At 41.1% G+C, this 230,686-nt stretch carries 216 protein-coding genes, 2 tRNA genes, 3 pseudogenes and 2 riboswitches (2 of these 223 running past the window's edge); of the genes and pseudogenes, 193 read left to right on the top strand and 28 right to left on the bottom strand.

What is annotated here, in order from left to right:
- From dprA to KFE17_05175, 17 genes are all read left to right on the top strand, one after another.
- Positions 1-522, top strand: partial view of a DNA-processing protein DprA gene (dprA, locus tag KFE17_05255; protein QUO33155.1) — the final stretch only. Its footprint begins 567 nt before the window's first position; the window shows 522 of its 1,089 coding nt (coding positions 568-1,089); the start codon falls outside the window, past its left edge; the stop codon is at positions 520-522.
- Between the two features lie 24 nt (positions 523-546).
- Positions 547-2,619, top strand: coding sequence for a type I DNA topoisomerase (gene topA / locus KFE17_05250; protein QUO33154.1), 2,073 nt, complete (start codon positions 547-549; stop codon positions 2,617-2,619).
- Between the two features lie 85 nt (positions 2,620-2,704).
- Positions 2,705-3,490, top strand: coding sequence for a GTP-sensing pleiotropic transcriptional regulator CodY (gene codY, locus KFE17_05245; protein ID QUO33153.1), 786 nt, complete (start codon positions 2,705-2,707; stop codon positions 3,488-3,490).
- Positions 3,491-3,574: 84 nt separating this feature from the next.
- The gene (locus KFE17_05240) at positions 3,575-3,892 is read left to right on the top strand and encodes a hypothetical protein (GenBank protein QUO33152.1); all 318 of its coding nucleotides are present in this window, start codon (positions 3,575-3,577) and stop codon (positions 3,890-3,892) included.
- Positions 3,893-4,000: 108 nt separating this feature from the next.
- A complete protein-coding gene (gene groES, locus KFE17_05235; GenBank protein ID QUO33151.1) occupies positions 4,001-4,285 on the top strand; it encodes a co-chaperone GroES in 285 nt (94 codons plus the stop codon).
- A gap of 83 nt (positions 4,286-4,368) precedes the next feature.
- Positions 4,369-5,991: a chaperonin GroEL gene (groL, locus tag KFE17_05230; protein ID QUO33150.1), complete on the top strand. Its 1,623-nt coding sequence runs from the start codon at positions 4,369-4,371 to the stop codon at positions 5,989-5,991.
- A 1-nt stretch (position 5,992) separates the two neighbouring features.
- Positions 5,993-6,715, top strand: coding sequence for a gamma-glutamyl-gamma-aminobutyrate hydrolase family protein (locus tag KFE17_05225; GenBank protein ID QUO33149.1), 723 nt, complete (start codon positions 5,993-5,995; stop codon positions 6,713-6,715).
- A gap of 42 nt (positions 6,716-6,757) precedes the next feature.
- Positions 6,758-7,246, top strand: coding sequence for a hypothetical protein (locus KFE17_05220; GenBank protein QUO33148.1), 489 nt, complete (start codon positions 6,758-6,760; stop codon positions 7,244-7,246).
- A gap of 89 nt (positions 7,247-7,335) precedes the next feature.
- Positions 7,336-8,787: an IMP dehydrogenase gene (gene guaB / locus KFE17_05215; GenBank protein ID QUO33147.1), complete on the top strand. Its 1,452-nt coding sequence runs from the start codon at positions 7,336-7,338 to the stop codon at positions 8,785-8,787.
- 207 nt (positions 8,788-8,994) lie between these two features.
- Positions 8,995-9,747 (top strand): N-acetylmuramoyl-L-alanine amidase, encoded by a 753-nt coding sequence (locus tag KFE17_05210; GenBank protein ID QUO33146.1) that lies wholly within the window; start codon positions 8,995-8,997, stop codon positions 9,745-9,747.
- Between the two features lie 115 nt (positions 9,748-9,862).
- Complete coding sequence (locus tag KFE17_05205; protein ID QUO33145.1) at positions 9,863-10,381, top strand: shikimate kinase; 519 nt, start codon at positions 9,863-9,865, stop codon at positions 10,379-10,381.
- Positions 10,371-10,877, top strand: coding sequence for a YqeG family HAD IIIA-type phosphatase (locus KFE17_05200; GenBank protein ID QUO33144.1), 507 nt, complete (start codon positions 10,371-10,373; stop codon positions 10,875-10,877). Before KFE17_05205 ends, KFE17_05200 begins: the two co-directional genes overlap by 11 nt.
- 41 nt (positions 10,878-10,918) lie before the next feature.
- Positions 10,919-11,686 carry a type I 3-dehydroquinate dehydratase gene (locus KFE17_05195; protein ID QUO33143.1) on the top strand — a complete coding sequence of 256 codons (768 nt, stop codon included), beginning with the start codon at positions 10,919-10,921 and terminating at the stop codon, positions 11,684-11,686.
- A 169-nt stretch (positions 11,687-11,855) separates the two neighbouring features.
- A complete protein-coding gene (gene efp, locus KFE17_05190) occupies positions 11,856-12,413 on the top strand; it encodes an elongation factor P (GenBank protein ID QUO33142.1) in 558 nt (185 codons plus the stop codon).
- A 128-nt stretch (positions 12,414-12,541) separates the two neighbouring features.
- Entirely contained in the window at positions 12,542-13,774 is a 1,233-nt protein-coding gene (locus KFE17_05185; GenBank protein ID QUO33141.1) for an MFS transporter, read from the top strand.
- 93 nt (positions 13,775-13,867) lie between these two features.
- Positions 13,868-13,954, top strand: a tRNA-Ser gene (locus KFE17_05180).
- A gap of 157 nt (positions 13,955-14,111) precedes the next feature.
- A complete protein-coding gene (locus tag KFE17_05175) occupies positions 14,112-15,071 on the top strand; it encodes a hypothetical protein (GenBank protein QUO33140.1) in 960 nt (319 codons plus the stop codon).
- 116 nt (positions 15,072-15,187) lie between these two features.
- On the opposite strand, the gene KFE17_05170 is transcribed toward KFE17_05175, so the two are convergent.
- Positions 15,188-16,537 carry an MATE family efflux transporter gene (locus tag KFE17_05170; protein ID QUO33139.1) on the bottom strand — a complete coding sequence of 450 codons (1,350 nt, stop codon included), beginning with the start codon at positions 16,535-16,537 and terminating at the stop codon, positions 15,188-15,190.
- Positions 16,538-16,748: 211 nt separating this feature from the next.
- Here KFE17_05170 and KFE17_05165 point away from each other — a divergent pair, with 211 nt between their 5' ends.
- From KFE17_05165 to KFE17_05135, 7 genes are all read left to right on the top strand, one after another.
- Positions 16,749-17,222, top strand: coding sequence for a MarR family transcriptional regulator (locus tag KFE17_05165; GenBank protein ID QUO33138.1), 474 nt, complete (start codon positions 16,749-16,751; stop codon positions 17,220-17,222).
- A complete protein-coding gene (locus KFE17_05160; GenBank protein QUO33137.1) occupies positions 17,223-18,974 on the top strand; it encodes an ABC transporter ATP-binding protein in 1,752 nt (583 codons plus the stop codon).
- 2 nt (positions 18,975-18,976) lie between these two features.
- Entirely contained in the window at positions 18,977-20,875 is a 1,899-nt protein-coding gene (locus KFE17_05155) for an ABC transporter ATP-binding protein (protein QUO33136.1), read from the top strand.
- A gap of 85 nt (positions 20,876-20,960) precedes the next feature.
- Positions 20,961-21,812 carry a DMT family transporter gene (locus KFE17_05150; protein QUO33135.1) on the top strand — a complete coding sequence of 284 codons (852 nt, stop codon included), beginning with the start codon at positions 20,961-20,963 and terminating at the stop codon, positions 21,810-21,812.
- Positions 21,813-21,833: 21 nt separating this feature from the next.
- Positions 21,834-22,187 (top strand): arsenate reductase family protein, encoded by a 354-nt coding sequence (locus KFE17_05145; protein QUO33134.1) that lies wholly within the window; start codon positions 21,834-21,836, stop codon positions 22,185-22,187.
- A gap of 92 nt (positions 22,188-22,279) precedes the next feature.
- The gene (gene ftsH / locus KFE17_05140) at positions 22,280-24,151 is read left to right on the top strand and encodes an ATP-dependent zinc metalloprotease FtsH (protein ID QUO33133.1); all 1,872 of its coding nucleotides are present in this window, start codon (positions 22,280-22,282) and stop codon (positions 24,149-24,151) included.
- A 40-nt stretch (positions 24,152-24,191) separates the two neighbouring features.
- A complete protein-coding gene (locus KFE17_05135) occupies positions 24,192-25,526 on the top strand; it encodes a C1 family peptidase (GenBank protein QUO33132.1) in 1,335 nt (444 codons plus the stop codon).
- A gap of 81 nt (positions 25,527-25,607) precedes the next feature.
- On the opposite strand, the gene KFE17_05130 is transcribed toward KFE17_05135, so the two are convergent.
- Positions 25,608-27,338: an ABC-ATPase domain-containing protein gene (locus KFE17_05130; GenBank protein QUO33131.1), complete on the bottom strand. Its 1,731-nt coding sequence runs from the start codon at positions 27,336-27,338 to the stop codon at positions 25,608-25,610.
- 170 nt (positions 27,339-27,508) lie between these two features.
- Between KFE17_05130 and KFE17_05125 the strand changes: the two genes are divergently transcribed.
- The 5 genes from KFE17_05125 (at position 27,509) to KFE17_05105 (ending at position 32,654) form a co-directional block, all read left to right on the top strand.
- Positions 27,509-29,323 (top strand): ABC-F family ATP-binding cassette domain-containing protein, encoded by a 1,815-nt coding sequence (locus tag KFE17_05125; GenBank protein ID QUO33130.1) that lies wholly within the window; start codon positions 27,509-27,511, stop codon positions 29,321-29,323.
- 101 nt (positions 29,324-29,424) lie between these two features.
- Positions 29,425-29,925, top strand: a complete 501-nt coding sequence (gene ilvN, locus KFE17_05120) for an acetolactate synthase small subunit (protein ID QUO33129.1) — start codon at positions 29,425-29,427, stop codon at positions 29,923-29,925.
- A 52-nt stretch (positions 29,926-29,977) separates the two neighbouring features.
- Positions 29,978-30,994 (top strand): ketol-acid reductoisomerase, encoded by a 1,017-nt coding sequence (gene ilvC / locus KFE17_05115; protein QUO33128.1) that lies wholly within the window; start codon positions 29,978-29,980, stop codon positions 30,992-30,994.
- Between the two features lie 174 nt (positions 30,995-31,168).
- The gene (locus KFE17_05110; protein ID QUO33127.1) at positions 31,169-32,185 is read left to right on the top strand and encodes a M42 family metallopeptidase; all 1,017 of its coding nucleotides are present in this window, start codon (positions 31,169-31,171) and stop codon (positions 32,183-32,185) included.
- A 46-nt stretch (positions 32,186-32,231) separates the two neighbouring features.
- Complete coding sequence (locus tag KFE17_05105) at positions 32,232-32,654, top strand: hemerythrin family protein (protein ID QUO33126.1); 423 nt, start codon at positions 32,232-32,234, stop codon at positions 32,652-32,654.
- A gap of 79 nt (positions 32,655-32,733) precedes the next feature.
- Here KFE17_05105 and KFE17_05100 read toward each other — a convergent pair whose 3' ends face one another.
- On the bottom strand, positions 32,734-33,234 hold the full coding sequence (locus KFE17_05100; GenBank protein QUO33125.1) for a DNA-deoxyinosine glycosylase: 501 nt from the start codon (positions 33,232-33,234) through the stop codon (positions 32,734-32,736).
- A gap of 70 nt (positions 33,235-33,304) precedes the next feature.
- Complete coding sequence (gene rpsT, locus KFE17_05095) at positions 33,305-33,568, bottom strand: 30S ribosomal protein S20 (GenBank protein ID QUO33124.1); 264 nt, start codon at positions 33,566-33,568, stop codon at positions 33,305-33,307.
- A gap of 194 nt (positions 33,569-33,762) precedes the next feature.
- On the opposite strand from rpsT, the gene gpr reads away from it, so the two are divergent.
- The 61 genes and pseudogenes from gpr to KFE17_04790 all read left to right on the top strand — a co-directional run bounded on the left by gpr (position 33,763) and on the right by KFE17_04790 (position 88,876).
- A complete protein-coding gene (gene gpr / locus KFE17_05090; GenBank protein ID QUO33123.1) occupies positions 33,763-34,749 on the top strand; it encodes a GPR endopeptidase in 987 nt (328 codons plus the stop codon).
- A gap of 110 nt (positions 34,750-34,859) precedes the next feature.
- Positions 34,860-35,879 carry an aldo/keto reductase gene (locus KFE17_05085; protein ID QUO33625.1) on the top strand — a complete coding sequence of 340 codons (1,020 nt, stop codon included), beginning with the start codon at positions 34,860-34,862 and terminating at the stop codon, positions 35,877-35,879.
- Between the two features lie 287 nt (positions 35,880-36,166).
- Positions 36,167-37,153 (top strand): stage II sporulation protein P, encoded by a 987-nt coding sequence (locus tag KFE17_05080; protein ID QUO33624.1) that lies wholly within the window; start codon positions 36,167-36,169, stop codon positions 37,151-37,153.
- A gap of 193 nt (positions 37,154-37,346) precedes the next feature.
- Positions 37,347-39,269 (top strand): DNA gyrase subunit B, encoded by a 1,923-nt coding sequence (locus KFE17_05075; protein QUO33122.1) that lies wholly within the window; start codon positions 37,347-37,349, stop codon positions 39,267-39,269.
- Positions 39,270-39,309: 40 nt separating this feature from the next.
- A complete protein-coding gene (locus KFE17_05070) occupies positions 39,310-41,550 on the top strand; it encodes a DNA topoisomerase 4 subunit A (protein ID QUO33121.1) in 2,241 nt (746 codons plus the stop codon).
- 154 nt (positions 41,551-41,704) lie between these two features.
- The gene (locus tag KFE17_05065; GenBank protein ID QUO33120.1) at positions 41,705-42,208 is read left to right on the top strand and encodes a LytTR family transcriptional regulator; all 504 of its coding nucleotides are present in this window, start codon (positions 41,705-41,707) and stop codon (positions 42,206-42,208) included.
- 27 nt (positions 42,209-42,235) lie between these two features.
- Positions 42,236-43,747: a propionate CoA-transferase gene (locus KFE17_05060; GenBank protein QUO33119.1), complete on the top strand. Its 1,512-nt coding sequence runs from the start codon at positions 42,236-42,238 to the stop codon at positions 43,745-43,747.
- 182 nt (positions 43,748-43,929) lie between these two features.
- Entirely contained in the window at positions 43,930-44,397 is a 468-nt protein-coding gene (gene rimP, locus KFE17_05055; GenBank protein QUO33118.1) for a ribosome maturation factor RimP, read from the top strand.
- A gap of 42 nt (positions 44,398-44,439) precedes the next feature.
- Positions 44,440-45,561: a transcription termination/antitermination protein NusA gene (nusA, locus tag KFE17_05050; GenBank protein ID QUO33117.1), complete on the top strand. Its 1,122-nt coding sequence runs from the start codon at positions 44,440-44,442 to the stop codon at positions 45,559-45,561.
- A 10-nt stretch (positions 45,562-45,571) separates the two neighbouring features.
- On the top strand, positions 45,572-45,826 hold the full coding sequence (locus tag KFE17_05045) for a YlxR family protein (GenBank protein ID QUO33623.1): 255 nt from the start codon (positions 45,572-45,574) through the stop codon (positions 45,824-45,826).
- Complete coding sequence (locus KFE17_05040) at positions 45,813-46,136, top strand: ribosomal L7Ae/L30e/S12e/Gadd45 family protein (GenBank protein ID QUO33116.1); 324 nt, start codon at positions 45,813-45,815, stop codon at positions 46,134-46,136. The genes KFE17_05045 and KFE17_05040 overlap by 14 nt, the downstream gene beginning before the upstream one ends.
- A gap of 13 nt (positions 46,137-46,149) precedes the next feature.
- Complete coding sequence (gene infB, locus KFE17_05035) at positions 46,150-48,744, top strand: translation initiation factor IF-2 (GenBank protein QUO33115.1); 2,595 nt, start codon at positions 46,150-46,152, stop codon at positions 48,742-48,744.
- 18 nt (positions 48,745-48,762) lie between these two features.
- Positions 48,763-49,164: a 30S ribosome-binding factor RbfA gene (gene rbfA, locus KFE17_05030; protein ID QUO33114.1), complete on the top strand. Its 402-nt coding sequence runs from the start codon at positions 48,763-48,765 to the stop codon at positions 49,162-49,164.
- On the top strand, positions 49,157-50,158 hold the full coding sequence (locus tag KFE17_05025; protein ID QUO33113.1) for a bifunctional oligoribonuclease/PAP phosphatase NrnA: 1,002 nt from the start codon (positions 49,157-49,159) through the stop codon (positions 50,156-50,158). The genes rbfA and KFE17_05025 overlap by 8 nt, the downstream gene beginning before the upstream one ends.
- Positions 50,158-51,069 carry a tRNA pseudouridine(55) synthase TruB gene (gene truB, locus KFE17_05020; GenBank protein ID QUO33112.1) on the top strand — a complete coding sequence of 304 codons (912 nt, stop codon included), beginning with the start codon at positions 50,158-50,160 and terminating at the stop codon, positions 51,067-51,069. Before KFE17_05025 ends, truB begins: the two co-directional genes overlap by 1 nt.
- A gap of 14 nt (positions 51,070-51,083) precedes the next feature.
- Positions 51,084-52,031: a bifunctional riboflavin kinase/FAD synthetase gene (locus KFE17_05015; GenBank protein ID QUO33111.1), complete on the top strand. Its 948-nt coding sequence runs from the start codon at positions 51,084-51,086 to the stop codon at positions 52,029-52,031.
- Positions 52,032-52,178: 147 nt separating this feature from the next.
- Positions 52,179-52,445, top strand: coding sequence for a 30S ribosomal protein S15 (gene rpsO / locus KFE17_05010; protein ID QUO33110.1), 267 nt, complete (start codon positions 52,179-52,181; stop codon positions 52,443-52,445).
- 250 nt (positions 52,446-52,695) lie between these two features.
- The gene (locus KFE17_05005) at positions 52,696-54,783 is read left to right on the top strand and encodes a polyribonucleotide nucleotidyltransferase (protein ID QUO33109.1); all 2,088 of its coding nucleotides are present in this window, start codon (positions 52,696-52,698) and stop codon (positions 54,781-54,783) included.
- A gap of 98 nt (positions 54,784-54,881) precedes the next feature.
- Positions 54,882-55,841: a stage III sporulation protein AA gene (gene spoIIIAA / locus KFE17_05000; GenBank protein QUO33108.1), complete on the top strand. Its 960-nt coding sequence runs from the start codon at positions 54,882-54,884 to the stop codon at positions 55,839-55,841.
- Positions 55,832-56,353: a stage III sporulation protein AB gene (locus tag KFE17_04995; GenBank protein QUO33107.1), complete on the top strand. Its 522-nt coding sequence runs from the start codon at positions 55,832-55,834 to the stop codon at positions 56,351-56,353. The genes spoIIIAA and KFE17_04995 overlap by 10 nt, the downstream gene beginning before the upstream one ends.
- Positions 56,354-56,374: 21 nt before the next feature.
- Entirely contained in the window at positions 56,375-56,569 is a 195-nt protein-coding gene (gene spoIIIAC, locus KFE17_04990) for a stage III sporulation protein AC (GenBank protein QUO33106.1), read from the top strand.
- Positions 56,570-56,581: 12 nt separating this feature from the next.
- Entirely contained in the window at positions 56,582-56,968 is a 387-nt protein-coding gene (locus KFE17_04985) for a stage III sporulation protein AD (protein ID QUO33105.1), read from the top strand.
- 10 nt (positions 56,969-56,978) lie between these two features.
- On the top strand, positions 56,979-58,178 hold the full coding sequence (locus KFE17_04980) for a stage III sporulation protein AE (protein QUO33104.1): 1,200 nt from the start codon (positions 56,979-56,981) through the stop codon (positions 58,176-58,178).
- 1 nt (position 58,179) lies between these two features.
- The gene (locus tag KFE17_04975) at positions 58,180-58,482 is read left to right on the top strand and encodes a stage III sporulation protein AF (protein QUO33103.1); all 303 of its coding nucleotides are present in this window, start codon (positions 58,180-58,182) and stop codon (positions 58,480-58,482) included.
- Positions 58,479-58,958, top strand: a complete 480-nt coding sequence (locus KFE17_04970) for a stage III sporulation protein AG (protein QUO33102.1) — start codon at positions 58,479-58,481, stop codon at positions 58,956-58,958. The genes KFE17_04975 and KFE17_04970 overlap by 4 nt, the downstream gene beginning before the upstream one ends.
- Positions 58,959-58,970: 12 nt before the next feature.
- Positions 58,971-59,624: a SpoIIIAH-like family protein gene (locus tag KFE17_04965; protein ID QUO33101.1), complete on the top strand. Its 654-nt coding sequence runs from the start codon at positions 58,971-58,973 to the stop codon at positions 59,622-59,624.
- 159 nt (positions 59,625-59,783) lie between these two features.
- Positions 59,784-61,376: a peptide chain release factor 3 gene (locus KFE17_04960; protein ID QUO33100.1), complete on the top strand. Its 1,593-nt coding sequence runs from the start codon at positions 59,784-59,786 to the stop codon at positions 61,374-61,376.
- A 122-nt stretch (positions 61,377-61,498) separates the two neighbouring features.
- Entirely contained in the window at positions 61,499-61,882 is a 384-nt protein-coding gene (locus tag KFE17_04955) for an Asp23/Gls24 family envelope stress response protein (protein ID QUO33099.1), read from the top strand.
- Between the two features lie 96 nt (positions 61,883-61,978).
- Complete coding sequence (gene nusB / locus KFE17_04950; protein ID QUO33098.1) at positions 61,979-62,383, top strand: transcription antitermination factor NusB; 405 nt, start codon at positions 61,979-61,981, stop codon at positions 62,381-62,383.
- A 17-nt stretch (positions 62,384-62,400) separates the two neighbouring features.
- The gene (xseA, locus tag KFE17_04945; protein ID QUO33097.1) at positions 62,401-63,612 is read left to right on the top strand and encodes an exodeoxyribonuclease VII large subunit; all 1,212 of its coding nucleotides are present in this window, start codon (positions 62,401-62,403) and stop codon (positions 63,610-63,612) included.
- Positions 63,602-63,832, top strand: coding sequence for an exodeoxyribonuclease VII small subunit (gene xseB, locus KFE17_04940; protein QUO33096.1), 231 nt, complete (start codon positions 63,602-63,604; stop codon positions 63,830-63,832). Before xseA ends, xseB begins: the two co-directional genes overlap by 11 nt.
- Positions 63,822-64,712 (top strand): polyprenyl synthetase family protein, encoded by an 891-nt coding sequence (locus KFE17_04935; GenBank protein QUO33095.1) that lies wholly within the window; start codon positions 63,822-63,824, stop codon positions 64,710-64,712. The genes xseB and KFE17_04935 overlap by 11 nt, the downstream gene beginning before the upstream one ends.
- Positions 64,713-64,724: 12 nt before the next feature.
- Positions 64,725-66,602, top strand: coding sequence for a 1-deoxy-D-xylulose-5-phosphate synthase (dxs, locus tag KFE17_04930; GenBank protein ID QUO33094.1), 1,878 nt, complete (start codon positions 64,725-64,727; stop codon positions 66,600-66,602).
- Positions 66,599-67,408: a TlyA family RNA methyltransferase gene (locus KFE17_04925; GenBank protein ID QUO33093.1), complete on the top strand. Its 810-nt coding sequence runs from the start codon at positions 66,599-66,601 to the stop codon at positions 67,406-67,408. The genes dxs and KFE17_04925 overlap by 4 nt, the downstream gene beginning before the upstream one ends.
- A gap of 14 nt (positions 67,409-67,422) precedes the next feature.
- On the top strand, positions 67,423-68,256 hold the full coding sequence (locus KFE17_04920) for an NAD(+)/NADH kinase (GenBank protein QUO33092.1): 834 nt from the start codon (positions 67,423-67,425) through the stop codon (positions 68,254-68,256).
- Positions 68,257-68,260: 4 nt separating this feature from the next.
- A complete protein-coding gene (argR, locus tag KFE17_04915) occupies positions 68,261-68,716 on the top strand; it encodes an arginine repressor (protein QUO33091.1) in 456 nt (151 codons plus the stop codon).
- A 13-nt stretch (positions 68,717-68,729) separates the two neighbouring features.
- The gene (recN, locus tag KFE17_04910) at positions 68,730-70,403 is read left to right on the top strand and encodes a DNA repair protein RecN (protein ID QUO33090.1); all 1,674 of its coding nucleotides are present in this window, start codon (positions 68,730-68,732) and stop codon (positions 70,401-70,403) included.
- 141 nt (positions 70,404-70,544) lie between these two features.
- Entirely contained in the window at positions 70,545-71,603 is a 1,059-nt protein-coding gene (gene spoIVB / locus KFE17_04905) for a SpoIVB peptidase (protein ID QUO33089.1), read from the top strand.
- Between the two features lie 370 nt (positions 71,604-71,973).
- A complete protein-coding gene (locus KFE17_04900; protein ID QUO33088.1) occupies positions 71,974-72,243 on the top strand; it encodes a hypothetical protein in 270 nt (89 codons plus the stop codon).
- On the top strand, positions 72,236-72,457 hold the full coding sequence (locus KFE17_04895; protein QUO33087.1) for a hypothetical protein: 222 nt from the start codon (positions 72,236-72,238) through the stop codon (positions 72,455-72,457). The genes KFE17_04900 and KFE17_04895 overlap by 8 nt, the downstream gene beginning before the upstream one ends.
- Before the next feature lie 3 nt (positions 72,458-72,460).
- Positions 72,461-72,739 carry a DUF4160 domain-containing protein gene (locus KFE17_04890; GenBank protein ID QUO33086.1) on the top strand — a complete coding sequence of 93 codons (279 nt, stop codon included), beginning with the start codon at positions 72,461-72,463 and terminating at the stop codon, positions 72,737-72,739.
- 188 nt (positions 72,740-72,927) lie between these two features.
- The gene (locus tag KFE17_04885) at positions 72,928-73,587 is read left to right on the top strand and encodes a nucleotidyltransferase domain-containing protein (GenBank protein QUO33085.1); all 660 of its coding nucleotides are present in this window, start codon (positions 72,928-72,930) and stop codon (positions 73,585-73,587) included.
- A gap of 105 nt (positions 73,588-73,692) precedes the next feature.
- Positions 73,693-74,220, top strand: a complete 528-nt coding sequence (locus KFE17_04880; protein QUO33622.1) for a Fic family protein — start codon at positions 73,693-73,695, stop codon at positions 74,218-74,220.
- Between the two features lie 67 nt (positions 74,221-74,287).
- Complete coding sequence (locus KFE17_04875; protein ID QUO33084.1) at positions 74,288-75,385, top strand: hypothetical protein; 1,098 nt, start codon at positions 74,288-74,290, stop codon at positions 75,383-75,385.
- Positions 75,386-75,414: 29 nt separating this feature from the next.
- Entirely contained in the window at positions 75,415-75,888 is a 474-nt protein-coding gene (locus KFE17_04870; protein QUO33083.1) for a hypothetical protein, read from the top strand.
- Positions 75,889-75,992: 104 nt separating this feature from the next.
- Positions 75,993-76,454 carry a GNAT family N-acetyltransferase gene (locus tag KFE17_04865; GenBank protein QUO33082.1) on the top strand — a complete coding sequence of 154 codons (462 nt, stop codon included), beginning with the start codon at positions 75,993-75,995 and terminating at the stop codon, positions 76,452-76,454.
- 95 nt (positions 76,455-76,549) lie between these two features.
- Positions 76,550-77,002, top strand: coding sequence for a GNAT family N-acetyltransferase (locus KFE17_04860; GenBank protein ID QUO33081.1), 453 nt, complete (start codon positions 76,550-76,552; stop codon positions 77,000-77,002).
- 99 nt (positions 77,003-77,101) lie between these two features.
- Entirely contained in the window at positions 77,102-77,440 is a 339-nt protein-coding gene (locus tag KFE17_04855) for a nucleotide pyrophosphohydrolase (protein ID QUO33080.1), read from the top strand.
- An 85-nt stretch (positions 77,441-77,525) separates the two neighbouring features.
- Positions 77,526-78,305: a class I SAM-dependent methyltransferase gene (locus KFE17_04850; GenBank protein ID QUO33079.1), complete on the top strand. Its 780-nt coding sequence runs from the start codon at positions 77,526-77,528 to the stop codon at positions 78,303-78,305.
- Between the two features lie 113 nt (positions 78,306-78,418).
- A complete protein-coding gene (locus tag KFE17_04845) occupies positions 78,419-78,937 on the top strand; it encodes a GNAT family N-acetyltransferase (protein QUO33078.1) in 519 nt (172 codons plus the stop codon).
- A 62-nt stretch (positions 78,938-78,999) separates the two neighbouring features.
- A complete protein-coding gene (locus tag KFE17_04840; protein QUO33077.1) occupies positions 79,000-79,911 on the top strand; it encodes a hypothetical protein in 912 nt (303 codons plus the stop codon).
- Between the two features lie 89 nt (positions 79,912-80,000).
- Entirely contained in the window at positions 80,001-80,501 is a 501-nt protein-coding gene (locus KFE17_04835) for a GNAT family N-acetyltransferase (GenBank protein ID QUO33076.1), read from the top strand.
- 27 nt (positions 80,502-80,528) lie between these two features.
- Positions 80,529-81,317: a methyltransferase domain-containing protein gene (locus tag KFE17_04830; GenBank protein ID QUO33075.1), complete on the top strand. Its 789-nt coding sequence runs from the start codon at positions 80,529-80,531 to the stop codon at positions 81,315-81,317.
- Positions 81,318-81,330: 13 nt separating this feature from the next.
- Positions 81,331-81,939, top strand: coding sequence for a hypothetical protein (locus KFE17_04825; protein QUO33074.1), 609 nt, complete (start codon positions 81,331-81,333; stop codon positions 81,937-81,939).
- Between the two features lie 8 nt (positions 81,940-81,947).
- Positions 81,948-82,649: a response regulator transcription factor gene (locus tag KFE17_04820; protein QUO33073.1), complete on the top strand. Its 702-nt coding sequence runs from the start codon at positions 81,948-81,950 to the stop codon at positions 82,647-82,649.
- A gap of 11 nt (positions 82,650-82,660) precedes the next feature.
- Complete coding sequence (locus tag KFE17_04815; protein ID QUO33072.1) at positions 82,661-83,323, top strand: GHKL domain-containing protein; 663 nt, start codon at positions 82,661-82,663, stop codon at positions 83,321-83,323.
- Between the two features lie 132 nt (positions 83,324-83,455).
- On the top strand, positions 83,456-85,294 hold the full coding sequence (locus KFE17_04810; GenBank protein QUO33071.1) for an ABC transporter ATP-binding protein: 1,839 nt from the start codon (positions 83,456-83,458) through the stop codon (positions 85,292-85,294).
- Positions 85,284-87,128 carry an ABC transporter ATP-binding protein gene (locus KFE17_04805; GenBank protein QUO33070.1) on the top strand — a complete coding sequence of 615 codons (1,845 nt, stop codon included), beginning with the start codon at positions 85,284-85,286 and terminating at the stop codon, positions 87,126-87,128. The genes KFE17_04810 and KFE17_04805 overlap by 11 nt, the downstream gene beginning before the upstream one ends.
- Positions 87,129-87,176: 48 nt before the next feature.
- A pseudogene (locus KFE17_04800) lies at positions 87,177-87,902 on the top strand (class I SAM-dependent methyltransferase).
- The gene (locus KFE17_04795; GenBank protein ID QUO33621.1) at positions 87,876-88,367 is read left to right on the top strand and encodes a GNAT family N-acetyltransferase; all 492 of its coding nucleotides are present in this window, start codon (positions 87,876-87,878) and stop codon (positions 88,365-88,367) included. Before KFE17_04800 ends, KFE17_04795 begins: the two are co-directional and overlap by 27 nt.
- 50 nt (positions 88,368-88,417) lie before the next feature.
- A complete protein-coding gene (locus tag KFE17_04790; GenBank protein ID QUO33069.1) occupies positions 88,418-88,876 on the top strand; it encodes a GNAT family N-acetyltransferase in 459 nt (152 codons plus the stop codon).
- Positions 88,877-88,991: 115 nt separating this feature from the next.
- On the opposite strand, the gene KFE17_04785 is transcribed toward KFE17_04790, so the two are convergent.
- Positions 88,992-90,416, bottom strand: a complete 1,425-nt coding sequence (locus tag KFE17_04785) for an MATE family efflux transporter (protein ID QUO33068.1) — start codon at positions 90,414-90,416, stop codon at positions 88,992-88,994.
- Positions 90,417-90,785: 369 nt separating this feature from the next.
- Between KFE17_04785 and spo0A the strand changes: the two genes are divergently transcribed.
- The 6 genes from spo0A to KFE17_04755 all read left to right on the top strand — a co-directional run bounded on the left by spo0A (position 90,786) and on the right by KFE17_04755 (position 98,852).
- Positions 90,786-91,571: a sporulation transcription factor Spo0A gene (gene spo0A / locus KFE17_04780; protein QUO33067.1), complete on the top strand. Its 786-nt coding sequence runs from the start codon at positions 90,786-90,788 to the stop codon at positions 91,569-91,571.
- A gap of 106 nt (positions 91,572-91,677) precedes the next feature.
- Positions 91,678-93,114, top strand: coding sequence for a glycogen synthase GlgA (gene glgA, locus KFE17_04775; GenBank protein ID QUO33066.1), 1,437 nt, complete (start codon positions 91,678-91,680; stop codon positions 93,112-93,114).
- A 170-nt stretch (positions 93,115-93,284) separates the two neighbouring features.
- Positions 93,285-94,157: a methylenetetrahydrofolate reductase [NAD(P)H] gene (gene metF / locus KFE17_04770; protein ID QUO33065.1), complete on the top strand. Its 873-nt coding sequence runs from the start codon at positions 93,285-93,287 to the stop codon at positions 94,155-94,157.
- Positions 94,150-94,806, top strand: coding sequence for a Vitamin B12 dependent methionine synthase activation subunit (locus tag KFE17_04765; protein QUO33064.1), 657 nt, complete (start codon positions 94,150-94,152; stop codon positions 94,804-94,806). Before metF ends, KFE17_04765 begins: the two co-directional genes overlap by 8 nt.
- An 11-nt stretch (positions 94,807-94,817) precedes the next feature.
- Entirely contained in the window at positions 94,818-97,205 is a 2,388-nt protein-coding gene (locus tag KFE17_04760) for a homocysteine S-methyltransferase family protein (protein QUO33063.1), read from the top strand.
- A gap of 138 nt (positions 97,206-97,343) precedes the next feature.
- The gene (locus KFE17_04755) at positions 97,344-98,852 is read left to right on the top strand and encodes a 4Fe-4S dicluster domain-containing protein (GenBank protein QUO33062.1); all 1,509 of its coding nucleotides are present in this window, start codon (positions 97,344-97,346) and stop codon (positions 98,850-98,852) included.
- Positions 98,853-98,918: 66 nt separating this feature from the next.
- Here the strand turns inward: KFE17_04755 and KFE17_04750 are convergent, their stop codons facing one another.
- Positions 98,919-99,233 carry a helix-turn-helix transcriptional regulator gene (locus KFE17_04750; GenBank protein QUO33061.1) on the bottom strand — a complete coding sequence of 105 codons (315 nt, stop codon included), beginning with the start codon at positions 99,231-99,233 and terminating at the stop codon, positions 98,919-98,921.
- 301 nt (positions 99,234-99,534) lie between these two features.
- On the opposite strand from KFE17_04750, the gene KFE17_04745 reads away from it, so the two are divergent.
- The 7 genes from KFE17_04745 (at position 99,535) to alaS (ending at position 108,985) form a co-directional block, all read left to right on the top strand.
- Positions 99,535-100,347 (top strand): ABC transporter ATP-binding protein, encoded by an 813-nt coding sequence (locus tag KFE17_04745; protein QUO33060.1) that lies wholly within the window; start codon positions 99,535-99,537, stop codon positions 100,345-100,347.
- The gene (locus tag KFE17_04740) at positions 100,340-101,110 is read left to right on the top strand and encodes an ABC transporter permease (protein ID QUO33059.1); all 771 of its coding nucleotides are present in this window, start codon (positions 100,340-100,342) and stop codon (positions 101,108-101,110) included. The genes KFE17_04745 and KFE17_04740 overlap by 8 nt, the downstream gene beginning before the upstream one ends.
- 30 nt (positions 101,111-101,140) lie before the next feature.
- Positions 101,141-102,199, top strand: a complete 1,059-nt coding sequence (locus KFE17_04735) for an ABC transporter substrate-binding protein (protein QUO33058.1) — start codon at positions 101,141-101,143, stop codon at positions 102,197-102,199.
- Between the two features lie 114 nt (positions 102,200-102,313).
- Positions 102,314-102,952 (top strand): corrinoid protein, encoded by a 639-nt coding sequence (locus KFE17_04730; GenBank protein QUO33057.1) that lies wholly within the window; start codon positions 102,314-102,316, stop codon positions 102,950-102,952.
- Between the two features lie 7 nt (positions 102,953-102,959).
- Positions 102,960-103,997 carry a hypothetical protein gene (locus KFE17_04725; protein ID QUO33056.1) on the top strand — a complete coding sequence of 346 codons (1,038 nt, stop codon included), beginning with the start codon at positions 102,960-102,962 and terminating at the stop codon, positions 103,995-103,997.
- Between the two features lie 158 nt (positions 103,998-104,155).
- The gene (locus tag KFE17_04720; GenBank protein ID QUO33055.1) at positions 104,156-105,757 is read left to right on the top strand and encodes an AAA family ATPase; all 1,602 of its coding nucleotides are present in this window, start codon (positions 104,156-104,158) and stop codon (positions 105,755-105,757) included.
- A gap of 178 nt (positions 105,758-105,935) precedes the next feature.
- Positions 105,936-106,011, top strand: a riboswitch (glycine riboswitch).
- A gap of 334 nt (positions 106,012-106,345) precedes the next feature.
- Positions 106,346-108,985 (top strand): alanine--tRNA ligase, encoded by a 2,640-nt coding sequence (alaS, locus tag KFE17_04715; protein QUO33054.1) that lies wholly within the window; start codon positions 106,346-106,348, stop codon positions 108,983-108,985.
- Between the two features lie 115 nt (positions 108,986-109,100).
- On the opposite strand, the gene gmk is transcribed toward alaS, so the two are convergent.
- Positions 109,101-109,787, bottom strand: coding sequence for a guanylate kinase (gene gmk, locus KFE17_04710; GenBank protein ID QUO33053.1), 687 nt, complete (start codon positions 109,785-109,787; stop codon positions 109,101-109,103).
- A 266-nt stretch (positions 109,788-110,053) separates the two neighbouring features.
- Between gmk and rpsU the strand changes: the two genes are divergently transcribed.
- From rpsU to KFE17_04690, 4 genes are all read left to right on the top strand, one after another.
- On the top strand, positions 110,054-110,230 hold the full coding sequence (gene rpsU / locus KFE17_04705; protein QUO33052.1) for a 30S ribosomal protein S21: 177 nt from the start codon (positions 110,054-110,056) through the stop codon (positions 110,228-110,230).
- A gap of 79 nt (positions 110,231-110,309) precedes the next feature.
- On the top strand, positions 110,310-110,888 hold the full coding sequence (locus KFE17_04700) for a putative ABC transporter permease (GenBank protein QUO33051.1): 579 nt from the start codon (positions 110,310-110,312) through the stop codon (positions 110,886-110,888).
- Position 110,889: 1 nt separating this feature from the next.
- Positions 110,890-111,735, top strand: coding sequence for a hypothetical protein (locus KFE17_04695; GenBank protein ID QUO33050.1), 846 nt, complete (start codon positions 110,890-110,892; stop codon positions 111,733-111,735).
- Complete coding sequence (locus KFE17_04690) at positions 111,713-112,411, top strand: J domain-containing protein (protein ID QUO33620.1); 699 nt, start codon at positions 111,713-111,715, stop codon at positions 112,409-112,411. Before KFE17_04695 ends, KFE17_04690 begins: the two co-directional genes overlap by 23 nt.
- A 163-nt stretch (positions 112,412-112,574) precedes the next feature.
- Here the strand turns inward: KFE17_04690 and KFE17_04685 are convergent, their stop codons facing one another.
- From KFE17_04685 to KFE17_04675, 3 genes are all read right to left on the bottom strand, one after another.
- Positions 112,575-113,717 carry a helix-turn-helix transcriptional regulator gene (locus tag KFE17_04685; protein ID QUO33049.1) on the bottom strand — a complete coding sequence of 381 codons (1,143 nt, stop codon included), beginning with the start codon at positions 113,715-113,717 and terminating at the stop codon, positions 112,575-112,577.
- A gap of 106 nt (positions 113,718-113,823) precedes the next feature.
- Positions 113,824-114,654, bottom strand: coding sequence for an ABC transporter permease (locus KFE17_04680; GenBank protein QUO33048.1), 831 nt, complete (start codon positions 114,652-114,654; stop codon positions 113,824-113,826).
- A complete protein-coding gene (locus tag KFE17_04675) occupies positions 114,617-115,414 on the bottom strand; it encodes an ABC transporter ATP-binding protein (protein QUO33047.1) in 798 nt (265 codons plus the stop codon). The genes KFE17_04680 and KFE17_04675 overlap by 38 nt, the downstream gene beginning before the upstream one ends.
- Before the next feature lie 125 nt (positions 115,415-115,539).
- Between KFE17_04675 and KFE17_04670 the strand changes: the two genes are divergently transcribed.
- From KFE17_04670 to KFE17_04605, 14 genes are all read left to right on the top strand, one after another.
- Positions 115,540-116,175: an epoxyqueuosine reductase QueH gene (locus KFE17_04670; GenBank protein QUO33046.1), complete on the top strand. Its 636-nt coding sequence runs from the start codon at positions 115,540-115,542 to the stop codon at positions 116,173-116,175.
- A gap of 5 nt (positions 116,176-116,180) precedes the next feature.
- Positions 116,181-117,560, top strand: coding sequence for an argininosuccinate lyase (argH, locus tag KFE17_04665; protein ID QUO33045.1), 1,380 nt, complete (start codon positions 116,181-116,183; stop codon positions 117,558-117,560).
- Between the two features lie 65 nt (positions 117,561-117,625).
- Positions 117,626-118,711, top strand: a complete 1,086-nt coding sequence (gene asd / locus KFE17_04660; protein ID QUO33044.1) for an aspartate-semialdehyde dehydrogenase — start codon at positions 117,626-117,628, stop codon at positions 118,709-118,711.
- 51 nt (positions 118,712-118,762) lie between these two features.
- The gene (ppk1, locus tag KFE17_04655; GenBank protein ID QUO33043.1) at positions 118,763-120,871 is read left to right on the top strand and encodes a polyphosphate kinase 1; all 2,109 of its coding nucleotides are present in this window, start codon (positions 118,763-118,765) and stop codon (positions 120,869-120,871) included.
- Between the two features lie 2 nt (positions 120,872-120,873).
- Positions 120,874-121,827: a glutaminase A gene (glsA, locus tag KFE17_04650; GenBank protein QUO33042.1), complete on the top strand. Its 954-nt coding sequence runs from the start codon at positions 120,874-120,876 to the stop codon at positions 121,825-121,827.
- A gap of 53 nt (positions 121,828-121,880) precedes the next feature.
- A complete protein-coding gene (locus tag KFE17_04645) occupies positions 121,881-123,890 on the top strand; it encodes a type IA DNA topoisomerase (protein ID QUO33041.1) in 2,010 nt (669 codons plus the stop codon).
- A 10-nt stretch (positions 123,891-123,900) separates the two neighbouring features.
- On the top strand, positions 123,901-124,578 hold the full coding sequence (locus KFE17_04640; protein QUO33040.1) for a UDP-N-acetylglucosamine pyrophosphorylase: 678 nt from the start codon (positions 123,901-123,903) through the stop codon (positions 124,576-124,578).
- A gap of 155 nt (positions 124,579-124,733) precedes the next feature.
- Positions 124,734-125,432 carry an ABC transporter ATP-binding protein gene (locus KFE17_04635; GenBank protein ID QUO33039.1) on the top strand — a complete coding sequence of 233 codons (699 nt, stop codon included), beginning with the start codon at positions 124,734-124,736 and terminating at the stop codon, positions 125,430-125,432.
- A complete protein-coding gene (locus KFE17_04630; protein QUO33038.1) occupies positions 125,429-126,994 on the top strand; it encodes a putative ABC exporter domain-containing protein in 1,566 nt (521 codons plus the stop codon). The genes KFE17_04635 and KFE17_04630 overlap by 4 nt, the downstream gene beginning before the upstream one ends.
- Positions 126,995-127,215: 221 nt before the next feature.
- Entirely contained in the window at positions 127,216-128,274 is a 1,059-nt protein-coding gene (gene recA, locus KFE17_04625; protein ID QUO33037.1) for a recombinase RecA, read from the top strand.
- Position 128,275: 1 nt separating this feature from the next.
- On the top strand, positions 128,276-128,896 hold the full coding sequence (locus KFE17_04620) for a regulatory protein RecX (protein ID QUO33036.1): 621 nt from the start codon (positions 128,276-128,278) through the stop codon (positions 128,894-128,896).
- Between the two features lie 84 nt (positions 128,897-128,980).
- Complete coding sequence (gene rny, locus KFE17_04615; GenBank protein QUO33035.1) at positions 128,981-130,528, top strand: ribonuclease Y; 1,548 nt, start codon at positions 128,981-128,983, stop codon at positions 130,526-130,528.
- Between the two features lie 149 nt (positions 130,529-130,677).
- Positions 130,678-131,217, top strand: coding sequence for an NUDIX hydrolase (locus KFE17_04610; GenBank protein QUO33034.1), 540 nt, complete (start codon positions 130,678-130,680; stop codon positions 131,215-131,217).
- A gap of 59 nt (positions 131,218-131,276) precedes the next feature.
- Complete coding sequence (locus tag KFE17_04605) at positions 131,277-131,819, top strand: stage II sporulation protein M (protein QUO33033.1); 543 nt, start codon at positions 131,277-131,279, stop codon at positions 131,817-131,819.
- Between the two features lie 85 nt (positions 131,820-131,904).
- On the opposite strand, the gene KFE17_04600 is transcribed toward KFE17_04605, so the two are convergent.
- Complete coding sequence (locus tag KFE17_04600; GenBank protein QUO33032.1) at positions 131,905-133,218, bottom strand: polysaccharide biosynthesis protein; 1,314 nt, start codon at positions 133,216-133,218, stop codon at positions 131,905-131,907.
- Positions 133,219-133,344: 126 nt separating this feature from the next.
- Between KFE17_04600 and KFE17_04595 the strand changes: the two genes are divergently transcribed.
- From KFE17_04595 to tpiA, 7 genes and pseudogenes are all read left to right on the top strand, one after another.
- Positions 133,345-133,806 carry an Rrf2 family transcriptional regulator gene (locus tag KFE17_04595; protein ID QUO33031.1) on the top strand — a complete coding sequence of 154 codons (462 nt, stop codon included), beginning with the start codon at positions 133,345-133,347 and terminating at the stop codon, positions 133,804-133,806.
- 15 nt (positions 133,807-133,821) lie between these two features.
- Positions 133,822-135,009 carry a cysteine desulfurase NifS gene (gene nifS / locus KFE17_04590; protein QUO33030.1) on the top strand — a complete coding sequence of 396 codons (1,188 nt, stop codon included), beginning with the start codon at positions 133,822-133,824 and terminating at the stop codon, positions 135,007-135,009.
- A gap of 1 nt (position 135,010) precedes the next feature.
- On the top strand, positions 135,011-135,451 hold the full coding sequence (nifU, locus tag KFE17_04585; GenBank protein QUO33029.1) for a Fe-S cluster assembly scaffold protein NifU: 441 nt from the start codon (positions 135,011-135,013) through the stop codon (positions 135,449-135,451).
- An 11-nt stretch (positions 135,452-135,462) separates the two neighbouring features.
- Entirely contained in the window at positions 135,463-136,548 is a 1,086-nt protein-coding gene (mnmA, locus tag KFE17_04580; GenBank protein ID QUO33028.1) for a tRNA 2-thiouridine(34) synthase MnmA, read from the top strand.
- The gene (locus tag KFE17_04575; GenBank protein ID QUO33027.1) at positions 136,549-137,376 is read left to right on the top strand and encodes a histidinol-phosphatase HisJ family protein; all 828 of its coding nucleotides are present in this window, start codon (positions 136,549-136,551) and stop codon (positions 137,374-137,376) included.
- A 192-nt stretch (positions 137,377-137,568) separates the two neighbouring features.
- Positions 137,569-138,594, top strand: a complete 1,026-nt coding sequence (gap, locus tag KFE17_04570) for a type I glyceraldehyde-3-phosphate dehydrogenase (protein QUO33026.1) — start codon at positions 137,569-137,571, stop codon at positions 138,592-138,594.
- Positions 138,595-138,701: 107 nt separating this feature from the next.
- Positions 138,702-140,675: pseudogene (gene tpiA, locus KFE17_04565) on the top strand (triose-phosphate isomerase).
- Positions 140,676-140,836: 161 nt separating this feature from the next.
- Here tpiA and KFE17_04560 read toward each other — a convergent pair.
- Positions 140,837-142,093 (bottom strand): peptidoglycan-binding protein, encoded by a 1,257-nt coding sequence (locus tag KFE17_04560; protein ID QUO33025.1) that lies wholly within the window; start codon positions 142,091-142,093, stop codon positions 140,837-140,839.
- A 118-nt stretch (positions 142,094-142,211) separates the two neighbouring features.
- Between KFE17_04560 and KFE17_04555 the strand changes: the two genes are divergently transcribed.
- The gene (locus tag KFE17_04555; GenBank protein ID QUO33024.1) at positions 142,212-143,414 is read left to right on the top strand and encodes a hypothetical protein; all 1,203 of its coding nucleotides are present in this window, start codon (positions 142,212-142,214) and stop codon (positions 143,412-143,414) included.
- A 68-nt stretch (positions 143,415-143,482) separates the two neighbouring features.
- Here KFE17_04555 and KFE17_04550 read toward each other — a convergent pair whose 3' ends face one another.
- The 5 genes from KFE17_04550 to KFE17_04530 all read right to left on the bottom strand — a co-directional run bounded on the left by KFE17_04550 (position 143,483) and on the right by KFE17_04530 (position 148,721).
- Positions 143,483-144,067: an ANTAR domain-containing protein gene (locus KFE17_04550; protein ID QUO33023.1), complete on the bottom strand. Its 585-nt coding sequence runs from the start codon at positions 144,065-144,067 to the stop codon at positions 143,483-143,485.
- A gap of 32 nt (positions 144,068-144,099) precedes the next feature.
- Positions 144,100-145,308 carry a glutamine synthetase gene (locus KFE17_04545; GenBank protein QUO33022.1) on the bottom strand — a complete coding sequence of 403 codons (1,209 nt, stop codon included), beginning with the start codon at positions 145,306-145,308 and terminating at the stop codon, positions 144,100-144,102.
- Between the two features lie 21 nt (positions 145,309-145,329).
- A complete protein-coding gene (locus KFE17_04540; protein QUO33021.1) occupies positions 145,330-146,052 on the bottom strand; it encodes a glutamate synthase in 723 nt (240 codons plus the stop codon).
- Between the two features lie 69 nt (positions 146,053-146,121).
- Positions 146,122-147,627 (bottom strand): alpha-hydroxy-acid oxidizing protein, encoded by a 1,506-nt coding sequence (locus tag KFE17_04535; GenBank protein QUO33020.1) that lies wholly within the window; start codon positions 147,625-147,627, stop codon positions 146,122-146,124.
- Positions 147,624-148,721 carry a hypothetical protein gene (locus KFE17_04530; GenBank protein QUO33019.1) on the bottom strand — a complete coding sequence of 366 codons (1,098 nt, stop codon included), beginning with the start codon at positions 148,719-148,721 and terminating at the stop codon, positions 147,624-147,626. Before KFE17_04530 ends, KFE17_04535 begins: the two co-directional genes overlap by 4 nt.
- 299 nt (positions 148,722-149,020) lie before the next feature.
- Here KFE17_04530 and KFE17_04525 point away from each other — a divergent pair, with 299 nt between their 5' ends.
- The 28 genes from KFE17_04525 to KFE17_04390 all read left to right on the top strand — a co-directional run bounded on the left by KFE17_04525 (position 149,021) and on the right by KFE17_04390 (position 184,129).
- A complete protein-coding gene (locus KFE17_04525) occupies positions 149,021-151,117 on the top strand; it encodes a glutamine synthetase III (protein QUO33018.1) in 2,097 nt (698 codons plus the stop codon).
- Between the two features lie 66 nt (positions 151,118-151,183).
- Complete coding sequence (locus KFE17_04520) at positions 151,184-152,827, top strand: CTP synthase (GenBank protein ID QUO33017.1); 1,644 nt, start codon at positions 151,184-151,186, stop codon at positions 152,825-152,827.
- Entirely contained in the window at positions 152,814-153,923 is a 1,110-nt protein-coding gene (gene carA / locus KFE17_04515; protein QUO33619.1) for a glutamine-hydrolyzing carbamoyl-phosphate synthase small subunit, read from the top strand. Before KFE17_04520 ends, carA begins: the two co-directional genes overlap by 14 nt.
- Positions 153,898-157,080: a carbamoyl-phosphate synthase large subunit gene (carB, locus tag KFE17_04510; GenBank protein QUO33016.1), complete on the top strand. Its 3,183-nt coding sequence runs from the start codon at positions 153,898-153,900 to the stop codon at positions 157,078-157,080. Before carA ends, carB begins: the two co-directional genes overlap by 26 nt.
- 33 nt (positions 157,081-157,113) lie before the next feature.
- Positions 157,114-158,304 carry an LL-diaminopimelate aminotransferase gene (locus tag KFE17_04505; GenBank protein ID QUO33015.1) on the top strand — a complete coding sequence of 397 codons (1,191 nt, stop codon included), beginning with the start codon at positions 157,114-157,116 and terminating at the stop codon, positions 158,302-158,304.
- 97 nt (positions 158,305-158,401) lie between these two features.
- Complete coding sequence (locus KFE17_04500) at positions 158,402-161,689, top strand: hypothetical protein (protein ID QUO33014.1); 3,288 nt, start codon at positions 158,402-158,404, stop codon at positions 161,687-161,689.
- A 25-nt stretch (positions 161,690-161,714) separates the two neighbouring features.
- Positions 161,715-162,998 carry a hypothetical protein gene (locus tag KFE17_04495; GenBank protein ID QUO33013.1) on the top strand — a complete coding sequence of 428 codons (1,284 nt, stop codon included), beginning with the start codon at positions 161,715-161,717 and terminating at the stop codon, positions 162,996-162,998.
- Complete coding sequence (locus KFE17_04490) at positions 162,970-163,734, top strand: hypothetical protein (GenBank protein QUO33012.1); 765 nt, start codon at positions 162,970-162,972, stop codon at positions 163,732-163,734. The genes KFE17_04495 and KFE17_04490 overlap by 29 nt, the downstream gene beginning before the upstream one ends.
- A gap of 212 nt (positions 163,735-163,946) precedes the next feature.
- Complete coding sequence (locus tag KFE17_04485; GenBank protein ID QUO33011.1) at positions 163,947-164,654, top strand: phosphoribosylaminoimidazolesuccinocarboxamide synthase; 708 nt, start codon at positions 163,947-163,949, stop codon at positions 164,652-164,654.
- A gap of 10 nt (positions 164,655-164,664) precedes the next feature.
- The gene (purF, locus tag KFE17_04480) at positions 164,665-166,089 is read left to right on the top strand and encodes an amidophosphoribosyltransferase (protein QUO33010.1); all 1,425 of its coding nucleotides are present in this window, start codon (positions 164,665-164,667) and stop codon (positions 166,087-166,089) included.
- Positions 166,090-167,523: an adenylosuccinate lyase gene (locus KFE17_04475; GenBank protein QUO33009.1), complete on the top strand. Its 1,434-nt coding sequence runs from the start codon at positions 166,090-166,092 to the stop codon at positions 167,521-167,523. It abuts the gene before it with no gap.
- A 379-nt stretch (positions 167,524-167,902) separates the two neighbouring features.
- Positions 167,903-169,279 carry a sodium:alanine symporter family protein gene (locus KFE17_04470; protein QUO33008.1) on the top strand — a complete coding sequence of 459 codons (1,377 nt, stop codon included), beginning with the start codon at positions 167,903-167,905 and terminating at the stop codon, positions 169,277-169,279.
- A 123-nt stretch (positions 169,280-169,402) separates the two neighbouring features.
- Positions 169,403-169,495: riboswitch (glycine riboswitch) on the top strand.
- Between the two features lie 106 nt (positions 169,496-169,601).
- Positions 169,602-169,985, top strand: a complete 384-nt coding sequence (locus KFE17_04465) for a GrdX family protein (GenBank protein QUO33007.1) — start codon at positions 169,602-169,604, stop codon at positions 169,983-169,985.
- A gap of 66 nt (positions 169,986-170,051) precedes the next feature.
- The gene (locus KFE17_04460) at positions 170,052-171,335 is read left to right on the top strand and encodes a glycine/sarcosine/betaine reductase component B subunit (protein QUO33006.1); all 1,284 of its coding nucleotides are present in this window, start codon (positions 170,052-170,054) and stop codon (positions 171,333-171,335) included.
- Between the two features lie 18 nt (positions 171,336-171,353).
- Positions 171,354-172,661: a glycine reductase complex selenoprotein B gene (gene grdB, locus KFE17_04455; protein QUO33005.1), complete on the top strand. Its 1,308-nt coding sequence runs from the start codon at positions 171,354-171,356 to the stop codon at positions 172,659-172,661.
- 37 nt (positions 172,662-172,698) lie between these two features.
- Positions 172,699-173,676, top strand: a complete 978-nt coding sequence (trxB, locus tag KFE17_04450) for a thioredoxin-disulfide reductase (protein ID QUO33004.1) — start codon at positions 172,699-172,701, stop codon at positions 173,674-173,676.
- A gap of 72 nt (positions 173,677-173,748) precedes the next feature.
- Positions 173,749-174,069 (top strand): thioredoxin, encoded by a 321-nt coding sequence (locus KFE17_04445; GenBank protein QUO33003.1) that lies wholly within the window; start codon positions 173,749-173,751, stop codon positions 174,067-174,069.
- A 101-nt stretch (positions 174,070-174,170) separates the two neighbouring features.
- On the top strand, positions 174,171-174,644 hold the full coding sequence (locus KFE17_04440; protein ID QUO33002.1) for a glycine/sarcosine/betaine reductase complex selenoprotein A: 474 nt from the start codon (positions 174,171-174,173) through the stop codon (positions 174,642-174,644).
- A 108-nt stretch (positions 174,645-174,752) separates the two neighbouring features.
- Positions 174,753-176,291, top strand: coding sequence for a glycine reductase (locus KFE17_04435; protein QUO33001.1), 1,539 nt, complete (start codon positions 174,753-174,755; stop codon positions 176,289-176,291).
- Positions 176,292-176,303: 12 nt separating this feature from the next.
- On the top strand, positions 176,304-177,458 hold the full coding sequence (locus KFE17_04430) for a glycine reductase (protein ID QUO33000.1): 1,155 nt from the start codon (positions 176,304-176,306) through the stop codon (positions 177,456-177,458).
- 148 nt (positions 177,459-177,606) lie between these two features.
- Positions 177,607-178,368 carry a threonine/serine exporter family protein gene (locus tag KFE17_04425; protein QUO32999.1) on the top strand — a complete coding sequence of 254 codons (762 nt, stop codon included), beginning with the start codon at positions 177,607-177,609 and terminating at the stop codon, positions 178,366-178,368.
- A 14-nt stretch (positions 178,369-178,382) separates the two neighbouring features.
- Positions 178,383-178,862, top strand: a complete 480-nt coding sequence (locus KFE17_04420) for a threonine/serine exporter family protein (protein ID QUO32998.1) — start codon at positions 178,383-178,385, stop codon at positions 178,860-178,862.
- Between the two features lie 2 nt (positions 178,863-178,864).
- Entirely contained in the window at positions 178,865-179,680 is an 816-nt protein-coding gene (locus KFE17_04415; GenBank protein QUO32997.1) for a threonine/serine exporter family protein, read from the top strand.
- A gap of 8 nt (positions 179,681-179,688) precedes the next feature.
- Positions 179,689-180,129 carry a threonine/serine exporter family protein gene (locus tag KFE17_04410; GenBank protein QUO33618.1) on the top strand — a complete coding sequence of 147 codons (441 nt, stop codon included), beginning with the start codon at positions 179,689-179,691 and terminating at the stop codon, positions 180,127-180,129.
- An 11-nt stretch (positions 180,130-180,140) separates the two neighbouring features.
- Positions 180,141-180,950, top strand: a complete 810-nt coding sequence (locus KFE17_04405) for a threonine/serine exporter family protein (protein QUO32996.1) — start codon at positions 180,141-180,143, stop codon at positions 180,948-180,950.
- A 1-nt stretch (position 180,951) separates the two neighbouring features.
- Positions 180,952-181,395 carry a threonine/serine exporter family protein gene (locus KFE17_04400; protein QUO32995.1) on the top strand — a complete coding sequence of 148 codons (444 nt, stop codon included), beginning with the start codon at positions 180,952-180,954 and terminating at the stop codon, positions 181,393-181,395.
- A 98-nt stretch (positions 181,396-181,493) separates the two neighbouring features.
- Positions 181,494-182,216 carry an NAD-dependent deacetylase gene (locus KFE17_04395; GenBank protein ID QUO33617.1) on the top strand — a complete coding sequence of 241 codons (723 nt, stop codon included), beginning with the start codon at positions 181,494-181,496 and terminating at the stop codon, positions 182,214-182,216.
- 68 nt (positions 182,217-182,284) lie between these two features.
- Positions 182,285-184,129 (top strand): ATP-dependent helicase, encoded by a 1,845-nt coding sequence (locus KFE17_04390; protein QUO32994.1) that lies wholly within the window; start codon positions 182,285-182,287, stop codon positions 184,127-184,129.
- Here the strand turns inward: KFE17_04390 and KFE17_04385 are convergent.
- On the bottom strand, positions 184,112-184,453 hold the full coding sequence (locus tag KFE17_04385) for a DUF1292 domain-containing protein (protein QUO32993.1): 342 nt from the start codon (positions 184,451-184,453) through the stop codon (positions 184,112-184,114). The genes KFE17_04390 and KFE17_04385 overlap by 18 nt on opposite strands.
- A 146-nt stretch (positions 184,454-184,599) precedes the next feature.
- Here KFE17_04385 and KFE17_04380 point away from each other — a divergent pair, with 146 nt between their 5' ends.
- The 4 genes from KFE17_04380 to KFE17_04365 are packed head-to-tail and all read left to right on the top strand — an operon-like array spanning position 184,600 to position 188,578.
- Complete coding sequence (locus KFE17_04380) at positions 184,600-185,580, top strand: substrate-binding domain-containing protein (protein ID QUO32992.1); 981 nt, start codon at positions 184,600-184,602, stop codon at positions 185,578-185,580.
- Between the two features lie 38 nt (positions 185,581-185,618).
- A complete protein-coding gene (locus tag KFE17_04375; GenBank protein ID QUO32991.1) occupies positions 185,619-187,349 on the top strand; it encodes a glycogen debranching protein in 1,731 nt (576 codons plus the stop codon).
- A complete protein-coding gene (locus KFE17_04370) occupies positions 187,324-188,010 on the top strand; it encodes a hypothetical protein (protein ID QUO32990.1) in 687 nt (228 codons plus the stop codon). Before KFE17_04375 ends, KFE17_04370 begins: the two co-directional genes overlap by 26 nt.
- Before the next feature lie 22 nt (positions 188,011-188,032).
- A complete protein-coding gene (locus KFE17_04365; GenBank protein ID QUO32989.1) occupies positions 188,033-188,578 on the top strand; it encodes a catalase in 546 nt (181 codons plus the stop codon).
- A gap of 68 nt (positions 188,579-188,646) precedes the next feature.
- On the opposite strand, the gene KFE17_04360 is transcribed toward KFE17_04365, so the two are convergent.
- The gene (locus KFE17_04360; protein ID QUO32988.1) at positions 188,647-189,132 is read right to left on the bottom strand and encodes an S-ribosylhomocysteine lyase; all 486 of its coding nucleotides are present in this window, start codon (positions 189,130-189,132) and stop codon (positions 188,647-188,649) included.
- 89 nt (positions 189,133-189,221) lie between these two features.
- Here KFE17_04360 and KFE17_04355 point away from each other — a divergent pair, with 89 nt between their 5' ends.
- The 4 genes from KFE17_04355 to KFE17_04340 all read left to right on the top strand — a co-directional run bounded on the left by KFE17_04355 (position 189,222) and on the right by KFE17_04340 (position 194,329).
- Positions 189,222-189,845 carry a histidine phosphatase family protein gene (locus tag KFE17_04355; GenBank protein QUO32987.1) on the top strand — a complete coding sequence of 208 codons (624 nt, stop codon included), beginning with the start codon at positions 189,222-189,224 and terminating at the stop codon, positions 189,843-189,845.
- Between the two features lie 66 nt (positions 189,846-189,911).
- Positions 189,912-190,916, top strand: a complete 1,005-nt coding sequence (trpS, locus tag KFE17_04350) for a tryptophan--tRNA ligase (protein QUO32986.1) — start codon at positions 189,912-189,914, stop codon at positions 190,914-190,916.
- Positions 190,917-190,996: 80 nt separating this feature from the next.
- A complete protein-coding gene (locus tag KFE17_04345) occupies positions 190,997-192,391 on the top strand; it encodes an MATE family efflux transporter (GenBank protein ID QUO32985.1) in 1,395 nt (464 codons plus the stop codon).
- Between the two features lie 183 nt (positions 192,392-192,574).
- On the top strand, positions 192,575-194,329 hold the full coding sequence (locus tag KFE17_04340) for an IS1182 family transposase (protein ID QUO33616.1): 1,755 nt from the start codon (positions 192,575-192,577) through the stop codon (positions 194,327-194,329).
- A 222-nt stretch (positions 194,330-194,551) separates the two neighbouring features.
- Here the strand turns inward: KFE17_04340 and KFE17_04335 are convergent, their stop codons facing one another.
- Both KFE17_04335 and KFE17_04330 read right to left on the bottom strand, forming a co-directional pair.
- On the bottom strand, positions 194,552-196,183 hold the full coding sequence (locus KFE17_04335; protein QUO32984.1) for an ATP-binding cassette domain-containing protein: 1,632 nt from the start codon (positions 196,181-196,183) through the stop codon (positions 194,552-194,554).
- Between the two features lie 215 nt (positions 196,184-196,398).
- Positions 196,399-198,111, bottom strand: a complete 1,713-nt coding sequence (locus KFE17_04330; GenBank protein QUO32983.1) for an IS1634 family transposase — start codon at positions 198,109-198,111, stop codon at positions 196,399-196,401.
- 337 nt (positions 198,112-198,448) lie between these two features.
- Between KFE17_04330 and KFE17_04325 the strand changes: the two genes are divergently transcribed.
- Positions 198,449-199,324 (top strand): patatin family protein, encoded by an 876-nt coding sequence (locus KFE17_04325; protein QUO32982.1) that lies wholly within the window; start codon positions 198,449-198,451, stop codon positions 199,322-199,324.
- Between the two features lie 116 nt (positions 199,325-199,440).
- On the opposite strand, the gene KFE17_04320 is transcribed toward KFE17_04325, so the two are convergent.
- The 3 genes from KFE17_04320 to KFE17_04310 all read right to left on the bottom strand — a co-directional run bounded on the left by KFE17_04320 (position 199,441) and on the right by KFE17_04310 (position 200,773).
- Positions 199,441-199,725 (bottom strand): hypothetical protein, encoded by a 285-nt coding sequence (locus KFE17_04320; GenBank protein QUO32981.1) that lies wholly within the window; start codon positions 199,723-199,725, stop codon positions 199,441-199,443.
- Positions 199,685-200,230, bottom strand: coding sequence for a hypothetical protein (locus KFE17_04315; protein ID QUO32980.1), 546 nt, complete (start codon positions 200,228-200,230; stop codon positions 199,685-199,687). The genes KFE17_04320 and KFE17_04315 overlap by 41 nt, the downstream gene beginning before the upstream one ends.
- Positions 200,231-200,509: 279 nt before the next feature.
- On the bottom strand, positions 200,510-200,773 hold the full coding sequence (locus KFE17_04310; protein ID QUO32979.1) for a chorion class high-cysteine HCB protein 13: 264 nt from the start codon (positions 200,771-200,773) through the stop codon (positions 200,510-200,512).
- A 175-nt stretch (positions 200,774-200,948) separates the two neighbouring features.
- Here KFE17_04310 and KFE17_04305 point away from each other — a divergent pair, with 175 nt between their 5' ends.
- The 20 genes from KFE17_04305 to KFE17_04210 all read left to right on the top strand — a co-directional run bounded on the left by KFE17_04305 (position 200,949) and on the right by KFE17_04210 (position 216,414).
- Positions 200,949-201,860 (top strand): S8 family peptidase, encoded by a 912-nt coding sequence (locus KFE17_04305; protein QUO32978.1) that lies wholly within the window; start codon positions 200,949-200,951, stop codon positions 201,858-201,860.
- 96 nt (positions 201,861-201,956) lie between these two features.
- The gene (locus tag KFE17_04300) at positions 201,957-202,301 is read left to right on the top strand and encodes a YlxM family DNA-binding protein (GenBank protein ID QUO32977.1); all 345 of its coding nucleotides are present in this window, start codon (positions 201,957-201,959) and stop codon (positions 202,299-202,301) included.
- Between the two features lies 1 nt (position 202,302).
- A complete protein-coding gene (gene ffh, locus KFE17_04295; GenBank protein QUO32976.1) occupies positions 202,303-203,652 on the top strand; it encodes a signal recognition particle protein in 1,350 nt (449 codons plus the stop codon).
- Between the two features lie 60 nt (positions 203,653-203,712).
- Positions 203,713-203,958 carry a 30S ribosomal protein S16 gene (gene rpsP, locus KFE17_04290; protein ID QUO32975.1) on the top strand — a complete coding sequence of 82 codons (246 nt, stop codon included), beginning with the start codon at positions 203,713-203,715 and terminating at the stop codon, positions 203,956-203,958.
- Between the two features lie 27 nt (positions 203,959-203,985).
- Positions 203,986-204,216, top strand: a complete 231-nt coding sequence (locus KFE17_04285; GenBank protein ID QUO32974.1) for a KH domain-containing protein — start codon at positions 203,986-203,988, stop codon at positions 204,214-204,216.
- A gap of 73 nt (positions 204,217-204,289) precedes the next feature.
- Positions 204,290-204,799, top strand: coding sequence for a ribosome maturation factor RimM (gene rimM / locus KFE17_04280; protein QUO32973.1), 510 nt, complete (start codon positions 204,290-204,292; stop codon positions 204,797-204,799).
- A 34-nt stretch (positions 204,800-204,833) separates the two neighbouring features.
- On the top strand, positions 204,834-205,631 hold the full coding sequence (gene trmD, locus KFE17_04275; protein ID QUO32972.1) for a tRNA (guanosine(37)-N1)-methyltransferase TrmD: 798 nt from the start codon (positions 204,834-204,836) through the stop codon (positions 205,629-205,631).
- Positions 205,632-205,770: 139 nt separating this feature from the next.
- The gene (rplS, locus tag KFE17_04270) at positions 205,771-206,118 is read left to right on the top strand and encodes a 50S ribosomal protein L19 (GenBank protein ID QUO32971.1); all 348 of its coding nucleotides are present in this window, start codon (positions 205,771-205,773) and stop codon (positions 206,116-206,118) included.
- 54 nt (positions 206,119-206,172) lie between these two features.
- Complete coding sequence (lepB, locus tag KFE17_04265; GenBank protein ID QUO32970.1) at positions 206,173-206,775, top strand: signal peptidase I; 603 nt, start codon at positions 206,173-206,175, stop codon at positions 206,773-206,775.
- 26 nt (positions 206,776-206,801) lie between these two features.
- Positions 206,802-207,653: a ribosome biogenesis GTPase YlqF gene (gene ylqF, locus KFE17_04260; GenBank protein QUO32969.1), complete on the top strand. Its 852-nt coding sequence runs from the start codon at positions 206,802-206,804 to the stop codon at positions 207,651-207,653.
- Positions 207,654-207,715: 62 nt separating this feature from the next.
- Entirely contained in the window at positions 207,716-208,288 is a 573-nt protein-coding gene (gene lepB, locus KFE17_04255) for a signal peptidase I (protein ID QUO33615.1), read from the top strand.
- Positions 208,281-209,054, top strand: coding sequence for a ribonuclease HII (locus KFE17_04250; protein ID QUO32968.1), 774 nt, complete (start codon positions 208,281-208,283; stop codon positions 209,052-209,054). Before lepB (KFE17_04255) ends, KFE17_04250 begins: the two co-directional genes overlap by 8 nt.
- A 55-nt stretch (positions 209,055-209,109) precedes the next feature.
- Complete coding sequence (locus KFE17_04245; GenBank protein ID QUO32967.1) at positions 209,110-209,475, top strand: YraN family protein; 366 nt, start codon at positions 209,110-209,112, stop codon at positions 209,473-209,475.
- Between the two features lie 20 nt (positions 209,476-209,495).
- A complete protein-coding gene (pgeF, locus tag KFE17_04240) occupies positions 209,496-210,380 on the top strand; it encodes a peptidoglycan editing factor PgeF (GenBank protein ID QUO32966.1) in 885 nt (294 codons plus the stop codon).
- On the top strand, positions 210,355-211,296 hold the full coding sequence (locus KFE17_04235) for a mechanosensitive ion channel (protein ID QUO32965.1): 942 nt from the start codon (positions 210,355-210,357) through the stop codon (positions 211,294-211,296). Before pgeF ends, KFE17_04235 begins: the two co-directional genes overlap by 26 nt.
- A 25-nt stretch (positions 211,297-211,321) precedes the next feature.
- Positions 211,322-212,530 (top strand): aminotransferase class I/II-fold pyridoxal phosphate-dependent enzyme, encoded by a 1,209-nt coding sequence (locus tag KFE17_04230; protein QUO32964.1) that lies wholly within the window; start codon positions 211,322-211,324, stop codon positions 212,528-212,530.
- A gap of 172 nt (positions 212,531-212,702) precedes the next feature.
- Positions 212,703-212,775, top strand: a tRNA-Thr gene (locus tag KFE17_04225).
- Between the two features lie 212 nt (positions 212,776-212,987).
- Positions 212,988-214,187: a coenzyme F420-0:L-glutamate ligase gene (locus KFE17_04220; GenBank protein ID QUO32963.1), complete on the top strand. Its 1,200-nt coding sequence runs from the start codon at positions 212,988-212,990 to the stop codon at positions 214,185-214,187.
- Positions 214,188-214,431: 244 nt separating this feature from the next.
- Positions 214,432-215,127 (top strand): hypothetical protein, encoded by a 696-nt coding sequence (locus tag KFE17_04215; GenBank protein QUO32962.1) that lies wholly within the window; start codon positions 214,432-214,434, stop codon positions 215,125-215,127.
- A 33-nt stretch (positions 215,128-215,160) separates the two neighbouring features.
- Positions 215,161-216,414 (top strand): aminopeptidase P N-terminal domain-containing protein, encoded by a 1,254-nt coding sequence (locus KFE17_04210; protein ID QUO32961.1) that lies wholly within the window; start codon positions 215,161-215,163, stop codon positions 216,412-216,414.
- Between the two features lie 222 nt (positions 216,415-216,636).
- Here KFE17_04210 and KFE17_04205 read toward each other — a convergent pair.
- A pseudogene (locus KFE17_04205) lies at positions 216,637-218,391 on the bottom strand (IS1182 family transposase).
- Positions 218,392-218,592: 201 nt separating this feature from the next.
- Positions 218,593-218,916 (bottom strand): helix-turn-helix transcriptional regulator, encoded by a 324-nt coding sequence (locus tag KFE17_04200; GenBank protein ID QUO32960.1) that lies wholly within the window; start codon positions 218,914-218,916, stop codon positions 218,593-218,595.
- Between the two features lie 257 nt (positions 218,917-219,173).
- On the opposite strand from KFE17_04200, the gene KFE17_04195 reads away from it, so the two are divergent.
- Complete coding sequence (locus tag KFE17_04195; GenBank protein ID QUO32959.1) at positions 219,174-220,418, top strand: D-alanyl-D-alanine carboxypeptidase; 1,245 nt, start codon at positions 219,174-219,176, stop codon at positions 220,416-220,418.
- A 56-nt stretch (positions 220,419-220,474) separates the two neighbouring features.
- On the top strand, positions 220,475-221,353 hold the full coding sequence (locus KFE17_04190) for a metallophosphoesterase (GenBank protein ID QUO32958.1): 879 nt from the start codon (positions 220,475-220,477) through the stop codon (positions 221,351-221,353).
- A 165-nt stretch (positions 221,354-221,518) separates the two neighbouring features.
- Here KFE17_04190 and KFE17_04185 read toward each other — a convergent pair whose 3' ends face one another.
- Entirely contained in the window at positions 221,519-223,246 is a 1,728-nt protein-coding gene (locus KFE17_04185) for an IS1634 family transposase (GenBank protein ID QUO32957.1), read from the bottom strand.
- Positions 223,247-223,541: 295 nt separating this feature from the next.
- On the opposite strand from KFE17_04185, the gene KFE17_04180 reads away from it, so the two are divergent.
- From KFE17_04180 to KFE17_04165, 4 genes are all read left to right on the top strand, one after another.
- Entirely contained in the window at positions 223,542-224,288 is a 747-nt protein-coding gene (locus tag KFE17_04180; GenBank protein QUO32956.1) for a segregation/condensation protein A, read from the top strand.
- Positions 224,289-224,302: 14 nt separating this feature from the next.
- Positions 224,303-224,872: an SMC-Scp complex subunit ScpB gene (gene scpB, locus KFE17_04175; protein ID QUO32955.1), complete on the top strand. Its 570-nt coding sequence runs from the start codon at positions 224,303-224,305 to the stop codon at positions 224,870-224,872.
- 94 nt (positions 224,873-224,966) lie between these two features.
- A complete protein-coding gene (locus KFE17_04170; protein QUO32954.1) occupies positions 224,967-226,187 on the top strand; it encodes a D-alanyl-D-alanine carboxypeptidase in 1,221 nt (406 codons plus the stop codon).
- A 143-nt stretch (positions 226,188-226,330) separates the two neighbouring features.
- Positions 226,331-228,319 carry a 2-isopropylmalate synthase gene (locus KFE17_04165; GenBank protein ID QUO32953.1) on the top strand — a complete coding sequence of 663 codons (1,989 nt, stop codon included), beginning with the start codon at positions 226,331-226,333 and terminating at the stop codon, positions 228,317-228,319.
- Positions 228,320-228,391: 72 nt separating this feature from the next.
- On the opposite strand, the gene KFE17_04160 is transcribed toward KFE17_04165, so the two are convergent.
- Positions 228,392-230,179, bottom strand: coding sequence for an aminopeptidase P family protein (locus tag KFE17_04160; protein QUO32952.1), 1,788 nt, complete (start codon positions 230,177-230,179; stop codon positions 228,392-228,394).
- A 261-nt stretch (positions 230,180-230,440) separates the two neighbouring features.
- Here KFE17_04160 and KFE17_04155 point away from each other — a divergent pair, with 261 nt between their 5' ends.
- Positions 230,441-230,686 carry the 5' portion of a carboxyl transferase gene (locus tag KFE17_04155; GenBank protein ID QUO32951.1) on the top strand. 1,191 nt of this gene lie beyond the right edge of the window, so 246 of the gene's 1,437 nt are visible here — the first part of the coding sequence; it begins with the start codon at positions 230,441-230,443; its stop codon lies off the right edge, out of view.

Genomic DNA, 230,686 nt, shown 5'->3' with positions numbered 1-230,686 from the left:
ATTCTTGATACAGGGGGAGCGATTATTTCAGAATACCCTCCGGGTACACCGCCACTTCCACAGAATTTTCCTGCACGCAACAGGATTATCAGTGGTTTGTCGGATGTAGTTCTTGTAATGGAAGCTCGTCAAAAGAGCGGATCACTGATCACTGCAGATATGGCGCTTGAACAGGGGAAAGATGTGTATGCCCTTCCGGGACCGATTAGCAGCAGCCTGAGCAGAGGGTGTCATCAGCTCATACAGCAAGGGGCCGGAATATTATTATCTCCGGAAGAATTGCTGGAAGAACTGGAATTTGGAAGTCGTAATTTATATGGAAAAATAAAAGAAACCAAAATAAAGCTTGAAAGTCATCTTGATTTGGTGTATAGTTGTCTCGGCTTCTGCCAGAAAGGACTGCAGCAGATTGTAGAGGAAACAGAGCTTCCGGTTCAGACAGTAATCGGAGCATTGACAGATCTGACACTGCAGGGATATGCAGAAGAAATTTCAAAAAATTATTATGTAAAATGTATATAGAAACCGTAAGGAGGTTTATATGATATGGCACGGTATCTAGTGATCGTAGAGTCACCGGCGAAAGTGAAAACAATCAAAAAATTTTTGGGAAGCAATTATGTTGTTACAGCGTCCAACGGACATGTGAGGGATCTCCCAAAGAGCCAGCTTGGAATCGATGTAGAACATGATTTTGAACCTAAATATATTACTATTCGCGGAAAAGGAGATATTCTTGCAAATCTGCGTAAAGAGGTAAAAAAAGCAGATAAAGTATTTCTTGCAACTGACCCTGACCGGGAGGGAGAAGCAATTGCATGGCATTTGTCAAAAGCGCTGAAGCTGGATGATAAGAAAATGTTTCGAATCAGTTTTAACGAGATTACGAAAAGTGCCGTGAAAGCGTCTATTAAGGAAGCGCGGGAAATTGATATGGATCTTGTAGATGCACAGCAGGCAAGACGTGCTCTGGACCGCATCGTTGGATATCGGATCAGCCCGCTATTATGGGCAAAAGTAAAAAGGGGATTAAGTGCAGGACGTGTTCAGTCCGTTGCTCTTCGCATCATTGCAGATCGTGAAGAAGAAATAGATGCATTTATTCCGGAAGAATATTGGACACTGGATGCAGAACTCGCAGTAAAAGGAGAAAGAAAGCATCTTCAGGCTAAGTTTTATGGCAAAGAAAAAGAGAAGATTACCATTCGTTCAAAAGAAGAGCTGGATCGCATCGTAAAAGAAGTGGAAGGAGAAACCTTCCGGGTGGCAGATGTGAAGAAAGGAGAACGGAGCCAGAAACCTCCGGTACCGTTTACAACAAGTACACTTCAGCAGGAAGCGTCGAAAGTATTGAATTTTGCAACGCAGAAAACAATGAGGATCGCGCAGCAGCTGTATGAAGGAATTGATTTGAAAGGGAATGGAACCGTTGGTCTGATCACATATCTGCGTACAGATTCTACCCGTGTATCGGAAGAAGCAGATGAAAATACAAGAAAATATGTATCTGAAGTTTATGGAGAAGCATTTGTAACAGAAGGACAGAAGAAAAAAGAAGACGGGAAGAAAATCCAGGATGCACATGAGGCAATCCGTCCGACTGATGTGACGAGAACGCCGGCATCGGTAAAGGAATCGCTTTCAAGAGACCAGTTCCGTTTGTACCAGCTGATCTGGAAACGATTCGTAGCAAGCCGTATGGCTCCGGCAAAATTTGAGACAACATCGGTTAAAATTGCTGCGGGAGAATACCGTTTCCAAGTATCTGCATCCAGAGTAGCGTTTGAAGGTTTCCGGGAAGTTTATGTGGAATCCGGAGAAGAAAAGGCAGAGAACAATGTATTACTGAAATCGCTGGATGTTTCTTCGGAACTGACAAAGAAACAGTTGGATGCAAAACAGCATTTTACACAGCCGCCGGCACATTATACAGAAGCTGCGCTTGTAAAAGCTCTGGAAGAATTGGGAATTGGCCGGCCTAGTACATACGCGCCGACGATTTCTACGATTATTGCAAGACGTTATGTAGCAAAAGAAAATAAAAATCTGTATTTAACAGAGCTTGGCGATGTAGTCAATCATATTATGAAGCAATCCTTCCCGAGCATTGTAGATGTGAATTTTACTGCTTATATGGAAGGGCTTCTTGACATGGTGGCAGAAGGGAAAGTAGAGTGGAAGAGTGTGATCAGTAATTTCTATCCGGATCTGGATGCAGCTGTCCAACAGGCGGAAAAGGAGTTGGAGAGTGTTAAGATTGAAGATGAAGTAACAGATGTTATTTGTGAAGAATGCGGAAGAAATATGGTTATCAAATATGGTCCTCACGGGAAATTCCTGGCATGTCCGGGATTTCCGGAATGCCGCAATACGAAACCTTATCTTGAGAAGATCGGAGTCGCATGTCCGCTCTGTGGAAAAGAAGTCGTTGTCCGGAAAACAAAAAAAGGACGGCGTTATTACGGTTGTGAAGACAATCCGGAGTGTGAATTTATGTCATGGCAGAAGCCGTATTCTGAAAAATGTCCGAAGTGTGGAAGCTATATGACAGAAAAGGGAAGTAAAGTTGTGTGCAGTAATTCAAATTGTGGATTTGTTGGAATAAAAGAAAATAAATAGCAAATTGCATTGAAATTGCATAAATTGTGTGCTAACATAAATTTTGTGAGACGAATATGTTTATGGATTGAAGATGGAGGCAGTTATGAGTGTACAACTATTAGATAAAACTAGAAAGATTAATAAATTACTTCACAACAATAATTCCAGCAAGGTAGTGTTTAATGATATCTGTAAAGTACTGACAGAGATTTTACGGTCAAATGTACTTGTTATCAGTAAAAAGGGTAAGGTACTCGGTGTCAGCTTTTGCGAGAATGTAGGTGTGATCGAGGAACTTTTGGAAGAAGAAGTAGGAACACATATTGATGAGATGCTGAATGAGCGTCTTCTGAATGTGTTGTCTACGAAAGAGAATGTGAATCTGGAAACACTGGGATTTTCTGCTGAGAGTACAAAAGGATATCAGGGAATCATTACGCCGATTGATATTGCAGGAGAACGCCTCGGTACGCTTTTTATGTATAAATGTAATGAGCTGTATGAGATCGATGATATTATTCTGAGTGAGTACGGAACAACCGTTGTCGGACTTGAGATGCTTCGTTCTGTGAATGAAGAAAGTGCAGAAGAGGCGCGCAAAGAGCAGATTGTACAGTCTGCTATCAGTACGCTGTCATTCTCAGAATTGGAAGCGATCATTCATATTTTTGATGAACTTGGTGGTTCTGAGGGAATTCTTGTAGCGAGCAAAATTGCAGACAGAGTCGGTATTACACGCTCCGTTATTGTGAATGCGCTTCGCAAGTTCGAAAGTGCGGGTGTGATTGAGTCTCGTTCTTCTGGAATGAAAGGAACCTATATTCGAGTTGTGAATGATTATATTTTCCAGGAACTAGAACAGATTAAGCGTGAAAAGAAGTTGAAATAAAGAAAGAGAAGGGTGTTCCGGGTAATATGAAAAGGACACCCTTTTCTTGTTTGAGGATATTTATGGAACAGAGGAGGTGCAAAGATGTTCAAGAAAGGACCGGCGCAACTTATAATGGCGCGAAGTTTTGGAGAAAATGCTGCAATTGATGAAACGGTATACGAATGTGAACTGCTTCGGTATGAGAAGAGAAGTGAGTGCATATATCTGTTATTGAAGGAGGATATGCTGACGGAAATTTCCCAAGATGCTCTTTACCGCTGCCGGCTGGAGGAAAATGATACGCTTTGTGAAGTGATCGGATGTATCCGGGAGAGGTACTGCAGTGAGGAAGGAAATATTCTGGAATTTAAAATCGAAAATGGTGTCTATCTGGTAAATGGAGAGCAAAATATAAAATAAACATAAACTAGGTTGACAAAGTGAAAACAGAGTGCTATTTTATTACTAGAATAATTTAGCACTCGTTTTAAATGAGTGCTAATAGAATAGATTAAGGAGGAATTCAACATGAAATTAGTACCTTTAGGTGACAGAGTTGTATTAAAACAGTTAGAGGCAGAAGAGACAACAAAATCCGGGATTGTACTTCCTGGCCAGACAAAAGAGAAGCCACAGCAGGCTGAAGTTGTTGCAGTAGGACCGGGCGGCGTTGTTGACGGTAAGGAAGTTGAAATGGCAGTGAAGGTAGGAGATCAGGTAATCTATTCCAAATATGCAGGAACAGAAGTAGAGCTTGAGAAAGAAGAGTACATTATCGTAAGACAGAGCGATATTCTTGCAGTAGTTCAATAAGGAGCAGAATCGCAGATTATTGCAGCAATTTGTATAGAAATAAAAAACAGAATGTAAATGCAGAATAAAAGGAGGCCTTTACCGTGGCAAAGGAAATTAAATTTGGAGCAGACGCAAGAGCAGCATTAGAAGCAGGTGTAAATCAGCTTGCAAATACAGTAAGAGTAACATTGGGACCAAAAGGAAGAAATGTTGTTTTAGACAAATCTTTCGGCGCTCCGCTGATTACAAATGATGGTGTAACAATTGCAAAAGAAATCGAGCTTGAAGATGCATTTGAAAATATGGGTGCACAGCTGATTCGTGAAGTTGCATCTAAAACAAACGATGTAGCAGGAGATGGTACAACAACAGCAACAGTACTTGCACAGGCAATGGTTCATGAAGGAATGAAGAACCTGGCAGCAGGAGCTAACCCGATCATTTTAAGAAAGGGAATGAAAAAAGCGACAGAGACAGCTGTAGAAGCGATTGCAAAGATGAGCAGCAAAGTAAACGGCAAAGATCAGATTGCAAGAGTAGCAGCAATTTCTGCTTCTGACGATGAAGTTGGCCAGATGGTTGCAGACGCAATGGAAAAAGTTTCTAACGATGGCGTCATTACAATTGAAGAATCTAAAACAATGAAGACAGAGCTGGATCTTGTAGAAGGTATGCAGTTCGACAGAGGATATATTTCTGCATACATGGCAACGGATATGGAGAAAATGGAAGCAACACTGGAAGATCCATATATCCTGATCACAGATAAGAAGATTTCCAATATTCAGGATATCCTTCCGTTGTTAGAACAGGTTGTACAGTCAGGAGCAAAACTTCTGATTATTGCAGAAGATGTAGAAGGTGAAGCGCTTACAACATTAATTGTAAATAAACTGCGCGGAACATTTAATGTAGTGGCAGTAAAGGCTCCGGGATATGGCGACAGAAGAAAAGCAATGCTTGAAGATATCGCAATTCTGACAGGTGGTCAGGTAATCTCTGATGAACTTGGACTTGATCTGAAAGAGACAACACTTGATCAGCTTGGACGTGCAAAATCTGTTAAAGTGCAGAAAGAAAATACAGTGATCGTAGACGGATGCGGAGAGAAAGAAGCAATCAACGCACGGATCGCACAGATGAAAGCACAGATTGAAGAGACAACATCTGAATTTGATAAAGAAAAATTACAGGAAAGACTTGCAAAGATGGCAGGTGGAGTAGCTGTAATCCGCGTAGGAGCTGCAACAGAAACAGAAATGAAAGAAGCAAAACTTCGTATGGAAGATGCGCTTGCAGCAACAAGAGCAGCAGTAGAAGAAGGAATTATCGCAGGCGGCGGTTCCGCTTATATCCATGCATCAAAAGAAGTTTCAAAACTGGCAGAGACATTATCAGGAGATGAAAGAACAGGTGCAAATGTTGTTCTGAAAGCTCTGGAGGCTCCATTATTCCATATTGCAGCAAATGCCGGATTAGAAGGCGCTGTAATTATTAACAGAGTAAGAGAAAGCGAACCGGGAACAGGTTTTGATGCATATAAAGAAGAATATGTAGATATGGTAAAAGCAGGTATTCTGGATCCGGCTAAAGTAACAAGAAGTGCACTTCAGAATGCAACAAGTGTAGCATCTACATTATTAACAACAGAATCTGTTGTAGCAAATATTAAAGAAGAGACACCGGCAATGCCAGCAGGCGCTCCGGGAATGGGTATGATGTAATATGAGAAAGCCAGTGATCTTAATATCGTCGGCTTCCAATGAAAATGAGATGAAATTGAAAGGCGCAGTTCGTGAACTGCGTCTTTCAAGAGCATATGGAGATGCTGTTTCAGCAGCAGGCGGTGTACCGGTGCTGTCAGCAGAACAAAATGCAGAAGAGTTGGCAGAGGTGTGTGACGGACTGTTGTTATCTGGCGGAGATGATATTGAGCCGGAACTGTTCGGAGAAGCGAAGCTGAATGCCAGTGTAAAACTGGACCCGGCAAGAACAGACAATGAATATGCGCTTATAGAAGCATTTCGCAGAAGAGAGAAGCCGATTTTTGGAATCTGTCGGGGATTTCAATTGTTAAATGTGTATTATGGAGGCAGCCTGTATCAGGATATGACGGTGCAGAAAGGCTGGTTTCATATGGTGCCGCATCTTCTCCATGATATTACGTGTGACAGAAATAGTATTCTCGGTGAGCTTTATGGGGAACAGGTTCAAGTAAATAGTACGCATCATCAAGGAATCTGCAAACTTGGAGAAGGACTGCGTCCAACAGCATGGTCAGAGAATGGTCAGCTGATTGAGGCGTGGGAACATGAACAAGAGCCGGTCTTTGGCGTTCAATTTCATCCTGAACGAATGACCGGAAAGTACAAATGGGAAGAGAAGCATGATTTTTCTGGTTTATTTGCGTACTATATTGATTTTGTAAAGAAATCTATGATATACTAATATCAAACCGCATGGCGGTAAATAACAGCGGAGGAAGTTTCAATGAGTGACTTTTATACAGAACAGCTGATACGACGGAAAACACCGATCACAAGCATACTTCTAGTATCTGTCTGTGGAGCGTTTACGATTATATCAGTTCTTTCTATGTTAATTTTGCCATTTGGTCTGTTGATTACGGCAGCGCTGGGAGCGCTCACATATTTCGTGCATCGCAGCGTGAATCTTGAATTTGAATACTTATATGTGAACGGAGAGCTGGACATTGATAAGATCATGGCTAAGACGAAGCGAAAAAAAGTATTTTCCTGTAATATGAGAGATCTCGAAGTGATCGCACCACAGGGAGCACCGGAATTAAGACCATTTGCAAATCTGAAAGCAAAAGATTTCAGTTCTAATTGTCCGGATCATAAGAAATATGAGATGATTCTTGTAAGCGAAGGTGAAAAGCATAGAATTATCTTTGAACCGAATAAGACCATTCTTGATGGAATCAGAATGATTGCACCTAGAAAAGTTATTATGTAGCTGGAAAGGGTATTGACATTAATTATTAATTTTGTTAATATCCTTTTTAAATATTTATCACAAAAGAGAGACGAAGGAGGATTTAAATCATGGGAAAAATAATCGGAGAGGGTATTACATTTGATGATGTTCTTCTGGTACCGGCATATTCAGAGGTAATTCCGAACCAGGTTGATGTTACCACTAATTTAACAAAGAAAATCTGTTTGAACATTCCAATGATGAGCGCTGGAATGGATACTGTTACAGAACACCGTATGGCAATTGCAATGGCTCGTCAGGGTGGTATTGGAATTATCCATAAGAATATGAGCATTGAGGCGCAGGCAGATGAAGTAGATAAAGTAAAAAGATCAGAGAATGGCGTTATTACAGATCCGTTCTCACTGTCACCGGAACATACACTTGCAGATGCGAATGAATTGATGGCAAAATATCGTATTTCAGGTGTGCCGATTACCGAAGGTAAGAAATTAGTTGGAATTATTACAAACCGTGATTTAAAATTCGAAGAAGATTTTACAAAGAAAATCAAAGAATCCATGACTTCTGAAGGACTGATTACAGCGCTGGAAGGAACAACTTTGGATGAAGCAAAGAGAATTCTTGCGAAGGCAAGAAAAGAGAAACTTCCGATTGTAGATAAAGATTTTAATCTGAAAGGCTTAATTACTATTAAAGATATTGAAAAACAGATTAAATATCCACTGTCTGCGAAAGATGATCAGGGACGTCTGCTTTGTGGAGCAGCAGTTGGTATTACAGCAAATTGTTTAGAGCGTGTAGAAGCATTGGTAAAGGCACATGTAGATGTGATTGTACTGGACTCTGCACACGGACATTCTGCGAATGTAATCCGTTCTGTGAAGATGATTAAGGAAGCTTATCCGGATCTCCAGGTCATCGCAGGAAATGTAGCAACAGGTGAGGCAACAAGAGCACTGATCGAAGCCGGTGTAGATGCAGTAAAAGTCGGCATCGGACCTGGATCTATTTGTACCACTCGTGTTGTTGCAGGTATCGGTGTTCCGCAGGTGTCTGCAATTATGGATTGCTACGCAGCAGCAAAAGAATACGGTATTCCGATTATTGCTGATGGTGGTATTAAGTATTCAGGAGATATGACAAAAGCAATCGCAGCAGGTGCCAATGTCTGCATGATGGGAAGTATTTTTGCCGGATGTGATGAGAGTCCTGGAACATTTGAATTATATCAGGGAAGAAAATATAAAGTATATCGTGGTATGGGATCAATCGCTGCAATGGAGAACGGAAGTAAAGATCGTTATTTCCAGGCAGACGCGAAGAAGCTTGTTCCGGAAGGTGTAGAAGGTCGTGTGGCTTATAAAGGAACAGTAGAAGATACTGTATTCCAGTTAATGGGCGGTCTGCGTTCCGGTATGGGATATTGCGGTACACCTACGATTGAAGAATTAAAAGAGCGTGGACAGTTTGTGAAGATTTCAGCGGCATCTCTGAAAGAAAGTCATCCGCATGATATCCAGATCACAAAAGAAGCTCCAAACTATAGCAGCAATTAATAGAACAGGGAAAACAGGATTCTTCGGAATCCTGTTTTTTATTACAGAGGAAATTCCTCCGGGATCCTATGTGATAAAAAATAAGCTTCGTGTGAAAATTAGCGATTCTTTTGAAATTATTAAGAATTTTATTATGAGTTATAAAGAAGTATCGGATGAAAATATGCTAGAATAACAACAGAACAAAACAAAGGGTGAAAAAATGTTATGAACAGCAGACAATATAAACGAAAGCAAAGAAGAAATAGATTTGGCAAAAGGAACAGAAGCGAAAGATCATTATATGAGAGGCGAATCCGTTGTTATATTCATGCAGGGATCATAATTCTGGCAGTATTGTTTGTGTTTTTCCTCGGAAGAAAGTTGCTGGGACTGTTTGGATGCTCTTGGAAAGTTCTGGATCTGAACAGAGAAGGATATCATATTTCGGAGAAAGAGCTGACGGGAGAAGAACCGGAGATAGATGTACAGCTTCTTGATATTAACGAATATTCCAGACCAGGGACGCCAAGTGATGCGATTACCGGGATTGTGATTCATTACACGGCAAATCCAGGTTCTACAGCGCAGCAGAATCGGAATTATTTTAATGGATTAAAAGATTCGAAAGAAACACAGGCCAGTAGTCATTTTATTGTGGGGTTGAAAGGAGAAATTGTGCAGTGTGTTCCTTCCTGGGAAATTGCCTATGCTTCTAATGAAAGAAACCATGATACGGTATCGATAGAATGTTGTCATCCGGATGATAGCGGAAAGTTTACCGAAGAAACATATGCATCCGTTGTACGGCTGACAGCGTGGCTCTGTACAAAATTTGGGTTAACAGAACAGGATGTGATTCGTCATTACGATGTAACAGGGAAAAATTGTCCGAAATATTTTGTGGAACATGAAAAGGTGTGGGAAGCATTTCGGGAAGATGTGAAGACGGCAATCAGCAATACGACAGAACAGCAGTAAATTAAGAAGAAAAAGAGAGTTGAGCAAAGATAAAAGTTTTGTTATAATAGGCAGAAACAAAGAACTCTGGAAAAGTTCCGGAATTTTGCGAAGAGAAAAGATCGGGTGATTGAAAATGAACAATATAATTCTAACCGGTTTCATGGGAACCGGAAAAACAACAGTATCTAAGTGTTTGGAACGAGTGTTTGGACTGGAAGTTCTGGATACAGATACGGAGATTGAGCGCAGAGAAGGGAGAACAATCCCGGAGATTTTTGAGGCAGAAGGAGAAGAATATTTCCGGGAACGGGAGACAGAATTGTTACGGGAACTCAGGGCAAAAGAAAATATTGTAATTTCCTGCGGGGGTGGAACCGTGCTTCGCACCTGTAATGTGGAACTATTGAAAGAAAGCGGAACTGTATTTCTTCTAAGTGCGACACCGGAGACAATCTTTGAACGGGTAAAGAATAGTCATCACAGACCTTTGCTGGAACAAAATAAGTCAGTAGAAGGGATTCGGGTGCTTCTGGAGCAGCGCAATAGCCGATATCAAGCAGCTGCGGACGTGATTGTTTCAATTGAGGGGAAGACAACGGAGCAGATTTGCAGAGAAATACTTAAAAGAAGGGACTACAGAAATGTTAAATAGATTTTTTCCGGAAAATTATATGGTATCAACTTATGCGGTGCCATTTGAAAAATTATATGAAGAAGGGTATCGGGGAGTCATCTTTGATATTGACAATACACTTGTGCCGCACGGTGCACCGGCTGATGAGAGAGCGAAGAAATTATTTGTCCGCCTGAGAGAAATTGGCTTTCAGACATGTCTGATTTCAAATAATAAAGAACCGCGGGTAAAGATGTTTAATGAAGAGATTCAGACGCAGTATATTTATAACGCGCATAAGCCTTCGACAAAAAATTATATAAAAGCAATGGAAATGATGAGTACCAATCTTGATAATACTATTTTTATTGGGGATCAGCTTTTTACGGATGTCTGGGGAGCAAAGAGAGCCGGAATGCATAATATTCTTGTAAAACCAATGAATCCGAAGGAAGAGATTCAGATTGTCCTAAAGCGTTACCTGGAAAAGATTGTTCTTCATTTTTATTTGAAGGAACGTAAGAAAGGACAATAAGAAATATCCAGCAGAAAAAGAGCGAGAAAGCAGAGAAGAATATGAAAGAAATTACAGTAAGAAATGTGACGTTCGGAACCGGGATTCCTAAAATCTGTGTCCCGATTGTCGGAAAAACAGAAGAAGAGATTCTGTGCCAGGCAAAGCAGCTTGGCGATCTTCCGGCAGATCTGGCAGAATGGAGAGCGGACTGGTATAAAGAGTGGGAAGATATTGATAAAATGAAGCAGATTGCAGAGAAACTCCGCAAAATTCTTGGAGAAATGCCTGTTCTTTTTACCTTTCGTACGGGATATGAAGGTGGCGCCAGCGAGATTGATGAGGAAATGTATGGCACGTTAAGTCTTGCAATGGCTGGCTGTGAAGCAATTGACTTGTTGGATGTGGAGGCATTTCGAAACGAAAAGATTGTCGAACAGATTGTAGAAGCTGCACATGTAAATGGAAAAAAAGTTATTATGTCCAATCATGACTTTTCAGCAACACCTTCTGAAGCAGAGCTGGTAAGAAGACTTACCTGCATGCAGAGGATGGGAGCGGATATGGCGAAGATTGCAGTTATGCCTCAATCGATGCAGGATGTTATTACGCTTATGGGAGCATCGCTGCGGTGCAATGAAGAACTGTCCTGCCCGATTATTACAATGTCTATGGGAGCAATGGGAAGTATCAGCAGAATTTGCGGAGAGTTTTCAGGATCGGCAATTACATTTGCATCGGCAAAGATCGCATCAGCGCCGGGGCAGATAGAGGCAACAAAAATGAAATATATGCTTGAAACGCTCCACAAAAGCATGAAATCTGAGTAAGTTCTAACAGAAAAAAGGCATATAAGGATATTTTTCTTGGAAAAAAGAGTACAAACTGAAAAATATAGTTGAAATCTTGCAGAACTTATTATAAAATTAATAGAAGTGAATGGAACAAAATTTGTAAATGGCCTGATAGATGTTCGGGCTGATATTAAGGAGGATTACAATGATTTCAGCAGGAGATTTCAGAAATGGTGTTACCATCGAAATGGAAGGAAATATATACCAGATTATTGAATTCCAGCACGTGAAACCAGGTAAAGGTGCAGCGTTCGTTAGAACAAAATTAAAAAATATTATCAGTGGAGGAATTGTTGAGAAGACATTCAGACCAACAGAGAAGTTCCCGAAAGCTCATATCGAAAGAAAAGATATGCAGTATCTGTATTCAGACGGTGAATTATATCACTTCATGGATGTAGAGAACTACGATCAGATCGCTCTGAACTCAGATGTAATCGGTGATACACTGAAGTTTGTTAAAGAGAATGAGATGGTTAAGATCTGTTCTCATAAAGGAAATGTATTTGCAGTAGAGCCGCCGCTGTTCGTTGAACTGGAAGTAACAGAAACAGAGCCGGGTGTAAAAGGTGATACAGCAACAGGCGCTACAAAACCAGCAATCGTTGAGACAGGCGCTCAGGTTATGGTTCCGTTATTTGTAGAGATCGGAGATAAATTAAAGATCGATACTCGTACAGAAGAATACTTATCAAGAGTATAATAATCGTTTTAAAAATTTGGAATGATTGTGTAAAAGACGACCAGCAGGCAAAATACCTGCTGGTTTTTTGGTTCTTGATGAGTCTGGCGCGTGTTCTTATGGGGAGAACAAAGGAAGGAAGGTGGAGAATGGAAAAAAGTCAAAAAAGATTATGGAATCGTAATTTCTTTTTACTGTGCCAGGGACAGTTCGTATCTGCTCTTGGTGATGCATTTTATGGGATTGCATTGAATTTTTTTGTGTTGGAATTGACAGGATCAACAGCGGTAATGGGAATTAATATGGCTCTGATTACGCTTCCAAGAGTAATTTTGGGACCGATGCTTGGAGTAGTTGTGGATCGAACGGATAGAAAGAAATTGATTGTTCTCGGTGATTTAGTCAGAGGTGTGAGCATTCTTTTGGTAACGATTGCCCTGAAAGCGGGAGTTCTGCAAATTTGGATGTTAATGTTGGTGGCAATTCTGGATGGGATTTGTGCAGCGTTTTTTAATCCGGCAGTTGAATCTTCTATCCCGGATATTGTTTCGGATGAAAATCTTATGAGAGCAAATTCGGTATATCAAATGGCAACAACAGGAGCAGATATTTTCGGGCAGTCTTTAGGAGGAGCAGTCTATTCACTTTTGGGAGCAGCGTTTATGTTCTTTATAAATGGTATTTCCTATCTTATTTCGGCAGGTACAGAGTTATTGATTCAGATTCCGCATATTGACAAGAAAGCACGAAAAGGCACTCTCCTTCAGGATTTTAAAGACGGTATTTATTTTGTGATGAAGTATGAAGGAATGATTCGGGTAATTGCCATGTCTTTCAGTGTTAATTTTTTATTTGGAATTATCAGAGTGCTGATCATTCCCTGGTTTGCAGAAAGTCCACAGTTGGGGATAACAAAATACGGTATTTTGAGTGCGGTTCAAAGCGTAGGCGTGCTGACGGGAATGTTTGTGCTGTCTATGATAACACTGAAGGCATATCAAAAATATGCCTGCTATCAGACTGCTTTATTTTCATTTATCGGAATGATAGGGGTTGCAGTGTTGTGTGAGCGGTTTTGGATGATTCTCCTGCTGTTTTTCGGAGCATTTGTATTTCAGATTGTATTTAATATGATTATGAATGCAACGGTAATGCAGAGAACTCCTGCGGATAAAAGAGGAAAGGTATCAGCTATGAAGACAACACTTGGAATGGCAATCTCACCATTAGGAAATTTTGTTGGAGGCCTGCTGGGAGAAATTTGGAAGCCGCAGATTATTATTTTGATAAGTGTTTTGCTGTCTGTTGGGATAGTGAGATTTCTTGTGGTACATCCGACTGTGAGAGAATTTTTAAATTATGATGCACAGCAACAGGAATAATCGGTTACCTTTCACAAGACGAAATATATTTTGTGAATATATTTAAATTAACACTTTTATTTTACCGGAAGCTTTGTTATACTATAGAAGTACGCTGCAGTGCCAGAGAGGCTTATTGGCTCGGTCTCGAAATCCGTTGGTTCCATTAAGGACACGGGGGTTCAAATCCCTCCTGCAGCGTTTTCTTATTTTATCAGCGCATTTCTAAAGATTATCTTAATTCATATAAATTCACACAAATTTCCAATAATCGCTCTTTTACTTCTGAGATAATTTATGCTATAATATCTTAAAATGCAGATAATTTTGAAATACAAGAGAAAAGAGGTAACCATTTATGAAATGTCCTAAATGCGGAAAAGATCTTTTGATCCGTGATGAAAAAGTTTCAGTCGATGAGAACGGCGAGGCAATATATAATCAATTTGCAATTTGTACAGACTGTAAGAAAAAGTGGAACTTAGATAAACAGCGTGCAAAACAGGCGGAGAAAGCAGCAGCCAGAGCTTCTGTGAAGCAAAAAGACGATCAGGAGAAGGCTCAGCCAAAGGCATCGGAAGAGAAGAATATGCAAGGAAATGCTGAAGGAGAAGCAGTAAGAACGGCGAGACCGGCAGCGAAGAATTCTGCTGAGAAGACACCGGCAGCGCCGAGGAAAGAACCAAAGAGAGCAGAAGAGAAAGAAACTCTTGCCGAGAATGCTCCTGTTAAGAAAAGAGAAGAGAGCATTGCCTCAGAAAAAGAAGGAGCGAAACAGCGCACAGCTGCTCCGGTTAAGAAAGCGCCTGCGAAGAGAAGCGAAGAAGATCGTAGAGGAGCAGCTAAGAAAGCACCTGCGAAGAGACCGGCACCGGTAAAAGCAGTTGCAGAAGAGGAAGAAGAACGTCCGGTAAGAAAGACAAAACCGGCACCGGCAAAGAAACCACAGCCAAAGAGAACGACAGAAGAGCTTCCAAGAGAACGTGCTCCAAAACAGAAGACATCACAGCAGACATATTCCAATATTCCGCCGAAGGAAGTGCGTCAGAAACGGGAAGAAGAAATGAAACGCGGTTATGATGAACTGCTTTCAGTAGAAGATGAGGATGAAAGCCGCGGATCAAAGGCTCCGGTCATCATTCTTGTAATTTTAATCCTGATTGCGCTTGGTGCAGCAGGAACAATTTTCTACTGTAAGATGACAGATCGTCCGATTCCGTTTATTTCTCAGAATGTGCAGACAGAGTATGCCATAAGTGCTTCCGCAGAAGAGACAGAAGTACTTCCGGAAGAAGCAGAAGAAGCTCTGTTCGTCTAACAGATTTTTAAATTAGAAAGAAGAATATTTCATCTGAAACTTTTATAAAGATGAAAAAGGGTATCGCTTAATGATTTTGCGATACCCTTTTTGTCATTATAATGAATAATACTTTTTTACATCATTGCGGTGGACAGCTTTTTATGTACATGACGATAACAAAGAATATGAACACCTCCAGTTAGAATCCAGGAAATCGGATAAGAAATATACAGGATAAATAAAGTGTGCTGCCACTGGAAAATTGTAAAAATCCATAACACGCGGAAAGCGCAGGCTCCGGTCAGCGATACGATCATCGGCATCACAGAATAGCCAAGTCCGCGAATGCTTCCGACCATGACATCCATAATACCGCAAAGAAAATAGGTACAACTGATGATTGCCATTCGAGACAGCCCGAATTCGATTACCTGTGGATCAGAAGAATAAATGCCAAGCAGCTGGCGGCCAAATAAGTAAGCTCCATTTCCAAGAAGGAGTCCAATTACAGATACAATTGCAAGACAGCGGAGCAAAATCTGATTGATTCGCTTGTAGTTTCCGGCGCCCATATTCTGGCTTGTAAAACTTAGTGCAGTCTGATAAATGGCATTCATAGATGTGTAGACAAATCCTTCAATATTGGATGCAGCTGTATTCCCTGCCATTGCAATGGAGCCGAAGGAATTTACAGAAGATTGAATCAGTACGTTGGAGATAGAAAATACGACGCCCTGCATCCCGGCAGGAAGTCCGATCTTTAACATCTGAATCAGCTTATCGCTGTGTATTTTTAGACTTTTTAAATTCAAATGACACATTCCTTCGACATGAGTCAGGCAATTTAGTATAAGAAGTGCCGATATCACTTGTGAAATAACAGTTGCAGCGGCAACTCCGGCAACGCCCATGTGGAAGACGATTACAAAGATTAAGTTAAATATTACATTAATCACACCGGCTGCCATAAGGAAATAAAGCGGACGCTGTGTATCGCCTATGGCACGAAGAATGGCTGCGCCGAAATTATAAATCATAAAGGCAGGCATTCCAATAAAATAAATACGCATATAAAGTACGGAATGTGCAATGACATTATCCGGAGTTCCCATCATTTCAAGGAGTGGGCGTGCCAGAATAACGCCAACAAAGATCATGAGAATTCCTCCGAGAATGGCTGTCATAATAGAAGTATGAACAGTATCGCTGACTTCGGCTTCTTTTTTTGCGCCATAGAATCGAGCTACCAATACATTGGTTCCGATCGAAAGTCCGATGAATAAATTTACAAGAAGGTTGATCAGAGCGCTGGTAGAACCAACTGCTGCAAGCGCATGGCTTCCGGTAAAGCGGCCGACAACAACAATATCTGCTGCATTAAAGAGAAGCTGAAGGATTCCGGATAGAATCAGAGGCCCCGAGAAAATGAGGATTTTCCCGAGGAGCGGACCATTGCACATGTCCATTTCATAATTTTTTTTCATGCTGTAACACCTCGATTTCTTTAAAACTATATACCTAACTTAGTATTATAAGCATCTCCTTTGGAAAGTTCAAGGAAGAAAAGGAGATCAGATGTACTTTCTGGTGTGCATAAAAAACTTGACAATAGTTTCTGATAATGTGTATAATAAAGTTCGCAAGCGAATTGTTCGCTATAGAACTATGATGATTTTGCAATAAAGGAGAAACAAAATGGCGAAGCCGATTGGACATGAGATTCATGAATTAGACAACATTCTTGGACGCAATATGATGGCTCATCAGTCACGGATGGGAAGAGACGAAGTGACAGTGATGCATGGATGGATTATAGGATTTTTGTATCGACACCGGGAGGAAGATATTTTTCAAAAAGATATTGAGAATCGCTATTCGATGGCGCGTTCCACAACAGCAACCATTCTGAAGCTGATGGAAAAAAAGGGATATATCAGACGTATTGGCGTGAAAGAAGATGCGAGGCTGAAAAAAATTGTTCTAACAGAAAAAGGTGTTGAGATGAACCGAGAGACAGAGAAGATAATCAACTATCTGGAGGAAAGACTTCTGAGAGGGATTTCCGAAGAAGAGTTAGAAATTTTTCTTTGTGTACTCCGCAGAATGAAAGCAAATGCACAGGAAGATGAGAAAAACTACAAGACAGAAGAGCGAAAGGAGAAAGGCTAGATGGTTAAGACACTATTGGGACAGGTCAAAGAATTTAAACGAGAATCTGTTCTGACACCGATTTATATGATTCTGGAAGTGATTCTTGAGACAATGATACCGCTTTTGATGGCGTCAATTATTGATGAGGGGGTAGAAAAAGGAAATATTCGCCATATTATGATCGTAGGTGGTGTGATGGTTGTTGTAGCAGCGGCAGGGCTTCTGGCAGGACTGATGGGAGGTATTTACGGAGCAAAAGCTTCTACCGGATTTGCAAGAAATTTGAGAGAAGCCATGTTTGAAAATATTCAGACGTTTTCGTTTGCCAATATCGACAAATACAGTACGGCAGGTTTGATTACACGATTGACAACGGATGTAAGCAATATACAGAATGCATATCAGATGATTCTGCGTATGTGTATGCGGGCGCCTGCCAGCATGATCTGCGCTATGGTTATGGCGTTTATGATTAATGCAAGACTGGCATCAATCTACCTTGTGGCAGTCATTTTGCTTGGTATTTTTTTGATGGTCATTATAAGCCGTGCGACAAAATATTTTAACAGTGTATTTGAAAAATACGACGATCTCAATGCCAGTGTGCAGGAAAACATTACAGGAATCCGCGTAGTAAAGGCTTATGTGCGGGAAGAATTTGAGAAGGACAAGTTTACAAAAGCCAGTGCCAACCTGTATCGAATGTTTGTGAAAGCAGAAAACATTGTTGTTATGAATTCTCCGGTAATGCAGTTTACCGTGTACGGGTGCATTCTCGGAATCAGCTGGCTTGGAGCAAAAATGATTGTTTCTAATAATCTGACGACAGGTGAGCTAATGAGTCTTCTGACATATTGTACGAATATTTTGATGAGTCTGATGATGCTTTCGATGATTTTTGTTATGGTGACAATGAGTATGGCGAGCGCGCGTCGGATTACAGAGGTTTTGAATGAAAAAACAGATCTTTGTAATGGAAAGAATCCGAAAAAAGAAGTGAAAGATGGAAGCGTTGTGTTCGAGCATGTAGATTTCAGTTATAAAAAAGACAGTGAGGAACCGGTACTGAGAGATATCAATCTGACTGTACGATCAGGAGAGACGATTGGAATTATTGGCGGAACAGGAAGCGCTAAATCCAGCCTTGTGAATCTGATTAGCCGTCTTTATGACACAACAGCAGGAAATGTATATGTGGGCGGTGTAAATATAAAGGAATATGATCTGGAAACATTGAGGAATCAGGTAGCGGTTGTTCTTCAGAAAAATGTGTTGTTTGGAGGAACAATTCTTGATAATCTTCGCTGGGGAGATCCGGATGCCTCTGAAGAAGAATGTAAACGAGTATGTCGTCTTGCATGTGCAGATGAATTTATTGAGCGTATGCCGCAGAAATACGAAACACATATTGAGCAGGGAGGAGCAAATGTGTCCGGCGGACAAAAGCAGCGTCTTTGTATTGCCAGAGCGCTCCTGAAAAAGCCGAAAATATTGATTTTAGATGATTCTACAAGTGCAGTGGATACTGCTACAGATGCAAAGATTCGAAAAGCATTTGCAGAGGAAATCCCGGATACGACGAAGTTCATCATTGCACAGCGTATTTCCAGTGTGCAGGGAGCAGATCGAATTATTGTTATGGAAAATGGAATGGTAAATGGATTTGGAACTCATGAACAGCTCATGGAGACAAATGCAATTTACCGGGATGTATATGAATCTCAAAATCGCGGAGGCGGAGATTTTGATGAAGGAAGAGGAGGGGAATAATTATGCCAAAACCAATGCGGGGAGCAAAACCAAAAGTAAAAGATCCTGGGAAATTATTTGCCCGACTGATGAAATATATTTTGAAAAATTATAAAGTTCATCTAGTGATTGTTGTAGTTGGCATTTTTGTCAGTGTACTGGCAAATGTACGAGGAACGATGTTTATGAAAACATTGATCGACGGTTATATTGTACCGTTGCTGGGAAGTGAAAATCCGAATTTTGTTCCGCTCTTAACAGCGATCGGACAAGTAGCGGTCATTTACCTGGTTGGAGTTATTTCTACTTATTTATATAATCGTTTGATGATCTATGTTACACAGGGAACATTGCGTAATCTCAGGGATGATATGTTTGTACATATGGAAAATCTTCCGATTAAATATTTTGATACCCATTTACATGGAGATATCATGTCTGTGTATACAAATGATATTGATACTCTTCGACAAATGATTAGTCAGAGCATGCCTCAGCTCTTATCAAGTATGATAACCATTGTTAGTGTGATGCTCAGTATGATTATGTTGAATATTCCATTGACAATTGTTTCGCTCATAATGATTGCCGTTATGATGACGGCAACAAAAAAAGCAGCAAGTTTAAGCGGAACCTACTTCATTGCACAGCAGAAACATCTCGGAGCATTGAATGGTTTTATTGAAGAAATGATGGAAGGGCAGAAGGTTGTAAAAGTATTTTGCCATGAAAAAGCCAGTATGGAAGATTTCAGTCATTTGAACAATCAGCTGTTTGAAAGTGCGGATAAAGCAAATAAGTTTGCCAATATACTTGGACCGATTAATGCACAGCTCGGAAATATCAGTTATGTGGTATGCGCTATTGTAGGTGGAATTCTTGCCATTTATGGAGTTGGAGGTTTTACGCTTGGCGGTCTGGCAAGCTTCCTTACCTTTAATAAAAGTATTAATATGCCAATTAATCAGGTAAGTCAGCAGATGAATGCAGTTGTTATGGCGCTTGCAGGTGCAGAACGCATTTTCCGATTATTAGACGAAGAAAAAGAAACGGATGAAGGCTATGTAACGCTTGTGAATGCGGAACACCAGGCTGACGGAAGTGTTGTTCCGACAGAAAAGAAACATACAGGGTGCTGGGCGTGGAAGCATTATCACAAGGCAACCGGTACAACGGATTATGTAGAAGTAAAAGGAGATGTCGTATTTAATGATGTAGACTTCGGATATCATGATGAAAAGATTGTCCTTCACAATATTAAGCTTTATGCGACTCCGGGACAGAAGATTGCATTTGTAGGATCTACCGGTGCAGGAAAAACGACAATTACGAATCTAATTAACCGCTTCTATGATATTCAGGATGGAAAGATTCGTTATGATGGTATTAATATTAATAAAATTAAGAAAGATGATCTGCGCCGTTCGCTTGGGATTGTACTTCAGGATACCAATTTGTTTACGGCAACGGTTATGGAAAATATCCGGTACGGAAAATTAGATGCAACGGATGAGGAAGTAATAGCGGCTGCGAAACTGGCTAATGCAGATGGATTTATCCGCCGGCTTCCGGACGGCTATCAGACAATGCTCTATGGAAATGGCAGCAATTTAAGCCAGGGACAGAGACAGCTTCTATCAATTGCCAGAGCAGCTGTGGCAGATCCGCCGGTGCTGATTCTGGATGAGGCGACAAGTTCAATCGACACACGGACAGAAAAACTTGTGCAGGATGGAATGGACAGGCTTATGCATGGAAGAACAACATTCGTAATTGCCCACAGACTTTCTACCGTAAGAAACAGCGACTGCATTATGGTACTGGAGCAGGGACGGATTATTGAAAGAGGTTCCCATGAAGAACTGATTGCTCAGAAAGGAAAATATTATCAGCTTTACACCGGGCGATCTGCAAGCGAATAATTTTATACCACAGTACAAAAAAGAGTAGTATTTCAGAGCAGCATATGCTAAAATAAAGTGAAAAATGAACTGTTAGGAGAAGAGGATGAAAAAATTAGTAATTATTTTAGGGGTACTGGGAGTGTCTTTTTCGGCTGTTTTTGTGAGGATTACCGATGCGCCGTCTCTTGTGCTGACATTTTACAGATCGCTTTTTGCTGCAATATTTTTAGCACCGGCGCTTTTTGTAAAATTTCGTCCGGAATTGAAAAAATTAACAAAAAAAGATGTGCTGCTCTGTGTAATCAGCGGTTGTTTTTTGGGACTGCATTTTTCGGCTTATTTTGAGTCACTGCGATTTACCAGTATTGCATCCAGTGTCGTACTGGTAGACACAGAAGTCTTTTTTGTTGCGTTTGCTATGCTGTTTTTCTTCCGGGAAAAGATATCCAGGCAGGGATGGATCGGAATTTTTCTGGCATTTGCAGGAAGCGTTGTAGTGGCAATGGCAGATGCAGGAATTGGAAGTGATATTCTGAAAGGCGATCTGATCGCGCTGTCCGGAGCTGCATTTATGGCGGTATATACCATCATTGGAAAAATTTGCCGGAAGCATATGACAACGACCGTTTATACATTTCTTGTATATGCATCTTCAGCGGTAACGGTATTTGTGCTTTTGCTGCTGCAGAAAACACCGGTTACCGGATATGGTCCGTCTATGTTTGTGTCAAGTATCGGTATGGCAATTTGCTGCAGTCTTCTGGGACACAGCATTTTCAGCTGGGGGCTGAAATATGAAAAAGCATCGTTTATTTCTACGGTAAAACTTCTGGAACCGGTGTTTGCATCGGTACTCGGAATCTTTTTATTTTCAGAAATTCCGGGGTTATATACAGTTCTTGGAGGTATCGTAATTATTCTTGGAATTTTCATTTATTCAAAACATAGTGAGTAGCAGAAAACAGGAGGAAGAAAAATGTTATTTGTAGAATATCCAAAATGTACTACTTGTCAGAAAGCAAAAAAATGGCTGACAGAGCAAGGAACTGCATTTGAATGCAGACATATTGTAGAAAATCACCCTACGGTGGAAGAATTAAAACAGTGGCACCAGATGAGCGGTCTTCCGCTGAAAAGATTTTTTAACACAAGCGGGATGAAATATAAGGAACTTGGACTAAAGGACAAGCTGCCGCAGATGACAGAGGAAGAGCAGTATGAACTTCTTGCAACCGATGGTATGCTTGTGAAACGTCCGCTGCTTGTGGGAGATGATTTTGCTGTCCCGGGATTTCGGGAAAAAGAGTGGGAAGAAAAGCTGAATTCATAAGAATTTTATACTTTATTCAGAGCCAGTACATTGACTTTCGGGGAAGAAAAGCGTATATTTTCCATATGTAAAAAGAAAAGGAGGATGAATATATGCAGGAAGTAAAAACACCTAAAAGATCCCCGTGGCTGTACTGGCTCATTGGATTTTTTGTTTTATTAATATTAAACCAGTTTGTATTCACAAGAATGTTGAACCAGAAAGTGGAATCCGTTGATTACGGTACTTTTCTGAATATGCTTTCGGATAAGAAAGTAGAAAAAGTACAGATTGAAGGAGAATCGATCTACTTTACGGATAAGAGTGATAAAGCGTATGAGGCAACGACTTTTAATGATCCGAAACTTGTAGACCGCCTCGAAGATGCAGGATGTTCTTTCGGCCGGGTTATGGAAGAAGAGATGTCGCCGCTCATGAGTATGTTGTTATCCGGACTGATTTCTTTTGTAATTATTTTTGGGCTTGGAAGTCTTCTGACAAGACGTATGATGAAGAAGATGGGCGGAGAAGGCGGCGCCGGTATGGGAATGCCGTCTATGCAGTTTGGTAAGAGTAACGCAAAAGTATATGTGCAGTCTCAGACGGGGATTAAGTTTAATGATGTTGCCGGAGAAGACGAGGCGAAAGAGATTTTACAGGAGATTGTAGATTTCCTTCACAATCCTGGGAAATATCAGGAAATCGGTGCAAAGATGCCGAAGGGTGCGCTTCTGGTAGGTCCTCCCGGAACCGGTAAAACGCTGCTGGCTAAGGCAGTTGCAGGGGAAGCGAATGTACCGTTCTTCTCAATTTCCGGTTCTGAATTTGTAGAGATGTTTGTCGGAATGGGTGCTGCAAAAGTTCGTGATCTGTTTAAGCAGGCGAATGAGAAAGCACCGTGTATCGTATTTATTGATGAGATTGATACGATTGGTAAGAAACGTGATAACGGCGGCATGGGCGGAAATGACGAGCGGGAGCAGACGTTGAACCAGCTGCTGACAGAGATGGATGGATTCGACGGAAGCAAAGGAGTTGTCATTCTTGCTGCAACAAACCGTCCGGACTCGCTGGATCCGGCGCTTCTTCGTCCTGGACGCTTCGACAGACGTGTGCCGGTAGAATTACCGGATTTGAAAGGGCGAGAGGAAATTCTGAAAGTGCATGCGAAGAAGATTCGTCTTAGTGACAGTGTTGACTTTAATGCCATTGCGCGGGCTGCTTCCGGGGCGTCCGGAGCAGAGCTTGCAAATATGATCAATGAGGCGGCGCTGCATGCAGTGCGTGCCGGAAGAAAGTTTGTAACTCAGGCAGATTTAGAAGAAAGTATCGAAGTTGTTATTGCAGGTTATCAGAAGAAGAATAAGGTACTGTCAGATAAAGAAAAACTGATCGTTGCTTACCATGAGATCGGTCATGCGCTTGTGGCTGCACTTCAGACACAGTCTGCTCCGGTTACAAAGATTACAATCATTCCGCGTACATCGGGCGCTCTTGGATATACCATGCAGGTAGATGAAGGGGAACATAACCTGATGTCAAAAGAAGAGATTGAGAATAAGATCTCCACTTTTACCGGAGGACGCTGTGCAGAAGATCTTGTGTTCCATTCTATTACAACAGGAGCATCTAACGATATTGAGCAGGCAACACGTCTTGCAAGAGCAATGATTACAAGATTTGGTATGAGTGAAGATATCGGAATGGTTGCACTTGAGACAGTTTCCAATCAATATCTTGGCGGAGATACCTCGCTGGCATGTTCTCAGGAAATGGCAGCCGATATTGATAAAAGAGTGATTGCGCTTGTAAGACAGCAGTATCAGAAAGCGGAGAAACTTCTGTCAGATCACATGTCTAAGCTGCATGAACTGGCTAAGTATCTCTATGAGCGTGAGACAATTACGGGAGAAGAATTTATGGAAATTCTGAACCAGAAGGAAGAATATCCAAATTTGGTTGATTCTAAAGCGGAAGAGGTGTAAGCTGTAAATAGCAGAATTTATACCAAAAGGAGCGATTGAAATGGAAGTAATGATTACGAATGAGAAACTGCAGCAATTTGAAACCCGTTTTGATGCAGATCGGGCGAATAGAATCGCGATGAACGCAGTGACTGCCAACGGTGTTTTGAAAACAGCGCAGAATTATCAGGCAGAGCGTGGGAATGCCCATGAATTTTCTGTCCGTCTGGATCAGGGAGAAATTACGAATCAGCAAAAAAGCGGAAGATGTTGGATGTTTGCAGCATTGAATGTTCTTCGCTATCATGTGATTCATGAGATGAATCTGGAAGAATTTCAGTTGTCACAGAGCTATACCTTGTTCTATGATAAACTGGAAAAAGCAAATTACTTTCTGGAGTCAATTTTGGAGACATTGGATGAAGAGACAGACAGCCGTCTGATTGCACATTTACTGAGCGCACCGTTAAACGATGGTGGTCAGTGGGATATGATCTGCAATCTGATCGAGAAATATGGTCTTGTCCCGCAGTCAGCTATGCCGGAGACAGTCTCATCTTCTGCAACAGGTGAGATGGTGCAGCTTCTGACGGAGAAGCTTCGTGAATATGCATGTATTTTAAGAAGAGAGCATCGGGAAGGAAAGCCGGAAGAAGAATTGCGGAAAGAGAAAGAAGAGATGATGGAAGAAGTCTATGATATTCTTTGCATCTGTCTCGGAAAGCCGCCAAAGACATTTGATTTCGAAATTCGGGATAAGGACAAGAATTTCCATAGAGATACGAATCTGACGCCGAAAGCATTTTATGAGAAATACATCCATTTGGATTTAAGTGAGTATATCAGTTTGATTAATGCCCCGACAAGCGACAAGCCGTTCCACAGAAGTTATAGTGTGAAGTTTCTCGGCAATGTGAAAGAAGGGCGTGAAGTCCGCTATGTGAACGTGGAATCAGAAGTGCTGAAGAAAGCTGCGATTGCTCAAATGCAGGATGGATCACCGGTTTGGTTTGGATGTGATGTCGGCAAAGAACTGAGCCGCGAAGATGGACGAATGGATCTTGCGAATTATGGAAAAGAAGAGCTATTCCATACAAAATTTACAATGACAAAGGGCGAGCGAGTGGAATACGGACAGAGTTTAATGACTCACGCCATGGTATTTATGGGAGTGAATCTGGATGAAGAGGGACGTCCGAATCGTTGGCGGGTCGAAAACAGCTGGGGAAAAGATTCAGGAAAAGACGGATACTATATGATGACAGACGAATGGTTTGATGAGTATATGTACCAGATCGTAGTGAACAAAAAATATCTTCCGGAAGAAATTATCCGCGAGTATGAAAGCGAACCGATTCTGCTGGAACCATGGGATCCAATGGGTTCTCTTGCTTAGAAGATTCAGAGGATAAGTTTTAAATCAAATATAGAAGGCTCCAGGGCACATATCAGCTGTGCTCGGGAGCCTTTTTTCTGTCTACAGTTTGCGATAGCGGTTAAAGCAGGAGAAGATTTCCTGACGGCGTGGGATGCATAATCCGCAAGGGACAAAGCGGCTGCCGCAAATATTTTGAAATTGATTTTTCGCTAATTCGTCTTCCAGGAAATCAACAATCTCTGTCAGAGTATAAGCACCGTTAAAATAATGGGTTTGTGCATAGCGGAGCAGATGGGCAAGGGTATTTGTCTGTTCACAATCGACCAGTTGAGAAAGATAACGCAGTTCTATCGTATCTTTTCCGAGAAGAAAACAGTCTTTGCCATAGAGCTTGATTTTCTGAAGGTGGTTCTCCCTTGACGTGTGCTTCTTTTGCGCAGGATGTTCTGCCTTATGTTCAGGAATCCGGCGGAACATTCCGATATGATATCCGGGCGCTTTGATTGCGGGTGCAGGATAAGAGCGGCTGGCAGCAAGAGCCTGCGCTGTAATATCGTAAGGGAGGTAGTGATCCAGTTGAATAATCGTATCTGCAATGTAAAAATAAGCACCGGAACTTCCTGCCACAAGAATGGTGGAAATGTGATCCTGCTCAAAAAGATCTCTGGCACGTTCCAAAAATGGAGTAATTGGTTCTTGTTCACGGTGGATTACTTTTTGCATTAATTCATCCCGCATCATAAAATTTGTTGCAGAAGTATCTTCGTCAATGAGAAAGAGATGACTTCCGGATTCTATTCCTTCCATGACTGCGGCAGCCTGGGAAGTACTTCCGCTGGCATCTTCTGTGTAGAAAGCAGTTGTATCTTTCTTGTTTGGAAGGTCTTTGATAAATAGCGAAATGTCCACGTTGCGTACGGAGCGGCCGTCTTCGGATCGAAGTTTCAGAGCCGAAGAATCAGTAACTACATATTCTCGCCCATCACCGGAAATGTGATTGTATACACCTGTTTCCAGTGCATTTAAAAGTGTTGACTTTCCGTGATATCCGCCTCCGACAATTAATGTAATCCCTTCCCGGATGCCCATACCGGTTAGGATTCCATGATGTGGAAGGGTGCAGGAAACACGCAGTGTATCCGGGGAAGAGAAGGGAACCGCATGTTTCATTGGTTTTTGTGAAATGCCGCTTTCTCTCGGGAGAATTGCACCGTCTGCTACAAAGGCAGACAGATGATGTTCTGTAAGGAATTGGCGGAGTGCATGTTGATCGTCTGCAAGGTGGATATCTTTTTGGAGCTGTGCGTATTTTTCCGGACGATAAAGCAGTGCTGCACGCACACAGGAAGGAATAAAATTCAGAAGCATTTTTTCCAGCTCCTGTCCCTGAATGGTTCTTCCATTCGCAGGAAAACCGGCTTCCAGACGAAGAATGATTTCATGACTGGTAATCTGACAGGCGCTTCGCGGTAAGATTTCCTGTCCCGGTATACTTGTAGCGAGAAGACCGCTTTTTCCGGAACCTTTTGCCCGAAAAGAGTATTTAGACAGCTCAGCAGCGCAAGCTCTAAGGAGTGCATCTTCCAGTGCAGTCTTCCGCCACGGGGTGTCGAAAAACTCAGCAGGAAATCCGGCAAACCGATGAGGTACGCGGATGCTGATGTGGGATGGCGAGGCAAAAGGATCGCCCTGGACATGATCGATGGTAAGTGTGAATTTTTCAAATGTATAGCTTCCGGTCAAAGATTTGCAGGCCGGATAACTTTTGCAGTAAATAGATGCGATGAGATCTTTCAGGTCTGCCGCAGTGCTGTTTGTTGTATGATACATAGGAACCTCCTGATTTATTATTCATTTCAACGAATTTAAAATTATGAAATAACTGCTATGGAACAGTATAAAAAATTTCGGACAGAATGTCCAATGGATAATATAATTCTTGTCAAGATTATGAGAATCCTTTATCATAAATGATGTAAGTAAAAAAGAGGAGCAGAAGTATGAACATTTTAAATATAGAACATATCAGCAAAATATTTGGTGAGAAAGTGATTTTTCAGGATGCATCTTTTGGAATTCAGGAGGGAGATAAAGTCGGAATCATTGGGATTAATGGAACCGGAAAATCTACTCTTTTGAAAATGATCGCCGGGGAGGAAGAACCGGACAGTGGGCAGATTATCAGGCAGAATGGCATTCGGATTGCTTATCTTCCACAGAATCCGGCATTTCCGGCTGGAGCTACGGTTGCTTCCTATGCGCTTGAAGGAAACAGCGATACAGACTGGATTGTGCAGAGCAATCTGACAAAGCTTGGAATTACAGAGTATGAGAAGAAGATTGAGCAGCTTTCGGGTGGGCAGAAAAGGAGAACGGCCCTTGCAAAGACGCTTGCAGGAGAATTTGATGTACTGATCCTGGATGAGCCGACGAATCACTTGGATGAAGAAATGATTTCCTGGCTGGAAGACTATTTGAGAAGTTACAGAGGCGTTATTTTGATGGTAACGCATGACCGTTATTTCCTTGACCGGGTATCTAATCGGATTTTAGAAATCAGTCATGGGGCAATGTACAGTTATCAGGCGAACTATACAAAATTTCTGGAATTAAAGGCAGCTCGCGAAGAGATGGAGCTGGCTTCGGAACGGAAGCGTCAAAGTGTGCTTCGGATGGAGCTGGAATGGGCGAAGCGGGGATGCAGAGCCAGAAGTACAAAACAGCGCGCCAGACTTGAGCGCCTGGAAGCATTGAAAAATGGAAGCGCGCCGCTGGCAGATCAGGCGGTAGAGATGGATGCGTCAGAAGTGCGCATGGGAAAGAAAACAATAGAACTTCACCATGTGAGTAAAGGATATGGAGCAGAAAAGATGATCGATGATTTTGAGTATATTGTGCTTAAGAATCAACGGCTTGGAATCATCGGTCCGAATGGCTGCGGAAAATCAACGCTTTTGAAAATGATCGCCGGACTTGTGAAACCAGACAGCGGACAGATTGAGGTTGGGGAAACAATTAAGATTGGATATCTGGCACAGGAGGAGCCGGATATGGATACCAATGAAAGAGTGATTGATTATATTAAAGACATCGCAGAATATGTGCAGACAAAAGAAGGGCGTATCAGCGCTTCTCAGATGTTAGAGCGATTTTTATTTACACCGGAAATGCAGTATACGCCGGTGTCAAAGCTTTCCGGTGGGGAAAAGCGCAGACTTTACCTTCTCTCTGTTTTGATCAGCGGTGCAAATGTATATGTTCTGGATGAACCGTCAAATAATGTGGATATTCCAACGCTTACTATTTTGGAAGATTATTTGAACAGCTTTTCGGGGATTGTGATTACCGTTTCCCATGACAGATACTTCCTTGATAATGTAGTAGATCGTATTTTTGAATTTGAGGGCAATGGAAAGCTTCGTCAATATGAGGGCGGTTACACCGATTATCTGGAAGCAAAGATGAGAAGGGAAGCAGAAGGGAAAGCATCTGAACGAAAACCGGAAGAGGAAAAAGCGGCAGGAAAAAATACAGGAAAAGGAAGTAAAAGCTGGAAGCAGAATCAGCCGGTGAAGTTAAAGTTCTCTTATAAAGAATCTAAAGAGTATGAAACGATCGATGAAGAAATCGCAGAACTGGAAGAGAAAATCGAACAGTTTGATAAAGAAATGTCGGAGAATGCTACAAATTCCGCAAAACTTTCAGAACTAATGCAAAAGAAGGAAGAAACGGAACAAATGCTGGAAGAAAAAATGGAGAGATGGGTGTATTTGAATGATCTGGCAGAGCGGATCGAGCAGCAGAAAAACAGCTAAATCCAATGGCGAAGTAGAGACAAAAATATTGACAAATCGGAAAATAATTGCTATGATATAAAAACAGAACGCACTCTGTTTTTGGAAATGGAGGGACTCACATGAAAAGAAAGGTGTATTCATTATTAGTTGAAAATAATTATGGTGTTTTAAGCAGAATTGCAGGATTGTTCAGCCGGCGCGGCTATAATATTGACAGTATTACATCCGGAGTCACAACGGATGTGAGATTTACGAGAATTACTGTTGTAGCAAGCGGAGATGAGCAGATTTTATCGCAGATCGAAAAGCAGCTTCGGAAGCTGGAAGATGTCAGGGATATTAAAGAACTAAAAGATGACAGTTCTGTGTGCAGAGAATTAGTCATGGTTAAGATTAATGTAGATGCAGCCCGCAGAGCAGAAGTCATTACGATTGCGGATATTTTCCGGGCAAAGATTGTAGATGTAGAACCGGAGTCAATGATTATTGAGTTGACCGGAACACAATCGAAGATCGAAGCCTTGATTAAAATGCTGAATGAATACGGAATTCTGGAATTAGCTCGAACAGGAATTACAGGGCTTTCGAGAGGTTCTGATGATGTGAAGTGGTTTGATTAGAGCTGCCAAGTACAGCCCTTTCATAAATTTTTTAGTTTAGGAGGAAATATCTATGGCAAAAATTTATTATCAGCAGGATTGTAATTTATCATTATTAGAGGGCAAGACGATTGCCATTATCGGTTACGGAAGTCAGGGCCATGCCCATGCTCTGAATTTAAAGGAATCCGGATGCAATGTTATTATCGGACTTTATGAGGGAAGTAATTCCTGGGCGAAAGCAGTAGAACAGGGCTTTGATGTTTATACGGCGGCAGAAGCTGCAAAGAAGGCAGATATCATTATGATCCTGATTAATGATGAAAAACAGGCAGATCTGTATAAGGCAGATATTGAACCGAATCTGGAAGCGGGAAATATGCTGATGTTTGCTCATGGATTTAACATTCATTTTGGATGTATTACCCCTCCGGCAGACGTGGATGTGACAATGATCGCTCCAAAAGGCCCTGGTCATACGGTAAGAAGTGAATATCAGGCAGGAAAAGGTGTACCATGTCTTGTTGCAGTAGAGCAGGATGCTACGGGCAAAGCATTAGATCTTGCACTTGCATATGCGCTTGGAATCGGCGGGGCAAGAGCAGGCGTGCTTGAAACTACATTCCGCACAGAGACAGAAACAGACTTGTTCGGTGAGCAGGCAGTTCTTTGCGGCGGAGTTTGTGCGCTGATGCAGGCAGGATTTGAGACTCTTTGTGAAGCGGGATATGATCCGAGAAATGCATATTTTGAATGTATCCATGAGATGAAACTAATTGTAGATCTTATCTATCAGTCCGGATTTGCAGGAATGAGATATTCTATTTCCAATACAGCAGAATATGGCGATTATGTTACCGGTTCCAAGATTATTACAGAGGATACAAAGAAGGCAATGAAACAGATCCTTTCCGATATCCAGGATGGTACATTTGCGAAAGAATTCTTGCTTGATATGTCACCGGCCGGCCGCCAGGTACATTTTAAGGCAATGAGAAAGAAAGCAGCAGAACATCCGTCAGAAGTAGTAGGAGCGGAAGTGAGAAAGCTGTACAGCTGGAGTGACGAGGATAAGCTGATCAATAATTAATGAAAAAAGAAAGCTGCTCTGCAGGATGCACCGAGCTTTCAAAAGCCATAAATTAGCTTTTGGAGAGCGGTTCACGGCAGGGCGGCTTTTTCATTGTGCTTTAATTGGGATTGACAAATAGGGGATTTTGAGAGAAACTGTATTTAATGATGAAGTGATAACAGGAGGGTATTTATGCTAAGCGAAATTACAAAAATCTGGGGCATCAGCGGACAGGAAAAACAAGTATCTGACTATATTATTGAGCAGGTCAGAGACTATGCGGACAGTATTGTAAGAGATGCCATCGGCAATCTGATCGTTGTAAAAAGAGGTTACGGAGAGAATAAGAAGAAAATCATGTCCTCTGCTCATATGGATGAAATTGGACTTTGTGTTGTAAAGATTCTGGACAACGGTTTCTTGAAAGTACGCGCGATCGGTGGGGTATCTCCTCATACATCTTATATGAACCGGGTGGTGTTTAAGAACGGTACTTATGGAACAGTAGGATGTACAGATAAGATTCAGAATGTACAGCCGGGTGAGATTGAAAAAATGTATATCGATATCGGGGCAGCAGATAAAGAAGAGGCAGAAAAATATGTTCAGGTTGGCGACTGTGCTGTTTTCTGCGGAGATTATGTTCCGTTGGCAGGACGCAATGTCATGTCTAAAATTTTTGATGATCGTGTTGCATGTTACATTCAGATAGAAGCATTGAAGCAGATGAAGACACCTTACCATGATGTTTATTTTGTTTTTACAGTACAGGAGGAAATCGGACTTGTAGGAGCCATTACATCAGCGGAACGGGTGAATCCGGATCTGGGAATTGCCATTGATGTAACGCCGGCGTTTGATGTGCCAGGCAGCGATCATGGAAATTCCGCTCTTGGAAAAGGCGCTGCGATCAAAATAAATGATTCCAGTGTCCTTTGCAATCCTGAGATGACAGAAGCATTAATTGCCTGTGCAAAAGAGCATGGCATTGCTTATCAGTTGGATTCACTTTATGCAGGAGGTACTGATGCGGGCGGAATCAGCCGCTCTAATGCGGGAGTAAAAGCAGTAGGGATTTCTATTCCGAATCGGTATTGCCATGCACCGAACAGCATTGTAAATCTTGATGATGTAGAAGCGTGTATTGCGTTATTAAAGGCATATACGGAAAGTGAATTAGAGATTGTGGCAGAAGAAGTAATTAAATAAAATATTTCGGAAGATACAGAAGTTGGAAACGCGAAAGGAGAACAATATGTACGCAGAATTTGATGATACACTGGTTACTGGGAATGAAATGATAGATGGACAGCACAAAGAACTGATTGAAAAGATTAATCAGCTTCTCGGCGCCTGTGAGAATGGGGACGGAAAAGTTAAGGCAATACAGACATTGGCATATCTTGCAGAATATACGGAATTTCATTTTGGAGAAGAGGAAAAGCTTCAGGAAGAAATTGCATACCCAGGCATCAAAGAACATAAAAAAGAGCATGAAAAATTACGGGAAACAGTGAAAGAACTTCACGAAATGTTAGAAGAGAGTGAAGGACCAACAGAAGCATTTGTTCAGCAGGTAGAGAAAAATGTAGTAAAATGGCTTTATAGTCATATCAAAGGATTTGACCGCTCTGTGGCAGAGTACAAAAATATGAGATTGAGCGGAGAAATGCTGTAAAAACTAAGAGAGCCAAAGTGTAAGATAGAGTAACATATAGCTGTCCGGGAAAAACGGACAGCTATTGTTGTTTTTGGAATTAAGAAGGATTCTTTAGATAAGGAAGAATCACACTCCATTCTTCGGTAAGACGTTCAAGGGAAAAAGCTGCATTAGCAGGGCTTGTGGAGGGCAGTTTTACAGCATCCACAGCATATTGCGGTTTCATATACTTCTGATACAGTTTCCAGGAAGTCGTACCGTTGCAGAAGATCTGGCGGATACAGGCATGGGAGAGGATGACGGACAGATCGTTGGGAAGTGCATTTTTAATGCTGCTGTCACTGGAGCCGTGGATTTCGCAGGAAGCAATGACATCCCAGACGGCAATGTGGTGACGAAGCAAAAACTGTTGTTTCTCGGGAATGGAAACAGGCAGGTCTTCCCGGAACAGGCTGGAAAGTACTTTCCAGAATCGATTTTGTGGATGACCGTAAAAGAAACCACATTCTCTTGACTTGACAGATGGAAAACTTCCAAGAATCAGAATCGAAGAAGAAGGAGAGAATAGTGGCGGAATTTCGTGTATAACATGTTCCATAATTATAAACCTCATTAAAAAAGACAACCACATGACGGTATGGTTGTCTCATATCTTTCTCTATAAATAATTAAGCAAGGCTGTTAACAGCTTTTGTTAAGCGGGAAACTTTTCTTGCACATGTATTCTTGTGGTAGATTCCTTTGCTTCCAGCTTTGTTGATTTCAGCAATAGCAACTGGTAATGCTTCTTTTGCAGCAGCAACATCTTTTGCTTCTACAGCAGCTTCAACTTTCTTTACATAAGTTTTCACTCTGGATTTGATTGCTTTATTTCTTGCTGTTCTTGTCTCAGTAACTAAGATTCTTTTTTTTGCAGATTTAATGTTAGCCAATTTGTACACCTCCAAATAAATATGAATTCTCAAATGTGGTTACAGCAAAGCCAGACACGGAACGCCTTGCCGAAACATACTCATTCATTGTAGGACAAGAAATGATAAATGTCAATACATATTTTCGAAAAAAGAGTGGAAAACTAGAAATAAAATGTCAGATTGCTTTGAATCTGCAGGAAGAGGAGGTTTCTATGCTGGAAAGATACAACATTCGGACGGACCTGGCATTGGAAGAGCGGGAACGGTTTGAAGAAGATCATGTGGAAATCGCAGGTGTGGAAGTAAAAGAAGAATATAATGAACAATTGGAGATGAAGGTAACTACAGTGAAAGTTACAACGGAAAATGGGGCGAAGACAATGGGAAAGCCGGTCGGAACATACATTACTGTCGAAGCGCCTAATATGGCTGTGCCGGATGAAGATTATCACAGAGAAATTTCAAAAAAACTTGCAGAATATCTTGAAAAAATGATTCGGAAATATATTAAGCAGGGAAATGTTTCAAGAGAAAAAGAGTTCAGCGTTCTTGTGGCAGGCCTTGGAAATCGGCAGGTGACGCCGGATTCGCTTGGACCAAGAGTAGCAGAGCAGCTTCGGATTACAAGACATATTGTAAAGGAATACGGAAGATATGCCATGGGAAAAGAAAAAGTCTGTCTTGTGAGCGCGGTTGTTCCGGGAGTCATGGGGATGACAGGGATGGAGACAGTGGAGATTCTAAAGGGGATTGTGGAAGAAACAAAGCCGGATATTGTGATTGCGGTAGATGCGCTGGCAGCCCGCAGCAGTAAAAGGCTGAATCGAACGATTCAGATTGCAGATACGGGGATACATCCCGGCTCAGGTGTGGGAAATGCGAGATGTGCGTTAACAGAAGAAACACTTGGTATTCCGGTAATTGCAATTGGGGTGCCTACAGTGGTAGATGCGGTGACGATTGTGAATGACACAATGGAAAATCTGCTGAAGGCCCTGGAAACTTCAGAAATGCTAAAAGGCGTGGGGCTTGTGCTTCAGGGGTATAATGCAGCAGAAAAATATGAGCTGATACGGGAATTGATCTCACCGCATCTGAATGGACTTTATATGACACCAAAGGATATTGATGATACCGTGGGACGCATTAGTTTTACTATTTCAGAAGCGTTGAACATGTTACTGTCTTCGGCATGCTGAATGCATTTAAAATATAGTAGAGAAAGAAGACAAATGCATAAAAAAATGGTATGATAAGCAGTAAGTACAATATGCTTAAAGAACGAAAGAGAAAAGGAATGGTAAGTATAATGAGAACAGTTACATTGGGAAGTACAGGAATTACAGTGAATAAAAATGGATTTGGTGCATTGCCGATCCAGAGAATTACAGACGAAGAAGCCGTGAAGCTGCTTCGTAAAGCATATGATCACGGAATAGATTTTTTTGATACTGCGAGGGGTTATACAGATAGCGAAGTCAAACTGGGGCAGGCATTTGAAGGGATGCGGGATAAGATTTATATTGCTTCCAAAACAATGGCTGTGGATGTGGAAGGGTTCTGGAAACAGCTTGAAGAGACACTCTCAAATCTGAAAACAGATTATCTTGATATTTATCAATTTCATAATCCGGATTTCTGTCCGAAGCCGGGAGATGGAAGCGGACTTTATGAAGCAATGCTGGAAGCAAAAGCCATGGGGAAAATCCGGCACATCGGTATTACAAACCATCGTCTTGCAGTAGCAGAAGAAGCAATCGAGAGTGGACTTTACGAGACATTACAGTTTCCGTTCAGCTATCTTGCGTCTGAGAAGGAGTTTGCGCTTGTGGAAAAATGCAGAGAGGCAAATATGGGATTTATTGCAATGAAAGGTCTGGCAGGAGGGCTGATCAATCATTCGGCTGCAGCCTATGCATTTATGATGCAATATGATCATGTACTTCCAATCTGGGGAATTCAGCGAGAGCAGGAGCTGGACGAATTTTTAAGCTATCAGGATGAGGAGCCGGTATTGGAAACGGTACAGCATATCATGGAAGCTGACAAAAAAGAACTTCAGGGAGATTTCTGCCGGGGATGCGGATATTGTATGCCGTGTCCGATGGGGATTGAGATTAATAACTGTGCGAGAATGTCACTGATGATTCGAAGAGCACCGTCGGCTGCTCAGTTGACAGAGGAGATGCAGGCGAAGATGAAATTGATTGAATCTTGTATCCACTGTGGACAGTGTGCGAAGCGTTGTCCATACGGACTGGATACGCCGGCTCTTCTTGCAAAGAATTATGAAGACTATAAAGAAATTCTGGCTGGAAAGGAATACTAGCAGATATATTTTGAATGTCGGACGCATATCTTATTGTGATACCGGATTAATTTTCCGGTAAATATCACTGGAAAAGCAAGTGGAGTGGATGAGATGTGCATAGACGTATCAGTATAAGTAAAGCCGGAATCGTAATTGTCAGTACGCTGCTGATCGGATGGGCGGTCAATGCCATAGGAATTACGATTCCGGAGGAATGGCAAAAGCAGGTAAGGAAAAGTATTGGTTCAGGTGCTCAGGATCTGTTCTTGCCCGGCCTCACTTATTTGGGAAAACAAAAGTGGAGTATGAAAGAATTTGTGCAGCAGAGCACGGCACAAATGATGCCTCTGGGGAGTTTTGTGGGAGGCGCAGCAGTTTATGAGACTGAGGTAGAGGATGAAGAGACTTATCAAAAGATTCTGGAACAACAGGCGAAAGACGAAAATGAAGTAGATGAGCAGGGGAAACTTGTGGAGCATGAAAATACAATTTTGCCTGATGTGCCGGAAACCGGAGGTTCATCCCTTGACACTTCGATAGAGGCGCTGAGAAATTTTGATTATCTTCTGGGGAATTTTTATACAGTGGACCGCACAACAATGATTGGACCGGAACAATTGAATGCGGATGATCTGCTCGGACGCAATATGAAACTGACCGGAACGGGAGAAGGTCCTAAAGTGTTGATTTTTCACACACATTCTCAGGAAACATTCGTAGATTCTATTCCGGGTGATCCGGGTACGAGTATTGTGGGAGTCGGACAATATCTGACAGAACTTCTCAATGCGAAAGGGATTTCGGCAATACACCATGATGGGATATATGATCTGATCAATGGAAAACTAGACCGAAGCAGCGCTTATGAATTTGCAGAAGAAGGGGTGCGGAGCATATTAGCGCAATATCCTACGATTGAAGTTGTGATTGATCTTCACAGAGACGGAGTGCGCGAAACAACACATCTTGTAACAGATATTAATGGGAAACAGACTGCTCAGATTATGTTTTTTAATGGTTTGAGCCGGACGAGAGAAAAGGGAGATATTACTTATCTGCCGAATCCGTATATACAGGATAATCTGGCATTCTCTTTGCAGATGCAGTTAGCGGGGGAGCAGATGTACCCTGGATTTACAAGGAAGATTTATTTGAAGTCTTATCGATATAGTCTCCACATGATGCCGAAATCTCTCTTAATAGAAGCAGGAGCACAGACAAATACCGTAGAAGAAATGAGAAATGCAATGGAGGTACTGGCATCTATGCTTCATAAAGTACTGGCGCCTTAGAAAAAATGAAATAAGAAAACGAGTCAGCCGCTGACAGAGATACCTGTCAGCGGTATTTATGTGCGCAGAGATCTACAGAAAGAAATAATTTGAAAAGAGTTTCTGAATATGTTAAAATATTTTGTTATATGAGGTTGTGCCAAATGCATAACCGGGAGAGATTGCAGATGAGTTTTGGGAAAGGGTAGAGAGCATGGCAAAAAAAAATACATATGACGCAGATAGTATTTCGATTCTGGAAGGCTTGGAAGCCGTTCGGAAACGACCGGGGATGTATATAGGAAGTGTATCAACGAAAGGTCTGAATCATCTGATTTATGAAATTGTGGATAATGCAGTAGATGAGCATCTGGCAGGTTACTGTGATACGATTCATGTAACACTTCACAAAGACGGTTCCGCAACAGTGGAGGATAATGGCCGTGGTGTTCCGGTAGGAATGCATCAGAAAGGTGTATCCGCAGCTCGTATTGTATATACCACACTGCATGCGGGAGGAAAATTCGATGATTCAGCTTATAAGACAAGCGGTGGGCTGCACGGTGTTGGTTCGTCGGTTGTCAATGCCCTGTCTGCCCATATGGATGTGGAAATCAGCCGGGAGGGATATATTTACCATGATGAATATGAGCGCGGAGTTCCGGTAGTGGAGCTGCAGGAGGGGTTGCTTCCGGTTATCGGTAAGAGCAAAAAGACAGGTACAAAGGTTAATTTTCTTCCTGATCCGGAGATTTTTGAAAAGACGAGATTCCGGGAAGAAGAAGTGAAAAGCCGCCTCCATGAGACAGCCTATCTGAATCCAACGCTGACAATTGTATTTGATGATGAACGTCAGGAAACACCGGAGCATGTTGTATATCATGAACCGGAAGGCATTATTGGTTTCATTCAGGACTTAAATAGAAAGAAAGAGACGGTACATCCTCCGGTATATTTTAAAGGAGAAACTGAAGGGATTGAAGTGGAAGTGGCATTCCAGTATGTGAATGAGTTCCATGAGAACGTGCTGGGCTTCTGCAATAATATTTATAATGCAGAGGGAGGAACACATCTGACAGGATTTAAGACGACTTTCACAAGTGTAATGAATCAATATGCAAGAGAAATTGGCGTGCTGAAGGAAAAAGATGCCAATTTTACAGGAACAGATGTGCGTAATGGAATGACAGCCATTGTATCGATCAAACATCCTGATCCGAGGTTTGAGGGACAGACAAAAACAAAACTGGATAATCCGGATGCGGCCAGAGCAGCAGGAAAAATCACAGGAGATGAAATCGTACTTTATTTTGACCGGAATTTAGAAGTATTAAAAAAAGTGCTTGCTTGTGCAGAAAAAGCGGCAAAGATCCGCAAGACAGAAGAGAAGGCGAAGACGAATCTATTAACAAAGCAGAAATATTCTTTTGACAGTAATGGAAAGCTTGCCAATTGTGAGAGCAGAGATGCGAAAAATTGTGAGATTTTTATTGTGGAGGGAGATTCTGCCGGCGGTTCCGCAAAAACAGCGAGAAATAGAATGTATCAGGCAATCCTGCCAATCCGCGGTAAGATTTTAAACGTGGAAAAGGCGAGTATAGATAAGATTCTTGCCAATGCAGAAATCAAAACGATGATTAATGCATTTGGATGTGGATTTTCAGAAGGGTACGGAAATGATTTTGATATCAGTAAACTTCGTTACGATAAAATCATTATTATGGCCGATGCGGATGTGGACGGAGCGCATATTTCAACATTGCTGCTTACGTTATTTTATCGGTTTATGCCGGAATTGATCTATGAAGGACATGTATATATTGCTATGCCGCCCCTTTATAAGGCGATGCCAAAGAAGGGAGAAGAGGAGTATCTCTACGATGACAAAGCATTGGAGCGGTATCGCAGAACACACGAAGGGCCATTTACACTGCAGCGCTACAAAGGGCTTGGAGAGATGGATGCAGAGCAGCTCTGGGAGACAACGCTGAATCCGGAAACCCGTATGCTGAAACTTGTAGAAATTGAAGATGCAAGAATGGCTTCCAGCGTAACAGAGATGCTGATGGGAAGCGAGGTGCCGCCGCGGAAAGCGTTTATTTATGAAAATGCCCGCGAAGCAGAATTAGATGTTTAACTGGATAGAGTGATAAATATAGAAGGAGAAGCGAATAAAGATGCAGGAATCTCAAATTATAAGAACGGAATATTCGGATGTGATGCGGAAGTCTTATATAGATTATGCTATGAGTGTCATTGTATCAAGAGCCCTTCCGGATGTGAGGGATGGCTTGAAACCGGTGCAGAGACGGACGCTCTATGATATGCATGAACTCGGAATCCGGTATGATAAACCTTACCGAAAATGTGCGCGTATTGTCGGCGATACGATGGGTAAATATCATCCTCATGGGGACAGTTCAATTTATGAAGCCCTTGTTGTGATGGCGCAGGAATTTAAAAAGGGACAGATCCTTGTAGACGGACATGGTAATTTTGGTTCTATCGAGGGCGATGGCGCTGCGGCTATGCGTTATACGGAAGCAAGGCTTACAAAATTTACGCAGGAGGCATATCTGGCAGATCTGGATAAAAATATCGTGGATTTTGTTCCGAACTTTGACGAAACAGAAAAAGAACCGGAAGTGCTTCCGGCGAGAGTTCCGAACCTTCTTGTCAACGGAGCAGAGGGAATTGCCGTAGGTATGGCGACAAGTATTCCGACGCATAATATGGGCGAGGTAATTGATGCAGTCAAAGCTTATATGAAAAACAGCGATATTACAACAAAACAGCTGATGAAATATGTCAAAGGACCGGATTTTCCAACAGGAGGCATTGTCGTAAATAAAGATGATCTGCTGAATATCTATGAGACAGGAACAGGGAAGATTAAGATCCGCGGTAAAGTGGATGTGGAAGAATTAAAAGGCGGAAAAAAACGGCTTGTGATTTCAGAAATCCCATATACGATGATCGGAAGCGGAATCGGAAAATTTTTGAATGATGTCTGTGCGCTTGTAGAGGCGAAGAAGACCAATGATATTATTGATATTTCTAACCAGTCTTCCAAAGAAGGAATCCGTATTGTACTGGATCTTCGGAAAGATGCGGATGTAGAGAATCTTAAAAACATGCTCTATAAGAAAACGAGACTGGAAGATACTTTTGGTGTTAATATGCTTGCTGTATGCGATGGACGTCCGGAGACAATGGGACTGAAATCAATTATTGAACATCATGTAGATTTTCAATTTGAACTTGCTACGCGCAAATATAAAACGCTGCTCGCAAAGGAACTGGATAAAAAAGAAATTCAGGAAGGCTTAATAAAAGCGTGCGATGTGATTGATTTGATCATCGAAATCCTCCGGGGCAGCAGCTCTATTAAAGATGCGAAAGAATGTCTTGTGAACGGTGTTACAGAACCAATCAGGTTCCGGAGTAACGTGTCAAAAAAAATGGCTGCTATGCTGAGATTTACAGAGAGACAGGCGACAGCGATCTTAGAAATGCGTCTTTATAAGCTCATTGGCCTTGAAATTGAGGCGCTTCAGAAAGAGCATGAGGAAACACTGCGAAATATTGGGCGCTATGAAGAGATTTTAAATCATTATGATTCTATGGCAGAAGTGATTATAGAAGATCTGGAGTATTTGAAAAAAACATATGGAAGAAAGCGCCGTACCGTTGTAGAGAATGCAGAGGAAGCGGTTTTTGAGGAAAACAAAATTGAGGAGCAGGAAGTAGTGTTCCTGATGGATCGTTTTGGATACGGAAAGACAGTGGAAACATCCGTATATGAGCGAAATAAAGAAGCGGCAGATTCTGAAAACCGGTATGTGATTCATTGTATGAATACAGGAAAACTATGTCTGTTTACGCATGACGGAAAAATGCATCAGATTAAGGTGCCGGATATTCCGCATGGAAGATTCCGGGATAAAGGACAGCCAATCGATAATATCAGTAATTATCAGAGCAGCGAAGAGCGCATCGTATTTTTATGTGAGGAAGAACAGTTCCATTCAGGAAAACTGTTGTTTGTAACGAAAAAAGGGATGATGAAGCAGGTGGATGGAAAGGAATTCCTGGTTGCAAAGCGAACAATTCAGGCGACAAAATTAGGGGAGGATGATGAACTGATCAGCGTACAGGCGGTGAGTGAAACGCAAAATATCGTGCTTCGTACAGAAGGAGATATGTTTTTGAAGTTTCCGGTGTCGGAAGTGCCTGAGAAGAAAAAGGGCGCCGTCGGAGTCAGGGGAATCCGACTTCAGAAACAGGATACACTGGCAGATGTATATCTGTTTGAAGATGGTGTGGAAACAAAAATACCATTTAAAGAGCGGGAAGTTCTTCTGAACCGTTTAAAGATGGCGAAGCGTGACGGAACCGGAACGAAAATGCGAAGTTGAAAAAAGAATAAGAATAAAGTTGTATTATCATAAAAACAAATAATACTGTGCTATTTGTACAAAAAATCGATAGAAAAAATCGAAGTTAGTTTGCGAATACTGACAAAGTATTCTATAATATATAAGATATACTTTCAATGAGGGGGAAGATGAAATGTGCAATATAACTTTCAACGAAAGAAATAAACAGTATCTTGAACAACTGGCGGAAGGAATGGCAGAGTATCTGACAAAAGAAGAGAATGTAGTTTTTCAGAGAGAAATTCTTGAAAATGCGTTACAGTATACAGTTCGGAAATTATACGGAAAGCAGGGACTGGACAATGCGGTAACTGTACATCGCAACAAGAACAGTTATGTAATTCCCAAGTGGCAGATTGTATATATTGAAAGAGACAAGCGTGACACCTACATTTATTTGGGAGGCGCTGCTGAACCATTAAAAGTATCAGATAAATTAGATGACGTGGATCGGTGGATCTGTGGAGAGACTTTTGTGCGATGTCATAATAGCTTTATTGTGAATCTGAATTATATATCACAGTATTCTAAAACCAATTTTCTGATGAAGAACGGAGCAGAAATTCCCATTAGCAGAAGCCATCAGAAGGAAGTAAAAGAGAAGTTTCTAATGTGGGAAAGTCAGCGCCGTTTTTGAGAATACATTAGAGGGGGGGAGAAACGTATGTATGAAATTATGAGTGCTGACGAGGCAATACGTCTGATTCGGGACGGAGACTGTATTTGTGTGAATTCCTTTGTGGGGATTGAAAGCCCGGTGGAACTCCATGAAGCTCTTTACAGGCGTTATCAGCGAATGCAGTCGCCAAGACATTTGACAGTCGTTTCCAGCGCGGGATTTGGCGTCTGGGATGAGGAGCGCAATGCGGAAGGATACATTCGAGAGGGAGCGGTAGACCGATTGATCTGCGGACATTTTGGTGCAATGCTGAGTACAAAAAAACTTGTACTGGAAGATAGATTTGAAGCATATAATCTTCCGCTTGGATGTATTTCACACGCGATCCGCGCCCAGGCAGGAGGGCTGCCGGGAGCGCTTTCGAAAGTAGGACTTGATATTTTTGTAGATCCGAGAAGAGAGGGACCGGGGATCAACAGGCTCTCAATCGATACCTCTCTTGTGAAATATGTGGAAGTGGATGGAGAAGAGTTTCTGTATTATAAGCTTCCGAAGATTACGGTGGCGCTGATCAAAGGTACAACAGCGGACAGGAAGGGAAATATTTCTTTTGACAATATGTTTATGTCAGGAGATGCGCTGTCAATCTGTCAGGCGGTAAAAGCAAATCACGGGAAGGTGATCGTACAGGTAGATCAGCTTGTAGATACGCCATCTCGTCCGAGAAATGCAATTATTCCGGGGTGTTTAGTGGACGCGATTGTGGTAACAGAACCGGAAGAGCGCAATGAGGCTTATACTGCATTGACAGGAAGTTTTGAGATTCCATATGAAGAATGGGATGCATGGAATGAGAAAATTGATACGGCATCAGAAAAGCCGCTGAAAAACAGCGCTGCAGGAAATATTATTGGCAGAAGAGCTGCAAAAGAGCTTAGAGTAGATGATATTGTCAATATCGGTATTGGAATTCCGGAGATGGTGTCCAGACATGCGAAGAAAAATGGTATGCTGGATATGGTAACTCTTACGGTGGAATCCGGAGGGATTGGCGGATTTCCTGTTTCGGGAGAGGCGTTTGGAGCTATGATCGGAGCAGCCTCTGTTTATGATATGGCGAATCAGTTTGATCTATATAATAATGGCGGGCTGGATATCTGCTTCATGGGAGCATTGGAAGTAGATAAAGAGGGAAATGTGAATGCACATCGAAGTGACGGAGCGTTTGCCGGAATTGGCGGCTTTGCCAATATTACAGCAAAAACACCTACGGTAGTGTTCTGTATGACATTTAATACGAAGGGATTAGAAGTTACACAGAAAAAAAGAGTTGTAAGTATCCAGCGCGAGGGAAGTGTGCCGAAGTTTGTGGAGCGAGTGAAAAGTGTCAGCTTCTCGGCGAAGCGGGCAATTGCAAATGGGCAGAAGGTATTATATGTGACAGAGCGCTGTGTCTTTCGATTGACACCGAAGGGACTAAAGCTGATTGAAGCATATCCGGGCGTAGATGTGCAGAAAGAGATTATTGAGCGGATTCCGTTTGAAATAGAAGTGTAAGAACCGAAGACAGGATTAAGCGAAAGCTTAGCCGTCTTAGCAGGTTCTTGCAGTGGAATTTCCGGAATATACTTGCTTTTTGCGCATGAGTGTGCTAGACTATTAATAGTTACATAAGAATTTGGCAGAAGAGTGGACGTGAGTTCACTCTTCTTTTGTGAAATGGGAAAGGAGATTTGAAATTGGCGAAAAGAGAAATCTACGAACAGAAAACAGAAGAACTGTTGCTGCCGATTATTGAGAAGAACCAGTTTGAGTTGGTGGATGTGGAATATGTGAAAGAAGGAAGCAACTGGTATCTGCGGGCGTATATTGATAAACCGGGAGGTATCACGGTGGATGACTGTGAGGTAGTAAGCCGGGCGCTGTCAGAACTCCTGGATCAGAATGATTTTATCGAAGACAGCTATATTTTGGAAGTAAGTTCACCGGGGCTTGGAAGACCGTTAAAGAAGGAGAAGGATTTCCAGAGAAGCCTTGGAGAGGAAGTAGAGATTAGGACTTACCGGGCCATTAACCGCCAGAAAGAATTCATTGGAGTTTTGAAAGGATACGATAAAGAAAGTGTAACGATCGAATATGAAGATGAGACAGAACAGACCTTTTTAAAAAGTGATATTGCGCTGATCCGTTTAGCATTTGATTTTTAGGATATAAGTTATAAAGAACAGGGAAACAAGGAGGAATCATTAATGAATACAGAGTTATTAGAAGCGCTTACTATTCTTGAACAGGAAAAAGATATCAGCAAAGAGACATTACTGGATGCCATTGAAAATTCACTGATCAATGCATGCAAAAACCATTTCGGACGCACAGATAATATTAAAGTCATCATGAATCGGGAGACATGTGAATATTCTTTATTTGCTGAGAAAACAGTTGTGGAGGAAGTGGAAGACGATCTGCTTGAAATCAGTCTTGCCAATGCAAAAATGATCGATTCTAAGTTTGAACTTGGAGACATTGTACAGATTCCGATTGAATCAAAATCATTCGGACGTATTGCAACGCAGAATGCGAAGAATCTGATCCTTCAGAAGATTCGGGAAGAAGAAAGAAAAGTTGTCTATGATCAGTATTTTGAGAAGGAAAAGGATATTGTAACAGGTATCGTTCAGCGCTATGTAGGCAAGAATATCAGTATTGATCTCGGAAAAGCAGATGCAATGCTGACAGAGAATGAGCAGGTAAAAGGGGAAGTGTTCAAGCCAACAGAACGCATTAAGCTATATGTAGTGGAAGTGAAGAATACGACAAAAGGACCGAAGATTCTTGTGTCAAGAACACATCCGGAACTTGTGAAACGTCTTTTTGAAGCAGAAGTAGCTGAAGTGAAAGACGGCATTGTGGAGATTAAGAGCATTGCCCGTGAGGCAGGTTCTCGTACAAAGATTGCCGTATGGTCTAATGACCCGAATGTAGATCCGGTAGGGGCATGCGTTGGAATGAACGGTTCCAGAGTCGGTGCAGTTGTATCAGAACTTCGCGGTGAAAAAATTGATATCATTAATTGGAGCGATAACCCGGCAATCTTAATTGAAAACGCATTAAGCCCGGCAAAAGTAATTTCTGTTATGGCAGATCCGGATGAAAAAACAGCAAGCGTGATCGTTCCGGATTATCAGCTGTCACTTGCAATTGGTAAAGAGGGACAGAATGCCCGCCTTGCAGCAAGACTGACAGGATATAAGATCGATATTAAGAGCGAGAGCCAGGCAATCGAATCCGGAGAACTTCCAGAAAACTACATGGATATGGGAATGGAAGAATATCAGGAAGAAATGACAGGTGATGAATTTGACGAGCAGTAAGAAGATACCTATGCGAAAATGTGTCGGCTGCCAGGAGATGAAAGCAAAGAAAGAAATGATCCGTATCGTAAGGACAGAGGAACAGGACTTCTTGCTGGATGCAACCGGAAGAAAGAACGGACGGGGAGCCTATATCTGCCCGTCGTCGGAATGTCTTGAAAAAGCAATCAAAAACAGGGGATTGGAACGGTCATTTAAACAGGCGATTCCAAAGGAAGTATATGACGAATTGTGTAAGGAGATGAGTGTGCTTGAGTCAAGATAGAGTGTTATCATTTTTGAGCCTTGCTGCAAAAGCCGGTAAACTTGCAAGCGGCGAATTTTCTACAGAAAAGGCAGTAAAAGAGGGAAGAGCTCATCTGGTATTTGTAGCAGGAGATGCTTCAGAGAATACGAAAAAAAAGTTTCGGAATATGTGCGAATTTTATGAAGTACCGATTTGTTTTTATGCAGATAAAGATACATTGGGGCATGCAATGGGCAAAGAATTCCGCGCATCGCTGGCCGTTGTCGATGAGAGCTTTGCAAAAGGCATAATAGAGAAGCTGAACAGGATGAATGAAACAATTGCATAGAGGAGGCAGACGTATGACAAAACTACGTGTACATGAATTAGCGAAAGAGCTTGATAAAACAAATAAAGAAGTAATGGATGTTCTGAAAGAAAAACAGGTGGATGTAAAGAGCCATATGAGTACACTTTCAGAAGAAGAAATCGATCTAGTGAAGAAATCTATCGGAGGAGCAAAAGAAGATAACTCAGATGCTCCAAAGAAGAAGAATATTGTTCAGGTGTTCCGTCCGCAAAATACACAGAGCGGCGGAGGTCGTCAGGGAGGACGCCAGCGCCAGAATCAGAACAATAACAATGGCAATACCGGAAGAAGAAATGATGGAGAACAGAAATTCCAGAAGAAAGGCCGTCCGGATAATGCACAGGGACGTGACGACAGCCGCCGCGACAACCGTCAGGGAGATAACCGTGCGGGACGTCCGACCGGTCAGGGAAGACGCGACGACAGCCGCCGTGACAATCGCCAGGGAGATAACCGCGGCGAGAGAAGAGACAATTTCCGGGGAAATGAAAACCGTGGCGAGAAACGCGATGGATTCCGCGGAGATAACAGAAGAGATAATGACCGCAGAGATAATTTCCGAGGAAATGAAGGACGTGGCGGAGACGGCAGAAGAGACGGAGGACGCCGTGACAGTAACCGCCGTGACAGCATGCCGGCAATTCCGGCACCGGCAGTGGCAGAACAGAAACCACAGCGTCAGAAAGCAAAAGATAATTATAAATCCAAAAAAGAGAAAGATTACCGCAATAATAATGAGGAGCAGGAAGAACGGATGTCCAAGCTAAGCAAACCGGGCAAGAAGCAGAGTGCTCCACAGAAACCGCAGCCAAAAGAAGAGAAACAGGAAGAACAGGTAAAAGTAATTACTATTCCGGAAACAATTACGATTCAAGAACTGGCAGAGAAAATGAAACTGCAGCCGTCAGCAATCGTGAAGAAGCTGTTTATGCAGGGCAAGATTGTGACAGTAAATCAGGAAGTAGATTTTGATACTGCCGAAGAGATTGCAATGGAATTTGATTGTCTTGTAGAGAAGGAAGAAGTCGTAGACGTGATCGAGGAACTTCTGAAGGAAGAAGAAGAGGACGAAAAGAAAATGAAAAAACGTCCGCCGGTTGTCTGCGTTATGGGACACGTTGACCATGGTAAGACATCTCTTCTGGATGCCCTTCGTGATACAAATGTGACAGACCGTGAGGCTGGCGGTATTACTCAGCATATCGGTGCATCTGTTGTAACAGTAAACGATGAGAAAATTACATTCCTGGATACACCTGGACACGAAGCATTTACAGCAATGCGTATGCGTGGTGCATCTTCTACAGATATTGCAATTCTTGTTGTAGCAGCAGATGATGGTGTCATGCCGCAGACAGTAGAGGCGATCAACCATGCAAAAGCAGCAGGAATTGAGATTGTAGTTGCGATTAATAAGATTGATAAGCCAAGCGCAAATATCGATCGTGTAAAACAGGAACTGACAGAATATGAATTGATTCCGGAAGATTGGGGCGGAAGTACAATCTTTGTACCGGTTTCTGCACATACTGGCGAAGGAATTCCGGAATTAATGGAAATGCTCCTTCTGACAGCAGAAATGCTGGAATTAAAAGCAAATCCAAACCGCCGTGCAAGAGGTCTTGTGATTGAAGGCGAGCTTGACAAAGGAAAAGGACCGGTTGCCACAGTGCTTGTACAAAAGGGTACGCTGCGTATCGGAGACTGTATCGCAGCAGGATCTGCACACGGTAAAGTAAGAGCAATGATGGATGATAAGGGACGCCGCGTGAAAGAGGCAGGACCTTCTGTTCCGGTTGAAATCCTTGGACTTGATGATGTGCCAAATGCCGGAGAGGTATTTGTAGGATGTAAAAATGAAAAAGAAGCAAGAAGCTTTGCTGAAACATTTATTGCACAGAATAAAGCAAAACTGCTTGATGAGACGAAAGCCAAAATGTCTCTGGATGATCTGTTTAATCAGATTCAGGCAGGAAATGTCAAAGAGCTTGGTGTTGTTATCAAGGCAGACGTACAGGGATCTGTAGAGGCAATTAAACAGAGTCTGATTAAATTATCAAATGAAGAAGTCGTAATTAAAGTGATCCATGGCGGAGTAGGTGCGATCAATGAATCTGACGTAATTCTGGCATCTGCGTCAAATGCAATTGTAATCGGATTTAACGTACGTCCGGATGCGGCTGCAAAAGATACTGCAGAGCGCGAAGGTGTAGATCTTCGTCTGTACCGTGTCATTTACAATATTATTGATGATGTGGAAGCTGCCATGAAAGGTATGCTTGATCCGATATTTGAAGAGAAGGTGCTTGGACATGCGGAAGTACGCCAGACATTCAAAGCATCCGGTGTTGGAACGATTGCAGGCTCTTATGTGCTTGACGGTATTTTTGAGCGTGACTGCAGTGCGAGAGTGATCCGTGACGGTATTGTAATTTTCGACGGTAAGCTTGCATCTTTGAAACGTTTCAAAGATGATGTAAAAGAAGTAAAAGCAGGTTTTGAATGTGGATTTGTATTTGAAAAATATAATGATATCAAAGAAGGAGACCAGGTAGAATCTTACAAAATGGTTGAAATTCCGCGATAGTGAAAAGGGGAAATCTGAATGAGAAAAAACAGCGTTAAGAATACAAGGGTAAATGCGGAAGTACATCGCGAGCTTTGCAGTATTTTAAGAGATGGGATCAAAGATCCGAGAGTAGCCCCAATGACATCGGTTGTAGCAGTAGAAGTAGCACCGGATCTGAAAACGTGTAAAGCCTATATCAGTGTATTTGGAGATGAAAAAGCCCAGGAAGATACGCTGAAGGGACTTCAGAGTGCGGAAGGGTTTATCCGCCGTGAGCTGGCGCATACGTTGAATATGCGAAACACACCGGAGATTAAGTTTGTATTGGATCAGTCTATAGAATATGGCGTAACTATGTCGAAGAAAATTGATGATGTAACAAAGCATCTGAAACGGGACGAAGTATCAGAGAGTGGTTCAGAAAACGGAGATGAGTAACATGTTAAAAGAAATGCTGTGCAATGTAAAAACAGTTGCAATCAGCGGTCATATCCGTCCGGACGGGGACTGTATCGGTTCCTGTCTGGGGCTTTGCCGCTATCTGAAAGATGAATATCCGCAGATTCAGACGGATGTTTATCTTGAGGAATTCAGACCGGTCTTCCAGTTTCTGAATGGTGCAAACGAAGTTCATCACGATGTAAAGGAAGCTCCGGTATACGATCTTTTTATCGCGCTTGACTGTGGAGACAAAGACCGGCTCGGATTCTCGGCAAAATTATTTGATGAGGCACGACATACGTTATGTGTGGATCATCACATCAGCAATCAGGCATTTGCTGAGAAGAACTATATTGTTCCGGATGCCAGTTCGACAAGTGAACTTGTGTATCGGCTGACGGAAGGTGCAGGAATCTCTAAGGAAGCAGCAGAAGCGTTGTATATGGGCATTGTACATGATACGGGCGTGTTCCAGTATTCCTGTACAGCTCCTGAGACAATGGAGGCAGCGGCGGCGCTAATGAGAACAGGAATTGACGCGCCGCGGATTATTGAAGAAACCTTTTTTCAGAAAACATATGAACAGAACCGGATACTTGGGAAAATGTTATTTGACAGCAGATTATATATGGAGGAACGCTGTATTGCCGTATCATTATCTATCGAAGAAATGGAGAAATTCCATGTAACGCCGAAAGATGTGGATGGTGTTGTCAGTCAGCTGCGTAATACAAAGGGCGTAGAACTGGCAGTCTTTTTGTATGAAGTTGCGCCGGGCGAATACAAAGCAAGTCTTAGATCTTCTGATAAGATTGATGTAAGCCTGCTTGCAGGAAAGTTTGGCGGAGGCGGACATAAGAAGGCGTCTGGGTTTAATATGAAAGAGTCGCCGGAAGAGATCATCCGTCTTGTGACAGAGGAAGCACAGATACAGCTTGCGGATTCGGATGAAGAAACGCTGCCGGAATCTGGCACAGCGGAGGAAGCCTAATGTATCACGGAGTCATTAATATTTATAAAGAAAAAGGATTTACATCTCATGATGTCGTTGCAAAATTGCGGGGGATCCTTAAACAGAAAAAAATCGGACACACAGGCACGCTTGATCCGGATGCGGAAGGCGTGCTTCCGGTTTGTCTTGGGAAAGCGACAAAATTATGTGATCTTTTGACAGAAAAAGATAAAGTATATGAAACGGTACTGCTGTTAGGAAAAAAGACAGATACGCAGGATATTACCGGAACAGTTTTAGAAGAAAAAGATGCATCAGGATTGACAGAAGAGAGGGTGCAGGAAGCGATTTTCTCCTTCGTTGGCGTGTACGATCAGATTCCGCCAATGTATTCTGCACTGAAAGTGGGCGGAAAAAAACTTTATGAGCTGGCACGGGAAGGAATTACTGTGGAGCGCAAAGCAAGGCAGGTAACAATCCACAAGATTGTAATCCAGAAGATTGAGTTGCCGAGAGTGTATATGGAAGTCAGTTGTTCAAAGGGAACGTATATCCGGACGCTCTGTCATGATATCGGTGAAAAGCTTGGAACCGGCGGCTGTATGGAAAAACTGCTTCGCACAAAGGTAGAGAGATTTCAGCTGAAAGACAGTATTCATCTGGAAGAAGTCAGAGAATTGGTGCTTTCAGGAGAACTGGATCAAGTACTGATTCCGATTGATGAAATGTTTTCTCAGTACAGGAAACTGACTGTTTCAGAACGGTATGAAAAACTTCTGTATAATGGAAATGCGCTGCCGGAAAAAACGGCTGGACAGATCAGCGCTTCAGGAGAAATCTATCGGATCTATGATCGACAGGGAACATTTATCGGTCTTTATCAGCATGATGAAAAAGGGCAGCAGCTAAAACTGCTCAAAATGTTCTGGGACAGAAATGAGAATGGATAAAAGAGGAAAAACAGATGCAGTGTATAGTAGATTTGGAAGACTATCAGGAAACGTGCGGCACTGCAATCACATTGGGAAAATTTGATGGACTGCATCGGGGACATCAGATTCTGCTTCGAAAAGTAAGAGCATATGCTGAAGCAGAGGCACTAAAGAGTGTGGCATTTGTTTTTGATATGTCGGTATTTTATCAGAAAATGAAAAAAGAATATCAAGTGCTGATGACGAAGGAAGAACGCAGGGAACAGCTGGAAGGACGAATTGATTGTCTGGTGGAGTGTCCGTTTACAGATGAGATTCGTACGATGGATGCAGAAGTATTTATTCGAGACATTCTTGTGGGGAAATTCCATGCAAAACGGATCGTAGTTGGAACGGATTATTTTTTCGGCTATCAAAAACAGGGAAACTACAGACTTCTGGAACAGTGTCAGGATAAATATGGCTATCAGGTCGAGGTAGTGGAAAAACTCTGGTATATTGACCGGGAAATCAGCAGTACCTACCTAAGAGAAGAAGTGTCAGCAGGGAGAATGAATGCTGTAGCAAAGATGCTCGGACATCCTTACCGGATACTCGGAACAGTGGAACACGGAAGGAAATTAGGAAGAAAACTCGGTATCCCAACGATGAATGTACCAATCAGCGAAGAGAAACTGCTTCCGCCGAATGGAGTATATGCAGCACAGGCTCATATGAACGGTATCTGGTACAGCGGAATTGCCAACATTGGAAGGAAGCCTACTGTAGAGCAAAATGGAGCTGTGCTGGCAGAAATCCATTTATTTGATTTCTCCGGAGATGCCTATGGCAGCAGAATTGAAATTGATCTGTATGATTTCCGCAGATCAGAGAAGAAATTCGATTCTATTGAAGCATTGAAAAGCTGTATGCAGAAGGATATTGCATATGGAAAGCGTTATTTTTGTACTGCAGGGAAGCAGGCGGAAGACAGTGAGTGATGTGAAAGTAAGAAAAATAAGGCTTGACAAATAGATGTGCGGCATGTTAAGATGTGCAGGTATGAGTAAGCCGGTGTTCAGTAGACGGATCACTCCGACCGCTGCTTAATGCCAGGTGTGAATTAGATAAAAGGAGGACTTGTGACAATGATCGCAAAAGAAAAGAAACAGGCTATTATCAAAGAATATGGAAGATGTGAAGGTGATACAGGTTCACCGGAAGTTCAGGTTGCTATTCTTACAGCAAGAATCAACGAACTGACAGATCACTTCAAAGCTAACCCGAAGGATCATCATTCAAGAAGAGGTCTTTTAAAGATGGTTGGACAGAGAAGAGGTCTTCTTGCATACTTAAAAGAAGTAGATATCGAAAGATATCGTTCTCTGATCGAACGTCTTGGATTAAGAAAGTAATCATAGAGATGATAAGGAAAGCGCTGGCGGATGCCGGCGCTTTTTCTAATAGAATTCCGGCATAAAGAGGATTCGGTTTTACCAAGAAATTCATATTGTAAATTGCATGTTTTTATTAAGTGTGATATACTAAATAAGATTGTGAACAGACAGAACACCCGAGACCACTGAAAAGCACATTTAGAAAATGTATTTTTCAGTAGTTTCGGTTATGACTGTCCACAAGAAAGAGAATTTAAGGAGAGAATATATGTTTAAAAAATTTGAAATGGAATTAGCTGGCAGAACACTGCGCGTAGATATCGGACGTGTAGCTGCTCAGGCAAATGGCGCAGCTTTTATGCACTATGGCGATACAGTGGTATTGTCTACAGCAACAGCATCAGATAAACCAAGAGAAGGAATTGATTTCTTCCCGTTAAGTGTAGAATATGAAGAAAAATTATATGCAGTTGGTAAAATTCCGGGAGGATTCAATAAAAGAGAAGGAAAAGCGAGCGAGCATGCGATTCTGACTTCCCGCGTGATTGACCGTCCGATGCGCCCGCTGTTCCCGAAGGATTACCGCAATGATGTTACATTAAACAATATGGTAATGTCTGTAGATCCGCAGTGCAATCCGGAAGTTGTTGCAATGCTTGGTTCTTCAATCGCAACTTGTATATCAGATATTCCGTTTGATGGTCCGTGTGCGGCAACACAGGTCGGTATGATTGACGGAGAACTGATTATTAACCCGACATTGGCACAAAAAGACGTATCAGATCTTCAGCTGACAGTTGCATCTACAAAAGAAAAAGTAATCATGATTGAAGCCGGAGCCAATGAGATTCCGGAAGCAAAGATGATTGAAGCAATTTTTAAAGCACATGAAGTAAATCAGGAAATCATTGCTTTTATTGAGACTATCGTTGCAGAAGTAGGAAAAGAAAAACATGCTTATGAAAGCTGTGCAATTCCGGAAGAGCTGTTTGCAGCAATCCGTGAGATCGTATCTCCGGAGGAAATGGAAGCAGCAGTATTTACAGATGAGAAACAGATTCGTGAAGAAAATATCCGTGTCATCACAGAGAAACTTGAAGAAGCATTTGCAGAAAATGAAGAATGGCTGCCTCTGATTGGAGAAGCGCTTTATCAATATCAGAAGAAGACTGTGCGCAAGATGATTTTGAAAGATCACAAACGTCCGGATGGAAGAGCAATTGAACAGATCCGTCCACTGGCAGCAGAAGTTGATATCATTCCGCGCGTACACGGTTCGGCTATGTTTACAAGAGGACAGACTCAGATCTGCAATATTTGTACATTGGCTCCGCTTTCTGAAGCGCAGAGACTGGATGGTCTGGATGAAACAGAGACATCTAAGAGATATATGCATCATTACAACTTCCCGTCATATTCTGTTGGGGAGACAAAACCATCCAGAGGACCGGGACGCCGTGAGATCGGACATGGAGCGCTTGCAGAGCGTGCGCTTGTGCCGGTACTTCCGACAGAGGAGGAGTTCCCATATGCAATCCGTACTGTTTCTGAGACATTTGAATCAAACGGTTCTACTTCTCAGGCCAGTGTGTGTGCATCCAGCCTTTCGCTGATGGCAGCGGGTGTTCCGATTAAGAAACCGGTTGCAGGTATTTCCTGTGGTCTTGTGACAGGAGATTCTGACGATGACTATATCATTCTGACAGATATCCAGGGACTGGAAGACTTCTTTGGAGATATGGACTTTAAAGTAGCAGGTACAAAAGACGGTATTACAGCAATTCAGATGGATATTAAGATCCACGGTCTGACAAGACAGATCATTGAAGAAGCAATTGCACGTACAAGAACAGCGAGATTCCATATTCTTGATGAAGTAATGAATCCGGTAATCGCTGAGGCACGCCCGGAAGTCGGAGAGTTTGCACCAAAGATCCGTCAGATGAAGATTGATCCGGCAAAGATTGGCGATGTCGTAGGACAGAGAGGAAAGACGATCAATGCAATCATCGAGCAGACTGGTGTTAAGATTGACATCACAGATGATGGCGTCGTTTCTGTCTGTGGTGTAGATGCAGAAGCAATGGATAGAGCGATGCGCATGATCGCTATTATTGTGACAGATTTTGAAGCAGGTCAGGTGTTCGAAGGAACCGTTGTCAGCATCAAAGAATTCGGTGCATTTGTTGAATTTGCACCGGGTAAAGAAGGAATGGTACACATTTCTAAGATTTCAAAAGAGAGAATCAATCATGTAGAAGATGTTCTGACACTGGGAGATCATGTGAAAGTGGTATGTCTTGGCAAAGACAAGCTTGGAAGAATCAGCTTCAGTATGAAAGATGTTGCAGAATAATATTATATTGTAAAGGAAGGACAGAAGAAATTTCTGTCCTTTTTTTGTTCTAATCTATACAGCATGTCTCATATACATGGTGTAAAGAGGTGACAAATATGAAAATAGAAAACAGGCAAAAAGAAAAACAGATTTTGAAAATTCTTCCGGCTGTAATCGGGCGTCTGATTCGGGAATCGAAGATTCCTTTTGAAGAATTAGAGGAAATAAGATTAAGGACAGGCAATCCGCTGATCTGTGTTGCGGGGAGTGGGGAACAGATGCTTCCTGACAGGAGAGATCCGCATATCGTAACGGGACAGGAACTTGCAGAAGCGCTGGAGTATGTGAGCCGCTATTCTTTTTATGCTTTTGAGCAGGAAATGCGTCAGGGATTTCTGACAATTGAGGGCGGACACCGGGTTGGTCTGACGGGAAAGGTTGTAATGGAGCAGGGAAGGATTAAGACGATGACTTATATTTCTTCCATGAATATCCGGATTGCCCATGAAGTAAAAGGGTGTGCGGAGCCGTTGATTCCGTACCTTGTGAAAGAGAAACGCATCAGTCATACGTTAATCATTGCGCCACCAAGATGTGGAAAGACAACTATTTTAAGAGATTTGATCAGAATTGTATCGAATGGTTCAGAGAAAGTAAAAGGATCGGCGGTAGGGGTTGTGGATGAGCGCTCAGAAATCGGAGGCTGTTATATGGGGATCGCTCAAAATGAATTGGGAATCCGGACAGATATTCTTGACTGCTGCCCGAAAGAAGAAGGGATGTTGATGCTGATCCGTTCAATGGGACCGGAGGTATTGGCAGTAGATGAGATTGGTTCCCAAAATGAAGTCAGCGCTTTGGAGTATGCGATGCACTGTGGCTGTCGCCTGATTGCCAGCGTACATGGGGAGTCATTGGAGGAAGTAAGAAAACGTCCATTTCTGTCGGAGCTGATTAAGCAAAAGCGATTTGACCGATATGTCATTCTGGAACACCAGGAGCATGCGGGACGTATCAGAGAAATTCTTGATGAAAATGGTGCAACAGTCATAGATGGAGAATTGTTATGTACATAAAAATGCTGGGGAGTCTGATGGTGCTTGGAGCATCTGCCTGGACTGGATTCTGGCTGGGAGATCGATACTATCAGAGAGTTGCTATGCTCCGTCAGTGGAGGAAAACGCTTTGTTTTATTGAAGGAGAGGTAAGATACTGTCAGGCTCCTCTTGCAGAAGTATTTGCCCGTGTCGGAAAACGCAGTGGAAAAAATTGTGGTCCATGGATGCTTTGGCTTTCAGAAGAACTGGAACAATACGAGGGGAAATCGTTTTGCCGAATTTGGGAGGACGGTGTCAGAAAATATCTGGAACATACTGCCTTGAAAACTTCAGATCTTGATCAGATCATGGAATTGGGAAATCAGTTGGGATTTCTTGATACAAAAATGCAGGAAGGATTGCTCTGTCAGGCAATTAGGCAGCTGGATTATGATATCGGGGAATTAGAACGTACGCTCTCACAGAAGCAGAGAGTCAGCAGACTGCTTGGAATCAGCGCGGGTATTTTCTGTGTTGTGATGTTTCTGTAGGAAGATAGAAAGGAGACATCGATGAATATTAACCTGATTTTCAAAATTGCAGCAGTCGGAATTCTTGTATCTGTGTTGACGCAGGTACTTAGGCACAGTGGAAGAGAGGAGCAGGCATTTCTTACAAGTTTTGCCGGACTGTTGCTTGTATTGTTCTGGATTCTTCCTTATGTACAGGAACTGTTTGAGACAATCCGAAAGCTGTTTTCGCTGTAAAAGGGGAAATGTATGAATATCATACAGATAGGAATTTTAAGTGTGGCTGGTGTCCTGCTTGCGCTGCAGATGAAAACCGGGCGGGAAGAATACGGAATTTATATTACACTTGCTGTAGGGCTTTGTATTTTTGCGGGAATTGCAGACAATTTAAGTCTGATTCTGGAGATTACCGGGCTGATGAAGGAGATTCTGGGAGAAAATGGCATTTATGTGGAAGTTCTAATAAAGATGCTCGGCATTACCTATGTCGCAGAATTTTCAGCAGGAATCTGCAGAGATGCAGGGTATCAGACCGTGGCAGCTCAGATAGAGATTTTTGCAAAAATAACGATTCTGGCGCTCAGTATGCCGATACTTCTGGCACTTTTGAAAACAATCCGGACATTTCTGGTATGACGGAGGAAATATGCGGACAAGAAAATGGATATGGCTGGTAATCAGTCTGACAGTCGCGGTACTGCTGCCGCAAAATGTAATGACTGTTCGCGCAGCACAGACAGAAGAGATTGCAGGATCGGAGGAGGAGACGTCCGTGCCTGTAGACGCTGTTCTGGAGAAATTGCTGCAGCAGTTTGAATTTACGGAATTAGAAGAACTGCTGAGAAAAATATTTCCGGAACAGCAGATGACTTTCCGGCAGCTTTTAGGGACGATTTTAGAAGGTGATCTTACACAGGCGGGAAAACTGCTCGGAATTTGGTTCAAGGACAGATTGTTTTATGAAATCCGCACAGGAAGAAATACGCTCAAACAACTTCTGCTGTTGGCGATTCTGGCAGCAATTCTGACAAATTTTTCCGGACTTGTGAGGAACCGGCATATTTCTGATATTGGGTTCTATCTTATATACTTGATGGTTATTACGCTGAGTGTCGGCTCATTTGCTGCAGTTCTTGAATCGGCAAAGGAGCATCTGCATTTGCTGACAGAGTTTTTAAAAGTACTGGCTCCGGTGTATGTTTTTGCGGTGGGACTGACATGCGGACTTACAACGTCAGCTATGTTTTATCACATGCTTCTTGTATTAATCTATTTGATTGAACTTGTAGCTGTCCAACTTCTGCTTCCGGTTATCCATGTACAGGTGTTAGTAGGAGTACTAAATAATCTAAGCGAAGAAGATTATCTGTCAAAGTTTGGAGAGCTTTTGGAGCTTGGAATTAAATGGACGATGAAGCTTATGTTATCAGGGGTGATTGGTTTGAATCTTGTTCAGGGGCTTCTGGGACCGGCACTGGATGCAGTGGGGCGCAGAACTATTTTCAAAGGGATTGAAATGCTTCCGGGAGTTGGAGATATCGTGGGAGGAATCGGGCAGATTGCGGCAGGAGCAGCAGCGCTTATTAAAAATGGAATTGGCGTAGGAGCGGCAATTATTTGTGTTATGATCTGCCTTGTACCTGTGATACAGACAGCGGTGCTTGTAATACTGTACAAGGGGGCGGCTGCGGTCATCCAGCCAATTTCTGACCGCAGAATTACAGACTGTCTGAGCGGAATCGGAGATGGTTTTCAGATGCTGCTGAAACTGCTTCTGATGTCAGGCATTTTATTTTTGATTACAATTGCGATTGTTGCGGCAACTACAGGAGCGGGAGGCATATAAAATGAAATATTTGTATCAATGGGTGGAAAATCTGGCATATTGTCTGATACTGATGACGGCAGTACAGCATATCCTTCCGGGTGAGTCTTATCGAAATTATATTCGTTTTTTCTCCGGGCTTATTATGGTGCTGATGCTTATCACACCGATTCTTGATCTGTTTGGAATGAAAGGAGAAGTCTGGCAAATGTATCGCCGGGAGGAAGCGCTTCAAATGCGGAAAATGGAGCAGCTGATGGAAAGATATGAAAGTGGTTTTGGGCAGAGTTCTTTGGAAGAAGCGAAGGAGGAAGAGAGAAGATGACATTTATCAAACAGATGAAAGAACGGCCGAGGCAGTTGCTTATGATATTTTTAGTTGGACTGCTGCTGCTTGTGATCTCTCTTCCGGTGGAAGAAAAAAAGGAGGAAATAGATTCGGAACAATGCTTGTCAGAAATAAAAGAAGATGCATATGCAAAGCAGCTCGAAAATAAATTAGAACAAGTACTAACGGAGATGGAAGGGGTGGGGCAGGTCAGAGTCATGCTGACCTTTCAGGAATCTTCAGAAAAAATTGTGGAGAAAGACGAGAACAATACTGTTTATGAGCGTCCGCAGACAGGTGGTGAGATGCCTTATATTGTGCAGGAAGTATTTGCAAGACCTTCAGGGATTCTTGTGATTGCGGAAGGAGGAAAAAATGCGGTTACAGTGCAGAATATAAGAGAAGCAGTACAGGCATTATTTGGAGTTGAGGCACATAAGATAAAAATAATGAAAATGAGAAAATCAAGCTAGGAGGATTTCAAATTGAAAAAATTAGCAAGGAAGAACCAAATTATTGTTACTGGTCTGGCATTGATGATTGCTGCTGCGGGATATTTGAATTATTCTGGGAAATTGTTCCCGGAAAAAACAGATACGGAAGTGAGCAGTGATCTTGCAAACAAGGAATTACTGGATCTCTCGGATGAAGATGCAGCTTTGGAAACGGCTGAGATTGTAAGTCAGGATGGGGAGCCGGAGGGAACACCGGGAGAAGCTGTTTTGACAAGCGGTATCGTGGCGGAAGCAAAGATTGCAAGAGAACAGGTGCGCGCCCAGAATAAAGAGACGCTGTCTGCAATTATTGATAATGCCAATATCAGTGAAGCGGAAAAACAAGAAGCGATCGGGCAGCTTGTAAAAATGACTGGAATCGCAGAGAAAGAAGTGGCAGCAGAAACATTGCTGGCATCAAAAGGATTTCAAGATGCGGTCGTCAGTCTGACTGAGAATTCAGCAGATGTGGTAGTTGCCCAGACAGAGCTGACGGAGGCAAACCGGGCGCAGATTCTCGATATTGTAAGCCGCAAAGCAGAAATTGCACCGGAGCATATTGTTATTAATCCTGTGCGGGAAACAAAAAACGCAGAAGGAGAGGAGAAGGCGGAAGAAACATTAGAAGAGGGGACGGCGGAATAGAAAATATTTGAAAAAAAGAAGATTTCAGATGTATTCTTGGGAAAATCCATTGCAGACAGTGGTTTATATATGTTACACTAATAAAATGTGCCGGAATATGAATAAAATTACATAGGAACGGCAGAAACTGATAAAGAGAATGGGTTTTAGGAGTATATCATGTCAAATATTACAAATGAAATAAAAAAGAGAAGAACGTTTGCAATCATTTCCCATCCGGATGCAGGAAAGACTACCCTGACAGAAAAATTTCTGTTATATGGAGGAGCGATCAATCAGGCGGGAAGTGTAAAGGGAAAAGCAACAGCAAAGCATGCAGTTTCTGACTGGATGGAAATTGAGAAAGAAAGAGGTATTTCCGTTACGTCATCTGTTCTTCAGTTTGAGTACGGCGGATATTGTATTAATATTTTGGATACGCCTGGGCATCAGGATTTCTCAGAGGATACGTATCGTACATTGATGGCAGCTGATTCTGCGGTAATGGTGATTGATGCCAGCAAAGGTGTGGAGGCTCAGACGAGAAAACTATTCAAAGTCTGCGTGATGCGCCACATTCCGATTTTTACTTTTATTAATAAAATGGACCGGGAGGCCCGCGATACATTTGAGCTTTTGGATGATATTGAAAAAGAGCTTGGGATCGCTACCTGCCCGGTCAATTGGCCGATCGGTTCCGGAAAAGAATTTAAAGGTGTTTTTGACCGTGAGCATAAGGAAATTGAACTGTTCTTTGATACAAGGAAAGGAACCTCTATGGGTGAGGTAAAGAAAGTATCACTGGATGATCTGTCTCTGGAGGAGCTTCTTGTACCGGGACAGAGGGAGACACTGGAAGAAGAGATTGAACTGTTAGACGGTGCAAGTGCGGAGTTTGATCAGGAACTTGTAGATAAAGGGCAGCTGTCTCCGGTGTTCTTTGGTTCTGCGTTAACAAACTTCGGTGTGGAAACATTTTTACAGCATTTCCTGCGCATGACATCATCCCCGCTTCCGCGTATGTCTGACCAGGGAGCAATTGATCCGATGACAGAGCCTGATTTTTCCGCTTTTGTTTTTAAAATTCAGGCAAATATGAATAAAGCGCATCGTGACAGAATTGCATTTATGCGTATTTGCTCCGGAGAGTTTGACGCCGGTATGGATGTATGGCATATCCAGGGAAATAAAAAAGTGCGTCTTTCACAGCCGCAGCAGATGATGGCAAGTGAACGAAAGATGATTGATAAAGCCTATGGCGGAGACATCATTGGAATTTTTGATCCGGGTATTTTCTCCATTGGCGATACGGTAACATTGTCTCCAAAGAAATTTGCCTATGAAGGAATTCCGACATTTGCGCCGGAACATTTCGCAAGAGTACGCCAGGTGGATACAATGAAACGAAAACAGTTTGTAAAAGGAATTAATCAGATTGCGCAGGAAGGTGCGATTCAGATTTTCCAGGAATATAACACCGGAATGGAAGAGATTATTGTCGGTGTAGTCGGTGTCCTTCAGTTTGATGTTTTAAAATACAGGCTGGAGAATGAATATAATGTGGAGATCCGACTTGATACGCTACCGTATGAATATATCCGCTGGATTGAAAATGAAGAGATTGATATGGACAAGATCAAAGGAACTTCTGATATGAAGAAGATCAAAGACTTAAAAGACCGTCCGCTGCTGTTGTTTGTAAATAGCTGGAGTATCCGGATGGTAGAAGAAAGAAATGAAGGTTTGATTCTTTCTGAATTCGGACGCTCATAGTATTTTCTCTTTGCAAACGATATAAAATTTGTTATAATAACAAAAGAAATGTGAAAGCGTAGATGAGAAGAAAAAGAGACCTTTTCGGACACGCTCTGGACTAGACAGGAGGTTTCTGGAATATGGGAAAGACAGAAGAACGTAATATTTATACGATACAGGCAGATGAGAATATTGGAGAAGTAAAGATTGCAGATGAAGTTGTTGCGATCATTGCGGGACTGGCGGCAATGGATGTAGAAGGAGTCTCCTCTATGGCAGGCAATGCAACGAGAGAACTGATCAGTAAGCTTGGGATGCGGACATTATCAAAAGGTGTCAGAGTGGACGTGCTTGACGGTGTTGTGACGGTGGCATTGGCACTGAATCTGAAGTATGGCTACAGCATTATGGAAGTATGTAAGAAAGTACAGGACAAAGTAAAGACTGCAATCGAAAATATGACAGGACTTTCCGTAGCGGATGTGAATATCCGGATTGTCAGTGTAGACATGGAAGAGGCATAGCATATGCCTCTTATTTGTTCTTGAAACGGAAAAGGTTTCAGAAAGAGAATATAAGCCGCTAAAAGAGGCGGCTGACAGAAGAGGAAAGGAAGACTTATGGGAAGATCAGAGTTACGGGAACACATTTTCAGAATACTGTTTCAGATAGAATTTCACGATGTGAAGGAGCTGGAGGAACAGATAGAACTGTATTTCGAGCAGTTAGAGCAGATAAAAGACAAAGACAAGACATATATTAAAGAGAAGTACGAAAAGATTTTCGGGATGCAGGATGAGATTGATGGTAAGATCAATGAAGCTGCGTCCGGATGGAAGACTTCAAGAATGAACAGAGCGGACCTTGCGATCCTCCGACTTGCAGTATACGAGATGCTTTATGATGAAGATATCCCGGTGGGAGTTGCGATTAATGAGGCAGTAGAGCTGGCAAAGAAATACAGCAGTGAAGAAGGCCCGGCATTTATTAATGGAATTTTAGGAAAATTATCAAAGACAGAATAATCTGGAGACAGAATGCAATGCAGCATGTATATACGGTAAAACAAGTCAATGCTTATATTAAAAATATGTTTACACAGGACTTTATGCTGAACCGGATTGCAGTGAAAGGAGAAGTGTCCAATTGTAAATATCATTCATCCGGACACATATATTTTTCATTAAAAGATGCGTCAGGAGTCATTGCCTGCGTAATGTTTGCGGGCAACAGAGGCGGTCTGGCGTTTCGGATGACAGAAGGGCAGCAGGTCATCGTAATGGGAAGTGTAAGCACTTATGAGCGGGACGGAAGATACCAGCTCTATGCAAGAGAGATCAGGCTGGACGGAGAAGGTGTTTTATACGAGCGGTTTCAGGCGCTTCGGCAGGAACTTGACGAAATGGGGATGTTTGCTGCGGAATATAAACAGCCGATTCCCAAATATGTTCGCAAGGTAGGGATTGTAACGGCGCCGACCGGCGCAGCGGTAAGAGATATTATGAATATTGCATCCAGGCGCAACCCCTATGTGCAGCTGATCTTATACCCGGCGCTTGTCCAGGGAGAGGGAGCTGCAAAGAGTATTGTCCGGGGAATCCAGGCGTTGGATGCTTATGGTGTCGATGTGATTATTGCAGGAAGAGGCGGAGGGTCCATTGAGGATCTTTGGGCTTTTAATGAAGAATGTGTGGCGAGGGCAATTTTTGATTGCCATACACCTGTTATTTCGGCAGTAGGACATGAAACAGATATAACAATTGCGGATTTTGTTGCAGACTTGAGAGCACCTACGCCTTCTGCCGCAGCAGAACTGGCTGTGTATGAATATGGTCAGACAAAGACTGACATGGAAGAAATCCGCTTTACAATGCGAAAGTATCTGATGGAACAAATTCAGAAAGCGAGACATGAGAGTGAGCGGTATCTTCTGAAACTTCGTCTGAGTCATCCGGGGAACCAGCTGCGAACGAAAAAACAGCAGCTGACAGAGACAGAGGATCGGATCAGATATTTGATGGAGCATAAGATTACGGAGGAACGCAATCGTATTTTGCTCTGCACGGAGCAGATGAAACGTCTGTCTCCGCTAGAGCGGCTCAGTGGAGGATATGCTTTTGTCAGTAAGTCAGATGGGAAACCTGTCAGAAAAATCAGCGATGTGCAGGAAAAAGACCGGATGCAGATTTACCTTAAGGATGGCATGATTGAGGCAGAAGTGATATCCGTGAAGGAGGAAGGCTATGACAGATAGAGAAACAGCAAAGGAACAGGAGACAAGAACACTTGAGGAAAGCTTTCAGGCGCTGGAACAGGTAATGTCCGAGATGTCAAAAGAGGATGTTTCACTGGAAGAGTCTTTTGCACTGTATCATCAAGGGGTAAAGCTTCTGCAGGAATGCAATCAGAAGATTGATGCGGTTGAGAAGAAGATGCTTCTGTTAGATGAAGAAGGTGAAATACATGAATTTTAAAGAAATCTGTTCAGAAAAAGTAAAGGAAATCGAAGGAATATTAACAAAATATCTTCCGGAAACAACAGGCTTGCAGAGCAGGATCATGGAAGCTATGGAGTATAGCCTGATGGCTGGGGGAAAAAGGCTGCGTCCGATGCTGATGCTTGAGACTTACCGCATATTTGGCGGAGAGGGAGAAACAATCCAGCCGTTCATGGCAGCACAGGAAATGATTCACACATATTCGCTTGTACACGATGATCTTCCGGCGATGGATAATGATGAGTATCGCCGCGGGAGAAAAACAACTCATATTGTGTACGGAGAAGATATGGGAATTCTTGCAGGAGATGCACTTTTAAATTACGCATTTGAGACAGCTGTCAAAGCGTTTGAAATTGCACCGCAGCAAAGTGGAGCAATTGGCCGTGCACTTAAGATTCTTTCCGAAAAAGCCGGTATTTACGGAATGATCGGAGGACAGGTCGTAGATGTGCAGTCGAGCGGGAAAGTGATTTCAAGAGAGGTGCTTGATTTTATCTATGAATTGAAAACAGGCGCACTGATCGAAAGCTCTATGATGATTGGGGCAGTTCTTGCAGGAGCTTCAGATGAAGAAGTCAGCAAGGTGGAGAAAATTGCGAAGAGAGTCGGTATGGCATTTCAGATACAAGATGATGTGCTGGACGTGACAAGTACTGCAGAGATACTGGGCAAGCCGATTTTAAGCGATGAAAAAAATGAAAAGACAACTTATGTGACCATTCTGGGATTAGAAGGAGCTCAAAAAGAAGTGAAGCGGCTGTCAGATGAGGCGTTGGCGCTTCTGTTTGAACTTCCGGGAGAAAAGGATTATCTGGAGACTCTGATCCGGGAATTGATCCACAGAGAAAAATAGTGAGGTGCTTTTATGGTACTGGAACGTATTCAGAAAGCGAATGATATTAAACGAATCGCTCCAGAAGATCTGGATCTTCTGGCAGATGAAATAAGAGAATTTTTGATTGAGAAGATCAGCCGGACAGGTGGTCATCTTGCTTCGAATCTTGGGGTTGTGGAGCTGACGATGGCGCTTCATCTGGCTTTTCGACTTCCAAACGATAAAATGATATGGGATGTGGGACATCAGTCTTATACACATAAGATTCTGACGGGGCGCAAAGCAGGATTTGACGAATTGCGTACTTATGGAGGAATGAGCGGCTTTCCAAAACGAAAAGAAAGCTCTTGCGATGCATTTGATACGGGGCACAGCTCAACTTCAATTTCTGCGGGAATCGGTTATGTGAAGGCGCGGGAACTGTTGGGACAGAAGCATTCGGTAATTTCGATTATCGGAGATGGTTCCCTGACTGGTGGAATGGCATATGAGGCATTGAATAATGCCTCGCAGTTAAAGAGCAATTTTATCATTGTACTCAATGATAACCGTATGTCCATTTCTGAAAATGTGGGAGGAATGTCACGGTATCTGAACAGTCTTAGAACAGCCGGCGCTTATACGGAATTGAAACGCCAGATTGAACAGGCGCTTCATAAATTTCCGGGAGCAGGGGATCGGGTGATGAACCAGCTGAGAAAGACGAAGAGCAGCATCAAACAGTTGTTTGTGCCGGGAATGTTTTTTGAGGATATGGGAATTACCTATCTCGGACCGGTGGATGGACATAATGTAAAAGAACTTTACAGAGTATTCTATGAGGCAAAGAAAATCAATCATGCCGTACTTGTACATGTTATTACGAAGAAAGGAATGGGATATCTTCCGGCAGAAGAGCATCCGGAAAAATTCCACGGGACAGGTCCGTTTGAAATTGTAACAGGAAAAACATTGGGTGATAAAAAGGAAGAAAGCTATACAGATATTTTTTCCAGAACAATCTGTGAACTGGGACGGGAAAAGAAAGATCTGGCAGTGATTACAGCTGCTATGGCAGATGGAACAGGTCTGTCGGCATTTCAGAAGGCGTTTCCGGATCGGTTTTTTGATGTGGGAATTGCAGAACAGCACGCAGTAACATTTGCAGCAGGACTTGCGGCGGGAGGAATTCATCCCGTGTTTGCAGTATATTCTTCTTTTTTGCAGCGCGGATATGACCAGATGATCCATGACGTATGTCTGCAGAATCTTCCGGTAACTTTCGCGATAGACCGTGCAGGTCTTGTCGGAAGTGATGGAGAGACGCATCAGGGAGTATTTGATCTGTCTTATCTCTCCCACATTCCGAATATGACTGTGATGGCGCCGAAAAACGGATCAGAACTTACAGAAATGATCCGATATGCAGTCAATTATCCGGGACCAATGGCGGTGCGTTATCCACGCGGCACGGCATATGGAGGATATGCGGAATATCATGAGCCGATTGCATATGGCAAAAGTGAAATGATTACAGAAGAAAAAGGAATTGCGGTGATTGCAGTTGGACATATGTTTGAAGTGGCAGCAGAAGTGCGAAAGCAGTTAAAAGGACTTCGCTATGACTGTACTCTTGTAAATGCCAGATTTGTGAAGCCGATGGATACGGAGATGCTGAGAAAGTTGGTAAAAACCCATCACCTTATTGCTGTCATTGAAGAAAATGTTCGGATCGGTGGTTTTGGTGAACAAGTACAAAGCTTTTTTAAAGAGGAAAATCTGGAAACAGAAGTACACGGATTTGCTATTCCGGATGAATATGTGGAGCATGGAAATGTTTCGGTATTAAGAAAAGAAGTTGGTTTATGTGCGGATACGATTGTAGAGCAGATTGTTGAAGCAGACAGAAAGCAGAGAGAAAGATCATGAAAGAAAGATTAGATGTATTACTTGTAAAAAAAGGTCTGGCAGAATCCAGAGAGAAAGCAAAAGCAGTCATCATGTCCGGGAATGTATTCGTGGATGGTCAGCGGGAAGATAAAGCCGGAACAACATTTCCGGAGACAGTGACAATTGAAGTAAAGGGGCATGCACTTCCATATGTCAGCCGGGGCGGTCTGAAACTGGAAAAAGCAATGAAACAGTTTGATGTAACGATGCAGGATAAAGTCTGCACAGATGTTGGAGCATCTACAGGTGGTTTTACAGATTGTATGCTGCAGAACGGAGCAAAAAAAGTGTTTGCTATTGATGTAGGACGAGGACAGCTTGCATGGAAGCTTAGACAGGATGAGCGTGTCGTGTGTATGGAAAAGACGAATATCCGTTATGTGACACCGGAAGACCTGGGAGAAGCAATTGACTTTTCATCGATTGATGTCTCTTTTATTTCGTTGACAAAGGTATTAGAACCGATTCGGAATTATCTGAAAGAAAACGGAGAGATTGTAGCTTTGATCAAGCCTCAGTTTGAAGCGGGACGGGAAAAGGTTGGCAAGAAAGGTGTTGTGCGGGAGAAGAGTACACATCACGAAGTCATCCGCATGATTGTTTCCTACGCAGAGTCGATCGGGCTTTCGGTGCTTGATATTGAGTATTCTCCGATCAAAGGACCAGAGGGAAATATTGAATATTTGATTCATTTGAAGAAGGATGGAAAGGGAAGCATTGCGGAAAATGTTTTAGAAAAGACGGAAGACATTGTGGAGCAGGCATTTGAAGCATTGGCCAAATAATACAGGAAAACAACATGGATAAATATATCATTATCGCAAATGAAAAAAAGGACCGTGATTTCGTGATCACGGAGCAGACGAAACAGTGTATTGAACAGTTTGGCGTTGTAGAACATATTTATTACACGACAGAATCCGGTAAAGTCAGCATTGGAGAGATTGATCCGGAAGTGCGCTGTGTATTTACAATCGGTGGAGATGGCACATTGATTCAGGCGGCGAGAAGTCTGATCGGAACAAATGTACCGATTCTTGGCATTAATCGCGGAACCTTAGGGTATCTTACGGAAGTAGATGTAAAGAATCTGGAAGAGGCAATTGCCCAGGTATCGCGAAACGAGTTTACAACAGAAGAACGAATGATGATTTGCGGGAAACTGCCCGACCGGCAGGAAGATGTGGCGTTGAATGACATTGTTGTTACGCGGCATGGATCTGTTAAGATTATTCATTACAGAGTTTATGTGAACGGAGAATTTTTAAATTCCTTTCAGGCAGACGGAATGATCGTATCAACACCTACCGGTTCTACCGCATATAATCTGTCTGCGGGAGGACCGATCGTGGAACCGACAGCAGCGCTCTTTGTCATTACGCCAATCTGTTCTCATGCTCTGAATACGAGAAGTATTGTGTTGTCAGCCAGTGACCGGATCGAGATAGAGATTGGGGAAGGACGAGGCTACGGAGAAGAACTGGCGGAAGTTGCTTTCGATGGAGCGGACATTGCATACTTGAGAACCGGAGAGCGAATTGTGATTCGTCAGGCAGATGTGACAGCAAAATTAATGAAGTTAAGCAAAGAGAGCTTTTTGGAAACATTACGAGAGAAAATGAAAGGAAATTAGCGGGATGAAGGTAGATCGACATGTGAAAATCGCAGAGCTGATCGGGAAATATGATATCGAGACGCAGGAAGAACTGGCGGACCGGTTGAATGCGGAAGGATTTCAGGTAACGCAGGCAACGGTTTCCAGAGATATCAGAGATATGAAGCTGATGAAAGTTCCTACACAGGAGGGACGGCAGAAATATTCTATGATGCATGTGACAACGATGGAATTGACTGAGAAGTATATGCGTGTGCTGAAAGACGGATATCTTTCCATGGACATTGCTCAAAATCTGATTGTAGTCAAGACGGTATCCGGTATGGCTATGGCAGTGGCGGCAGCGATTGACGAGATGAAATGGAAAGAGGTTGTCGGCTGTATTGCAGGTGATAATACGATTATGATTGTCACAAGAGATATGGACAATGCACTGGAACTGATGGAAAAGATTCGAAGAGTCGTAGAGAAGAATTAGAACAGGAGTTGGAATGTTACAAAATCTGCATGTAAAAAATCTTGCACTGATTGATGAGGCGGAAGTCGATTTTGAGCGGGGACTGAATATTCTGACCGGAGAGACCGGTGCAGGAAAATCAATTATATTAGGTTCTGTAAATCTGGCCCTTGGGGGCAGATATTCTGCAGATATTTTGCGGAAGGGAGCGTCCTATGGGCTGGTTGAACTTGTTTTTACGATTACATCAGAAGCTCAGGAACGAGCGCTTCAGAAGTTAGATGTCTATCCGGAAGATGGTGCAGTAATTCTGAGCCGCAAACTGATGGAAGGGCGCAGCACAAGCCGCATCAATGGGGAAACGGTTCCGGCAGCGAAATTAAAAGAAATTGCATCTGTGTTGATTGATATTCACGGACAGCATGAACATCAGTCTCTTCTTTATAAAAAAAATCATTTACAAATTCTGGATGAATTTGCAAAAGAGGAATTGGGCAGCATAAAGAAACAATATGAAACTTGCTATCAACTGTTTAAAGGGAAACAAAAAGAACTGGAAAAAGCTTCTGTAGATGAAGAAACACGCCGTAAAGAGGCAGATTTTCTTGCTTATGAGATGAATGAGATTGAAGCAGCGCATATTAAAGAAGGCGAAGATGAGCTTTTGGAAGAACAGTATCAGAAAATGTGCCGCAGTCAAAAAGTAATGGAGCATCTTCAGGAAGCATATCAATGCTGTTTTGGACAAGATGGAAGCGCCGGGGAACTTTTGTCAAGAAGTGCAAAAACGTTGCAGTCACTTGTAGGATTTGAAAAAAGGGCGGATGATCTGTATGATCAGATTGCAGAAATTGACAGCCTTTTGAGCGATCTGGGAAGAGAAATTGCTGAATACATGTCGTCATGGGAGTTTTCGGAAGAAGAATTTGCGGAAACAGAAGAACGACTAAATGTACTGAACCATATAAAAAATCGCTACGGAAAGACATTGGAAGACGTCAATCGCGCACTGGAAGAAAAAAAAGCCCGTCTGGACATTTTAAGCGATTACGATCTTTATCTGGAACGATTGAAAAAAGAGCTAAGAGATGCAGAAGAAACATTGCAGCAGGCAGCAGAACGATTAACAACGCTTCGAAAAAAAGCAGCAAAAGAATTGACTGCGAAGATTTCATCTCATCTGTTAGATTTAAATTTCCTTGAAGTAAAATTTGAAATGGTTTTCCAGAAGTTTTCAGAGTTTACCCCAAGTGGTATTGATGATGTAGAATTTATGATTTCCATGAATCCGGGACTTCCGGTTCGCCCGCTGGCAGAAATCGCTTCCGGTGGAGAATTGTCCAGAATTATGCTTGCCATTAAGACGGTTATGGCAGATAAGGATGAGGTTGAAACATTGATTTTTGATGAAATTGATGTGGGAATCAGTGGAAGAACAGCGCAGAAGGTGTCTGAGAAGATGTCATATATCGGGAAAAAGCACCAGGTAATCTGTATTACACATCTGGCACAGATAGCGGCGATGGCAGACGCGCATTTTCTGATTGAAAAAACAGTAGAAGATCAGACAACGACAACCGATATTCAATTACTGAATGAAGAGCAGTCGGTGGAAGAACTTGCCAGAATTCTTGGAGGAGCAGAAATTACGGCGGCAGTACTTGAAAATGCCCGTGAAATGAAAGAATTGGCAAATCGTACAAAATAATACAGGAGTGGAATGCGAGAAATCTCCACATACTAAGACAGGTATCAGAAGATGCCTGTTTTTCTTTTTGCCTCATAAAAAGTTGAAGGAGCAAAAGAAAATATTCTGTAATTGACAAGTGCAGAAAGGGTGTGGGAAAAGATGCGAAGGAGCAGAAAGATATTTTTAGGGTTGCTTATCGCTGCAGGATTGTGTTTTGGAAGCGTATATTTGTCAGAAGCGGAAGAAAACCGTATACGACAGGAAGTAAGCGCCCAGGCAATCTCTCAGAATACGATTATCCCGGGAGGGATGCCGGTGGGACTTTATATGGAGACAGAAGGAGTACTTGTACTTGGAACTGATAAAGTTGCTTCTGCAGACGGAGAAGAAAAGGAGCCGGCTGCCAATATCGTAAAATCAGGAGATTATATTACCGGTGTGGATGACAGAGAAATCAAAAATAAGCGGGAACTGCTTGACTGTGTAAAAGATATGACCGGAGAAGAAGTAATATTGCATCTAACAAGAAATGGAGAAAAAATTGATGTAAAAATGAAGCCGGTATGTTCAGCACCGAAAGAATATAAACTGGGAATCTGGGTACGAGATAATACACAGGGATTGGGAACCATTACATTTCTTACCGGAGATGGGAAATTTGGGGCGCTTGGTCATGGAATTCACGATTCCGATACCAATGGACTATTTCATATATCAAAAGGAACACTGTATGGTACATCTATCCGTAAAATAAAAAAGGGCGAACATGGCGAACCGGGATGGATAGAAGGGGTAATTGTTTATAATAAATATAACCGTCTCGGGACCATTGAAAAAAATACTGAAGAGGGGATTTATGGAACGCTGAGTAATGCAGATGAACTGTTTAAAAATCTGACACCGATGCCGGCAGCGGCAAAAGAAGAAGTTAGAACAGGACCGGCTGTAATCCGGTGTATGGTTGAGGATGAGATTCAGGAATACGAAATAGCTGTCACAGAAGTGAATTTGAATTCCAGAGAAGTGAATAAAGGGTTTATGATACAGATAACAGATGAAAAATTACTCTCTGTTACAGGAGGTATCATTCAGGGAATGAGCGGCAGCCCGATTTTGCAGAATGGAAAAATTGTTGGTGCGGTAACGCACGTTTTGGTTAATGATCCGACACGAGGGTATGGGATTTTTATTGAAAATATGCTGGAAGCGGCGGAATGATAGAGGCAGATTTTGCAGAAGGAGAAATTGTTGGTACGGTAACGCATATTTAGGACAATGAGTAGAACAAGCAGGAGCAGGAAATGCAATGAGTGTTTCATAGTATTTCCTGCTTCTTAGACTTTTTGCTGTCTGTAAAAATAAAAGTGTCTGTGTTATAATAAAATTAAATAACATTGAGTTTGGAGAATAATTGATGCTTATAAGTAAAATGGAATATATGTTGGATGAGTGATTTAGAAGTAGAAAGAATGTGTTAATGTTACCAGAGAAAAAATATGAGGTCAGCGAGAGAAATTTGTAAGATATGTATGGAAGAAATAGAAATAGTAATAGTGGTACAAAATTTATTGGAAAGGAGATAGAGAACGTGATAAACGAAGCAGTATTAAGCAATGATAAAGAATTTACTTCTTTTATATTTAATGGATATAATATACGTTTTAAAACATCTCCGAGATTGGAGCGATATACGAAAGTGGTTGAGTGGGATCATGGATATATCGTTGTTATGGCGAAATATGAAGGATGCGATGAAGAAGAAGAATATATTGATTTAATTCCCATTCTTGATAATTTATATATTAATGCAGAAGAATTTTTGAAGCCGATTCAGAAAGTGAGGATTGAATATGTGTAATATTAAAGAAGTAGCAGATGCAGCGGAAATGATTATAAATGGATATGCATTTACAAAAGATGGTGAAAATGTAAGAGTGCTTAATTTGAATAATCCACATAAAGCAGCGTATTTAAGTAGAAGTGGAGACATATTGGAAACAAGCATGGATGATATAGAGTTGGAAATTGTATTGGAATATTATCATAAAAATCGTAAATACATGGAGGAATAATATATGCCTAAATATTATGAATATAAAGTATGTGGGTATTATTTGTATTATACCTCGCATTGTGTAATTGAAGCTATGCATGTACATGCAAGCGATAGAAAGCTTACAGAAGCAGGATCTGCAAAGTTTTTTGTGAAAAAAGATGGTGAAACAACAATAGAGAATGAAGGTCAACTGACTGATAGAGAAATCAGAATGATTCGTGAATTTATAAAAGATAACTACAAGGAAATGTATATGAAATGGGCACAAAAAAGTGACAACGGATTTTATGGAGAATAAAATATCATTGCTGATTCTGGATTTGTGGAACAGAAGAGGAACTTTTACGCATAACCGGAGCAGCATAAAAAGCTAAAAATTAATTGCAGTCATGTTTTGGTCAATGATCCGACGAGAGGGTATGGGATTTCAAAAGTGTGTATGCTATAATGTGATTATAAAATTTTGAATTTAACGAGGTAATCAAGATGTTAGATATTACTGTTTGGATGAAAAATTTCCTACAGACATTAGATGAGACTTTCGGAAGCCGTGTATGGTTTGTCGGTTTACAGGGCAGTTATGGACGTGGAGAAGCGATGGAGACAAGCGATATTGATATTGTTGTAATTCTGGATGAATTGTCTGCTATGGATATTCGAACTTATAATGCAATGTTAGATACCCTTCCAAATAGGGAAATGCTTTGTGGTTTCCTTTCAGGGAAAGACGATATTATGAATTGGGAACCGTCTGACTTGTTTCAGTTCTATTATGACACCACACCGATGAAAGGGAGTCTTGATGAATTACTGGCAGTTATTGATGATAGTAGTGTGAACAGAGCAATCAAAATCGGTGCCTGCAACATATTTCACGGCTGTGTTCATAATATGTTGTATGAAAAGAGTGAAGATATCTTGCGAGGATTGTATAAATCTGCTTCTTTCATTGTACAGGCAATTGCTTTTAAGCAGACAGGAAACTATATCAGACACCAAAAGGAATTGCTTCAAGTTGTATCTGCCGATGAACGGGTGATTGTTTCCAACTTTTTAAATTTGAAAAAAGGCGGAATGGTTGAGTTCGATTTGATGTCCGAAACATTGTTGATTTGGTCGAAGAAATGGATTGCTGAAAATGATTAATCACATATTAGATGAAGGTGCAGCAGATATTGCGCGAAAAAGGGATAGAACTGGAGAAAGAGTATGAACAAAAATGAAGTTGTAATATCGGAAAAAGAAGATAACATGAGGCGGACGGAAAATGAGCTGGACAGCAGACAGGTTCGTTCTGTAATAGAAAAATACAGCAGGGCATTAGAGTTGTTGGATTGTTATGATCACCAGAATATGACAAGACCTAACGGAAATCGCGCAACATATGTACTTTCCTATGAGGAATGTATAGATATCATTCAAAGTATGCGATTTGGAGACGAATCGGATTTGTTTGGAAAAGAAAAAGATGATTCTTTTAAAGGGAGTATCGGAAATATTTATCAGTCATTTGCAGGAACAGAGCTTTATGAATCTTTGGAAGAAAAAGCGGCAAACCTGTTATACTTTGTAACGAAGAACCACAGCTTTCTTGATGGAAATAAAAGAATCGCTGCAACAATGTTTCTTTATTTTCTTGATAAAAATGAGGCGCTATTTGTGGATGGAGAGAAGAAAATAGCAGATGCTACTTTAGTTGCATTGACTATTATGATTGCAGAATCAAGACCGGAAGAAAAGGAAATGATGATCAGCGTTATTATGAATTGCATGTTATAATTAACAAGTATTGAATCCAAGCGAGTTTTATAACACAATTAGGATGATCGAAAGATGAGGATGATTTATGGAAAACACATTCAAGAAATTTTTACAAGAAGAAGAGGATTATTGTGCTGCTGATATGAAGCCGTCTGCAGAATCGAAATTTCCTGAATGGAAAGTTTATTATGAAGGAAATTTCTGGGGACACCATGGAAGAGATCATGCCGGAAAAGAAATTCCGGTGAATCAGCATTTTGACTGGGCAGGATATCACTGGTTTATTCCGGTGACATATTCCTGCGGAAAAGGTCTTGTCATAGATTTTTGTATGCGTGTGGATGCCAGGAGAATACAGAATTTTATGGAAAAGTGGAAGCTAAGCTGTAAAAGTGATTTCTATGATGGTTTTACCAATGAACAGCAAATGCAGATGGAAATAGAGAATCCATTATGTTTTCATTTTCACCCGATGTTAAAGTTAAATAATAAAGAAATGACGGTTTCGCGTGGTTGTTCTATATGTTTTAATCCGTATTTAGCAGACAAAAATGGTTATGATTTAGAAACAAAAAGGGTAGTAGAGCATTATCATTTGGATAAATCATATGGTTGGGTTATTTTCAGAAATGCTTTTCCATGGGCAAGTAAACGCCGTTCAGAAATTAAGTCCCTTTCACTTATAATGGAGCAGCAGCCAGACAGAGTTCCCGGAGAACATTTTGTAGTACAGGCTCCCGGTGATAAAGTTACTTTTATCCACCCCATCAGTGGTAAGGCATTTGAATTGACGGTACAAAGTATAGAACAACAAATATTGCCAGAGAGTAGTTTGTTACCTAAACGGTGGAGGTATCCTACTTATTTTATTGCTATGAATTATACGGTCAGTCCTGAGTGGGGAAAAGAAATTATGATTCATGATTGCGCTGAAAGTGATCAACCGATAGAGAATCCTGAGTGGAACGATAAATCCAATCTGGGATCAACTCAAGGAGTTTGTTGTGTAAGTATCATTGGAGGTAACAGCGGACCAACAGCAATGATACTAGAAAATGATGCAGAGGAAAAGATTCATAGCGTTTGTTCTTCTTTGCATTTCGAATCGGTGAAGGATAACGTAGAATGGTATATTTCATATATTGTGAAGCAGTTTTCAGATGCAGTATTCACACTCATATGAAATTAAATATAGAAAAAGGAGAGATACTCATGAAAGTGCGGATTCAGACATTGTGGAAAGTTCCGGTTTTTTGCATGGTTGCTAGTTGGATTAGTTTTTCTATTACCGCCTATCTTGGAGGTTTCTTTTTTGGTGTAAAGACGGTAGATGCTGATGGCGTTACGATAGTTTCTACGGATCCTGTACGCTCAGCAATTTTCCACACAGTGATATTTCTAATTATAGTGTTAATTGGAGGTTTATGGGCCTTTCGCTCTATGACCAAAAAAGAGATTGCGGTCTCTGCCGGAATTATGTCTTCTATCTACCTTCTAATCATATTGGCACAGAGTTTGTTTCCAAACTTCCCGCTTGAGTTAAGTGTTACTCTTGCATACATTCAAAATTGGAAAGGAATGATTTCGCAATTTTTGATGAAACTGACGGACAATATTATGATTTCAGAGATTCTTTCGTCTTTTGGTCCGCTATTATTTATTCCTTTTGGAAGAAAAGAAATATAAAACTAAAATTTAAGGATGCGGAAGAAATTTTATCAAAAAACGGTCTTTTATACAATGGATTTAAAAGCTGCATATGATAAAGCTTATTGACAAGGAGAGTGCAAATGCTTCAGTATCATCGAACGACAGAAAAAGAAAAATACATGATAAGCGAATGGAAATATGAGGAACCATATTCCATTTATAACAATATCCCTTACATGGAACAGATGAAAAATCATCGAGGGTTTGCTAATCGACAGAACAATTATTATTCGTATTATGACGGAGAAAAGCTGGTTGGTTATATTAATTTAAAAGAAACTGAATCAAATATTTTTCTGGGAGTTGGGGTGCATCCACAGTACTGTGGTAAAGGCTATGGACAGCAAATTGTTAAAATGGCCTGTGAGCTTTCGCATAAACAGTACCCGGCGAAAAAGGTAGCTATAGAAGTTAGAAGTTGGAATATAAGAGCAATCAAATGTTATGAAAAAGCCGGCTTTACTATTTCTGGCCCGCCGATAGTGCGAACTACTCCGATTGGGAAGGGAGAATTTTATTATATGGTGGAGACTTTAAAGTAAATAAACGCGAAATTTATAGAAAAGAAAAAATATGTTTTATTTTGCAGAAAAAAACAGTCAGCAAATAGTTGTATGAAATAGGAGAGGATCAAAATATGAGAGAGTATACATATATTACTTTAAGAGAAAGACCGCAACTAAAGGAACGGGCAGCTTTATGGTTTCATAATAAATGGAACGTGCCAAAGGAAGCTTATTTGGAAGGTATGGAAGCGTATCTTAATAAAGAAACAGAGTATGGTTGGTATTTGTGCATGGATGGAGAGCGGATTGTAGGTGGTATGGGAGTCATTGAGAATGATTTTCACAATAGAAAAGATCTTAGCCCGAATATATGTGCAGTATATACTGAAAAAGATTGCCGGTGTCAAGGAATCGCAGGTCATTTACTTAATATGGTTGTCGAGGATATGAAATCGAAAGGAATTACACCCATTTATTTGATTACGGATCATACAGATTTTTATGAAAGATATGGATGGGAGTTTTTCTGTATGGTGCAGGGGGATGGAGAAACCGATTTGACAAGAATGTATATTCATCGGTAAGTTGTTTTGAATTATAGAGTGTTTTATGGAGAAAGATAACTAAATATGGAGCTCCGGCAGATTGTATTTGGGGCGGAGGTCGTGTTGGAGGTGCAGAGAATGAAAATAACTATAGAGGAACTGGAAGCTTATTTACTGAATCATTACAGCAATGACGGCATTGATCAAAGTCTCTTTATGAAGCTTGTGGAAGAGATTGGAGAAGTAGCCGAGGTTCTAAACAAAAAAGCCGGTAGAAAAGCTTCCGGTGACGAAGATCTACAGGCACAATTGGGCAATGAATTGGCGGATGTAATTCATTATGCCATAGCCATTGCCGCACTGAATGGTCTGGATATGAATAAGATTATCTTGGAAAAAGATAAAGTTGCTTCTGTAAAATATCATCATAAGATTAATCTGGAGCAGTTTATCCTGGACAAGAGAGTACAGAGATGACACCAGAACCATTTGCAGTATTGGGGTTTGTTATCTCTTTTGAGGATAGTTAGTTGTACAGACATTGATAAATGGGGATGGAAGTATGAATAAAATAAATAATATTTCAGTTATAAAACAGCAGTATGCAACTGCAAAAAATTTAAATACAAGAATGTCTATTCATGATAAATATTCAACAAATAAGCAGGGATTTGGAAATTGGATTATTTCAAATTATAGGATTAATAAAGGCATGAAAATTTTGGAATTAGGTTGTGGAACAGGAGATATATGGAAGAACAGAGAGACTCTAATTAGCAAGTGTTCAACGTTGATATTATCTGATTTTTCTGAAGGAATGATAACAGCAGCAAAAGAGAATGTAGGCAATTATGATAATATTGAGTATAAAGTTTTGGATATTCAAGAAATACCTTATGAAGATGAAACATTTGATGCTGTTATAGCTAATATGATGTTATATCATGTACCTGATATATATACAGGGTTAGCTGAGGTACGACGGGTGTTAAAAAGAGATGGTTCTTTTTATTGTGCAACATATGGAGAACATGGAATTATCGAGTATCTTTCTGAGATCCTTGCTCCATATGGCGTTGAAGATAATTTAAATAAAAATTTTACACTCCAAAATGGAGCTGGAATTTTAAGTAAGTCATTTTCGAAAATTAAAAAGTTAGAATATATTGATTCATTAGCAGTGAGCAATGTAGATGATATGGTGGATTATATTTATTCGCTTTCCAGTATGACATTATTAAATAATGTATCAAAACATATAATAAAAGAAATTCTAATGCAAAATTTAATAGATGGAGTTTTAAATGTGCCAAAGGAATATGGAATGTTTATAGCATCATAGAGAGGGTTCAGATATAGGAACATCGTTCAATGATATGAGTTATATCAGGATTTTTCATTAATGTGCTTAGGAAATACAGTAATAATTTAAAATTTATGGAGAGAAAAATTGCCATGTTATTGAAAACAGAAAGACTTGTTATAAGACATATAACAGAGAATGATTGGAAAAGCATTCAGAAAATTTGGGAGGATTTTAATACTTCTGAATTTGCCAAGTATGATAGACCTCATAATACAGATGATGAAGCGGTTCGGGAAAGGATACTCCAATGGGCAAAAGCTAATCGAGGGTTGGAACATATGTTTTTTGCTGTTTGCCTGAACAATATAGTTATTGGGTATATTGCTTTTAACATGAGAAAAAATGGATATGAAATCGGATATTGTTTTCATTCGGATTTCCACGGAAAAGGATATGCCAGAGAAAGTCATTTGAAACTTTTTGAATATTTGCGCGGGTGTGGAATAACGAGATTTACTGCAGGTACAGCAATAAACAATGTACCGTCAGTATTATTATTGAAATCTTTAGGATTCCAGCAAATCGGAACAGAAAAGGTATCCTTTTATAAAGATTCTGCAGGAAATGATATTGTGTTTGACGGTGGAATTTTTGCACTGACTTTTTAAGATATCATGCAGCAAACAACAGATAATATAAAACTACTGATAAATGAGGTGACAAGGTAGATATGAATGAATTAAGAAAGAACATAGCATATTACCATCTTCCCGGTTTATTTGAATTCTATGAATTCTATTGTATTTTTTTGCCATTGTTTCGTGAACACAGAGAATATTTTTATGATTGGTGTGAGATAGGTTCCATATATGGCGCTCCGGCAGAGTGTATTTGGGGCGGAGGCCGTGTTGGAGGTGGAGATTGCGATCCGGACAAGGTTCTGGGGCTGATGCAGGAATACGGGATTTCTGCCCGGCTGACATTCAGCAATTCTCTGCTCCGGGAAGAGCACCTTTCAGATAAGAAATGTAATCTGCTCTGCGCTTTGCTTGAAGAAAGTGGAGAAAAACGAAATGGTGTCATTGTTCATTCAGATCTGCTGTTAGACTATCTGAAAATAAATTACCCGAAACTCTATTTTGTTTCATCTACTACGAAGGTTTTGACAGAGTTCCGGCAATTTGTAGATGAAGTGAACCGAGATGAGTTTCTTTATATTGTACCGGACTTTCGGCTAAATAAAATTTGGGAACAGTTGCGTGTGTTGTCTGCGAAACAGAAGGACAAAGTAGAGTTTCTGTGTAATGAGTGTTGTTGGTTTGGCTGCAAGGACAGGAAGCAGTGCTATGAAGCTGTTAGCCGGAGAAATCTTGGAGAAGATGATTGCGGACACCGCTGTGCTGCCCCTGATGCAGGGGAAGGTTACCGGTTTTCAAAAGCAATGGAAAATCCCGGGTTTATCAGTGTGAATGATATTCAAAACAGTTACTTACCGATGGGATTTTCCAATTTTAAGATTGAAGGCCGTGGTCTGGGAAGTGCGTTGCTTCTGGAATTTTTGCTCTACTATATGACAAAGCCAGAATACCAGCTACATGTCAGAGAAAAAATCTATCTGGATAATATGCTGGATTTGTTTTAAATATTATTTACACAGGCCTAGTATGGAATTTTTTTAGGATAGAAGAAAAGTATTTTTGTATAAATTTACAGAGAGATGGAGAAAATCAAATGGATATTTCACAGTTTTCTAAATGTTATACAGTGCGGCGTATGAAGGAGGCAGATATTGCGGATATCTTCACACTGTGCTGCAAAAATCATTTGTTTTATCAGTACTGTCCGCCGTTTGTTACGGAAGAAAGTATTGCGGATGACATGAAAGCGCTTCCTCCGAACAAGGAGCTGTCTGATAAGTATTATCTGGGGTACTATGATGCAGAAAAATTGATTGCTGTAATGGATTTGATTAGGGCATATCCAAATGAAAATACGGCTTTTATAGGTTTCTTTATGACAGACGTATCTGTTCAGAATACCGGAATCGGAAGCGCAATTATTGATGAATTATGTTCTTATTTAACGGAAATCGGGTTTGAGCATGTTCGGCTTGGCTGGGTGAAAGGCAATCCACAGGCAGAGCATTTCTGGCGCAAGAATGGATTTACCGCAACAGGGGTTACATACGATACGGATCACTATACTGTGGTGGTGGCAGAGCGGGAATTATGATTTGAACTTTTCGGGAGGTAATGCAGTATGAATCAAATGGACTGTTTAACAAATTATTATGAAGGATATGATGAGGAAGGCCGTCTCGTATCAAAGCATGGAATGGTAGAGTATATCACGACGATGAAATATATTGAGAAATATCTTGAACTGGGGATGCGTATCCTGGAGATTGGGGCAGCAACCGGGCGTTATAGTCATGCTTTGGCGCAAAAAGGTTATCAGGTGGATGCGGTCGAATTAGTAGAACATAATATTGAGATTTTTAAGAAGAATACAATCGAAGAGGAACCGGTCACGATCACACAGGGCAACGCGATGGATTTGTCTGCTTTTGCAAGTGATACGTACGATATTACGCTTCTGCTTGGTCCGATGTACCACTTGTTTACAACAGAAGATCAGTTAAAAGCATTATCAGAAGCAATCAGGGTAACAAAGAAAGGCGGGATTATTTTTGCTGCATACTGTATGGGGGATGCGAGCATTTTATCCTATGGATTTATCCGTGGGGAGATTTACAATATTATCGAGAAATGTAACATTAATACGGAAACATTTGCTGCGTTTTCAAAGCCATGGGATATATTTGAGCTGTATCGAAAAGAAGATATTGATAAGCTCCGCTCAAAATTCCATGTGACATCGCTGCATTTTATCGCAGCAGACGGATACGCAAATCATATGAGAGAAACCGTAGATCAGATGGATGACCGGATGTATGAACTTTATTTAAAATATCATCTTGCAACTTGCGAGAGGCAGGATATGATTGGGTATTCACACCATACACTGGACATCTTCAGAAAAGAATAAAGGAGAAACCTAAATGGAAATTGAAAGGATAAATGGATACCGGGACGAACGCTTTTCTCAAAAGGTGCTCTGGCAGCATGGATGCTTTTTGGCAGACGGGATGCCTTATGAGGTGGAAATCGTCTCAGATTTTGAAGCCGTCATAAAAGGCAGCAATCCGGGAATGTATTTGCCGGTGATAGAAGAATTTCGTTTTTATACACCGCAGATTACATATTTTTATGATACGGAACACAGACTTGTAAAACAATACGCACGGAAAGAAATATTTACAGTTCCGTTGGATGTGATTCAGCCGTCACAGTTTTATGTGGATGAAGAAAAAGTCAGAGCAATCAGCCATTTCGTTCAAACATCAGAAGAAATCATTGTTCCAGTTGCGCCTTTTGAGGAAGGATATGTTTCTCTGGATGGACATACTCGCTTATATTACGCGGCGATGAACGGTTGGACAGAAGTGCGGGCGACAGAAGATAGTGTAGATGACTATATTTGGGAGTTTGTTAAAGAGGCCAGGAAACGGCATGTACATACACCGCGGGATCTTGCGCCGATATCACACAGCGAATATGAAAGAAAATGGAATCAGTTTTGCGATGATTTCTTTGCAGGGAGAAAGTAGGTGAGTGCATGGATTATCGTGCGGCAATTATAGATGACAGAAATGCAGACGCAGAATATGTGGAGAACATCTTGAAAGACTGGATGAAAACAAGACAGTTAGATGTTTGGATAGAAAAATTTTGTTCAGCAGAAAGTTTTTTGTTTCAGTACGAAGATCATAAAGATTGGGATATTCTTCTCTTAGATATTGAAATGAAAGAAATGGATGGCGTTGCTCTGGCGAAGCATATCCGGGAGGAGAATAAGCGGGTACAAATTATTTTTATTACCGGATTTCCTGATTTTATGTCGGAAGGATATGAGGTGTCAGCTCTTCATTATCTAATGAAGCCGGTGGTGAAGGATAAGCTGTTCACTGTTCTTGATCGTGCAGTCGAACAGTTTGGAAGGCAAGAAAAGCAGTTGGTAATTACATTTGATCGGCAGACAGTACTTGTACCAGTACATAAGATTACTTATCTGGAAGCTCAGAAGCAGTATGTAGTCATCCATACAGAAGACCGTTCATATCGGATGAGGGTGTCGTTGGGAGAGATTGGGGAAGAGCTGGATGAATATTTTTTGAAATGTCAGCGTTCATTTCTTGTGAATCTGCGCTATGTTCAACAGATTAATCATAATGCAGTTATATTAAAGGATGGTACAGAAGTGCCGATCAGCCGCGGGATGGCACAGAAGATCGGGAAAGAAATTATTCGGCTGTTTTAGAGGAAAAGAAAATGTTATTTCAAAAATGGATAGACAAAAGAATTGAAGAATACCAAAGCGATCTGCTCCAAAAATATTGTGATGAAGTAGAAAGTATGTATATGAAAATGCGTGGCTGGCGCCATGACTATCATAATCATATTCAGGCATTGCAGGCAAGCATGGCGCTTGGAAAATATGATGAAGTGAATGAATATCTACATCAACTGAACCAAGATCTGACTACAGTAGATACTTCTGTAAAAACAGGAAGAGTTATGGTAGATGCGATTCTTAATGGAAAGATGAATATTGCTGCCCAAAATGATATTCCTGTGAATGCAAAGGCAGTTTTGCCAGAAGGTGTGACAGTTTCAGATATTGATTTGTGTGTGATTATCGGGAATCTTCTTGATAATGCCATAGAAGAAAATAAGAAGCTTCCTCCGGATGATAGATTTATTCGCGTTTACATCGGAAAAAAGAACACGCAGCTTTATCTTGCAATTACAAATGCTGCGGGTGAGAAACAGGTACATCGCGGTAAGCTGTTTGAGTCAATGAAGGGAGAGCAACATGGATTTGGACTTGCGCGTGTAGAAAATGCAGTTACAAAATATGGAGGTATGTTTTCTGCTGACAGTGAGGATGGTGGATTTACGGCAGAGATCCTGATTCCATTAATGAATGAATAAAGGTTTAGAGTGAGGCAGATGTCTGCCTCATTTGCATTTGGTTCACAGTAACAGACATTTGGTTCATGAAAAAGCTGGAAAGACAGTTCTGTGTTATATAATTTTATCAGATGAAATGAGGAGGCTTAGAATATGAAAAAATTACAAAAAGAACAAAAACGCAAACCGAAATATGGTCTTTTCAGTTGTGTCAGTTATATGTATCGCTATTTGTGGCGGAATGAACGTCGTCTTGTATTTCATGGAGTGTTTATTGTTCCGGTGTCCCTTTTGGCAGCAGCAGTGACGCTGTACACACCATCGCTTATTCTGAAAGTGTTGGAGGAGGCAACTACATTTAATTATGTGGCTCTTGTTATTGCAGGACTTTTGCTGGTTGGATTTTTGACAGAATTCATAAATACATTATTAGATATGTGGAAAGAACCGAATGAAATGTATGTAACATTTCAACTGATGTATTTGCAGTTTGAGAATCGGCGTAATCGAGACTGGTATCATCAGTATTCTGAAGAAGTACAGAAATTAAATGAAAGAGGTTCAAAAGCGATTGAAAATAATCATACGGCAGGAGTGCATTTTCCTATGGATTTTGCAGAAATTATTGCAACGGTTTTCAAGTTTTTGTTGTTTGGCGGTGTCGTTTCTGTACTGCATCCGGTGATTGTTGTTCTTCTGATATGTGGCTGCATGATTTCTTATGGTATGGGCATATGGGAACGGAAAGCAAATTATAATCAGAGAGATTACCTGTATGTGGCTGATAAGCGGCGGAGATACTTAAATGAAAAACTATCTGGTAATTTTAAATTTGGAAAAGATATCCGGCTTTATCAGATGCAGATGTTTCTGCATGAGCTGAATCGAAAAAGCCTGTTGGAATGTCAGAAGCAAGTGAACATAAAAGAGCATCGGAGTTTTATGACAGCGTTTGTCAGTTTTCTCGTTGTGCTTGTGCGTGATGGACTTGCGTATGGATTTTTGATTTTTAAGGCTGCTGCGGGAGAAGTAGATGCGGCTTTATTTGTTTTATATTTTTCTGCGATCACAGCGCTTTCAGAATATATGACGGAAATTCTGAATAGTTGGAGTAAGATTTCTGAGGGAACACTTCAGATTTCAGATTTTCGTGAAAGTATGGAGATTACAAACCGGTTAAATTCAGGAACTGGGATACCTGTGCCTAAAAATCCTTTTTCAATTGAATTTAAAGATGTGAGTTACCGGTATCCAATGGGAGAAAAACAGATTTTGGATCATGTATCTTTTCGGATCAATGCCGGAGAAAAGATTGCACTTGTTGGTTTAAATGGAGCTGGAAAAACAACACTGACGATGTTGATGTGTGGTTTGCTGATTCCGGATGAAGGGGAAGTGCTAATTGACGGACACTCTGTTTTTGAATATAACCGGGATGAACTTTATGAAGCATTTGGTTTGATTCCGCAGAATTATAATTTATTGCCAGTGTCGATTGGGCGTAATATAGCCTGTGCGATGACAGAAGAAGAAATTGACAGAAAGAAGCTTTGGCACTGTATTGAAACAGCAGGACTGGCTGACAAAATAAAAAACTTGCCAAACAAAGAATATACACCGCTTTACCGGGAAGTGTTTGAGGAAGCGATTGATCTTTCAGGCGGAGAGAAGCAGAAGCTGTTACTTGCAAGGCTTCTTTATAAAAATCCGCCATGTATGATACTTGATGAGCCGACTGCTGCGCTGGATCCTATTGCGGAAAGCAGAATGTATGAGAAATACAGTGAAATTACAGCGGATGCAACTTCTGTTTTCATTTCACACCGTCTGGCGTCTACTCGTTTTTGTGACAGGATTTTTCTTTTGGATGGAGCAGATTTTGCAGAAGAAGGGACGCATGAAGAGCTGATGGCATCAGGAAAGACATACAGAAAGCTGTTTGATGTCCAGAGTAAGTATTATAAAGATGGAGGTGCTGATAATGGAGAATAAAAAGCGTGCCTTTAGAAAAGATGTGAAATTAGTGATGAAAGGAATACGAATCTGGCAGAACATCATGCCTTCCTATATTCCGTATTTGATCGCGAGTGCAGTGACCGTATGTGTACAGCCTTATTTTCAATTATATATGTCTGCAAGGATTGTAAATGAGCTGATTGCAGAAAGCAGTCTCAGGAAGATGCTGATGCTGGCGGGAATAACAGTAATTGGAACTTTTCTTTTGTCTGTGTTGAGCCGTTTCTTTTCTGGGAAATTAAAAACGCTTCAGGAATTGTCATTCAGCCACCTGCAAGGATATCTGTTTGATGCGGAAAATCATTTTTCATATGAACATCTTGAAAATCCAGATGTAATCCGGAAGAGAAATAAAATAGATATGTTTGCAAGAACAACGGAAGCGGGGCTTCTGAAAGTGCTTTATATGCCGGAAGATTGTCTGAGAAGAATTCTTGATCTTATTGCATCTACTTTGCTTACGGTATCGCTTTTTCAGACCGTATCAGGTTCTTTTAGCGGTTTTTTGAAAGCAGTTAATTCGCCATGGATTGTTTTCATTTTTGCTGCCGTTATTGGTGTCAATGCAGCGGTGACTATATGGATTTCTTCCAGGACACTTGCGAAAAGTCATAAGGAATTTGAAGTATTAGCGATGCAGAATAATCTGATTCATGCATATAAGAATGTATGGGGACCGGATATGCAGATATTCAAATTGAATCGGATATATCTTTCTGATTATCGAAAATATATGTTGCACCCAAAATGGGTTGAGAATTTAGCGGCAGCTATGGCAGTAGAAATTCGGGTTAAGCAATTACTTAACCTACTGGTAAAAGTAATCGTGTTTTTATTTACTGCCGCGAAAGCATGGATGGGAGCAATTGGAATCGGCAATTTTATTTTATATCAGGGAACTGTTCAAAAATTTGTAGAGTCTCTTTCTGCGTTGGCGTCGGATATAGGAGAGCTTCGGAGTAACAACGAGTATCTGGAAGAAGTGTTTCAGTATCTGGAAATGCCTAATCATATGTATCACGGTACGCTGGCGGTTGAAAAACGGGATGACATTGATTATGAGATTGAATTTAGAGACGTATCATTCAAATATCCGCGCAGTGAGGAGTGGGTATTGCGCCATGTGAATTTGAAGTTTAAAATCGGAGAGAAAATGGCAATTGTTGGGGAAAATGGAAGTGGTAAGACAACATTTATTAAATTACTGTGCCGTCTTTATGATCCGACCGAAGGAAAAATTCTGTTGAACGGAATTGATATTACACGATACCGATATGAGGAGTATATGAAGTTGTTCTCGGTGGCATTCCAGGATTATACATTATTTTCTTTTTCTATTGCAGAAAATGTAGCGGCATCCAGACAGATAGATGAAAATCGCGTGCTGGAATGTCTGGAACGTGTAGGGTTAGGTGAGAAAATTTCACAGCTTCCAGAGGGAATTGACACGAATATTGGAAGGGAGTATGATAATAACGGAGTTGATTTTTCGGGTGGCGAACAGCAGAAAATAGCACTTGCAAGAGCGCTTTATAAGGATGCGCCTTTTATGATCCTGGATGAGCCGACTGCGGCGCTGGATCCGATTGCAGAAGCAGAAATTTATGCAAGGTTTAACGATATTGCAAGTGATAAAACGTCGGTATTTATTAGCCACCGTCTGTCCTCGTGCAAGTTTTGTGATGAAATTGCAGTATTTCACAGAGGACATCTTGTACAGAGCGGCAGTCATGAACAACTGCTTTCTGATGAGAATGGGAAATATCATGAGCTTTGGTGTGCACAGGCGCAGTATTATGTAGAAGAGTAAGATAGATAAATACGTTTGAAAAAACAGACAAAGAGGACGAATCCTATGATGAACCATATTTACGATAATGAACAATTTTTTGAGGCATACAGTCAAATGGAGCGAAGCAAAGGCGGTTTGCAAGCGGCAGGAGAATGGCACCAGCTTCAGCCGATGATTCCTGATCTAACAGGAAAAAAGGTGTTGGATCTTGGGTGTGGATACGGATGGCACTGCAAATATGCTGCCGATATGGGAGCGGTTTTTGTGCTTGGGATCGACAGTAGTGAAAAGATGATCCAAAAGGCAGTCGAAAAACATTCGGAGGAAACAATTACATATCAGGTTTGCAATATAGAAGACTATGACTATCCGGACAGCATGTATGACCTCGTCATTTCTAACCTTGTTCTGCATTATATTGCAGATCTGGAAGCGATTTACAAGAAGGTGTATAACACACTGAAGCCTGGCGGATGTTTTCTCTTTAACATCGAACACCCTGTTTTTACAGCAGGGGTGCATCAGGACTGGATCTATGATGAATCCGGGAAGCCGCTATATTGGCCGGTAGACCATTATTTCACGCCGGGGGAAAGGCAGACTTATTTCCTCGGACAGAACGTGAAAAAGCAGCACCACACGATGACGCAGATCGTTAATCTGCTTCTGAAAACAGGATTCCGCCTAGAGGCGTTGGAAGAAGCGATGCCGCCGGAACATATGATGGAGCTTCCGGGAATGTCGGATGAGATGCGCCGCCCGATGATGCTTCTGGTGAAAGCAGTCAAAGAGGAAGAAAAGAAAGTCCGCAAGGTGGATGATAAATTATTTCTGATACCGTATTACCCGAACGAGGAGACGGCGCTTGCGTGGTATCAGGATCTGGAACTTTGCAGACAGGTAGATAATATTGATCATGTGTATTCGCTTGAACGGTTACGAGCGATGTACAATTATCTGGATACACACGGAGACTGTTATTACATTCAGTATGAGGGAGTCCTTGTGGGGGATGTGACACTTCAGGAGAATGCAGAACTGTCGATTGTTGTCTGTAAGGAATATCAGAACAGACATATCGGTCGCAAATGTATTGAAAATATGGTCGCCCTGGCAAAGGAAAAGGGAATAGATAAAGTAAAGGCAAATATTTATTCATTCAATACGCAAAGTCAGAAGATGTTCCAGTCTCTAGGATTTCAGAAGACGGGTGAAGAAACGTATGAACGAATCATAGGAAAGAGCGGCTGTAAATAGTTTTTTAAATATGATAAGATTATTCCAAATGAAAAAGGAGAGTAGACAATATGCAGGTATTGCAGATGGAAGATAAAAACAGGAAAAAAGAAATTACGAGAGCAATTCTGGAAGCGCTTCCGGAGTGGTTTGGAATCGAGCGGGCGAGAGAGGAATATATTAAGTCGAGCGCGGAAAATTTATTCTGGGCAGCATTTGACGGAGAAAAGCCGGTTGGATTTTTGTATCTGAAAGAGACTGGGAAGGATACTGTCGAGCTGTATGTGATGGGCGTTTTGAAAGATTATCACCGAAAGGGAGTTGGAAGCGCTCTTTTTAAACAGGCCAGAGAGGTAGCAAAAGAACACGGCTATTCATTTATTCAGGTAAAGACTGTGCAGATGGGAAGATATGAAGAATATGACGCTACAAATAGATTTTATCTGTCGCTTGGATTCCGGGAATTTGAAGTATTTCCGACGCTGTGGGATGAGTGGAATCCGTGTCAGGTGTATGTAATGGGATTATAAAAGTACCAGCATGACAGCTGTCCGTGCATGATGACATCAGGTCAAAATGTATGGCAGGTATTATGCTGGTATTTTTTTAATGCTTTCAGTTTCTTATTGTGTGATTTCTCTTGTATTATGAAATCGCCTTATGCTGTTTCGCGTGGAGTTCCTGGCGGAATGCCTCAACGGTACGCCGGCCTTCCTCGGTCACAGGTTTGATCCATTTTCCGGTTCGCGTGTACCACAGTTCAAAAATGAGCCGGATGATCTCATCTGTGTAAACGAAGGAGAAGACCACGAGAAATGGGAGGTGCAGTACCATTCCGGCGATCCATGTTGCTGGAACACTGATGAGGAAAAGACAACTGATTTCAAGTACTGTACCAAAGACAGACTCTCCTCCGGCGCGGAAGCAGGAATTCATAATATAATTACATGTCCGGATTGTTCCGGCGGCAAGGTAGATTAAGAGCATATATTTTCCGTAGAACATAGCTTCTGCGCCAAGTCCGAATAGTCCGAGCAGAGGTCTGTTTAAGAGAAGGCATGTCAGTACAATGATAAAAGTAATTGCCGGGCAAAGGATGGAGAACCCTTTGACATACTGGTAGCCTTTCATATGATGCCCGGAGCCGACTTCTTTGCCGACGACAACGGTACTTGCATCGGCAAGTCCGCCAAAGAAAGCAAAGACGAATCCTTCCAGAACACGGAATGCAGCCATTGCGGCAATGGCAGAGGAAGATTGATGTCCGATAACAATGTTGATCAACATCTGTCCGATTCCGTAAAAGAGCTCATTTAAAATAATTGGAAAACATTTTTTCAGATACATTCCGGCAAATCCATCTTTCCAGTGGAACATTTGTGACAGTTTCAACTGAATCGTGCTGTGGTCTTTCAAAAGAAAAACAAGCAGAATGATGAGATTGACCATGCCGGAAACGAGTGTTCCAACAGCAGCTCCGGCCGGCCCCATTTTCGGCATTCCAAAGCGTCCATAGATTAAGATAAAGTTCAGCACAAAGTTGACAACCAGAGCAACCGCTGAGCTGACTAAAGGTATTTTCACACGTTCTGTAGAGCGCATGAGAAAGCTGACGAGTACCGCAAGTACCTGAAGCGGATAAGCAAATCCAACAATTCTGATATAAGGTACTGCCAGTTTTATAATGTCTGTCTTATCAGTATAGATTCCGAGAAGGAAATTTGGACAGGTAATTGCGACGCAGCCAAACAGAAGTGATACTGCGAGCATATACAATAAAGACATGCCGAACGTCCGATTAATTCCTTCCTCATTTTGAGCGCCCCAGTATTGGGAGAAGAATAGAAGCGCGCCTCCCGCAAAACCAAAGTAGCAGGAGAAGAATAGAGAAGAAATCTGGGAACAGATTCCGACAGCGGCAACGGCAAGTTCTCCCTGACTTCCGATCATAATTGTGTCTACCATACTAGCGGTTGTTGAAAGGAAATTCTGAAAAGCAATCGGAAGTGCAATTGCGACAACAAGACGGATAAAAACTTTCCAGTCAATCTGATGCTTAACTTTTATCATAACAAACCTCCTGTGATAAAATGATTCCGCAAAACAGGACCTTTAGAGACTGCTGTGTAAGCGCTCAAAGGTCCTGTTTTTGTGATGATTTCTATACTAACATTTTCCGAAAAGGAAATCAAGAGGTGCATAAATAAAAGGCGAATTCTGGAAAAAAATAAAAAGATCGACAAAAAATTCATACAGAAAATCTACGATTTTTAGAAAATTTTCGTCAAAAGAAGCAAGAACACTACAAGAAACTTGTAGAAAAACAAATATTTTCAAGAAGAATGTCGAAATTATAAGATGACTTTTCCTTGCGAACAAAAAATCAGACAGCTATAATAACAGAGCACGGTGCTTGAAAAGGAAAAGGAGGTACAAAAAATGGGGCAGTTAAATGTAGCTGTTGCGGATGATAATGAAAGAATATTGGAACTTTTAGGGGAAATTGTCAGCAGCGATAAGGAGTTGAAGCTCGTCGGAAAAGCAAACAATGGGGAGGATATGCTGCAGATTATTAAACAGAATGAGCCGGATGTTGTCCTGCTTGATCTAATTATGCCGAAAGTTGATGGATTAAGTGTGATGGATCTTGTCAATGCAGATAAAACAATGAAAAAACGGCCGGAATTTATTATTGTAACAGCAGTAGGACAGGAACGTATCACAGAAGATGCATTTCAGCGGGGAGCAAGTTACTATATTATGAAACCGTTTAATAATGAAATGTTGTTAAATCGGATCAAGAGTGTGCGTGTTAGTCCGAAGCGGGAAGGGAGTTCAAAATCAGCTGTGGCATGTCAGGGAAAAGAGCAGGAGAATCTGGAAAGTCATGTAACAAATATGATTCATGAAATTGGGATTCCGGCGCATATTAAAGGCTATCATTATTTAAGAGATGCAATCATGATGGCGGTGGAAGATATGGATGTATTAAGTGCGATTACGAAAATCCTATACCCGACAGTTGCAAAAAAACATCAGACGACATCGAGCAGAGTTGAGCGTGCGATCCGACATGCGATCGAAGTGGCCTGGAGCAGAGGAAAATTAGATACACTGGATGAATTATTTGGATACACTGTCAGCAATGGAAAAGGAAAGCCAACGAATTCTGAATTTATTGCATTGATCGCAGATACAATTCAATTGGAATATAAGCACAGATAGAAACGGAAACAGAATTGAGAGAATGAGAAAAAGCTAAGATAAATCTTTTCATTGGCAGTAAAATACGATATAATAGAAATACCGTAGGAATGATGGAGGAATGCATATGAAAAGGATATTATTTGTAGCTTCAGAGTGTGTACCATTTATTAAGACCGGAGGACTTGCAGATGTTGTAGGTTCTTTGCCGAAATGCTTTGATAAAGAGAAGTATGATGTGCGTGTCATGCTGCCGAAATATATGTGTATGAAAGAAGAATGGAAATCAAAGCTCGAATATGTTACACATTTTTATATGGACTTTAACTGGGAGAACCGCTATGTCGGCATCTTAACGATGCAGTATGAAGGGGTTACTTATTACTTTATTGATAATGAATTTTATTTTTCAGGCTTTAAGCCGTATGGTGATATTAGGTTTGATGTCGAAAAATTTGCATATTTTTCAAAAGCGGTATTGAGCGCATTGCCGGTGATTGATTTTAGACCGGATATTATTCACTGCCATGACTGGCAGACGGGACTTGTGCCGGTGTATCTGGATAATTTCCGTTACAGCGCAGAATACTACCGGGGAATTAAAACAATTATTACGATACACAATCTGAAGTTCCAGGGAACATGGGATACAAAGACAATTCAAAATATTACAGGACTTCCAGCATACTATTTTGTACCGGATAAGTTGGAAGCTTATAAAGATGCCAACTACTTAAAGGGTGGTATTGTTTATGCAGATCGGGTAACTACTGTGAGTCATTCTTATGCAGAAGAGATTAAGATGCCGTTTTATGGAGAACGTCTTGACGGATTAATGAATGCAAGATCTAATTGTCTCTCTGGAATTGTGAACGGAATCGATTATGATTTATATAATCCAGAGACAGACGAATTGATTGAAGCGCATTATTCTGCAGAGAATTTCCGTAAAGAAAAAGTAAAGAATAAGACAGCGCTTCAGAAAGAACTCGGATTGACGGAAGATCCGAAAGTGATGATGATCGGAATCGTTTCCCGTCTGACAGATCAGAAAGGATTTGATTTGATTCAGCGGGTTATGGATGAGATCTGTCAGGACAGTATTCAGATTGTTGTACTTGGAACCGGAGAAGAACAGTATGAAAATATGTTCCGGCATTTCGCGTGGAAATATAATGGCAAGGTTTCTGCTAATATTTTTTACTCAGAACAATTGTCACATAAGATTTATGCGGCATGTGACGCATTTTTGATGCCGTCATTATTTGAACCGTGTGGATTAAGCCAGCTCATGAGTCTGCGCTATGGAACACTTCCGATTGTTCGGGAGACAGGTGGACTTCGAGATACGGTAGAACCATACAATGAGTATGAAAAGACGGGAACAGGATTTAGCTTCAGTAATTATAATGCGCATGAGATGATGGCGACAGTGCGTTATGCGGAACAGATTTATTATGATAAAAAACGTGACTGGAATAAACTTGTAGAACGTGCGATGCAGAAAGATTTCTCTTGGAAGAATTCAGCAAGACAGTACGAGGAACTCTACGAGTCAATGTAGTACGTTTATGATACAGAGAAAGAGACAACAGCAGGGATGACCTGCTGTTGTTGTATTACTTTGACATTTAGCATAAGAAAGACATCCGGGAAGGATGTTTTTTGATTTCACAGGACAGAAGATAAAAACGTTTTTGAAACGTGTTTAATTTATAGGAGAAGAGACAGCATATGAAAATCAGCGAGAAATTAAAAGACGGAAAAACACATATTTCAATCGAGGTATTTCCTCCGAAAACAGATGCGAAATATCCAACTGTAATCCAGGCGGTAGATGAGATGGCAAGATTGAATCCATCTTACATGAGCGTGACGTATGGAGCGGGCGGAGGAACAAGTGAGAATACGGTTCGCATTGCATCACATATTAAACATGATCTTGGAATGGAGAGTTTGGCTCATTTGACGTGTGTATCATCAACGAAAGCGATGGTAAAAAAAGTTATTCGGGGACTAAAAGATGCAGGAATTGAAAATGTGCTTGCGTTAAGAGGAGATATTCCGGAGGATTCTTCTGTAGAGATTGCAAGAGATTATCGTTATGCAAGTGAACTGATCAGAGAGATTCGGGAGTCAGGCGACTTTTGTATCGGTGCGGCCTGCTATCCGGAAGGGCATGTCGAAAGTCAGGATCGCAGAGATGATATACGAAGATTGAAAGAAAAGGTAGAATGTGGAGTGGATTTTCTTACAACACAGATGTTTTTTGATAATTCGCTGTATTATAGTTTTCTCTATCGCATTCGCGAACAGGGAATTACCATTCCTGTTATTCCGGGAATTATGCCGGTAACAAATGCGGCACAGATGGAGCGGATATGCAAAATGTCCGGCAGCTTCCTTCCGGAGCGGTTTTTGTCTATGCTGGATCGCTTTGGAAGTTATCCGGCAGCGATGAAGCAGGCAGGGATTGCCTATGCGACAGAGCAGATTGTTAGTCTGATTGCAAATGGAATACAGAATATTCATATTTATTCTATGAATAAGCCTGAAGTGGCAGAAGCAATCATGAATAATCTTTCGGAGATGATTGAGCATGAGTAGCAGAAGAACGGTGTATCAGGAAGCAATCCGTTATCTTGGTTATGGGAATACAAAACCAGATGAAGAAACCATTTATCTGATTCATGAATGTCTAAAAGAGCTTCAAACAATTGCGGAAAGAAAACGAGCAGTTTTTCGGTTTTTTCCGGTATTCGTTCGACAGCAGGAGATACAACTCGGTGCGCTGAAGATTATCAGCAGAGATTTGGCTGTGAATTTAAAGGGCTGTAGAGAAGCAGCTGTTTTTGCAGCTACATTAGGAGCCGAGGTGGATCGCAGGATTCATAGATATGAGTATACCAATATGGCCAGGGCAGTTGTTCTGCAGGCTTGTGCGGCGGCAGTTCTGGAGGAGTACTGTGATCAGATACAGGAAGAAATCGGGAAAAAGGCAGGAAGCAGATATTTAAGACCGCGGTTTAGTCCCGGATACGGAGATTTTAGTATTTTCATCCAGAAAAATCTGTTAGAAGTTTTGGATGCGCCGAAGCAGATTGGCCTTATGACGACAGAAGCTTCCATGCTAACACCGATAAAGTCGGTAACAGCTGTTATAGGAATTGCAGACACTTGTGCAAGTGCAGTAGAAAGAGGATGCAGTATGTGTGGAAAACAGGACTGCAGCTACCGCATAGATGACAGAAGATAAGGAGAAGAGACATGCTGAAAGACAGAATAGGAAAAGAACTGCTTTTTTTTGATGGCGGAATGGGAACCCTTCTTCAGGAAAAAGGGCTAAAGCTGGGAGAACTTCCGGAATTATGGAATATTGAACGACCGGAAGCCATTTGCCAAATCCATAGAGATTATCTGGAAGCCGGAAGTGACCTCATTCTTGCAAATACATTTGGTGCGAATCGGTGTAAATTTCACAGTCAAAACGTTTCTTTAGAAGAAGTGATTCAAACAGCACTGGAAAATGCAAGACGGGCAGTCAGACAAGTCGGCGGAAAGAAACGCTATATAGGAATGGATCTGGGACCGACGGGAAGATTGCTAAAACCGCTCGGAGATCTGGAATTTGAAGAAGCTTGCCAGGTGTTTGGCGAGGCTGCGAAACTCGGTGAGAAAGCCGGAGCAGATTTCATCCATATAGAAACTATGAGTGATACTTATGAAGTAAAAGCAGCAGTATTGGGAGCAAAAGAGCATACGCAGCTTCCGATATTTGTGACAGTTGTATTTGATGAAAGAGGGAAAATGCTGACCGGAGGAACGGTGGAGGCAGTCACAGCTCTTTTGGAGGGACTTCGCGTAGATGCAATTGGAATGAACTGCGGGCTTGGACCGGAACAGATGATTGGCTTAGTAAAAGAATTCAGGAAGTATTGCTCACTTCCATTGATCGTTAAGCCAAATGCAGGACTTCCGAAGCAAAAAAGCGGACGGGTTTATTATGATGTAGAACCAGATGTTTTTGCAGAGCGGATGGAAGAAATCATAGATCTTGGAGCTTCGGCTGTTGGCGGATGCTGCGGAACAACGCCGGAACATATTCAAAGGATGATTGCTTTGTGTGAAAAAAAGGCAATCCGCCTTCCGGAAGAAAAGACAATTACCGTCGTGTCATCTTACAGTCAGGCAGTAGAATTTTCGGATGTGCCGCTAATTATTGGCGAGCGTATTAATCCGACAGGAAAGAAACGTCTGAAAGAGGCGCTGCGCTCCCATGATCTCGAATATATTTTGCGGGAAGGGATTGTCCAAGAGGAAAAGGGCGCACATATTCTGGATGTGAATACAGGGCTTCCGGATATTAATGAAAAAGAAGTAATGACAGAAGTCATTACGGAACTCCAGTCCGTGACAAGTATTCCGCTCCAGATTGATACTGTGGATATTCCAACAATGGAACGGGCAATGCGATTTTATAATGGTAAGCCAATGATCAATTCTGTAAATGGGAAAAAAGAATCAATGGATGCCGTTTTTCCGCTGATACAGAAATATGGAGGAGTCGTTGTAGCATTAACCTTAGATGAAAATGGAATTCCGGATACAGCAGAAGGGAGAGCGGATATTGCCGGAAAAATTATCTGTGAAGCCGGGAAATACGGAATTTTGCCAAAAGACATTGTAGTGGATGTACTCGCTATGACCGTCAGCTCAGATCCGGAGAGTGCCAAAACAACACTAAAGGCACTCCGGCTTGTGCGAGAACGTTTTGGTGTGAGAACAATTCTTGGCGTATCTAATATTTCATTTGGATTGCCAAATCGTCCACAGCTCAATGCAGTATTTTATACAATGGCGCTGCAGCAGGGATTAAGCGCCGGAATCATTAATCCTTCTTCTGATGCTATGATGCAGTCTTATGATTCGTATCGGGCGCTGATGAACCAGGATGAAAATTTTGAAACTTATATTTGCCGGTATGGACAGCAGGAATCAGATGTGATTCGGCATTCAGCAGAAAATGTATCTGTGAATTTAAAAAATGCAATCGAAAAGGGGTTGAAACAGGAAGCCGCTCAGGCAACAAAAGCATTGCTTTCCAGAGGCGAAGATGCGCTTTCTGTAATTCATACCTATTTAATTCCTGCGTTGGATGAAGTCGGAAAAGGTTTTGAATCCGGAACTGTTTTTCTGCCGCAATTATTAATGAGCGCAGAAACGGCAAAGATAGCATTTGAAATTTTGAAAGAGGCAATGCAGAAAAACGGCTCTTCACAAGAGGAGAGGGAGAAGATTATTCTTGCGACAGTAAAAGGAGATATTCATGATATTGGAAAAAATATTGTAAAAGTGTTGCTGGAAAATTACGGATTTGAGGTGCTGGATCTCGGAAAAGATGTTTCGCCGGATCGGATTGTAGAAACAGCGCTGAAAGAAAACATTCGCCTTGTAGGACTTAGCGCGCTTATGACAACAACTGTTGCCAGTATGGAAGAGACGATACGGCTTCTCCGTAAAAGCAAACCGGATTGTCGGGTTATGGTAGGAGGAGCGGTTTTGAATCAGGAGTATGCCAATCTGATCGGAGCAGATTTTTATGGAAAAGATGCAATGCAGTCTGTCTATTATGCAAAGGAACTTTTTAAAAAATAATTGTTTTGTATTTTTTGAAGTACTTTGAGTTTTTTAGTTGCTCCAAGAAGAGAATTCGTGTATGATGATTGTAGAAAAAATAACAATCTTAGACTCGGTAATGACAACCGATGCTGTGAGTGATGAGGAGGACAATTCATGAGAGGATTAGACACACCGGTACGCGAAATGCGCCGGAAGGTTTTTGAAGAAATTGCGCGTGTGGCTTACCATTCAACACCGGAGAGCCTAAACGCAGATATCGAGGCTATCCCATACCGCCTGGTAAATGAAGATACGGAAAATTACAGAGAGAGAGTCTATCGAATCCGTTCTATGGTAAGTGAGCAAGTGCGTCTGGCAATGGGGATGTCCCTGCGTCCGGAAGATAAGCCGGTTCATCTCACAGCGGGGATTGAGGAGAGTAATATTTCAGATAAATACTATGAGCCGCCGTTGATGCAGGTCATTCCTTCTGCTTGTTCTGCCTGTGAAGAGAATAAATACGAAGTAAGTAATCAGTGTAAAGGCTGCTTTGCCCATCCTTGTAAAGAAGTATGCCCGAAAGGAGCAATTTCAATGGTCAATGGAAAATCCTACATTGACCAGTCAAAATGTATTAAATGTGGAAAATGCAAAGCGCATTGTCCATATGATGCTATCGCAAAAAAAGAACGCCCATGTCAAAGAGCATGCGGAGTGAATGCAATCAGTTCAGATGTGTTTGGACGTGCCCATATTGATACAGATAAATGTGTTTCCTGTGGGATGTGTATGGTAAGTTGTCCGTTTGGAGCGATTTCTGATAAATCTCAGATTTTTCAGCTGATTCGCTGTCTGAAAGAGGGCGGTGAAGTTGTTGCGGAGATCGCACCGGCATTTGTTGGACAGTTTGGACCTTATATTAATCCGAGAAATATTAAAGCAGCATTGCAGGAGCTGGGATTTTCTCAAGTGTATGAAGTAGCTTTAGGAGCGGATATTGGTGCGATTTCAGAAGCACATCACTATGTGAATGAAGTTGTAACAGGAAATCTGCCATTTCTTTTGACATCTTGCTGCCCATCGTGGTCAATGTTGACAAAGAAATATTTCCCGGATCTTGTAGACCGGGTATCACAGGAGTTGACGCCGATGGTAGCTACGGCGCGGACGATTAAGCAGGAACATCCAAATGCAAAAGTTGTATTTATCGGTCCGTGTGCGGCAAAGAAATTAGAAGCAATGCGAACTACGGTGCGGAGCGATGTGGATTTTGTCATTACATTTGAAGAGCTGCAGGCAATGTTTGATGCGAAAGATATTGATCTCTCACAGTTTGAAGCAGAGTCTTCTTTCCATGACGCTACAGGAGCAGGGCGCGGATATGCAGCAGCAGGAGGTGTTGCGGCTGCAATCGAAAAATGTATTAATGAATACTATCCGGACGTAGAAGTGCATATTGAACATGCAGAAGGACTTGCAGAGTGCAAAAAGGTACTTGCACTTGCAAAAGCAGGTAAAATGAACGGCTGTTTGATTGAAGGAATGGCTTGTCCGGGAGGATGTATTGGCGGCGCTGGAACTAATATTGAAATTCCAAAAGCGAAAAAAGCATTGAAAGATTTTGTTTCCAGATCTTCCAAACAGCTTCCTGCAAAAGAATTAGAAGAAATTGAATTAAAATAATCATAAACAAATAGAAACACATCCGAGCTGGTTTCCAAAAGGAATTTTAGCTGCGGATGTGTTTTTTTACTTAGCTAGAAGATCATCTATCAGATTCAGAATATGTTCCTGCTGTTTTCCGGTCAAACCGGTAAATTTATCGGCAAGTTCTTTTGAAAGGAAAGGATTTTCTACCGTTTCATCAAAAAAATCCTTTGGATGAACATTTAGAAAATCACAGATATAGAAAAAAGAAGTCATAGAAGGAAGTGCTTTCTGATTCTCTATTTTATTAATGTAACTTTCGCTTTGACCGAGTGAAAGGCTCATATCCCGGGCAGATATGCCTTGTTCTGTTCTTAGCTGTGATAACCTTTTGTAAAATAAGGCTAAATGATCCATTTGAATGCTCCTTTCAAGATTTATTTGGAAAAATATTCCATATTTTTTTGTTTCATTAGAATTATAATCCTTGAAAAGAAGAAAATAGAGAATTTTACACTTGAAATTTATAAAAATAGAGTGTGTAATCCTATATATTTAAAAGTGCATAGAAAATATCTATATATTTATTCAAAAAAACGATTTGACGGATATGAAAAAGACAGATATTATCAATTTTGAACAAAGAACTTATTATTACCAAATTAGGGTTTTAAAACAAATAGAAAAATGTAGTGTCTGAAAGGAATTAAAAGAAGAAATGAGTAAAAGTAAGTTGTCTTTAAGAGGAGTTCAACATTGTTATACTTCAGCAGAGGGCGAAGTGACAAAAGCAATTGAGAACATTGACTTAGAAGTAGAGAAGGGAGAATTTTTAGCAATTGTCGGTGCAAGTGGATGTGGAAAAAGTACATTACTTAATATTATGTGTGGAATGTTTCCACCCACGAGAGGAGAAGTATTGATTGATGGAGAATCTGTTGAAAAAGGAAACCATAAAATAGGATATATTTCACAAACAGATACTTTATTGCCGTGGAGAAAGATAGAATCTAATGTTGCGCTTGGATTAGAAATTGAAGGTATGAAAAAAACAGAACGTATCCAGAAAGCAAGAGAGTTGATGAAAGCAAGTGGACTTCAGGGATTTGAGAAAAAATATCCATTTGAACTGTCAGGAGGTATGCGAAAGCGAGTAGTTATTATTCGTGCATTAGCACAAAACCCAGATATTATTTATATGGATGAACCTTTTGGACCGCTAGATGTGTTTACGAGAGAAAAATTACAGGCTGAAATATTAAAAATGTGGGCGGAAAGAAAAAACACAATTATTTATATTACTCATGATATTGCCGAAGCGATCACATTAGCAGATCGAATTGTACTTTTGAGTAATCGTCCATCGAAAATAAAAGCAGAGTATCGCGTAGAAATGCCAAGACCGAGAAATATTGAGGAATGTAAATATAATCCGAAGTTCTTGCAATTAGAAAGGCAGATTTGGGAAGATATAAAAGATGAGTTATCATTTGATGAAATTGGTGGAAGTGAGGAAACTATCAATGGATAAAACGAAATTAAAATCGAGGATTATTTTAATTATTTCTTTAGTTATGCTTGTAATTGTCTGGCAAATTCTGTCGGATAAAGGTCTTATTAATCAATTGTTTTTTAGTTCACCCAAAGCAGTTTGGAAGGACTTGAAAGAAATGTTTATGACGGGATATATTTTTCCGCATTTGAAAGTTACACTTTATGCGGCTTTTTGTGGATTATTTTACGGAATCTTATTTGGAACAGTGACTGCATTTGTGATTGGAAATAATAAAATATTAGTAAATATTTTAGAACCGATTTTTGTCGGGATTCATGGGTTGCCATTGCTGGCATTAGGACCACTATTTGTGGTCTGGTTTGGAATCGGTATTAAGTCAAAAATATTTATGGCAATGATCAATGTATTTTTCTTAGTATTTTTTAATGTGTATGCAGGTTTTAAGGATGTTGATATACAGTTAATTAATACATTAAAACTTATGAGAGCATCTCGGTTTCAGATTTTAACAAAAGTTGTTATGCCATCGTGTATTCCGTGGCTTTTAGCTAGTTTAAAAGCAGGAGTAGGTGCGGCAATGCTCGGAGCAATTGTAGGAGAATATCTGGGAGCTTCAGCCGGATTGGGCTGGGTAATTCAAACTGCAGGAGGTTATTACAATATAACACGAGTGATTTCATGTGTATTACTGCTTATGACAATTATGTTTATTTTGGATGCAATTGTAAAGAGGATTGATAAGTTGGCATTAAAGTGGAGGCCAACTGTCGATAGATAAACAAAACACAAGAAAGTGGAGGAAACAGTAATGAAGAGAAAAGTTTTAGCAGTGATGCTTGCGGCAGCTATGTCTGTTGGTCTGCTCGCAGGATGCGGCGGAGAAGAGAAAAAAGTAGAAGAGCCGAAAGCAGAAACACAGACACAAGATCAGGAGAAAGAGAAAAAAGAATTAACAAAAATCTCTGTTTGTGAACCGACAAGAGGAATTTTGTGGGCACCGGTATATGTAGCAAAAGCTTTGGGATATTTTGAAGAAGAAGGTTTAGATGTAGAAATTACAACAGTACAGAGTGATATGCCAACAGCCCCGGTATTGGCGGATGAAGCTCAGTTTGGCTTATATGGGCCGGAAATGATTTGCAAATTTGTTGCAGAAGGACAAGATACAGAACTTATTTATACATGTACAGATACATATCCATATTCTTTCTTTTTGGGAAAAGATGTTACTTCTGTAAAAGATTTAAAAGGGAAAAATGTCAATGGGGCAGATAGTGGTTCGTCTCCGAGAGCTTTTGTAAGAAGTATTATTAGTAATGAAGGAATGAATCCAGATAGTGATGTTACTTATGTAAATATGAAGAATAGTGCTGTTATTGCAGCATTAGAAAATGGAGAAATTTCTGCTACTTATGCTTCTCCGGAATTGCGGGCTCAGCTTATTGAGGCAGGCTATGATGTTTCTGTAGATATCTATGATAAAGAAGTTCATAAAGAACTTTTAGATTCTGAAAGTTATGAAATGTATATCGTATTTGGAAAGAAAAGTTATATTGAAAAAAATCCGGAAATTACACAATCATTTGTGAATGCATGTTATAAAGGGGCACAGTATCTAGAAGAGAGCAACACAGAAGAAATTGTGACCACACTAAAAGAATTGTTTGCAGAAAACGGAATGTTGGAAAATGCTGTGAAAGAGTGCAAAGAAAACGGTATCTGGTCTGTAGATGGAATTTTTTCTGATAGTGGAGTCGATGCTATCAATAGAATGGCAATGGATTCAAAGCTGATTACGGAACCGGTGGCAAAAGAAGATTTAGTTGATGAATCGTTTGCGTTAAAAGCTGCTGAGAATGTAAAATAGTTATAAAATCCATAGAGGAAGAACGGTAAGAGATCGCTCCATGTTAATACGGAGTGATCTCTTTTGTAGTTGTTATCAAGATAAATAGTTTATTTTAGCAAAGAGGGGTATGCCATGGATGAAATGAAAAAAATTGCGAACGGTATCATTGAAGGTGAAGAAGATGTGGTAGTAGAGACTGTAACACAGCTATTAAAAGAGGGGATTTCACCACTTGATATTTTGGATCAGGCGTTGATACCGGGAATTGAAAAAGTAGGAGAACTTTATCAGGAAGGAGAATACTTTATTCCAGAGTTATTATTTGGCTTAGAGACAATGAATCAGGGGATGAATGTAATTTTGCCTTATATTAAAACTGAAGACACACAAAAATATGGTACAGTTGTGATTGGAACTGTTCAGGGAGATACACATGATATTGGAAAAAATATTGTTGCATCACTGTTAGACGCATCGGGATTTAAAGTAATTGACCTTGGGCATGATGTTGCACCGGAAGCATTTGTAGAAGCGGTCAGAAAAGAACATGCGGATATTGTTGCAATGTCAGCTCTTTTGACCTCTACAATGAGTTTTATGGGAAAAACGATTGAATTGCTTCGGACGGAGAATTTGCGCAAGTCTGTTAAAGTAATCATTGGCGGTGCAGTTATTACAGAAGAATTCAAAGAAAAGATAGGAGCAGATGCTTTTGCAAAAACGGCAATGGAAACTGTAAAAATTGCAAAGGAATATAGTGAAGAAAGGTAGATGGAATATGGCAGAGCAAACGATGAGAGAATTGGTTAAAAAAACATTATCTTTAGAGAAGACAGGACATATTCCTGTGATTTTGACGGCAGCAGCATTTGCAGCAGCACAGAGTCAGTGTACTGCAGAGGAATATGCAAATAATCCGAAAGTTTATGTAAAAGCTAATATAGAAACGCGTAGAAAATTTGGATATGACGCTAATATCACACAGGTATTTCAAGGAGTGGTAGAAGAAATGGGGAAAGGCCTGATTGATAGAAGTGGTAAGGTTTCTGTTAATGGAGAACGTACTGTGTTGACAGAAAAAGATATCGATAAATTGCATCCATACAATATTAATGAATGTGAATCTTTGCAGAAGATTATTCAGCAGGTAAAACTTTTCAGACAGTCGGATCCGGATTACCCGATTATGGTCATTGCCGATAACCCATCTATGTCAGCGGCCGCATTGATGGATGGAGCTAACTTCTATTTATCGCTCATTAAAAATAAAAACTTCATCCACAGAGTAACAGAACTGCTTATAGATCCGATTGCAGAAAGCATTGAGCGGATTGTTGCGGCAGGATGTGATATTATCTGGCTTCCAATGCCAACACTAGGGGGAACATGCATGTCAAAAAAACATTATGTTGAAATGTGTCTTCCATATAATAAACGTTTTATCCAACGTCTCAAAAAAACCGGAGCATCCATTATTTTACATACTTGTGGAAATTGGAATGATAGATTTGATGTTGCGACAGAAGAAGGTGCAGATGGACTGCATGTTTCAGAGGCAGATCTTGGATATTTAAAGAAAGAATATGGAAGCAAAGTTGCGCTTATGGGACAAGTTCCGGCAGCATTTACAATGTTGATGAAGACTGCAGAAGAAGTTTATCAGGAAGGACTGGAACAATGTCTGACAGCAGCAGAAAACGGTGGCTTTATTTTAAGTGCTGATTGTGGTCTTCCGGGAAATGTTCCGCCAGAAAATATACATGCACTAATTCGGGCGGCGCGAGATGCGGAGAAGATTTTGGGAGGTAATTGCTAGGCAGATAATAAAACGACATCAAGGAAAAGGCGTTTCGGAATAGGGTATTACCTGACAGGAAACGCCTTGTTTTTATCAGGAAGCAGAGTAAGGATTTTGTTTCCGGAAAAAGTATGTTAGAATGAAAATAGTGAATTGCAGGAAAAGAGGAAAAAATCATGGAGCAAAGGAAGCATATAGATATTTACCGAGGAGAAGAATTCCTATATACAGCATATCCAAAGAAAAGAGACTGCTATGTAAAGTTAAAAGAATATGTGGAACAAGAACCAGCTCCTATGGGAAAAATCTGTGCGCTTTATGGGATTCGGAGAACTGGAAAAACAGTTATGATGCGGCAATGTATTGCTGAAATGCCGGAAAAACAAAAGAAACAAAGTGTATATTTACTTTGTAAGACAGGTTGTGATATGTATCAGCTGCAATTTACATTAAACGAATTAATTCGTCAGGAAGGTATGAAAAATATATTCATTGATGAGATCACAGAGTTGGAAGATTTTCAAGTGTATGGCAATGCATTATCTGATGGGTATCCAATTCTTGGAGCAAGAATTATTGTGGCCGGAGCAGATTCTTTAGAAATTGGGTTGGCAGAAATGAATATTTTATATGATCGGGTAGAAGAAATTCATACCTCCCATGTGTCTTATGCAGAATTCTCAAGGCTGCTTGGCGGAAAAAGTCTTGATGAGTATATAGAGTTTGGAGGGACATTGACCGACAGTTCATATAAAACAAAACAATCGAGAGATCAATATTTGAATTCTGCAATTGTCAATAATATACTACATTCACTGGAAAAAAATGAAGAAGTAAGGAAACATAGGACAGTTTTGACGGAGCTGTATGATCAGGATGAATTAGTATTTGTTATCAATAAGATGATTAACAAATTCAGTTATCAGATTACAGTGAGGGCAATTCAAAAATATTTTAAAAGTGCGCCGCTGTATTCTACATTGAATAATACGAGAAATTCGGATGTCATTGATGGACTGGCAGTGGAAGATGTAAACTGGGTGATAGGAAAAGCTTTGCATGTAAAAGACCGTGAAGAAATGACAACAGTGTTTCGGGAAAATGATTTGGAAGAGTTGAAATTTTATTTAAAAGAATTGGATCTTTTTTGGGAAATTCCGTGTTATCGTTCCTGGAGACATGGAGGGAAAGAGAATCCGTTGGAAATCATTCTGCAGCCGGGGATGGTATACGCACAGGCAGCTGCGCTGACAGAAATTTTGTCCAAAGATGAATATTGGAATGTGTCTTGTCAGATTGAAAACCAGAATGAATTTAAAAAGAGGGCAGATCATTTTGTAAAAGGAATCCTGTTGGAAAATATTTTGTTATCAGAAACATATCTATGGTTACAGGAAGTAGACGCAAAAGAATATTATGTGTCTCAATTGAGTGTATTATTGCCGGAAATTAAGAAAACTGCTGAGGCAGATATGCTGATTTTGGATCAGAAACATCAAGAAGTTCATTTATTTGAAATCAAACATTCTGATAGAATTGTAGAAGAACAGACAAGACATTTGAGAAATGAACTATTTTTAAATTATATCCGGGAAAACTTTGGAGAAGTTAAAAGCAGATCCGTCATTTATCTTGGAGGGGATCAAAAAGTGGAAAATCCTTCAGGAGAGATTTCATATTGGAATGCAGAGAAATTTCTGGAACGAGTTCACAAGATGCATGTGGAAAAGAAAGTTGATTTTGCGGAATTGCTTTTTGCCAGAACAGAAAGAAAATAAAAATTGCGAGAAACCGTATGGGAAATTTGCAAATGAAATTATTAAAATTTCCCATATAGTTTTCAGAAAAAGCTGTTTAATAAGTAGTGACAGATGAAAAAAATGTAAATAAGTTAAAAAAAGAGTTGATTTTTTGGAAAAAATGTGTTAGATTGATTATAGCTTAAATATGGATCGGTTGAAAGATATGGAAGAGACTATATATTAGCGCCGAAGGTGAAAAAACTCTCAGGCAAAAGGACCATATCCGGACGATACTCTGGAAAGGCAGCAGAAGCAGATTGGCAGCTGTTTCGGCTGGACCGAAGAGGGGAAATCTTTCAGGTAAAAGGACAGAGCACAACGATTGAGGCGACAAGAGCCGATATGTCTGTGTGCTATTTTTTTATTTCCAATTATGTTGTGTTACAACACCCCTCCTTTGAGAATGCACACAGACGCACAATCGGTATAAGAATCGTTGAAGCTGACAGGAAGAATCTTTCCTGTCTTTTTTTCTGCGTTGACAAATGGAAAGCGCATCTTTATAATTTATACATAGTGTGAGCTAACATCTAAAGAGTAAATAGAGCAATTAGGAGGAAAACCATGAAAAACTATGGCGTAAATGAATTAAGAAAAATGTTCCTTGAATTTTTTGAGAGCAAGGAACATCTTGCATTAAAGAGTTTTTCACTGGTGCCGCATAATGATAAAAGTCTTCTTTTGATTAATTCAGGTATGGCACCAATGAAACCGTATTTTACAGGGCAGGAAATTCCGCCGAAGAGACGTGTGACAACATGTCAGAAGTGCATTCGTACAGGTGATATTGAAAATGTAGGAAAGACAGCTCGTCACGGTACATTTTTTGAGATGCTTGGAAACTTTTCTTTTGGTGATTATTTTAAAAAAGAAGCGATTCGCTGGTCATGGGAGTTTTTGACAGAAGTAGTAGGACTTGATCCGAACCGCCTGTATCCGTCTATCTATGAGAATGACGAGGAAGCTTTCCATATCTGGCATGATGAGATGGGAATTCCGGAAGAACGAATTTTTCGTTTTGGGAAAGAAGATAATTTCTGGGAACATGGTTCCGGTCCGTGTGGTCCATGTTCAGAAATCTATTATGACCGCGGTGAGAAATATGGCTGTGGAAGTCCGGATTGTACAGTAGGATGCGAATGTGATCGTTACATGGAAATCTGGAACAACGTTTTTACGCAGTTCGAGAGCGATGGAAAAGGAAATTATAGTGAACTGGAACAGAAAAACATTGATACAGGAATGGGATTAGAGCGTCTTGCTTCAATTGTTCAGGATGTAGATTCTATTTTTGATGTCGATACATTAAAGGCGTTGAGAGATCATATCTGCCGCCTTGCTGAGAAAGAATATGGACAGAATGATCAGTATGATGTTTCTATTCGCGTTGTAACAGACCATATACGTTCCGTTACTTTTATGATTTCTGACGGAATTATGCCTTCCAATGAAGGAAGAGGCTATGTGCTTCGCCGTCTTTTGAGACGTGCATGTCGTCATGGAAGACTACTTGGAATCGAAGGACAGTTTCTTCCGGGACTGGCAGAGACTGTGATTGCAGGATCTAAAGATGGATATCCGGAATTAGAAGAGAAGCGAGAATTTATTTTAAACGTAATTGCGAAAGAAGAAGAACAGTTTAATAAGACGATTGACCAGGGACTTGGAATTCTTCAGGAGATTGAGAAGGAAATGCAGCAAAAGGGTGCAAAAGAACTGTCCGGAGACGATGCTTTTAAGCTTTACGATACGTATGGATTCCCGCTTGATCTGACAAAAGAAATTATGGAAGAAAAGGGATATACCGTTGATGAAGAAGGCTTCCAGAAATGTATGCAGGTTCAGCGTGAAACAGCTCGTGCAGCCAGAGGGGTAACAAACTACATGGGTGCCGATGCAACTGTGTATGAACAGATTGATCCAAGTATCACTTCCAAATTTGTAGGATATGACCAATTTGCATATGAATCTAAAATTACAGTCATGACAACGGATACAGAAGTTACAGATGCTCTTTCTGACGGGGAACATGGAACTATTTTCGTGGAAGAGACACCGTTTTATGCGACAAGCGGTGGTCAGGAAGCAGACACAGGTGTGATTACATGTGCAGACGGTGAATTTGTTGTAGAAGATACAAAGAAACTGCTTGGTGGTAAGATCGGACATATCGGTTATATGAAGAACGGTATGATGAAGACTGGAGATCAGGTAACACTTACGATCGACACAGAGAAAAGAGGTCTGTCAGCAAGAAACCACAGTGCAACACATTTGCTTCAGAAAGCGCTGCGTACAGTACTTGGAACACATGTGGAGCAGGCGGGATCTTTGAATAATGACCATAGACTGCGTTTTGACTTTACACATTTTTCTGCGATGACAAAAGAAGAACTGGAAAGAACAGAAGCGATTGTAAATGAAGCAATTGCTGCGGCATATCCGGTAGAATGTGTGAACATGCCTATTGAGGAAGCGAGAAAGACAGGGGCTCAGGCATTGTTTGGCGAGAAATATGGAGATGTAGTCCGTGTAGTCAGCATGGGAGACTTCTCAAGGGAATTTTGTGGCGGAACCCATGTGAAGAATACGAATGAGATTGGAGCGTTTAAGATCCTTTCCGAGACAGGAGTGGCAGCGGGAGTCCGCAGAATCGAGGCGTTGACAAGCAAAGGACTTCTGGCATATTATGCAGATCTGGAAGCGAAGATGCATGAAGCTGCGAAGCTCCTGAAAGCATCTCCGGAGACATTGGGAGAAAAGATTTCACATCTTCAGGCAGAGAATAAAGAATTGAGAAGTGAAGTAGAGAGCCTGAAGAGTAAGTTAGCGAAAGATGCAATGGGCGATGTTATGAATCAGGTAAAAGAAATTGCAGGAACGAAGCTCCTTGCTGTGAAATTAGAAGGCGTTGATATGAATGGTCTTCGTGATCTTGGTGATCAGCTAAAAGAAAAATTAGGTGAAGGTGTTGTTGTGATTGCATCAGATGCGGGTGAAAAAGTGAATCTGATGGTAACTGCCACAGAAGCTGCAGTAAAAGCAGGTGCACATGCTGGAAATCTTATTAAAGCGATTGCCGGTCTTGTGGGCGGCGGAGGCGGCGGACGCCCGAATATGGCTCAGGCAGGAGGAAAGAATCCGGCTGGAATAGATGCTGCTCTTGCAAAAGCAGAAGAGGTACTGGCAGAACAGCTTGCATAGAATCAGACATAAAATATTATAAGGAAATAAGTAAGATCCCGAAGCTTCTTAAGAGGAGAGAAGCTTCGGGATCTTTATGCAATATACAAAATGATATTGAATTATCAAAGAATATTTATAAGGAAAGAACTTCTTTCACAAGTTCAGACTGACTTGCAACTTCGCTTTCGATATAACTTTCCAAAAAGGCTTTCATACTGTTTTTACTGTAGCGGTTACCATGAATGATCTGTCCTAACCGACGAACAGTTTTTTCAACAGTGTCATTTACAAGAATATAGTCATACTGAGCCGCACAAAGAATCTCTTCTTGGGCAATCAGGAGACGTTCTTCTAATTCCTCTTGTGTCTCAGTGTTGCGGTTGCGAATACGTTCTTCCAATTCGTCCCATGTAGGTGGAACAATGAAAATCAATGTTGCATCCGGGCAGAGGGAACGAATCTTCATGGCTCCGGAAACATCTACATTGAGGATGACATTATGTCCGGCAGCGCGTGCTTCCTCGACAGCTTTGCGAGGAGTACCATATCCGTTGCGATTATAATATCCGTATTCCAACATCTGACGTGAACGGATCATACGATCGAATTCCAAGTGAGAAAGGAAGTAATAGTCTTTGCCATCTACTTCGTTCTCGTGAGGAGCTCTTGTTGTTACCGCAGTACATCTTGTTGCATTTGGATGTTCTTTTAAGTACTGATTAATAATTGTTCTCTTTCCAACACCGCTTGGACCGGAAATTACGATCAACTGTCCTTCTTCTGCGATTTTATCAAAATAATTTTTTTCTGTGCTCATCATTATCAGCCGCCTTTCGTACTAGAGTTGTTGTATTCATAATATTATTATATACGCTGCGAAATTGAAACACAATAAAAGATATTTTATTAACATGAAAGATTATTTGTTAACAAGTAGATAAAAAGTTTTTTGCTTTTTCTGGAAGTTTCTCAAAAGAAACAGTTGACGAACAGAAAAAATATGGTATAATTCTATTAGTGCAAAAAAATACCCGAACAGTCGTATGCTGCACAATATAGGGCTGGAGGGAGGTTAGGTGTGAGACTATGTCAAATGTAATCGTAAAAGAGAATGAGACGTTAGATAGCGCTTTAAGAAGATTTAAGAGAAATTGCGCAAAAGCTGGTATCCAGCAGGAGATTCGTAAAAGAGAACATTACGAGAAACCAAGCGTAAGACGTAAGAAAAAATCTGAAGCTGCAAGAAAACGTAAATATAACTAATTTTAATATGTGCAAATTAAGTGGAGTGTTGACAAAACACTCCATTTTTACTATCATACAATACATTGGAGAAGAGAAAATGTGGTGGGATAAGGTAATTTTTGGAATGGATTCTTACCAGGTTGTCTGGTGGTTCTTAACATACAGCATACTTGGTTGGGCGGTAGAATCTCTGTACATGTCTTTTTGTAATAGGAAATTAACAAACAGAGGATTTGCCAAAGGGCCATTTTGTCCGATCTATGGTGTCGGGGCGTTAACAGTCTATTTTTTACTTCGAAGATATGAAAGCAATACATTGTTGCTATTTATTTATGGCTCTGTTTTGGCTACTACACTGGAATTTCTGACTGCATTGCTGATGCTGCGGATTTTTGGGGATTTCTGGTGGGACTATAAAGAAAAACCGTTCAATTACAAAGGGATTCTCTGCGTGGAGAGCTCGATTGCCTGGGGATTCTATACAGTATTTTTATTTGGATTTTTGCAAAAAATGGTCGTTTCTTTTGTGAAGGGGATTCCACTCTCTTTTGGAAAAGTTGCCGGAAGTATTTTGATACTTTTGTTTCTTGGAGATTTTCTGCATAGTTTCTATGAAGAAAAGAAAGATGTGCTTCCCGAATGGAAAAAGATGCTGACAGAAAGATTCAGGGGATAACATGTTTGGTTATATTATTGTTAATAAGCCGGAAATGAAAATAAAAGATTTTGAGATGTATTATGCCTATTATTGTGGACTGTGCCAGTCATTAAAAGAACGTTATGGGATGATAGGACAAACGACACTCTCTTACGATATGACATTTCTTCATATCCTATTGACGGCACTTTATGAGCCGGAAGTAGAGAAGAAGATGGTGCGTTGTATTGCACATCCGTTTGCGAAACACCCGGCAAGAATAAGCGAATATACGGCATATGCAGCAGATATGAATATCATTCTTACTTATTATAAATGTAAGGATGATTGGAATGATGACAAAAATATGAGAAAACTGCTCTATGGAAAGATGCTGAATCAAAAGGGGAAAAATCTGCGGATATCATATGAGGAAAAACTCCGGAAGATTGAGAGTTGCCTAAAAGAAATATCTGCTGAAGAGGCAAAAGGTACATTAGAAGCAGAGCAGATGGCAGGAAAATTTGGTGAAGTAATGGCTGAGATTTTCGCATATCGCAAAGATGAGTGGGAGAAAAGCCTTAGAAAAATCGGATTTTATTTAGGAAAGTTTATCTATTTGCTTGATGCGTATGAGGATATTGAGAAAGATTTAGAAAATGGAAGTTATAACCCATTTCGGGAAGAATGGAAACGTGAAGACTTCAGAGAACACACGAAGATGATGTTGACTATGATGATGGCAGAGTGTTCGGCAGAATTTGAACGGCTGCCCATTCTGGAGCATTTGGATATTTTGAGAAATATTCTTTACTCTGGCGTGTGGTTTCGCTATGAGGCAGTAAATAAAAAGAGATATCAGGATAAGGTGGAAGAAAATGTTTGATCCATACAGCATATTAGGAGTTTCGAGAGATGCTACGGATGAAGAAATAAAAAAAGCATATAGAGGATTGAGCCGGAAATATCATCCGGATGCCAATATTAATAATCCAAATAAAGATGAAGCAGAGCGCAAATTCAAAGAAGTTCAACAGGCATATGAGCAGATCATGAAGGAACGGACGCAAGGTGCCGGAGGCGCAGGAGATTATTCCTATGGAGGAGGCTTCGGAGGATTTGGAAGCTATGGAGGCTTTGGCGGCGGCTATCAGCAGAAAGAAGAGTCTCAGGAATCAGCGTATTTACGCGCAGCTGCAAATTATATTAACAGTGGGCATTATAAAGAAGCTTTGAATGTGCTTGGACAGTTGAAGGACAGAGATGCCAGATGGTATTATTACAGTGCCATTGCCAATTCAGGGGCGGGCAATAATGTACTTGCGCTGGAACATGCCAGACAGGCATCGCAGATGGACCCGGGGAATTGGGAGTATCAATCACTCGTACAGCGTTTGGAATCAGGAAGCAGTTGGTATCGCGGTATGCAGAACCCTTATGGTTCTACCGTTATGGGTGGTGGAGATTGCTGTATGAAGCTCTGTCTTGCCAATATTATTTGTAATTGTTGCTGTGGCGGTGGAATGTGCTGCGGCGTGCCGGGCGGCGGTTATTATATTTAAGGTGTAAATAGTGATTTTTCAAAGAAGTATTAAAAAGGAAGGAGCTGTCAGGAAAGAGATAGCTCCAAGCAAGGGCAGATGTGACTCATATCAAGTCACATCTGCCCTTGAATTTTGCTAATCGAAACGGTACTAATCAGCAGATACTGATTCTTCAGATGCGTTAAAAAAGAATAGAAGATTTTAGCGTATTTTTTATGCCGTAAGTATCGGTAAACTCTATTTCGTAAAAAACATTTTCTGTACGATTTGGAATACGCAATTCTAATTCGATTGGAGTATTCAGGTAACTGCGATCGGTATAGACATATTCAGAACCGCCATCCTCGTCGGACGGCATCTGGTCTATTTGCCGAAAAGCCTGTACGGTATCAGAAAGATCAATCGGAAGTTCTGCTAGCGTTTTCTCGCCCTGACGAATTCGAACAATGCCGGTAACCGGATAATTTATAAGAACAGGCAGTGACGAAGTTGTGTCAAAAGCCGCGCCGATACTTATAGTAAATTCTCCTTTTAACGTAAGCGTATTATTTTTGAAACTAATTTCAGGAGTAGAAATGATTTCATGCTGCGGAAGTATTTCTTCTCCAAAATTCTGGTCTTGATATAGTTTTTGTGTTTGAAAAGAGCCGTTATTGGAGATTTTTAAAAACCAGGTCTGTTCTTGATTGAGTTCATCAGGGGAAAGGGCACATTCTGAACGATATACCCCATCAATCAGTTCAGCAGGAAAGGTTCTGGATTCTGATCCGATTGTCAATATAAATTCACCAGTATCCTGTTCCTTGTAAGTTTTTGGAACAGCGCTCATTTGAAAAAGAAATTGATTCGAATCTGAAACTGCATGCTGAAATATAAAGGTATAATCTGATGATAATGTCTGTTCTTCCGGGATAGAGTCTGCATTGTCCGGAGGCAGATAATGATAGTTTACATTGATGGAAGAAATCTTTTTATTCAAATAATACCCGTAAAAACAAAGTCCGATCACAAGAAGTGTGAGGAAAATAACAGTTCCTTTCCAGATAAGCAGAGAATCTTTTTCCCTGAATCGATTGTTTGACGATTCTTTTTCATTAGGTACGGAAGCCGTCGGAGCAGCGCTGGTTTTTGGCGCGCTTAAAAGCTCGGAAAGAGGGATATGATAAATGGAAGCCAGTTCGTGAAGTCGTTCTGTAGATGGAACGGCAGTTCCATTTTCCCATTTGGAAATTGTTTGCCGGGATACCTTCATTAAGTCGGCCAACTGTTCCTGGGAGAGATGATGTTCTTTTCGGAGCTGTTGTAATTTTTCATATAGACGCATATAATCACTCCTTTCTGATGTACTTTTATTGTATCGGAAAAGAAAGAAAAATGCTATCTATTATTGAGTGCAACATGTAATGAATTGGGCGCATAATGAATTTTCATTAGAATTTTTTTTGACACCATTTTTCAACGAGATTAATGAATGCATAGAGAGTCATTGCCAAAACACAAAGCAGTACAATGGACATTAGAAGCCAATCCATTTTGAAGACCTGACTGGAATAGATGATCAGATATCCGAGCCCTTCTCTGGCACCGATGAATTCTCCAATGATAACTCCAACAAGACAAAGTCCGATATTCACTTTCATATTGCTTATGATAGCAGGGACGGAGCTTGGCAGCACGACTTTTTGGAGCGCGTGAAGGTGCGTGCCGTGTAGTGTGTAAATTAGTTTCAGATCTTCCGGATCTACTTCTTTAAAGCTGGTGTAGAGATTTAAAATACTTCCAAATATTGCAACGGACATCCCGGCCACAATGATGGTTTTCTTGTTAGCCCCAAGCCAGACGATCAGAAGGGGCGCAAGCGCTGATTTTGGAAGGCTGTTTAGAATGACAAGGTATGGGTCCAGGATTTCGGAAAGGGAATCAGAAAACCAAAGAAGTATAGCAAAACATATGCTGCAGATTAGAACGAGGATGAAACTGATCAGTGTCTCATACACGGTAACCCAAATGTGAAGGAAAATAGTTCCGTCTGCGGAGAGATCCGCAAAGCATTTAACAATGCCGGACGGACTGCTGAAAATAAAGGAATCAATCTGTCCGGTTCTGGCAGAAATTTCCCAGAGAGTAAGAAAAAAGATAAAAAGAAAGCAGCGAAAGAAAATGACGGTATGCCTGTGGCGTTGAATTGCTTTTAAGTACTGTGCCTGCGCCGGAGAAACAGACTCAGTCTGTAAGAGATGCGGTTTGGACTGCTTTGCCATGATGATTCAACTCCTTCCAGATCAGATTGAAATATTGTTTGAATTCAGGTGTATTTCTGCGTTCTAAAGGGGTGTCTTCTTTTAGGTGAAATGTCAGCGGCAGTGTCTGGGCAATTGTAGCAGGACGATCAGAGAGAATAATTACCCGGTCCCCGAGACTGATGGCTTCGGAAAGATCATGGGTAACAAGAATTGCTGTTTTTTGTTCTTTTCGGATAATCTGTCCGATGTCATCCCCTACTGCAAGTCTTGTCTGGTAATCTAGTGCAGAAAATGGTTCATCAAGAAGGAGGAGTTCGGGTTCCAATACGAGTGTTCGGACAAGAGCGGCTCTCTGACGCATTCCTCCGGAGAGTTCAGAAGGGCGGGAAGACTTAAAATGCCCAAGACCGTAGAGTTCCAGCAGCTCATTTGCGCGCTGGATTGTGTGGATATTCATCATATGCTGGATTTCTAATCCGAGAATTACATTGTGATAAATCGTTCGCCATTCAAATAAATGATCTTTCTGAAGCATATAACCTATATTTGCAGCGCTTTCTTTTAGTGGCTTTCCGTTAATACGGATGGTTCCGGATTCAGGAGTAAGAAGTCCGCTGATGAGTGAGAGCAGAGTGGATTTGCCACAGCCAGATGGACCGACAATTGCGATGAATTCTCCTTTCTTTAGTGAAAAGGAAATCTGTGAAAGCGCCAGAGTTTCTCCTTCTTTTGTGTGATAAGAGTAACTGACTTGGTTTAATTCCAGTACATGTTCCATTGTAAACCTCAGCTTTCTGTGTTTGTTTATATGATTAAACTATGTAAAGATTACGAAAGTGTTCTTGCGGGATTAAAAGAGGCGTTGTATAATTGAAACAATACAGTGCATGAGGAGATAGATTTGTGAATTACCAGAAAGAAACAGAGAAAATCATTGAACATATTCAAAGAGAAGGAAGAGTTCCCAAGCTGCTGCTTCATAGTTGTTGTGCTCCGTGCAGCAGCTATGTATTAGAATATTTATCTCAGTATTTTGAAATTACAGTGTTTTATTATAATCCGAATATTTATCCGGAGCAGGAATACAGGAAACGAGTCATAGAACAGGAGGCGCTGATCCGTTCTATAAATTGCAGATATCCGATAACATTTCTTGAAGGAAATTATGAGAAAGATAAGTTTTATGAGATGGCAAAAGGACTGGAAGAAGAGCCGGAAGGCGGAGAACGCTGCAGAAGATGTTACCGGCTTAGGCTTCGTGCTGCTGCCCTAGCTGCAAAAGAAGGCGGGTATGATTATGTGACAACAACCCTCAGTATCAGTCCGATGAAAAAAGCAGGTTGGCTGAATGAGATTGGACAGGAAGAAGCAGAACAGCAGGGAGTTTCCTATTTGCTGTCAGACTTTAAGAAAAAGAACGGATATCAGAGATCGATACAATTATCAAAGCAGTATGGGCTTTATCGACAGGACTATTGCGGGTGTGTCTTTTCCCGCGAAGAACGCAGAAAACAACAGGAAGAAAGAAAAAAGGAGTGATTAGAATGGCACAATTATGGGGAGGACGCTTTACGAAAGAGACAGATGAGTTGGTGTATCGTTTTAATGCATCAATTTCTTTTGACAAGCGTCTTTATGCACAGGATATAAAAGGAAGTATGGCGCATGTGATGATGCTTGCCAAACAGGGAATTCTGACCGAAGAAGAGAAAATACAGATTATCGGAGGGCTGGAAGGAATTTTAAAAGATGTGGAGACAGGAGTGCTGGAAATCAGCGAGGCTTATGAGGATATTCACAGCTTTGTGGAAGCAACTTTGATCGAGCGGATTGGAGAAGCCGGTAAGAAATTACATACAGGACGCAGCAGAAATGATCAGGTTGCACTTGATATGAAGCTTTATGTGAGAGATGAGATTGTGGCAGAAGATCACCTTCTGAAAGAGCTGCTGGGCGTACTTCTTGGTATTATGGAAGAACACACAGAGACTTTTATGCCTGGTTTTACACATCTTCAGAAAGCGCAGCCAATTACGCTGGCACATCACATGAGTGCATATTTTGAGATGTTTAAACGAGACAGACAGAGACTTGCAGATATTTATGCGAGGATGAATTTCTGTCCTCTTGGTTCCGGAGCACTGGCAGGAACGACATACCCGTTGGATCGGGATTATACTGCAGAACTGCTGGGATTTGCAGGACCGACACTGAACAGTATGGATTCGGTATCCGACAGAGATTATCTGATAGAACTGATGTCTGCCTGTGCTACGATTATGATGCATTTGAGCAGATTCTCAGAAGAAATTATTATTTGGAATTCAAACGAGTATCAGTTTGTGGAAATTGATGATGCATACAGCACAGGAAGCAGTATTATGCCGCAGAAGAAGAATCCGGATATTGCAGAGCTTGTCAGAGGAAAAACCGGGCGCGTGTACGGTGCACTGATCTCTATCTTGACAACGATGAAAGGAATTCCGCTTGCTTACAATAAAGATATGCAGGAAGATAAAGAACTTGTATTTGATGCGATAGATACGGTAAAAGGCTGTACAGCGTTATTTACCGGAATGCTTCAGACGATGAAATTCTGCAGACAAACGATGGAAAAAAGCGCCGCAAATGGTTTTACCAATGCTACAGATGCGGCAGATTACCTTGTGAATCATGGGGTCGCTTTCCGGGATGCCCATGGAATCGTAGGTCAGCTTGTGCTTTATTGCATTGAGAAAGGAATTTCTCTGGATGAGATGAGCATGGAAGAATATAAGGCTATTTCTCCGGTATTTGAGGAAGATATTTATGATGCGATCTCTATTCGTACTTGTGTAGAGAAACGAAATACAATTGGCGCTCCGGGGAAAAAGGCAATGGAAGAGGTAATTGAACGCGACCGCAAATATTTGCAGGAAACATAGAAACAGGTTGTGAACTGCCGGAAAATAAGAATAAGAAATGAATTAAACAGAGAGGAATGACAGATATGGAACAGAAACTAAAAGTAGGAATTCTCGGTGCAACAGGAATGGTAGGCCAGCGGTTTATTGCGCTGCTGGAAGATCATCCATGGTTTGAAGTGACAGCAGTTGCTGCAAGTGAGCGTTCAGCAGGAAAGACTTATGAGGAAGCGGTAGGCGGACGTTGGAAAATGACTACACCGATGCCGGAGGCAGTAAAGCATCTTGTGATTAAAAATGTAAATGAAGTAGAGCAGGTTGCTTCAGGCGTTGATTTTGTATTCAGTGCAGTGGATATGTCAAAAGAAGAAATTCGTGCAATTGAAGATGCTTACGCAAAGACAGAAACACCGGTTGTATCCAATAACAGTGCACATCGCTGGACACCGGATGTGCCAATGGTGATTCCGGAGATCAATCCGGAGCATTTTGAAGTTATTGAAGCACAGAAGAAACGTCTCGGAACAACAAGAGGCTTTGTGGCTGTAAAACCGAACTGTTCTATTCAGAGTTACGCGCCGGTACTATCTGCCTGGAAAGAATTTGAACCGACAGAAGTTGTTGCAACAACTTATCAGGCGATTTCCGGAGCGGGAAAAACTTTTAAAGAGTGGCCGGAAATGATTGAGAATATTATTCCGTATATTGGCGGCGAGGAAGAAAAAAGTGAACAGGAACCGCTCAGAATCTGGGGAGAAGTTAAAGACGGACAGATTGTAAAAGCAGCGAAGCCGGTGATTACAACGCAGTGTATTCGCGTACCTGTTTTAAATGGCCACACAGCGGCTGTATTTGTAAAATTTGCGAAAAAACCAACAAAAGAACAGCTGATAGAGAAACTTGTACAGTTTAAAGGACTTCCTCAGGAACTGGAGCTTCCAAGTGCACCAAAACAGTTTATTCAGTATCTGGAGGAAGATAACCGTCCACAGGTTACATTAGATGTAGATTTTGAAAATGGTATGGGAATTTCCGTAGGAAGACTGCGGGAAGATACCGTGTATGATTTTAAATTTGTTGGATTATCCCATAATACAGTAAGAGGAGCGGCAGGAGGAGCAGTGCTTTGCGCTGAAACATTGACTGCCAAAGGATATATTCAGGCAAAATAGTTCACAGAGATTCAGAAGCTGAGAATTGGAATCAGGATGAGGTGACAAAGCATGGAGAAAAAAATATTGGATTATACACAGAACAGAGAATTATCATGGCTTCGCTTTAATCAAAGAGTGCTTCAGGAGGCGCAGGATTTATCTGTGCCGCTTCTGGAGCGAATGAAATTTGTGGCGATTTTTACGAGCAATCTGGATGAGTTTTTTATGATCCGGGTAGGAAGCCTGCATGATATGGAAGCGCTGGGAGATGAAAGTATAGACAGACGTTCCGGAATGACGGCAGCAGAGCAGCTTGATGAAATCTATAAAGCAGTAGCGCCTCTTTATAAAGAGAGAGATAAGACTTATGCAGAAATCAAAAAACAGCTGAGTCCTTACGGAGTATGCGGACTTTCGTTTAAAGAACTGGAACAGCAGGAAAAGAAGTATGTAAAGAAATATTTTAAAGAACAGATCCTTCCTGTACTGTCTCCTCAGATTGTAGATGCGAATCACCCGTTCCCGCATCTGCTGAATAATACAATTTATGTGACAGCTAATCTGAAACAAGGAAATAAATCGATGCTCGGAATCATTCCGCTGCCGGATTTTATTTCGGACATCGTATATCTTCCGGGACATGATATCCGGTATATCCGAATGGAAAAGATTCTTATTGAGTATATGGAACTGATTTTTGATCAGTATGAGATTTCTGATAAGAATTATATCTGTGTAACCAGGAATGCGGATATCTCTCCGGATGATGAGGCATTTGCGGATGATGCAGATTTTCGGAAGCGAATGAAAGAGACGCTTCATAAACGGCGCAGAATGGCGGTTGTGCGTCTTGAGACAGCGGAACCGCTGACAAAAGAAAATGAAAAATATTTTTGTGAAAAGTTTCAGATTGAACCAAAACAGATTTTCCGCACAAAGACACCAATGAAGTTGGGCTATATGTTTGCCGTTGCAGAAAAAGTACCGGAATCGATGAAACGTTCATTGATCTATCCGCCATTTCATCCACAGGAAGCCAGAATGGTTACGGATGGAAGCATTATGAAGCAAGTAAAGAAAAAAGATATTATGTTGTCTTATCCATATGAAAGCATGGAGCCGTTTTTAAAATTGATCAAAGAAGCATCTGTAGATCCTAATGTGATGACGATTAAGATTACGATTTATCGGCTGGCAAAGAAGACGAGGTTAGTGGAATACTTATGTGCTGCTGCAGAAAATGGCAAAGAAGTAACAGTATTGATTGAGCTGCGCGCCCGTTTTGATGAGCAGAACAATATTGACTGGTCGGAGCGGCTGGAAGAAGCAGGATGCCGTGTGATTTATGGGTTTGAGGGATATAAAGTACATTCTAAGATCTGTCTGATCACATATCGGAATCGAAATGAGATTCAGTATATCACTCAGATTGGCACAGGCAATTATAATGAGAAGACCGCTGCAATGTATACAGACCTTTGTCTTATGACGGCAAATAAGAAGATCGGAGAAGATGCGGCGATGTTTTTCCAGAATATGTCTATTGGTAATCTGGATGGCGAATATGATCAGCTGATTGTTTCTCCGAGCAGCTTGAAAAAGAATATTTTGAGCCTGATGGATGAAGAGATTGCCAAAGGGAAAAATGGACGTATTGTAATGAAAATGAATTCTGTAACGGATATGGATTTCATTCAGAAAGTCTCAGAAGCCTCTAAAGCAGGTGTCAAGGTAGATCTGATCGTGCGTGGAATCTGTTGTATTCTTCCAAAGGTGCCGGGAGAAACAGATAATGTTTCTGTAATGAGCATTGTAGGACGGTTTCTGGAACATCCGCGTATTTTCTGCTTTGGGAATGGCGCTGACAAGAAAATCTATATTGGTTCGGCGGATATGATGACAAGAAATACCGAAAAACGTGTAGAAGTAGCCTGTCCGATCCTTGATCCGGAATTAAAAACATGGGTTACGCATATGCTGAAAACAATGCTGAACGATACCGTCAAAGGAAGAAATATGACGGCAGATGGTACTTATGTAAAACGGGGCAGGGAAGAAGATGGAGTAAATTCTCAGGAAGTATTTATGCATGAAGCGATTCGTGAAAGCAGAAATAAATCCGTTGTGGTAGAACATAAAACTATTTTTGATAAGATTAGAGCATGGATGCGTAAGTAGAAATGCTTTTAGCAGGAGGAACAGGTGTGGTAACGCAGGAATTATTAAAAGATGCGCTGAAGTACGGAAAATGTTTTGTAAGAAATGGTAATACAGCGAACTATATTCCGGAGCTTCAGCGGGTAAATAAATATCAGCTTGGAATTTGTGCAGTAGGGTTTGATGGAGATCTTCCGGAAGTTGTGGAAGTGGGAGATTCCCGGGTTCCGTTTACGATTCAGAGTATTTCTAAGATCATTTCCCTGATCCTTGCTGTGCGGGACAGAGGACCGGATTATTTGTTTCACGACAAAGTGGGAGTCGAGCCGACCGGTGATCCTTTTAATTCGATTGTAAAGTTGGAGACAAAATCCCGACCGTTTAATCCGTTTATCAATGCGGGGGCCATTGCGGTGGCCAGCTGCATTAACGGAACATCGGCGGATGAAAAGTTTGACCGTTTTTTAGAATTGACGCGAAAACTCTGTAATAACAAAGAAATCAGTCTGAATGAGAGTGTCTATCAGTCTGAGAAAGAAACCGGAGACCGTAATCGGGCGTTGGCATATTATTTGAAAGCATCGGGGGTTCTGGAAGGAGATGTGAAGGAATGCCTTGATCTTTATTTCAGGATGTGTTCCGTAAGTGTAACAGCGCTTGATATTGCAAATCTAAGTGCGGTGCTTGCAAATCAGGGGAAATGTCCGTTTTCGAAGGAGATGCTGATTGAGCCTCACAGTGCAAAAGCGATTCGGGCGCTTATGCTTACTTGCGGAATGTATGATGGTTCTGGGGAATTTGCTATGTCAGTAGGATTCCCGGCAAAGAGCGGTGTCGGAGGAGGAATCGCGGTTCCGCTTGTGGGAAGAATGGGAATCGGGGTATTTGGACCGTCTCTGGATGAGAAAGGAAATAGCATCGGCGGAATTAAAATGCTGGAATTTTTATCTGAAAAGCTGGATTATCAATTATTTTAACAGGTGATTTTATCAGAAGAAAGACAGCATCAGAAAGGACAAGCATAGAATTTATGGGAAAATCACTATATATTGCGGAGAAACCAAGTGTTGCACAGGAATTTGCGAAAGCATTAAAACTTCAGGCAGCCCGCAAAGATGGTTATCTGGAATCAGGGGATGCAATTGTGACATGGTGTGTTGGGCATCTTGTGACAATGAGCTATCCGGAGGTTTATGATGAGAAGCTGAAGCGTTGGAGTTTGGAAACGCTTCCGTTTATTCCGGAAGAATTCCGGTATGAAGTTATTCCGGCAGTTGCAAAACAGTTTCGAACGGTGAAATCACTTTTGACGAGAGATGACGTGGACTGCATTTATGTTTGTACAGACTCCGGACGAGAAGGAGAGTATATTTACCGGCTCGTAGAACAGATGGCTGGAGTACATGGAAAGAAGCGGCTTCGTGTCTGGATTGATTCACAGACAGAAGATGAAATCTTAAGAGGCATTCGGGAGGCGAAAGATTTGTCGGCGTATGATAATCTTTCCGCCTCTGCTTATTTGAGAGCAAAAGAAGACTATCTGATGGGAATCAATTTTTCAAGACTTCTGACATTAAAATATGGAAACAGTATCGCAAACTTTACCGGGGCGAAATATACGGTGCTTTCTGTTGGGCGCGTTATGACCTGTGTGCTCGGTATGGTCGTTCGCCGGGAACGGGAGATTCGTAATTTTGTAAAAACTCCTTTTTATCGGGTACTGAATACGGTTTCACTGGATGGACGTACTTTTGAAGGCGAATGGCGAGCTGTGAAGGGCTCCAGATATTTTCAGTCTTTTGATCTTTATAAGGAAAATGGATTTAAAGAAAAACAAAAGGCAGAAGAATTTATTTCTTGGCTGAAGGAAGAAACACCGCTTAGCTGTAAGGTTGTGTCTGTAGAGAAAAAACAGGAAAAGAAAAATCCTCCGCTGCTCTATAATCTGGCTGAACTTCAAAATGAATGTGCGAAGCGTTTTAAAATCAGTCCGGATGAGACACTGAAAATCGTGCAGGAACTGTATGAGAAAAAGCTCGTGACATATCCGAGAACAGATGCCAGAGTGCTTTCGACAGCGGTTGCAAAAGAGATTTCCAAAAATCTCAACGGATTGTCTAAATATGAGATGGCAAAACCATATTTGCAGGATATTTTGCAATTTGGAAGTCACAAAGGACTTGCAAAGACACGATATGTGAATGATAAACAGATTACAGACCACTATGCGATTATTCCAACCGGTCAGGGACTTAGTGCGCTGAACAGCGTTTCTCATACGGCGAAGCAGGTCTATGATGTTATTGTGAAACGCTTTCTTGGGATTTTTTATCCTCCGGCAATCTATCGCAAAATCGCAATTGTGACGGAGATGAGAGGGGAAATGTTTTTTTCATCTTTCAAAATCCTGGAGCAGGAAGGCTATCTGAAAGTAGCAGGCAAACCGCTGCATAAAAAAGAAGATAAAGGGGAAGAAGAGGAAACAGAACTTGACAGCAGCTTTTTTGAACAGATCAAAATGTTGAAAAAAGGTAGTATACTTCCGGTGCAGTCGTTGCACATAAAAGAGGGAGAGACATCGCCGCCGAAGCGCTATAATTCCGGTTCAATGATTTTGGCAATGGAAAATGCAGGGCAGTTGATCGAAGATGAGGAACTGCGGGCACAGATCAAAGGAAGCGGGATCGGTACAAGTGCTACAAGGGCAGAAATTCTGAAAAAACTGATACATATTAAGTATTTGGCTTTAAATAAGAAAACACAGGTCATTACACCGACATTGCTTGGAGAAATGGTCTTTGATGTAGTGGCAAATTCGATTAAATCACTATTAAATCCGGAACTGACTGCCAGTTGGGAAAAGGGGCTTACTTATGTGGCAGAAGGAGAAATTACTCCGGAAGAATATATGACAAAGCTTAGAAATTTTATTATCAGCAGAACGAATGGTGTGCTTGGCCTGAACAATCAGTATCAGCTGAGACGATACTATGAACAGGCAGCAGTATTTTATAAAACAGGTATTCATAAAAAGAAGTAGGAGAATGTGTATGAAAGAATTAACAGTATCAGAACTGTATTCACTGGATGAAACGCTTGCAAAAGATATTTTTGAGGATGTTACATATCCGTGGGAAATCCTTCCGAAGATTGGTGAGTTTATTCAGAAGCTTGGAGATACTTTAAGTGAAGAAGAGTATGAAAAGCGTGGAGAAAATATATGGATTGCAAAAAGCGCTAAAGTTGCGCCAACGGCCTGCATTCATGGTCCTGCAATTATTGGAAAGGATGCGGAAGTACGCCACTGTGCATTTATTAGAGGGAATGCAATTGTTGGAGAAGGCGCTGTTGTGGGAAATTCTACAGAATTAAAAAATGTTATTTTGTTTAATAAAGTGCAGGTTCCTCATTATAACTATGTCGGAGACTCGGTGCTGGGATATAAAGCGCATATGGGCGCTGGATCGATTACTTCCAATGTGAAATCAGATAAGACACTTGTGACGGTCAAGACACCGGATGGTCCGATTGAGACCGGACTTAAAAAATTCGGAGCGATGCTCGGTGACAATGTAGAAGTTGGCTGCGGCAGTGTACTGAATCCGGGAACGGTGGTCGGAGCTCATACAAATATTTATCCGCTTTCCATGGTGAGGGAATTTGTGCCGGCCAACAGTATTTATAAAAAGCGCGGCGAAGTGGCAGAAAAGTACGAATCTGAAAATTAGAAGAAAACAACAGGATGCTCAAAAAATGAGCGTCCTTTTTGTTTGGAATGAGGATAAGAGCAAAGAAGCAGCAATTCCGCCTATGGATATTATATATTGACACAGAGAAATATCTGTATTAATATAATAATACAAAAGTTTTGAGGAGGGATAAAATGCTAGAAGTACAGGGATTATCAAAACGCTATGGAAAATATCTGGCAGTAGATCATGTTAGTTTCTCGATTCCGGATGGCTGTGTAGGAATTCTTCTTGGACCGAATGGAGCGGGAAAATCCACAATTATAAAAAGTATTGCAGGCCTGCTCAGGTATGACGGAGGAATTGGAATTCAAAAGATATCGTCAAAATCACTGGAGGCGAAAAAAGTCTTTGCCTATGTGCCGGAAATTCCGGCTTTGTTTGATGCACTGACGGTACGTGAACATATAGAATATATTCGTAAGGCATATAAAAGCAGCATTACAGATGAAGAAATTGAAGGACTGCTTGCAAGATTTGAAATGAGTGACAAGCAGGATAAAATGGGAAATGAATTGTCTAAAGGAATGATGCAAAAGGTCAGTATCTGCTGCGCACTTGCAGTCAAGCCGCAGGTAATTTTATTCGATGAGCCTATGGTTGGACTGGATCCGAAAGCAATTAAGGAACTGAAAGAAGTTATTTTGGAATTAAAAGAAAATGGGGCAACGGTGCTCATCAGCACACATATGCTTGAAATGGTAGACGGCTTGTGGGATGTAATGTTTGTGATGGAGAAAGGAAAATTGATCGGAGCTTATAAGAAAGATGAGGTTGGCGGTAAAGATCTGGACGATCTGTTCTTCGAAATGACAGGCGGTGAGGAAGAATGAAAGCACTTTGGTATTTGAGAAAAACAATTTGGAAGAATCAAATAAAGAAGGCGCTGAAGCGGCCGACAACGTATCTGTTTCTTGTTCTCGGAATATTTTATATCGGAATCATTGTTGCGGGAATCGGGACAGTTGCAGCAACCTTTCAATTTGATTCGGCATATGGACTTGTGATTTTGATGACGATTTGGAGTTTTTATATGATTCCTGCAAATTTCGTCAGCTATGCCGGCCGCAAGGGAATTATTTTCCGCCCCTGCCAGGCGCATTTTGTTTTTACTGCGCCGATTTCTCCAAAGAGAATTCTTCTTGATACAGCGGCATTAAATCTGGGATTGAGTATTGTGGGCGGTATTGTCATGAGCGTGATCGGTGTGTGGGTATTCCATCTCCCAATCTGGCGTGCGGCACTGATGTTTTTGCTCTGCTTTGTGTTGGAAATGGTTCTTGAATGCAGCCTGATCATCATTGTCTATGGAAGTGACCGTTTTGCTGATGGAAAGTTTAAACGATGGGGAATTTTCATCAAAGGGATTCTTATTGTTTCAGCGATATTTTTCCTGTGGTATTTCAAAGAAAACGGAATCAGCTTAAAAAGTGCTGCGGAACTGATCGAACATCCGGTTTTTCGATTGCTTCCGGTAGTGGGATGGGATATCAGCGCTTTTCGGCTTGTGATTCTTGGTCCGGATCGTTTGAATGTAATCGGAACAGTATTATATCTGGGGTTGATTATACTTCTGACACTTATGGCGATCCGGATGAAAAACACAGGCGCTTATTATGAAGATGCGGCTAAATTTGCGGATGATTATCAAGAACTCCGTAACCGGAGCAAGCGGGGAGAGACTGGTTATAGTCTTGGGAAAAAGAAAAAATTCCGTACAGTAAAAGGCAATTTTGGAGGCGGCGCCAAAGCAATCTTCTATCGCCAGCTTTTGGAATATAAGAAAGAGCGGTTTTTTATTTTTGATTCGATGACGTTAATTTGTGTTGTTCTTGCCGGCGTTCTGGCGAAGATGATGGAACCGCCGAAAGAAGGAATGCAGGGGCTGGTTATGATGGGATTGATCGCCTACATGAGTTTTTGTGCTTCCGGTTATGCGGGTAAATGGGACAAGGAGTTAGAAAATCCTTATTTATATCTGATTCCGGACACGGCAGTCAGAAAAATGTGGAATGCGACAAAGATGGAACATATAAAGGCATTTTTTGATGGACTGCTCATGGCGGGTATGATTGGATATTTCTGGCATGTACCATTCTGGCAGATAGCAGCAAGTATCGTAATATATGTACTTTTACAGGCAAATAAAATGTATTTAAAAGTATTTGCAAAAATGCTGCTTGGAAATACGATGGGAAATACAGGGCGTACAATTCTGCGGCTTCTCATTCAGTCAGCAGTGCTTGGAGTTGGTGTGCTTATATCCGTGGCAGCAGCGATCTTCCTGAATCCGGAAGTTGTATTTGCAGTTATGCTTGTCTACAGTCTGGCAGCAACTGTGATCGTAGCGCTGTTCGCATCTATGAAATTTGAAGTACTGGAGCAGAATGAATAACATTTAGGTGTAAAAAACAAAGGATTATCTGAACACACAATCTTCAGATAATCTTTTTGTATTATTCTATCTTTATATGGAAGGATATGCTATACTGAAGAAGCATCGTTTACAATTCCAAGGGGCAGGAATTCGATAAAAGACTATTGACAATTGAAAGAATGTATACTAATATATTCATAGAAACGAACATAAGTTCGTATTTAAAAGGAGTATGTAGAATGGCAAATAATATTGAAGATAGAAAGAAAGCACTAGATGCAGCGATTTCAAAATTGGAGAAAGATTTTGGGAAGGGAACAGTAATGAAGCTTGGAGATGCCAGTGCCAATGTGGCGGTGGAGACTGTTCCGACAGGCTCTTTGAGTCTTGATATTGCGCTTGGTCTGGGAGGCGTTCCAAAGGGACGTGTTATTGAGATTTACGGACCGGAGTCAAGTGGTAAGACAACAGTAGCGCTGCATATGATCTCCGAAGTACAAAAACGCGGTGGAATTGCCGGATTCATTGATGCAGAGCATGCGCTTGATCCGGCATATGCTAAGAATATTGGCGTAGATATTGATGAACTTTATATTTCACAGCCAGACAGTGGAGATCAGGCATTAGAGATTGCAGAGACGATGGTTCGTTCCGGTGCAATGGACATTATTGTAATCGACTCTGTGGCAGCGCTTGTACCGCGACAGGAGATTGAAGGAGATATGGGAGACAGCCATGTAGGATTGCAGGCACGTCTGATGTCTCAGGCGCTCAGAAAGCTGACTCCGGTTATTAGCAAGTCGAACTGTGTGGTAATCTTTATCAATCAGCTGAGAGAGAAAGTTGGCGTGATGTTCGGCAATCCGGAGACAACGACAGGAGGACGCGCCTTAAAGTTTTATGCTTCTATCCGTATGGATGTCAGAAGAATCGAAACATTAAAACAAAGCGGTGAGATGGTAGGAAACCGTACAAGAATTAAGGTAGTTAAGAATAAGATTGCACCGCCATTTAAGGAAGCGGAATTTGATATTATGTTTGGAAAAGGTATTTCCAAAGAAGGAGATATTCTGGATCTGGCAACAAGCATTGATCTTGTGAACAAGAGTGGCGCATGGTATGCTTATAACGGAAATAAGATTGGCCAAGGACGTGAGAATGCAAAGCAATATTTATCAGAACATCCGGATATTATGACAGAACTGGAGACGAAAGTAAGAGAGCATTACGGTCTCGCACCGGCAGAGGAATCTGCTGTACAGGTGCCGAAGCCGGAAGTGGAGGCAGAAGAAGAGTAGTATGAAGGTAACGCGGGTAGAAGCCGTGACGAAGACAAAGTATAAAGTGTTTTTAGATGAACAGTTCGCCTTTGAATTATACAAAGGCGAACTGTCTCGCTATCAGATTGCTGAGGGTGCACAGATCAGTGAAACAATTTATGAGATGATTCGTCAGGAAGTTATTTTAAAACGTATAAAACTGCGGGCGCTTCATCTTTTAAATGTATCGGATCGAACAGAGGCAGATCTGCGAAATAAACTTCGACAGAGTCATTATCCGGAAGATTTGATAGAAGAAGCTGTTGCATATGTGAAACGCTTTGGATATATCAATGATGAAAGGTATGTGCAGATGTATGTACTGAACCGGAAGGAGAAGAAGAGCCGAAGAGAAATCTATGCTGCCCTTCTGCAGAAAGGGATTCCGGGAGAACAAATTGATGAGGCGTTTGAGTCCTGTTATGACCAGGAAGATGCGCTGGAAGCAATTTGCACACTCCTTTCTAAAAAGGGGTATCGGCCTGATATGGATGAGAATCAGAAGCAAAAGCTTTATGGCTATCTGGCGCGAAAAGGATTTGGTTATGAAGAAATTCGTCGTGCAATGGAGATTTCTTGTGGGGATGAAGGAAGTTTCTGATTGAATGCTTGACATATTTAACAAAACAGTATAAAATTTAACTGTTGTATTTGTACAATGAAAACTAAATAAGGAGGTGCTCCTGTGCTAGGTTATATAATTGTTGCTGTAGTTGTATCAGTAGTAACAGCAGGGCTTACTCACATGATCACGGTCAATAATCTGCGGAAAGATGCAGACAGTAAGATCGGGAATGCGGATAGTAAGGCGCGCGAGATTATAGATGATGCATTAAAAACGGCTGAAACGAAGAAAAAAGAAGCACTTTTGGAAGTGAAAGAAGAGTCCATTCGTACAAAGAATGAACTTGAGAAAGAATCGAAGGAACGCAGAGCAGAACTGCAGCGTTACGAGAAGAGAGTCCTTTCCAAAGAAGAAGCTCTTGATAAGCGTTCAGAAGCAATTGAGCAGAGAGAAGCCAGCTTTGTAACTCGTGAAGAGCAGATTAAGCAGCGAGAAGTCAAAGCAGAAGAACTGACAAAACAAAGAGTACGGGAACTGGAACGAATCTCAGGTCTGACCTCCGAACAGGCAAAAGAATATCTGTTAAAAACTGTTGAAGATGATGTGAAACATGATACCGCTAAGATGGTAAAAGAACTGGAAAACCAGGCAAAGGAAGAGGCTGCAAAGAAAGCAAAAGAATATGTCGTAACTGCGATTCAGAAGTGTGCGGCTGATCATGTGGCAGAGACGACAATCTCTGTTGTACAGCTTCCAAGTGATGAGATGAAAGGGCGTATTATTGGACGAGAAGGTCGCAATATCCGTACTTTAGAGACGATGACAGGAGTGGAATTGATTATCGATGATACTCCGGAAGCAGTTGTTTTATCCGGCTTTGATCCAATTCGAAGAGAAGTAGCGCGTATTGCTCTCGAAAAATTAATTGTGGATGGACGTATCCATCCGGCAAGAATTGAAGAGATGGTTGAGAAAGCACAGAAAGAAGTAGAAAGTATGATCCGTGAGGAAGGAGAGGCAGCAGCTCTTGAAGTTGGTGTTCATGGAATCCATCCGGAGCTGATCCGTCTGCTTGGCCGCATGAAGTTCCGTACAAGTTATGGACAGAATGCGCTGAAACATTCTATCGAAGTGGCGCAACTTTCAGGACTTCTTGCAGGTGAGATTGGACTTGATGTCCGCGTTGCCAAACGTGCAGGACTTTTACATGATATTGGTAAATCCATTGATCATGATGTTGAAGGTTCTCATATCCAGATTGGAGTGGATCTTTGCCGTAAGTACAAAGAATCTGCAACAGTCATTAATGCAGTAGAATCTCATCATGGTGATGTAGAACCAGAATCTCTGATTGCATGTATCGTACAGGCAGCTGATACGATTTCTGCAGCGAGACCAGGTGCAAGAAGAGAGACATTAGAGACATACACAAACAGATTAAAACAGTTAGAAGATATCACCAACCAGTTTAAGGGAGTTGATAAGTCTTTTGCCATTCAGGCAGGAAGAGAGATTCGTGTCATGGTAGTTCCAGAACAGATCAGTGATGATGATATGGTGTTACTGGCACGGGATATTGCAAAACAGATTGAGTTCGAATTGGAATATCCGGGACAGATTAAAGTCAATGTAATTCGTGAATCCAGAGCAACGGACTATGCGAAGTAATTGACCGAAAAAATAAGTCAAATATTATTTTGAAGTAAGATAAGGGTGGGATAACAAATATCCTGCCCTTTTTATTCTGTGGGAAACAAAAATGCCATTGGAGAACAGAAACAAATTTGTTATACTGAAAACAGATTGGAGGGAGAAGAATGGATTCTGTGAAACGAATTAAAAGAGATTTAGCGTATCGAGGAGCTGTGCTGGATGTTTACGATGATACGATGCTGACACCGGACGGCAAAACAGTTCACTATGATTTTATCCATCACAATGGTGCTGCCGCGGTGGTGCCGGTAAGAGAGGATGGGAAGATTTTGATGGTACGTCAATTTCGAAATGCGATCGATCGGGAGACAATTGAGATTCCGGCGGGGAAACTTGATAGCATTGACGAGCCGGGAATTGTCTGTGCGAGCCGTGAGCTGGAAGAGGAGACAGGGTATCGCTCGGAAAATCTGGAAAAACTGATTACCATTCGTACGACAGTGGCGCTTTGTAATGAAAAAATTGAGATTTTTACAGCGAGAAATCTGATTCCATCAAAACAACATCTGGATGCGGATGAGTACATTGATGTGGAAGCCTATACGATAGAAGAACTGAAAGAAAAGATTTTGAATCAGGAAATTGAAGACAGTAAAACGATTGCGGCTATTCTTGCATACGATGCAAAATATCATGCAGAATAAACTTGAATAAAACAATAACCTCGGCATATATATAGTATCAACAGATGGGAGGGAGTCCTATGAAGATACGAAAGTCAAAGAAGCAGCTTTTGCTCTATTATATGGCGGGGTTTTTTGTCGGAATTCTATATGCCAATATTGTCGGAGGAAACACCCCGGATTCTTCCGGAATTTTTCAGGAATATTTTCTTAGACAGTATATGCAGACAGAAATTAATGTGAAGGAATATTTCTTTTATCTTTTACAGCTCCGTCTCTTTCCACTGTCGTTGCTGGCAATAGCAGGATGCAGCAGATTCAAAAGCAGTGCTGCTGCGGTTTTTCTGCTCTGGACAGGCTTTAGCGGAGGGATTGTGGCGGTGGCGGCAGTTTTGAATCTTGGGATGAAAGGAATGCTTATCTGCATAGCTGGAATGTTTCCGCATATGATTGCTTATGGATTTGGATACGCCATATTACTTTGGTATTTGTATGGCTATCCGCAGATCCGGTGGAATATATGGAAGAGTACGACGGTGGGAGGGATATTTCTGATAGGGATTTTTATGGAAGCTTATGTAAATCCAGATATCATGAAGTTATTTATTCGACTTCTTGGTTAAAAAAGGGAGACAGAGGAAATGCTGATATTACAGCAGCTTCTGTCTCCTTTTTATGTGATGTGCCTGGAACATATTGTATTTTGGATTACGATATCCGTTTTAAAAGAAAAAAAGAAGAAAGGGTAATAAGTATTTGGCTTAAAAGCAATCCCCATAAATATCCCAGGATGCCGCAAAAGGGAATAATCAGATAGACGCTGATGATTCTGACAGTGAGTCCGACCATGTTGATGAGCAGTGTGGATGATGTTTTTCCCAATCCGTTTAAAATACTCAAAAGAGCAGTGTTTAAGTAAAGAAATGGGCAGATCCAGGCAAGCGTTACGATGAAAGTTCCTGCAAGAGAGCTGTGGAATAGGACTTGCCCGATCACATTTCCTGCAAGAAGGAAACCGGTACAGCATATGATTCCGATAAAGATACAGAAGAAGACTACTTTAGAAACAAGTCTATGCAGAGCTGTTTGGTTCTTAGAAGCCTGTAACTCAGCTACAGTTGGCATCAACATAGAAGACATGGAATTAGTTACAGCTGAAGGGAAAAGAATACATGGGAGTGCCATACCGGTTAGAACGCCATAGACAGAGAGTGCTTCGGCAGTGGTTAATCCATATACCTTTAGACTGTGCGGAATAGAGACGGCTTCGATGCTTTGTAAAAGATTTAATAAGATGCGGCTTGTGCTCAGTGGTATGGCAAGCTGCATAAGGCTTTTAAAGGGCTGAAACATTCCGCGGACTGCAGGGCGCAGTTCTGCCTGTTGACGCTGTTCGGTAAGAAAATAAAAGACGGCATAAAAGGAAGAAATCATTTCTCCTGCGGTAAGACCAAGAACTGCAAATACAATGTTTGGAGTGAAATGCTGTCTAAGGGTAAAATGGCACAGGAGAAAAACGGTGCTGACGCGGGCGAGTTGTTCAAGAAGTTGAGAAAAAGCAGGTACGTTTGTCCGGCGTTGTCCGAGATAATATCCACAGAGGCTGCTGTGAACAGCTCCAAAAGGAAAAGCATATGCCATTGCGTATAAAAGAGGAGCGCAGCGCTGATCACCGAGAAAATGCAGGGCGATTACCGGGGAAGTTTGTTGCAGAAAAATCATGCACAGGATAGAAAGTGTGCACGAGATAATAAGACCGGTCATAAGACAGCGAACTGCCTGAAGAGACTTTCCGACAGCTGTATAGCGCGCTGTAAGACGAGAAATGGCAGTTTGGATACCGGCACAGGTAAGAGAAAAGAAAAGAGCATACACGGGGAAGATGAGCTGATAAAGTCCGACAGCTTCTTCGCCGAAGGTATGACTTAGAAAGATACGGTAATAAAAACCAATGAGCCGTGTGAGAATTCCGGCAAGGGTAAGGATAAGCGTTCCTCTGATAATAGATTGTGTTTTGGACATAAAAACTCCTAATAGTGCTGTTTATAAAGCTTATTCCAGAAAATCTCTTGACAGAACAAAATAGTAATGTTATTCTAGCAATGGAAATCCTAGTAAAAAAGTAGGAATTAAAAAGAAGGTGATCAGTTGAAACTATCTACAAAAGGACGATATGGATTAAGAGCGATGATCGATCTGGCTCAGTACAGTGAAGAAGAACCGGTATCTATCAGCAGTATTGCGGCAAGGCAGGAAATTTCAGAGCGTTATCTGGAACAGCTGATGTCGCTCCTTAGAAAAGCAGGTCTGATCAAAAGTATCCGTGGGGCCGGAGGCGGTTATGTTTTGAACAAAGCAGCGGCGGATATTTCTGTGGGGGATATTTTAAGAGCTCTGGAAGGAAGTCTTGAAGCGGTAGAATGCGGAGGACTGCATCCGGAAGTAGGATGTGATACAGCTGACCGCTGTGTGACAAAATATGTCTGGCAGAAAATTAATGAAAGTATTACTCAGACAGTAAATGAAATAAAGCTGGATCAGCTTGTACGAGAAAGCAAGGAACTGTGTTCCTGCTGTGGACAGCGAATACCGGCAGAAAGAATAAAATAAAAGGGGGATATGAAAATGGAGAAATTATTATATCTTGATAATGCGGCAACAACAAAGACAGCTCCTGAAGTTGTCCAGGCAATGCTGCCATATTTTACAGAATTATATGGGAATCCATCAAGTGTATACAGCTTTGCGGCAAAAAATAAAACAGCAGTGATGAAACAGAAAGAAATAATTGCAGAAGCAATCGGAGCTAAGGAAAACGAAATCTATTTTACGGCAGGCGGAACAGAGGCAGATAACTGGGCGCTGAAAGCAACGGCAGAGGCCTATGAGAGCAAGGGACGCCATATCATTACATCAAAGATGGAACATCATGCAGTGCTGCATACGTGTGAATATCTGGAGAAAAAAGGATTTGAAGTTACCTATCTTGACGTGGATGAATTTGGTATGGTACGTCTGGATGAATTAGAAAAAGCTATTAGACCGGATACGATTTTGATTTCGATTATGTATGCTAACAATGAAATCGGAACCGTGCAGCCGATTAAAGAAATTGGCAAGATTGCGAAAGATCATGGCATTCTTTTCCATACAGATGCAGTTCAGGCATTTGGACATATGCCAATTGATGTGAATGAATGTCACATTGATATGCTCAGTGCAAGTGCACATAAATTAAACGGACCGAAAGGAATCGGGTGTCTGTATATCCGCACAGGTGTAAAGATTCGTTCATTTATTCACGGAGGCGCTCAGGAGCGCAGAAGACGTGCGGGAACAGAAAATGTTCCGGGGATTATTGGATTTGGCGCAGCAGTAGAGCGTGCAATGAAGACACTGGAAGAACGGACAGAAAAAGAAAGAATGCTGAGAGATTATCTGATTGAGAAGATTGAAAAAGAAATTCCGTATTGTCGGTTGAATGGACATCGGACGGAGCGTCTCTCAAATAATGTAAACTTCAGTTTCCAATTTATTGAAGGAGAATCACTTTTGATCATGCTGGATATGAAAGGGATTTGTGCTTCCAGCGGTTCTGCGTGCACGTCTGGCTCACTCGATCCGTCCCATGTACTTTTGGCGATCGGACTGCCGCATGAAATTGCGCATGGTTCTTTGAGGATTTCACTGAATGAAGAGTTCGAGACAGAAGATATGGATTATGTAGTAGAGACGTTAAGCGAAATCGTTGCAAATTTAAGAAAAATGTCACCATTGTACGAAGATTTTATGAAGAAAGCAGAGGGTAAATAATATGTATACAGAAAAAGTAATGGATCATTTCCAACATCCGAGAAATGTAGGAGAAATTGAAAATGCCAGCGGTGTAGGCACAGTTGGCAATGCAAAATGCGGAGATATTATGAGAATTTATCTCGATATCGATGAAAACCAAGTAATTCAGGATGTGAAATTTAAAACATTTGGCTGCGGTGCGGCTGTTGCGACGAGCAGTATGGCGACTGAGCTTGTAAAAGGAAAGACGATCTATGAAGCGATGCAGGTAACAAATAGAGCGGTTATGGAGGCGCTTGATGGACTTCCGCCGGTAAAAGTACATTGCTCTTTACTGGCAGAAGAGGCGATCCATGCAGCGCTTTGGGATTATGCAGAAAAGAACGGACTTCAGATCGAAGGATTAGAAAAACCAAAATCTGATATTCACGAAGACGAAGAAGAGGAAGAAGTATACTAGGAGTGAGATAGATGGAAAAGAAAAAGGTTGTAGTGGGTATGTCAGGCGGCGTTGATTCCTCTGTAGCAGCTTATCTTCTGAAAGAAGCCGGATATGACGTAATCGGTGTGACAATGCAGATCTGGCAGGAGGAGCCGGAGGAAGTACAGGAAGAAAATGGTGGCTGCTGCGGACTGTCTGCGGTGGATGACGCAAGACGGGTGGCAGATCAGCTTGAAATTCCTTATTATGTGATGAACTTTAAAAAAGAATTTCAAAAATATGTAATCGATTATTTTGTGGATGAATACCGCCATGGACGTACGCCAAATCCGTGCATTGCCTGCAACCGTTTTGTAAAATGGGAATCACTTCTGAAGCGCAGCCTGGATATTGGCGCAGATTATATTGCAACAGGGCACTATGCAAGAGTCGAGCAATTGCCAAATGGACGATATTCCCTCAGATGTTCTGCTACACAGCAGAAAGATCAGACATATGCACTTTACAATCTAACACAGGAGCAGCTGTCGCGCACATTAATGCCGGTAGGAGAATATACAAAGGAAGAAATTCGGGAGATTGCAGAAAAAATACAGTTAAATGTTGCGTCAAAACCGGACAGTCAGGATATCTGTTTTGTTCCGGATGGAGATTATGCGGCGTTTATTGAGAAGGAGCAGGGAACGCTTCCGCCGGAAGGAAATTTTGTGACAACAGACGGGAAAATACTTGGAAGACATAAAGGAATCATTCATTATACGGTGGGACAGAGAAAAGGACTTGGACTGGCGCTTGGCTATCCGGCGTTTGTTCTTGAAATCCGTCCGGAAACAAATGAAGTTGTGATTGGCAGCAATGAAGAGTCTATGACGTATGATGTGCGGGCAAACAGGCTGAATTTTATGAGCATGGAAAAATTAGAAGGGGAAATGCGGGTTTTTGCAAAAATCAGATACAATCATAAGGGCGCCTGGTGTACAATAAGAATGACAGGGGAAGATGAAGTCCTCTGCACATTTGAAGAAAGGCAAAGAGCAGTCACGCCGGGGCAGGCAGTTGTATTTTATGATGGAGAATATGTACTCGGCGGAGGAACGATCATAGGTGATAAGTAGATGAAAACAGATTTTCATATGCATACAAATTTTTCCAGTGATGCAGATCCGGCAATCACACCAAAACTGCAGATTGAAGCAGCTATAAGGAAAGGGCTGAAAATGATCTGTCTTACCGATCATTATGACGAAGATTATCCAGCCAAAGAAAACGGTCTGGATGAAGCAGCACATTCATTTCGATTTGATCTGGAAAGATATTTCCACACACTTTCCGAGTTAAGAGAAAGCTATCGCGAGGAGATTGATGTACGAATCGGAGTGGAGATCGGCTTACAGCCTCATCTTGGAGCATTTTATCATGAGATGACAGGAAAATATCCCTTTGATTTTGTAATTGGTTCAGCTCATGTGTTTGGTGGGATTGATCCATATTTTGAGAGAGAGAATTCCATGAAATCAGACAAAGAGCGTTATCGGGAAGCTTTTGAAGAAATGCTGGTCGATGTTCAAAATATTGATGATTTCGATGTGCTTGGACATATTGATTATGTCGTGCGCTATGGAAAAGAACAGGCAAAACATTATCATTATAGTATGTACAAGGATATTCTTGATGAGATTTTGAAAACAGTAATCATGAAAGGAAAGGGAATCGAGCTTAATACTGCCGGGTTTAAGTATGGGCTTGGATTTGCCCATCCGAAGCCGGAAATTTTAAAACGTTACCGTGAGCTTGGCGGAGAGATCATTACTGTTGGTTCTGATGGGCATCGTCCGGAGCATCTCGCTTACGATTTTAACAAAGTGAAAGAGATTTTAAATACAGCAGGCTTTCGGTATTACACAGTATTTCGCGAGCGGAAGCCGGAATTTTTGTCAATTTGACAAAAATACAGGAAGAATATGCAGTTAAGGTGGAAGTTTTGGAAAAACTAAGAAGTAAGGCTTGATTTTTTGCACATTATTTTGTACAATATTTTTAGGTTGATGATTCTTTAACAATGTTATTAAAATCACAACAGACAGGCAAACAACTGTTAAATCAAAAATTCTATATGACTTTAGGAGGAATTAAACATGGCAGTAAAAGTAGCTATTAATGGATTTGGACGTATTGGACGTCTTGCATTCAGACAGATGTTCGGAGCAGAAGGATTTGAAATCGTTGCAATCAACGACTTAACATCTCCTAAGATGCTTGCTCACTTATTAAAATATGACTCAACACAGGGAAGATATGCTCTTTGCGATAAAGTAGAAGCTGGAGAAGATTCTATCACAGTTGATGGAAAAGAAATCAAAATTTATGCGAAAGCAGATGCTGCTGAACTTCCATGGGGAGAAATCGGCGTAGATGTTGTTTTAGAGTGTACAGGATTCTACACATCTAAAGCAAAAGCAGAAGCTCATATCAAAGCAGGAGCTAAGAAAGTTATTATTTCTGCACCGGCTGGAAACGATCTTCCTACAATTGTTTACAATGTAAACCATGAATCATTAACAAAAGAAGATGACATCATTTCTGCAGCTTCTTGTACAACAAACTGCCTTGCACCAATGGCAAAAGCATTAAATGATCTTGCACCGATCAAATCTGGTATCATGTGCACAATCCATGCTTACACAGGAGATCAGATGACACTTGACGGACCACAGAGAAAAGGCGATTTAAGAAGATCTCGTGCAGCAGCAGTAAATATCGTTCCGAACAGCACAGGTGCTGCAAAAGCAATCGGTCTTGTTATTCCGGAATTAAATGGAAAATTAATCGGTTCTGCTCAGCGTGTACCAACACCTACAGGTTCTACAACAATCTTAACAGCAGTTGTTGAAGGAAATGTAACAAAAGAAGAGATCAACGCAGCTATGAAAGCAGCAGCAAATGAATCTTACGGATATAACGAAGATGAAATCGTATCAAGCGATATCGTTGGAATGACATATGGTTCTTTATTTGATGCTACTCAGACAATGGTTTGCCCATTAGACAACGGAACAACAGAAGTTCAGGTTGTTTCTTGGTATGACAACGAAAACTCTTACACAAGCCAGATGGTAAGAACAATCAAATACTTCGGTAAAATCATTTCTGGAGAAATCTAAGAATCTCAGTTCATAAGGATTTCTAAAGTGTCGTTGTGAAGCAACGCATGAGGGTCCGGTCTTTTAAGGACCGGGCCCTTTTATCAATGAAAAGGAGGCATTTTCAGATGCTTAATAAAAAATCAGTAGATGATATTAATGTAAAAGGTAAAAAAGTTCTCGTAAGATGTGACTTTAATGTGCCGTTAAAAGAAGGAAAAATCACAGATGAGAACCGTTTGGTTGCTGCACTTCCTACTATTAAGAAGTTAATCGCAGACGGAGGCAGAGTAATTCTCTGTTCTCACCTCGGCAAACCGAAAGGAGAACCGAAACCGGAATTATCTCTTGCACCAGTTGCGGTAAGACTTTCTGAATTATTAGGACAGGAAGTAAAATTCGCTGCAGATCCTGAAGTGGTGGGACCAAACGCAAAAGCAGCGGTAGAAGCTATGAAAGACGGCGAAGTTGTATTATTAGAAAATACACGTTATCGTGCAGAAGAGACAAAGAACGGAGAAGCATTCAGCAAGGAACTCGCATCTCTGTGCGAAGTATTTGTAAATGATGCATTCGGTACAGCTCACAGAGCACATTGCTCCAACGTAGGTGTAACAGAGTACGTTGATACCGCAGTAGTAGGATACTTAATGCAGAAAGAGATCGACTTCCTCGGAAATGCAGTTGAGAATCCGGTTCGTCCGTTTGTTGCAATTCTCGGCGGAGCGAAAGTTGCAGATAAATTAAATGTTATTTCTAACCTTCTTGAAAAATGTGATACATTAATTATCGGCGGTGGTATGGCTTACACATTCTTAAAAGCACAGGGAAAAGAAATCGGTAAATCACTTGTTGATGATTCCAAGATTGATTATTGCAAAGAAATGATGGAAAAAGCAGAGAAGTTAGGAAAGAAATTACTTCTTCCGGTGGATACAACAATTGCAGCAGACTTCCCAAATCCAATCGATGCAGAGATTGAAGTATCTGTTGTATCTGTAGATGAAATCCCGGCTGATATGGAAGGTATGGACATCGGTGCGAAGACTGCCGAGTTATATGCAGATGCAGTAAAATCAGCAAAAACAGTTGTTTGGAATGGACCGATGGGTGTATTTGAAAACCCGACACTTGCGAAAGGAACGATTGCAGTTGCAAAAGCATTGGCAGAAACAGATGCTACTACGATTATCGGCGGCGGAGATTCTGCAGCAGCAGTTAACCAGCTTGGATTTGGTGATAAGATGACACATATCTCTACAGGCGGCGGCGCATCTTTGGAATTCCTGGAAGGAAAAGAATTACCAGGTGTTGCAGCGGCAAATGATAAATAAATAAGGAGAGCAAAGATCATGGCAAGAAGAAAAATTATTGCTGGTAACTGGAAGATGAATATGACTCCAAGCGAAGCAGTTGAATTAGTAAATACATTAAAACCTCTTGTAGCAACAGAAGAAGCAGATGTTGTTTTCTGTGTACCTGCAATTGACATTATTCCGGCAATGGAAGCTGCAAAGGGAAGCAACATTGCAATCGGAGCAGAAAATATGTATTTTGAAGAAAAAGGTGCATTCACAGGAGAAATTTCTCCGGCAATGCTGACAGATGTAGGTGTGAAATATGTTATCATCGGACATTCTGAGAGACGCGAATACTTTGCAGAGACAGATGAAACTGTAAATAAGAAAGTGAAAAAAGCTTTCGAACATGGTATTACACCGATTGTTTGTTGTGGAGAGACATTAACACAGAGAGAACAGGGTGTTACAATTGATTTCATCCGTCAGCAGATTAAAATTGCATTTTTAGATGTGACAGCAGATCAGGCAAAAACAGCAGTGATCGCTTACGAGCCAATCTGGGCAATTGGAACAGGAAAAGTTGCTACAACAGAACAGGCGCAGGAAGTATGTGCGGCAATCCGTGCATGTATTGCAGAGATTTATGATGAAGCAACAGCAGAAGCAATCCGTATTCAGTATGGCGGAAGTGTTTCAGCAGCAAGTGCACCGGAATTGTTTGCACAGCCGGATATTGACGGTGGACTTGTAGGAGGAGCAGCGCTCAAGCCGGATTTTGGAAAAATTGTAAATTGGAAATAATTAAAAAAGACAGCGTGTTTTTATTGCATAAAGCAATATGGAACATCTGCTTAACACCGCGAAATGCCTTCAGACGGAGGCGTTTCGCGGTGTTTTTAAATCTGCAGTTTTGAACAAAAAATAAAAAAGTTCTTTGTCAAGGATTGGGGTAAAATAAAAACCTATTGGAGTTCAGCAATTCTTGATACGCCAACATAGATTTCAGAAATTTTATACCATGTGCGATAGTCAACGGTTCCTGTTTTAGGAAGTCCGAACACACCCTGGAAGATTCGTACACTTTCTGAAGTGCGCGGTCCGAAAATACCGTCAGCATCAATCTTAGGAATGGCTGGGTATGCACCTGCAATGACATTTAACTGCTGCTGCATCTGGCGCACTTTTTCTCCGGAACTTCCGATTTGAAGAACATATCCAGGCCAGGAAGAAGGAATTCCGGAGATTTCCTGGGCAGAATTGATGTACATATCTTCGCCGTAGAAGGAGCGGAGAATGTCAATAGCAGAATAACCCTGATCTCCCAGTTCTTTAGATCCCCACTGTGTCATCCAATTTGGACATTGTACTTGTCTGCCGTCACAATATTGTGTAAGAATTGGCTGTTTTACGTTTGGTCGGGAAAGATAGTCGGCAAAAAGCTCATCTACAACGAGGGAAATGGAGTCATAAATATTGCGATTGTGAATCCATTTGTGGTCGAAAGCGGTAGAGGAAGTAATTGTAAAATCGTATCCTTGATTTCGGTACCATTCTGTGTAAACACGATTCAATGTAAAGGACATGATAGCTAATACGTTTGCCCGTATGGTATTTGTCGGCCAGGTGGCGTAGATTTCACTGGATGCTACATTTTTGATATAGTCTTTATATTTAACATAGTAGTTTTTGGCAGTGTTGTCCCGTGGAGAACCGTCATGTACAACGATGAATTCAGGAATTACAACCCGGCTTAACACGATTTCGCCGGATTCGTTGACCGGCTTAATTTCAGCTTCAGGAATTTTGGGTGGATATTCCGCATAGAGCGTATGAGCAGGAATATTGAAGATCTCCGGAGTGGCATTCTCTGGCGTAAGTGGGCGCATAGACACCTGTTGAAGCGCAGTTACATCGGCTAATAGTTCTGCGCCGGAAATATTAACAGGTTCATAGCCGGGAGCAGTGATATCGAAAGTGTATTCGGAATATGGCTGTTCAAAAATGGAGGGATCAAGACTATATTCTACCGGAGGAGTGGGAAGATCAATGATTTCTGTTTGTCCGGAAGAATTCGTGGTAAGTGTTTCAAGTGGTGTTTCCGGAATTCCTGTATAGGAAATAGTTATGGTTGCATCTGTAATTGGAATCGTATCGATTTCGGATGTGACTTGAAGTTGCAGCTTTCCAAAAGAGGAAGCTTCGGCAGCGTGTAAATACATAAAATACCTCATAAGCTACTTTTTCAATATAGTATATGTGGGAAAAAAAGGTATATGAATATTTGGTTGTAAGTCATTTGCCGATATCATATAATAGAGAATGTAAAAGGAGGATGAGATGCTAAAACAAAGGAAACGGCGCAGGATTATAAAGAAAATAATGTTGATAGTGATTCTGCTGATGATTAGTTTGCTGGCTGGGGTTTTGGCAATTCAAATCTTATGGAAGAAAACAATTCCAATCAACAGCGAGATGACACTTCCGTTTCTGGAGAGAGTCATCGGCAATGAAGAAGCAGAAAATTATTTCTATTACTCCTTACTGAAAGAGAATGAGCAAAAGGCATATAGAGAGATTTTAGCGGGATTAGAAGCCGGAAGAGATGAGATATATGTGCATTTGTCAAATCCTGATCAGGGAAATCGTGTATATCAATATGTTTATATGGATCATCCGGAATTTTTCTGGTGTGATGGCAGTTCGAGAACGACATCATATACGGTGCCGGAAACCTATTCAGTTATTATGCCCGGATATACTTGTTCGGGGGAGGAGAGAGCGCGGAGAAAAGTGGAGATTGACACAGAATCAGAGATTTGGTTGGCGCAAATTGCCCCGGAACTTTCGGAATATGAAAAAATCAAACAGGTTTATGAGAAGATTATTAATTCGGTAGAGTACCGTGTAGATGCACCGGAGAACCAGAATATTTACAGTGTTTTTGTAGGACATGAATCCGTTTGTGCAGGATACGCAAGGGCGACACAATATTTGCTGAACCGGCTTGGTATCTTCTGTACTTATGTAACCGGTGAAGTTTATACCGGAGAAGCGCATGCATGGAATCTTGTGAAATGTGACGGAGAATATTATTATGTAGATACAACGTGGGGAGATCCGGTATTTCTTCAGGAGGAAAATGCTTTGGAGACAATAGGAAATGAAATTACATACGATTATCTCTGCTGCTCTGACGACGAACTTTTGAAAACACATACACTTGAAAGTGATATTCCATATCCGGCCTGTACAGCAGATACTTATGATTATTATAAGCGGAATGGGATGTATTATGAAACGGCAGATGCAGAGCTGTTGGAACGGATACTCCAAAGCTCCATAGAAGAAAAAGAAGATAAAGTAGTAATGAAATTTCGAGACGATGCAGTGTATGAGGAGGCGAGACAGATTTTGTTTGGAGGCCTTCTGGAGGCACAGGCGCAGTATCTGGGAAGATGGTATGGTCTAAACCAGATTCATTATTATTATCGAGAAGACGTAAGAGCAAATAAGTTGACGATCTACTGGCAGTATGAATAAAAACACGAACTATCTTCAGCAAAGATGTGAAGAGAAAGATATCTATAGTTCATGTAGGGTAAAAGAGGTTATGAATAAGTACGGATAATTTCTTCGGCTACAGTACGTTTAGAAATACATTGATCCATCGATTTCTTTTCAATATAATAATGCGCATCTGGTTCACTCATATTCAGCTCACTGATGAGAATCCATTTAGCCTTATTAACGATTCGAATTTCTGCCATTTTATCCTCAATAGATAGTGATTTTTTTTCAAAAATGCGAAAGCGTTCCCGAGCACTTTCCATCCAACCGAGTGCCTGAAGTAAGGTAGCTTTTGAAGTAGGTTTAGGAAGTGTAAATACACCATTCTCGGTGACTTTATCATGGATTTCTGCGTGGATATCATGACGGATAAGAAGAAGAACAACAATCTGGCTGCGTTCACAAGTGTCCATTGCGAATCGAATTCCGGCATCGTCTGTAAGAGGAGAATTGATGATTACAAAATCAAAGCTGTGTTCGGTTAAAATCTGCTTTGCAGAATTGATGCTTGTGGCGGTATATGAAAGTTGATATCGCGTTGGAGGCAGCAAAGCTTCAAAAGAGGAGGAGAAAGTATCTCTGGAAGAAATAAGAAGTATTTTGTAAATCCGTTCTTTTAAGCTCATATTACATTTCTCCTTCCTCTTATTATGTCAGATTAATGGCAGTACAGCTCAATGAGAGCTTTTGGTAGGCAACTTTTTACAAAACTGCTTTGTGATGCCAGAACGCGTGCAGACTGCAGATTATCCGGTAATTTTTTGAAATGAGATAAAGTGTTTGCATCCGCTTTAAAAAGATTCAGATCTGCAGCCGGAGGTAAAGACAGATGTTCAGAAATTCCGTGAAGGCTGGCATAGATCAGTAATGTAAATGCCAGATAAGTGTTGGCAGTTGGATCTGGTGAGCGAAGTTCTGCACGCCGATATTCCCCAACGGCAGCCGGAACACGGACTAACTGTGAACGATTTTCACTTGACCAGGAAATATACTTTGGAGCTTTGTTTTGTCCGAAACGCTGATAAGATGATTCGGACGGGTTTAAAAACAATGTTATATCCGCAACTTTATCAAGTATTCCAGCAATCATTTCGCCCATATAATCAGTGTGGTTGAAGGATTTCACAGAGATATTAATGTGAAATCCATTTCCGGCCTGGTCTGGCAGTGGCTTTGGGCTGAAATCGGCGGCAAGTCCATTGCGCATAGCAATGGTTTTAACAACGGTCTGAAATGTTGCAGCATTATCAGCAGCGGTTAACGGATCGGAATATCGGAAATCAATCTCATTTTGTCCTGGACCATCTTCATGATGGGAACTTTCGGGGCGTATGCCCATCTGCTCTAGCGTCAGACAAATTTCACGACGGATGTTTTCTCCACGGTCTTCAGGAGCAATGTCCATGTAACCAGCCTGATCATATGGTTTTTTTGTTGGATTTCCATGTTCATCAAGGCAGAACAGATAAAACTCCTGTTCGGTTCCAAAAAAGAAAGAAAGTCCGGCGGCTTTGGCAGTCTGGACAGCTTTTTTTAAAATAGAGCGGCAATCATATTCAAAGGGCTGACCATCCGGGTATGTAATAGTACAAAACATCCGCACAACTCGTCCTTGCTCAGGCCTCCATGGAAGAGGCATCAAAGTATCTGCTTCTGGGTGAAGTAGAAGATCTGAATGAGTTTCATCGCCAAAGCCCTCAATTGCAGAAGCATCGATAGCAATTCCAAAAGTAAATGCTCTTGGAAGTTCATCCGGCATGATGGATATATTTTTCTGTTTTCCAAATACGTCACAAAAGGCAAGGCGAATGAATTTCACATCTTCCTCCTTGATGTATTGTATTATTTCTTGTATGGAATATTTCATAATCCAACCTACTTTCTTGTTCTAATTTGCCACATACATTTGTTGATACGGATTGTTTGTGTTTGGAGTAATTACAGTAAATGTAGAATTTAATATTGCTTTTAAATCATATTGAAATTCGGTACAGTATTCTGATAAATAGGGGAAAATTTCCTGCATATCTTTGTCAGATGCTTCGCGGACAGTAACCTGTGATGGAAATGACAGTGAATTATAGCTGCCGCGCAGAAAAAGTTTGCCGCCATGCATTCCGGTACAAGGGAAATTACCGACCAGTGGGTGATTAAGATTATGAAGGCCAAGAACAACAATGATCCCACCTGCCTGATATTCTCCAAGAAAGCTTCCTGCATATCCTCCGATGATCATGACGGGTATTTTTTCTTGGTAGGCTTTCATGTGAATTCCTGCACGATAACCGGCATTTCCATTAATATAGATACGCCCGCCTCTCATAGCATATCCGACAGCATCACCTACATTGCCATGAATCAGAATTGTTCCACCGTTCATCGTGTCGCCGACAGCATCCTGGGCATTTGCACGAACAATGATTTTTCCAGTGTTTAAATAAGCACCGAGTGCATTACCAGCAATGCCATTAATTGTAATTGTTTTACCGGACATTCCAGCAGCGATAAAGCGCTGTCCACAACAGTTGTTGATTACATAGGTTTCTTCCAGCTGCCGTAGTGCAGCATTTATATCCTTGTAGGTTAAATGAGCAGCATGAATTATTTTCATAGTATATCACACCTCCTGTAAACATGTCAGAGTTTTTTGAAAATTTAGAGTTTTTTCTTTCGAATATCATTAATTACCAGCATGGGCAATACCAAGAATCTCTAATTCTTCTGAACTAAGTCCGATTCCGCGAAGCATGAGACGATTGCCGCGGAGCGCTTCAATAGAATTTATTCCCATTGCCCCCATGAGTTCCTTGATTTCATACTTCCAGGCAGTTAAAAGCTGGACGAGGCGATGAGCTCCAACCTGAGGATCTAGTCTGGAGACCAATTCTGGAAGTTGCGTTGCAATCCCCCAATTGCATTTTCCGCTTTGACAATTTCGGCACAGGTGACAGCCAAGTGCTAACAGAGCAGCTGTAGCAATATAGCAGGCATCGGCGCCAAGGGCAATGGCTTTGACGATATCAGCAGAGTTGCGAATGCTTCCACCTGCAATAATTGATACATTGTTTCGGATGCCTTCTTCACGAAGGCGGGTATCGACTGAAGCAAGCGCAAGTTCGATAGGAATGCCGACATGATCACGGATACGGGTAGGGGCTGCACCAGTACCACCACGAAAGCCATCTATTGCGATGATATCTGCACCACTTCGCGCAATTCCGCTGGCAATTGCAGCAATATTATGAACAGCGGCAACCTTTACTATGATTGGTTTTTTATATGAAGTGGCTTCTTTTAAAGAAAATACAAGTTGTCGCAAATCCTCGATAGAATAGATATCATGGTGTGGTGCAGGAGAAATTGCATCAGAACCTTCAGGAATCATTCTTGTGCGTGAGATATCACCGACAATTTTAGAGCCCGGAAGATGGCCGCCGATACCAGGTTTAGCTCCTTGACCCATTTTTATTTCAATAGCTGCGGCTGCATTTAGATAGCGCTCATGAACACCAAAACGACCTGAAGCAACTTGAACAATAGTATTTTCTCCATAACGATAGAAATCTTCGTGAAGCCCTCCTTCTCCAGTGTTGTAAAAGATACCAAGTGCAGAGGCAGCTTCGGCGAGAGCTTTGTGGGCATTATAACTGATGGAGCCATAACTCATACCGGAAAAAAGAACTGGTATTGATAATTCCAATTGCGGCGACAGATTGTAGGAAAACTGTCCATCTGGAGTGCGGGCAACTGTTTGCGGTTTTTTTCCGAGATAGATTTTGGTTTCCATGGGTTCTCTCAGAGGGTCGATGGATGGATTAGTCACTTGAGAGGCATTAAGTAGAATATGATCCCAGTATACCGGAAGCGAAGAGGGATTTCCCATAGAAGAAAGTAGAACACCGCCGCTGTTTGCCTGCTTGTAGATTTCTTTTATAATATTTCCAGTCCAGTTGAGATTATCGCGCAATGTATTTCTGTTTGGAATGATTTTTAACGCTTTAGTAGGACATAAGGAAACGCATCGTTGACAGTTAACACATTTTGAATCGTTACACTGTATAGAGTGATGCTGGGAATCATAAATATGTACTTCATTTGCGCATTGTTGTTCGCAGATACGGCAGCAAATGCACTTCCGGTCATCCCGGAGTATTTCAAATTCTGGCGAAAGGTATTCAATACTCATATGGCTTCACCATCCTTTACTTTTATAATGACGGGTTCGCCGCCAGCCGGCGCCCATATGTGTTTCGCATCGGGATCCATTGCACGGATAGCACATTCCTCGCTGGAAATGTAGACAAGGTCTTTGGAGTCTCCTATAACCATTGAACGGAGCTTGAGACGATCATTTAATGCCATTAATCCGCCATGAAATCCAAAGACAATAGAAAATGGTCCGGTAATCAGCAAACTTGAAAAGATTGTTCGCAGATATGTATAGGTTTTTTGAAGGGTAAGATCGTCTGTGGATGAGATTGTACTCCAAAAGGGTGCGGCAATGACACTGGCAGTTTCCTGAAGAGAAAGCCCTTGTACACGAAGCAGATAATCCATAATGTAAGTAATAACTTCGGTGTCCGTCTGCAGAGTGCATTGGTATCCAAACATTTCAATAAACCGTCTATTTGCATCATAAGAAGAAATTTCTCCATTATGAACAACGGATTGATCAAGAAGAGTAAACGGATGGGCACCACCCCACCACCCGGGAGTGTTTGTCGGATATCGTCCATGAGCAGTCCAAGAGTATCCCGCATACGTCTCTAATTTGTAAAATGCACCGACATCCTCCGGAAATCCGACTGCTTTAAATGTTCCCATATTTTTTCCACTTGAAAAAACATAGGCACCGGAAAACTCAGTATTGATTTTCATGACAGTCCGGACAACAAATTCCTTTTCATCAATCTGCATGCCCGTGACCACGGAAGAAAGTGGCGTAACAAAATATCGCCAGATAATTGGTTCATTCGTAATGGAAGGGAGCTTTCTTGTTGGGATAATTTCAGATTGAACAATCTCAAAGCGCTCTTTCAAGAATGTTTCACAGTTTTTTCGCGTATCCCGTGTATCGAAAAAAAGATGTAGTGCGTAGTAATCTTTATAATCTGGATAAATTCCGTATCCGGCAAAGCCACCGCCAAGACCGTTGGAGCGGTCATGCATTGGCTTCATAGAATTCATGATCATTTCGCCAGATAACATTCGTCCTTCTCTGGATATGACGGCAGAAATGGCGCAGCCGGATGGAATTCGGATCTGACCTTCTTTTTTCATAAAACAATTCCCCCTTTTTAGTGCTTTTGGGTAAGTTGAAAATAAAAAAGCAAAGATGCTCACAGAAATGGCAGAAATACTCTGCCTTTTCTATGAACGCCTTTGCTCATATGTATATATACAACGAAAGTGTTAGTTTGTCAACAGATTTTTTACGGAGAAAAAACGTAATCAGAAAAAAGGGATTGACAAATAAAATAAATGGGTGTAATATCCGTTTCGTGAAGGCAAAGGCGTCTTTGAGAATTATGATCTCAGAGACGTCTTTTTTTGTTGTTTTTTAGAGAAAGGATGATTTTATGAAACAGATTTCAGAATATTTTGGCAGCCTTGTGTTTGATGACAGAGTAATGAAAGCAAGTTTACCGGCGAATGTATATCAGTCTTTGCGTAAAACAATAGATGAAGGAGCAAAACTTGAAAGTGGCGTTGCAAATGCGGTGGCAGAAGCAATGAAAGAATGGGCTGTTACACATGGCGCAACTCATTATACTCATTGGTTTCAGCCGTTAACCGGAATTACGGCTGAAAAACATGACAGCTTTATTTCTCCATCACCTGATGGAGGAGTAATCATGGAATTTTCAGGAAAAGAATTGATAAAAGGGGAGCCGGATGCATCATCCTTTCCATCAGGAGGACTGAGAGCGACTTTTGAGGCAAGGGGGTATACTGCCTGGGATCCGACATCGTATGCGTTTATCAAAGAAAAGATACTTTGTATTCCAACAGCGTTCTGTTCTTATGGGGGAGAAGCGCTTGATAAAAAAACACCTCTGCTGCGTTCAATGAAAGCACTTAATAAACAGGCGCTTAGAATTTTGCGATTATTTGGGGATGATGAAGTGAGATGCGTACATACATCTGTTGGAACGGAACAGGAATACTTTCTAATTACAAAAGAAATGTACGAACAGAGGAAGGATCTGCGCTTTACAGGAAGAACTTTGTTTGGAGCAAAACCGCCAAAAGGTCAGGAAATGGATGACCATTATTTTGGAGCTATTAAGCCACGGGTGGAAGCGTATATGGAAGATCTTAATAAAGAATTATGGAAACTTGGAATTTTTGCTAAAACAGAACATAACGAAGTAGCTCCGGCACAGCATGAACTTGCACCAATTTATACAACAACCAACATTGCTACAGATCATAACCAGCTTACGATGGAGATGATGCAGAAAGTTGCAGAAAAACACGGACTTGTTTGTTTGCTTCATGAAAAACCGTTTGCAGGGGTTAATGGCAGCGGTAAGCACAATAACTGGTCACTGACTACAGATTCTGGTGTCAATCTGCTTTCGCCTGGAGAAACACCGCATGAGAATGCACAGTTTCTGTTGTTTTTATGTGCAGTTATTAAGGCGGTAGATGATTATCAGGATCTTCTTAGAATATCTGTTGCGACGGCTGGGAATGATCATCGTCTCGGAGCCAATGAAGCGCCGCCGGCTGTTGTATCAATGTTCCTTGGGGATGAGTTAAACGCGATATTGGAGGCTATCGAACATGACCGCCCTTATGAAGGTGCGGAGAAAATGCAGATGAAACTCGGCGCTGATGTTCTTCCGAAATTCCGGAGAGATACAACGGATCGAAATCGTACATCTCCATTTGCATTTACCGGAAATAAGTTTGAATTTCGAATGCTTGGTTCATCAAATAGTATTGCATGTGCAAATATTATGCTAAATAGTGCAGTGGCAGAAAGCTTGAAAATCTATGCAGACAGGCTTGAACAGGCAAAGGATTTTGAACAGACGCTGCATGCTATGATACAAAAAACAATCCGCGATCATAAATATATTATTTTCAATGGAAATGGTTATGATGATACATGGATTTGGGAAGCAACAGAAAAACGCGGATTAAAAAATTACCGTACAACACCAGACTGTATGCCACATTTGCTTGATGAGAAAAATGTGAAGATGCTGACATCGCATAAGGTGTTTTCCGAAGCAGAATTAAAATCCAGATGCGAGATTATGCTCGAAAATTATTGCAAAACAATTATTATTGAAGCAAACACAATGGTAGATATGGCGCGGACAGAGATTATCCCGGCAGTAGAGTCCTACACACTGGAACTTGCAAAAACAGCAGCATTAAAAAGGACAGTGGATGCTGCACTTGCATGTCGTTACGAAAGTACATTGATCCGAAAACTGTCTGTGTTGACAGATGAGATGGCAATACGGACAGAAGCACTGGAGGAAGTATTACTAAAACTTCAAGAGACAGACTGTGTGCTGAAACAGTCTTATCAGATTAGGGATACACTTCTTACTAAAATGAGTGAACTTCGGGTCGCATGCGATGAAGCTGAAACATTGACAGCGAAGAAATATTGGCCGTTTCCAACTTACGGAGATCTTTTATTTGGCGTAAGTTAATGGATAAATGCGGTTAGACAGCGAGAACAAACTTCGTATAAATAATGAAAAGAAAGAGGAAGACTTATGACAAAATATATTTTTGTAACCGGAGGAGTGGTGTCTGGACTTGGAAAAGGGATTACAGCGGCATCACTTGGGCGTCTGTTAAAATCGCGTGGACTAAAAGTTGCCGCACAAAAATTAGATCCGTACATTAATGTGGACCCGGGAACAATGAGCCCATATCAGCATGGAGAAGTTTATGTAACAGAAGACGGGGCAGAAACAGATTTGGATCTTGGCCATTATGAACGATTTATTGATGAGGATTTGAATCGTTTTTCTAATCTGACAGCCGGAAAAGTTTATTGGAATGTGCTGAACAAAGAAAGACGCGGGGAATATCTTGGTTCGACCGTCCAGGTAATTCCGCATATAACAAATGAAATTAAAGAATTTATTTATCGTGTTGGAAAGCAGACGAATGCCGATGTAGTAATTACAGAAATCGGAGGAACCATTGGCGATATGGAATCCCAGCCGTTTCTGGAGGCTGTTCGACAGATTGCTGTAGAAGTTGGACGGGAGAATAGTCTTTTTATTCATGTAACACTTGTTCCGTATTTAAGTGGTTCGGAAGAACATAAAACAAAACCCACACAGCATTCAGTAAAAGAATTGCAGGGAAGTGGAATTCATCCAGACATAGTCGTACTCCGTTCGGATCGTCCGCTGGAAGAGTCTGTGTTCCAAAAAATATCACTATTTTGTAATGTGAAAGCAGATTGTGTGATAGAAAATCGCACACTTCCTAATCTATATGAAGCGCCTCTTATGCTGGAAGAATCGAATTTTTCATCTGTTGTCTGCAGAGAATTACAATTGCATACAAAGGAAGCAGATCTGCAGGAATGGAAAGAACTTGTTCGAAAAATACATAATCGCTCAGGTGAAGTTAAAATTGCTCTTGTAGGAAAATATGTAAAGCTTCGTGATGCATACTTATCAGTTGCAGAGGCAATGCGGCATGCCGGTTATGAGAAACATACACATATTTGTATCCATTGGATTGACTCAGAACATCTAACAAAAGAAAACTTGCAAGAAACACTGAAAGGAATTCATGGAATTATTGTTCCAGGAGGGTTCGGAGAACGTGGGGTTGAAGGAATGATTCTTGCGGCAGACTATGCCAGAGAACAAAAAATCCCATATCTTGGCATTTGTCTTGGAATGCAGATTGCTGTAATTGCCTGCGCAAGAAGTGCGGCTGGGATTACAGATGCCAATTCAGGTGAGTTCGATGAACAATGTAAGCACAAAGTGATTGATTTTATGCCGGGACAGCAGGATTGTATTGAAAAAGGAGGAACACTGCGATTGGGAAGCTACCCTTGCCGGATACGAAAAGGAACAGTGTTGAAAAAATGCTATGGATCAAGTTATATTGAGGAACGCCATCGTCATCGCTATGAAATGAATAATGAGTACCGCAGTATACTTAGTAATGTAGGTTTGATCATTAGTGGAACTTCGCCGGATGACCGGCTTGTAGAGGCAATAGAATGGAAGTCACATCCATTTTATATAGGTGTACAGTTTCATCCGGAATTTAAAAGCCGCCCGAACCGTACACATCCACTTTTTCGGGAATTTATTCAGGCAGCACTGAATCGAAAAGCAGAAGAAGGAAGTGAAGAGGTGGCAGAAAATGATGAAACAATTTGACAGAAAAATTGTATTGGAAGATGGGAGTGAATATTACGGAAAAGGATTTGGAAGTGAGAATAGTACAATAACAGAGCTTGTCTTTCATACAGGGATGGTAGGATATCAGGAAATTCTTTCAGATCCTTCATATACGTATCAGACAGTTGTAATGGCATATCCGTTGATTGGTAACTATGGAATGGTGGAAACAGATTATGAAACAGCGATTCCAACAATTGGAGGATTGGTTGTACGGGAATATAATGATGTACCGTCAAATTTTTGCAGCAAAGCTTCGCTGGGAAAGATAATGAAGGCGTATCAGATCCCGGGACTGTCTGGTGTAGATACAAGGCAGATTATACGAAAAATACGAAACAATGGAAGTTGTAAAGCATTTCTAACAGATGCCAGTATGCCGAAAGAAGAATGTATGGAGCAATTGAAAAGCTATCAATTTACCGGAGATGCGGTAGCGTCTGTCAGTAGAAAGAAGATAGAATACTATCCGTTAGTGGAAAATCAATATCATGTAGCTGTAATTGACTGTGGAATGAAACAGAATATTGTTCGCTGCCTGCAGCAACGAAGTTGTGCCCTGACTGTTTATCCGTGGAATACGGAGGCGGAAATTATTACGCAAGAAAAGCCGGATGGTATTTTTTTGTCCAATGGTCCCGGAAATCCGGAAGAAATGAAATCGGTTATAGAACTTGTACAAACGCTTCGGGGACGCTATCCAATTTTTGGAATCTGTCTTGGACATCAAATCATATCTCTTGCTTACGGAGCTAAAACTTATAAAATGAAATTTGGGCACAGAGGAGGAAATCATCCGGTCAAACGGCTTATAGATGGAAAGATAGAAATTACTTCTCAAAATCATTCTTATGCGGTGGATGCAGAGAGTTTGAAAAGAACGAAACTTGAGCTGACGCATGTGAATCTTCTGGACGGTACGGTCGAAGGAGCTGCGTGTCCGAAAGAACATGTCTTTGGAGTACAATATCATCCGGAAAGTGCACCAGGTCCTAGAGACAGTATGTATTTATTTGATCGGTTTATTCAGGAAATGGAGGAAAACAAGTATGGCAAAAAGGACAGATTTGAATAAAATCCTTGTCATTGGTTCTGGACCGATTGTAATCGGCCAGGCGGCGGAATTTGACTACGCTGGAACACAGGCCTGTCTTGCACTGAAAGAAGAAGGATATGAAGTGATTTTATGCAATTCAAATCCGGCGACAATTATGACAGATACTGCAATTGCGGATAAAGTTTATATGGAACCACTCACACTGGAATATATGGCGAAGATTATCAGATATGAACGACCAGACGCAATCGTTCCGGGGATTGGTGGACAGACTGGATTAAACCTGGCTATGGAGCTTGAAGAAAAAGGGGTATTAAAAGAATGTCAAACAGAGCTTTTGGGTACCAGCAGTAAAAGTATTCGATGTGCAGAAGACAGGGAACAATTTAAAGAATTATGCGAAATGATTGGAGAACCGGTACTGCCTTCCCAAATTGCAGAAACGGTAGAAGAAATTGGAAAGGCAGCCGAAGAAATTGGGTATCCTGTTGTTCTTCGACCGGCATTTACACTTGGCGGTACTGGAGGAGGATTTGCAGATGATGCAGTACAGTGTCGTGAACTTGCGCGGCATGCATTGGAAATATCGCCAGTCCACCAGGTACTTGTAGAAAAAAGTGTTCGGGGATATAAAGAAATTGAATATGAAGTAATACGGGATGCAAATGATACTGCAATTGCAGTTTGTAATATGGAAAATATGGATCCAGTTGGAATACATACCGGAGATTCAATTGTCGTCTGTCCCTCACAGACATTAACAGACCGGGTGTATCAAATGCTTAGGGATAGTGCATTGAGATTGATCCGTGCATTAAAAATAGAAGGAGGATGCAATGTTCAGTTTGCGCTTGATCCAGAATCTTTTCAATATTATGTTATTGAAGTGAATCCAAGAGTTTCACGTTCATCTGCACTGGCGTCAAAGGCGAGTGGCTATCCTATTGCAAGGGTGTCTGCCAAAATCGGAGTTGGAATGACACTGGATGAGATCAAACTAGTAAATACACCAGCGGTGTTTGAGCCTGCACTCGACTATGTCGTAACAAAAATGCCGCGTTTTCCGTTTGACAAATTTCCAGATGCAGATCAGAAACTTGGAACGCAGATGAAAGCAACAGGAGAGGTAATGAGCATCGGGCGTACATTAGAAGAAAGTTTATTAAAGGCAGTTCGGTCTCTTGAAATTGGTGTTTCACATCTGTATTTGGAAAAGTTTGAGAAAATGAGAAAAGAAGAACTTCTTTCTTACATAAAAATTGGAACAGATGATAGGATTTTTGCTGTGGCACAGCTATTCAGACAAGGGAGCAGTGTAGAAGAAATTGCGGAAGTAACAGGAATCGATTCGTTTTTCTTGATAAAAATCAGAAATATAATAAGAATGGAAAGAAGGCTAAAGGAGAAAACTGGTGAGGAAACAAAAAGATTACTGTATGAAGCAAAACGGATGGGATTTTCAGATCAGACAATTGCCAGGTTCTGGAATCTGACTGAAGAAGAAGTATTCCAGATGAGAAAAGACAGTGGGGTTATTCCGGTTTATAAAATGATCGATACTTGTGCTTCTGAATTTGAGAGCTATGTACCATATTTTTATTCTACTTATGAAACGGAAAATGAATCTATAGTTGAAAACAGAAAAAAAATAATTGTACTTGGATCAGGTCCGATTCGGATTGGTCAGGGAGTGGAATTTGATTATTCGACAGTACATGCTGTTAAAACAATTCAGAAAGCAGGATATGAGGCGATTGTAATTAATAATAATCCGGAAACAGTTTCAACAGATTACACAATTTCAGATAAATTATATTTTGAACCACTCTGTGCTGAAGACGTAATGAATGTCATTATGCTAGAAAAGCCAGAAGGCGTAATTGTTTCGCTTGGAGGTCAGACAGCGGTGAATCTGGCAAAACCACTTGCAGAGCGAGGCGTAAGAATTATCGGAACGGACTGGAAAGCGATCAAACGAGCTGAGAATAGAGATGAATTTGAAAAACTTCTTTTTCAGCTCGGAATTCCTCAGCCTAAAGGAATGGCTGTTACTAATATGAAAGATGGACTGCGGGCAGCAAAAACGATAGGATATCCGGTGCTTGTGAGACCGAGTTTTGTGTTAGGTGGAAGAGCAATGCAAATCATTTCAGGAGAGGAGCAGCTTCGCCTGTATTTTGAAACATCTGTACAGATGAATGAAGAAACCCCAGTACTGGTGGATCACTATATCCGGGGAAAAGAAGTAGAAATCGATGGAATTTGTGACGGAAGAGATGTTTTTGTACCGGGGATTATGGAACTGGTAGAGAGAACCGGCATTCATTCTGGTGACTCGATTAGTGTTTATCCTACTTTTGGAATTTCTGAAAAAGTGAAACACACGATACTTTCGTATGCCAAAAAGCTTGCGCTTGGCATTGGGATTATTGGATTATTTAATGTTCAGTTTATTGTCGATGAGAACTCCGAGGTATCAATTATCGAGGTAAATCCGCGCTCTTCGCGTACTGTTCCGTTTTTGTCAAAAGCAACCGGCTATCCGCTTGCAGATATTGCGATAAAAGCGATGTTAGGTATTTGGCTCAAACAACAGGGAATTGAGATGCTTTCTCCACCAGAAAGGCATACCTGGTATGTGAAAGCACCGGCTTTTTCTTTTGAAAAACTAAGTGGGATGGATGCATATTTGTCTCCGGAAATGAAATCAACAGGAGAGGCTATCGGTTATGACAAGAAGCTTTCAAGAGCTATGTATAAGGCATTGATTGCATCTGGGGTTAGAATGAAAAACTATGGAACAGTCCTTGTTACCCTTGCAGATGAAGATAAAGAAGAAGCACTGCGTCTAATCCGCAGATTTTACCAAATGGGATTTAATATTGAAGCAACAAAAGGAACAGGAGAATTTTTGAAATCGAAAGGGATTCGCACTCGGATTCTAAAAAAACCAAGTGAAAACAGCACGGAAATTTTTGATACGATACGTAACGGTCATATTAGTTATGTTATCAATACAAGAGCAGTTATGTCAGGTGTTCACTATGAAGATGGCCTGGCTATTCGCAGAGCGGCAATTGAAAATAATGTGACAATGTTTACATCTCTGGATACAGTTAAAGTCATTCTGGATGTTTTAGAAGAGATAACGATTAATGTTTCTCCGATTAAATAAGTTTAAAATCAGAGAAGAGAAAGGATAAAAACAATGACACCAAATAAGAATTATGAAAAATTGAAAGACTCCTATTTGTTTCATAATATTGCGCAAAAAATAAAGATATACACGGAACAGAACCCAGATACATATTTGTACCGGATGGGAATTGGCGACGTATCACTACCGCTGTGTAGAGCTGTCATTTCAGAACTGCATAAGGCAGTCGATGATCAGTCAGAAAAGAAAACATTTCACGGGTATATGCCAGAATGCGGAGATCCGTTGCTGCGTCATAATATTGCACAATTTTATCAGAAAAGAGGAGTAGCGATTTCGGAAGAGGAAGTTTTTGTTTCCAGTGGCGCAAGCGATGAACTGGGAGATATCTTAGATTTATTTGGACCGGGGCAGAAAACGCTAATTATGGAACCAACATATCCGGCTTATGTGGATGCGAACATCATTGCGGGAAATCAAATCATTCATGTTCCTTCCGGAAAAGAAAATCATTTTCTTCCAATGCCGGACTGGTCAGTACAGGCAGACATTATTTATTTGTGTTCACCCAATAATCCGACAGGAGCAGTATATAATCGCACGCAGTTAAAGGAATGGGTTGACTATGCAAATGAGATAAATGCAGTTATTTTATTTGATGCTGCTTATGAAGCATTTATAGAGGAAAAAAAGATTCCCCATAGTATTTTTGAAATAGAAGGTGCGGATACCTGTGCTATTGAGATATGTTCTCTGTCTAAAACGGCAGGATTTACTGGAACAAGATGTGGATACACAATTTTGCCTCAAAAACTTGTGCGGGGAGGAATGAAGTTACAGCAGATGTGGGTTCGTAACCGAACAACTAAAACGAATGGAGTATCTTATATTATTCAGAAGGGAGCGGCAGCAATTTTTACAGACGAAGGGCAAAAACAGATTCGGGAAAACATTGCTGTTTATAAGAAAAATGCAGCCTGCTTTATGCGGGCATTGGACGAACTTGGAATTTGGTACTGTGGAGGGAAAAATGCACCGTATATATGGATGCAGTGTCCAAAAGATATGGGAAGCTGGGAATTTTTTGAAGAATTACTTTGCAAAATACAGGTTGTAGGAACACCAGGCGAAGGTTTTGGAGCCTGTGGTGAAGGGTATTTTCGATTTTCTACATTCGGATCATTGGAAGATACGGAGGAAGCAGTAAAACGATTAAAGATACTTCTAAAATCAGGCATATAGAAAAATCTTGGATAGTGTATTGCTATCTGAATTGGAATAATGTTATAATCTTATTTATAAAAGTTTGTAAACAGCAACAGGTAAAGTAGGTGGCATCTTGAAGAATAAGATTAAACAATTTGCAAAAGGAAATTTTCAGATTTCGCGGCCGGAAATATATTTCCCACAGACACATTTGGAACTTCTGATTGGAGAAGGAGAGATATATCAGGGCAGCTTCCGCATAGAAAACCGTCTGGATGGAGATATCAGAGGGCTGGTATATCCATCCTCTTTTCGTATCAATTGTGTGGAATCAGGTTTTGAAGGGGCTTCTGTAGAAGTTCATTTTACCTATGATGGACGAGGACTGGAACCGGGATTTGTAGAACGGGGAACATTTACTGTTGTGACGAATGGAGGCGAGTATGAACTTACCTTTACGGCTATTGTAGAGAAGCCGTTTGTCATGACATCCTGTGGGAAAATACAGTCATTGAAAGAGTTTCGGGAACTTGCCTATCAGGATTTCGGAGAAGCGCATCGTTTGTTTCGCTCCAGAGCGTTTTATGATGTACTGAAATATGAGGAAAAATGGATTTATTCTCTGTATGATAATATGCGCAAATGGTCTTTGAGCGAGCAGGCGTTGGAAGAATTTCTTGTTGGTACGAAGCAGAAAGAACGGATTTTTCTGTCTTTTCAGGAAGAAGAACGTGAATTTGAAAATATATTAGAAGCGACAAAAGACGAGATCCATCTGGAGAAAAATACATGGGGACATCTGACAGCTTATGTGCGTGTAGAAGGGAAGTTTTTGAAAGTTGCGCGCAGTCAGATTGTAATAGATGATTTTGTTGGGAATCAATGCAGCCTTCCGTATATCATAGAGGAGGATGGGCTTCACCAGGGCTATAATTATGGGCGGATTTATGTGGATACACCGTATGAAGAAATCTGCTGTGAGATTACAGTACATCAGGCTTTATTGAATCCAAGAAAAGAGAGAGAAGAAGAGTTTATTCTGGCGCAGACACTGAAAGGCTATCTCGGTGTTGAGGCAGGACGCATGGAGAAAAGTATCTGGGCAGAAGAGGCGGTAAATAGTTTTCAGAAATTAAGAGAACTGGCGCCGGAACAGGAAATCTATCAATTGATGCTGGCCCATGTATATCTGATTGGCGAGAAGAGAGAAGAAGCGAGATGGCTTCTGGAGCATTACAACTATAAGAAGTCAGATCTTGGACATACTCCGGAGAGAGCGCTTTATTATTTGTATTTGATGCTGCTGCTGGATCCGGAAGAGGAACAAAGACGTAAAGTAACAGAAGAGATGCGAAGGCTCCACACCAAATTTCCGCATAACTGGCGTATTGCTATGATGTTGCTCGAAACCGATAGCGTCTATGAAAATACGTCTGCTAAGATACGGATGATGGAGAGGCAGTTTGAAAATGGAGCGCACAGCCTTATCTTTTATCTTCAGGCGTTTCGGTATTTAAAAGAGCGTCCGGACTGCTTAAAACAGCTTAACACATTTGAAATCCAGGTTGTTAATTTTGCGGTAAAATATCAGATCTGCGGCGAAGAGATGGCAGTTCAGACAGCGGAGTTAGCATGTCAGAAGAAGAATTTTGACGAAAGCCTGTATCGGTTATTGGTAAAATGCTATAAGAAGTATCATATACCTGCTATTTTGCAGGCAATCTGTGTCCAATTGATCAAAGGCCAGCATATGGAGAGCTGCTATCATATTTGGTTTGAAAAGGCTATTGAAGAAGGATTGAAGATTGCACAGCTTTATGAATATTATATGTTTAGCCTGGAAGAGAAAAGAGTGAGTGGAAAGTTACCGCGTACAATCTACCTTTATTTTCTGCATGGCAACACACTGAATGACAGGAAGGCGGCTCTTTTATATGCGAATATCATTACTTACGAACCGGAAGATAGTTCTGTTTATGAAAGTTATCGAGAGCGCATCGAAGCATTTGCATGGAACCAGTTGGAGAAAAGAAGGATCAGTGAAGAATTAAGGATTATTTATCGGAGATTTTTTACGGAAGAAGGCATGACGCCAAAGCGAATGGAAGCGCTTTATGATATTTGCCACGCGTATCTTGTGACAACAACTCAGCCGGGAATGAAATATGTGCTTGTGCTGGAAGCAGATGGAACAATTAGTCAGCGGACAGCCTATGACCGGGAAGATGGTGCAATTGTTTTTTTAAAACAAAAAGATTCCAGAATTGTTTGGGAAGGACAAAATGGCTGGCATTATGCGGATTCCATTCCGTTTGAGAGTATACGTTTGTTTTACGAACAGAAATTCCTGGAGTTGAGCCGTCATTACAATGATACGACTCAGGTTGAAGGAAGAGAGCGCAAAGGAAGAGAACTTTCATTTGAAAACCTTCGCAAATACGGAATGGAGCAATATGAAGAAGAAAACGTCTTCTGTATCTGCAGTAAACGAATCCGGGAAGAGAATTACGAAGAAGATGATTTTCTGAGTTATCTCTGCTATACACTGTTTGAATTAGGACAGTACGATAAAGTGACATTGACATATCTGGCGAATTTCTATTGCGGACCGACAGAACATATGAAAGACCTCTGGTATGCAGCAAAGCAGTATGAAGTGAATACAAAGAAACTGGCAGAACGGATTATAACTCAGATGCTGTTTTCAGAAGCAATGTATCACGAAGAGAAGATCTTTCAGGACTACTATGATGGAGTTTCTTATTTCAGGATTAAGCAGGCGTACCTGGCATTTGTCAGCCGGGAATATGTGCTGCGGGATCGAATGGTAGATCAATGTGTGTTCCAGATTATGGAAGATGAATATGGCGCAGAAGAGGAACTGGCAGATATTTGCAAGATTGCGCTTTTGAAGCGCTATTCGGGAGAAAATCTGGCGGGACGGGAAGAAAAGCTCTTCGGATGGCTTCGGGAAATGTGTATGAAAGGACTTGTATTCCCATTCTATCTGACATATCCGGAAGCCTGGCTTCGGGAAGTTCAGTTATTTGATAAGATACTGATTCAGTATAAGGCGAAACATGCAGACAGCAGAGTGAAGCTTCATTATCAGATCGTAAGAGATGAGCAGGAAGGCGTTGGCTTTGAAGCAGAGATTCTGATTCCGACTTATGAAAATGTTTATGTAAAAGAGTTTACTTTATATAAAGATGAAAGACTTCGGTATTATTTCCGGGAAACTGCTGCAGATGGAAGTACAACGACGGAGAAGCGTTCTTATGTGAAACGAAAATGGGCGCATGCAGGCAAATATGGGAAATTAAATGAAATCTCGCTTCTGCCTCAAGAAAAGAGGAAAGAAGCAATGCAGTCGTATGCGCTTGAAGACGCGCTGGCAGATAAATTGTTCCAGGTATATTAATCAAGAGAAGGGGAAATACAGTTCGATGAAAGGTATGATGATAGGCTACGATTTAAATGAATATGGCTGTCAGATCAGCTATTTTGATGAGGCAGAGAGAGAGCCGGCTACCCTGGAAGTGGCAGTAGATAATTATCAGATTCCGCTGGTGATCGGTTATCATGATCATACATGGTTTTACGGAAAGCGGGCGAGAAGGCTTGCTGTTGTTAAAGAGGGATATACTGTAGATGATCTTTGGAATAAAGCAATGGCTCAGGAAAAAATTACATATGAGGATCAGACATATGAAGCGGTATGGCTTCTTGCCAGATTTATCGAAATGTCACTGAAGAGTTTTGAGGATATCAGTGTGATCGTGTTTACGTTACCGAAAGTAAATGAAGACATTGTTCAGATGCTGAAAGGTATTGCCCAGCGGATAGGAATTGAGAGAAAAAATATTTATGTGCAGGATTACAAAGAAAGCTTTTGCTATTATATGTTTTATCAGCCAAAAGAGCTGTGGCAGTATGAATCCGCATTGCTGTACTGCGATCGGAAAGAAATCCGGGCATTTATGCTAAAGAAGTTAAAAACAGCATTTGATAAAGGGAGAGATCCGTTTGTTACAGTGGAAGAGGTAGCGAATATTCGGATGGAAGAATTAAAAGCAGTGTTTCCGATGACAGATGAGGAGAAAGCAGCAGAAGCAGATGCCAGATTTCGTACTTTTGTTCAGGGGGTGTTTGAGAAGAGGCTGATTTCTTCTGTCTATTTGACAGGTGAAGGATTTGATCAAAACTGGTATCCGAGTTCTCTGAAAGTTATCTGTAACGGCCGGCGTGCATTTCAGGGAAATAACCTTTACAGTAAAGGAGCGTGTTATGCGGCATACAGGCGCGGAATGGAGTTTGAAGAAGGGCCGGTATATCTGGATGATACAAAAATGACAGAGCAGATTTCTTTGAAAGTTCGAAGAAGAGGAGGAGATGTCTGGCAGCCGGTTGTAAACTGGGGAGCGCACTGGTATGAATCTGATTGCCAGTTAGAAGCACTTTTGACGGATGGAGAGGCGATTGAAATACGAATTGATTCGCTGGCGTCCGGAGAGAGTCGTATTGAAGAGATATCTCTTGACGGTCTTTCTGTGAATCAGCCTTATACCGTGCGGGTACAGATGAAAATGCTGTTTCAGGATGACAGAACCCTGAAAGTTATAGTAGAAGATATGGGATTGGGCGAGTTCTTTCCGGCGGCAGGATTTGCTGCGGAGAAACTGATCCGGTTAGGAGGAAGCAATGGGCAGTTTAATTCTTTGTCACAGTAAGAAAGCGTCTCAGCCATACGAGATCACAAGGATACACAGAAGGATTTATACGTTGGAAGAACTCTGCTACTATATTTCCAATAACCTGTATCTGATCGATTATACAGTGATGAACGAACAGCTTTGTGACTGGATTGAAGAAGAACTTGATATGAAAGATATGGCGTATACATTGAAAAGCGCGATCAAACGGCATGGAGCAGTAGAACAGTTTGTTTTGACAATTTTGAAACATTCCGGTATTTATACAAAGTCCGAAATACTTCAAATCCAGAATGTACTTGAAAAATTAAAAAATCAAAAAGAGATTGAACGAAAAAAATATATGGGTGACAATCTCCTTGCAAGTGGTGAAGTCCGAGAGGCAATATTAGTGTATCAATCCATTGTTTATGGAGAAACGGATGAATCGGTGGATGGAACCTTTTATGGTAATGTATACGGATGTCTCGGCGCAGCTTATGGGAAGCTGTTTCTGTATGAAGAAGCTGCACGCATGTACGAAAATGCATTTCAGATCTGCGAAGAAGAAAGCATGCTCATATCCTATATTTACTGTTGCAAGAATTATATGACAACGGAGGCGTATCAGCAGCTTCTCGGAAAGAGTACTGTTTATATTGGGATTGACCGGGAACTTCGTGAAATGTCAGAAGCGCTGGCTGAAAAGATTCAAGTAGATGATTCTGAGCAGCTTCTGGAAAAATGGCGTGAAAAGTACCGGAAAAACATGTGATATGAAAGAGAACTTATAAAGTATGTACAATATATAAGAAAAACTAATATAAGTATTTGAAAATAAATAATAAGTAAAGCGTAGACAAGGCAGGCGGATATGTTGATTTTCCGCCTGCCTTGTATTATAATCGAATCGTAAGCGGGGCATAAAATGTGTACTGCGATATCATAAACAAATGAATGAAAAGCGAAAGGAACTGGTGGACACGTATGAAAAAATTAGAACAGCTTTACGAAGGAAAAGCAAAGAAAGTATTTGCAACAGAGGATCCGGATATCGTAATTGTTGATTACAAAGATGATGCGACAGCTTTCAACGGTGAGAAAAAAGGTACGATCGTTGGAAAAGGTGTTGTCAACAACCGTATGACAAACTACATTTTCAAAGTTCTGGAAGAAAAAGGAGTTCCGACACATCTTGTAGAAGAACTGAGTGACCGTGAGACGGCTGTTAAGAAAGTAGAGATCGTTCCTCTTGAAGTAATCATACGTAATGTAGCAGCAGGAAGCTTCTCTAAGAGACTTGGAATCGAAGAAGGAACAAAGCTTCTCTGCCCGACACTGGAATTCAGTTATAAAGATGACGAGCTGGGTGATCCGCTCATTAACAGCTATTTTGCAAAAGCAATTGGAGCTGCAACACAGGAGGAGATCGATAAGATTACAGAATATGCATTTAAAGTAAATGATGTTCTGAAAGAATTCTTCCTTGCAGCAGGAATTGAACTGATTGACTTCAAGATTGAATTTGGACGCTATCATGGACAGATTATTCTTGCTGATGAAGTTTCTCCGGATACATGCAGACTTTGGGATGTGAAGACACATGAGAAGCTTGATAAAGACCGTTTCAGAAGAGATCTTGGTAATGTAGAAGATGCTTACCAGGAAGTATTTAAACGAATCGGAATTCAGTAAGGAGTTATTGATGCGAAGAGAAAAGAAATATGAGACAGCAGATTCCGGATTACATGAAGAATGTGGTGTATTCGGAGCGTATGATTTTGATGGAGAGGATGTTTCATCTTCGATCTATTATGCATTGTTTGCGCTGCAGCATCGCGGACAGCAGTCTTGTGGGATTGCAGTGACAGATACAAAAGGAGTTTGTGGAGTACAGACGAAAAAAGGCATGGGGCTTGTTAGCGAAGTGTTTCAAGAGGAGATGCTGGATGAGTTATGCGGTAATCTTGGCGTAGGTCATGTACAGTATTCGGCGGATAAGGGTTCCAATGTGGCGAATGCCCAGCCGCTTGTAATTAATTATGTAAAAGGAACGCTGGCAATTTCTTACAATGGAAGTCTTGTTAATGCAGCTCAGCTGAAACATGAGCTGGAATATACAGGAGCAATTTTCCAGACAAGCAATGATTCAGAAGTGATTGCATATCACATCGCGCGTGAACGTCTTCATGCAAAGACAGCGGAAGAGGCTGTTGCACATGCAATGGGCAAGATGCAGGGAGCTTATGCGCTGATCATTGCCAGCCCGCGTAAAATGATCGGTGTACGTGATCCGTACGGATTGAAACCACTTTGCATTGGGAAAAGAGGAAATGCGTATTATTTGGCGTCAGAAAGCTGTGCCCTTTCTGCAATCGGAGCAGATTTTGTCCGAGATGTAGAACCGGGAGAGATTGTGACGATTATGAATGGAGAATTGTCTTCAGATAAAACAATGGCAATTCCGAAGGAAAAACAGGCGAGATGTATTTTCGAATACATTTACTTTGCGAGACCAGATAGTACGATTGATGGAATGAATGTGTATCATTCTCGAATCCTTGCCGGAAAGGCACTTGCAGAATGCTATCCGGTGGAAGCAGACCTTGTTGTCGGTGTGCCGGATTCGGGAATCGCAGCTGCGAAAGGATATGCAGAAGGTTCCGGAATTCCGTATGGTATTGCTTTCCATAAGAATAGTTATGTTGGAAGAACATTTATTAAACCAAAACAAAGTCAGAGAGAATCCAGTGTAAAGATTAAACTGAATGTAATTGAAGAGGTTGTACGAGGGAAACGGATCGTTATGGTAGATGATTCTATTGTGCGAGGTACAACATGTGCCAATATCATCAAGATGTTAAAAGCAGCAGGGGCAAAGGAAGTACATGTAAGAATCAGCTCACCGCCGTTTTTATATCCTTGTTATTTCGGTACAGATGTGCCGTCCAATAAAGATCTGATTGCTCATACACATACGCAGGAAGAAATTCGTGAGTTGATCGGTGCAGATTCTCTTGGTTATATGAAAATTGAGAAGTTGCAGGAGACAGTTGGAGATATCTGTTTCTGTGATGCATGCTTTACAGGAAACTATCCAATGGAGATTCCAAAACAGGAGGAAGAATAATTGAGTCATAATAGATATCAGAGCCCATTATCAGAACGTTATGCAAGTCCGCAGATGCAGTATATTTTTTCACCGGATATGAAGTTTCGAACATGGAGAAGATTATGGATCGCACTTGCAGAAACAGAGAAAGAGCTGGGACTGCCAATTACGGAAGAGCAGATTGAAGAATTAAAGGCCCATGCGGAAGACATTAACTATGATGTGGCAAAAGAACGAGAGAAAATTGTGCGCCATGATGTTATGTCTCATGTATATGCTTATGGACAGCAATGCCCGAAAGCAAAGGGAATCATTCATCTTGGAGCAACATCTTGCTATGTAGGGGATAATACAGATATTATCATCATGGCAGAAGCTTTGAAGCTTGTAAAAAGCAAATTAATTAATGTGATTTCAGAATTGGCTAAGTTTGCGGATGAATATAAAGCACAGCCGACATTGGCATTCACACATTTTCAGCCGGCACAGCCGACAACCGTTGGAAAACGTGCTACGCTCTGGCTGCAGGAATTCCTTATGGATCTGGAAGATTTGGAATATGTGCTTGGAAGCTTAAAACTGCTTGGCTCCAAAGGAACAACGGGAACACAGGCGAGCTTTAAGGAATTGTTTGATGGAGATGAAGAAAAAATCAATCAGGTTGATTCGATGATTGCGAAGAAGATGGGATTTGCAAACTGCTATCCGGTATCCGGACAGACTTATTCACGAAAAGTGGATACGAGAGTATTGAATGTTTTGGCTGGAATTGCAGCGAGCGCGCATAAAATGTCGAATGATATCCGACTTCTTCAGCATTTGAAGGAAGTAGAAGAACCTTTTGAAAAAACACAGATTGGATCATCTGCTATGGCATATAAGAGAAACCCAATGCGCAGCGAACGTATTGCATCTTTGGCGAGATATGTTATGATCGATGCATTGAATCCGGCAATCACTTCTGCGACGCAGTGGTTTGAAAGAACACTGGATGATTCTGCAAATAAGCGCCTCAGTGTACCGGAAGGATTTCTTGCGATTGATGGCATTCTTGATCTCTGCATGAATGTTGTGGATGGACTTGTTGTGTATCCAAAAGTCATTGAGAAACGTTTGATGTCAGAACTGCCATTTATGGCGACAGAAAATATTATGATGGATGCGGTAAAAGCAGGAGGAGACCGTCAGGAACTCCATGAGCGTATTCGTGAACTGTCTATGGAAGCAGGAAAGAACGTCAAAGAAAAAGGTCTGGATAATAACTTATTGGAATTAATTGCAGCAGATCCGGCATTTAAATTGTCTCTTGAAGATCTGAAAGCAGCAATGGAGCCGTCCAGATATACAGGACGTGCGAAAGAACAGGTAGAAATGTTCTTGAATGAAGTGGTTAATCCGGTACTGGAAGTTAATAAAGACCTTCTTGGTATGACAGCAGAAATTAATGTCTAACAAGTTGAGAAGGAATTTTATATTTTATCAAAACAAACAATGTAAAGCAAAAGAAGAGATCAGATATATTCTGGTCTCTTTTGCAATTTAGAAAATAAGTTGTTTTTGTGGAAAATGTATATGTTAATAAAAAAACACTTTACTTAATTAAAGTGTATAGAGGGAATAATTGCTAAAAAAAGTATAAATAAATTGTGAAATAAGAATAAAAAAGTTTGTCTAAATAATATCAGTCTTTTTTAAGAATGAATAAAATGGGAAAAAATGCACAAAAAAGCAAATAAAAAACCATTTTTATTGAATAATATGCTTAAAAGTGCTATTATAAGTGAGTACAATAATTTGTTTAGTTTATCAATAGGACAAAGGAGGGTGTTTTATGCAGCAACTAAATGAGTTTGTAGTATCAATTAATGACGCGTTAACAGGGTATATCCTGATTATCGCACTGTTTGTAGCAGGTATCTGGTTCTCTTTCCGACTGAAGTTTATTCAGGTCAGAGGATTTGGAGAAGGGATGCGAAGAACATTTGGCGGGCTTTTTAGCAAGAAAGGCGAAGCCGGTAAGGATGGTATGTCCTCTTTCCAGGCATTGGCAACAGCAATTGCCGCACAGGTAGGTACCGGTAATATTGCCGGTGCAGCAACAGCGATTGCAGTTGGAGGACCGGGAGCAATTTTCTGGATGTGGATTGCAGCATTTTTAGGTATGGCTACAATTTACTGTGAGGCTTTGATGGCTCAGAAGTATAAACAGGTGGGCAAAGACGGTACAGTGACCGGAGGTCCGGTATATTATATCCGTGCAGCTTTCCCGAATGGCTTTGGTAAAGTTCTTGCAGCAATTTTTGCAGTACTGATTGTATTTGCACTTGGATTTATGGGAAATGCAGTACAGTCCAATTCTATCGCAGCTTCATTCCATACAGCATTTGGAATTCCACAGATCGCAACAGGTGTTGTTGTAGCAGTGATTGCAGTATTTGTGTTTAGCGGCGGTATGAAACGAATTGCAAAAGTTACAGAAACAATCGTTCCGATTATGGCAGCTCTTTATATTGTAGGTGCGCTGATTGTTATATTTGCAAACATCGGAGCACTTCCGGGAGTGATCCGTGATATCTTTGTAGGAGCATTTAATCCATCAGCAGTAGCAGGAGGCGCGATGGGTGCTACAATAAAGCTTGCAGTTCAGAAAGGTGTAGGACGTGGATTGTTCTCCAATGAAGCTGGTATGGGTTCCACACCGCATGCACACGCAGTAGCGAAAGTAAATCATCCGGTAGAACAGGGATTCGTTGCCATGATTGGTGTATTTATTGATACGTTTATCGTATTAAACTTAACAGCATTTGTTATCCTGACAACAGGAAGCCGCGCAACAGGCTTGACAGGTGCAGAGCTTTCACAGTATGCATTCTCATCTTTCTTTGGAAAAGCGGGAGATATCTTTATTGCGATTTGCATGTTTTTCTTTGCATTTTCTACAATTGTCGGATGGTATTTCTTCGGTGAAGCAAATATTCGTTATCTGTTTGGGCCAAAAGCGATTAAATTCTATATTCCGCTCGTATGTCTTTGTGTTGTAGCAGGTTCACTTGGCGAGGTTAACCTGGTTTGGAACATGGCAGACTGCTTTAACAGTTTAATGGTAGTACCGAACATTATCGGTCTGCTTGCTTTAAGCAAAGTGATCCAAAATGTACATAATGACTATTTTAAGACACATACATTAGGGAAAAAGAAAAATAAATAACGAAAAAACTCGAAAAAAACAAAAAAAGAACTAGCATTATTACGAAAGCTGTGTTATAATCAACTCAAGTCATAGAGAGAATGATTAAAGAAAAAGTTCTTATAGAAAAACTAAATAGTAGGATGAATTTTCCAGTGAGAGAGTCGCAAGGCCGCCGAAGATGCAAACCATATATAAGTTGGTGAAACTTTCAGGCAAAAGGAACAGGAAAAGGACTACGTTCTGAATGAAGTTTTGAATTTCGAGACAAAGACAGAAAGGGGACTGCTTGGAGGCTCATGGGCTATAAGTGGTTCCTTTTTTTACAACAGGTGGTTGAAACATGAAAAACAAGTTTATTATCATTACAAATAATCCGCTTGTCAAAGAAGAATTAGGTGGATTATATAATGTTGAATATTTTGAAATCTCATATGAGGATATTCTCAAAACAGTGAGAGACAGAATCTATAAAGGACATGAGTTACTGACACATCCATTGTCGGGAAGCGTTAAGCCGAATGAGACTCCGTATAAATCAATCATGATTTCTGAGGATGTCAGAGGGCTTGATGTAAGCCAGATGAGAATTATCGAATCTGCAATTCAGTCCTGCAAGAAGTTTCAGTTCAAGTCTGACAAGTATGCTCCGGAAGTTTATGAAGATTTTCAGGTAGTGGATCTGACACTGATTTCCAGTGCGCTTCCGTCAGCGACTGCATGGTAAAAGGCTGTATGGGTACGTAAGTGCCTTAGCAACATACACACATATTTTTATAAGGAGGGAATTACAGTGAGAAGACTAGAAGTAGGTCACATCTTCATTAAAGACATTCAGTTTGGATCAGAGTCCAAAATCGTTGATGGTGTTCTTTATGTTGACGAAGAAGCTGTAAAGGCAGTTGTCCTTGAGGACGAAAAAATCAAAAGCGTAAAACTTGATATTGCAAGACCAGGAGAGAGCGTACGTATCACTCCGGTTAAAGACGTAATCGAACCACGTGTTAAAGTGGAAGGCCGTGGAGGAATTTTCCCGGGAGTTATCGCTAAAGTTGACACAGTTGGAGAAGGAAAAACATATGCATTAAAAGGCATGGCAGTTGTTACAGCTGGTAAAATCGTTGGTTTCCAGGAAGGTATCATCGATATGACAGGCCCGGGTGCACAGTACACACCATTCTCTAAATTAAACAACTTAGTAGTTGTTTGTGAACCAGTTGATGATATCAAACAGCATGATTATGAAGCAGCTGTAAGATTTGCAGGATTCAGAGTAGCATGCTACTTAGGTGAATTAGCTCGTGAACTTACTCCAGACGAGACAAAAGTATATGAATCTTACGGAGTAATGGAAGGTAAAGAAAAATTCCCGAATCTTCCGAGAGTTGCTTATGTACAGATGTTACAGAGCCAGGGTCTTCTTCATGACACATATGTATACGGCGTTGACGCTAAGAAAACATTATCTACAATCATGACAACAACAGAAAGCATGGACGGTGCAATCGTTTCAGGTAACTGTGTATCTGCTTGTGATAAAAACCCTACATATGTACATGAAAACAACCAGGTTGTTCAGGAATTATTTGAAAAACATGGTAAAGAAATCAACTTTGTTTGCCATATCCTTACAAATGAGAACGTTTACCTTGCTGACAAACAGCGTTCATCTGACTGGACAGCAAAACTTTGCCGTTTCTTAGATTTAGACGGTGTAATCGTATCTCAGGAAGGTTTCGGTAACCCGGATACTGACCTTATCATGAATACAAAGAAGATCGAAGCTGAAGGTGTTAAGACAGTTATCATCACAGATGAGTATGCTGGACGTGACGGAAAATCTCAGTCACTTGCAGATGCTGATGCTGCTGCAGATGCTGTAGTAACAGGCGGAAATGCAAACCAGGTTATCGTTCTTCCTAAACTTGATAAAGTAATCGGAACATTAGATTACGTTAACACTATCGCTGGTGGTAATGAACACAGTTTACGCGAAGATGGAAGCATTGAAGTAGAGATTCAGGCAATCACAGGCGCTACAAACGAAACTGGATTTAGCTACTTAACAGCCAGATAGTGAAGGAGGAGAATTAGAATGTTAAAAGCAGTACATTATATTAACCAGTTCTTCGCTAATATTGGTGGAGAAGAAAAAGCTGATTACCCGGTTGAAGTTCGCGTTGGCGAAGTAGTAGGACCTGGTTTAGCTTTAAAACAGGGTCTGGAAGGTGAAGTAGAAATCGTTGCTACTATCATCTGCGGTGACTCTTACTTCAATGAAAATCTTGAAGCAGCTAAAGCTGAAATCCTTGCAGCTGTAAAAGAACAGAATCCAGATGTATTCATCGCTGGACCGGCTTTCAACGCTGGACGTTACGGTGTAGCTTGTGGAACAATCTGTGACGCTGTTCAGGAAGAATTAGGAATTCCGGCAGTTACAGGTATGTACGTAGAGAACCCAGGTGCTGATATGTTCAAACAGAAAGTTTACACAGTACCTACAAAGAACAGTGCAGCTGGTATGAGAGATGCTATGAAGAAACTTGTTCCATTAGCATTAAAACTTGCTAAGAAAGAGCCAATCGGTGCTTCTTGCCAGGACAACTATATGCCAAACGGTGTTCGTGTGAACTTCTTTGAAAAAGAAACAGGTTCTAAACGTGCTGTTGATATGCTTATGAAGAAATTAGCTGGTAAACCATTCGAAACAGAGTATCCAATGCCAAGTTTCGACCGTGTTGCTCCAAACCCGGCTATTAAAGATCTTTCTAAAGCTACAATCGCTTTAGTTACATCTGGTGGTATCGTTCCGAAAGGAAATCCAGACCATATTGAAGCATCTAATGCATCTCACTACGGTGAATATGACATTACAGGTGTTATGGACTTAACAGAAGCTGAATACGAGACAGCTCATGGTGGATACGATCCAGTATACGCTAATGAAGATGCAGACCGCGTTCTTCCGGTTGACGTTCTTCGTCAGTTCGAGAAAGAAGGCAAAATCGGTAAGTTACATAACAAATTCTACACAACAGTTGGTAACGGTACAGCTGTAAAATCTTCTTTAGCATTTGCTGAAGAATTTTCACAGAAACTGATCGCTGACGGCGTAGATGCAGTTATCTTAACTTCTACTTGAGGTACTTGTACACGTTGCGGTGCAACGATGGTAAAAGGTATCGAAGCAGCTGGAATCCCGGTTGTTCATATTTGTACAGTAACACCTATTTCAATGACAGTTGGAGCTAACAGAATCGTTCCTGCTATTGCTATTCCTCATCCACTTGGAAATCCGGCTCTGGATAAAGATGAAGAATACAAACTGCGTGAAGGAATCGTAGAAAAAGCTCTTAACGCACTGTGCACAGAAGTTGAAGATCAGACGATCTTTGATAAATAATAAATGCTAATGCATTAAGAAAGAAGGAGAAAACGTTATGAGCAAACTTTATGACGTTGTTGTCCTGGGTGCAGGTCCTGCTGGTTTAGCAGCAGGACTGTATGCAGGAAGATCACGCCTTTCTACAGTAATCGTAGAAAAAGGTAAAGACGGTGGACAGATCGCTATTACAGATGAGATCGAGAACTATCCTGGACAGACAGTAGAAGGTGAAAGCGGACCTTCACTCATCGCCAGAATGACAGAACAGGCTGCTAAATTCGGTTGTGACAGAGTTGCTGCTACAGTTGAAAAAGTTGTTCTTGAAGGCGATGTAAAAAAAGTTATCACAAGCAAAGGTGAAGAAATCTGCGGTAAGACAATTATTCTTGCTACAGGTGCTCACTCAAGACCGATTGGATGTAAAAACGAGAAAGAATTCATCGGTAGAGGTGTTTCTTACTGTGCTACATGCGATGCTAACTTCTTCGAAGACTTTGAAGTTTTCGTAGTAGGTGGTGGAGACTCAGCAGTAGAGGAAGCTATGTACCTTACAAAATTCGCTCGTAAAGTTACAATCATTCACAGACGTGACGAATTACGTGCTGCAAAATCCATTCAGGAGAAGGCATTCAAGATGAATGACAATGGCAATGGAAAACTTCACTTTATGTGGGATTCTGTTGTTGAAGAAGTTGGCAGTGCTGACGGAGAAGATGGTCTTCTTAACAGAATGATCGTTAAGAATGTTAAAACTGGTGAAACAACAACAGTTGAAGCTGATGAAGAAGATGGATTATTCGGAGTATTCGGATTCATCGGTACAATTCCTAACACAGACGTATTTAAAGATACTGCACTTGAGATGGATGAACGTGGATACATCATTACAGATGAAAACATGAAAACAAATATCCCAGGTGTATACTCAGCAGGTGACGTTCGCGTGAAATCACTTCGCCAGGTTGTTACAGCAGCAGCTGATGGTGCTATCGCAGCAACACAGTGCGAGAAATATCTTGGTGAGCTTGAGTAACAATTGACTAAGTTGATAATCTATGTTATCATGGATTACAGATAAAAAAGTCTGAAAAGGAGGTTGAACGAAATGCTGGAATTAACAAAAGACAACTTCAAAGAAGAAGTTTTAGAGGCAGAAGGCTACATTTTAGTTGACTACTTTGGAGATGGATGTGTTCCGTGTCAGGCATTAATGCCACACGTACATGGCTTTGAAGAAGTTTATGGTGATAAAATTAAATTTACATCATTAAACACAACTAAAGCTCGTCGTCTTGCTATTGGTCAGAAGATCTTAGGTCTTCCTGTTATTGCTATCTACAAAGATGGAGAGAAAGTTGACGAATGTGTGAAAGAAGACGCTACTCCAGAGAACGTAGAAGCAATGATTAAGAAATACTACGCTTAATCAATAGCACCACATTATTTATTACAAGCGCGTACAAACCAACAGGTTTTACGAATAAATTTAGGGAAAAACAAGCAAAATAAAATGAGGAGGAATTTGAAATGGCAATTTTAGATGGAAAAAAAGTCATTATCATTGGCGACCGTGACGGCGTTCCGGGACCAGCTATCGCAGAATGTGCTAAAACAGCTGGCGCTGAAGTGATTTATTCAGCAACAGAATGCTTCGTCTGAACAAGCGCAGGCGCAATGGATTTAGAGAATCAGAAAAGGGTTAAAGATTTCGCTGACGAATACGGCGCAGAAAATATCGTTGTATTATTAGGTGCAGCAGAAGGCGAAGGCTCAGGCCTTGCAGCTGAGACTGTAACAGCAGGTGACCCAACATTCGCTGGTCCATTGACAGGAGTCCAGTTAGGACTTACGGTATTCCACGTATGTGAAGAAGAAGTTAAAGCAGAATTTGATCCAGCTGTTTATGACGAACAGGTTGGTATGATGGAAATGGTATTAGACGTTGACGATATTGCAAGTGAAATGTCTTCTATCCGTGAAGAATTTTGTAAATATTTATAAGATTAATTAGTGGGGTGATGAGGTAGCATGCTACCCCATCACCTTTATTCTTAAGGAAAATCACACTCACTTCCTTAAGTAACTTAATGAAAGGTGGACACAAGAATTATGAATAGTGTAATCAAAGGAGCAAGCTACGTATTAGCACATGTTCCTGAAATGGTATATTATAACGGAACAACTCAGACAACAGAGAAAGTTGTTAATCCGGAATCTGAATATTTAAAAGAACTTCCAAATCACCTTCGTACATATGAAGAATGTGTACAGTACTGGCCAAACCAGACATACATTGGAAACGCTCATCCGGATGATATGGCAAAAGTTCCATTCCCATTCTTCGAACAGAAAAAGGAAGATGCAAGCCGTTTTGGTAAATACGGTGAGATTATGCCACAGGATGAATTCTTGTTATTAGTTCAGATCTGTGATGTGTTCGAAGTTGTACTGTTAGACAAGAACTTCGTTGCAGAAGTTAAAGATAAATTCTGTGAAAATCCAATCATTACAGAAGCTATGAAAGCAAAAATCCACGAAGGATTTGAACTTTCTGAAATCGAACATTTCGTTAACGAAGAACATGCAGAAGGATTATACAACAACAACAAATTAGTTGGTTGTGTTAAGAGAGCTCATGATATCGATGTTAACCTTTCTGCACATGTTATGCATGAGAACATGATGAGTAAAGCTTCAAGTGTTCTTGCATTAGCATATGCAGTACGTAACGCAGGTATTCAGCCAGAAGAAGTTGAATATGTAATCGACTGTGCTGAAGAGGCTTGTGGTGATATGAATCAGCGTGGTGGCGGTAACTTCGCTAAAGCTGCTGCTGAGATCGTAGGTCTTCCTAACGCAACAGGATCTGACTCAAGAGGATTCTGTGCCGGACCTTCTCATGCATTAATCGAAGCTGCTTCTCTTGTTAAAGCAGGAGCATTCAAAACAGTTGTTGTTACAGCTGGTGGATGTACAGCTAAATTAGGTATGAATGGTAAAGACCATGTGAAAAAAGGTCTTCCGATCTTAGAGGACTGCTTAGGAGGATTTGCAGTTGTTCTTTCTGAGAACGATGGTGTAAACCCAGAAATCAACCTTGATATCATTGGACGTCATACAGTAGGAACAGGTTCTGCTCCACAGGCTGTTATTGGCGGTCTTGTAACAGATCCACTGGAAAGAGTTGGAATGAAAGTTACAGATATCGATAAATTCTCTCCAGAGATGCAGAACCCAGATATTACAAAACCAGCTGGTGCAGGTGATGTTCCGCTTGCTAACTACAAAATGATCGCAGCTTTAGCTGTTAAACGTGGTGACATCCAGAGAACAGAAATCAATGATTTCGTTGAAAAACATGGTCTTGTAGGATGGGCTCCAACTCAGGGACATATTCCGTCAGGTGTTCCGTACATCGGATTCGCTCGTGAAGATATCCTTGAAGGAAAGATCAAAAATGCTATGATCATTGGTAAAGGAAGTTTATTCCTTGGTCGTATGACAAACTTATTCGATGGTGTATCTTTCGTAATTCAGGCAAATACAGGTGCTGAAGAAGCAAGCGCTGTATCTGAAGAAGAAATCAAAGGCTTAATCGCCAAAGCAATGAAAGATTTTGCAGCATCATTGATGACAGCAGAAGAATAGGAGTGAACGAAAATGCCAAGTAGTGTAGAAAAAATGATCGCTGCTACCTTTATGGAAATGGCACAGGGCTTAGAGAGCGGAAGCTACGGAAAACGTCCTAAAATTGCTCTTACTGGTATGGGTAGCGAACATGGCGAAGAAAACGCTATGGAAGCTGCAGTTGCAGCAGCAAAAGATGGAATCGATGTTTACTACATCGGTACATTAGAAGCAGAGGGTGTTACAACTATTAAAGTTGCAGATGACGAAGAAGGACACAAGAAAATGGAAGAAATGCTTGCCAACAAGGAGATTGATGGTGCAGTAACAATGCACTTCCCATTCCCGATTGGCGTTTCTACTGTTGGTCGTGTTGTTACTCCTGCAAAAGGAAAAGAAATGTTCATCGCCAATACAACAGGTACATCCAGCGCAGATCGTATCGAAGGTATGATTAAAAATGCAGTTTACGGTGTAATCACAGCAAAAGCTTGTGGTATTAAGAATCCTACAATCGGTATTCTGAACGTAGACGGCGCTCGTCAGACAGAAAAAGCATTAAAAGAATTACAGGAAAAAGGATATGACATCGCATTTGCAGAATCAGGACGTGCTGATGGCGGATGCGTTATGAGAGGTAATGACGTACTTCAGGCATCTCCGGATGTTCTTGTAACAGATTCTTTAACAGGTAATATCTTAGTAAAAATGCTTTCTTCTTTCAATACAGGCGGAAGCTTTGAAGCAACAGGATACGGTTATGGTCCTGGAATCGGAGAAGGATATGATCAGTTAGTCATGATCGTTTCTCGCGCTTCTGGTGCACCGGTTATTGCGAATGCAATCCGTTATGCAGCACAGCTTGTAAGAGGAAAAGTATTCGAAGTATCTGCAAAAGAATTTGCAGCAGCTAAGAAAGCTGGCTTAAAAGATATCTTAGAAGCTCGTAAAGCAGCAGCAAAACCTGCAGCAGCTGAAGAAGAAGTAACAGCTCCGCCGGCAGAGATCGTAACAGCAGCAATTGCTGGTATCGAAGTTATGGATCTTGAGGATGCTGTAAAAGTGCTCTGGAAACAGAACATTTATGCTGAAAGTGGTATGGGATGTACAGGACCGATCATTCGTGTATCTGATGCAAACCTTGAAAAAGCAGAAGAAGAATTAAAGAAAGCCGGATATATCGGTTAATTTCATACAGTGCTTATGGGACAGAACTTAGGTTCTGTCCTTTTTTAAGTTCTTTTTCTAATGCAAGAAGGTTCGCCTCTTGAATTTTGCAATTTTTAATGCTATTATGCATAAATGTAGAATGGGCAAAAAAGGAGGCGGAGAGGAAATGGAATATCAGTTATTGATGCGCACAGCAATCTGTGCGGGAGAGCTATTATTAAAAAGCGGTGCAGAGACATATCGCGCTGAAGACACGATGAACCATATTCTTAAAACCTCCGGATGTGAATACATTGAAGTACATGCAACGATTACAGGCATTATGGCAACACTTTATGACAGTGCAATGAGTCAGCCGGTAACAATGATCTCCCGGGTAAAAAAAAGAGGGATGCATCTTTATAAAATTGTGAGAGTCAATGATATTTCCAGAAGATACTGCGGAGGTGAGATAACTCTGCAAGAAGCCTATGATGCATTGCAGAAGATTGGAAGTGATCTATACCGGCAGGGAACAAAGAGTATTTCGACCATGATGATTGTTACTGGATTTACACTTATGTTTGGCGGAGGGTGGATGGAAGTATTGGCATCGCTTTGCGTTGGAGGCGTCTTGGCAGGAATGATACAGTTTTGTGATCACCTTCATACGAATGTGATTATACAGGATATTATTTCTGCTCTGGCATTGGGGGCAGCAGCTCTTCTGCTGAAACATACGGTGTTTTTGACGATGAATTTAGAAGCTGTAATTATTGGAGCAATCATGCCCCTTGTTCCGGGAGTGGCAATTACGAATGCAGTGCGGGATACTCTGCAGGGAGATTATGTTTCCGGATGTGCGAGGATTCTGGAGGCATTTTTAAAAGCGGCAGCGATTGCGATTGGCGTTGGAGCAGCGATGGCACTTTCCAGTTATTTGCCATAAAGGGGGAATAAGCTATGTTGATAGAAGTATTGGGAACATTTATCGCAATTGTAGGTTTTGCAGTGCTATTGGATACTCCGCGCAAGTATGTACTTTTGGCGGGAGCGGTTGGTGCATTGTCAGGTTTTGTATATCTGCTTGGAATCAAATGGATGTTAGGAGAGACGATGGCAGCATTTGTGTCAGCAATTCTGGCAGGAATCGTATCACATATACTTGCAAGAAAGTATAAAACGCCGGTCATTATTTTTTTGCTTGGCGGGATTTTGCCGACAGTACCTGGTGCAGGAATGTATCGTGTCGTTTACAGCGTTATTTCCGGAAATGCGGCAATGACGGAGTATTATTTAGCGGAGACGCTGCAGATTGCGGGTGTGATTGCGCTTGCAGTATTTTTGACGGAGAGTTTTTTTAAACTCTTTGTCCGTGATGGGTGGAAACAGAATTCGCTGCGTTATGTAAGACAGGGAGAGAAGCGTGAGACAGGGAGATAAGTATGAGTAGTCTTGAAGTGATAGAACAAGAAAAAAAAGAAGAAATGCATCAGGTTCTGGAACTGGCGCTTGAAGCTGGTGAGATATTGCTGAAGCATGGTGCGGAAATTTCGAGAGTAGAGGAAACTATCGACCGGATTTGTAAGAAATTTCTGATTGAGACGGTAGATGCTTTTGTGCTGAGCAACGGCATTTTTATAACGGCAAGCAATAAAGAACACGAGGTATTCGCAAGGGTAAGGGCAATTCCAATGTCAGGAATTCATCTTGGAATTATTACGGAAGTAAATAAATTGTCCAGAGATATTGCTGCAGGGAATGTGGATGTAGCAAAAGCAAAAGAACGACTTCAGGAAATAAAAAATATGCCTGCAACTAACTACATCGTACAGATTATAGGATCAGGTCTTGGAAGTGCTTGCTTTATTTATCTGCTTGGCGCAACATTTTGGGAATGCATGATGACAATGATAAGCGGTGCAGCAGTATTTGCGGCGCTGTTAATTATGAAACGCTTTTACCTTTCGAAAATATTGACAAATATTCTTGGCGGAGGGTTGATAACGTTGCTTGGAATTTTGTATACTGATTGTATCGTACAGGAGGGAATGCGATTGAGCTTAATTATCAGCGGTTCTATCTTCCCTCTAATTCCCGGAGTTGCATTTGTAAATGCGATTCGGGATCTGGCGGATAGTGATTTTATTTCCGGAATTGTCAGAATGTTGGATGCGATTCTTGTGTTTGTCTATATTGCCATTGGAGTAGGAATTGTTCTATCGACTTATGCAAGCCTATTTGGAGGTGTTCTGTCATGATAGAAGTAATGTTACAGATGTTTTGTTCTTTTTTCGGAACGATGATGTTTTCTACATTATTTAATGTGCAGCGCCGCTATTATTTTGGTTGCGGACTTGCCGGTATGCTTGGATGGATGGGATATTACCTTGCACAGCCACATCTGTCTTCTGCTGTATGCTGTTTTATTGGAACGGTTATGATTGTGTTGAGTTCCAGAATCATGGCAACGAGACTGAAATGTCCGATCACAGTCTTTTTGATTGCAGGGATTTTCCCAATCGTGCCGGGAGCGAGAGTTTATCATACAGCATATAACCTTGTGGCAGGAGATATGATTGCCGCTGCATCATATGGACTGTCCGCACTTCAGGATGCTTTTGGAATCGTGCTTGGAATTGTCTGTGTACTGTCACTTCCGGGCAGTTGGTTTGGAAATAAGAATCAAAGGAATAGAAATCAGAACTAAGGAGAAAAGCTGTGGGGGAAGAGAAGATTATTAGGGAAGTAGATGATAAGGACGAAGAAATCTATCGGGTGTTGAAACTTGCTCTTGAGGCAGGGCAGATTCTTCTCAGGAGTGGAGCGGAGATTTTTCGTGTAGAAGAAACGATGCACAGAATCTGCAAATATTATGGCTATGATAATGTAGATACATTTACAGTAAGCAACGCAATCATTGTTTCTCTGGAAGGAGAAAAGAGAGAATTGTTTGCGAAGGTAAAAAATGTTCCGATGTCAGGGGCGCATTTAGAAATTGTGGCAGAGATCAACGATCTTTCCAGGCAGATTGAGGCAGGGTTGTATACCATTGATGAGGCTTTTGAAAAATTGAAAGAGATAGAACAGATTAAGCCGAATAGTGGACTTGCACAGGTGCTTGCAGCTGGTATGGCGAGCGGTTGTCTCGGATATATGTTTGGGGCAACTGCGATGGAAGGTGTCGGGGCATTTTTTACAGGACTTCTTCTCTATATATGGATTGTATGTGCAGGAAGACGTGGTCTTTCGAAAATCGTTACCAATATTATCGGAGGCGTCATCATTACATTTTTGGCTATTGGAGCATCCTGGATCTTTCCGGTGCTGCGTCCGGATAAATTGATCATTGGTTCGGTAATGCCTCTTGTGCCGGGAGTGGCATTTACAAATGCAATCAGAGATATTGCGGACAGTGATTTTATTTCAGGAACGGTTCGGATTACAGATGCAATTTTTGTTTTTGCCTATATTGCAATCGGAGTAGGATTCGCATGGACTTGTTATAATTATCTGATAGGAGTAATGTAAGATGTTTGCGTTGTTGATTAATATGGTGTGTTCCTTTTTAGCAACACTTTCTTTTTGTATTTTGTTTAATATTCCAAAACGGTGTTATGTATTTGGCGGTATCAATGGCATGCTTGGGTGGACCTGTTATTATCTGACAAACGAGCCGACTTCTGTGGCAGTAGCTTCGTTTCTGAGTGGAGTACTGATTACCTTTATGGCTCGTATTTTTGCAGCAGTGAAGAAATGTCCGGCAACAGAATTTTTGATTCCGGGGATTATTCCCCTTGTGCCGGGAGCAGGAATCTATTATACTGCGTACTATTTTGTGATGAATGATATGACATTAGCGGCGCAGAAGGGGGTAGAATCGCTGAAAGTTTCTTTTGCAATTGTAGTAGGAATGGTGTTTATTATTTCGCTGCCGGGAAAATGGTTTCGAATCAGAACGAGACAAAAGGAATAGAAGTGCCGGTTGCATATTGATGAAGAACAGGAATCATGGTAAAATGATAAAGAGCCAGAGATAAGAGGGGTGAGCTTATGGTTAAAATTTTAGGTCAAATGTTGCAGGAAAGTAAATACACAGTAGCGTTAAGCGGATATGGAATGATTGCGGAGAACGACTATCCGGCGCTTCGCGATGGCGAGGTGTCCTACGAGATTGAGCAAAGGTATGGACTCTGTACGGAAGAACTGTTGCATTGCAGCTGTTTTAATAATCGGACAGAGCTGTTTTATCAGTTCTATCGCAAGGAAGTTTTGAGCGCACTTGACAAAGAACCAGGAATAGGATTTCAGCTCCTTGCCAAGATGGAAGAACTGGGAATTTTACGGTCAGTTATTACAAAGAGGATTTTTGGTTTGCCGGAACGGGCTGGATGTAAGCATGTGATCAATCTTCATGGAAATATTTTAACAAATAGTTGTCCGCACTGTGGAGAGAGTTATGATGTGGATTATATTAAGAACAGCCGACGTGTTCCGCGCTGTGAGAAATGTGGAACAGTGATCCGTCCGGATATCATTTTGTTTGGTGAGATGGTAGACAACCGGGTTATGACAAAGGCTGCCGCAGAGGTAGAGAAAGCAGATGTCTTACTTGTACTTGGAACTCAGCTGCATTCAAATCTATGTGCTCAGCTTGTAAAGTACTACCAGGGGAATAAGCTCGTGCTTGTAAAACCGGAGGAACATTTTTCAGATAAGTATGCAGATTATGTGATTCATGAGCGGGTAGATGCTACATTGGAGAAGATGCTGGCAGAAATTCTTCTTGAATGTTAGTGATTTTATTATAATATATGAAGATAGCAGCAGGAGCATCAACTCCTGCTGTTTTTAGGAGGAAGTATATGGAATTAAATGAGGCACAGCAGCAGGCGGTTACGCATACGCAAGGCCCATGTATGGTATTGGCAGGACCTGGTTCCGGAAAGACCTTTACCCTTGTGAAAAGGATTATTTATATGACAGAACAGGCAAATATTTCGCCGCAGGAGATCCTTGTCATTACATTTACGAAAGCTGCGGCGAGGGAAATGAAAGAACGCTATTTAAAAGCTACAAATAAGCAGAAGACACCGATTACATTTGGTACTTTTCATGCAGTGTTTTATGGGATTCTGAAGTGGGCGTATCACATTGATGCGGCAAATATCATGTCGGATGAGGAGAAAAAACGGCTTGTGAAAGAAGAGCTGTCCCATTGTTATATTGAATGGGATGATGCAGAGGGAGAGGAAGAAGATATTCTGGCAGGTGTGCTGGAAGATATTGGTGCAATAAAAAATAATCGTTTGCGTGTGGAAACATTTGTATCAAAGCATGTGCGGCCGGATATTTTTCGCGAAATTTATAACTCATATGAGAGAAAGCGAAAAGAGATGAAAAAGCTTGATTTTGATGATATGCTTGTGTCCTGTCTGGAATTGTTTGAAAAATATCCGGATATTTTGAAACAATGGCAGAAAAAATTCCGATATTTAATGATAGACGAATTTCAGGATATTAATCCGGTGCAATATAAGATTGTACAACTTTTGGCTGAACCAGAGCAGAATCTGTTTATTGTAGGAGATGATGATCAGTCAATCTATGAGTTCCGGGGAGCGCGTCCCGGAATTATGCTCGGCTTTCAGAAGGATTACCCAAAAGCCAAAGAGATTTTTTTGAATAAAAATTATCGTTCCACAAAGAAAATTGTGACGGCAGCATCCAGAGTTGTTTCTCATAATGCAGCAAGATTTCCTAAAATATTTGAAGCTGTTGGAGAAGCTGGCGAAGACGTACATGTGCAGGAGACAAAAGATGCGGCGGAAGAAAGCAGATATATTCTGGGAGAAGTACAGAGAAGACATCAGATTGGAATTCCCTATAAGGATATGGCAGTGCTGTTTCGCACCAGTCTTAGCGTACGGACATTTGTAGAATGTTGTACAGAATACCATATTCCATTTCAGATGAAAGAATATATTCCTAATATTTATGAGCATTTTATTGCAAGAGACCTGGCAGCATATTTGAGATTAGCAAAAGGAAGTCGTGAACGAAGTGATTTTCTTATGATACTAAATCGTCCGAAACGTTATCTTGCCCGAAACAGCCTGGAGAAGGCAATCGTGTCTTTTGAAGATATGATGAATTATTATTGCGATAAAGAATGGATGCAGAAAAGAATCCGACAGCTGGAGTATGATATTCATCAGATGAAAACTATGACTCCGGAGCAGGCAATCAAATATATTCGAAAGAAGATTGGATATGATGAGTTTCTGAAAGAATATGCAGAAGAAAAACACAGCAGTCTCAGTGGTCTGACAGAAACACTCGACTATATTCAGGAGCAGGCTGCCGGACATCAGACGATTGAAGAATGGTTTACATTTGTACAGAAATATACAGAAGAATTAAAAGAACAAAGAGAAAAAGGGCCTTCGGATGAAGATGAGCTTGTGCTTCTGACAATGCATGGAGCGAAAGGACTTGAATATGATACCGTATTTATTATCGGAGCCAATGAAGATGAGATTCCGTATAAGAAAGCGAAAACACCTGCGGCAATCGAAGAAGAACGAAGAATGTTCTATGTGGCAATGACGCGGGCAAAAAGAAAGTTATTTGTAACATATCGAAGAGAAAAAAACGGAAAGAGACAATCCCCTTCCCGTTTTTTATCTGAATTACTCTTCGACGTCTAAATCGTCATATTCCAGAGAGTCAAGCCATTCGTCAAATGCATCGGCAGCAACTTCATATTCGTCATCGTCTTCGATGTTCTCAAGAGTTGGTTCGCCGTCTTCTGTCTCCGGTTCAACAAAACGGTACAGATAAACATCATCGTTTGCCTGTTCTCCGTCTTCATCCAGCGGAAGAAGAGCAATGTAAGAATGTTCTCCGGCTTCATAGATTGTAAGGATAGCACATTCTACTACCTCATCGTTATCAAGTGTCAATGTGACTGTAGACTGTACTTCTTCACAATTGCAGTCTTCATGACCGCATCCACAAGTATGTTCGCTCATGTTAAGTTCTCCTTTTCTATTTTGATATTATCACTTTAGCAGACATGGAAGAAAAATGCAAGAAAAATGCAAGGAGACATCTATTGACATTGGACAAAAAGACGATAAAATAATAAGTAATTATGACGAAATTACGGGAGGATAAGATGAAAAAAAGAATTTTTGCAGCAATAACCATATTGTTATTATTGTTCGGCCTCGCCGGATGCAAGAAAGATGTAGGAACACCGGAGGATAATGCAAAACCACAGGAGCCGGAGGAAGAGGTGGAAACATACCGGTTTGGATTCTCAGCGATTACGATGGAGAATCCGTATTATGGAGCGTTGGAATCTGCTGTACGGGAGCATGTGGAGAATAGTGGAAGTACATTGATAACAAAAGATCCAAAGTTGGATGCGGATCTGCAGATTACTCAGATTGATGAGATGATTGAAGAAGGAATTCAGGCAATCTTTTTGACACCGGTAGATTGGGAAGCTATTGAACCGGCGCTTCAGCATTTGAAAGATGCAGATGTGAAAATCATTAACCTGGATACGGAAGTGAAGAATCTTGATATGATAGATGCATATATTGGTTCGGATAATACGGCAGCAGGGGAGCTTTGCGGAAAACAGCTTGTAGAAGAAGCGCCGGACGGAGGACGGATTGTTCTTCTTGAATGTCCAACAATGAATTCCATTAATGACCGTATCACAGGATTTGAGACAGCTATTAGTGAAAAAGGATTTGAAATTGTTGGAAGGAGCGATGTACGGGGAGATCGACAAAGCTCACTTGCGGCAGCCAGAGAATTGCTTTTGGCACATGAAGATGTGACGGCGATTATGTGCGGAAATGATCAGATTGCCCTTGGAGCCCTTGATGCAGTAAAGGAACTGAAGAGAACAGAAGTTCGGATTTACAGTGTAGACGGATCACCGGAATTAAAAAAGGAGTTGGAGAAACCGGATACTCCTGTAGCAGGGACAAGCGGACAGGCGCCGATTAAGATGGCAAAAGATGCGGTTGAGACAGCGATTCTTATGATGCAGGGAGAAGACTATGAAGAGACCGTTTATGAGGAAGTCTTTTTTATCAATCAGGATAATGTTGACATTTATGGAACGGATGGATGGCAATAAATGTCAGCAAAGCTAACAGCAGAAAGGGATCATTCACTATGAAAAGAAAAAATGGAAGACCACTTCCTCTGGGAACAACAGTGCACGGAACATGCGTGAATTTTTCCGTGGCAGTGGAAGAAGAAAAGACATGCAGATTATTATTATACAGAGCCGGTACAGAGGAACCGGAGCAGATATTTGAGATGACGAAAGAAGACGCGATTGGTGAAGTGCGTTTTCTGGCAGTAGAAGGAATTGACGCGCGAAAATACGAATATAACTATGAAGTTGACGGTAAGCTCGTTATGGATCCTTATGTAAAGGAAATAGCCGGGAAAAAATGCTGGGGGCAAGTCGGTGACTCGAAAGAAATGAAGCTTCGCGGTAAGCTTGTTAGCAGCGCATATGATTGGGAGGAAGATAAGCTGCTGCAGATTCCGGAAGAGGAGGTCATTGCATATAATCTCCATGTGAGAGGGTTTACAAAAGACAGATCTTCCAGAATAAGAAAGAAAGGAACATTTGCCGGGGTGATTGAAAAAATCCCCTACTTATTGGAGGTGGGAGTCAATCAGATTCATTGTATGCCGGTCTATGAGTTTGAAGAATGCGGTGAGAAATATATAAATTATTGGGGATATGGTCCGTCATACTGTTTTGCGCCGAAATCAGCGTATGCTTCCAATGGACATAGTGTGAAGGAATTGAAAGATATGGTAAAAGCCTGTCATAAGGCGGGAATTGAAGTCATACTGAATCTGCCTTTTGATGAATCTATCCATCCACAGATGATTGTGGAGTGTCTGTATGCATATTTGATGGAATATCATGTAGACGGCTTTGTATTGAATCCGGCATTAGCGCCGATGAACAGCATTTTGAAAGATCCATTGCTAAAAGGATTGAAAATTATCTGTTATGACAATGGATTTCAGAACAGCATCCGGCGTTTTCTGAAAGGAGACGAGGGAATGGTACCGGAAGTTATGTGGCAGATGCGCAGACTTCCAAAGGCTGATCATACAATCAATTACATAACCAACCATACTGGGTTCACACTGACAGATCTGGTTTCTTATGATACAAAGCATAATGAAGAAAATGGAGAGAATAATACAGATGGTCCGGATTGTAATTTCAGTTGGAACTGCGGGACGGAGGGGCCAACCAGGAAGAAGCAGATTCTGAAGCTGAGAGATGGACAGATAAGAAATGCCTTTCTAATGCTGCTGTTATCTCAGGGAACGCCTTGTATTTTAGCAGGAGATGAATTTGGAAACAGCCAAAATGGAAATAACAATGTGTACTGTCAGGATAATGAAACAGGATGGCTTAACTGGCATCGGGGAATGCGGGAGATGGAATTGACAGAGTTTGTTAAGGAACTGATCCGATTTCGGAAGGAGCATCCGGTTCTGCATCAGAATCACCTGCTGCTTGGGATGGACCAGAAGAGCTGCGGTGTTCCTGATATTTCCTATCATGGAGAAAATGCATGGCAGGCGCCGGATCAGTATGACAGCCGTCAGCTTGGAGTTTTTTTGAGTGGTGAAGCGCTGGAGACAGAAGACTGTTTTATTGCTTTAAACATGCATTGGGTAGAGCATACATTTGCGATACCAACGCTTTCAAAGAGCAAAGAATGGCACTTATCAGTATCCACACAAGATGGTGTCTTAGAGAATCCAACGCCGCTTGGGAAGAAGAAGAGCATTATAGTGCCGGGAAGAACGATTGTTGTATTGACAGGGAAAAACAAAGATGAGGAAAAAGATGACAGGAATTAGTGGTTTTCAGCTGAAATGGATTGGAATTGTGACAATGGCCATTGATCATATCGGGCATGTATTATTTCCCCAGTGTTGGATGCTGCGTGTGATTGGACGGCTTGCATTTCCCATTTTCTGCTTTTTGCTTGTGGAAGGGTTTCATTATACACATGATCGAAAGCGTTATGCACTGCGGCTTGCCGCATTCGCAGTGATATCTGAATTGCCGTTTAATATAGCGATTTTTGGAAATTGGTTTGTACCGCAGCATCAGAATGTATTTTGGACATTGACAATTGGAGTATTGATGATGACGGCATTGGAATGGATCGATAAAAGACAGTCAGGGGCTGTTTTTGGGGTGCTGAAAATTGGTGCAGTACTGTTGGCAATGTTACTGACAGTGGTTCTTCGGACAGATTATTCAGAAAAAGGGATTTTTATGATTTTTCTGTTTTATATCTTTTATCAGAATCGAAGAGCGGCAGCGTTGTCAGTGGCCGGATACAATTTAGCTTTGTCACTGTGGCAGTTAGGTTCTGTACAAGGGGCAGCAGCGCTATCCGCAGTTCCTATTTTGTGCTATAATGGAAAAGAAGGGAAAAAGATGAAATATTTTTTCTATCTGTTCTATCCTGTGCATTTGCTGTTGCTGCATGTGATTTCCCTGATTGTTTAATGGAAGAGACGAGAGGTGTTTTATGAGACTTGCTAATATATGGGGACATTTGTGTACTATTACACATCACCGCCATATGGTGATGCGCTTTTGTTTTTGTGTCGGATTGTATCGGCAGGGGCTGCTCCATGATCTGTCCAAATACAGTTGGACAGAATTTAAGGTTGGCTGTAAATACTATCAGGGCACACGAAGTCCCAATAATGCAGAGCGGGAAGAGACAGGATATTCAAAAGCATGGCTGCATCATAAGGGAAGAAACAGACATCATTATGAATACTGGATTGATTATAGTATGAAGCCGGGAGAAGGAATGATTGGCCTGGAAATGCCGGTCAACTATGTCATAGAAATGTTTCTTGACCGGATTGCTGCATCAAAAACATATGAGAGAGATGCATATACAGATCGAAGTCCGTTGAAGTATTATGAGCAAGGGGCAGTTGGAATGATGATTCATCCAAAAACAAGAAAGTTATTAAAACATCTACTTGAGATGTTGGCGGAAAAAGGAGAACGAAAGACTTTTTCATATATCCGAAATACGATTTTAAAACACAATCGTTAAAACTCCCAGCAGAAGCCGGTCTGTACTGGAAAGAACAGCGCTTTTGCCGGGAGTTTTATAATAAGAGATTAGTCATTTGCCGGATAGATCAGTCGAGAATCATCAATATCTGTCAGAACTTCTGCTAAATATTTGCGGGCGATATATTTTGCCATTGGAAGGTTCATATCCAGATAATTGCCGCAGTCTTTTGCGGAAGCACCAGGAATATTGCCTTCAAATTCAGCAATAAATGTAAAAAGTTCAGTCATAAGCGGGATGATCTCTCGTGAAGTGAGGGAACCGCTAAGTAACAGATAAAAGCCTGTGCGGCAGCCCATTGGTCCAAAGTAGATTGTCTTTGGTCCGGCAGTCGGGTGATTGCGTAAAAATGTGGCTGCAAGATGTTCGATTGTATGAATTTCAGCCGTATTCATAACAGGCTCTTCGTTTGGGTTGGTAATGCGGATATCAAATGTTGTAATCGGATGTCCTTCAACAAAGTCTACGCGGGACACATAAAGTCCTGGAATCAGACGAAGATGGTCTATTGTAAAGCTTGTGATTTTTTCCATAATGATAGAAAACCTCCTTTATTTTGTGATTTTTATTATAACGGACAGAGAGGGGAAATACAAGAAACTTTAGAAAGAGGAATGATGGAATGAAAATATATATTATCAGACACGGAGAAACAGACTGGAATCAGACAAGAAGAATGCAGGGACGAAAAGACGTTCCATTGAATGCATTTGGAAGGCATTTGGCAGAAGAAACTAGAAAGGCACTTTTAGAGGTAAGCTTTGACGCAGTATATACAAGTCCGCTTGAGCGAGCAAAAGAAACAGCGCAGATTGTATCAGGAGGACGGGCGCCGATTCTTTGTGATGAGAGATTAATTGAGATGAGCTTTGGAATTTATGAAGGACTGTCTGCTGCAAAGGATAGCTGGAATATTCCAGACCTGGCATTTCAGAATTTTTTTGACGCACCAGACAAGTATGTTCCGCCAACAGAGGGAGAATCTTTTGAGGAAGCGAAGAGACGGTTGGAAGCATTTATGAAAGAGCTTCGAGAAAAGCAGCTAAAGACAGTGTTATTATCAACACATGGAGCGGCGCTTTGCGCACTTTTAAATCTGGTAGTAAAGAAAAAGGAATTGTCTGCTGTGTGGGACGGAGGCGTCCACAAAAACTGTGCTGTGACAATTTTGGAAGACGATGGCATGAACTATCAAATTTTGGAAGAGAATCATACTTATTATAAAGATATTGTGAAACCGTGGTAGGATGGATGCTTGACGATAGAATCGAAGAATGATAAACTAAAAAAAGAACATTTGGGAGGGATCGACATGATAAATGATAAAAAAGTATTGTTCAGTGGAATGCAGGCAACAGGGAATCTGACACTTGGAAATTATCTGGGAGCATTGAAGAACTGGATTACACTGAGCGATGAGTATGAATGTTTTTACAGTGTTGTAGATATGCATTCGATTACCGTGCGCCAGGATCCGGCAACACTTCGCAAGAGAGCGAGAGCGCTTTTGACACTTTATATCGCTGCAGGACTGGATCCGAAGAAGAATTGTATTTATTATCAGTCGCATGTATCAGGACATGCGGAACTTGCATGGATTCTTAACTGCTTTACATATATGGGTGAGCTGAACCGGATGACACAGTTTAAAGATAAATCATCAAAACATGCAGACAATATCAATGCAGGTCTGTTTACATATCCGGTATTGATGGCATCAGATATTCTGCTGTATCAGACAGATGTAGTTCCGGTTGGAATTGACCAGATGCAGCATTTGGAACTTACAAGAAACATTGCTGAGCGGTTTAACAATATTTATGGAGATGTATTTACTGTTCCGGAAGCGTATATCGGTAAAGTCGGAGCAAAGATTATGAGTCTTCAGGATCCGGCGAAAAAGATGTCTAAATCTGACGAGAATCCAAATGGAAGTATTTATCTGATGGATGATCCGGATACGATTATGAGAAAATTCAAGAGAGCTGTGACAGACTCTGAAGGAATGATCTGCTATCGTCCGGAGCAGCCGGGAGTTAAGAATCTCATTGATATCTATTGTGCATGTACCGGCAAGACTCCGCAGGAAGTTGAGAAGGAATTTGCCGGTAAGGGTTATGGAGAGCTGAAACCAGCTGTAGGAGAAGCTGTTATTGCAGTTTTGAAACCACTTCAGGATGAAGTTGCACGTCTTTCACAGGAGAAATCCTACCTTGACGGTATCATTAAGGAGAATGCTGAGAAGGCGAACTATTATGCAATGAAAACGCTTCGAAAAGTGCAGAAAAAGGTGGGCTTTCCAGAGCGGATTCGCTAAGTGTAAGCTGTATGATGAGAGTAAAAGAAGCGAGGGTTTGAAAAAACCTTCGCTTTTCAAAACATATGAGAAGGAGAAGAATGCGAAAGATGGGAATTAGTCTGAAGAAATTATTTGCTCCGGCGGATATGACCGTTGGGAAACCCTGGGAGCAGATTGTAATATTTACGATACCGATGCTGATTGGAAATATTGCACAGCAGCTTTATAATACCGTAGATAGTATCGTTGTCGGAAGATATGTGGGTGATAATGCATTAGCAGCGGTTGGAAGTGCAAGTCCGATCTTTAATCTGCTGCTTGTGCTTTTTATTGGAATTTCTGTCGGTGCAAGCGTTATGGTGTCGCAATATTTTGGCGCGAAGCAGAGAGAAGAGTTGTCAAAGACGATTGGGAACTGTATTACATTAACAGCACTGGCGTCAGTAATTATTATGGTTTTAGGGGCAGCCTTAGTGAAGCCGCTTTTACATATGCTGAATACACCGGAAAGTATTATTGACTGGTGTGCTTCGTATTTAATGATTCTGCTGATGGGAATTGCCGGAGTTGCCTACTATAACATTCTGTGCGGAATACTGCGGGGATTAGGAGATTCAATATCTGCGCTCATCTATCTGCTGATCGCAACAGTTATTAATATTGTACTGGATATTTGGTTTGTGGCAGGATTGAAAATGGGAGTCGCGGGGGTGGCGCTTGCCACTGTGATCGCCCAGGTTGTATCGGCAGTGCTGTGTATGATTAAACTGGCGCGAATGACAGCTGTTTTTGATATGAAATGGAAGTATTTGAAAATGGACCGCTTTCATGCAGCAACGATCATACGACTTGGGCTTCCATCCGGAGTTACCCAGGCAATTTTTTCTATGGCGATGGTTGTCGTACAGTCTCTGACGAACAGTTTCGGAGAAATGGTCATTGCAGCGAACGTCATTATTATGCGTGTAGACGGATTTGCTATGATGCCGAATTTTTCTTTTGGAACAGCGATGACAACTTATGCAGGACAAAATGTTGGAGCTAAGCGCTACGATCGGGTAGAACAGGGAGCAAAACAGGGAACATTGATTGCGGTAGGTGTTTCGGCAGTGATTACTGCAGCAATCCTTGTATTTGGTAAATATTTAATGGCAATTTTTACAACAACCTCTGAATTAGTGACGCTGAGCGCCAATATGATGAAAATTCTTGCAGTAGGATATATTGCGATGGCAGTGACTCAGAGCCTTTCCGGAGTGATGAGAGGGGCAGGAGATACGATGACTCCAATGTGGATTTCATTGATCACAACTGTACTGATCCGCGTGCCTCTTGCTTATGGAATTTCATATCTCACAAGAACGCCGGAGTTGCCGACAGGAGATTATCGTTGTATTTTTATTTCCTTACTAAGTTCCTGGGTACTTGGAGCTGTGATTACAGCAATTTGTTATCGCCGGGGAAAATGGAAAGAAAAAGGGTTAAAGATGTAGAAAGTGGAAAACCAGAACAGGAAAAAGCTCATAATAAAAAGGGGCTGTCGGGAAATGATAGTTCCAAACAGGGGCAGATTTGACTTGTATGAGTCAAACCTGCCCCTGAAACTTTTCCATAAAAAGAGAAAAAGATGGCTAACGACAACCATCATTTTCTCCGTTCCATGTTATAATGGAACTATGCTAAACAAAGACTATTATAACGATTTTTTTGAATTAGGGCAACAGAAAATTAACTTCAGTTTCTTCGAATTGTGTTTACCAGACGACGATCCAGTCTATACCCTGAAAAAAGTGATGGAGGAGTTAGATTTTTCTGGCTTATTAGCCAATTGTTCTGATAAGGGAAGAACCGGGTACAACCCAATCATGATGTATGCTGTAGTTACTTACGCAAACATGCGTGGGATAAGAGCTGTTGACCGTATTGTAGAATTATGTGAAAGAGATCTCGCCTTTATCTGGCTTACGAAAGGTCAGAAGCCGAAACGGGATGCTTTTTATGACTTCAAGAATAAGAAACTGACCGCTGATGTACTGGATGAGCTGAATTATCAGTTTCTTCGTCGCCTGCAAAAAGAAGGATTCATCACACTAAAAAATCTTTTTATTGACGGTACAAAAATAGAAGCCAATGCGAACCGTTATACGTTTGTCTGGAGAGGAACAATCAATTATCATCTTGCAGGACTACTGGATACTATTGATTTATTGTATCAAAAGTATAACGTTTTGATTGATGAAAATGAGTATGGCATCAAATATGACATTCACCATGCGCATATATTCGTGATCGAAGGAATGGAGAAAGTACGGGATGTGATTGAAAAGAACCGAAAAAGAAAACTGACAAAACATAAAAAGTTATCCAATAATACAATCATAGAGATTGACAATTGTTCTCCGTTGGAGATACTGAAGCTCCAAAAAAATCTGATACAGATAGCAGAACAGGAACAGATTACATTTGTTTATGGAAAAGGAAAAAGAAAATCGGAAATCCAGCAGCTTTACGAAGAATTGGAAGCCTGTGGTGAACGTCTTATGGGATATAAAGAGTGTTTTGAGATCATGGGAACAGACAGAAACAGTTATTCCAAAACAGATCTGGAAGCTACTTTTATGCGGATGAAAGAGGATCATATGCTGAACGGGCAATTAAAAGCGGCATATAATGTTCAGATTGCAGTAGAGAATTATTTCATTGTCCAGACTTATGTCAGCAATGATCGGACAGATTATAATACGTTGATTCCGGTTTTGGAAAAACATCAAAAAGCATTTGGGGATATTCTTGAGGAAGTGACAGCAGATAGCGGGTATTGCAGCGAAAGAAACCTACTGTACTTAAAAGAACATAAAATCTCCAGCTATATCAAGCTGCAGGATCATGAAAAACGGAAAACACGTGCGTATACAGAAGAAATCGGAAAATATTACAACATGAAAACGCAGATATTTGAAGATGAGTTGTATTATATTTGCCATGACGGAAGAGAATTGCATCATATCCGAACAGAAACAAAAGCACAGACTGGTTATACACAAACCTTTGAAGTGTATGGATGTGCAGACTGCAGTGGTTGTGAACATAAAGCAAAATGTCTCTATAAATATGATGCCGAAAAAGATAGAGAGAAAAATAAAGTGATGAAGATCAACGAACAATGGGAAGCTTTGAAAGAAGAATCCCATAAAAACATCCAGAGTGAGAAAGGGATCTTAAATCGTCAGATTCGTTCCATCCAGACAGAGGGACATTTTGGAGACATTAAAGAAAATGACAGTTTCCGCCGATTCAATTACCGGACATCCGAAAAAGTATATAAAGAATTCATGCTGTATGCGATTGGAAGAAATATAAATAAATACCATCGTTTTCTTCATGAAAAAATCCAAAAATTTGAGAAAAAAATCGAAGAAACAGTTGCTTAGAAAATGTGTACGTTTAAATATGCAGGTTGAGGGGTTTTTGTGCCCAAAAATACATACGAAAAAGACAAAATACGAATCTCTCATAGAAGATCAGGTGCGAAAAACACTGATTTCTAAAGGAGATTCGTATTTTGAGATTTAGAGCCTAAAAATCGGTATTAACCGACAGCCCCTTTTTTGAAATTGTTGATGTATTAGCTGCCTGTAACAGCAGAAATAGAATTAATTGTCTTCTTCGGTCAGAGAATAGGTCTGGCGCTTTCTTGCCATTTCATCGCTTTCAAGATATTCATCATAAGTCGTCATCTTATCGATGAGCTTACCGCCTGGCATAATTTCCATGATACGGTTGGCAGTTGTCTGGACAACCTGGTGGTCATGAGAAGCAAAAAGAATGACGCCCGGGAATTTGATCAATCCGTTGTTCAGCGCGGTAATAGATTCCATATCCAGATGGTTTGTCGGCTCATCCAGAATTAGAATATTTGCACCGGAGATCATCATTTTTGATAAGAGACAGCGAACTTTTTCACCACCGGAAAGGACTTTTACTTTTTTCACGCCGTCTTCCCCGGCAAAAAGCATTCTTCCCAGGAAGCCACGAACGTATGTCACATCTTTTTCATCAGAATATTGCATAAGCCAGTCAGCAATCGTATAATCGTTGTCAAATTCTTTTGTACTGTCTTTCGGGAAGTATGCCTGGGAAGTTGTGACACCCCATTTGTAAGTTCCTTCATCTGGTTCGATTTCTCCTGTAAGAATACGGAACAGTGTTGTTTTCGCAAGCTCGTTACTTCCTACAAATGCTACTTTGTCTTCACGACCGATTGTGAAAGAGAGATTGTCCAGAACCTTTTCGCCATCAATTGTCTTGGACAGACCTTCTACGGTCAGAACTTCATTACCAATTTCACGGTTTGGCTTGAAATCAATATAAGGATACTTACGGCTGGACGGACGGATTTCATCTAACTGGATTTTCTCCAATGCACGTTTTCTTGAAGTTGCCTGTTTGGATTTTGAAGCATTGGCAGAGAAACGGGAAATGAAGTCCTGTAGTTCTTTAATCTTTTCTTCTTTCTTTTTATTTGCTTCCTTCATCTGGCGGATAAGAAGCTGACTGGATTCATACCAGAAGTCGTAGTTTCCGGCAAACAGCTGGATTTTACCGTAGTCAATGTCTGCAGTTTGCGTACAAACTTTATTAAGGAAATAGCGGTCATGAGACACAACGATGACGGTGTTGTCAAAGTTAATCAGGAATTCCTCCAGCCATGCAATAGCATCTAAGTCAAGATGGTTTGTCGGCTCGTCCAAAAGCAGGATATCCGGGTTGCCGAAAAGAGCCTGGGCAAGGAGTACTTTTACCTTCTCAGGTCCTGTCAGGTCTTTCAGATACTTGTAATGAAGCTCTGTTTCGATGCCAAGTCCGTTGAGCAAAGAAGCGGCGTCAGCTTCGGCTTCCCAACCATTCATGGAGGCAAATTCGCCTTCTAATTCGCTGGCTTTGATACCGTCTTCTTCTGTAAAGTCTTCTTTGGCATATAGCACTTCTTTTTCTTTCATAATTTCATAAAGACGTGCATTCCCCATAATAACGGTATCCAACACCATAAATTCATCGTATTTAAAATGGTCCTGCTGAAGGAAAGAAAGTCTTTCTCCCGGACTGATTGTAACAGTTCCGCTTGTCGGTTCTAATTGTCCTGAGAGAATCTTCAGAAATGTAGACTTACCGGCGCCATTGGCACCAATCAATCCATAGCAGTTTCCTTCGGTAAATTTAATATTTACATCTTCAAAAAGCGCTTTTTTACCAACTCGTAAAGTGATATTATTTGCACTAATCATATTGATATATCTCCTTTCATAACTCAGATTATCTAAATCAATTCATACACATACGGGTGTATTCTAACATACTGGCAAGGCGTTTTGCAAGGAGAGAGGGGGTTTTTGCAGAAGGGTTTTAAAAATTTTATGTTTTTTTGGTTGAAGGATGGAAAAAAGGGTATATAATACCTGTCTTTCGGAGTTAAGTTAAAAAAGTAGTGCTAAGCCACGGATTAAAACCTATGGCTTAGCATTTTATTTATGTCTTCGTTTCCAAGGAAATAAGAGGTAAGAGGCAATCCTGTCTTGGAAGATAACTCCTTAATGAAAGAGGAACTTCTGGCTAGGTTTATATATTTTCGGTCAGAGATTTTGGCAACTCTAAAATCATGTATAAAATCAAAAATCTCTTCCGTTCCATATTCGTCTTTTAATACATGTATCTGTAAAAGCCTTGTTAATAACACGGCAAGATAACAGATGAGGAAGTGCCCTGTGATGGTTTCTTGTTTCTGCATATAAGCTGGTCTGGCATCAAGCTGAGATTTCATGATACGGAAGGATTCCTCGATCCGCCAGAGGTTGTGGTATGAAGCGTAGATTTCAGAAGCGCTCATATGGATTTCAGAAGTTATAATCATGTTATATCCTGCCAGTTTCTTTGCGTTTTCTATTGCCTTTTCATTTATCTCGACCTTGACTTTTCCAGCCGTTTTTGTCCCTTTCTTATCAGTAGAAATAAAGGTAACATACTTGGAACTGTCTCCGTATTCCGATTTCTTTGCTTCACATGCCCTGAGATTTTTTGCTTTTTCTACCTGTCGGTTAATTTCATATTTTTGTTTTTCGGCAAGCTTCGGGTTAAATGTCACAATACGCTTTTCTGTAAGCTTCAGCGTTTTCCGGTGTCCGGCGTTATCCGTATAGGAATAAGAAAAATCATCCACACACTCTTTGATACGGTAAAGGACTTCGCCTTTTTTAGTTTTAACATCTACATAATCATTTTCAAGAAGTACCCATGTTTTTTCTGTTTCGGGAAGCGTTTTTACAGATTTTGAGAAAATATATCCGTCTCCTGCTTTCAGGGCATGAAGGATGTTGTTGAAGCAGTTCAGTCCTTTATCTGCCACTTGGATCGTCCTGCCGGATATGTGGCTTCGCTGCTTTAATTCATCTATGATTTCCCGTATTACAGGTTTTTCGCTTTCATTTCCCGGATACATCTTCATGCCGATTGGGATCTGGTTTGCATCAAGAAGAAGTCCCATACCAACAATCGGTTCCTTTTTATTTTCTTTTGAAGGACCTTTTAATCTGAAATGATCCTCTTTATCAATCTCGAAATAGAAGTTCGTGCAGTCGAAATAGGAGTGAGAAGTATCAAATGGATATTTCAAAGCTACTTGATGGTTGAAAATCTCAATCACCTTTTCGTATTCAGAACCAATGTATTCAAGGCCGGAATAAATCTGGTCGAGGGAGAAAGCATGTGTTCCAAACAGTTTGGGAATCACCTCCCAATACGTTTTCAGCTTTGAACAGGGATGCACCACTCTTGCATAAATAAGATCTGACATCATATCAAAAATATTGAATCGGAAATGTGTTGCTGTCTGCATAAGATCAATATATTTTTTACATCCCAGAGAATCGTTGAGATTCTTTAAAGGGAAGTAGCCAAGGAGTTTTTCCGGAGATTCTTCTGATATCTTCCGTTCTTTTTCAGTCTGTTTTTTCTTTTTATATTCCTGATTGAGTTTTTGTACCTCTTCACCGAAAACAGCAATCGGATCTTCAATGCCGTTTGCCTGAAGTTCGTGGACATAGCCAATCGGTTTATAAGAACGATGTGCGCCACCTTTACGCTCCGGATCGTAATAGCTTTCATAGATTTGAAGATAAATCCCTTTTTTGTTTTTTGTTTTCTTTAAAAAATACGCCATAAAATCACCCTCTTATATTATAACACTATAGCACTATATATTCAATTATCAAAAAAGTTTTTTGTCAAGTTTTTAAAAAACAAAAAAAGCCAGCATTTATGCTGACTGTGGCTGTTCCAAAACGGAATAAACTCCCAAATATTATAGTGCTAACTCCCAAAGACGGGTCTAAATCAATTCATACACATACGGGTGTATTCTAACATACTGGCAAGGCGTTTTGCAAGGAGAGAGGGGGTTTTTGCAGAAGGGTTTTAAAAATTTTATGTTTTTTTGGTTGAAGGATGGAAAAAAGGGTATATAATAAGAGAATAAAAAGAACATGGGAGGAGTTTTCATGGAAAAAGCAACACTGGTATTAGAAGGCGGAGCAAAGCGAGGAGTATTCACAGCAGGAGTGCTGGATTATTTGACAGAACAGAATTTTGTGCCGTCCCATGTAATCGGAGTTTCAGCAGGGGCATGCAACGCCCTTGACTTTGTTTCAGGGCAGGCTGGACGAACAAAAGAGTGTATGATGCAGACCGAAAGAAAATACAGATATTATGCAGGTATTAAAACAGTTGTAAAAGAGCATACGCTTCTTGATATGGAGAAGATTTTTCACCGGTTTCCATTAGAAGATTTTCCGTTTGACTTTGATACATTTTTTCAATCAGAGATACAGTGCGAACTTGTTGTGACAAATTGTGAGACAGGAAAAGCAGAATTTCTGACGGAAAATCACGGAGATAAAGAACGGCTTATGAAAATCTGCCGGGCTTCCAGCAGTATTCCTCTGTTAGCGCCGATTGTACGGATTGATGACCAGCCGTATTTAGATGGAGGGCTGGCTTCCTCTGTACCGTTGAAGCGTGCAATTGAGTATGGAAATAAGAAGATGATTGTTGTTCTGACAAGACCAGCCGGTTATCGAAAGAAACCGGTCAGTGTAGCGCAGGCAAGAATTTATCGGAGAGCATATCAGAAAAAATATCCAAAGCTTGTGGAGACAATTTTGAATCGCTATCGGGAATATAACCGAATGGCAGAAAGACTTGACCGTCTTGAGGCGGAAGGAAAGATCTTTGTCATTCGTCCGGAAGGTCCGACGGTTGGGAGACTTGAGAAAGATATGGAAAAACTGCAGGCATTTTATGAACAGGGATATGAGCAGATGAAGGAGCGTTATGGGGCGCTGCTGGAATTCCTGGGACATACGAAAGCAGAATAAAAAGAGAGTATCGAGATTGTTGTAGGAGAATCGGTAAATCATACAGGACAGGAATTCAAAAACAGATGTGAAATTCCTGTCCTGTAATTATTTTTGCAGAAGCCTGTTGAAAAGTTTTAATGACGGTTCAGAAGCTGTTTCGCAGTCTGAACTGTCTGGTCAATCTGTTGCTGTTCCTTTTTTGTTTTCCCTTCTTTTAGTAAATCTAAAATAAGAGAAATCTCTTCCTGAGAAAAACGGATTCCTTTTTTCTGTGCACTGGTAATCAGGGCAAGAAGGATTGGAGCAAGATCTTTTCCGCTTTTTCCGGATGTCTGTGCGGCTGCTGTGCGAATGAGTTCAAGTTTGAGCGGATCCATATTAGCAAGTGCCGGGTGTTTCATCCATGCATTCTGATTCATTTCTTTGATCTCCTTTCGAAGGTGAAGTAGGTGGTTCGGACGGGGAGGCATTCGTTTCTTCCTGCGCTTCCAGATTAGAAAAAAGATCGCTGTAAGCGGCAAAGGCAGATTGCTGTTCCGGGGAAAGCATTCCCATCATCATGGAGAGCGGAGAGCTGTCCGGAGTTTGAGTGTCTGACATTGCCTGCATTGTTTTTAGCATTTCCATTAAATGAAGAAGCTGCGACAGTGATTCGGAATCTTTTGGATTCATATAAGGCTGAATATCACGAAACAGATCAAAAGGGGAAGGCGGACTTTTGGATAGTCCAAGATCAATGTAATCTGTGTGAAAATTTTGAAAAAACTGCATCGTATGCCGGAGCTCTAAAAATTTGATGTAGAAAGCAAAAAACTTCTGTGTTCCTGGCGGCATATATGGAAGCATCAATTTCATCATCTGAAGATGTTCACTGGAAATTAAACTGTCAAAAGGTGTCATTGGGATTGTTTTTTTCTGTTCCATAGTACCTCCTCTGTCTTACAATATCCATATATATGTATAAGAAAGCGAAAATATGAAATCCTCATATTATAATAAAAAAGAAGAGGAGTTATCGTATGAAGCGCAAATTAATCATTGACGGAAATGCAGTCTATGAAATCGATGAGGACTGTATGCTAACAAAAAAATTGAAAGAAAAAGAGGAGAAGAAAAAGAACGAGCCAGAAAAATACAGAAAGCCATAAAAGAAGGGAGCTGCTGAAGCAGCCCCCGTTAGAGATGATTCTTTGGAAATGGTTGTTAGCATCCGCATCCATTGCCGCAGTTATTGCCGCATCCGAATCCGTTGCCACAGAATAAGAGAAGTAAAATAATCCATGTGCAGCTGTCATTTCCAAAACCGTTACCACATCCGTTACCGCAGCCATTTCCCCAACCGCCGCATCCGCCGCCGTTGCCGCATAAGCAGGAAAGAAGAAGTAATGTCCAGATAATGTTGCAGCTGTTGTTTGTTGTTGTTCCTTCGCATCCACATCCACAGTTTGTTGCAGTTAAATCGCTCATAAAAGAACCTCCATGTTTTGTTTGTTTACACTTTATCTTATGAAGGATGGCTTGCCCATGTTTCCTTAAAATATAAAATTTTATAAAAATATTTTGTGAAGCCGAAAAGTATCATGTAAGAGGAGAAGAGCGCAAAAAATTCTTTTTCCATATGATAATAGAAAAGGAATTTTTTATGCAGAGAGTAAAAGAACGGATTCATTACTGGTGTGAAGATACGGCTTCCGGGAGATGCCTTGGCGGTAAAATTACAGTAGCAGTGTTGGATAGCGGGATCGCTTTCCATCCGGATTTTGAAGGGCGGATTTTGAGTTTTCAGGATATGATAGCGGGAAGAGTGGGGGCATATGATGACTGTGGTCACGGTACCCATGTATGTGGAATTATCGGAGGCGATGGACGAATGTCAGGAGGGAAGCTCTGCGGCATTGCGCCGGGCTGCAGATTCATTGTTTTGAAAGTACTTGACCGTCGCGGGCACGGCACAGTAGATGCGGTCATTAGGGGAATCCGATGGATTTTACGATTTAAAGATATTTATCAGATCCGTATTGTGAATATTTCTGTCGGGTCACAGCCGGGAAGTGATAAACGGTCCCAGAAACGGCTTCTGGAAGCGGTGGAGACACTTTGGGATGCCGGGATTGTTGTTGTGGCAGCAGCAGGCAATTATGGACCGCATTGCGGAACAGTGACGGCGCCGGGGTGTTGTAAGAAGATTATTACCGTAGGAGCTTCTGATGATGAGACCGGAACAGAAGTACAGGGGAAATTATGTTGTAATTATTCCGGAAGAGGTCCGACAGAAGAATGTGTTCTAAAGCCGGAATTGGTTGCGCCCGGATCCAATATCTGTTCCTGTAATGCGGGTTTTCGAAAATGGGGAGCGAAACCATATATAGAGAAGAGCGGAACATCGATGGCAACGCCGATCGTGTCAGGAGCAGCTGCTTTGCTTTTATCGAAATACCCACAAATGACCAATGTGGAAGTAAAACTGAAATTCAGAGAAAGCTGCAAAAATTTGGGGCTTCCGGGAAACCAGCAAGGATGGGGGCTGGTGCAGATAAAGGAACTGTTACAATAGAAAGCGAAAGTGGACAAATAAAAAAAATTACAGGTGTCAAGAAAAAACACTTGACACCTGTGCTTTTTTGTTATATGATACCAGAGGTGATGAGAAATGAACGAAATCCTGGAACAGACATTGTTATATGACTTCTATGGAGAACTTTTAACAGAACATCAGAAAGAAATCTATGAACAGTTTGTGCTGGATGATCTTTCGCTTGGCGAGATCGCAGAGGCAGAGGGAATCAGCAGACAGGGCGTACATGATCTGATCAAACGCTGCAATAAGACGCTGGAAAGTTATGAAGAGAAGCTTCATCTTGTCGAGAAGTTTCTTTCCATACGGGAGAAGATAGGTCAGATTGACTGTCTTCTGGAGTCATGTGACGCAGTGAATACACAGCAGGTTCTGAAAGGGATCCGCGAGATTTCCGCAGAGATTATAGAGGAGTTATAGAATGGCATTTGACAGCTTAACTGAGAAACTTCAAAATGTATTTAAAAATTTAAGAAGCAAAGGACGGCTTACAGAGGATGATGTAAAGACAGCGCTTCGTGAAGTGAAAATGGCTCTGCTCGAGGCGGATGTAAACTTCAAAGTTGTTAAGAAGTTTGTAAAGGATGTACAGGAACGTGCAGTCGGACAGGACGTGATGAACGGACTGAATCCGGGACAGATGGTCATCAAGATTGTAAATGAAGAGATGGTCAAGCTGATGGGCTCAGAGACAACGGAGATTACGCTTCAACCGGGGAAAGCAACTACGGTAATTATGATGGCTGGTCTTCAGGGAGCAGGTAAGACGACAACAACGGCAAAGCTCGCCGGGAAGTTTAAGTTAAAGGGTAAGAAGCCACTTCTTGTTGCCTGTGATGTATATCGACCGGCAGCAATCAAACAGCTTCAGATCAATGGCGAGAAGCAAGGCGTGGAAGTCTTTAGTATGGGTGAGAACCATAAGCCGGCCAATATTGCAAAGGCTGCGTTGGAACACGCAGCAAAGAATGGCAATAATCTTGTGATCCTTGATACAGCCGGACGTCTTCATGTAGATGAGGATATGATGGCAGAGCTTCAGGAGATCAAAGAGAGCGTTGAAGTTCATCAGACAATTCTCGTTGTAGATGCTATGACTGGTCAGGATGCAGTTAATGTAGCTCAGAGCTTCAATGAGAAGATTGGACTTGACGGCGTAATTTTGACAAAGCTTGATGGCGATACGAGAGGCGGTGCAGCGCTTTCCATTAGAGCTGTAACCGGGCAGCCGATTCTGTATGTCGGTATGGGAGAGAAGCTTTCTGATCTGGAACAGTTTTATCCGGACAGAATGGCATCGAGAATCCTTGGTATGGGCGATGTGCTGACATTGATTGAGAAAGTTGGCGCAGAGATTGATGAAGACAAAGCAAAAGAAATGTCTCAGAAGATCAAGAAAGCTCAGTTTGATTTCGATGATTATCTCGAGAGCATGAAGCAGATGAAGAAGATGGGCGGTCTTTCCAGTATTCTTGGCATGATGCCGGGACTGAATGCAAGTCAGTTAAATCAGATTGATTCAGAGGAAGGTCAGAAGAAGATGGCACAGATGGAGGCTATGATTCTTTCCATGACACCGAAAGAAAGACGGAATCCGGAAATATTGAATCCATCAAGAAAACATCGGATCGCACAGGGAGCAGGAGTTAATATTGCAGATGTGAACCGCATGGTGAAGCAGTTTGAACAATCAAGAAAGATGATGAAACAGCTTCCGGGCATGATGGGTGGTAAATTTGGTAAAAAGGGGAAATTCAAATTACCTTTTTAAGGACTTAGATGTGAATCCACATACTTGGTCATAGATAGCATTTTCAGGGAGGTGAAAACAATGGCAGTAAAAATCAGATTAAAAAGAATGGGACAGAAAAAAGCTCCTTTCTATAGAATCGTTGTTGCTGACGGAAGAGCTCCGAGAGATGGTAGATTCATCGAAGAAATCGGAACTTACGATCCAACAAAGAACCCAAGCGAATTCAAAGTAAATGAAGAAGCAGCTAAAAAATGGTTAAACAATGGCGCTCAGCCAACAGAGGTAGTCGGCAAAATCTTTAAAGCAGCTGGTATTGAAAAATAATTCAGTGCTTCACGGAGGTAAGGCGACATGAAAGAATTAGTAGAAGTAATCGCAAAAGCACTGGTAGATGATCCTGCCAGCGTACAGGTTACTGAGAAAACTGAAGGCAAAACAACAGTGATTGAACTGCATGTTGCTGACGGAGATATGGGTAAGGTTATCGGTAAGCAGGGACGTATTGCAAAGGCAATCCGTTCAGTTGTGAAAGCAGCAGCTGCAAAAGATGATCAGAAGGTTGTCGTAGACATCCTTCAATAAATATAGAAGGGATGTCTCAAAACAGAAGCGTTTTGAGATGTCCTTTTTTGTCAGTCAGATATAAGGAGAGATTATGGAGAAAATGCTGCAGGTAGGGGTGATTTCCTCTACACATGGAATCCGGGGAGAGGTCAAAGTATTTCCGACAACAGATGATCCGGCCAGATTTAAACTGTTGAAAAAGGTTACATTGGATACAGGGCGGGAGCAGATTCCGCTGGAGATCCAGGGAGTGAAGTTTTTTAAACAGTTTGTTATCGTGAAATTTAAAGGAATTGATAATATTAATGAAATTGAAAAGTATAAAGGAAAGAGCCTTCTTGTAAATCGCGAAGATGCAGTAGCGCTTGAGGAAGATGAATATTATATTGCAGACATCATTGGTATGCAGGTAAATACAGAAGATGGTGCAGCATTCGGTGTGCTAAAAGACGTAATGGAAACCGGGGCAAATGATGTGTATATTGTAGAGACAGAAGATGGAAAAGAAGTTTTGCTTCCGGCAATCAAAGAGTGTATTCTGGATGTGGATGTGGAAGCGATGAAAATGACGATCCATCTGATGGATGGTTTGCTTTCCTAATTTAGAAAAATAGATAAAAGAGGCAGGAAGACAGATGAACTTTCATATATTAACACTATTTCCGGATATGGTTATGAATGGACTTGAGACGAGCATTATCGGACGGGCAAAGGCAAAAGGACTGCTGTCAATTGAAGCGGTAAATATCCGTGATTATGCGTTTAATAAGCATCACAGTGTTGATGATTATCCATATGGCGGAGGAGCCGGGATGCTGATGCAGGCAGAACCGGTCTATCTGGCATATCAGGCGGTAGAAGAGAAAATTAATGCAAGAAGATGTGAAAACAGCGCAGAGCAGGAAGGGCAGGAGATAGGCAGCGCAGAAAGAGCGGAGAAAAAACTGCGGGTGGTGTATCTTTCACCGCAGGGAGACACATTTTCACAGAAAATGGCAGAAGATCTGGCTAAGGAAGAAGATCTTGTCCTTTTATGCGGACATTATGAAGGGATTGATGAACGTGTACTGGAAGAGATTGTAACAGACTATGTTTCCATCGGAGATTATGTGCTGACGGGCGGAGAATTGCCGGCAATGGTAATGATCGATGCGATTTCACGTCTCGTTCCCGGCGTGCTGCACAATGATGTGTCGGCGGAATTTGAAAGCTTTCAGGACAGCCTTTTGGAGTATCCGCAGTATTCCAGACCGGAAATCTGGCATGGGAAACAGGTTCCGCCGGTACTGCTTTCCGGACATCATAAAAATATCGAAGCGTGGAGAAGGGAACAGTCAATTCTCCGAACGAAAGAGCGCAGACCGGATCTGTTAGAAAAGGCAGTGCTTACGAAAAAAGAACAGGAATTTCTGGAAAAACTTTCAGAAGAGTAAGAAAGATGCAGAAAACTGTAGAAAAGTTCTTGCAAATCAGATGAAACTATGGTAGTATACTCATGTTGTGAGAAGATAGAGATGGTCCTCTGATACAAATCATGTATTAAGAACGTCCAAATAATAAGGAGGTCGCACAATGAACGATATTATTAGAAGCATTGAAGCTGAACAGTTAAAAGCTGAAGTACCGGCATTTAACGTAGGTGATACTGTAAAAGTATACGCTAAGATCAAAGAGGGAAACCGCGAAAGAATTCAGGTTTTCGAAGGTACAGTTCTTAAGAAACAGGGTGGAAGCACAAGAGCTACATTCACAGTTAGAAAGAACTCTAACGGAATCGGTGTAGAAAAGACTTGGCCGTTACACTCTCCAAACGTTGAAAAAGTAGAAGTAATCAGAAGAGGTAAAGTCAGAAGAGCAAAACTGAACTACTTAAGAGGACGCGTTGGTAAGAGAGCAAAAGTAAAAGAATTAGTAAAATAATAACAGCGTTAAAAAAGGACAAATACGAATGGGTACTTGTCCTTTTTTGGTCATATGAAGAGGAAAATACCTATGAGGAAATTATCATTAGAAAAAATCAGAAAAAGGCGCCGGCGCTTTGTTCGGGATTTTAAGACGGCATCGGTGTGGGCGTTTCAGATATTTGTTGTATGTCTGTTTGCATTTGTACTCGTGTGGTATTTTGGTCAGCGGATCAGTACAGTGGGAGATTCTATGAAGCCGATATTACATAATGGTGATATTGTACTGGTAAATAGAATTATTTATGATGCAAAGAATCCAAAGCGCGGCGAGATTGTTGTTTTCAAGCCAAATGGAAATGAAAATTCCCATGATTATATTAAGCGTGTGATTGGGCTGCCGGGGGAGCGGATTCAGATATTGGACGGAGAAATTCTGATCAACGGAGAAAAGCTTTCTGAATCCTATGAGACAACAGCATTGGAGGATGCCGGGATTGCAGCAGAAGAAGTAACCCTTGGGAAGAATGAATATTTTGTACTGGGAGATAATCGCCTGAGCAGTGAGGACAGTCGCAATGCAGACATCGGTTTTGTTAAAAAAGAGTATCTGGAAGGACGGGCCTGGTTTATTATCGGTCCGAAAGAACATTTTGGATTTATAAAAAGTAAATAACGCAAAAAGAAACGGAGGAGACAAAAATGCATTTTCAGTGGTATCCTGGTCATATGACAAAAGCAAAACGTATGATGCAGGAAAATATAAAATTAATTGATCTGGTCATTGAGCTTGTAGATGCCAGAATTCCTATGAGCAGCAGGAATCCTGACATTGATGAACTTGGCAAACAGAAAGCAAGGCTGATTCTTTTGAATAAATCAGATCTGGCAGAGGATCGGCAAAATGAACTCTGGGCAGAATATTTTAAAGGAAAGGGCTATTCTGTGGTAAAAGTCAATTCGAAAAAGGGCGGAGGCATCAAATCTATCCAGGGTGTTATCCAGGAGGCTTGCCGGGAAAAAATCGAACGTGACCGTAAAAGAGGAATTTTAAATCGTCCGGTACGCGCAATGGTTGTTGGGATTCCGAATGTGGGAAAATCCACATTCATCAATGCACTTGCAGGAAAAGCCTGCGCTAAGACCGGAAATAAACCTGGCGTGACAAAGGGAAAACAGTGGATCCGTCTGAATAAAAACGTGGAACTGTTAGATACACCGGGAATTTTGTGGCCGAAATTTGAAGACCAGTCTGTTGGGCTAAAGCTTGCAATGATTGGTTCCATTAAGGATGAAATTTTAAATACAGAAGAGCTGGCAGGTGAGATAATCCGCTTTATGACGGAGCACTATCAGGGGACACTGTCAGAAAAATATGATATGGAAGAAACATCGGACGTGTATGCCTGTCTGAGCCGGATTGCCGAAAGCAAACATTGTCTGCTGCGCGGAAGTGAACTGGATACGGCAAAAGCAGCTATGATGGTGGTGGATGATTTCCGTAACGGTCGTCTTGGCAAGATTACACTTGAATTTCCGGAAGATTATGAGTAAACTGAAAGTGATTTGTAAAGCAGAAATAGTGGGAAGAAAAGCAGGTGAAGAAATTGGCAAACGTGGAGAATCAGGAAGAGAATAACCAAAGAGACAGACGTGGAATTCTAAAAGAAGTGCTGGACTGGGTTGTATTTTTTGTGATACTGATCGGCCTGACATTTTTGATCAATACTTATGTTGGTCAGAGAACTTACATCAGCGGTCCGTCTATGCAGCCGACATTGCATGATGGGGACAATCTGATCGTGGATAAAATTTCATATCGATTTACAGATCCGAAGCGCTATGATATTATTGTGTTTCCGTACCGCTATCAGGAGGATACTTTTTATATTAAGAGGATTATAGGTCTTCCGGGTGAGACGGTACAGGTTATGAATGGTTATGTGTATATTAATGGTGAACTGCGCAAAGATGAAATCTATGGTGCGGAAGTGATGGAAGATGCCGGAATTGCGTCAGAGCCGATTACTCTTGGGGAAGATGAGTATTTTGTGCTTGGAGACAACCGGAATCACAGCTCAGACAGCAGAGATCCCAATGTGGGAGTGCTTCACAGAGATGAGCTGATCGGACGTGCATGGGTACGCATCTGGCCATTGGATCAGATAGGAGTAATACGTCATGAGTAAAAAAGCCGGAACTAAGAGTATTGCGGAGATCAAAAAAGAATTCGAAACCGCTGAGAGGGAAGAACGGAAAAAGCTTCAGACGCTATACGCATCAGATGAAAGAAGCGGTGTAAAGAACTTGCTTCACAGGTATCTTCGCGAAGAAGAGAAACTTTTGGCAGAAGAAGAACGCACGGAGGCAATGAAATGCTATGAGCGTCAATATGAACATGTTGGATGGATCTGCGGAATTGATGAAGTCGGACGCGGTCCATTGGCAGGTCCGGTCGTGGCAGGGGCGGTCATTCTTCCAAAGGACTGCCACATTTTGTATATCAATGATTCGAAAAAGCTGTCTGCCGGGAAGCGGGAAGAATTATATGAGATCATTATGAAAGAAGCGGTGGCGGTTGGAATCGGCATGGCATCTCCTGCAAGAATTGATGAGATTAACATTTTGCAGGCAACTTATGAGGCAATGCGTGAAGCAGTCAGTCAATTATCTGTCAAACCGCAGCTGCTTTTGAATGATGCGGTTACCATTCCGCAGATAGAGATCCCGCAAGTGCCGATCATCAAAGGAGACGCCAAGAGTATTTCGATTGCAGCAGCCAGCATCGTTGCTAAAGTAACAAGAGACAGACTGATGGAAGCGTATGAAAAGGTGCTTCCGGGTTATGGATTTGCGGATAATAAAGGATATGGTTCAAAGGAACATATTCAGGCGTTAAAAGAGCTTGGTCCAACACCGATTCACCGGGCGTCGTTTATTAAGAATTTTGTGTAGAAAAGAAAGCCAAAGGAAAGAGAACACATTTATTGAATTAAGAAATAAGAAAAAGATGACAGCGTCGGAGAAAAAGAGACGAATTGGAGATATATATGAGAAGGTTGCCGGAAACTATCTGGAGAATAGAGGGTACCAGATTCTTGTATATAATTTCCGATGCCGCAGCGGTGAGATTGATATTATTGCATTGAAAGACGGAGTTCTGGTATTTTGTGAAGTGAAATACCGATGCCGGAATGCGGCGGGGCATCCGTTGGAGGCAGTGACTGCTGCAAAGCAAAAACGCATTTGCAGAAGTGCGGCTTATTATTTGTTGTGTCATGGATATGGAACAGGACAGGCATGTCGGTTTGATGTCATTGGAATTCTGGGGGAGAATATTATACATCTGGAAAATGCGTTTATGTATCACGCTTAATACCGAAAAGGGGAAGAACAATGGAACGAAAATTAAAATATCACACAGGGGCATATGTATTGGAAGAGCGGGAGAAGGATGGAGTCCTTTTTCTTACTTATCCGTTGTTAGAACAGACAAAAATGGTGCGGCACGGCTTTTCTACCAGAGTAGGCGGTGTCAGTGAAGGAATGTTTGGCACGATGAATTTAAGCTTTACCCGAGGGGATGATGAAGCAGCTGTGCAGGAAAATTTTCGACGGATCGGAAATGCAATTGGAGTAAAGCCGGAGCAGATGGTACTCTCGAAACAGACACATACAACAAATGTGCGGGAAGTGACAAAAAAAGACTGTGGGAATGGAATTGTAAGAGAAAATATATTTGAAGATGTGGATGGTCTTGTGACGAATGAACCGGGGGTATGCCTTGCTACATTTTATGCGGATTGCGTTCCGCTTTATTTTGTGGATCCGGTAAAGAGAGCTATTGGACTGTCCCATTCCGGATGGCGTGGAACGGTTGGCAAGATTGGTAAGATTACGGTAGAAAAGATGAGGGAATGTTATGGATCGGATCCAAAAGACATTCGGGCAGCAGTAGGGCCGTCTATTTGTCAAAGCTGTTATGAAGTGAGCGAAGATGTCATCAGACAGTTTCGGGAAAATTTCCGGGAAGAATTGTGGAGTGATCTGTTTTACCGCAAATCCAATGGGAAATATCAATTAAATCTTTGGAAAGCCAATGAAGCAGTATTTACAGAAGCGGGAATCCGGCCGGAACATATGGCGATTACGAATGTTTGTACATGCTGCAACAGTGAACTACTGTTTTCCCATCGCGCATCACAGGGGCGTCGGGGTAATCTCGGAGCTTTTCTGGCAATCAAGGAGGACATGGATGAAAGGGATATTATTAACGAATAATGGCGACATCATTGATAATTCTGCCGCGAAAGAAGCTGTAGCAGAAGTGACACAAGGTGTTGTGGAAGAAACGATGAATTTTCAAAAATATCTGAATGATCACATTCCGGATCTGATCACATTTGGATTAAAGGTAGTTCTTGCCATTGTGTTTTTCTTTATTGGAAGGAAAATCATTACATGGATTCGGAAAATTGTCCGGAAATCTTTTGAGCGTTCCAATGCAGATAAAGGGGTGGAACAGTTTGTAGATTCATTGCTGAAGTTCTTTTTGTATGCGATTCTGCTATTTTCCATTGTAACAAAATTTGGAGTGGAATCATCATCTATTGCAGCGCTGATTGCTTCCGGAGGTGTGGCGATTGGTCTGGCAGTACAGGGCAGTTTGTCTAATTTTGCAGGAGGCGTACTGATCCTGCTTTTGAAACCGTTTGTGGTGGGAGATTATATTATTGAAGACAATTATAAAAATGAAGGGACAGTAAAAGAAATTCAAATTTTCTATACAAAACTGTCAACGGTAGATAATAAAACCATTATTATTCCAAATGGAACACTTGCCAATACAAGTCTGACAAATGTAACGGCAAAGGAAATGAGACGGTTGGAAATCAAAATCGGAATTTCGTATGATTCGGATCTCAGAAAGGCAAAGAGAATTCTGGCTGAGATTCTGGATCAGGAAGAGAAGATTCTGAAAGAAGATGAAGTATTGATCTATGTAGATGATCTTGCAGATTCTTCTGTGCAGATCGGAATTCGTGCATGGGTTAAGACGGATGATTACTGGCCGGTAAGATGGAAGTTGTTGGAAGAGATCAAATTAACTTTTGACAAAGAAGGAATTGAGATTCCATATCCGCAGATGAAGGTGCATATGAAAGAATGTGAAAGGGAATCACATGTTCATTCATAATATTTTAAGAAAGAAGGATGCAGTTATGAAGTATGATTTTACATCAGTGATTGATCGGCGGGGGAAAGATGCAATGGCAGTGGACGCAGTTGGCGTGCTTCCGGCCTATGAAACACCGGATGAGGGATTTGATTTTATCCCGATGTGGGTTGCAGATATGAATTTTGCAACAGTTCCGACTGTTCAGAAAGCCATTACAGAAAGGGTGCAGCACCCGACCTTTGGATATTTTTTCCCAAGAGAAGAATATTATCAGGCGATTATTCAATGGCAGGAGAGCCGCAATCATGTAACGGGTCTGACGAAAGAATGTATTGGTTATGAAAATGGAGTACTCGGCGGGTTGGTATCCGCACTTCATGCATTTGCAGCGCCAGGGGACAGTGTTCTTGTACATAGTCCAACATATATTGGTTTTACAGGAAGTATTACAAATGCAGGGTATAAAATTATATCCAGTCCTCTGAAACAGGATGAAGCAGGCATGTGGCGCATGGATTACGAGGATATGGACAGAAAGATAAAAGAAAATCAGATTCATATCGCAGTATTTTGTAATCCGCATAATCCGACCGGACGGGTATGGGAACGCGAAGAGTTTGAGAAAGCGTTAGAGGTTTACCGTGCAAATGATTGTGTTGTTATCTGTGATGAAATCTGGTCAGATATTATTTTGAATGGCAATCATCATATTCCGCTGCAGTCTGTTAATGAAGATGCAAGAAACAGAGTCATTGCACTTTATGCTCCGAGTAAGACATTTAATCTGGCGGGATTGATTGGAAGTTATCACATTATTTATAATCCGTATTTAAGAGATCGCGTGAGAGCATGCAGCAGTAAATCCCATTATAATTCTATGAATGTGCTTTCCATGCATGCGCTGATCGGGGCATATTGTGAAGAAGGAATGGAGTGGGTAGATGAACTGAGAGAAGTCCTTTCTCAAAATGTGAATTATGCCTGTGATTTCATTAAAGAGCATTTTCAGGGAGTGGAATTATTTAAACCGCAGGGAACGTATATGCTTTTTCTTGATTGTAGTCAGTGGTGTCATGAACATAACACAGATGTAGGAGAACTTTTGAAAGCAGGGCATCGCGTCGGTGTCGGCTGGCAGGATGGCAGACCATTCCACGGTGAATATGCAATCCGGATGAATTTGGCGCTTCCATTCTCAAGAGTGCAGGAAGCGTTCCAGCGATTGGAACAATATGTGTTTCACGCAGAATAGTATGCAAATGTAATGAAGGCTTCCCCAAAACAGAAAAATCGGATTTCTTCTGTTTGGGGAAGTCAAAACTATTTTATTTAATTCTAAAAAACGCTTGACTTTGTGAAAAACCTCAACTATACTATTATTCGTGGAAAAACACAAGAATTTAAAAAAAGATTATGTGCTATGTGCTGGAATAGCTCAGTCGGTAGAGCACTTCACTCGTAATGAAGGGGTCGTCGGTTCAAGTCCGATTTCCAGCTTTGTACAACAGCTTAGAACAATTGTTTTAAGCTGTTTTTGCTTTTGAAATACCTGTGTTTTCTGAAATGATACGCAATTTGCAGCGAAGGAATTTGAAAAAATGGCATAAAATCTGGAAAAGTCCTCTGGATATGGTTGAAAAAAAGTCCTCTGCTTGTTATAATAGTATCGTTTTGATAAAGTAAAAGTCTTTACATTGGAGGAAAAAACTATGGATAGAATGGTGGGAACAGTGTCACGTGGAGTGCGGGCGCCGATTATTCGTGAAGGAGATTGTTTGGCAGATATTGTTGTGGATTCAGTTTTAAAGGCAGCAGAGTCAGAAAAATTTGAGATCCGTGACAGAGATGTTGTGGCTGTGACAGAAGCTGTTGTGGCAAGAGCACAGGGAAACTATGCACATGTAGATGATATTGCTCAGGATGTAAAAGCAAAATTTGGAGATGATACCGTCGGAGTAATCTTCCCGATTCTGAGCCGTAACCGTTTTGCAATCTGTCTTCGCGGTATTGCAAAAGGATGTAAGAAGATTGTTCTGATGCTCAGTTATCCTTCTGATGAGGTTGGAAACCACCTGATTGATCTTGATAAAATGGATGAAGCCGGCGTGAATCCGTGGAGCGACGTTCTGACAGAAGAGAAATATCGCGAGTACTTTGGCTATGAAAAACATGTATTTACAGGTGTAGATTATGTAGATTATTACAAAAATCTGATCCAGGAAGCCGGAGCAGAGGTGGAAGTGATTTTTGCCAACAATCCGAAAGTGATTCTGAACTACACAAAGAGCGTGCTGACTTGTGATATTCATACACGCAAACGTACAAAACGTATTCTGCTTGCAAATGGCGCTGAGAAAGTTTATGGTCTGGATGAGATTATGACAGAAAGCATAAACGGAAGCGGATATAATGATAAATACGGACTTCTTGGTTCTAATAAAGCAACAGAAGAAACCGTGAAATTATTCCCGATTCACTGTGAAGAAGTTGTAGAGAGTATTCAGAAACAGCTTCTCGAGAAGACAGGAAAGTGCGTTGAAGTTATGGTATACGGAGACGGCGCATTTAAAGATCCGGTTGGAAAAATCTGGGAACTGGCCGATCCGGTCGTATCTCCTGCTTATACAAAAGGCCTGGAAGGAACTCCGAATGAAGTAAAATTAAAATATCTTGCGGATAATAATTTTGCAGATCTGTCCGGAGAAGCGCTTCAGGATGCGATTAAAAATTATATTCAGGAAAAAGATGAGAAAGCAAAAAGTCTGGTAGGTTCTATGGAAACACAGGGAACAACACCGAGACGTTTGACAGACTTGATTGGATCTCTGGCTGACCTGACTTCCGGAAGCGGAGACAAAGGAACACCGATTATCTATATTCAGGGATACTTTGATAATTATACAAAATAATATGCAGGTAAAAATGCGGAATGGGATTTTCTTATCTCACTCCGCATTTTTTTATATCTGATAGAAGGTTTTCTCATAAGAATAAGAAACAAGCATTGCAACTCTTTTCAGAAATAAAAATATAACGCAAAATAATTATAAAGACTACTATGGAGTTGTATTATATGATATACTCTCTTGTAAGGAACAGATATCCCAGGAATATTTAAAGATTGGTACTATCTGTTCAGGAAAGGGAAGTGTTATGAAGAAAGCCATTTTTGTCGCAGCAGAAATATTAATGTTGGGAATATTCTTGTTTTCTGTGCTGCAGGAGCGGGAAGAAGCTGAGGCGCAAAAGAAGCAATGGAAGAAATTAGAGGCAGAAACTGATTGGGAAGAAGCAGATCGTATCGTAACACAGAAGGAGTGCATTTTGTGCAGTGAAACTGCTTCTGTGTTTGCAGATGGTAGAGAAGAAGAGAAAAAAACAGAAAAACAGTCAGAAGAATACGGACCGCTGTTTTTATGCAATGTGAATACGGGCGCTTGTATTGATCTTTTGGTGGGAAATCCGAATAATAGTATGAATGATAGAAAAAAGGGGCGCCGCGAACTGCATTTTCCAAGAGAAAAAGAAACAACAGTAAAGATCCTTTCACTGAGAGAAAAGGATCTGTGTGAAGTTACAATGTATTTGAATGAGAGCAGTGATACTTTTCAAGAGGCAAAGGACAGGCTTTGCAAATCGTGTCTGGATCAGATTAAAAAGGGCGAGACGGAATTTGTTTTGTGCAGTCAGAAAGAAAAGACCGTACATCCTTTTGTTTCTGGAGCAAAGCTGTTTTTTGCGGGAGATTATGGGGTGCATCTGGACTGGAAAGAAGACGGAGAACAGATTGATATCATCATTTTTTATTCTCCGAATATTAGTTGTATGGACAGGGAATTCGTGCTATAGTAGAGAAAGAGCGAATACAAGGAGGTAAGACAGATGCAGGAGATTTTTAGAAGCCGCAGAGAGACTTTGTTAGGACAGATTGAAGGACCGGCAATGATACTTATTTTTTCGGGAAAGGCGCCAATGCGTTCTCTTGATGAGTCCTATCCATTTTCTGTAGACCGTAATTTTTACTATTTGACAGGAATCGAAAGAGAAAATATGATTCTTGTATTGAAAAAAGATTATGCGGGCAAGACAACCGAAGAATTATATATTGAACCGTATGATGAATATCTGGCAAAATGGGTAGGCGGACGCATGCGCAGCAGTGAAGCGATGGAAATCAGCGGTGTTCAGAATATCCGGTATACGGACAGTTTTTTTGAAAAGATGAATGGCTGGCTGGATGCATCCCGGGGTACAGGTAAGATCCATGTACATCTTGATCTTTGGAGATACAAAGAAGGACAGGCAGATACAGAGGCACACAAGTTTGCAGCTAAGCTTCAAAGAGAATATCCGTATGTTCAGATTGATGATATTGTAGGAGCGTTGGCAGCAATGCGCTGTGTAAAATCGGATATTGAAATCGATAAAATGAAACGTGCACAGGAAACAACAAGATGCGCGATTGAAGCAATGATGAAGCATGCTTATCCGGGTGTGAATGAGTGTGAACTGGAAGGTGCGTTTGATTTTGCGCTGATGAAACAGGGCGTTAAGGAACATGCATTTCCAAGTATTGTTGCCGGCGGCGTGAGAGCAACAACACTTCATTATCAGGACAATAATCAGGAAGTAAAAGATGGGGAACTTGTCCTGATCGATCTGGGAAGTGCGAATGAGCATTATTGTGCGGATATTTCCAGAACATTTCCGGTCAATGGTAAATTTACAGAGCGCCAGAAAGAAATCTACAATACCGTTCTCGAAGCTCAGGATCTCGTAATTGCAGGGGCAAGACCGGGACTGACATTTGCAGAGCTGAATCAAATGGTAGTAGAGTTTTACGAGAGTAAGCTTGACGAGCTTGGACTTCGCAAAGATGGAAAAGGAGTGGGAGACTATTATTACCATGGCGTCAGCCACGGACTTGGTCTTGATACACATGACCTTGATACAGCAAAAGAGCATGTACTTCGCCCGGGTATGGTAATTACAGTAGAACCGGGCCTGTACATCGAAGAGGAAGCCATTGGTGTAAGAATTGAAAATGATATTCTGATCACAGAAGACGGTGCAATTGATCTTTCGTCTGATATTTTAAAGACGGTGGAAGATATTGAGAACTTTATGAGAAAATAGAAGCTCAGACAAAAATATTTTGAAATACAGAACAGTGAAATAAAGAGAAGGGGCTGTCGGTTAATACCGATTTTTAGGCTCTAAATCTCAAAATACGAATCTCCTTTAGAAATCAGTGTTTTTCGCACCTGATCTTCTATGAGAGATTCGTATTTTGTCTTTTTCGTATGTATTTTTGGGCACAAAAACCCCTCAACCTGCATATTTAAACGTACACATTTTCTAAGCAACTGTTTCTTCGATTTTTTTCTCAAATTTTTGGATTTTTTCATGAAGAAAACGATGGTATTTATTTATATTTCTTCCAATCGCATACAGCATGAATTCTTTATATACTTTTTCGGATGTCCGGTAATTGAATCGGCGGAAACTGTCATTTTCTTTAATGTCTCCAAAATGTCCCTCTGTCTGGATGGAACGAATCTGACGATTTAAGATCCCTTTCTCACTCTGGATGTTTTTATGGGATTCTTCTTTCAAAGCTTCCCATTGTTCGTTGATCTTCATCACTTTATTTTTCTCTCTATCTTTTTCGGCATCATATTTATAGAGACATTTTGCTTTATGTTCACAACCACTGCAGTCTGCACATCCATACACTTCAAAGGTTTGTGTATAACCAGTCTGTGCTTTTGTTTCTGTTCGGATATGATGCAATTCTCTTCCGTCATGGCAAATATAATACAACTCATCTTCAAATATCTGCGTTTTCATGTTGTAATACTTTCCGATTTCTTCTGTATACGCACGTGTTTTCCGTTTTTCATGATCCTGCAGCTTGATATAGCTGGAGATTTTATGTTCTTTTAAGTACAGTAGGTTTCTTTCGCTGCAATACCCGCTATCTGCTGTCACTTCCTCAAGAATATCCCCAAATGCTTTTTGATGTTTTTCCAAAACCGGAATCAACGTATTATAATCTGTCCGATCATTGCTGACATAAGTCTGGACAATGAAATAATTCTCTACTGCAATCTGAACATTATATGCCGCTTTTAATTGCCCGTTCAGCATATGATCCTCTTTCATCCGCATAAAAGTAGCTTCCAGATCTGTTTTGGAATAACTGTTTCTGTCTGTTCCCATGATCTCAAAACACTCTTTATATCCCATAAGACGTTCACCACAGGCTTCCAATTCTTCGTAAAGCTGCTGGATTTCCGATTTTCTTTTTCCTTTTCCATAAACAAATGTAATCTGTTCCTGTTCTGCTATCTGTATCAGATTTTTTTGGAGCTTCAGTATCTCCAACGGAGAACAATTGTCAATCTCTATGATTGTATTATTGGATAACTTTTTATGTTTTGTCAGTTTTCTTTTTCGGTTCTTTTCAATGACATCCCGTACTTTCTCCATTCCTTCGATCACGAACATATTTGCATGGGGAATGTCTTATTTGATGCCATACTCATTTTCATCAATCAAAACGTTATACTTTTGATACAATAAATCAATAGTATCCAGTAGTCCTGCAAGATGATAATTGATTGTTCCTCTCCAGACAAACGTATAACGGTTCGCATTGGCTTCTATTTTTGTACCGTCAATAAAAAGATTTTTTAGTGTGATGAATCCTTCTTTTTGCAGGCGACGAAGAAACTGATAATTCAGCTCATCCAGTACATCAGCGGTCAGTTTCTTATTCTTGAAGTCATAAAAAGCATCCCGTTTCGGCTTCTGACCTTTCGTAAGCCAGATAAAGGCGAGATCTCTTTCACATAATTCTACAATACGGTCAACAGCTCTTATCCCACGCATGTTTGCGTAAGTAACTACAGCATACATCATGATTGGGTTGTACCCGGTTCTTCCCTTATCAGAACAATTGGCTAATAAGCCAGAAAAATCTAACTCCTCCATCACTTTTTTCAGGGTATAGACTGGATCGTCGTCTGGTAAACACAATTCGAAGAAACTGAAGTTAATTTTCTGTTGCCCTAATTCAAAAAAATCGTTATAATAGTCTTTGTTTAGCATAGTTCCATTATAACATGGAACGGAGAAAATGATGGTTGTCGTTAGCCATCTTTTTCTCTTTTTATGGAAAAGTTTCAGGGGCAGGTTTGACTCATACAAGTCAAATCTGCCCCTGTTTGGAACTATCATTTCCCGACAGCCCCTTCTCTTTTTACAATCCTCAGAAGTATCTGGTATAAGTGAAACTATTGTTTTTAGTGATTAAGGGCGTCGCAGCAGTCCGCTGATATAAGCAGTAACGAGACGCTTTTCTTCTGCGTTTAACTGCTCATAATCTTTTAAAAGTGCAAGTTGCTGCTCGTTTAACTGACGATGATTGGTCTTGTCTGAAAAGAAATCAGCAAGAGAAATACCAAATCCGTTGCAGATTTTCTGCAGTGTCGGAATGGAAGGAATATTTGTGCGCCGAAGCAGATTGTTCAGTGTTGAATAAGGAATATCTGATTCTTTGGACAGTTTGTAAAGTGTCCAATTGCGCTCTTTGCGTAATTCTTCTATATGTTGAATAATTTCTGTATCTTTCATAACAAAATCTCCTGTTAGATATTTGCATGATTCTATTTTATGGAATGTAAAAATATTCATACAGATGTTAAAAAGTATCATATAAATATAGCGCAAAAGAGTAATAAAAATTGCGCTTGTGCTGAGATTCTGTTTCAACTATAATATGGGAAGAAAGCAATGGAGAAAATGAAAGCAGTGAAGATTGTCGTCGGAAATCATATTTTCATATTCCAGCGCTTATACTGTTACTAGATGAAATAGGAAAGGGCTGTTTTATGAAAAGAATATTGGGATGGCTGATCAGCATCGTACTTCTATTTGGAAAGACGCAGACGCTTTATGCTGCATTGCCGGAAAACACTTTTCTGTGTGAAGAAACACAGGAGAAGACGCAGGAAAGGACCGAGGAAGAAGCAGAGGAACAATTGGTGACGGGACCGGAACTGGAAGCGCGCTCGGCGTTTTTGATGGAAGCTGACGGAGGGCAGATTTTATTTGAAAAGAACAGTCAGGAACAACTGGCTCCGGCAAGTGTGACGAAGATTATGACACTTCTTTTGATTTTTGATGCGCTTGACAGCGGGAAACTACATATGGAAGATTCGATTACAACATCAGAATATGCGGCTTCCATGGGAGGTTCCCAGGTGTTTCTGGAACCGGGAGAAACTCAGACGGCAGACACTATGATTAAATGTATTTCTGTCGCCAGTGCAAATGACGCCTGCGTGGCTATGGCAGAACATATCAGTGGAAGTGAGGAGGCCTTTGTGGCACAGATGAATGAGCGGGCAAAAGGTCTTGGAATGGAGCGTACAACATTTCAGAACTGTAATGGTTTAGATGCAGAGGGACATGTGACGACAGCAAAGGACATTGGAATTATGTCAAGAGAACTGGTTACAAAATATCCGGAAATTGAAAAATATTCTACAATCTGGGTGGATACGATTACACATACGACGAAAAAAGGAAGTTCTGAATTCGGTCTTGCAAACACAAATAAACTGATTCGTCAGTACAAATATGCCACAGGACTGAAAACAGGATCTACAAATGATGCCGGTTTTTGTCTTTCGGCAACAGCGCGCAAGGATGGGGTAGAACTTATCAGTGTTGTAATGGCCTGTCCGGATGCAAAAACAAGGGTAAAAGATTCTGTTGCACTTTTGAATTATGGTTTTGGTATCTGCACAAGATATGAAGATAAAGAAGGTCTGACAAAAAAAGCAGAAGTAAAAGTGATAGGAGGCGTTCAGGATAAAGTTTCCGGTGAGGTAACAGAGCAATTTGCTTATACGGATACAAATGGACGCAATCCGGCAGAAATGGAAAAAAAGGTAACATTAAAAAAGAAAATGAAAGCGCCTGTGAAAAAAGGAGAAACCATCGGAGAGCTTGTGTATGTGCTGAATGAAACAGAGGTCGGAAGGATTCCGATAAAAGCCAGAACTGCCGTTGGGAAACTGACGTATAAAAAAGCGCTGCTGCAGACACTCCGTCAGACATTTACTGTGTAAAAACAAAACGTGTTGAGAATGGTTCAAAATATGCTGTTTTAGAAGAGAGGAAGAAGATGAATATACTGTTAATTGGAATCGTGGTACTTGGAATCGGAATTGCTTTATTTTTCTTGGAAAGTAAAAGAGAATTGAAGATATTTCGAGTGACAGATTATACGGTGAGCGGAGAAAAATTAAAAGGATTGACGAGAGAATACCGGGCAGTATTTCTGAGTGATCTCCATAATAAAGTATATGGAAGAGATAACCGGTCGCTTATCGAGGCAATTCGTCAAAGCCAGCCGGATTTCATACTGATTGGCGGGGATATGCTGATTGGGAAAAAGGATATTCCTTTTGATGCGGCTGTTTCTCTTATTCGGCAGCTTCCGGAGATTGCTCCGGTTTATTATGCCAATGGGAATCATGAACAGCGAATGAAGGAGCATCCTGAGATTTACGGAGATGCCTATACGCGTTACCGGGAGCTGCTTGCAGCTTCCGGAGTCCATTTCCTTGAAAATGAGTCGGCTTGTATGACATTTGACGGATGTCGATTCCGTATGAGTGGATTTGAGCCGCCAATGGAAGGCTATCAGAAATTTGCGAATCCGACAGATGTAGAAGAGATTTTGCAGGAGCAGTTCGGTTCTGTATCGAATGAAAGATATGAGATTCTGTTGGCGCACAATCCGGCAATGGAGGTTTCTTATCGAAGTTGGGGAGCGGATCTGACGCTGTCCGGACATTTGCACGGCGGGATTATCAGGCTTCCTTTTATTGGCGGTCTGATTACTCCGCAGGCAAAGTTCTTTCCGAAATATTCCGGTGAATATTCAAAAGAAGGGAATCGGGTGATGATTGTCAGTAAAGGGCTTGGTACCCATACGGTAAATATCCGTTTCTGCAATCCGGCGGAAGTAATCGTGATTCATTTCAACAGTATATCCTGACAGCAGGAAAATAGCAGGGGGAAACAGCAGGAAAACTAAAACTTGTAGAATTGTTATCGATGATGTATAATCCCATCTTTGACAGTTAGGAAGAGCAAAAATCGCTGTATCCCTTGTGGTTACTGGGCTGCAGCGATTTTTGCTGTTGTCACGGATTATAGTATTTTATTCTTTCCCTTTACTTTTTTTCTGAATATTTCTCATTTTGCTTTTTGTTATGAACTGATAATCTGTTCGGAAACCACAGACGTCATGAAGATCATCCGTAATTCTTTCTCGTTTGTATAAAGGAATGAATCCCTGTTCCTGTATTTCGGCGAAATTCATTTCTTTTAGAATATCTAATAATTCTTCACATGTATATTTAGCATCCAGTTTTTTCTCAAGGAAGCGGTATATGGTCAATGCAAGAAAACAGATTAGAAAATGTGCTTTGATCCGGTTTTCATCCTGTAAATAGACAGGTCTTGCAGAAAAATCTGTTTTCATAATCCGGAAACACTCTTCTATCTGCCATCTTCCTTCACTTACTTTTAAAATATCACCAGCTTCGTCATCTAAAAGATCTGTGCATACTGCGTAAAATCCATCATACTGGGCTTCTTCAAAAATCTTGATTTCATCTAGATAATGCTTTACATCAGCAGCTTCGCCTTCTTCTGTTATAGCCATAGTTCCGATGAAACGTGCTGGATCATTTGGATTTTTGCGGTTCTTTTTTGTGCTCCCTGAATCCAGCATCTTTTGTGCCCGTTCAATCTGTTTGTCTCGAATAGATTTTTGATAAAGGGCATATTTAGGAGAATAGGTAATGATCAGGCGTTGATGCAGCGTCTTTGTGGTGTAGGGCTCGTCTTTATAATAAAGTCCTTTATCATCTTCGGGTAGTTTTGTGATATCAACAGGGGTTCCATCGGATACTCTTTTAAATCCCTGTAAATTTAATGCCCATTCTTTTTCTTCTTTCTTCAGCTTTTTGATGGACTGGGTTACGATATAAGCACGTTCTCCCATGTGATTGTATTCCCGGATTGATTCAGAGCCAAGCCCGGCATCGCTGCAATAAATAAATCTCTGACAACCAAAATCTCCAAGAACTTTCTTTTCTAACGGTTTGAGAGAGGTCTGCTCGTTTGCATTTCCCGGAAAAAGAGAAAAAGCAAGAGGAATTCCATCTCCATCCATAAACAATCCCATTTGGATGATTGGGTTTGGTCTGTGTTCTTTACTTTTACCGTATTTTTTCTTTCCATCTTCTTGTTCAATTTCAAAGTAATAATTCGAGCAGTCATAATAAAGGATCTTATCATTTCTTTTCCCAAGGAAGTGGGAGTTTTTATAAACTTCCGTCTGAATAAGATCACATTCCGTACCAAGTACATCCAATGCCCGGTAGACATCATGAAGTTCGTAGGATGGTTTTTCTAAGAATTCAGATGCAACTTTGTAAGAAGAACGTTTGCTGCAAGGTTCTAAGATTCTTGCATAAATCAAATCCGAGAGGATTGCATTGATATCATACTTGAATTTATATTTTTGTTTCAATTTCCGGCAGATTTTATTCATTTGTAGTTGATAATAAATAGATTGGAGAAACAGATAGCCACCACGGAAGAAGACCTGCTTGTCATAATCTAATTGTCTATCCGCATGGAATGGTATCAATACTGTCTGTGCTTCTTTTTCCTTTTTATATTTTTCAGTTTCTATTTTCACTTCATTTTTCGCCCATGCAACGACATCATCTCTTGTAGGACCATGTTCAGGCAAAAGTTGTTCTAAGGTTCCCAGCTTGCGGACGATAGCTGAAGTAGTGCTGCCATTTGCTTTTGTATAAGATTTACAGATATAAAAGGACTCTGCATTTTTTGATTTTGTTATGTGAAGATTCATCTGTCATCCCTCCTATCCCTTATTATACCATACAATAACATAAAATAACAGCCATAAAAACAGAAAATTTGACATAAAAAAAGCAGGTTTTATGCGACCTGTGAGTACTTTTTTCGATATTCAACTGTCAAACTCCCGTGCAATCCGGCGGAAGTAATCGTGATTCATTTCAACAGTATATCCTGACAGCAGGAAAATAGCAGGGGGAAACAGCAGGAAAACTAAAACTTGTAGAATTGTTATCGATGATGTATAATCATAAGTTGGAATACGAAAAGAAAAGGGAAGACGTCATATGGCAATACCAGTAAAGCTGGATGTATTTGAAGGTCCTTTGGATCTCCTAATGCATTTAATTGATAAAAATAAGGTAGATATTTATGATATTCCGATTGTAGAAATTACGAATCAGTATATGGAATATATACGGGCAATGCAGGAACAGGACTTGAATGTGATGAGTGAGTTTCTTCTGATGGCAGCAACGCTTTTGGATATTAAATGTCGTATGCTTTTGCCGAAAGAAGTAAATGAGGAAGGCGAAGAGGAAGATCCGAGACAGGAACTTGTGGAGCAGCTGCTGCAGTACAAGATGTATAAATATATGTCCTATGAATTAAAAGACCGACAGCTGGACAGTGAGAAATTAATGTTTAAAGGTCCTACGATTCCGGATGAGGTACAGGAATATCAGGAGCCGATTGATTTGGATAAACTTCTGGAAGGATTGACACTGGCAAAATTAAATGCAATTTTTACAGAAATTATGCGGCGCAAAGAAGATAAAATGGATCCGATCCGAAGTAAGTTTGGAAAAATTGAACGGGAAGAAGTGACGCTTTCAGACAAACTTGTATATGTAGAACAGTATGCAAGATTCCATAGATGTTTTAGTTTTCGAGAACTGCTAAGCCGTCAGCGTTCAAAGATGCATGTAATTGTTACATTTTTAGCGATTTTGGAATTGATGAAGATGGGAACGATTCTAATTGAACAGGATGGAACTTTTGCAGATATTATCATTACATCTCAGATTATATAGAAAAGGATAGAAAAATGAAACTCACAAAATTAGAGAGTGCGGTGGAAGCAATTCTATTTGCAATGGGGGATTCGGTTGCTCTTGATAAGATTGCTGCAGCAATCGGGCAGACGCCGGATGAAACGAGAATGATTCTGCGGCATATGATGGACTATTATGAAAAGGAAAATAGAGGGATTCACATTATTGAGTTGGAAGATTCTTTCCAGATGTGCACGAAGACGGATTTATATGACTATTTAATCCGGATCGCAAAACAGCCGAAGAAATGTGTGCTGACAGATGTTCAGTTGGAAACGCTTTCTATTGTGGCATATAAACAGCCGGTAACGAAGCTGGAGATTGAAAAAATCCGTGGTGTGAAATCAGACCACGCGATTAATAAATTAATTGAATATAACCTGATCTGTGAAGTGGGACGACTGGATGCGCCGGGACATCCGCATCTGTTTGGAACAACAGAAGAATTTTTGAGAAGATTTGGTGTTGCATCGCTAGAGGAGCTGCCAAATCTGAATCCGGAACAGGTGGAAGAAATGAAAACAGAAGCAGAGGAAGAAGCAGAGATGAAACTGGATGTATAGTGCAGTTTCATCTTTTTGTTTGCGGAATAATTTGTCTGAAAAATTCATAGATAACTATATATGCAGGAATTTATCCGGATATTAGGAGGGCGCTATGAAAAAAATATATTGGAAAAGTATTTCGTGGATCATTGGACTGTTGCTCGGTCTGCAAATATGGATTTTGTCTGGTGACGGGGTGGACGCAGCACAGACAGTACCGGAAGAACTTCAAAATCTGCATGCGCAGTCGGCCGTGTTAATGGATGGGGACAGCGGACGTGTTCTGTTTGAAAAAAATGGTTATGAGAAGCGGGCTATGGCAAGTACGACAAAGATCCTCACATGTATTCTGGCCTTAGAAAAAGGAGATTTGGAACAGGTTGTTACGGTTTCTAAAAATGCGGCAAGACAACCGAAAGTACATCTTGGTATGCAGGAGGGAGAGAAATTCTTTCTGAAAGATCTGCTTTATTCATTGATGCTGGAATCCCATAACGATTCGGCAGTGGCAGTAGCAGAAGCGATTGCAGGCTCTACAGAGGAATTTGCGGTACAAATGAACGAAAAGGCGAGAGAAATCGGCTGTAGAAACAGTCATTTCATTACACCGAACGGATTGGATGCATCGGATGAAGAAGGAAGGCACTCTGCAACGGCAGAAGAACTGGCAAAAATCATGCGGTACTGTATTAAGGAATCTGAGAAGCGGGAAAATTTTCTGGAAATTACCGGTACACAGGAGAAAACATTTCAGAATATAGAAAAAACAAGAAGTTTTTCCTGTGTCAATCATAATGCACTTTTACAAATGGAAGAAGGGGCTTTGACAGGGAAGACCGGCTTTACCTCTGAAGCAGGATATTGCTATGTAGGAGCAGTGAAAAAGGGCGACCGTACATTGATTGTAGCGCTTTTAGGATGCGGCTGGCCAAGTCACAAGAGCTGGAAATGGCAGGATACAAAGTCTTTGCTGCGTTACGGGTTTGGACATTATCGATATCGTGAAATAAAAACAATTCCCAAAATTCCAGCGGTAGAAGTAGCAGAGGGATGTAAAGAGAATTCAGAGTTGTTTTCTAAAATATTTTTACATGGTACGGCAGAGAAGCCGTCTTTTCGGATGCTGTTAAAAGACGATGAGAAAATATCTGTGAAGGTAAAAATGAACGAGCAGCGAAAAGCACCTGTTTGTAAGGGAGAGCTGATTGGAACGGTGTTGTATACATTGGACGGAAAAATTGTTTATCAGACTTCGGTTCTGTCAAATGAAGAAATTCACAGAAGAAATTTCTGGTGGGTATTCAAAAATGTGATAAAAATATATTTGATCTAATATCGTTAAGCAACAAGATAATAAAGGTCAAGAAGATGATAAAAACAACACTTTAAAGTTGATAAATTTTGTCATAGAATAAGAAAAGACAATTGACTTGATGAATTATACTTGATGAGAATTTAGAAGTGAGGACGATTTTTATGAGAAATTTTGAAAAATATGAACGGATGTATTTCATGCCGCCAGAAGTAAGTTATGATTGGGTCAGAAAAGAATATTTAGAAAAACCTCCGGTATGGTGCAGCGTAGACTTAAGAGATGGCAATCAGGCTTTGATCGAACCGATGAGTTTGGAAGAAAAACTGGAATTTTTTGAGCTTCTTGTCGAAATTGGATTTAAAGAGATTGAGGTAGGATTTCCGGCTGCTTCAGAGACGGAATATACATTTTTGCGTGCATTAATTGAACGCAAGATGATTCCGGAAGATGTGACGATCCAGGTGCTGACACAGGCAAGAGAACATATTATCCGTAAGACATTTGAAGCATTAGAGGGGGCGCCGCATGCGGTAGTGCACTTATATAATTCGACTTCTGTAGCGCAGCGCGAACAGGTCTTTCGGAAAAATCGGGAGGAGATTAAGCAAATCGCTGTAGAAGGCGCTAAACTGCTTCAAACATTGGCAGATGAAACGGATGGAAATTTCACATTTGAATACAGTCCGGAAAGTTTTTCGGGAACGGAAATGGATTATGCGTTGGAAGTGTGTAATGCAGTGCTTGATATCTGGAAGCCAACAAAAGAAAAACCGGTTATCATTAATATTCCAACAACGGTAGAAAATGCTATGCCGCATGTATTTGCCTGCCAGGTAGAATATTTTACAAAATATTTAGCATATCGGGAACATGTGGTACTGAGTCTTCATCCTCATAATGACAGAGGATGCGGTGTTGCTACAGCAGAACTTGGCGTATTGGCAGGGGCTGACCGTGTGGAAGGGACATTGTTTGGAAATGGCGAGCGGACTGGAAATGTAGATATTATCACGCTTGCTATGAATCTTTTTTCTCATGGGATTGATCCCGGGCTTGATTTTTCCAGAATGCCTCGCATTGTAGAAGCGTATGAGCGTCTTACAAGAATGAAGGTTGGGATGCGCCAGCCGTATGCGGGAGAACTTGTATTTACTGCGTTTTCAGGTTCCCATCAGGATGCCATTGCGAAAGGCATGAAGTGGCGTGAAGAAGGTCATACAGATAAATGGACAGTACCATATCTCCCAATCGATCCACATGATGTAGGGCGACGGTATGAGTCCGATGTGATTCGGATTAACAGTCAGTCCGGCAAAGGCGGCGTTAGCTATATTCTGAAGCAGAATTATGGCATTTCTCTTCCGGAAAAAATGAAAGAAGAAGTGGGATATCTTGTAAAAGATGTTTCAGATAAGGCGCACAAAGAATTAACGCCGGAATGGATTTATCATATTTTTGAAGATCATTATATCAATGCAAAAGGGGTATTTTATATTGAGGAATCCCATTTCCGCAGAGAGAACGGAATCCTTGCAGATGCAGTCATTGTGCATGGAACGAGTAAGCATACGGTTACAGGAAGCGGAAATGGACGACTGGATGCCATCAGCAATGCGATCAAACAGTATTTTGGCGTCAGCTATGAGCTGTCTTTCTATGAGGAACATTCACTTACAAAAGGCTCTTCTTCGAAGGCGGTTGCCTATGTGGGCGTCATCTGTAACGGAAAGCATTATTGGGGAACCGGAATCGATGCAGATATTATCAGCGCATCGATAGAGGCGCTGACGGTTGCTGTCAATAAGATCGATCAGATTAAAAATTCTGACGGGTATAAAGACGAGCGTATGATAGCAATTATGAATTTTATTCAGGAAAATTATCTGGATGTGACACTGGAAAGTCTGTCGGAGAAATTCTATCTTTCTAAGCCGTATCTTTCTAAATATATTAAAGAAAAAGCCGGAAGTACGTTCGGCGAGATCGTAAAACGTGTGCGTATGAAAAAGGCAAGAACATTGTTAAAGAGCAGCACCATGACCGTTGAGAGCATCGCAGAAGCAGTGGGATATCAGAATGTAGAGCATTTCAACAGACTCTTTAAAAAAGCGTATAATATGACGCCGATTCAGTTCCGGAATCATGGATAATCAGAAGAGGCACGTTAAAAACAGGCGGGAGAAAATTCCCGCCTGCTTTTTACTTATATTAAGTATTAAATATTAAATTGCGCGTGTGTACTGGCGCAGCCATTCGTTTTCTTCTTCTGTCATATACGGAGAGAGTTTCTCGTAAACTTCAGCATGGTAACTGTTGAGCCATTCTTTCTCGCGAGGAGACATGAGATCAGGATTGATACCGTCAAGGTCGATTGGCGCAAATGTGATCGTCTCGAAATACATGAACTGTCCGTATTCGTTCTTTTCGCCTTTACGTACAACCATTTCATTTTCAGTACGGATGCCATGAGAGCCTTCTGTGTAGATACCAGGTTCATTTGTAAGAACCATACCTTCTGTAAGTCTTTCACTTTCTCCGGCACGTCCCTGTGAACGGAAGCCGGCAGGACCTTCGTGGATGTTCAGGAGATAGCCGACACCGTGTCCTGTTCCGCAGCGATAATCGATTCCCATTTCCCACATTGGCTGTCTTGCATAGATGTCAAGATTGATTCCGGTACATCCGTAAAGGAATTTTGCCATGGAAAGTCCGATCATACCGCGTGCGACAGCAGTAAAGTCGCGTTTTAATTCATCACTAATCGGTCCAAGTACAAATGTTCTTGTGATATCTGTAGAACCTTCATAGTAGTTTCCGCCTGTATCATTCAGGAAGAAATGTGCTGGCTGAAGCTGTACGTCTGTCTCCGGTGTAGAAGAGTAGTGCATCATTGCTGCATGCTCTTTGTATGCACAGATCGGAGAGAAACTCTGCCAGAGGTAGCCGTCTTGTTCTTTGCGGAACGCATCTAATTTTTCAGCAGCAGAAGATTCCGTGATCTTCTCAGATGCAACATGGGTTTTTACCCAGTGCATGTATTTTGTGACAGCGACACCATCTTTGATATGTGCGCGGCGTATATTTTCAAGTTCCACTTCGTTCTTTAACGCTTTGAAAAGAATTTCCGGGTTTGTTGCTTCTACAGTTGCAGTATCTTCCGGAATGTTGGAAGAAAGTGCATAGTTCACGCGGTCCGGATCGAAAAGTACACAGTCTTCTTTCGAGAAGCCTTTGACTGTTTCGTAGATTGCGTTGTAAGGAAGAATTTCAATATTATCTTTTGCAAGGAGCGCTTTTGCTTCGTCGCTTAATTTCTTTTCAGAGATAAATAACTGCATGCGGTCTTCATAAATGATTGCATAAGCAAGGATGAGCGGAGAATATGCAACGTCATTTCCGCGCATGTTAATCAGCCATGCAATGTCATCAAGAGAAGCCAATACATGGATGTTGGCGTTCTTTTCTTTCATCACTTCACGGATTCTTGCGAGTTTGGAAGCGGTGCTTTCGCCGCTGTATTTTTCTTCCAGGATAAATACCGGTTCTTCTGCCATTGCAGGGCGGTCTTCCCAGACTTCATCGATCAGATCCATATCGTATTCGACAGTTACATTTTTGGCAGCCAATGCTTTTTTCCAGTTGTTTCCCTGAGTTGTGGAGATGACCTGTCCATTAAATGCCAGTTTTCCATTCTCTGGAAGATAGTTCACAAGATATTCCTGGATCGTCGGCACATCCGGCTGTCCTATGCGGTAAAGGTCGATTCCGCTTCCCTCCAGTTGTTTTTCGGCCTGGATGAAATATCTTCCGTCTGTCCAAAGTCCTGCTTCGTCTTTGGCAATGACAGCAGTTCCGGCAGAACCTGTGAAGCCGGAAATGAATTTTCTTGCCATGAAATACTCACCGACATATTCGCTCTGGTGATTGTCTGAAGAAGGAATTACATATGCATCGATATTTTTGCTTTTCATCAATGTCCGTAATTTCTCAATTCGTTCTGTTACGTTCATTTTCGTTTCCTCCTGTATAAAACATATTACAAATGTATTGTACCACAGTCTAAAAAAAAGAGATATAGTAAATCTGATTTTCGAAAGAAAAATTTTTAGAAGAAAATGGACAGAGCATAATTTCTGAATCCATTTGCGGCAGGAAAAGTGAAAATGACAAAAAAATAACAAAAACAATTGCACTTTAAGGAAAAACACCGTATAATGATACTCGGCAGAATTTGAAAAGAATTTGGAAATAGGAAAATGGAGGACTGGGCTATGAATAACAGAACAGCAGAAAACTTCGCAGGCAAGCGAATCACAGCATTGCTCGATGAAGGAAGTTTTGTTGAAATCGGTAGAGAGATCACTGCCAGAACAACAGATTTCAACGTACAGGCAAAGGACACTCCGGCTGACGGCGTGATTACCGGATATGGAGTGATCGATGGAAATCTGGTTTATGTTTACAGCCAGGATACAGAAGTGATGAATGGTTCCATCGGTGAAATGCATGCAAAGAAA

Origin of the sequence: Faecalicatena sp. Marseille-Q4148 (assembly GCA_018228665.1) — a bacterium.
Lineage (GTDB): Bacteria > Bacillota > Clostridia > Lachnospirales > Lachnospiraceae > UBA9414.
Note: the sequence above shows the minus strand (reverse complement) of the source record. Positions and strands in the feature narration are given on the sequence as shown.

Excerpts from the sequence above, each read along its gene's own strand:
- topA (QUO33154.1), top strand. The coding sequence starts at position 547 with ATGGCACGGTATCTAGTGATCGTAGAGTCACCGGCGAAAGTGAAAACA.
- codY (QUO33153.1), top strand. The coding sequence starts at position 2,705 with ATGAGTGTACAACTATTAGATAAAACTAGAAAGATTAATAAATTACTT.
- KFE17_05240 (QUO33152.1), top strand. The coding sequence starts at position 3,575 with ATGTTCAAGAAAGGACCGGCGCAACTTATAATGGCGCGAAGTTTTGGA.
- groES (QUO33151.1), top strand. The coding sequence starts at position 4,001 with ATGAAATTAGTACCTTTAGGTGACAGAGTTGTATTAAAACAGTTAGAG.
- KFE17_05225 (QUO33149.1), top strand. The coding sequence starts at position 5,993 with ATGAGAAAGCCAGTGATCTTAATATCGTCGGCTTCCAATGAAAATGAG.
- KFE17_05220 (QUO33148.1), top strand. The coding sequence starts at position 6,758 with ATGAGTGACTTTTATACAGAACAGCTGATACGACGGAAAACACCGATC.
- guaB (QUO33147.1), top strand. The coding sequence starts at position 7,336 with ATGGGAAAAATAATCGGAGAGGGTATTACATTTGATGATGTTCTTCTG.
- KFE17_05210 (QUO33146.1), top strand. The coding sequence starts at position 8,995 with ATGAACAGCAGACAATATAAACGAAAGCAAAGAAGAAATAGATTTGGC.
- KFE17_05205 (QUO33145.1), top strand. The coding sequence starts at position 9,863 with ATGAACAATATAATTCTAACCGGTTTCATGGGAACCGGAAAAACAACA.
- KFE17_05200 (QUO33144.1), top strand. The coding sequence starts at position 10,371 with ATGTTAAATAGATTTTTTCCGGAAAATTATATGGTATCAACTTATGCG.
- KFE17_05195 (QUO33143.1), top strand. The coding sequence starts at position 10,919 with ATGAAAGAAATTACAGTAAGAAATGTGACGTTCGGAACCGGGATTCCT.
- efp (QUO33142.1), top strand. The coding sequence starts at position 11,856 with ATGATTTCAGCAGGAGATTTCAGAAATGGTGTTACCATCGAAATGGAA.
- KFE17_05185 (QUO33141.1), top strand. The coding sequence starts at position 12,542 with ATGGAAAAAAGTCAAAAAAGATTATGGAATCGTAATTTCTTTTTACTG.
- KFE17_05175 (QUO33140.1), top strand. The coding sequence starts at position 14,112 with ATGAAATGTCCTAAATGCGGAAAAGATCTTTTGATCCGTGATGAAAAA.
- KFE17_05170 (QUO33139.1), bottom strand. The coding sequence starts at position 16,537 with ATGAAAAAAAATTATGAAATGGACATGTGCAATGGTCCGCTCCTCGGG.
- KFE17_05165 (QUO33138.1), top strand. The coding sequence starts at position 16,749 with ATGGCGAAGCCGATTGGACATGAGATTCATGAATTAGACAACATTCTT.
- KFE17_05160 (QUO33137.1), top strand. The coding sequence starts at position 17,223 with ATGGTTAAGACACTATTGGGACAGGTCAAAGAATTTAAACGAGAATCT.
- KFE17_05155 (QUO33136.1), top strand. The coding sequence starts at position 18,977 with ATGCCAAAACCAATGCGGGGAGCAAAACCAAAAGTAAAAGATCCTGGG.
- KFE17_05150 (QUO33135.1), top strand. The coding sequence starts at position 20,961 with ATGAAAAAATTAGTAATTATTTTAGGGGTACTGGGAGTGTCTTTTTCG.
- KFE17_05145 (QUO33134.1), top strand. The coding sequence starts at position 21,834 with ATGTTATTTGTAGAATATCCAAAATGTACTACTTGTCAGAAAGCAAAA.
- ftsH (QUO33133.1), top strand. The coding sequence starts at position 22,280 with ATGCAGGAAGTAAAAACACCTAAAAGATCCCCGTGGCTGTACTGGCTC.
- KFE17_05135 (QUO33132.1), top strand. The coding sequence starts at position 24,192 with ATGGAAGTAATGATTACGAATGAGAAACTGCAGCAATTTGAAACCCGT.
- KFE17_05130 (QUO33131.1), bottom strand. The coding sequence starts at position 27,338 with ATGTATCATACAACAAACAGCACTGCGGCAGACCTGAAAGATCTCATC.
- KFE17_05125 (QUO33130.1), top strand. The coding sequence starts at position 27,509 with ATGAACATTTTAAATATAGAACATATCAGCAAAATATTTGGTGAGAAA.
- ilvN (QUO33129.1), top strand. The coding sequence starts at position 29,425 with ATGAAAAGAAAGGTGTATTCATTATTAGTTGAAAATAATTATGGTGTT.
- ilvC (QUO33128.1), top strand. The coding sequence starts at position 29,978 with ATGGCAAAAATTTATTATCAGCAGGATTGTAATTTATCATTATTAGAG.
- KFE17_05110 (QUO33127.1), top strand. The coding sequence starts at position 31,169 with ATGCTAAGCGAAATTACAAAAATCTGGGGCATCAGCGGACAGGAAAAA.
- KFE17_05105 (QUO33126.1), top strand. The coding sequence starts at position 32,232 with ATGTACGCAGAATTTGATGATACACTGGTTACTGGGAATGAAATGATA.
- KFE17_05100 (QUO33125.1), bottom strand. The coding sequence starts at position 33,234 with ATGGAACATGTTATACACGAAATTCCGCCACTATTCTCTCCTTCTTCT.
- gpr (QUO33123.1), top strand. The coding sequence starts at position 33,763 with ATGCTGGAAAGATACAACATTCGGACGGACCTGGCATTGGAAGAGCGG.
- KFE17_05085 (QUO33625.1), top strand. The coding sequence starts at position 34,860 with ATGAGAACAGTTACATTGGGAAGTACAGGAATTACAGTGAATAAAAAT.
- KFE17_05080 (QUO33624.1), top strand. The coding sequence starts at position 36,167 with ATGAAAGAATTTGTGCAGCAGAGCACGGCACAAATGATGCCTCTGGGG.
- KFE17_05075 (QUO33122.1), top strand. The coding sequence starts at position 37,347 with ATGGCAAAAAAAAATACATATGACGCAGATAGTATTTCGATTCTGGAA.
- KFE17_05070 (QUO33121.1), top strand. The coding sequence starts at position 39,310 with ATGCAGGAATCTCAAATTATAAGAACGGAATATTCGGATGTGATGCGG.
- KFE17_05065 (QUO33120.1), top strand. The coding sequence starts at position 41,705 with ATGTGCAATATAACTTTCAACGAAAGAAATAAACAGTATCTTGAACAA.
- KFE17_05060 (QUO33119.1), top strand. The coding sequence starts at position 42,236 with ATGTATGAAATTATGAGTGCTGACGAGGCAATACGTCTGATTCGGGAC.
- nusA (QUO33117.1), top strand. The coding sequence starts at position 44,440 with ATGAATACAGAGTTATTAGAAGCGCTTACTATTCTTGAACAGGAAAAA.
- KFE17_05045 (QUO33623.1), top strand. The coding sequence starts at position 45,572 with ATGCGAAAATGTGTCGGCTGCCAGGAGATGAAAGCAAAGAAAGAAATG.
- infB (QUO33115.1), top strand. The coding sequence starts at position 46,150 with ATGACAAAACTACGTGTACATGAATTAGCGAAAGAGCTTGATAAAACA.
- rbfA (QUO33114.1), top strand. The coding sequence starts at position 48,763 with ATGAGAAAAAACAGCGTTAAGAATACAAGGGTAAATGCGGAAGTACAT.
- KFE17_05025 (QUO33113.1), top strand. The coding sequence starts at position 49,157 with ATGAGTAACATGTTAAAAGAAATGCTGTGCAATGTAAAAACAGTTGCA.
- truB (QUO33112.1), top strand. The coding sequence starts at position 50,158 with ATGTATCACGGAGTCATTAATATTTATAAAGAAAAAGGATTTACATCT.
- KFE17_05015 (QUO33111.1), top strand. The coding sequence starts at position 51,084 with ATGCAGTGTATAGTAGATTTGGAAGACTATCAGGAAACGTGCGGCACT.
- rpsO (QUO33110.1), top strand. The coding sequence starts at position 52,179 with ATGATCGCAAAAGAAAAGAAACAGGCTATTATCAAAGAATATGGAAGA.
- KFE17_05005 (QUO33109.1), top strand. The coding sequence starts at position 52,696 with ATGTTTAAAAAATTTGAAATGGAATTAGCTGGCAGAACACTGCGCGTA.
- spoIIIAA (QUO33108.1), top strand. The coding sequence starts at position 54,882 with ATGAAAATAGAAAACAGGCAAAAAGAAAAACAGATTTTGAAAATTCTT.
- KFE17_04995 (QUO33107.1), top strand. The coding sequence starts at position 55,832 with ATGTACATAAAAATGCTGGGGAGTCTGATGGTGCTTGGAGCATCTGCC.
- spoIIIAC (QUO33106.1), top strand. The coding sequence starts at position 56,375 with ATGAATATTAACCTGATTTTCAAAATTGCAGCAGTCGGAATTCTTGTA.
- KFE17_04985 (QUO33105.1), top strand. The coding sequence starts at position 56,582 with ATGAATATCATACAGATAGGAATTTTAAGTGTGGCTGGTGTCCTGCTT.
- KFE17_04980 (QUO33104.1), top strand. The coding sequence starts at position 56,979 with ATGCGGACAAGAAAATGGATATGGCTGGTAATCAGTCTGACAGTCGCG.
- KFE17_04975 (QUO33103.1), top strand. The coding sequence starts at position 58,180 with ATGAAATATTTGTATCAATGGGTGGAAAATCTGGCATATTGTCTGATA.
- KFE17_04970 (QUO33102.1), top strand. The coding sequence starts at position 58,479 with ATGACATTTATCAAACAGATGAAAGAACGGCCGAGGCAGTTGCTTATG.
- KFE17_04960 (QUO33100.1), top strand. The coding sequence starts at position 59,784 with ATGTCAAATATTACAAATGAAATAAAAAAGAGAAGAACGTTTGCAATC.
- KFE17_04955 (QUO33099.1), top strand. The coding sequence starts at position 61,499 with ATGGGAAAGACAGAAGAACGTAATATTTATACGATACAGGCAGATGAG.
- nusB (QUO33098.1), top strand. The coding sequence starts at position 61,979 with ATGGGAAGATCAGAGTTACGGGAACACATTTTCAGAATACTGTTTCAG.
- xseA (QUO33097.1), top strand. The coding sequence starts at position 62,401 with ATGCAGCATGTATATACGGTAAAACAAGTCAATGCTTATATTAAAAAT.
- xseB (QUO33096.1), top strand. The coding sequence starts at position 63,602 with ATGACAGATAGAGAAACAGCAAAGGAACAGGAGACAAGAACACTTGAG.
- KFE17_04935 (QUO33095.1), top strand. The coding sequence starts at position 63,822 with ATGAATTTTAAAGAAATCTGTTCAGAAAAAGTAAAGGAAATCGAAGGA.
- dxs (QUO33094.1), top strand. The coding sequence starts at position 64,725 with ATGGTACTGGAACGTATTCAGAAAGCGAATGATATTAAACGAATCGCT.
- KFE17_04925 (QUO33093.1), top strand. The coding sequence starts at position 66,599 with ATGAAAGAAAGATTAGATGTATTACTTGTAAAAAAAGGTCTGGCAGAA.
- KFE17_04920 (QUO33092.1), top strand. The coding sequence starts at position 67,423 with ATGGATAAATATATCATTATCGCAAATGAAAAAAAGGACCGTGATTTC.
- argR (QUO33091.1), top strand. The coding sequence starts at position 68,261 with ATGAAGGTAGATCGACATGTGAAAATCGCAGAGCTGATCGGGAAATAT.
- recN (QUO33090.1), top strand. The coding sequence starts at position 68,730 with ATGTTACAAAATCTGCATGTAAAAAATCTTGCACTGATTGATGAGGCG.
- spoIVB (QUO33089.1), top strand. The coding sequence starts at position 70,545 with ATGCGAAGGAGCAGAAAGATATTTTTAGGGTTGCTTATCGCTGCAGGA.
- KFE17_04895 (QUO33087.1), top strand. The coding sequence starts at position 72,236 with ATGTGTAATATTAAAGAAGTAGCAGATGCAGCGGAAATGATTATAAAT.
- KFE17_04890 (QUO33086.1), top strand. The coding sequence starts at position 72,461 with ATGCCTAAATATTATGAATATAAAGTATGTGGGTATTATTTGTATTAT.
- KFE17_04885 (QUO33085.1), top strand. The coding sequence starts at position 72,928 with ATGTTAGATATTACTGTTTGGATGAAAAATTTCCTACAGACATTAGAT.
- KFE17_04880 (QUO33622.1), top strand. The coding sequence starts at position 73,693 with ATGAGGCGGACGGAAAATGAGCTGGACAGCAGACAGGTTCGTTCTGTA.
- KFE17_04875 (QUO33084.1), top strand. The coding sequence starts at position 74,288 with ATGGAAAACACATTCAAGAAATTTTTACAAGAAGAAGAGGATTATTGT.
- KFE17_04870 (QUO33083.1), top strand. The coding sequence starts at position 75,415 with ATGAAAGTGCGGATTCAGACATTGTGGAAAGTTCCGGTTTTTTGCATG.
- KFE17_04865 (QUO33082.1), top strand. The coding sequence starts at position 75,993 with ATGCTTCAGTATCATCGAACGACAGAAAAAGAAAAATACATGATAAGC.
- KFE17_04860 (QUO33081.1), top strand. The coding sequence starts at position 76,550 with ATGAGAGAGTATACATATATTACTTTAAGAGAAAGACCGCAACTAAAG.
- KFE17_04855 (QUO33080.1), top strand. The coding sequence starts at position 77,102 with ATGAAAATAACTATAGAGGAACTGGAAGCTTATTTACTGAATCATTAC.
- KFE17_04850 (QUO33079.1), top strand. The coding sequence starts at position 77,526 with ATGAATAAAATAAATAATATTTCAGTTATAAAACAGCAGTATGCAACT.
- KFE17_04845 (QUO33078.1), top strand. The coding sequence starts at position 78,419 with ATGTTATTGAAAACAGAAAGACTTGTTATAAGACATATAACAGAGAAT.
- KFE17_04840 (QUO33077.1), top strand. The coding sequence starts at position 79,000 with ATGAATGAATTAAGAAAGAACATAGCATATTACCATCTTCCCGGTTTA.
- KFE17_04835 (QUO33076.1), top strand. The coding sequence starts at position 80,001 with ATGGATATTTCACAGTTTTCTAAATGTTATACAGTGCGGCGTATGAAG.
- KFE17_04830 (QUO33075.1), top strand. The coding sequence starts at position 80,529 with ATGAATCAAATGGACTGTTTAACAAATTATTATGAAGGATATGATGAG.
- KFE17_04825 (QUO33074.1), top strand. The coding sequence starts at position 81,331 with ATGGAAATTGAAAGGATAAATGGATACCGGGACGAACGCTTTTCTCAA.
- KFE17_04820 (QUO33073.1), top strand. The coding sequence starts at position 81,948 with ATGGATTATCGTGCGGCAATTATAGATGACAGAAATGCAGACGCAGAA.
- KFE17_04815 (QUO33072.1), top strand. The coding sequence starts at position 82,661 with ATGTTATTTCAAAAATGGATAGACAAAAGAATTGAAGAATACCAAAGC.
- KFE17_04810 (QUO33071.1), top strand. The coding sequence starts at position 83,456 with ATGAAAAAATTACAAAAAGAACAAAAACGCAAACCGAAATATGGTCTT.
- KFE17_04805 (QUO33070.1), top strand. The coding sequence starts at position 85,284 with ATGGAGAATAAAAAGCGTGCCTTTAGAAAAGATGTGAAATTAGTGATG.
- KFE17_04795 (QUO33621.1), top strand. The coding sequence starts at position 87,876 with ATGCTTCTGGTGAAAGCAGTCAAAGAGGAAGAAAAGAAAGTCCGCAAG.
- KFE17_04790 (QUO33069.1), top strand. The coding sequence starts at position 88,418 with ATGCAGGTATTGCAGATGGAAGATAAAAACAGGAAAAAAGAAATTACG.
- KFE17_04785 (QUO33068.1), bottom strand. The coding sequence starts at position 90,416 with ATGATAAAAGTTAAGCATCAGATTGACTGGAAAGTTTTTATCCGTCTT.
- spo0A (QUO33067.1), top strand. The coding sequence starts at position 90,786 with ATGGGGCAGTTAAATGTAGCTGTTGCGGATGATAATGAAAGAATATTG.
- glgA (QUO33066.1), top strand. The coding sequence starts at position 91,678 with ATGAAAAGGATATTATTTGTAGCTTCAGAGTGTGTACCATTTATTAAG.
- metF (QUO33065.1), top strand. The coding sequence starts at position 93,285 with ATGAAAATCAGCGAGAAATTAAAAGACGGAAAAACACATATTTCAATC.
- KFE17_04765 (QUO33064.1), top strand. The coding sequence starts at position 94,150 with ATGAGTAGCAGAAGAACGGTGTATCAGGAAGCAATCCGTTATCTTGGT.
- KFE17_04760 (QUO33063.1), top strand. The coding sequence starts at position 94,818 with ATGCTGAAAGACAGAATAGGAAAAGAACTGCTTTTTTTTGATGGCGGA.
- KFE17_04755 (QUO33062.1), top strand. The coding sequence starts at position 97,344 with ATGAGAGGATTAGACACACCGGTACGCGAAATGCGCCGGAAGGTTTTT.
- KFE17_04750 (QUO33061.1), bottom strand. The coding sequence starts at position 99,233 with ATGGATCATTTAGCCTTATTTTACAAAAGGTTATCACAGCTAAGAACA.
- KFE17_04745 (QUO33060.1), top strand. The coding sequence starts at position 99,535 with ATGAGTAAAAGTAAGTTGTCTTTAAGAGGAGTTCAACATTGTTATACT.
- KFE17_04740 (QUO33059.1), top strand. The coding sequence starts at position 100,340 with ATGGATAAAACGAAATTAAAATCGAGGATTATTTTAATTATTTCTTTA.
- KFE17_04735 (QUO33058.1), top strand. The coding sequence starts at position 101,141 with ATGAAGAGAAAAGTTTTAGCAGTGATGCTTGCGGCAGCTATGTCTGTT.
- KFE17_04730 (QUO33057.1), top strand. The coding sequence starts at position 102,314 with ATGGATGAAATGAAAAAAATTGCGAACGGTATCATTGAAGGTGAAGAA.
- KFE17_04725 (QUO33056.1), top strand. The coding sequence starts at position 102,960 with ATGGCAGAGCAAACGATGAGAGAATTGGTTAAAAAAACATTATCTTTA.
- KFE17_04720 (QUO33055.1), top strand. The coding sequence starts at position 104,156 with ATGGAGCAAAGGAAGCATATAGATATTTACCGAGGAGAAGAATTCCTA.
- alaS (QUO33054.1), top strand. The coding sequence starts at position 106,346 with ATGAAAAACTATGGCGTAAATGAATTAAGAAAAATGTTCCTTGAATTT.
- gmk (QUO33053.1), bottom strand. The coding sequence starts at position 109,787 with ATGATGAGCACAGAAAAAAATTATTTTGATAAAATCGCAGAAGAAGGA.
- rpsU (QUO33052.1), top strand. The coding sequence starts at position 110,054 with ATGTCAAATGTAATCGTAAAAGAGAATGAGACGTTAGATAGCGCTTTA.
- KFE17_04700 (QUO33051.1), top strand. The coding sequence starts at position 110,310 with ATGTGGTGGGATAAGGTAATTTTTGGAATGGATTCTTACCAGGTTGTC.
- KFE17_04695 (QUO33050.1), top strand. The coding sequence starts at position 110,890 with ATGTTTGGTTATATTATTGTTAATAAGCCGGAAATGAAAATAAAAGAT.
- KFE17_04685 (QUO33049.1), bottom strand. The coding sequence starts at position 113,717 with ATGCGTCTATATGAAAAATTACAACAGCTCCGAAAAGAACATCATCTC.
- KFE17_04680 (QUO33048.1), bottom strand. The coding sequence starts at position 114,654 with ATGGCAAAGCAGTCCAAACCGCATCTCTTACAGACTGAGTCTGTTTCT.
- KFE17_04675 (QUO33047.1), bottom strand. The coding sequence starts at position 115,414 with ATGGAACATGTACTGGAATTAAACCAAGTCAGTTACTCTTATCACACA.
- argH (QUO33045.1), top strand. The coding sequence starts at position 116,181 with ATGGCACAATTATGGGGAGGACGCTTTACGAAAGAGACAGATGAGTTG.
- asd (QUO33044.1), top strand. The coding sequence starts at position 117,626 with ATGGAACAGAAACTAAAAGTAGGAATTCTCGGTGCAACAGGAATGGTA.
- ppk1 (QUO33043.1), top strand. The coding sequence starts at position 118,763 with ATGGAGAAAAAAATATTGGATTATACACAGAACAGAGAATTATCATGG.
- glsA (QUO33042.1), top strand. The coding sequence starts at position 120,874 with ATGCTTTTAGCAGGAGGAACAGGTGTGGTAACGCAGGAATTATTAAAA.
- KFE17_04645 (QUO33041.1), top strand. The coding sequence starts at position 121,881 with ATGGGAAAATCACTATATATTGCGGAGAAACCAAGTGTTGCACAGGAA.
- KFE17_04640 (QUO33040.1), top strand. The coding sequence starts at position 123,901 with ATGAAAGAATTAACAGTATCAGAACTGTATTCACTGGATGAAACGCTT.
- KFE17_04635 (QUO33039.1), top strand. The coding sequence starts at position 124,734 with ATGCTAGAAGTACAGGGATTATCAAAACGCTATGGAAAATATCTGGCA.
- KFE17_04630 (QUO33038.1), top strand. The coding sequence starts at position 125,429 with ATGAAAGCACTTTGGTATTTGAGAAAAACAATTTGGAAGAATCAAATA.
- recA (QUO33037.1), top strand. The coding sequence starts at position 127,216 with ATGGCAAATAATATTGAAGATAGAAAGAAAGCACTAGATGCAGCGATT.
- KFE17_04620 (QUO33036.1), top strand. The coding sequence starts at position 128,276 with ATGAAGGTAACGCGGGTAGAAGCCGTGACGAAGACAAAGTATAAAGTG.
- KFE17_04610 (QUO33034.1), top strand. The coding sequence starts at position 130,678 with ATGGATTCTGTGAAACGAATTAAAAGAGATTTAGCGTATCGAGGAGCT.
- KFE17_04605 (QUO33033.1), top strand. The coding sequence starts at position 131,277 with ATGAAGATACGAAAGTCAAAGAAGCAGCTTTTGCTCTATTATATGGCG.
- KFE17_04600 (QUO33032.1), bottom strand. The coding sequence starts at position 133,218 with ATGTCCAAAACACAATCTATTATCAGAGGAACGCTTATCCTTACCCTT.
- nifS (QUO33030.1), top strand. The coding sequence starts at position 133,822 with ATGGAGAAATTATTATATCTTGATAATGCGGCAACAACAAAGACAGCT.
- nifU (QUO33029.1), top strand. The coding sequence starts at position 135,011 with ATGTATACAGAAAAAGTAATGGATCATTTCCAACATCCGAGAAATGTA.
- mnmA (QUO33028.1), top strand. The coding sequence starts at position 135,463 with ATGGAAAAGAAAAAGGTTGTAGTGGGTATGTCAGGCGGCGTTGATTCC.
- KFE17_04575 (QUO33027.1), top strand. The coding sequence starts at position 136,549 with ATGAAAACAGATTTTCATATGCATACAAATTTTTCCAGTGATGCAGAT.
- gap (QUO33026.1), top strand. The coding sequence starts at position 137,569 with ATGGCAGTAAAAGTAGCTATTAATGGATTTGGACGTATTGGACGTCTT.
- KFE17_04560 (QUO33025.1), bottom strand. The coding sequence starts at position 142,093 with ATGTATTTACACGCTGCCGAAGCTTCCTCTTTTGGAAAGCTGCAACTT.
- KFE17_04555 (QUO33024.1), top strand. The coding sequence starts at position 142,212 with ATGCTAAAACAAAGGAAACGGCGCAGGATTATAAAGAAAATAATGTTG.
- KFE17_04550 (QUO33023.1), bottom strand. The coding sequence starts at position 144,067 with ATGAGCTTAAAAGAACGGATTTACAAAATACTTCTTATTTCTTCCAGA.
- KFE17_04545 (QUO33022.1), bottom strand. The coding sequence starts at position 145,308 with ATGAAATATTCCATACAAGAAATAATACAATACATCAAGGAGGAAGAT.
- KFE17_04540 (QUO33021.1), bottom strand. The coding sequence starts at position 146,052 with ATGAAAATAATTCATGCTGCTCATTTAACCTACAAGGATATAAATGCT.
- KFE17_04535 (QUO33020.1), bottom strand. The coding sequence starts at position 147,627 with ATGAGTATTGAATACCTTTCGCCAGAATTTGAAATACTCCGGGATGAC.
- KFE17_04530 (QUO33019.1), bottom strand. The coding sequence starts at position 148,721 with ATGAAAAAAGAAGGTCAGATCCGAATTCCATCCGGCTGCGCCATTTCT.
- KFE17_04525 (QUO33018.1), top strand. The coding sequence starts at position 149,021 with ATGAAACAGATTTCAGAATATTTTGGCAGCCTTGTGTTTGATGACAGA.
- KFE17_04520 (QUO33017.1), top strand. The coding sequence starts at position 151,184 with ATGACAAAATATATTTTTGTAACCGGAGGAGTGGTGTCTGGACTTGGA.
- carA (QUO33619.1), top strand. The coding sequence starts at position 152,814 with ATGAAACAATTTGACAGAAAAATTGTATTGGAAGATGGGAGTGAATAT.
- carB (QUO33016.1), top strand. The coding sequence starts at position 153,898 with ATGGCAAAAAGGACAGATTTGAATAAAATCCTTGTCATTGGTTCTGGA.
- KFE17_04505 (QUO33015.1), top strand. The coding sequence starts at position 157,114 with ATGACACCAAATAAGAATTATGAAAAATTGAAAGACTCCTATTTGTTT.
- KFE17_04495 (QUO33013.1), top strand. The coding sequence starts at position 161,715 with ATGAAAGGTATGATGATAGGCTACGATTTAAATGAATATGGCTGTCAG.
- KFE17_04490 (QUO33012.1), top strand. The coding sequence starts at position 162,970 with ATGGGCAGTTTAATTCTTTGTCACAGTAAGAAAGCGTCTCAGCCATAC.
- KFE17_04485 (QUO33011.1), top strand. The coding sequence starts at position 163,947 with ATGAAAAAATTAGAACAGCTTTACGAAGGAAAAGCAAAGAAAGTATTT.
- purF (QUO33010.1), top strand. The coding sequence starts at position 164,665 with ATGCGAAGAGAAAAGAAATATGAGACAGCAGATTCCGGATTACATGAA.
- KFE17_04470 (QUO33008.1), top strand. The coding sequence starts at position 167,903 with ATGCAGCAACTAAATGAGTTTGTAGTATCAATTAATGACGCGTTAACA.
- KFE17_04465 (QUO33007.1), top strand. The coding sequence starts at position 169,602 with ATGAAAAACAAGTTTATTATCATTACAAATAATCCGCTTGTCAAAGAA.
- trxB (QUO33004.1), top strand. The coding sequence starts at position 172,699 with ATGAGCAAACTTTATGACGTTGTTGTCCTGGGTGCAGGTCCTGCTGGT.
- KFE17_04445 (QUO33003.1), top strand. The coding sequence starts at position 173,749 with ATGCTGGAATTAACAAAAGACAACTTCAAAGAAGAAGTTTTAGAGGCA.
- KFE17_04435 (QUO33001.1), top strand. The coding sequence starts at position 174,753 with ATGAATAGTGTAATCAAAGGAGCAAGCTACGTATTAGCACATGTTCCT.
- KFE17_04430 (QUO33000.1), top strand. The coding sequence starts at position 176,304 with ATGCCAAGTAGTGTAGAAAAAATGATCGCTGCTACCTTTATGGAAATG.
- KFE17_04425 (QUO32999.1), top strand. The coding sequence starts at position 177,607 with ATGGAATATCAGTTATTGATGCGCACAGCAATCTGTGCGGGAGAGCTA.
- KFE17_04420 (QUO32998.1), top strand. The coding sequence starts at position 178,383 with ATGTTGATAGAAGTATTGGGAACATTTATCGCAATTGTAGGTTTTGCA.
- KFE17_04415 (QUO32997.1), top strand. The coding sequence starts at position 178,865 with ATGAGTAGTCTTGAAGTGATAGAACAAGAAAAAAAAGAAGAAATGCAT.
- KFE17_04410 (QUO33618.1), top strand. The coding sequence starts at position 179,689 with ATGTTACAGATGTTTTGTTCTTTTTTCGGAACGATGATGTTTTCTACA.
- KFE17_04400 (QUO32995.1), top strand. The coding sequence starts at position 180,952 with ATGTTTGCGTTGTTGATTAATATGGTGTGTTCCTTTTTAGCAACACTT.
- KFE17_04395 (QUO33617.1), top strand. The coding sequence starts at position 181,494 with ATGTTGCAGGAAAGTAAATACACAGTAGCGTTAAGCGGATATGGAATG.
- KFE17_04390 (QUO32994.1), top strand. The coding sequence starts at position 182,285 with ATGGAATTAAATGAGGCACAGCAGCAGGCGGTTACGCATACGCAAGGC.
- KFE17_04385 (QUO32993.1), bottom strand. The coding sequence starts at position 184,453 with ATGAGCGAACATACTTGTGGATGCGGTCATGAAGACTGCAATTGTGAA.
- KFE17_04380 (QUO32992.1), top strand. The coding sequence starts at position 184,600 with ATGAAAAAAAGAATTTTTGCAGCAATAACCATATTGTTATTATTGTTC.
- KFE17_04375 (QUO32991.1), top strand. The coding sequence starts at position 185,619 with ATGAAAAGAAAAAATGGAAGACCACTTCCTCTGGGAACAACAGTGCAC.
- KFE17_04370 (QUO32990.1), top strand. The coding sequence starts at position 187,324 with ATGAGGAAAAAGATGACAGGAATTAGTGGTTTTCAGCTGAAATGGATT.
- KFE17_04365 (QUO32989.1), top strand. The coding sequence starts at position 188,033 with ATGAGACTTGCTAATATATGGGGACATTTGTGTACTATTACACATCAC.
- KFE17_04360 (QUO32988.1), bottom strand. The coding sequence starts at position 189,132 with ATGGAAAAAATCACAAGCTTTACAATAGACCATCTTCGTCTGATTCCA.
- KFE17_04355 (QUO32987.1), top strand. The coding sequence starts at position 189,222 with ATGAAAATATATATTATCAGACACGGAGAAACAGACTGGAATCAGACA.
- trpS (QUO32986.1), top strand. The coding sequence starts at position 189,912 with ATGATAAATGATAAAAAAGTATTGTTCAGTGGAATGCAGGCAACAGGG.
- KFE17_04345 (QUO32985.1), top strand. The coding sequence starts at position 190,997 with ATGCGAAAGATGGGAATTAGTCTGAAGAAATTATTTGCTCCGGCGGAT.
- KFE17_04340 (QUO33616.1), top strand. The coding sequence starts at position 192,575 with ATGCTAAACAAAGACTATTATAACGATTTTTTTGAATTAGGGCAACAG.
- KFE17_04335 (QUO32984.1), bottom strand. The coding sequence starts at position 196,183 with ATGATTAGTGCAAATAATATCACTTTACGAGTTGGTAAAAAAGCGCTT.
- KFE17_04330 (QUO32983.1), bottom strand. The coding sequence starts at position 198,111 with ATGGCGTATTTTTTAAAGAAAACAAAAAACAAAAAAGGGATTTATCTT.
- KFE17_04325 (QUO32982.1), top strand. The coding sequence starts at position 198,449 with ATGGAAAAAGCAACACTGGTATTAGAAGGCGGAGCAAAGCGAGGAGTA.
- KFE17_04320 (QUO32981.1), bottom strand. The coding sequence starts at position 199,725 with ATGAATCAGAATGCATGGATGAAACACCCGGCACTTGCTAATATGGAT.
- KFE17_04315 (QUO32980.1), bottom strand. The coding sequence starts at position 200,230 with ATGGAACAGAAAAAAACAATCCCAATGACACCTTTTGACAGTTTAATT.
- KFE17_04310 (QUO32979.1), bottom strand. The coding sequence starts at position 200,773 with ATGAGCGATTTAACTGCAACAAACTGTGGATGTGGATGCGAAGGAACA.
- KFE17_04305 (QUO32978.1), top strand. The coding sequence starts at position 200,949 with ATGCAGAGAGTAAAAGAACGGATTCATTACTGGTGTGAAGATACGGCT.
- KFE17_04300 (QUO32977.1), top strand. The coding sequence starts at position 201,957 with ATGAACGAAATCCTGGAACAGACATTGTTATATGACTTCTATGGAGAA.
- ffh (QUO32976.1), top strand. The coding sequence starts at position 202,303 with ATGGCATTTGACAGCTTAACTGAGAAACTTCAAAATGTATTTAAAAAT.
- rpsP (QUO32975.1), top strand. The coding sequence starts at position 203,713 with ATGGCAGTAAAAATCAGATTAAAAAGAATGGGACAGAAAAAAGCTCCT.
- KFE17_04285 (QUO32974.1), top strand. The coding sequence starts at position 203,986 with ATGAAAGAATTAGTAGAAGTAATCGCAAAAGCACTGGTAGATGATCCT.
- rimM (QUO32973.1), top strand. The coding sequence starts at position 204,290 with ATGGAGAAAATGCTGCAGGTAGGGGTGATTTCCTCTACACATGGAATC.
- trmD (QUO32972.1), top strand. The coding sequence starts at position 204,834 with ATGAACTTTCATATATTAACACTATTTCCGGATATGGTTATGAATGGA.
- rplS (QUO32971.1), top strand. The coding sequence starts at position 205,771 with ATGAACGATATTATTAGAAGCATTGAAGCTGAACAGTTAAAAGCTGAA.
- lepB (QUO32970.1), top strand. The coding sequence starts at position 206,173 with ATGAAGAGGAAAATACCTATGAGGAAATTATCATTAGAAAAAATCAGA.
- ylqF (QUO32969.1), top strand. The coding sequence starts at position 206,802 with ATGCATTTTCAGTGGTATCCTGGTCATATGACAAAAGCAAAACGTATG.
- KFE17_04250 (QUO32968.1), top strand. The coding sequence starts at position 208,281 with ATGAGTAAAAAAGCCGGAACTAAGAGTATTGCGGAGATCAAAAAAGAA.
- KFE17_04245 (QUO32967.1), top strand. The coding sequence starts at position 209,110 with ATGACAGCGTCGGAGAAAAAGAGACGAATTGGAGATATATATGAGAAG.
- pgeF (QUO32966.1), top strand. The coding sequence starts at position 209,496 with ATGGAACGAAAATTAAAATATCACACAGGGGCATATGTATTGGAAGAG.
- KFE17_04235 (QUO32965.1), top strand. The coding sequence starts at position 210,355 with ATGAAAGGGATATTATTAACGAATAATGGCGACATCATTGATAATTCT.
- KFE17_04230 (QUO32964.1), top strand. The coding sequence starts at position 211,322 with ATGAAGTATGATTTTACATCAGTGATTGATCGGCGGGGGAAAGATGCA.
- KFE17_04220 (QUO32963.1), top strand. The coding sequence starts at position 212,988 with ATGGATAGAATGGTGGGAACAGTGTCACGTGGAGTGCGGGCGCCGATT.
- KFE17_04215 (QUO32962.1), top strand. The coding sequence starts at position 214,432 with ATGAAGAAAGCCATTTTTGTCGCAGCAGAAATATTAATGTTGGGAATA.
- KFE17_04210 (QUO32961.1), top strand. The coding sequence starts at position 215,161 with ATGCAGGAGATTTTTAGAAGCCGCAGAGAGACTTTGTTAGGACAGATT.
- KFE17_04200 (QUO32960.1), bottom strand. The coding sequence starts at position 218,916 with ATGAAAGATACAGAAATTATTCAACATATAGAAGAATTACGCAAAGAG.
- KFE17_04195 (QUO32959.1), top strand. The coding sequence starts at position 219,174 with ATGAAAAGAATATTGGGATGGCTGATCAGCATCGTACTTCTATTTGGA.
- KFE17_04190 (QUO32958.1), top strand. The coding sequence starts at position 220,475 with ATGAATATACTGTTAATTGGAATCGTGGTACTTGGAATCGGAATTGCT.
- KFE17_04185 (QUO32957.1), bottom strand. The coding sequence starts at position 223,246 with ATGAATCTTCACATAACAAAATCAAAAAATGCAGAGTCCTTTTATATC.
- KFE17_04180 (QUO32956.1), top strand. The coding sequence starts at position 223,542 with ATGGCAATACCAGTAAAGCTGGATGTATTTGAAGGTCCTTTGGATCTC.
- scpB (QUO32955.1), top strand. The coding sequence starts at position 224,303 with ATGAAACTCACAAAATTAGAGAGTGCGGTGGAAGCAATTCTATTTGCA.
- KFE17_04170 (QUO32954.1), top strand. The coding sequence starts at position 224,967 with ATGAAAAAAATATATTGGAAAAGTATTTCGTGGATCATTGGACTGTTG.
- KFE17_04165 (QUO32953.1), top strand. The coding sequence starts at position 226,331 with ATGAGAAATTTTGAAAAATATGAACGGATGTATTTCATGCCGCCAGAA.
- KFE17_04160 (QUO32952.1), bottom strand. The coding sequence starts at position 230,179 with ATGAACGTAACAGAACGAATTGAGAAATTACGGACATTGATGAAAAGC.